Raw genomic sequence first — 226744 nt, forward strand, 5'->3', positions numbered from 1 at the left:
CTCCTCGCCGTCGGGGTCGGGGCCGTCGGGACCGAGCGGGTCGAGGGCGAGCATGCGCTCCGCGGCGAGCCGGACGACGTTGAACGTGCCGACGAGGTTGACGTCGACCACGCGGCGGAACGCGTCGAGCGCGTGCACCCCGGACCGACCGAGGACCCGCTGCGCGAGCACGATCCCGGCGCAGCTCACGACGACGCGCGCCCCGCCCAGGGCGTCGGCGGCGTCCAGGGCCCGCGCGACGTCGTCCTCGCTCGTCACGTCCGTGGGGACGAACCGCGCCGCGTCGCCGAGGCCCTCGGCGACCGCCGCGCCGTCGGACGACGCGAGGTCGGCGAGCACGACGCGCGCGCCGGCAGCCACCAGGCCCTCCGCCGTCGCGCGCCCGAGGCCCGACGCCCCGCCCGTCACCAGCGCGACCGCGCCCTCGATCCGCATCTCTCATCCTCCGTCAGCCGTGCGGGCTCCGTCGCCCGCCCCGCTGACCGTACCCAGGTGGAGCCGCAGGTCGCGAGATCGACCCGCCCGGCGGCCTCCCGGACCGCCCGGGCCGGGCCTCGCGGCCGCAGGCGCCCGGTGCGAGGGGCGTCAGTGCGCCGGCATCTCCAGGCAGCCGCCGTCCGCGATCGGACCCCCGGCCTCGAGGGTCACGGCGTCGGGCGCGACGCCCCCGAACACGCAGCCGCCGGGCACCGCGACGCCCACGCCGACGGTCGTCGCGACCTCGCCGGACGCCGTCGTGCCCACGACCTGCACGGTCTCGAACCCCGCGGCGGCGAGCGCCGTCGCGACCTCGTCGGCGTCGACCGCCGAGCCGTCCGCGACCGGGTCGAGCGCGGCGCGGACGGCGGGCACCGAGCGGGCCGCCTCGGCGTCGCGCTCGGGCGTGCCCTGGCGCTGGCGGTACGCCTCGTTCGACGCGTCGAGCGTCGTCTCGCGCCCGGTCCCGGTGCCGGCCGGCGCGCTCGCCGGGGCGCTCGCGACCGACCGCTCGGCGGAGGCGCCCCGCTGGTCGGCCCACGACCGCATCCCGACTGTCACGACCGCGAAGTACCCGACGACGCCCACGAACGCGAAGATCGCGATGCCCACGACCACGCTGACCACCGCCCGGGTCACGGGCGAGGTGGTGTCGGGGCCGTCGTCCGGTCCCCCGTCGTGTCCGTGGCCCGGCCCGTCGTCCGGCAGCCGCGTCGTCATGCCCCGAGTCTGTCTCGCGCGGGCGCGGGAGGCCACCGAGATTCCGCCGCTCCTACTGCTCGCGCGCGGCGCGGACGCCCTCGAGCCAGCGGTCGAACTCCTCCGCGAGCTCCTGCGGGGACATCCGGAGCGCCTCGGCCGGGCTCGTCGCCTCCCGGCCTGCGACGTACAACCGGCGCACCATGTCGGTCTTCGGGGTCCACGGGCGCATGGAGGCGTCCCTTCTCTCGGCTGCTGGCATCGCGCACATACTTCAGCACGCCACGGGCAGGCTCGCGCGCGCTCGACCGGGGGTCGGGACGGGTTCCGCACGACGTCACACCCGCGGTGCGAGGATGGGACGGGCCCGGACGCGCCGGCGCCTCGCCCGAGGAGGTCCCATGAGCCTGTACGACATCCCGTTCGACGCCATGGACGGGACGGCGCACACCCTGCGCGAGCACGCGGACGACGTCGTGCTGGTCGTCAACGTCGCGTCGCGGTGCGGGCTCGCGCCGCAGTACGCGACGCTCGAGGCGATGCAGGAGAAGTACCGCGACCGCGGGTTCACCGTGATCGGGTTCCCCAGCAACCAGTTCCTGCAGGAGCTCGGCAGCAACGAGGCGATCCAGGAGTTCTGCTCGCTCACGTACGGCGTGACGTTCCCCGTGGTGGACCGCGTGCGCGTCAACGGCCGTCACGCGCACCCGCTCTACTCGGAGCTCAAGAAGACGCCCGACGCGGACGGCAAGGCGGGGCGCGTCACGTGGAACTTCGAGAAGTTCCTCGTCCTGCCGGGCGGCGAGGTGCACCGGTTCCGGCCGCGCACCCTGCCCGACGACCCGGCGATCGTCGAGCTCGTCGAGACGCACCTCCCCCGCTGACCGCGCCCCCTCCGGCCCGCCGCCCCCGCCGCCGCAGCCGCAGCCACGGCCACTCAGCGGATGACGAGCGCCGGGTGCCGCGGGTCGTCGACCCGCACGACGACGTCCGCCACGTCCTCGGGACGGACCTCCTCCGCGTACCGGCCGTAGGCAGCGAGCGTCCACGCCGCGTCGGGCGCGGTGCGGCGCGCGAGCGTCGCGGGGCGCAGGGCGAGGTGCACGGTGAGGTCGAGCGCGAGGCCGAGGCCCAGGCAGAGCGCGCCGTCGAGCACGACGACGAGGCCCGGCTCGGCCTCGACGTACGCGGCGCGGGTCGACCGGCTCGTCGCGGGGTCGCGCAGGCTCGGCAGGTAGCGGCCGGACCCGCCCGGCCCGACGGCGTCGAGCACCTCCCGCCGGAGCCCCGCCACGTCGACCCACTCGTCGAGGAGCGCGTCGGGATCCTCGCGCCCGCGCTCGAGGCGCAGCGACGCGGGACGCCAGAAGTCCTGCACGCGCACGCGCGCGACCGGCCGGCCCGCCGCGCGCAGCGGCGCGACCAGACGGTCTGCGAGGTCCTCGGGCCGCGTGGAGGGGTGGCCGTCGACGAGGAGGCGGACCGCCCGGGGCTGCTCACGCCCGGCGGCGAGCACGCGCTCGACGACCCGGTCCACGAGGACGTCCTCGCTCACCGGCTCGACGCGCACCGGCTCGACCCGCACCGTTCGACCCGCACCTTCGACCGCACCGCGTCAGGATGCCACGGGCGGCGCGACCGGGTCCGCGCGCTCGGCCAGCCACGCGCGCGGCGAGCGGCCGACCCGGTGGCTGAACGCGCGCGAGAACGCGGCGGGCGTCGCGTACCCGAGCTCGGTCGCGGTCCGGCTCACCGAGGCGCCCGCCCGGAGCCGGTCCTGCGCGACGGTGATGCGCCAGCCGGTCACGTAGTCGCCGGGCGGCTGCCCGACGACGGCGGTGAACCGGGCGGCGAACGCGCTCCGGGACAGGTGCGCCGCGCGCGCCATCGACGCGAGCGTCCACGGCTCCCCCGGCGCCTCGTGCACGGCGACGAGCACGGGCGCGAGGCGCTCGTCGGCGAGGCCGGGGAGCAACCCCGGCGGGAGGGCGAGGTCGTCGGCGTGGTCGAGGATCCACCGGAAGAGCTGCACGAGCACGACCTCGAAGAGCCGGTCGGCGAGGACGCGACGGCCGCAGCGGACGTCGTCGATCTCGCGGAAGAGCAGGTCGAGCGCGGGCTCGAGCCCCGCCACGTCGTCGAGCGGCAGCACGAGCACGGGCGGCAGCGTGCGCACGAGGGGGTGGGTGGCGCCGCCCTCGACGTCGAGCGTCGCGCACGCGAAGTCGGAGTCCTCGGTGGGCGCGTTGTGGAACGCGTGGTCGAGCGGGCGCGGGTAGAAGAGCAGGCTCGGGCGGTCGACGCTGCGGCGCTCGACCCGGCCGTCCGCGCCGACGTGGGTCATGTCCATCTCGCCCCGCCGGAGCACGTGCAGGAACCCGCGCCCGGGCCGCGCGTCGAACGTCGTGACGCCGCACAGCGGCCCGGTGTGGAAGAGGTGCGTCCGCACGCGGAACCGCTCGAGCAGGTGCGAGAGCCGGTCGACGGGAGCCATCACCCCAGGATGCCAGACGATCGGACACGTTCCAAGGACGATTCGTTCCCCGTCGTCCGACGCGACCGACCAGGCTGGACGACGTCGGCCCCGCCCGGGACCGGCGTCCCCGCACCCGGAGGAGATCCCCGTGTCCCGTGTCCCCCTCGTCAGCCCCGAGTCCGCCACCGGCCCCGTCGCCGACGGGCTCGACCAGATCCGTGCCGCGTTCGGCGGCGTCCCGGCGATGTTCCGGGCGGTCGCGAACTCGCCCGCCGCCCTGCAGAGCATGTGGGGTGCGTTCGGCGCCCTCGGCACCGGCACGCTCGGCGCGGCCGTCGGCGAGCAGATCGCCGTCGCCGTCGCGAACCGGAACGCGTGCGAGTACTGCCTCGCCGCCCACACCGCGCTCGGGCGCAAGGCCGGCGTCGCGCGCGGCGACCTCACCGCCGCGCAGGACGGCACCGCGTCCGACCCGCGCGTCGAGGCGCTGCTGCGCTTCGCGCTCGCCCTCGTGGACGAGCGCGGTCACGTGACCGCGCAGGACGTCCAGGCGGTGCGCGACGCGGGGTGGACCGACGAGCAGGTGGTCGAGGTCGTCGCGCACGTCGCGCTCAACCTGTTCACCAACTACGTCAACGTCGCGCTCGACGTCCCCGTCGACTTCCCCGCCGTCGGCCTGCGCCGCGCCGCCTGAGAGGGGCCACCGTGCCGTCCCGCCCCGCCGCACCGTCCCGCCCTGCCGCACCGTCCCGCCCTGGGGACCCGCGCTCCCCCGCGCCCGCCTCGCGGCCCGCGAGCGCCGTCGTGCTGGAGGTGCGCACCGGCGGGGTGGGCACGGTGGCCCACCGCGGGCGCGACGTGCCGACGGCGTTCCGCAAGCGGCCGCGCCTCGGCCCCGTCGCGGTAGGGACGGAAGGGCTGGAAGGCGACGCGCAGGCCGACCGGCGCGTGCACGGCGGCCCCGAGAAGGCGTTGTGCGTGTACCCGGTCGAGCACTACGCGGCGTGGCGCGACGAGCTCGGCGCGGACCTCCCGCCCGGCGCGTTCGGGGAGAACCTCCTGACGCGCGGGCTCACCGAGGGCGACCTGCTGCTGGGCGACGTGCTCACGCTCGGGACGGCGACCCTCCAGGTGAGCATGCCGCGCCGCCCCTGCTACAAGCTCGCGGCGGTCCACGGCCTCGTCGACCTCCCGGACCGGGTCCAGGCGTCGGGCCGCACGGGCTGGTATCTGCGCGTGCTCACGCCCGGCACGGTGCGGGCGGGCGCGACCGCCGTCGTCGTCGACCGGCCGGCCCGGAGCGCGACGGTGCGGGAGGTCAACCGGGTGATGAACCTCGACCGCGACGACCTCCCGGCCGCCGCGGCGCTCGCCGCGCTCCCGACGCTGCCCGCGCGCTGGCGCGACACGCTCGCGCGCCGGCTCCGGGGCGGGACCGAGGACGACCGGGCGCGGCTGCGGGGGCCGCTCGCCGAGGGTCCGTAGCGCCCGCCGCTCAGGGGTGGGGCGGCGCACCACCGTCGGATGCCGCGGCCTCGTCCCCGCGTGGCAGGCGGACGACGAGCAGGCACGTGTCGTCCTCGTCGCTGCGGCCCCCGGCCTGGTCGAGCAGGTGGTCCCGGACGGCGGCAGCGTCCGCGTCCGCCGGGGCGCGGCCGAGGGCCCGCGCGAGCTCCGCGACGCCCTCGCGCTGGCCCCGGGCGCGGGACTCCACGAGGCCGTCGGTGTACAGGACGAGCACGCTCCCGGCACGCGGTCGCAGCCGGGCGGCCGTGACGGGCCGGGGCGTGACGACCCCGATCGGCGTGGTGAGCGACTCGTCGAGCGGGCGGACGGCGCCGTCGGGCGTGCGGAGCAGGGGCGGCGGGTGGCCGGCCCGGCAGTAGACGAGCTCGCGCCCGCCGTCCGCGTCGGGCGGCCCGAGCGTCGCGACGACGCACGTCGCGACGTCCGCGAGGCCGAAGCGCTTCACGAGCCCGTCCAGGCGCTCGACGACCTCCTCGGGCGTCGTGCCGTCCGCCGCGACGGTGAGGAGCGCCGACCGGATCTGACCCATCGCGGCGGCGGCGTGCATGTCGTGCCCGACGACGTCCCCGACCACGAGCAGCACGCGGCCGTCGGGCAGCTCGATCGCCTCGAACCAGTCGCCGCCGACCGCCGCGGCTCCCACGGACGACCCACCTCCCGCGGGCCGGTAGACCACGGCCACGTCCAGCCCGTCGAGGGATCCGAGCCGCGGCAGCATGCGCTCCTGCAGGGTGTGCGCGGCGTCGCGCTCGCGCTCGTAGAGCCGCGCGTTGTCGAGCAGGAGGCCGATCCGGTGGCCGAGGTCCTCGAACATCACGGCGTCCTCGTCCTCGAAGAACCCGGGCTGCGCGCTGACCACGGCGAGCACGCCGACGATCCGGCCGCGGGCCCGCAGCCCGACGGACATCGCGGAGCCGAGCCCGAGCTCGTGCATGGCGGCGAGCTCCTCCTCGTCCGCGTGCGGCGAGACGAGGTCGGGCGTGACGTCGAACGGTCGCGCGAACCGCGCGCCGCCCCCGAGCACGTCGACCGCCGCGAGCGAGCGGTCCGCCCAGCCCGGTGTCCGGGACAGGCGCCGGGCGGCATCGGCGAGCGCCGGGTCGTGCGACGCGACGTCGGTGCGCGAGCGCCCACCCGGGTACGTCACGACGACCGCCCAGCACGAGAACACCTCGGCCACGGCCTGTGCCGCCTCGGCGAGCACGTCCTCCGTGCCGAGCAGCTCGCCCAAGCGCTCGACGAGCCGGGTGGTCGTGGTCAGCCGGTGGTTCGCGGAGATCGCGGCGTCGAGGGCCGCCTCGCGGGACCGCTCCGTCTCGACCCGGGCGGTGACGTCCGCCTGGACGCCGACGAAGTGGGTGAGCGTCCCGTGGTCGTCGTGGACCGGCGAGATGGTGAGCTGGTTCCAGAACGCCGTGCCGTCCTTGCGATAGTTCAGCAGCGTCTCGCCCACCGTGCTGCCGTCGTCGACCGCGGCGCGGATCCTCGCGACCGCCTCGCGGTCGGTGCCCAGACCCTGGAGGAACCGGCAGTTCGTCCCCAGTACCTCGTCCGCGGTGTAGCCGGTCGTCGCCGTGAACGCGGGGTTGACCCACACCAGCGGCATGCCGGGGGCGCGCGCGTCGGCGATGGTGAACGAGACCTCGCTCGCGGACATCGCCCGGCGTTCGAGCGCGACGGCGAGCCGCTCCGCCTCGGCCAGGGCGGCGGCCGGGGGGTCGGACGGGGAGGTCGAGGTGGCCACGGGGCGCCTCACGGTCGGAAGGCGGGCGTCCTGTGCTCGAACGCCCGGAACACTGTCGCACGCGGCGGCGGCCCGCGGGGACGCACCTCGACGCGTCGGTACCCGCTCCACCCGTGCGCGGGCCGGGTGAGCGCGGGGTGTCAGCGGGCCGACGCCGCCGGCACGAGCGGCTCGACGGCCTCGGCGGCCGCAGCCGCCCGGGGCGGCCGGGGCGGTGTCTCGTCCCTGCCCGGGCGGGTGGCGAGCAGCGCCCAGAGGATGCATGCGAGGTCGACGCCCTCCTGGAGCCACGCGCCCGCGAGCGCGGGGAGCCGCCCCGTCGCGGCCACGACCATGAGCAGCCCGGACAGGGCGATCCCGATGCCGATGGCCTGCCACGCGACCCGCACGGTGCGGCGGCCGATCCGCACGGCACCGACGGTGCGCGCGAGGTCATCCCGGACGACGACGGCGTCCGCGGACTCGGTCGCCGCCGTCGAGCCCCGTGCGCCCATGGCCATGCCGACGTCGGCCACCGCGAGGACCGGGGCGTCGTTCACGCCGTCCCCGACCATCATCACGGGGCGGTCCGGCAGAGCGCGGACGGCGTCGACCTTGTCCTGCGGGAGGAGGCCGGCGCGCACGTCGTCGATGCCCACCTGGTCCGCGACGTGCCGGGCGGTCGCCGCGCCGTCGCCGGTGAGCATGACGGTGGTCCGCACGCCCGCGGCGTGGAGGGCGGCGACGGTGGGGCGGGCCTCGGCCCGCAGCTCGTCGGCGAGGAGCACGGTCCCGGCGTACGTGCCGTCGACGCCCACGTGGACGGCGCTGCGGCCCGCGCCGGGCACGGGGACGCCCGCGGGTGCGCCCGTGGTGACGAAGGTCAGCCGACCGACCGCCACCGCGTGGCCGTCCACCGTCGCGCGGGCTCCCCGGGCGGTCTCCTCCGTCGCGTCCCGTGCGGCGGGCAGCGAGAGGTCCCGCTCCTGGGCCGCGCGGACGATGGCCGCCGCGAGCGGGTGCACCGAGTACTGCTCGACCGCGGCCGCGAGCGCGAGCACGTGATCCGGCGTGCGGCCGCCCGCGGGCAGGACGTCCACGACGACCGGCGCCCCGTGGGTCAGCGTGCCCGTCTTGTCGAACGCGACGGTGCGCACGCGCGACAGCTGTTCGAGCGTCCCGGCCGACTTCACGATGATCCCGTTCCGCGCCGCGCGGGACATGCCGGACATGAAGGCGACCGGGGCCGCGATGATCAGCGGACACGGCGTCGCGACGACGAGCACCTCGGCGAAGCGCGCGGGCTCACCGCTGAGCACCCACGCCACGACGGCGAGCGCGAGGGCGGCGACCGTGAACGGCACCGCCACGCGGTCGGCGAGGCGCACGAACGGCGCCTTGGACTCCTGCGCCTGCTTCACGAGCTCGACGATCGCCTGGTACTGCGAGCCCGCGGCCGTCGCGGTCGCCCGGACCTGCGCCGCTCCGCCGCCGTTGACCGATCCGGACAGCACGGTGTCCCCGCGCCGGTGCTCCACGGGGAGCGACTCCCCGGACAGCGACGACTCGTCGAGCGTGGCCGCCGTGCTGAGCAGGACGCCGTCCACCGGGACGACCTCCCCGGGCCGCACCCACACCTCGTCGCCGGGGCGCACGTCGTCGACGGGGACGTCCTCGAGCTCCCCGCCGGGCCCGGCCCGGTGGGCGACGCGCGGGGCGCCGGCGAGCAGGCTCGAGAGCTCGCGCCGCGCGCGCCCGTTCGCGTAGTCCTCGAGCGCCTCGCCGCCCGAGAGCATGAGACACACGACGAGCGCGGCCCAGTACTCCCCCACGAGCACCGTGGCCGTGACGGACAGGACGGCCAGCAGGTCGACGCCGTATGCGCCCGCCCGCAGGTCCGCCACCATCCCCCGCGCCCGGACCACGACGAGCACGAGCGCGAACGCCGAGACGACGACCTGCGCCGAGCGGTCCGGGCCCCAGGCCTCGAGCACGCCGCCGAGACCGCCCACCGCCACCGTGGCGACCACCCACGGGTAGCGCCGGGCGGCCTCCGTCACGCGGCGGCCCGGTCCGGTCATGCCTCCAGGGTCGGCAGACGCCGGGCACCGGCGGTAGGGCCGAACGGCCGCGACCGCACGGGACCAGCGGGCACCGTCCCGCGGGTCGGCGCGTCGGCGGGTCCGCAGGTCAGCGGGTCAGACGACCGGCAGGCGCAGCGCCTCCCCGAGCGGGACCGACGGGCCCTGGAACGGCACGACGTCCTGCTCGCACGTGGCGCCGTCGGTGGCGTCGAGGTCCACGAGGTACCGCGCGACGGCGCCGTCCGCGCACGCGCTCTTGCCGATGATCGTGTGGCCCCAGCCCTCGACGGTGAGCACGCGGGCGTCGGGCCAGCGGTCGGCGTAGGGCTGCGTGAACCCGTACGGCGTCGCGGGGTCGAACCGGGTGCCGACCACGAGGACGGGAGCCTCCGTCGTCTGGTCCCACGGGCCCGTGAACGCGTCGCGGTCCTCGACGGGCACGAACTCGCACTGGACGCCCACCCAGCCGCGGAAGCGCCCGAAGTGCGGGTACTGCGCGTCGAGCGCGTCGACCTTCGCGGGGTACTGCCACGGCCGGCCGGGGGCCGTCGTGTCGACGCACAGGCTCGCGAGCGCGCCGCCGACGGACGCGTAGTCCTCGGCGAACCCGGCGCGGCGGAGCAGCTCCCCGAGCGAGGGCAGGGCACCGAGCGTGCGCTGGCGGTCCGCGGCCGCGGGCGGCTCGACGGCGCCGCTCAGCACCGCGAGCGACGCGAGCGTGAGGTCGAGGTCGCCCCACGCGGCGGGCTCGTACAGGTACTGGAAGACGAGCGCCACCGTGTCCGGGTACCCGACGCGCACGCTCGTGCCGTCGGGGAGCGGCACGTCGACGGGCGCCTCGCGGAGCGCGGCGTAGGTCGCCTCGACGACGTCGGCCGGGTCGCCGAGCGACGCGAGCGCGCACGCCGACGGCCCCGCCTCCGCGCACAGCCGCGTGAACTCGCCGAACGTCTCGGTCGCGCCGGCGGCCTGCCCGATCCGGGCGCCGATCAGCTCGCGCGACCCGACGCCCGACCACGCGTCGACGTCCATCGTGCCGTCGAGCACGAGGGCGCGGACGCGGTCCGGGAACAGCGCCCCGTACGTCGCGCCGAGCACCGTGCCGTAGGAGTACCCCACGTAGCTGAGCTGCTCGTCGCCCACGGCCTGGCGCAGCAGGTCCATGTCGCGCGCGACGTTCGCCGTCGACGCGTGCGCGATCCGGTCGCCCGAGAACAGCGTGCACGACGCCCCGAAGGCCGCCATCTGGCCGAGGTAGCGCGCCTCCTCGCGGTCGGCCACGGGGAACGCGGGCAGGCCCGCGAGGAACGCGTTCTCCCGCTCCTGGTCGCGGAAGCACGTCGCGGGGTCGGACGTCCCGACGGCGCGCGGGTCGAACCCGATGACGTCGAACCGCGCGAGCACGTCGTCGTCGAAGAGCGAGCCCCCGAGCAGGTGCAGCGTCTCGACACCCGGGCCGCCGGGGCCGCCGAAGTTGGTGAACAGGCTCCCGATCCGCTGCTCGGGGTCGGACGCCGGGAGCCGCGTCAGGCCGATGGTCGTCGTGCGGCCGTGAGGGCGGTCGTAGTCGGTCGGCACCTGCGCCGTCGCGCACTCGAACGCCTCGAGGCCGTCGCCGTCGCAGGGGCCCCACGCGATCTCGGGCACGGGTGCCTCGACCTGGGCGGCCGTCGTCGTGGCGGGTCCGGTGCGGGCCGACGCCGTGGCGGCACTGGTGCGGGCTGGCTCACCCCCCGGGCCCGCGACGGCCGCGGCGGGGACCCCGCCGAGCAGGAGGACCGCCGCCAGCGACGAGGCGGCGGCGCGGACGGTTCGTGTCGTCATCGATCGCGAAGTCATCGCTCCCCATCCGACCACGGGCCCGCGGAGAGCGCACCCGGACCTGTGCGGCCGAGCGCGCCGGGCCACAGCACGGGTGGTACCACTATTGGTACCGTAGGTCTCGTGACGAAGCGAGACAAGGTGCTGGACCGCATGCGGAACAGCCCGGGCAGCGTTCGCTTCGACGAGCTCGCCGCCGTGTGCGACCACTACTTCGGCGAGCCCAGACGCAGCGGGGGCTCGCACCACGTCTATGCCATGCCGTGGCCCGGTGACCCCCGGGTCAACATCCAGAACAGCAACGGCCGGGCCAAGGCCTACCAGGTCAGACAGATCCTCGAGGCGATCGACAGGCTCGAGGCCATGCACGAGGAGAACGACCCCTCAGAGGAGGAGAAGTGAACGCCGCCGAGCACTACAGCTACCGCGTGTCCTGGTCCGCAGACGACGGAGAGTTCGTCGGTACGGTTCTCGAGCTGCCCTCTCTCTCGTGGCTGGAGCCCGAGTCGGCCGCCGCGTTCGCCGGGATCCGGAAGCTCGCCTCCGAGGTGGTCGAGGACCTCGCAGCCTCTGGCGAAGAGGTCCCCGAGCCCCTGTCCGAGCGCCACTACTCCGGCGAGTTCCGCGTGCGGATCCCCCCGGCCATGCACCGTCGGCTCGTCGAGGAGGCTGCCGCGCAGGGCATCTCCATGAACCGTCTCGCCAACCACAAGCTCTCCGCCTGAGAGCACGAAGCGCGCGTCCCAAGAGCCACCTTCTCGCGCGGGCTGCGTCGTACCGCTCGGCTCTCCCAGGGCGCGACGTCGAGCCCGGGACCGCGTGCGACCGAGACGCCGGCCGCGATGCCGAATCTCGCCGGTCAGCGCAGCACCACGACGGCGACCCCCGCCGCGACGGCGAGGGGCGCGAGCACCAGGCCCTGACGGATCACGTGCCACGCGGGCGGCGGCTCCTGCCCGAAGGTGTGACGGCGGTACTGCTGCCACCACAGCACGGTCGCGAGCGACGCCCACGGCGTGATCAGCGGCCCGGCGTCGACCGCGACGAGCAGGGTCGCGAGCCGCTCGACGTCCTCGCCCGCCGCGGGGAGCAGCGCGAGGAACGCGGGCAGGTTGTTCACGAGGTTCGCCGCGACGACGCCCGTCGCGGCGAGGCGGGCGAGGTCGCCCGGTCCGGTTCCCGTGCCCGCGACGGCGGCGAGGAGGTCGCCGAGCCCGTGCGCGTGCCAGGTCTCCACGACCACGAACAGCGCCGCCACGACGAGCGCCGACCGCCACGGCAGCATCTCGCGCACCGGCACGAGCGGGCGCACGCGCCGCCACCACGTCGCGAGCGCGAGCACCGCCGCACCCGCGAGCGCCGTCGGCGCGACGGGCAGCTCGAGCGCGAACGCGACCGCGAGGAGCACGACGACGGCCCCGGTGACGCGCAGGAGCACCCGGTCGGGCGGCGTCGGCCCGGGTCCCGTGAGGTCGAACCGTCCCCGCAGGTGGCGACCGTGCAGCGCGAGCAGCACGACGACCGTCACCGCGAGGACCACGAGCGCCGGCGCCCACATCACCCCGACGTACCCGGTGCCGAACCGGTCCGCGGCGAGCAGGTTGGTGAGGTTCGAGACCGGCAGGAGGAGCGACGCCGTGTTCGCGAGCGCGAGCACGGTGAGCGCGAGCGGCAGGGGCCTGGTGCCCGTCCGTCGGGCGAGGGCGAGCACGACGGGCGTGACGAGCACCGCCGTCGTGTCGAGCGACAGCACGACGGTGCTGGCCGTCGCGAGCAGGACGACGAGCACCCACAGCACGATCCGCCGACCTCGGGCGAGCCGCGCCGCCCGGGCGGCGACGGCGTCGAACAGGCCCGCGCCCGCGCACAGCTCCGCGACGACCGTGATGGCGAGGAGGAACACCAGGACCGGCCCGGTGCGCACGAGCAGGTCGCGCGCGTCCGCCGCGGGGAGCAGACCCGTCGCGGGGAGCGCGACGACGACCGCCGCGGCGAGCAGCCACGGCGGCAGGCCACGGCGGCGTCGCCGGTGAGCCGTGCCCGCGGCGGCGCCGGAGTCCGCGCCGAGATCAGGGGAAGGCTCGGTCGTCACGGCGGTCACTGTACGACCGGTGCACCTCGCTCGGCGGTCGAGGGCTCGTGTCGGCAGCAGTCGCAGGACGGGGCGGCGGCGTCCGTGGGGGCGGCATGCACGACGGCGGTCGGGGCGCAGCACGTGTCGCCGCGCCAGGCCTCGACGCCCTCCTTGACCGCGACGGCGGCGATGACGAGCGCGGCGAGCGGGTCGGCCCACGACCACCCGAGGGTCGCGTTGAGGACGAGCCCGACGAGCAGGACCGCCGACAGGTACGTGCACAGCAGCGTCTGCTTCGAGTCCGCGACGGCGGACGCCGAGCCGAGCTCGCGTCCGGTGCGGCGCTCGAACCACGACAGGAACGGCATGACGGCGAGGCTCACCGCGGCGAGCCAGATGCCGACGACCGAGTGCTCGGGTTCCGCCGCGCCGAGCAGCGACCGGACGGCGTCGACGGACACGAACACCGCGAGGCCGAGGAACGAGACCGCGATGGCGCGCATCGCGGCCCGCTCGCGCCTGCGGGGGTCGGGCGCCGCGAACTGCCAGGCGACCGCGGCAGCCGAGAGGACCTCGACGAGCGAGTCGAGCCCGAACCCGACGAGGGCGGCAGACGACGCGACCCGTCCTGCCGTGATCGCGACGACGGCCTCCACGACGTTCCACGAGATCGTCGCGGCGACGACCCACCGCACGCGCCGCTCGAGGACGGCGCGGCGCGCGGCCGTCAGGGCGGGGGCGGACGGCGGTGCGCCGACGGGGACGGAGGTCATGAGCACGTGCACCCGTCGGGGCCGCAGCAGGTCGGGTCGACCTGGACGACGAGCCGCAGCAGGTCGTCGAGTGCGGGCGCGAGGTGGGGGTCGGCGAGGCGGTACCAGGTGCGGCGCCCGTCGGGGATCGCCTCGACGAGCCCGCACCCGCGCAGGCACGCGAGCTGGTTGGACATGACCTGACGGGAGACGCCGAGCGCGTCGGCGAGGTCGGACGGGTAGGCGGGCGCCTCGCGCAGCGCGAGCAGGACGCGGGCGCGCGTCTCGTCCGACAGGGCGTGCCCCAGCCGCGCGAGCGCGGCGGTGTGCGTGAGGGTGACCGTCTCGACCATGGGTGCGACAGTACACGGATCCGTGTATTCACGGAATGATGTACCGCGGGGGGGTCGCCCGGCGGGCGAGGCGTGGGTGGTCGGCGTGAGGATGGGGCATGCTGCTCGCCGAGGTCGCCGCCACGTCCGACGCCGTCGCCGCCACGCGCTCGCGCCTCGCCAAGCGCGCGGCCATCGCCGACCTGCTGCGGCGCGTCGCGGACGACGCCGAGGCCGGGAGCGCGGAGGTGGAGATCGCCGTCGCGTACCTCGCGGGCGAGCTGCGCCAGCGCCGCACCGGGCTCGGGTGGCGGTCGCTGCGCGACCTCCCCGCCCCTGCCGAGGAGCCCGGCCTCACGCTGACCGACGTCGACGCCGCCTTCGCCCGCATGGCAGAGCTCTCCGGCCCCGGGTCGTCGACCGCGCGCCAGGCCGAGGCGGCCGCCCTGTTCGGTGCCGCGACGGCGCGCGAGCAGTCGCTCCTCGCCGGACTGGTCTCGGGCGAGCTGCGCCAGGGCGCGCTCGACTCCGTGGTGGTCGACGCCGTCGCCGAGGCGGCGGGCGTCCCCGCCGACGCGGTGCGGCGCGCGGTCATGCTCGCGGGCGCGACCGGGCCGGTCGCCCGCGCGGCGCTCACCGCGGGCGGCCCGGAGGCCGCGGCGGAAGCGCTCGCGACGTTCCGACTCACCGTCGGCCGCCCGGTGCGACCGATGCTCGCGCAGTCCGCACCCGACGTCGGCGCCGCGCTCGACAAGCTCGGCGCCGCGCCGGGCGGCGAGGACACGTCGGGCACCGCCGTCGCCGTGGACGTGAAGCTCGACGGCATCCGCATCCAGGTGCACCGCGACGGCGACGACGTGCGCGTCTTCACGCGCTCGCTCGACGACATCACCGAGCGCGTCCCCGAGATCGTCGCGGCCGTGCGGGCGCTCCCCGGCCGGGCGCTCGTCCTCGACGGGGAGGCGCTCGTCGTGGGGCCCGACGGCGTCCCCCGCCCGTTCCAGGAGACCGCCGCCCGCTCCGCGACCCAGGGCGAGCGCAGCGCCGCCGAGGAGGCCGAGCTCGCGGCCTCGCTCGAGCTCTCCCCGTTCTTCTTCGACGTGCTCCACGCCGACGGCCGCGACCTGCTGGACGAGCCGCTGCGCGACCGGCTCGCCGTGCTCGACGACCTCCTCGCCGACGCCGCGGGGCCGCTCGCCGTGCGGCGTCTCGTGACCGACGACGCCGCGGCCGCGACCGCGTTCTTCGACGCCGCCGTCGCGGAGGGCCAGGAGGGCGTCGTCGTGAAGTCGCTCGCCGCGCCCTACGCGGCCGGGCGGCGCGGTGCGGGCTGGGTGAAGGTCAAGCCGCGGCACACGCTCGACCTCGTCGTGCTCGCCGTCGAGCAGGGCTCGGGCCGGCGCAGCGGGTGGCTGTCGAACATCTGGCTCGGCGCGCGCGACCCCGAGGGCGGGTTCGTCATGCTCGGCAAGACGTTCAAGGGCATGACCGACGAGATGCTCGCGTGGCAGACGCAGCGCTTCCGCGAGCTCCAGACCTCCGACGAGGGGTATGTCGTGCGCGTGCGCCCCGAGCAGGTCGTCGAGATCGCGTTCGACGGCCTCCAGCGCTCGACCCGCTACCCCGGCGGCCTCGCGCTGCGCTTCGCGCGCGTCGTCCGGTACCGCGACGACAAGACGGCGGCTGAGGCCGACACGATCGACACGGTCCGCGCGCTCGCACGCCCGCTCGGGGGCGGCGCGGCGGAGGCGCCTGACGCAGAGGGCTGAGCAGGCGGCGCGTCGAGCGCGGCAGGAAGTCGTCGGCGGTGGGTGCATCCGCGGGCGGCGGTCCGGGTGAAGGAGAGGTGGACGCCACCCGGCGTCCGACGGCGCACCGCCGTCCCGTGCACGACGAAGGGACTCGACGATGAACCTCCGACGCACGCTCACCGCGGCGGGAGCCGCGCTCCTCGCTCTGGCCGCCGCGGCCGCACCGGCCGTCGCGGCACCGGCACCCACGACGGCGCCGCCGCCGGGCACCGCGAGTCTCGCCTCCGTGCTCGCGGCCGACGGCGACACGTTCGACCGCAACTGGTACGACTTCGACATCGTCGACCAGGCCGTGGCCGCGGTCCTCGCCGCCAAGCCGGACAGCCCCGTGGCGGTCCTGGCCGACGGCACGGTGCCGCTCACCGCGTTCCTGCCGAACGACCGGGCGTTCCAGCTCCTCGCGTTCGATCTCACGCACCGCTGGCAGCCCACGGAGGAGCGCGTGCTCACCTCGCTCGCCGGGGCGGTCGGCATCGACGCGATCGAGCAGGTGCTGCTCTACCACGTCGTCCCCGGCGCGACGATCGACTCCGGCACCGCGCTGCGGTCCGACGACGCCGTCCTCACCACGGCGCAGGGCGCGACGTTCCGGGTCGACGTGCTGAGCAAGCGCCTCGCCCTGGTCCGTCTCGTCGACCAGGACCGCAACGACGTCGACCCGTTCCTCGTGAAGAGCAAGCTCGACCTCAATAAGGGCAACGTCCAGATCGCGCACGGCATCAGCGCGGTGCTGCGGCCCCAGAACCTCTGACCGGTCCCCCGTGCCCGGCCCCGCACCCGCGGGGCCGGGCACTTTTTTTGATGCGTGTGCATCCAGATCCGCACCTGCGGGGGAAGAGGGGGTGTCAGCAGATCGAGCGCCCGGGACGGACCGGGCTCGACCACCGGAGGACACCATGCACCGCACCGCACGACGCACCGCCGCGCTCGCGGGCGCAGCGACCCTCGTCGCGCTGGGGGCCGTCGCGCTCCCCGCCCAGGCCGCCACCGACGACGGCGCCTCGCTCTCCGTCCTGCACGGCGTGCCGGACACGCCCGTGGACGTGTGGGTGAACGACGAGCTCACCCTCGACGACTTCCAGCCCGGCGACCTCGCGGGTCCGCTCGACCTCCCCGCCGGGACGTACACGGTCGCGATCACGGCCCCCGACGCGACGGACACGAGCTCCCCGGTCATCGGCCCGGTCGACCTCCAGCTCGCGGGCGGCACGAGCTACACCGCCGTCGCGCACCTCGACGCGGGCGGCCAGCCGACCGCGACGCTCTTCACGAACGACACGAAGCCCACGGCCGCGGGCCAGGGCCGGCTCACCGTGCGCCACGTCGCCGCGGCGCCCGCGGTCGACGTCCTCGCCGGCGGGACCGCCGTCGTCACGGGGCTGGAGAACCCGAAGGAGGCCGTGCTCGACCTGCCGGCCGGCACGATCTCGGCGACCGTCGCCGCCGCGGGCACCACGGAGCCCGTGCTCGGCCCGGCCGACCTCACGGTCGCCGAGGGCGTCAACACCATCGCCTACGCGTGGGGCAGCCTCGAGGACGGCAACCTCGCCCTCGCGACCCAGACGGTCGAGGGCCTGCACTCGTCGCCGTCGGGCGTCCCGGCCGGGCTCTCGGGCCTCGCGGCCGACGCGCCGAGCAGCACCGCGACGGGCGTCGCCATCGCGTTCGGTGCGTCGCTGTTCGGCCTGCTGCTCGTCGCGGCCACCTTCATGCTGGCGCGCGCGTGGCGCCAGCAGCACGCGGCCCACGCCGTCCGGAGCGACCGGACGGCATGACGCAGCGCACCATCGCCGGTCCCGCGCGCCCCGCCCGGGGCGCGCGGGCCGGACTCCGGACCCTCCTGGGGGCGGTGCTCGTCACCGCAGCGGTCGTCGGCGGATGCTCCCTGCCGTCCGCCGACGGGTCTGCCGACGGACTCGGACCGCCGGCCGACCCCCTCCCCACCCCGGCCCCCCACCAGGGCGGGGAGGCGACCGCGGGGACGCCCGGGCCGGCCCGGGACGCACCGGTGCCGGTGCGCCCGGCCCGGGACGTCCCGGCTCCCCCGCCGCCGGCACCCGCACGGGTCGTCGTCGGCGACCTCGGGATCGACCTGCCCGTCGAGGCGGCGGGCGTCGACCCCGAGGGGCGCATGGCGCTGCCGGGCTCCGGCGACGTCGCCGCGTGGTACCGGTTCGGACCGGCCCCGGCGAGCCCCACCGGGACGACCCTGGTCGCGGCCCACGTGGACGACCCGGACGGCGTCGGGCCGTTCGCGCGGCTCCGCGAGATCACGACGGGCGCGAGCGTCGACGTCGTCGACGCGACGGGCACCTCGTACACCTACACAGTGACCGACATCAGGAGCATCGCGAAGCCCGACGTCCCGCTCGACGCGCTGTTCGACCGCGACGGCGAGCGCCGCCTCGTGCTCGTGACGTGCGGCGGACGCTGGGACGCCGAGCGGCGCTCGTACTCGGACAACGTCGTCGTGACCGCGGTCCCGTCGCGGTGACGGCCCGCACGGGCGCTACGATCGCTGCTACCCGCTCGCCGCTGCCGCCCGGGTGGTCGGCGCCGACCCTCGAGGACCCGCCCTGAACGTGACCGAGACCGGGACCACCGACCCGGACCTGTGGCGCCTCGGTCGCGACTTCGCCGACGGCGACGAGCAGGCGCTCGCCGAGGCCTACCGGCGCTGGTCCGCGCTCGTGCACACGATCGCGCTGCGCTCGCTCGGCACGCGCGCCGACGCCGAGGACGTCACCCAGCAGGTGTTCGTCGCGGCCTGGCGGGGCCGGTCCCGGTTCGACCCCGACAGGGCCCGGCTCCCGGCCTGGCTCGTCGGGATCACGCGGCACACGGTGGCCGACGCGCACGAGGCCCGGTCGCGGGTCCGCCGGTCGGAGGAGGCCGCGGCCACGACCGCCCCGGACCCGGGCCGCGCGGCGAGCGAGGACACCGACGTCGGGCGCGTCGCCGACCGCGTGCTCCTCACCGAGGAGCTGCGACGGCTCGGCGACCCGGGGCGGACGATCCTGGAGCTCGCGTTCTTCCGCGACCTGACGCACGTGCAGATCGCCGAGGAGCTCGGCCTGCCGCTGGGTACGGTCAAGAGCCACGTACGACGAAGCCTGATCCGGCTGCGCGACCGATTGGAGGTGGACGGTGCAGCACATCGATGACGAGACCCTCGCGCTCCTCGCGCTCGGCGAGGACGTGCTCGACGACGACGCGCGCGCGCACCTGTCCTCCTGCCCGGAGTGCGCCGACGCCGTAGCCCGGCTCGCGCGCGTCGTCGACGCGTTCGACGGCGCGGACCCGGCGGACGAGCTCGTCGCCCCCGACGCCGCGGTGTGGTCGCGGGTCCAGGCCGAGCTCGGCCTGACGAGCGCCGCCGCCGCTCCGCCCGTCGTCGCCCCCGCGGCGGTCACCGACGCTCCGGCCGCGCCGACGCTCCCGCGGGACGCGGCCGGGACGGGCGCGGAGGCACCGGACAGCACGGCCGACGCGACCGGCACGGCCGTCGTCGTGCCGCTCGCGTCGCGGCGCCGACGGGTCTGGGTCCCGGTCGCGGCGGCAGCTGCGGCCGCGCTCGTCGTCGGCGGCGTGGGCGGCATCCTCTGGGAGCGCCGCGAGGTCGAGCCGCCCGAGACGACGGTCGCGAGCGCGACGCTCGACCCGCTGCCCGACTGGCAGGGCGCGAGCGGCGACGCGCGCGTCGAGGAGCGGCCCGACGGGCGGCGCCAGGTCGTCGTGACGGTCGACGCGCCGGCGCCCGACGGCACGTACCGCGAGGTGTGGCTGCTCGCGGAGGACCTGAGCGGCCTCGTGAGCCTCGGCGTGCTCGACGGCACGGAGGGTCGCTTCGACGTGCCTGACGGCCTGGACCTCGCCGAGTTCCCCGTGGTCGACGTCTCCGAGGAGCACTTCGACGGCGACCCGTCCCACTCGGGCGACTCGGTCGTGCGGGGACCGCTCGACGTCTAGGCGCACGGTCGTCGCGCCGGGACCGGCACTCACGCCCGCGCGTACTCCGCGAGCGTGACGCCGGAGCGGAACGTCTGCGTGCCCGTCGATCGCCAGGAGAGGGGCGCGTAGTCCCGCTCGCCGAACAGCGGGACCCCGGCGCCGAGCATCACCGGGTTGACCTTGAGCGCGAGCCGGTCGATCTCGTCGACGAGCACGGCGGCGAGCGCTCCCCCGCCGCACAGCCAGATCCCCCGGCCGTCCTCCCGCTTGAGCGCGCAGACCGTCTCGACCGGGTCGGCGCCGGTGAACAGCACCCCCTCGCTCCCCTCGGGCGCCTCGTGCGTGCGGGTGAAGACGATCTGTCGCAGGTGCCGGTAGGGGTTCGGCAGGTGGTGGTCGGGAAGGCCGACGGCGTAGGTGTTCCAGCCCATGAGGACGGTGTCGAAGGGGCCGTCGGCGACCGGCAGCCCGGCGGCCCCGGCCAGGTCCGTCGGCGCCGTGCCGCGGTACCGGGACCAGATGGGCGCCATGTGGTCGCCCTCGGCGAGGAAGGCGTCGAACTCGCCCCCCGGCCCGGCGATGTACCCGTCGAGGCTCACGGCGACGTAGTAGGTCAGCTCACGCATCATGTCTCCTGACAACTACAGATGAAGTGGTTGTCGGTGAGACTACAACAGGTGCAGTGGTTGCGATAGCCTCGACGCATGGCGAAGAACACCGCACGGCGCAGCGCCCTGGCGGACGCCGGGATCGCCGTGCTCGCGCGCGAGGGGTCGCGCGGCCTGACGCACCGCGCGATCGACGACGAGGCCGGGGTCCCGACGGGCACGACGTCGAACTACTTCCGGAGCCGAGACGCCCTCGTCGCGGGGCTCTTCGAGCGCATCGGAGAGCGGCTCGCGCCGGCACCCGAGGACCTCGCCCGACGCGCGGCCCAGACGCCCGACCGCGCGCTGTTCGCGGACTACCTCCGCGACATCGTGCGCCGGTTGTCGACCGACGCCGACGTCACCCGAGCCCTGTTCGAGCTGCGGCTCGAGTCCGGCCGTCGGGGCGAGCTCGCGGCCGTTCTCGGCCCGTGGCTGCGCGCGGGATTCGAGGCCGACGTCGCGTTCAACCGGTCGGCCGGCCTGCCCGGCGGACGCCGGGAGATCGCCCTGTTCCACTACGCGATCGACGGGCTGCTCCTCGACCGTCTCACCACGCCGATCGACCCCGACATCCCGACCGACGACGTCGTCGACGCGCTCGTGGCGGGGTTGCTCCCGGAGCGCTGAGCGGCCTCACGCCCACCCCGGACGGCCGCTCCTACGACGCGCGGCGCCCGTCGAGCCGGTCGAGCCAGCCGCGGACGGGCCCGAGCGAGACCAGGCCCGACCCGGCCCCGGCGAGCTCGTCGGGGGTGCGGGCGAGCGCGCGTCGGGCCTGCCCGGCGAGCGCGCGGTCCCCGAGCCGCAGGGCGGTCTCCGCGCGCAGCGCCCACAGCAGCTCGCGCAGGTGGTCGGCGGGCGGCTCAGGCGCCGCGCGCGCGAGCCGGGCCGCGGCGTCGGGGTTACCCGCGTCGAACACGAGCAACGGCTCGGCCCACGGCGCGTACGGGCCGAGGACGGCGGCCTCGATCCCGGCGAGAGGTCGCCCGTGCCGCACTCGGACGGTGAGGAGCGCGAGCGGGAGCAGCCCGTCGCGCACGCCGGGCATGCGCACCCCGGCGAGCCGGTCGTCGGCGGCGCGGTACGCGCGCGCCGCGGCGTCGGGCGGGGCGGTCTCGGCGTCGCGCATCGCCCGGTACCAGGCGGTGAGCATCGGGACCACGGGCGACTCGTAGCCCGCCGCGACGTCCTCGGCCGCGGCGGCGTGGGCGTCGGCGTCGGGGAACCGGCCCGCGCCCGCGGCGGCCTGCATCCGGACGAGGTGGCCGAGGATCGCGAAGGTCGGGAGGTCGTGGTCCTCCGCCAGGGCGACGAGCTCGGCGCCGGTCCGGTCCCGCTCGGGACCCGCGCCCGGCCGCTGGAAGGACTGGAGGAACCGCGCGTTGAGCGCGAGCGCGAGCGTCGCCGGGTCGCCGAGGTCGCGCGCGATCCCGACGGCGTCCTCCGCCGCGGCCCACGCCCACGCGTCGCGCGTCCCGCGGTGCTCGATGCCGACCACCGCGAGCAGACGCGCGCGCAGCACCGGCGCCGCGCCCGGACCGAGGCGCCCCAGGGTCCGCCGCGCGACGCCGACGAGCGCGTCGGCCGCCGCCGGGTCGTCGCTCCGGGTCCAGACGGCCGGGACGTCGTACGCGGTGACGGTCCGGGCGGCGAGCACCGGGTCGCCGGTCGCCTCGGCCGCGAGCGCCGCGGCGACGCGCTGCTCCTGCGCGGTCGCGAGGTGGTCGCCCCCGGCGACGGCGAGCGTGCGCGCGACGTCGACCGTGGACCGCAGGTGCGTGCGCGAGCCGGTGGGGGCCGTGACGGCGAGGCGCGGCCCCGGCGTCGGGCCGTCGAGCGACGCCGTGTGGCCGAGCACGTCGCGCTCGAGCCGGACGAGCTCGGGACCCGGGTCGAGGCCGAGCTCGTCGGCGAGTCGGCGGCGCGCGCGCCGCAGGACGTCGAGCGCGTCCGCCTGCCGCCCGTCGCGGTACAGCGCGAGCGCGAGCAGCGCCCACGCGTGCTCGCGCCACGGGTGCGCGGCGGCGTGCGCGTCGAGCACGACGACCGCCTCCGCGGCCCGGCCCTCGCCGAGCAGCGCGTCCGCGAGCAGCTCGACGGCGCGCGCGTGCACCTCGACGAGGTGCCGGCGCTCGGCCCGCACCCACTCCCGGTCCGGCAGGTCGGCGTACGGCTCGCCGCGCCGGGCGGCGACGGCGTCCGCCAGCGCGCGCGTCGTGCCCGACGCCGCGTCCCCGGCCCCGGGAGACGCGCTCGCCCGGGCGACGGCCGCCTCCAGGCGCGCCGCGTCGAGCGCGTCGTCCGGGAGCCGCAGCGCGTAGCCGCCGTGCGCGGTGGGAGGACGCGCGGGGGCGTGCGCGGCGCGCGCCCGGGCTCCAGGCGCCGCCGCAGGTCGCCGACGAACGTCGCGAGCGCGCCGCGCCGGTCGCCCGTCCCCGCGCCGGGCTCGTCCCAGAGGTCGTCGGCGAGGCGGTCGAACGGCACCGGGCGCCCGCGCGCGGCGGCGAGGCGCGCGAGGAGCTCGCGCTGGCGCGGTCCGCCGGGGTCGACGTCCGCGCCGTCGCGCAGCACGCGGACCGGCCCGAGCACCTCGACGCGCAGCTCCACCACCCCGCCATTCTCGCCGCACCGGGGCACGGATCGGGCGGCACTGATCGGACGCTGATCCGCCGCCCGGAGGATGGCGACGAACCGGCCGGGCACAGCCCCGGCACGGCCGAGAACCGCCCCGAGAGAGGACACCCCATGCACATCCCCGGCTTCGAGACCCGCACCGTCGAGGTCGCGCCCGGCGTCGCGCTGCGCGCCGAGACCGCGGGCGAGGGCACGCCCGTCGTGCTCCTGCACGGCTTCCCGCAGACGCGCCACATGTGGCGGCACGTCGCGACCGACCTCGCGCGCGACCACCGCGTCGTCGTGCCCGACCTGCGCGGCTACGGCGAGAGCGCGAAGCCCGCCGCCACGACGCCCGACGTCTACGCCAAGCGCACCATGGCCGCCGACGTCGTCGCGCTCGCCGACGCGCTCGACGTCGACCGGTTCGTCCTCGTGGGCCACGACCGCGGCGCGCTCGTCGCGTTCCGCGCGGCGCTCGACCACCCCGACCGCGTGAGCCACCTCGGCATCCTCGACGTGGTGCCCACGCTCGACACGTGGGGAGTGCTGCACGGCGTGGACGCCGCCGTCGCGTTCCACCTGTACCTCATGGCGCAGCCCCCGGGCCTGCCGGAGACGATGATCCGCAACAGCGCCGACGCGTTCTTCGGGTCCTTCCTCGACGCGTGGACGCAGGACCCGGCAGCGATCCCCGCCGACGTGCGTGCGCACTACCTCGCGTCGAGCCGCGACGCGGTCGACTCGATCGTGGCCGACTACCGCGCGACCGCGACGGTCGACGTCGAGCACGACCAGGCGTCGCTCGACGCGGGCGACCGGCTCGCGATGCCCGTCGCCGTGGTGCAGCAGGACTGGGGCGCGCAGCTCGGGTACGACGCCGCGGGCGTCTGGCGGCGCTGGGCGCCCGACCTCGAGCACCTCACGACGACGGCGGGCCACTTCATGGCCGAGGAGGCGCCGGGCGACGTCGCCGCGGTCGTCCGGGCGCTCGCGCGGCGCTGACCGCCCGGCCAGGCGCCTAGCGCAGGAGGGACACGACGCGCCGGGCCCGGTCCGGGCTCGGCGTGGTGCCCTCCTCGACGACCCGCCGGGCGAGCTCCCGCAGACGCACGTTGCGGTCGTTCGAGACGCGCTTGAGGAGCCCGAACGCCTGCTCCGTCCCCACCCCGAGCGCGGCGGCGACGACGCCCTTGGCCTGCTCGATCGGTCCGCGGCTGCGGGCGGCGGCCGCGATGTCGCGCTCGGCCTGCTGCTCCGCCCGGTCCCGGACGGCGACCGTCACGTCGACGAAGCTGCCCATCAGCTCGACGACCCGGCCGGTGTCCCGGTCGCGACGGCCGTGCCCGACGAGCACGAGGACCCGCTCCGCGCCGCGCGCGTCCATGATGCGGTGCATGCTCGAGAACGGCTCCCCGTCGACGCGGGCCCGCTCCAGCAGGTCGCGGACGCGGTCGCGGTCGTCGGGGTGCTTGTGGGCGAGCACGAGCGACGTCGTGGGCACGACCTCCCCGGGCTCGAAGCCGTGGAGGCGGTACGTCTCCGGCGACCACCACCAGACGTCGGTCGCGAGGTCGACCCGGAACTGCCCGGGCGTCGTGCCGTCGCCGAGCGAGACAGGGTGCAGCGCTGCGGGGTTCTCCACGGACATGGGTCGTCTCCGTCGTCGTTCAGCGGGTGGTGAGCCAGGTCCAGACTCGACTCCGGGACTCTAGCCCGGTGGCGGTTTCCTGCAACCGGTCCGGGAGCTGCCCGGACCGGGAGCGCCGCGGGGCCGTCCGCGCACCGCCGACGAGCGAGCGCGGGGAGCGCTGTCAGACTGACCGTGCACGAGGTAGGGAGGCACACCGTGGGCGCCGCGCCGGATCTGCTGGAGCTGCTCTCGCGCGCCCTCTCCCGGGCCGACCGCAGCCTCCCCCTGGCCACGCGGTTGTGCCAGGCGTCCGCGACCGTCCTCGGAGCCCGGAGCGCGGCGCTGACCGTCGCGCCGACGGCGGACGACCGGCTCACCGTGTCCACGGCGGACGGCCTCGCGGCCCGGATCGAGGGGCTGGGCGAGGTGATCGGCGAGGGCCCTGTCCAGCGCGCCCTCTCGGAGGACCACATCGTCGTCAGCGGGGCCGACGACGGCCGCGACGAGCACGACTTCCCCGTCTTCTCCCACGCGGTCGAGGCGATCACGGGCCCGGGCGCGTACCACGCCGTGCCGATGCACGCGGGAGGGCGGGTCGTCGGCGTGCTGAGCCTCGTCACCTCCTCCCGGACGCTGGCGCGGGGGCCGGAGGACGTGCAGCTCCTCGCCGACACCGTCGGGCTCTCCCTGCTGGGCGACCTCGACTCCTTGGACTGGGCGCCCCGCGCGGAGGTCCACCAGGCGACCGGCATGGTCACCGCCCAGCTCCGCATCCCGCCCGGCGACGCGCTCGCGGTGCTCCGGGCGCACGCCTACGCCCGGTCCACGACGCTCGACGACGTCGCCGACGAGGTCGTCACGAGGCGGCTCAGCTTCGCCTACGACGAGGAGCACGCCGTCCAGACGCTCCGGACCGACGACGGCTGACCACAGGCTCTCGACGGCCGCACGGGCCCCGCGCCACCGGTCGCCGTAGGCTCGACGACGTCCCGACCGCCACCCGCCCACCCCGAGGAGCCCCCGTGCGCGCGACCGTCATCCACGCCCCGTACGACGTCCGCGTGGAGCAGCGCGACGACCCGCGCCTGCTCGCGCCGACCGACGCGATCGTGCGCGTCGAGGCCGCGTGCGTGTGCGGGTCGGACCTGTGGACGTACCGCGGCGTCAACCGGGTCGAGCACCCCGTCGCGATGGGGCACGAGTACGTGGGCACGGTCGAGGAGGTCGGCGCGGACGTGCGGACCGTGCGCCCGGGACAGCTCGTCGTCGGGTCGTTCTTCGCGTCCGACAACACGTGCCCGATCTGCCGGGCCGGGTACCAGACGTCGTGCGTCCACCGGGAGCCCGTGCGCGGCGCCCAGGCCGAGCTGCTGCGCGTCCCGCTCGCGGACGGGACGCTCGTCGCGACGCCGGAACGCCCCGACGACGACCTCCTGCCCGGCCTGCTCACGGCGTCGGACGTGCTGGGGACCGGGTGGTTCGGCGCCCGTGCGGCCGAGGCAGGCCCGGGCAAGACGGTCGTCGTGGTGGGCGACGGCGCCGTCGGGCTGCTCGCGGTCCTCGCCGCCGCGCAGCTCGGCGCCGAGCAGGTGATCGCGATGAGCCGGCACGCGCCGCGCCAGGAGCTCGCGCGCGCGTTCGGCGCGACGGAGGTCGTCGCGGAGCGGGGCGACGAGGGCGTGGAGCGGGTCCGCGAGCTGACCGACGGGCTCGGCGCGCACAGCGTCGTCGAGGCGGTGGGCACGCAGGACTCCATGAACCAGGCGCTCGGTGCCGTCCGTGCGGGCGGGCACGTCGGGGTCGTCGGGCTGCCGCACGGCGTCGACCTCCCGGCGGTCGACATGTTCTACCGGCACGTGCACTGGTCCGGCGGGCCCGCGCCCGTGCGCCGGTACCTGCCCGAGCTGCTCGACCTCGTGCTGGAACGGCGCATCGACCCCGCGCGCGTGTTCGACCTCGAGGTCTCGCTCGACGACGCGGCCGAGGGCTACGCCGCGATGGACGAGCGGCGCGCGATCAAGGCGCTGCTGCGCCCCTGACGGTGGGCGACCGCGGCTGCTAGGGTGCCCGCGTACCGCATCGCGTGGCGGCCTTCCCAGCTCATCACTTCGCCTGGAGGCAGCCGCATGTCTGCACGTCCCCGTGTCCGGACCTTCCGTCGCGACGACCGCGACCAGCTCACGGACCTCGTCAACTCCCACCTCTCCGCCGTCGTGCCGGGAGCGCGGCTCTCGGTCAACAGCGTGCTCGGAAGCCTGGAGCGCCAGCCCGACGAGCACGTCGTCGACCCGTGGGTCGTCGAGCGCGCGACGTTCGTCGTCGAGTCCCGGCACCGGGTGGTGGGCGCCGCGCACCTGCACCGGTTCACGGCCGGGCCGGAGGCGAGCGACGACTACCGCGGCGCCGGCCTCGTGCAGTGGCTCCTCGTCACGCCGCCCGACGACGAGGACCCGGAGCAGTCCGCCGAGGCCCGCGCGGCCGCGGACGCGCTGACGGCCGCGTGCCACGCGCAGCTCGCGGCGTGGCAGGTGCGCGTGGCGTACGCGGACGGGCAGCTCCCGTTCGCGGGCGTCTACGGGGTGCCGGAGCAGTGGCCGCACGTCCGCGAGGCTCTGGTGCGCGCGGGCTTCCGTCCCGGAGAGCATGCCGAGACGGTGCTGCTCGCCCCGACCTCGGCGCTCCCCCACGCCGTCGCCGTGCCGGACGACGTCGCCCTGCGGCGCACGCTCGGCCCCGGCGGGGGCGTGCGGTTCACCGCGCACCGCGGCGCGGAGACGGCCGCGTACGTCGAGATCGACACGACCCTCGGCCGCGCCGAGCGGCAGGCCGCGACGGGAGGCACCGCCGAGCTGGTGGACCTCGCGCCCGGCCCGGGGTCCGACGACGCCCTGCTGGCCGGGGTGCTGGCCGAGGCCCGGGCGTGGCTCGAGCTCGCCGGGGTGCACCGCGTCCTGGTCGGCACGGACGCGACGGACCACGAGGAGATCGCGCAGCTGCGCGCCTGGGGGTTCCGCGAGCTGACGACCGTGAGCCGCGGCTGGCGGCTGGCGAGGCAGTCCCGCGCCGCGATCGAGCAGGCCAAGGGCATCATCGCGCTCGCCTACCGCGTCACCCCCGACGCCGCGTTCGCGTCGCTCCGCCGCTCGTCGAGCCTCGCCAACGTCAAGGTGCGCGACATCGCCGAGTCGATCGTCGCCGTCGCGCAGGACCTGCCGGCCGGGGCCGACCCGCGACCGGCGCTCGACCGCGTGCTCGCCGGCGTCCAGGCCGCCTGACACCGACCTCCGGGCACGACGACGCCCCGGCCCCGCACCGTATCGGTGCGGGGCCGGGGCGTTCCAGGTCGGCGAGGTGATCGGAGCGTCGCCAGGCTCAGCGGGCGTCGGGCGACCGGCGGCGGCGGGAGGCCAGGACCAGGCCGGTGCCCGCCAGGACGATGAACGCACCGGCGGCAAGGACGCTCGCGTCCGTCCCCGTCGTCGCGAGAGCGTCGCGCTGGGCGGCCTGCTCGACGTCCGCGACCGGCTGCGTGGCCGTCAGCCCGAGGTTCGTCGGGTCGGCCGTGTCGGCCACCTCGACGACCGTCCCCGTCGGGCCCGCGTAGACACCGTCGGTGGGGTCGACCGGCTGGACCGGGTCGGTCGGGTCGACCGGCTGGACCGGGTCCGTCGGGTCGGTCGGGTCGACCGGGTCGACCGGGTCGGTCGGGTCCGTCGGGTCCACCGGGTCGGTCGGGTCCACCGGGTCGGTCGGGTCCACCGGGTCGGTCGGGTCCACCGGCGCCTCCGGCTCGTCGGCGAGCGTCACGCCGATCCAGTCCCACGCGGTCGACGGGCGGTCGAGCTCACCGAGCCCGATGAACCAGTGCTGGAACGTCGACGGCGTCCAGAGCCCGGTCTCGGGGTCGACGGACCCCTCGCCGTGGTTGTTGTGGTCCCAGCCCGTGTAGAAGTGCGGGCTGCCCTGCTGCGTGCCCTGCGCCGAGCCCCAGAGCTGGAACTGCGGCAGGTCGGCGACGCTCGTCCCGGCCGGGACGCGGACGAACACCTTCTGGCCCGGCGTCACGCTGTCGACGACCCGGCCCTGGGCGTCCACGAGAACGACCCCGGCCGGCATGGGCGCGCCGTCCGCCGTGCGGAGCTCGACGTGCACGCTCCCGGAGCCCCCGACCAGCGAGGCCGTGAACCCGTAGTCGGTCGAGCCGTCGGCGTTGCGCACGAACCCGTTCGAGACGAAGCCGGGCTGCGGCATGACGACGTTGGTCGTGAGCGCCTTCTCGATGAGCCACGCAGCGGTCTGGAGGGTCGCGCCGCGGTCGCTGGAGTAGCCGTTGCCCGAGGAGGCGAACTGCTCCTGCGCGAAGTCGCTCACGGTCACGTGGTTCGACGCGTCGACGTCGAAGAACAGGCCCATGACGTCGTGCCCGGTCGAGAAGTACCAGACCGCGAACTGCGTCGCCTCGTAGGCGGTGTAGTCGAGCCTCCGCTGCTCCTGCTCGTCGTACATCGCGCGCACGTCGTCGACCGTGTACCAGCCCTGGTCGACGGAGTACTGGTACCAGCCCAGGAACTCCTCCCAGGGGGTGCCGACGGTCGTCACGCCCGCGCTGTCGAGCAGCGCCCGCGCGTCCGCGGCCCGGGCGGCCGCGTCGTTGCCCCCCTTGTAGCCGTTGACGAGGATCGTCTGCTGCGCGGACGTGTTCTGCCAGTGGATGCCGTCCGGGTCCGGGGCGACCGACTCGTCGCCGGACCACGCGTGGTACCAGTACCCGGCGATGTCGCGGTCGTAGACCATGTGCAGCGCGCCGTCGTCGTCCACGAGCGTGTGGTGGAGGATGTGGAGCTGCGGCTGGCCGTTCCACCCCGACCAGTCCTTGCCCGAGCCGCCCTCGGCCGGCTCGGTGAAGTACCAGTAGTCGCAGGGGTAGCCGTGGTAGTACCCGTCGTGCCAGTGCGGCTGGTACTCCACGTCGGGGTACGCGGCCTGCGTCGCGCCGAGCAGGCCGACGCCCAGCGCCGCCTGGAACGTCGCCGTCAGGTCGGACGTCGCGAGCTCCTCGGCAGGCACCGCCTCGTCCGGCGCCAGGGCCTCCTCCGGCGTCTCGGCGGCGCCGTCCTCGACGACGGTCTCGGGCGCGGGTGTCACGGCGTCGTCCGCCGCGGGAGCCTGCGAGGGCGCAGCCTCCGTGGCGGGCTCGGCACCCTCCGGAGCGTCCTCGACGGCGGGCTCCTCCGGCGTGGGCGCCTCGGTGGCCGGCGCCTCGGGTGCGGACGCCTCGGGTGCCGGGGCGACGACCGGGTCGGTCGGTGCGGGCGCCTGGGCGGCGGGAGCCTCGGCGGGTGCCGACGCCTCGCTCGCGGCGGGAACCGTCGCCTGGGCCGCCTCGGGGGCCTCGGGAGCCGTCGCCTCGGGCGCAGCCGCCTCGCCGTCGTCCGCGAACGCGGCGAGCGGGGCGCCCAGCAGGAGCGCGGCGGAGACGGCGGTCGTGGTGGCGGTGCGAAGAACCTTCATGGTGGAGCTCCTCTTGTCCTCGTGGCGGGTGTTTCCCGATGACTCCACGCTCCGCCCCGGGAGGGGTCCTCCGGCACGCCCGAACGGAGGCGACCGCTACCGCCGAAAGTCGACTCCTCGCGCTCGCGCCGCCGGGCCGGGACGGCGGCCGGTGGCTAGCCTGAGCGGCGTGGGGGTCCAGGTCACGCGGGCCGACGTCCTCGTCGCGGTCTCGAGCGCGGCCGCCGGGGCGCTCCTCGTCGTGCTGCGGGCGTCGTCCGGCCTGGGCTGGGCGACGTGGGGGGCGGAGACCGCCGCTCAGCTGGTGGCGTCCGGCGTGCTCCTGGCTCGGCGGCGGTACCCGATCGCCGTCCTGGGCGCGTGCGTCGCGCTGTCGTTCGTCTCCCCCGCCGTCGCGACGCTCGCCGCTCTCTACGCCGTGGGGACCGAGGTCCGCTCCGCGCGCACCAGCGGGGCCGCGGTGCTCGGCGTCGTCGTCGCGACCTGGCCGGTCTGGCGCACGACGGCGGAGGGCTCGGGGCCGACGACGCTCTGGGTCGCGACGGTCATGACCCTCTTCGCGTACCTCGCCGGGCGTGCGGAGCACGCGCGCGCCGAGGCCGACCGTCGGGCGGTGACAGCCTCCGAGGAGGCGGCACGGGCCGCCGAGCGGGCCCGGCTCGCGCGCGAGCTGCACGACGTCGTCTCGCACCGCGTGAGCTACGCCGTCGTCGAGGCCGAGGTGCTCGCGACCACCACGCGCGACGACGAGGTCCGCCGGGTCGCGGACGAGATCGGGGCGAGCGGCCGCGCCGCCCTGGCGGAGATGCGGCAGGTGCTCGGCGCGCTCACCGCGGCAGGTCCTGCCACCGCCGCCGCACGCCGGACGCCGGACGTCGACGAGGTCGAGACCCTCGTCGCCGAGGCCCGCTCGGCCGGCCAGCCGGTCGAGGCGCAGGTCGAGGTGGGGCCGTCGTCGCCGCCCGACCTCGTCGACCGGACCGTCGTGCGCGTCGTCGGCGAAGGGCTGACGAACGCCGTCCGGCACGCGCCCGGCGCGCGCACGGTCGTGTCGGTGACCCCCGTGCCCGACGGCGTCGCGGTCGCCGTGGACAACGACCCTCCGGACCGTCCCCCGACCGGGCTGACGACCGGTGGCTACGGGCTCGCGGGCCTGCGCGAGCGCGTCGGCCTCCTGGGCGGCACGCTGGAGGCCGGGCCCACGCCCGCGGGCGGCTACCGCCTCCGCGCCACGCTCCCCAGGAGGACGACATGATCCGCGTGGTCGTCGTCGACGACGAGGCGCTCCTGCGCGCCGGGATCGTGCGGCTCGTGGACACCGCGCCCGACCTCGACGTGGTCGGCGAGGGCGGCGACGGCGCGCGGGCCGTCGAGCTCGCCCGCGAGCTCGACCCCGACGCCCTGCTCCTCGACATGCAGATGCCCGTCATGGACGGGCTCGACGCGCTCGTCGCGATCCACCGGGAGCGGCCACGCACCGCGGTCGTGGTCCTGACGAGCTTCCTCGCGGACGAGTACGTCCTCCCCGCGCTGCGAGCCGGTGCCGCGGGCTACCTGCTCAAGGACTCGACACCGGAGGAGCTCCACCACGGCATCCGCGCCGCGGTCGCCGGCGACTCGATCCTGTCCCCCGCGGTCGCCCGGCACCTGCTCGCGGCCGCAGGAGGCGACGGGACCGCGCGCCGCGCCGACGCGCGACGCCGTGTCGCGCGCCTGGCGCCGCAGGAGCAGGAGGTCGTCGCCGCGCTCGCGGGCGGGCTGTCCAACGCCGAGATCGGGCGCCGCCTGTTCCTCGCGGAGTCGACGGTCAAGGCGTACCTCGCGCACGCGATGACGAAGCTCGGCACGACGAACCGCACCCAGACCGCGATCCTCGCCCACGAGGCAGGCCTCGGCGGCGGGTGAGCGTGGACCACCCGTCCGGGTGCGGGCCCCCCGGAGCAGCGGCACCATCGCTGACGTGGGACGTCGTGCGCGCATCACCCGGTCCGGGGCCGCGCTCGGGCTGCTGCTCGGGCTCGCGCTCGGCACGACGGCGGGCTGCACGGCGAGCCGGCAGGAGCCCGGCCAGGCGACGGCCGCCGTCGCCGACGCGGTCGCCCAGGCCGGGTCGGCGGTCGAGACGACGCGGCTCACCGTGCGCCTGCTCGACGCCGACCGCGTGACGACGCCCGTCGCGGACGCCGCCGTGCTCGACCAGGTCCGGGTCCTCGAGGAGTCCACGACCGCCCTGACCACCCTCGTGCCGCCGGACGACGTCTCGTCCGCGCAGCGCGACGCGGGGCTCGCGGCCGTCGCCGACGCGACGGCCGAGGTCGTCACCGCGCGCGCGTGGGTCGCACGGGAGGCGGGCGGCGACCTGTCGGCCGCCGGGGCGGTGCCGCTCACGGCGTCCGAGCTCCAGGCCGACCTCGCGCGCGCGGCCGACGACCTCGACACGGTGCTCGCCCTGGCGGGTGGCGCGTGAAGCAGCTGCTCGGTGTCGCGCTCGGCATCCTCACGGCGATCGGCGGGTTCGTCGACATCGGCGACCTCGTCACGAACGCCGTCGTGGGCTCGCGGTTCGGCCTGTCGCTCGTGTGGGTCGTGGTCGTGGGCGTCGTCGGGATCTGCCTGTTCGCGTCGATGTCGGGCCGCGTCGCGGCGGTGAGCGGGCGCGCGACGTTCGAGATCATCCGCGAGCGCCTCGGCCCACGGGCGGCGGGCGCGAACCTGGCGGCGTCGTTCGCGATCAACCTCCTCACGCTCACCGCGGAGATCGGCGGCATCGCGCTCGCGCTGCACCTCGCGAGCAGCGTCGAGCCGCGCCTGTGGATGCCGGTCGCGGCGCTCGCCGTCTGGCTCGTGCTGTGGCGCGTGAAGTTCCAGGTGATGGAGAACGTCGCGGGCCTGCTCGGGCTGCTGCTCGTGGGGTTCGGGGTCGCGCTGTTCCTGCTGGGACCGGACTGGGGCGAGCTGCTGCGCCAGGCGGTGCCGCCGTCGCCCCCGGAGACGGAGCACGTCGCGACCTACTGGTACTACGCCGTCGCGCTCTTCGGCGCCGCGATGACGCCGTACGAGGTGTTCTTCTTCTCCTCCGGCGCCGTCGAGGAGGGCTGGACCGCGAAGGACCTCGCGCAGAACCGCGTCAACGTGCTCGTCGGCTTCCCGCTCGGCGGGCTCCTGTCGGTGGCCATCGCGGCGTGCGCGGCCGTCGTGCTGCTGCCCGCGGGCATCGAGGTGTCGTCGCTGTCGCAGATCGTGCTGCCCGTCGCCGAGGCCGGGGGGACGCTGCTGCTCGCCGTGGTGATCGTCGGGATCGTCGCGGCGACGTTCGGCGCCGCGCTCGAGACGGCCCTGTCGAGCGGGTACACGCTCGCGCAGTACCTCGGCTGGTCGTGGGGGAAGTTCCGCCGCCCGGCGCGCGCCGCGCGCTTCCACCTGACGATGGTCGTCGCGCTGCTGCTCGCCGTGGCGATCCTCATGACGAGCGTCGACCCGGTGGCGGTCACCGAGATGTCCGTCGTGTTCTCCGCGGTCGCGCTGCCCCTCACGTACGTGCCGATCCTCCTCGTGGCCAACGACCCGGAGTACATGGGCGAGCACGTCAACGGTCGCGTGACCAACGCGCTCGGCACGGTCTACCTGGTGATCGTCGTCGTCGCGGCGGTGGCGGCGATCCCCCTGATGATCGCGACGGGAGCAGGGTCATGAGCCGGGACACCACCCCGCCGAAGGGGGTGCGCGTCGTGGACGCGCGCCTGCACCTGCTGAGCCGACAGGTGCTCGACGTCGACGGCGAGCCGGTCACCACCGTCGACGACCTGGAGCTCGTCGCCTCGCCCACCGCGGACGACGCCGGGCCCGACCGCTCGCCGGACGACGGCCCGCGGGACGCGGTGCCCGGAGAGCCGGCGGAGGTCGGCGCGGTCCTCACCGGGCCGGTGCTCGTGACGCGCCTCCTCGGCGGCCGCCCGCCCGCGTCGCGCTGGGAGCGCGTGCCGTGGTCCGACGTCGGTCACGTGGGCACGGCGCTCGAGCTCACCGTCCGCGCGGACTCGCTCGACCTGCACTGGACCGAGGACTGGCTGCGCGAGCACGTGGTCGGCCGCATCCCGGGCGGCCGGCACGACCCCGAGGAGGAGTCGTGATCCTCGGCGACCTGCTCGACGCGCGCGTCCTCGGGCCCGGCGGGGAGGACCTGGGGTTCCTCGTCGACGTGCGCCTCGCCCTCGACACGCTGCCCGACGACGGCCCGCCCGCGGGCGGGGCCGACCCCGACGACGCGCACCCCGAGGACCGCGCGCTCAGCGAGCAGGTGCGACGGCGCAGCCGCGTCGGGCGCGCGCGGGTCGTCGGGATCCTCGTGAGCCCACGGACCGGGACGTCGTTCCTCGGGTACGAGCGCACGGACGTCACCGCGCCGTGGCCGGTGCCGCAGCTCGTGCGGCGCCGGCACCGCGGCACGTTCCTCGTGCCGTGGGACGACGTCGCCGCCGCCGGGCAGGGCGAGGTCCGGCTCGCGCGCGGATACCGGCGCCAGGACGCCGCCCTCCCCTGACGACGCCGCGCGTTGCGAGCGACGCGCGGCCCCGTGACGCTGGACGGGACGGTGGAGCCAGCCGCCGCCGGCCGTCCCGGGCGGCACGACCGCCCGGCGCCACGGGAGGACCCATGAAGGCGCTGTTCGTCGGCTGCACGCTCAAGAGCTCTCCGGAGCCGTCCAACACCGAGGCGCTCGGGCGCGTGGTCGCCGAGGCGCTCCAGGACCGGGGGGTCGAGGTCGAGCACGTCCGGCTCGTCGACCTCGCCGTGCCGCCCGGGGTCGTCACCGACGTCGGGGAGGGCGACGAGTGGCCGCGCGTGCACGAGAGCCTGCTGGCGTCGGAGATCCTCGTGGTCCTCACGCCCACGTGGCTCGGGCGCCCGTCGTCGCTCGCCCAGCGCCTGCTCGAGCGCATGGACGCGATGATCTCCGAGGAGGGGCCCGACGGGATCCCGGTCGCGTACAACCGGGTCGCGGGCGTCGTGGTCACGGGCAACGAGGACGGCGCGCACCACGTCATCTCGGAGGTGAGCGGCGCCCTCGCGGACATCGGCTACACGATCCCGGGGCAGGCGTGGACCTACTGGAACCAGGGCCCGGGGCCCGGCCCGGACTACGTCCAGACCGGCCACGGGCACGAGTGGGCGCGCGAGACCGGGCGTCTCATGGCGCACAACCTGCACGCCGTCGCGTCGGCGCTCGCGGCGCACCCCGTCCCCGCTCCCGGCTCCTGACCGACGACCGCTACGCCTCCGCGATCCGCTTGATCGCCGCGAGCCGGCGGTCCCACGCCGCGCCGATGGCCTCGAGGGCGCGCGCCGTCTCGCCGAGCCGCGTCCCGACGGCCCGGTGCCGGACCTCGCGCCCGACGCGCACCGACTCGACGAGCCCGACCTCCGCGAGCACGGCGAGGTGCTTCGCGATGGCCTGCCGGCTCACGGGGAGCCGCTCGGCGAGCGCGGACGCCGAGAGGTCCGCGCTGCCGAGCTCCTGGAGGATCCGCCACCGGGTGTCGTCCGCGAGCGCGGAGAACACGGGGGCGAGCTCCGTCGCCGCTGCGCTCACGCGTGCCCGCCCTCGGCCGCGAGAGCGCCCTCGAGGAGCTCGACGAGCTCGTCGAGCTCGCTCGTCCACCCCTGACGGTGGCTCTCGAGCAGCTCCTCGGGGTCGGCGGTGCGCTCGAACCCGGTCTCGACGACGCGCAGGACGGTCGTCGGGCCCTGGGGCTCGAGCGTGAAGCGCGCGACGGTCGACGTCGTCTCGTCCAGGGGCTGCCCGACCGGCGTCCCCCACCGGAAGGCGAACGCCGTCGTGGGGTCGTACTCCTCGATGCGCACCTGGACGTCGGGGACGTCGGGCCAGCTGAACACGCCCTCGCCGCCGACGCGCAGGTCGGGCAGGGTGGTGCGCTGACCGAACCAGCGGCTGATGAGGTCCTCCTGGGTGAGCGCCGCCCAGACGCGGGCGGCCGGGGCGTCGATCGTCACGGTCCGGGAGACGGTGTACGACGCCGGGTCGACGACGGCCGGCTCGTTGGTGGTGGTCATGATGCGTCCTCTCCGTGGGGAAGGTCTCGCTGTGCAACTCCACAGTTGCACAGCGCCCGGTCGAGCGCAACCCCTGGGTTGCATCTGGACGCCCGACGCCTCACCCCCCGAGCGCGATCCCCGCCACGGCGGCCGCGAAGCACACGAGCAGCATCCCCAGCGCGTGCACGAGCGCGACCGCGCCGCGGCCCGCGAGCAGGAGCCGCGCCCCCTCGACCGACGCCGTCGAGAACGTGGAGTACCCACCGAGGAACCCGACGCCCAGCACGGCCACGACGTCCCCCTGGCCCGGGTGCGTCGCCCCCCAGCCCGTGAGCAGCCCCAGCAGGAAGCACGCCGTCACGTTGACCACGAGCGTCCCGAGCGGCGTCGACCAGCGGTTGTGCCGCGCGACGACCGTGTCGAGGAGGAACCGGGACGCCGCACCGAGACCGCCCGCGACGGCGACGAGCAGCAGGTCGGGGAGCCCCGTCACCGCGCGCCACCGCCCCGGGCGACGCGCCGCCGTCGGGCCGCGGCCGCGAGCGCGACGCCGCCCACCGCCGCCGCGACCCCGAGCGCGACGCTCCCCAGCGCGTAGGCCGTGCCCAGGGCGGCGTGCCCGCCGCTCGCGAGGCGCTCGACCTCGACGACGAACGTCGAGTACGTCGTGAAACCGCCGAGCACGCCCGTGCCGCACCCGAGCCGGACGGCCCGGCGCCCGCCCGAGTCGGGGCCCGCGCGCAGCAGCGTCTCGAGCAGCGCGCCGAGCACGAACGAGCCGACGAGGTTGATCCAGAACGTCGTCCACGGCCACGCGCCCGGCACGGGCGTGAACGCCTGCTCGAGCAGCGCGCGCGCCGTCGTGCCGACCGCTCCCCCGGCCGCGACGAGGCCCGCGAGCGCGAGCAGCGGGGTCCGGCGCGTCACCTCTCCCACGGGGTGCGGATCTCCTTCCAGTCCACGACGGCGAGCGGGACCGTGAGCACGGGACGGTGCTGGTGGTGGGCCAGGTGCACCGCGACCGACCCCTCGACGAGCTCGCGCACGTGCGCGAGCGAGCCCGGCGCGCGCGACCCGACGACGATCACCGCCGCGTCGACGGCGCGCGCGAGGTGGGTCAGCGCGCGGTCGGGCCGCCCCGCGAGGTAGCGCAGCTCCCACGGCACGCGTGCGCCCGCGAGCTCCGCGCCGACCTCGGCGCGCAGGCGCTCGGCGGTGTCCTGCCACGCGTCGTCGGCGGAGTCCGGGTCGAGGGGCGCGTGCGTCACGGACCCGTCCGCGTGCTCCTCGACCACGGCGCGCGACGCGTCGGCGTACGCCGCGACGAGCCGGGACCCGGCGGCGTCCGCCCAGGCCGCCGCCGTGCGGACGACGAGCGGGTCACCGCCCGGGACGACGCCCACCACCACGGCGTGCCCCGCGAACGGGACCATCCGGTCGAGCGCGGGCTGGGGCACCGGCCCCGCGTGCGGCCGTGCTCTCATGGGGCCTCCTCCCGCGGGCAGCGTCCTGCCCGCCGACGTGCGACGAGTCAGGAACCATCAGCCCTGGCGGCGGTTCGGGCGGCTGCGCCCCGGCGGGATCCATCACCGCTCCCAGCGTAGCCAGCGCCGGGACGGTCCGCTCAGCCGGCCTTGGGCTTCGCGAACTTCTTCTCGTCGAAGGACTTCGCCAGCTCGTGGTCCGTGATCACGAACCCGACGGCCTGCGCGACCGGGAGCACCTGGTCGCGCTCCAGCCCGTCGTCGATCCCGAGCCGGTACATGATCACGACCGTGCCCGTGCTCAGCATCACCGACGGCGCGTCCCCGTCGTCGAGGATCGCGTACGAGCCCTGGAACCCGGGCTGCGGGACCGCCGCGGCGAGAGTGGGGTGGGCCGGGCCGGTGGTGTCGGCCAGGGGGTCGCCCTCCGGCGCGTCGTTGAACGCCGCGGCGGCGCGCTCGGCCTCCTCCTTCGAGCCGACGTCCAGCACGACGACGTCGAGCGCGACGGTCGGGCCGTCGTCGGACACGACGCGCGCCTCGAACCCCGCCTGGCACGAGCCCGCGAGGGCCTGGATCGCGGGGATCGCGGGGACGTCGTCGCACGCGAAGTCCCGCCGCGCCACGAGGGCGATGCGGTCGTCGTTGACGAGGTAGTCGTTGTCGGAGAAGTACGCCCACGACATCGGCGCGAGCTCGGGGCCCTTCTCCGGGTCCATCTCCGCGCCCGCGCGGTGCTCCTGCGCGAGCCACGGCTCGTCGTCCGTGACGTCGGTGTCCGCGGGGTCCTCGGTCTCCTCCGGCTCCGGCTCCGTCGGCGCGTCCGACGTCGCGGGCGCCTGCTCGGCCGTGGTCGGCCCGGGGTCGGGCGCGGCGTCGTCGCGCAGCCCGAGCCACACGCCGAGGGCGCCCGCGACGAGCCCGAACGCGCCCACCCCGGCGAGCACCGGCACGAGCCACGGGCGACGGCCGCGGCCCGGCGGCGTCGCGTACGGGGAGAAGCCGTACGGGTCCGACGGCGGCGCGGTCGCCGTCGGGACGACCGTCGCGTCGTCGGGGGCGCCGTAGCCCGGGCCCGACGGCGCCCCGTACGGCGCGGACGGGCTGCCGTACGGAGCCGTGGGGTGGGTGCCGTGCGGCGGGGCGCCGTAGGGCGCGCCGGGCGCGCCCGCGTACGCCCCGGGCGGCGGCGCGGTGCGCCCGGACGGCGGGGGTGCGGTGTGGCCCGACGACGTCGCGGCGGGCGGCCACGTCGCGCCGGTCTCCGCGGGGGGCCAGGTCGCGCCCGTGTCCGCCGGCGGGATCGTCGCGTGCGGGTCCGGGCCGCGGTACCCCTGCGGCGCGGGCGGCGCCCCGCGCTGCCCGTACGGGTCCGTGCCGTACGGGACCTGGGCGTGGGGCTGCCCCGGTCCGGGCGGGGGCGGCGGGGGCGGCGTCCCGCCCGGGGTCGCGGCGCCGTCGTCCCCGTACCGCCGCGGCGGCCGCATGACGGTCTGGTCGTCGACCGGCTCGTACGGCTCGGTGGGGTCGGACATCGGGCGGGTCCTCTCGTCGTGGGCGGCTCGTGCAGGGTATCCCGGGAGCCGCGCCGCGCCGGTGGTCCGCCGAGCGGCGTCTCAGTCGAGCGGGTCGCGCGCGACGGGGCACGTCATGCAGTGCCCGCCGCCCCGGCCGCGCCCGAGCTCCGCCCCGACGATCGTCACGACCTCGACGCCCGCGCGCCGCAGCGCCGCGTTGGTCAGGGTGTTGCGGTCGTAGGTGACGACGACGCCCGGCTCGATGGCGACGGCGTTGTTCCCCGAGTCCCACTGCTGCCGCTCGGACGCGTACGCGTCGCCCGCCGTCTCCACGACGCGCAGCGCGGGCAGGCCCAGGGCGCGCGCCACCACGTCGACGAAGGGCGTGTCGCCCTCGTCGGTGATCTCGACGCCCGGCGCACGGTCCGACGGCCGCAGCGTGAAGGTGTGGATGCCGTCGACGATCGCCGGGTGCACCGTGACGAGGTCGCGGTCCGCGAACGTGAACACGGTGTCGAGGTGCATCGCCGCGCGCAGCCGCGGCATGCCCGCGACGACGACCTGCTCCGCCGCGCCCGCGTCGAACAGCGCCTTCGCGAGCTGCGAGATCGCCTGGCGCGACGTGCGCTCGCTCATCCCGACGAGCACCGCGCCGTTGCCCACCGGCATGACGTCGCCGCCCTCCAGCGTGGCCTGGCCCCAGTCCTGCTCCGGGTCGCCCCACCACACCGTCGACTCCCGGTACTCGGGGTGGAACGCGTAGACCGCCTTCATGAGGAGCGTCTCCTCCTGGCGCGCCGGCCAGTACAGCGGGTTGAGCGTCAGGCCCCCGTACACCCAGCACGTGGTGTCGCGCGTGTACAGGGTGTTGGGCAGCGGCGGGAGCAGGTACTCGAACCCGCCCGTCGACTCGCGCGCGAGGTCCACGTAGCCGGTGCGGTAGTCGTCGGGCAGGTCGGTCGTCGCGAGGCCGCCGACGAGGAACCGCGCGAGCTCGCGCTCGCTCAGCGAGTCGAGGTAGGCCCGCGTGCCCTCGACGAGCCCCAGGCCCACCTGGTTCGGCACGACCTTGCGGTCGAGCACCCACGCCCGCGCCTCGGGGATCGCGAGCGTCTGCGCGAGGAGGTCGTGCAGCTCGACGACCTCGACGCCCCGGTTCGTCAGCTTGTTGACGAAGTCGAGGTGGTCGCGCTGGGCGGCCTCCACCCACATGACGTCGTCGAAGAGGAGGTCGTCGGAGTTCGTCGGGGTCAGCCGCTCGTGCGCCAGCCCCGGTGCGCAGACGAGGACCTTGCGCAGGCGCCCCACCTCCGAGTGGACGCCGTGCTGCGCGGGCGGGACGGTGGACGGGACGGCGGACGCGACGCTCATGGGTGCTCCCTCTCGGTGGTGCGGTCGGTACGGTCCGGTGGTCTCACAGCGACACCCACCCCGTCGCGAGCCCGACGACGGCGAGCACCGCGAGCGCCACGACGACGCCGAGCAGCGCGAGCTCCGCGGGCCCGAACGCCCGCCGCCCCTGCTCGCGGCGCGTCATGACGAAGAGGACGGTGACGGGCGCGTAGAAGACGAACGCGAGCAGCGCGAGGTCGAGCCCGGCGGCGAAGAGCAGGAACGCGGTGTACGCCGACGCGAGGACCGCCACGACCAGGTCGCCCGTCAGGGTGCGGGCGGGGGCGCCGTCGTACGTCTCGCGCGTGAGCCGCAGCCGCAGCGCGTAGAGCGCGGCCAGGAGGAACGGGATGAGGGTCATCGACGCGGTGAGGTCGAGCGCGAAGTCGAACGCGTCGTCGGAGAAGTACGTGACGACGAGGACCACCTGCGAGAGCGCCGTGCTGAGCAGCAGCGCGTTCACCGGGACGTCCTCCCGGCGCGTGCGGGTGAGGAACCGCGGCATGTCCCGGTCCTTGGCCGCGACGAACAGGACCTCCGCCGCCATGAGGGTCCACGCGAGGTAGGCGCCCAGGACCGAGACGATCAGCCCGACGCCCACGAAGACGCTCCCCCACGGCCCGACCGCGGTCTCCAGCACGCCCGCCATCGACGGCTGGCGCAGCTCCGCGATCTCGGCCATCGGCAGGATCCCGTAGGACACGATCGTCACCGACGCGAAGATCGCCAGCACGCTCGTGAACCCGAGGATCGTCGCCCGCCCCACGTCCTCGCGGCGGCGCGCGTGCCGCGAGTAGACGCTCGCGCCCTCGACCCCGAGGAAGACGAACACGGTGACGAGCATGGTGTCGCGCACCTGGTCGAACAGCGACCCGGTGTACGAGGCGCCGTGGAGGTTCTCCGCGAAGACCGCGGGGTCGAACGCGAGCACGGCGAGCAGGACGAACACGAGGATGGGCACGAGCTTGGCGATCGTGACGATCCGGTTGATCGCGGTCGCCTCCCGGATCCCCTGGCGCACGAGCGCGAAGAAGAGCCACAGCCCGACCGACGAGAGCACGAGCGCGAGCACCGTGTCCCCCGCGCCCAGTGCGGGGACCCACGCCCCGAGCGTCGACATGATGAGCACCCAGTACGTCACGTTGCCCACGCACGCGCTCGCCCAGTACCCGGCGGCGGCGTAGAAGCCCGTGAACTCCCCGAAGCCCGCCTTCGCGTACGCGTAGACCCCGGCGTCGAGCCCGGGCTTGCGGACCGCGAGCCGCTGGAAGACGAGGGCGAGCGTGAACATGCCCGCGCCCGCGACGACCCACGCCACGAGCGCCCCCGCGACCCCGGTCTCCTGCGCGAAGCGGCGCGGGAGCGAGAAGACGCCCGCCCCCACCATGGAGCCCACGACCATCGCCGTGAGCGTGAGCACGGTGACCTTCGTGGTGCCGGACGTCGTGCCCTGCGCCGTGCCCTCAGCGGTCATGCCCCACGCCCCTCGCGCTCGCGTGCCGGCCCGCGCCGAGCGGGTCGGCGGCGCCGTGCTGACCCGGTCGATGATGGCAGCGTCGCGGTCGGGCCGCGCGTCGGGTGACGGGGTCCCCCGCGCGGCCTACCCCGGGCGCCGTACCCGCCGCCCGATCTCCTCCTCAGGGTGGACACGCGCGCGCGATCGGTACGCGTACGCTGCCGGTGGGTCGCCGGACACGGCAGGGGGGAACTGCTCGACCGACGAGTGACCGACCGTCGTCCGACCCACCTCACCGCACATGAACATGCTCACCTGGACCGCCGTCGACCACCGGACCTGGCGTGCCCGCAGCGCCTCGCGCGAGTACGTCGTCCGGCGCGACGACACCGGCACCTGGACCCTCGACGGCCCCGGCCGCACATGGGGCGCGCTGCCGAGCCTCGAGATCGCCCAGGAGGTCGCCGCGCTCGCCGACGAGGTCCACCACGACGACGACCGGATGACGAGCTATCGGGTCGTCACCGCCACCGGTGCGCGGCGCGGCGAGCCGTTCGGCGCCGAGACGGACGAGGACGCGCTCGACGTGCTGCGGGCCCGGCGCCGGGCCGGCAACCTCCCGCTCGCACCGTTCCGCCTGGAGACCTCCGACGGCCGCCTGGTCGGCGCGTGGGACAAGGCCGTCCAGATCCCGGCCCGGTCGGTCGGCGACGGGACGTCCGGGCCGGTCTGACGCGCCGGCCTGACGCGCGGTCTGACGCTCAGGCCCGGGACGCGGCGCGGCGCGCCGCGAGGGCGGCCCGCCGCCGTCGGCTGCTCTCGACGTGCGCCGCGGCGAGCTCTGCGGCCCGGTCGCCGTCCCGGGCGCGCACCGCGTCGAACAGCGCCACGTGCTCGTCGGTGACGTCGGCGAGGTCGTCGTGCTGCGACAGCGCCCAGCGCATCCGGCTGCGGATGCCCTGCATCATGTCGTCGAGCAGCCGGTTGCCCGCGAGCGCCGTGACGATCTCGTGGAAGTCGGCGGCCGAGCGGCGCGACCCCACGGGGTCGGCGGAGCGCGCGCCCTCCTGCTCGCGGTCGAGCGCCGCGCGCAGGCGCTCCAGCCCCGCCGGCTCGTGGCGCTCGGCGGCGAGGCGGAACGCGAGCGGCTCGAGCACGGTGCGGACCTCGTCCAGGTCGGCGAGGTCGGCGTCGGTGAACGCCCGCACGACGGCCCACGTGTGCGGGCGCAGCGCGACGAGCCCCTCCCCCTCCAGGACCTTGAGCGCGTCGCGCACGGGGATGCGGCTCACGCCGAACCCGGCGGCGAGGTCGCGCTCGACGAGGCGCGAGCCGGGCTCGCGCACGCCGTCGAGGATCTCGTCCCGCAGCCGGGACGCGACCCGCGCGGACTCCAGCACTCGCTCCTCGGCTCCGGCCACGCGTCGATTCTCGCACCGGCCCGGGTGCCGTTGAGAGCCCGCGCGGACCGTGCGAGGGTGGACGGGACCGCGTCGAACGAGGGAGTTCCGATGACGAGCACCACCCGTACCCCCGCCCGCGCGACCCAGGGCAGGGTGCGCCGCGCCCGGCTCGCCGGGGCGACGGCCCTGGCCGCGGGCATCGCGCTCGCGGCGCCCGCCGCGGCGGTCGTGCCCACCGCGGCACCCGCCGACGACGGCTACGAGGTGATCCTCGACGGCACCCCGGAGTCGTTCGACGCGTGGGAGTACGCGGGCGACGGCGGGTTCGACCGTCTCGACGACGGCACGGTGCGCAGCCGCGCCGGAGCGGGCGGCGGGTTCGGGACCCTCTGGTACCCGGTGCGTCAGTACGGCGACTTCTCGATGGTGGTCGAGTTCCGCGACGACGCCCCCGGTGACGCGCGCGCGAACAGCGGGATCCAGGTGCGGTTCCCCGACCTGTCCGGTCCGGTCGAGGGCTGCCCGACGACGTTCAACGGCAACGAGACGGGCAACCTGTCGTGGATCGCGGTCAACTGCGGCCACGAGATCCAGGTCAACGACTCCCCCGAGGGCGGCTCGAACGACCCCCGCAAGACGGGCTCGGTCTACGGGTTCGCCGACCTCGGCCTCGACGAGGCCCGGCCCACCGCGAAGGGCACGTGGAACGAGCTGGAGGTGCGCGTCGTCGGGCAGCACTACACGGTGATCCGCGACGGCGTGGTCATCAACGAGTACGAGAACCTGCCGGGCGTGCCGTTCCCCGACCGTCCGCTCGACCCGGACTCGAGCTCGCGCGGGCTCGTCGGGTACGTCGGCCTGCAGGCGCACGGCTCCGCGCCGGACGTCGTGTCGTTCCGCGAGGTGCGGGTCCGCGAGCTGCCGCCCGTCCACGTCGAGGCCGACGCGCGGTGCCTCGGCGGGACGGCGCACGTCGCCGTCCGCGCCGAGAACGTCGGGAGCGTCCCGCTCGACGTCACGCTCGGCACGCCCGCCGGCGAGCGCACGTTCGACGCCGTGGCGCCGGGGCGCAACGCGTACCGCGCGTTCAGCGCCCGTGCGGCGTCGGTCGACGCGGGGACCGCGACGCTCACGGTCCCCGGCGCCGCCGGCCCCGTGGTCGTCGAGACGCCCTACGAGGGCGTCGACTGCACCTGACCGGCGGCCGGGCCTACGACCCGGCGGGCACCGTGACCTCGACGTGCGCGGCGTCCCCGAGGTCGCGCGTCGCGACGACGACGCCGCGCTGCCGGTAGTCGCCGGTGCGCGCGGTCATCGGCACGGGCGCGAGCGCGTCCGGGCCGCTCCCGGCGCGCACCTGCACGCCGTCCCCGGTCGCCGTGACGCGGTAGGCCACGCGGCGCGTGCGGCCGCCGAGGTCCAGGTCGACGGCGAGGCCGTCCGCCGCCGCGGGCAGCACCGGGTCGACGACGATCTCCCCGCCGCGCTCGGTCAGCCCGAGGACGCCCTGGACGAGCTGGCGCAGGTAGATGCCGGGGCCGCTGGAGTACACGCGCCACCCGCCGCGCACCCCGACGCTGCCGTCGCGGAGCCCGTCGAAGTCGCGCGCGAAGCTCTCGCGGTCGGGGAAGTCCGCGTCGCTCGACGAGAAGTAGGCGTTGCGCTGGCGCGGGGCGGCGTGCGCGAGGCGCCGGCCGAGGTCGACCGGGCTGATGCGCAGCAGCTCGTCGAGCGCGCGGCCGCGGCCCAGGGCCGCGAGCGCCTCGACGTAGCGGATGTGCGCGTGCACGTACATCAGCCCGATCTCGCGGCCGACGTTCGCGGCCTGCTCGGCGCGCAGGAACGTGTGCGGCACGCCCTCGTCGAACGCGGCCGGGTGGTCCATGAGGCGCACGCCGTCGGGGAAGTGCAGGTGCTCCAGCACGAGGCGCTCGTGGTCCGCGGCCTCCTCGGGCGTGAGGATGCCCGCGATGATCGACTGCGTCATGGGGATGAGGCGGTACCGCATCCCGGAGACGGTGTCCGACGGGTGGATGACGAGCTCGTCGCCGTCGGCGCCGTGGCGCACGTACCCGGCGAGGACGCCGTCCACGAGGGCGCGCTCGCGCAGGTCTGCGCGGACCTCCGCCGCGAGCGCGCCCGCGCGCCCGGAGAGCGCGGCGAGGTCGTCGCGGCCGACGGTCGTGCGGGCGAGCAGCTCCGCGGCCTGCACGAGCAGCGCGGAGGTCCACGTCGACGCCAGGTCGGTGCGCATCCGCGGGTCGGCGGGCTGCAGCGTGTCGTCCCAGTCGCCCTCGCCGTAGGCGGGCAGGGCGGTGCCGGGCAGGCGGTCGCGGTCGAGGTGGTCGAGCAGGCGGGCCACGTGGTCGCGGACCGTCGCCGCGGCGTCGGGCCCCGAGGCGGCCGGGCGGCGCTGCTCGTGGTCCCAGAACGGGACGTGCTCGTCGAGCACGGCGAGGTCGCCGCTCGCCTCCAGGTACTGGGCGAGCGCGAACAGCGGCCACACGACGACGTCGCCGTGCGAGGAGTCGTTGTACCGCTCCGCGTAGGCGTCGAACATGAACCACTGCGGGAACTCGCCCCACGTGTGCTGGTGGGCCAGGACGCGCAGCACGATCTCGCGCGCGACGTCGTGGCGCCCGCCCGCGAGCGCGAGCTCGAACGGGCCCTGGCACACGTCGCGCGTGCCCCACGCCGCGCCCGAGTACTGCTCCAGGCCGTGCGGCACGAGGAAGTGGATCAGCGCGTCGTGCGCGTACCAGGGCACGAGGAGGTCGAGCTCCTGCGTCTCGACCGTCGCGTGCGGCGCGAACCGCAGCCCCCGCACGACGCCACGGACGGTCTCGACGTGGCGCGCGAGGGTCGCGTCGACGTCCGCCAGGGGGTCGTGCGCACCCGCGAGGAGGCCGAGCGCGGCGTCGGTCCCGCGCAGCGAGCCGGTGAGGGCGAGCGTGAGCGACCCGGTGCCGGTCGTGCTCGTGAGGCGGCGGGTCGTGCCGGACGCGGCGCCCCCGGCGCCGGCCTCCGAACCGTCCTCCTCGACGACGAGCCGCGCGGACGACGCCAGGGCGTACCGCAGGTCCGGGTAGTGCGCGTCGACGTCGCCGCCCGGCACGGGCCGCACCACGACGGCGTCGCCCGGGGCCGCGGGGACGTGCTCGGCGAGCCAGCCGCCGGCCTCGTCCTCGAGCTCGAGGGTCGCGGTGACGTGCAGCGGGCGCTCGCAGCGCACGGCGACGTCGATGCGGTTCTCGCGGTCGTGCGCGACGGTCCGCACGTCGACCCGCCCGAGCGGCGTCTCGTAGAGCCAGCGGACGCCGCCGACGTCGAGCACGAGCGCGGACGGCAGGCCGAGGAGCCGGGGCCCGCGGCCGTCGTCGACGAGCACGCGCAGGCCGCTGCTGCGCAGGAGGTTGAGGTGGTGGCGGTGCACGGTCGCGAGGCGGTTCGCCGTGGTGTTGCCGAGCACGACGTGCGACGCGAAGACGCCGGGCGCGAACGCCGTCGTGGAGAGGACGTCGTCCGTGGGCAGCACGTCGTCGCCCGCCTTGAGCACGTGCCCGTGCGAGCGCTCGGTCACGGTGTCCTTGCGCGCGTCGACGACGTGCGTCCCCGTCGCGGTGAAGAACGACAGGAGCGTGCCGTCGGCGTCGCGCTCGGGCAGGAGCACGTCGTCGGCAGCGAGGCCGACGGCGGCGAGCAGCCCGGCCTCGCCGAGCTCGTCGCCCGCGAGGAGCGGCGCGTCGCGCAGCGCGGAGGCGGAGGGCGTGAAGCGCGCGGTCGGGCGCTCGGCGGCCGCGGCGGCGACCGCGGCGGCGGCCCAGCCGGACACCTCGTCGAGGTGGGCCGCGAGCGGCCCGGGCGCGTCGGCGTCGACCACGGTCACGGCGTGCACGACCGCGGTCCCGGTCGAGAGGTCGAGCGGGCGCGAGACGAGCGTCGGCATCGCGTACTCGTACTGGAGCACGCCCGGCTGCACGGGGCCGAGCAGGCCGTGCGGCAGCCCGTCGCGCCGCGAGCGCGCGGTGAAGACCTGGAGCGAGTCGGTGAGGTGCGCGACGGCGCCCTCGACGAGGAACGCGACCGCGAGCGGGAGGCGCGGCTGCGCGGACATGGTCTGCCGGCTGACGAGCACGGTCCCGGCGTCGGGGTGCTCGAGCGCGCGGTGCAGCAGGTACTGGCACACGTACGGCTCGCTCGACAGCGCCGCGGCGGGCGGCGCGAGCGCGAGGTCCTGCGCGTGCACGACGTCGTAGCGCGTCCCGTCGTCCGTCGCGGGGCCGGCCGTGAGGTCGACGCGCCAGACGAGCGCGCGCCCGTCGAGCGTCAGCGCGACGCGCGTGGCGAGCCCGAGCGCGGCGCCCGACCACACGACGCGGTCGGCGCCGACCTCGACCGCCGTGACGGCGGGGGCCGAGCCGGTGAGGCGCGCGACCTCGACCGTGCCGTCCGGGCGCGTGGCGCGCAGCAGGATGCCGCCGGGCATGCGGTCGTGCTCGCCCGGCAGGTACTGGTTCACGAGCAGGCCGTCCGTGCTGACGGCGCGCACGTCGCCGCCGCCGGTGAGCTCGACGGTCAGTCCGCTCGAGGTGAGCGTGGCGCGGGCGGGGGTCTCGGTCGCGGTGAGGGTCACGCGGTCTCCTGCTCGGTGGTGCGGGGCTCGGGTGCTGCGGGCGACGTGCCGTCGGGGCGCAGCAGCGCGAGGAACTGGTCGAAGAGGGCGACCATGTCGACGTTGTCGGGGTCGAGCAGCCACTGGAGCTGCAGGCCGTCCATGACGGCGGAGAAGAGCTGGCCGATCGCGGCCGGGTCGACCTCGGGGCGCAGCTCGCCCCGGGCGACGGCGTCCTGGAAGCGAGTGTCGTCCTGGTGGCGCAGCGCGCGGTAGCGGTCGCGGACGACGTCGTGCGCGGGGTGGGTCGCGTCGGTCGCCTCGGCGGCGACCACCACGTGGAGGGACACGAGGCCGGGCGTCTCGGCGTTGCGGCGCACCTGGTCGCGGATGGTCGTCAGCAGGTCGGCGCCGGCGGCCTCGTCCTCGCCGCGGCGCACCCGGTCGCGCCGGTCGCGCTCCTCCAGGGTCGCCGTGAGGAGACCGGCCTTGCTGCCGAAGTGGTGCAGCAGCCCGGCCTCGGAGATGCCCACGCGGGCCGCGATCTCGCGCAGCGAGCTCCCGCGGAAGCCCTGCTCGCCGAACACCTCGACCGCCGTGCGGAGGATCTCGCGGCGGCGCTGCTCGCCGCGGACGATGCGGCGGTCGGGGAGGCCCGCCGCCGTCGTGCCGCGAGCGCCCGTCGCGGTCGTCGTCCCCGGGCCCCCGGCCGTCCCCGTCGTGGCGCCGCCACCTGCGGGGTCGCTCTCGTTCATCACCGTCTCCTTCGGCAGGTCTGTCGGCGCCAACGGTACGGCCTGGACGCCCCGGTTGAAAATACTAACCGAGCGCACGCTAAGGTAGTTTCCACAGCGGCTCACACGGACGAGCCGACTGCTCGATGAGGAGGATTGCTCATGAAGCTCGGACGCAAGGCGGTCGCCATCGGCGTCGTCGGACTCCTGGCCCTGACCGCGTGCGGTCGCGCGGACGACGACTCCACGGGTGGTGAGACCAGCGCCGGATCCACCACGACGGTGGACGACGCGCCCGCGGAGGGTGACATCACGATCTGGGCGATGGGTGAGGAGGGCGAGAAGCTGCCCGACTTCGTCCAGGGCTTCACGGAGGAGAACCCCGACGCGAACGTCGAGGTCACCACGATCCCGTGGGCCGACGTCATGACGAAGTTCCAGACCGCCGTCGCCGCGGGCACCGTGCCCGACGCGATCATGATCGGCTCGTCCTTCATGCCGACGATGGTCGCGACCGGCGGCCTCGCCCCCGTCCCCGAGGGCCTCGTCGACAACGACGACTTCGTCGAGGGCGCCGCCGCCTCGACCGTCGCCGACGGCGTCGCGTACGGCGTGCCGTGGTACGTCGAGACGCGCGTCCTGTACTACCGCTCCGACCTCGCCAAGGCCGCGGGCGTCGAGGCTCCCACCAGCTGGGAGGAGCTCACCGCGTTCGCGGAGGCCATGAAGGCCAACGGCTCGACCTACGGCCTCCAGCTCCCGATGGGCGACGCCGAGGACTCGACGCAGGTCATCCTGCCGTTCTACTCGCAGGCCGGCGGCTCCGTCCTCAACGAGGCCGGCGACGGGTTCGACCTCGACAACCAGGCCATGGTCGACGCGCTCGACTACTACGCGTCCTTCTTCACCGAGGGCCTGTCGCCGCTGTCCGGCTACGGCGACTCGCAGAACAGCGCGTTCGTCGACGGCTCCGACCCGGCGTTCATCTCCGGCCCGTGGATGGTCAACGTGCTCGCCGACCTCCAGGGCGAGGACTGGGTCGAGCAGAACGTGGCCACCGTGCCCGTGCCCGCCGGCTCCGCCAACAACGACTCCTACATCGGCGGCGCGCACCTCGGCGTCTTCGCGGAGGCCAAGAACGCCGACGGCGCCTGGAAGCTCATCCGCTGGCTCTCCGAGCCCGAGACGCAGCAGGCGTGGTTCGACGCGACGAGCGACCTGCCCGCGCTGAACAGCGCGTGGGACTACGAGGCGCTCACCTCGAACCCCCGCACCCAGGTGCTCCAGGAGCAGCTCGAGAACACGATCGCCCCGCCGACCGTCCCGAGCTGGGACGAGCTCTCGGCCACCATCGAGACCGAGGCCGAGAAGGTCGCGAACGGTCAGGTGTCCTCCGAGGACGCGGCGAAGGCCATCCAGGCCAAGGCCGACACGCTCGGGCTCGGCTGGTAACAGGGCCCGTCAGTCATGACCACCACCACCGAGGGACGGCGCCGGCGTACGGCCGGCGCCGTCCACCGGCGACGGCAAGCGCTCGTCGCCTGGCTGTTCGCGCTCCCGTTCGTCGCGGTCTTCACGGTCTTCATGCTGGGGCCGCTGCTCGCGTCGTTCGGGATGTCGTTCTCGGACCTCACGATCCGTGACATCAAGACCCCGTTCGCGGTGAACTTCGTCGGGATCGAGAACTTCACCGGCGTCTTCCAGGACGAGCTGTTCCGCAAGGCGCTGGTCAACACCTTCTACTTCGTCCTCGTCGGCATCCCGCTGACGATGGTGCTCGGCCTCGCCCTGGCCGTCGCGCTCAACTCGGGCATCGAGAAGTTCCGCAGCGTCTTCCGCGTCGGCTTCTACACGCCTGTCGTGACGTCGATCGTCGCCGTGGCGGTCGTCTGGCGGTTCATCCTCCAGGACTCGGGCCTCGTCAACACCGTGCTCGGCTGGGTCGGGATCGACGGTCCCGACTGGCTCAACGACAGCACGTGGGCGATGCCGTCGATCATCCTCATGGCCGCGTGGCGCAACATGGGCACGCTCATGATCATCTTCCTGGCCGGCCTGCAGGCGATCCCGCGCGACGTCTACGAGGCGGCCGAGGTCGACGGCGCCGGCTCGTGGCGGCGCTTCCGCTCCATCACGGTCCCGCTGATGCGCCCGACGCTGCTGCTCGGCGCGGTGCTGCTGTCGGTCGGCTTCCTCCAGGTGTTCGAGGAGCCCTTCGTCATGACCAAGGGCGGCCCGGTCAACTCGACGCTGACCATCAGCTACTACGTCTACAACCAGTTCGGGTACGGCAACTACGCGTTCGCCTCCGCAGCCGCGTACGTGCTCTTCGCGCTGATCGCCGCCCTCGCCGCCGTCCAGTTCCGCCTGCTGCGGTCGAAGGAGGATTGACATGACCGTCACGTCCTCGCGGACCCCCTCCGCGACGTCGGCTCCGGAGGGCGCGCCGCGCCGTCGAGCACGACGCCCGATCCGCTGGTCGCGCGGCGCCACGTACACCGCGCTCGTCGTCGGGCTGCTCCTGACGCTCATGCCGTTCATCTGGATGGCGCTCGGCAGCTTCAAGACGCAGGGCGAGCTCCTGCAGCGGCCCATCACCTGGTGGCCCGAGAACCCGACGCTCGACAACTACGAGCGGTGGCTGTCCCAGCTCAACTACGGGCAGTACTTCACCAACTCGATCGTCGTCGCCGTCGCCGTGGTGCTCGGCAACATCGTCTTCTGCTCGATGGTCGGCTACGCCCTCGCGAAGATGCAGTTCCCCGGCAAGAAGGTGCTGTTCGCGCTCGTCATGCTCACGCTCATGGTCCCGGGCGTCGTCACGCTCGTGCCGATGTTCGTGCTCGTGTCCAACATGGGGCTCGTCAACACCTACCCGGCGCTCATCCTGCCGTTCCTCGCCGGCCCGCTCGGCGTGTTCCTCATGCGGCAGTTCATGCTCGGCATCCCGGACGCGCTCATCGAGGCCGCCCGGATCGACGGCGCGGGCGAGTTCCGGGTCTTCTTCCGGATCGTGCTCCCCCAGTGCGGGCCGCCGCTCGCGACGCTGAGCATCCTCACGTTCCTCGGGTCGTGGAACAACTTCCTGTGGCCCCTGGTCGTCGCGCAGACGGAGAACATGTACACCCTCCCCGTCGCGCTCTCGCTGTACTCGGTCGGCTCGAACGGCACCTACTACGGCCTGCTCATGGCCGGGTCCGTGCTCGTCGTGACGCCGATCCTCATCCTGTTCCTGTTCCTGCAGCGCTACTTCGTGCAGGGCATCGCCATGACCGGCATCAAGTGACCGGCGACCGACGAGGAGAGCCTGTGTCGATCACCTTCCCCGAGTCCTTCGTCTGGGGCGCCGCCACGGCGGCCCACCAGATCGAGGGCAACAACGTCAACAGCGACTGGTGGGCGCGCGAGGTCGACCCGGCCTCGACCCTCGCCGAGCCGTCGGGCGACGCCGCCGACTCCTACCACCGGTACGCCGACGACATCCGGCTGCTGGCCGAGTCCGGGCTCACCTCGTACCGGTTCTCGATCGAGTGGGCGCGCATCGAGCCGGCCGAGGGCCGCTTCTCGCGGGCCGAGGTCGACCACTACCGCCGCATGATCGACTGCTGCCTCGAGCACGGGGTCACGCCGCTCGTCACGCTGCACCACTTCACGTCGCCGCGCTGGTTCGCGGAGGACGGCGGCTGGACCGACCCGCGGTCCGTCGAGCGGTTCGCGCGGTACGTCGAGCACGTGCTGCCGCTGCTCGACCGCGCGTCGCACGTGTTCACCATCAACGAGCCGAACATCCTCGCGATGATGATCACGGCCGCCAAGGGCACCGAGCAGCTCCAGGCCGGCACGATGCACGCGCCCGACCCGGTCGCGACCGAGCACCTCATCGCCGCGCACCGCCGGGCCGTGGAGCTCGTGCGGACCGTCGGGGTGCCCGTCGGGTGGCCCGTCGCGCCGCAGCAGTTCTTCGCCGACCCCGGCGCCGAGGAGGTCCTGCGCGAGTACGCCTACCCGCGCGAGACCGTCTTCCTCGAGGCCTCGCGCGGCGACGACTTCGTCGCCGTCCAGGCCTACACGCGCACGCGCATCACCGTGGACGGGCCGCTGCCCGCCCCGGAGGACTCCGAGAAGACGCTCACCGGGTGGGAGTACTACCCGGCCGCCATCGCGGAGGCCGCGCGCCTCGGGCACGAGATCACCGGCCTGCCGGTCCTCGTCTCGGAGAACGGCATCGCGACGGCGGACGACGCGCGCCGCATCGACTACACGCGCGACGCCCTGCGCGCGCTGCACGCCGAGATGGAGGCGGGCCTCCCGCTGCTCGGCTACCTGCACTGGTCGCTGCTCGACAACTACGAGTGGGGCTCGTTCGCCCCGACGTTCGGGCTCGTCGCGTGGGACCCGGAGACCTTCGAGCGCACGCCCAAGCCCAGCCTCGGCTGGCTCGGCGGCGTCGCCCGCGGGACCGTCTCGCTCGACGACTGACCGCACGCACGGCGGCCCGGTCCGGACCTCGCGGTCCCGGCCGGGCCGTCGTCGTCCGTGCCAGGCCCGGTCGCGACCCGGGGCCTCGCTACGATCCGGAGTCGGGGCACGCTCCCCCGGCCGGACCGGCCGCGGGTCGCACGAGGGACGGAGGGCTCGGATGGCAGCGTCGCAGCCGGGTCGGCAGGGCGTCCCCCTCGCCCGGGTCGCGGCCGACGCCGGGGTGTCCGTCCCCACGGTGTCGAAGGTGCTCAACGCGCGCCCGGACGTCTCGGCGGCGACGCGCGAACGGGTCGCGGAGGTCCTGCGGCGGCACGGCTACGAGATCCGGCCCCCCACGTCCCGGCGGACGGGGCTCGTCGACGTCCGGATCGTCGACTTCGAGGGCCCGTGGTCCGAGGCGGTCGTGCGCGGGGCGGTGGCCGAGGCGCGGCGCCTCGGGCTCGACGTCGTGCTGTCCGTCGAGCTGGACCCCGACGACTGCGGGGCGTGGGTCCGGCACGCGCTCGCCCGGGGCACGGACGGTCTCGTGAGCGTCGTCGCCGTGCCCGACGCCGAGGCGCGCGCCGCGCTCGCCACGGCCGGGGTGCCTCTCGTCGTCGTCGACCCGCGCCGCCGTCCGCCCGAGGACGTGCTCAGCGTCGGCGCGGCCAACTTCCAGGGCGCGCTCGAGGCGACGGCGCACCTGCTCGCCCTGGGGCACCGACGCATCGCGACGATCACCGGCGTCCCCGAGCAGGACAACGCGCTCGCCCGCCTCGCGGGCTACCGCGCCGCGCTCATCCAGGCGGACGTGCCCGTCGACGACGACCTCGTGCGCCTGAGCACCTACGGGGTCGCCGCGGGCTACGAGGAGACGCAGCGGCTGCTCGCCCTCGACGACGCCCCGACGGCGATCTTCGCGTGCAGCGACGACACCGCGCTCGGCGCGCTGCGGGCGCTGCGCGAGGCGGGTCGCTCCGTGCCGGACGACGTCTCGCTCGTCGGGTTCGACGACCTGCCCGTCGCGCCCTGGACCGACCCCCCGCTCACCACGGTGCGCCAGCCGCTCGTCGAGATGGGCGCCTCGGCCGTCGCGCTCGTGCACCGGGCACGCAGCGCGAGCGGCCGCACCCTGCGCACGGAGCTCGCGACGAGTCTCGTCGTGCGCGCGTCGACCGCCGCGCCGCGCGCCTGACGCGCGCGGCACGGCGGTCGGCCGCGGTGCGTGGGGTCAGCCGCAGGAGACGCCCGCGTAGCGGTACGGCAGCTCCTGGACGGTCGCGCCGTCGTCGGACGTCACCGTCACGGTCGCGGTGCCCGACGGGATCTCCGCCGTGCGCGCCGAGAACGCTCGGTAGGTGCTGCGGTGGGGGGCGACGTCGTCGTACGACCGCGTCCCGTACGGGGTGGCGAGCTCGACGGTCGCGCGGCCGTCGGACGTGCTGGTGGCGCGCACCGCGACGGCCGCCCGGTTGCCGAGGCAGCGCGCCTCGACCTCGACGTCGGCGCCCACGCCGGGCGTGAGGTCGGCGACGGCCGAGAACGTCTCCGCCTCCATGAGCGGGCGCAGCGCCTGCTCGAGCCGGTCGTCGACGAAGTAGTCCTTGAGGCGCGAGTCGTCGAGGACGTTGCCGATCGCGGCGACGATCATCGCCTGGTCGAGCGACAGGTAGCGCTCGGCGACCGTGCCCGAGCGGACCGCGACGGAGTCGTAGAACCCGCCCGGCCCGTACGCGTCGAGGTCGTCCGCGAGGTGGGCCAGGTTGTCGAGCACGCCCTCGGTGTCGTACGCGAGCCCGAGGAACGACGCGTGCGGCGTCACGACGCCGTCACCGAACTCCGGCGCCGGGTTCGTGGCCTCGCGGCAGCCCTCGAAGCCGAGGTCGACGTCGGTCTCGCCGTCGGACAGGTAGCCGTCGGAGCGCAGGCCGATCGCGTCGACGCCGTACTCCGCGTACCCGCCGAAGGGGTTGCTCGCGGGCGAGAAGCCCCAGGCCCCGTACCCGGCCTCGTCGAGGCCGTGCTCCTTGTGCGCGCGCACCACGAGCGGGTGGTTGACGCCCCACGACGTCGGGCCCCACTCCGCCTCGGGGACGAGCATGTCCGGCATGAGCGCCTCGAACATCGAGCCGCCCCAGCCCGGCACGACCGCGAGGTCGCGGTAGCGGTACGCCCCCTCGAACACCGGGACGCCCAGGTGCTCGCGCGTCTCGCCGATCGGCTTCTGCTCCTGCCACGACCAGTCGCACGTGTCCGGGAACGTCCGGTAGCTCGCGTAGTAGGCCTCCGGCGGCACCTCGCCCTCGGCGATGCCGAGGTAGGTCGCGATGCGCGTCTCCGAGACCGTCGTGTCGTAGTTGTGGCACGTGTAGTAGACGTCGGTCCCCGTGCCGAGGTAGTCCCCGGCGACCGAGCACCCGGGCGGCTCCTCGTCCCAGAACCCGCCGCGCAGCAGCCCGACGCCGAGGTCCGGCCGCGCCTCCGCGTTGTAGAACGCACCGAAGTGCATGCCGTCGTAGACGGCCAGCGCCTCCTCCGCGAGGCTCGGCTCCGCCTCCGCGACGACGCGCAGGCCCGCGGCGAGCCAGCCGTTGTCCACCGAGCTGAGGAACTGGTGCACCGGGTTGCCGTCGTCCGGCCACGTCTCGACCCGGTCGCCCGTCGCCGGGTCGTACCAGTTGTAGAACATGCCGCTCGCGTCGTGCCGGTCGAGGGACGCGACCGTGTCGATCGTCGTCGCGAGGCGCTCGCGCGCCTCGGCCTCGTCGACCAGGCCCAGGTCGCGCGCCACGACGGTGGACCACAGCCAGCCGCCGATGTTCGTCGGCGACGTGTACGCGCTGCTCGACGCCGGGTCCAGGTCGCCCTCGATGTTGTCCGCGGGCAGGCCGGTCTCCTCGTCGGTCATGGCCTCCAGCGAGGTGTACGTGTCCTCCAGGTACGTCTCCAGCGTCGCGCGCTGCGCGCCCGTCAGGGCGGGCTGCCCGACGGCGGACGTCGCCGTCGCCGGGACGCTCGCCGTGCGCGGTGCGCCCTCGGCGGTGGCCGGGGCGCTCTCGGCCGCGGCCGGGACGGCGAGGCCCGCCGCGAGCGCCAGCCCGCCGACGAGCCCACCGGCGACGAGGCCCGTCGCCCTGCGTCGGCGCCGCGTCGTCTCGCACGCGCGGTCGGTCGATCCATCCATCAGGCACTCCTTCGTGTCGCGGCCCCGAAATTTCGGCCGAACTTTCCGAATGGGGGCGGAGAGAGTAGCCCTCGGTCGAGCAGGGGTCAACGGCTCGCCCGGAGCCGGCGCACGACGGCGGAGGCGTGGCGGGCGGCGGCCCGCGCGGAGCGGGTACACGAACGTATAACGCGGGGTATACACGCCGGAAACGCGGGCGCGACAGGATCGCCGCCATGCACCTGACGCCCGCCGACACCGAGAAGCTGCTGCTCGCCGTCGCGGGCATGGTCGCCCGCGACCGGCGCGAGCGCGGCGTCCTGCTCAACTACCCGGAGACGGTCGCCCTCCTGGCGACGTGGGTGATCGAGCGGGCCCGCGAGGGGGCCGCCGTGGAGGAGCTCATGGTCTCCGGGCGCGCCGTGCTGGGCCGCGACGAGGTGATGGAGGGCGTCGCGGAGATGCTGCCCGACGTCCAGGTCGAGGCGACGTTCCCCGACGGGCGCAAGCTCGTCACCATCCACCAGCCCATCGCCTGAGCCGGTCCCGGCGACGCGACGCACGACGAGAGGACGGCGAGGCATGGCAGGCATCAGCACCTCGGGACCGGGCGCGATCCGGCTCCGGGAGGGCGCGGAGGACGTGCCGCTCGTCCTCAACGCCGACCGCTCGGACGACGAGCGCGTGACCCTCGTCGTGACGAACACGGGCGACCGGCCCGTGCAGATCGGCTCCCACCTCCACCTGCCCGACGCCAACGCGGCGCTCGACCTCGACCGCGCGGCGGCGCACGGCTTCCGGCTGGACGTGCCGTCCGGCACGTCGCGGCGGTTCGAGCCCGGCGCGTCCGCCGAGGTCCACGCCGTCGCGCTGCGCGGCCGACGACGCGTTCCCGGTCTCCAGCGCGGCAAGCCCGACGGCGGCGCCCTGGACCCCACCGCACCCGAGGAGGACTGACGCATGGTCGCGATCTCCCGCGAGCGCTACGTCGCGCTCTACGGCCCGACGACGGGCGACCAGGTGCGCCTCGGCGACACGGACCTGTGGATCGAGGTCGAGGAGGACCGCACCTTCGGGGGCGAGGAGGTCGTGTTCGGCGGCGGGAAGTCGATCCGCGAGTCGATGGCCCAGGGCACGACGACCCGCGCCGAGGGCGCGCTCGACACGGTGATCACCAACGCCGTCGTGCTGGACTGGTGGGGCGTCGTCAAGACGGACGTCGGCGTCCGCGACGGGCGGATCGTCGCGCTCGGCCGCGCGGGCAACCCCGACGTCGCGGACGGCGTGCACCCCGACCTGCACATCGGCCCGAGCACGGACGTCGTGAGCGGCGAGGGCAGGATCCTCACCGCGGGCGGCATCGACTCGCACGTGCACCTCATCTCGCCGTCGCAGGTCGTCGAGGCGCTCGCCACGGGCATCACGACGGTCGCGGGCGGCGGCACCGGCCCGAGCGAGGGCACGAAGGCCACGACGGTCACGCCCGGCGCCTGGCACCTGGAGGCGATCCACCGCTCGCTCGACCGGCTCCCCGTGAACGTCCTGCTGCTCGGCAAGGGGAACACCGTGAGCGCCGAGGGTCTGCGCGAGCAGGCGATGGCCGGCGCGGGCGGCTACAAGGTGCACGAGGACTGGGGGTCGACGCCCGCGGCGATCGACGCCGCGCTCCGGGCCGCCGACGACTGGGGCCTGCAGGTCGCGCTCCACTCCGACTCGCTCAACGAGGCGGGGTTCGTCGAGTCGACGCTCCGGGCGATCGGCGGCCGCTCGATCCATGCCTTCCACGCGGAGGGCGCGGGCGGCGGGCACGCGCCCGACATCCTCACCGTCGCGAGCCACCCGAACGTCATCCCTGGCTCGACGAACCCCACCCTCCCGCACACGGTGAACACCGTCGCCGAGCACCTGGACATGCTCATGGTGTGCCACCACCTCAACCCGCAGGTGGCGGAGGACCTCGCGTTCGCCGAGTCGCGCATCCGCGGGACCACGATCGCCGCCGAGGACGTGCTGCACGACCTCGGCGCCATCTCGATCACGTCGTCCGACGCCCAGGCCATGGGGCGCATCGGCGAGGTCGTGACGCGGACGTGGCAGGTGGCGCACGTCATGAAGGCGCGGCGCGGCCCGCACCCGGGCGGCGCGCCCGGGCCCGTCCTGCCTGCCGACAACCTGCGCGCCCGGCGCTACGTCGCCAAGTACACGATCAACCCGGCCGTCGCGCACGGGATCGACGCGCACGTCGGGTCCGTCGAGCCCGGCAAGCTCGCCGACCTGGTGCTGTGGGAGCCGAAGCTGTTCGGCGTGCGGCCGAGCGTCGTCATGAAGGGCGGCGCGCTCGTGTGGGGCGCGCTCGGCGACCCCAACGCGTCCATCCCGTCGCCGCAGCCCGTGCTCATGCGGCCCGCGCTCGCCGACGCGATCGGGGCCGACGTGTCCGTGTCGTTCGTGTCGCCCGCCGCGCTCGACGACGGCCTCGCGGAGCGGCTCGGCCTCGCCCGGACGCTCCTGCCGGTGGCCGGGACGCGCGACGTCGGGAAGGCGCAGATGCGGAACAACGACTACCTGCCCCGGATCGACATCGACCCCGAGTCCTTCGCGATCGAGGTCGACGGCGAGCTCGTCGTCCCCGCCCCCGCCGACCGGCTGCCCCTCGCGCAGCTCTACTCGCTGTTCTGACATGGACGGCCTCCCCCGCCACGACGCCGACGGGCGCGCCGAGCTCATGCTCGCGCTCCTCGCCGACGCGCGGCTGCCGACCGGCGGCCACACGCAGTCCGCGGGCCTCGAGCCCGCGCTGCGCGCCGGGATGCCCGCCGCGCGCGTCCCCGACTACGTGCGCGCGCGCCTGGCCACCGTCACGCGCACCGAGGCCGCGACCGCCGTCGTCGCGCGGCACGCGGCGCTCGCGCCCGACGACGACCCCCCGCCCGCCGCGGTCGCCCTCGCCGACACCTGGGTCGCGTGGGCGGCGCGGACGCCGTCGCCCGCGCTCCGCGAGACGTCGCAGCGGCTCGGCCGGGGCTACCTCCGGCTCCTGCGCCGCCTGTGGGCGGGGCACCCCGCGGTCGCCGCGCTCGACGCGGCGGCGGCGCTCGTCGCGGCAGCCCGCCGCGCGGACGAGGGACGCGGCGGTGCCGACAGACCGCCGTCGGGCCGCCGGGCGCCGCAGCCACCGCGCCCCCTGGTGCTGGGGGTGACGGCCGCCTGCGCGGGGCTGTCCGCGCTGCAGGTCGCGCGCCTCGTCGGGTACGAGGACGTGCAGACCGTCGCCGCGGCCACGCTCAAGCTCGAGCCCGTCGACCCGGTCGTCGCGACGGGCTGGGTCGTCGCGTCCCAGGCCGCGATCGACGCGCTCGCCCACGACGTCGCCCCCCTGACCGACCCCCGCGCGATCCCCGCGCACGGCGCACCGCTCGTCGAGCAGTGGGCCGAGACCCACGCCCGCACCACCGAGAGGCTGTTCAGTGCCTGAGAACCTGCCCGACGCCCCGACCGCCACGACCCCCACGACCCGCTCGCTGCGCCTCGGCGTCGCCGGCCCCGTCGGCACGGGCAAGAGCTCGCTCATCGCGCTCCTGTGCCGCGAGCTGTCCGAGGTGCTGCGGCTCGGGGTCATCACCAACGACATCTACACGGACGAGGACGCGCGGTTCCTGCGCTCCGCGGGCGTGCTCGACCCCGAGCGCATCCGCGCGGTCGAGACCGGCGCGTGCCCGCACACCGCGATCCGCGACGACGTCACCGCCAACCTCCTCGCCGTCGAGGACCTCGAGGAGGACTTCGCGCCGCTCGACGTCGTGCTCGTCGAGTCCGGCGGCGACAACCTCACCGCCACCTTCTCGCCCGCGCTCGTCGACGCGCAGATCTTCGTGCTCGACGTCGCCGGGGGCGGCGACGTCGCGCGCAAGGGCGGGCCGGGGATCGCCCGGGCGGACCTGCTCGTCGTCAACAAGACCGACCTCGCCCCGTACGTGGGGGTGGACGTCCCGCGCATGGTCCTCGACGCGACGGCCGCGCGCGACGGCGCCCCCGTGCTCGCGCTCTCGCGCCTCGACCGCGAGTCGATCGACACGCTCACGACGTGGGTGCAGACGCTGCTCGCGGCGCACCGGGCCGGTGCGCACGTGCCGCAGGACCCGGGCCCGATGGCGCCCCACTTCCACGCCGACGAGGACGGCGGCGGGCTCCTCCACACCCACGGCGAGGGCGACGCCCCGCACGATCACTCGCCCGCCCACGACGACCACTCCCCCGCCCACGAGCACGACGCCGCAGCCGCGGAGCCGGTGGCCGCGCCCGGGCGCGGCTGACCCCGGGCGACGGGCCGCACGTGGACGACGTGACGCGCGTCGGGGCGTACCGGGAGGGCGGCCGCGTGCGCTGCGACCTGCGCCCCGGCGCGCTGAGCCCGCGCGTGCTGTCCACGAGCCCCGGGACGGTGCGGGTCGCGCTCGTCGCGACGCGCGCGCTGCTCCTGGGCGGCGACCGCGTCCGGGTCGAGGTGCACGTCGGGCGCGGCGTCGAGGTCGAGCTCGTCGAGGTGTCGGGCACCGTCGCGTACGCCGGGCGCGGCCGGTCCGCGTCCTGGGACGTCGCCGTCCGGGTGGACGACGACGGCCTCCTCGTCTGGGACGCCCTGCCGTTCGTCGTCGCGGACGGGGCCGACGTCGACCGGCGCACCGACGTGCGCCTCGGCCGAGGCGCCGTCGCGCTGCTCCGCGAGACGCTCGTGCTCGGCCGGACCGGCGAGCGGGGCGGACGCCTGCGCTCGCGCACCCGGGCCACCGACGAGACCGGGGCCCCGCGGGAGTCACCAGAAGCAGGGGGCACGCCCCGGGCGGCACGCGAGCTCTTCGTCGAGGACCTCGACCTCGGCGACGACCGGGCGCTGCCCGGCATCCTCGGCGACGCCCGGGTCGTCGACTCGGTGCTGTGCCTGGGCGCCCGGCCGCCCGCGGCGCACGCCGCCGCCCCGTCCGGCCCCCTGCGGCTCGACCTCGACGGCCCGGGCGCCGTCGTCCGCCACCTGGGGGCGAGCACCCACGACGCCGGCACCGACGGCGTCGCCACCGCCTGGGCGGCGGCCGTGCGCGGCACGCGCGGCCTCCCCGACCTCGGCCTCCCCGACCACCGCACCGCACTGCTGACGACAGGAGCCTGACATGCACGTCCCCGACCACTTCCTCGACGATCCCACGTCGGCGACCACCGCCGTCGTGTCCCTCGCCGCCGTCGGGTACGCCGCGTACCGGGCACGCGAGGACCTCACCCCCCGGCGCGTCGCGCTCACGGCCGCGACGACCGGGTTCGTCTTCGCCGTGCAGATGCTCAACTACCCCGTCGCCGCCGGCACGAGCGGGCACCTCATGGGCGGGGCGCTCGCGGCGGCGCTCGTCGGGCCGTGGCTCGGCGTCCTGTCCGTGACCGCCGTGCTGCTCGTGCAGGCGCTCGTGTTCGCCGACGGCGGGCTCACCGCCCTGGGCACGAACGTGCTCCTCATGGCCGTCGTCGGGACGCTCGTCGGCTGGGCGGTGACGCGCGGGGTGCTCCGCGCGACGCGCGGCCGGGGCGCCGCGGCCGCCGCCGGCGCCGGCGCGCTCGTGAGCGTCCCGGTGTCCGCCGCGGTGTTCGCAGGCCTCTTCGCCGTCGGCGGGACCGTGCCGGTCCCGGTCGGCGAGCTCGTCGGCCAGATGCTCGGCGTGCACCTCCTCGTCGGGCTCGGCGAGGCGCTCATCACGGCCGGCGTCGTCGGCCTCGTGCTCGCCGTCGCGCCGGGCGTCGCGGCCGTCGAGGCCCGCCGGGCCCCCGCGCTCGCGCCGTCCGCCCCCGTCGCCGCGGTGCGGCGCGCCGTCCTCGCCCTCGGCACCGGGGCGCTGCTCGCCGCCGTCGTCGTGTCGTCGTTCGCCGCGGCGACGCCCGACGGGCTCGAGGCGACCGCCGAGTCGGTCGGGTTCGCCGACGCCGCGCGCGACCACGCGTTCGCGGGCGCACCCCTCGCGGACTACGGCGAGGTCGGCGGGATCTTCGTCGGCGTAGCAGGGCTCGTCGGCCTCGCGCTCGTCGTCGCGCTGACCGTCGGCGTGCTGGGCGCGGGCCTGCGCGCCGCCGGCCGTCGCACCGCCCGGGCCGGCGTGACCGGATCGTGACTGCCTGACACGCCCCGTTAACAACCCGGGCAGAACGCCCGAAACACGCCGTCACTAGCGTCGACGACCGTGGGCACCGCGCAGGGCGCACGGCCGTATACGCGCCCGTACCCGGAGCCCGCGAGGAGCGGCCGCCCGTCCGGCAGCCGTCGGCACCCGCCGAGAACCCCGCTGTGAGAACCCGCTGAAAGGACCCTCGTGACACCTTCACGCGCCACGACCCGTCTCGCCCCGGCCGCCGCCCTCGTCGCGCTCGCGCTCACGCTCACCGCGTGCGGCGCGAGGACGGAGGCCGGCGAGGGCGGGGGCTCCACGACCAGCGCCGCCGAGAGCTGCGTCGACACCTCCGGCGACACCGTCAAGATCGGCTTCCTCAACTCGCTCTCCGGCACGATGGCGATCTCCGAGCAGACCGTCGCCGACTCGCTCGCCCTCGCGGCGGAGGAGATCAACGCCGACGGCGGCGTGCTCGGCAAGCAGCTCGAGATCGTCCAGGAGGACGGGCAGTCCGAGCCCACCGTCTTCGCGGAGAAGGCGGAGAAGCTCATCACGAGCGACTGCGTCGCCGCGGTGTTCGGCGGCTGGACCTCCGCGTCGCGCAAGGCGATGCTCCCCGTCTTCGAGGCGCAGGACTCGCTGCTGTTCTACCCCGTCCAGTACGAGGGCCTCGAGTCGTCGCCGAACATCTTCTACACCGGCGCGACGACGAACCAGCAGATCGTCCCCGCGCTCGACTACCTCAAGGAGCAGGGCGTCACGTCGATCTTCCTCGTCGGCTCCGACTACGTCTTCCCCCGCACCGCGAACAAGATCATCAACGCCTACGCGGAGGCCCACGGCATCGAGGTCCTCGGCGAGGAGTACGCGCCCCTCGGCCACACCGACTTCTCCACCATCGTCAACAAGGTGAGGTCCGCCGGGGCCGACGCCGTGTTCAACACGCTCAACGGCGACTCCAACGTCGCGTTCTTCAAGGAGTACAAGAACGCCGGGCTCGGCCCGGACACGATGCCCGTCGTGTCGGTGTCGATCGCCGAGGAGGAGGTCGGCGGCGTCGGGATCGAGAACGTCGAGGGCCAGCTCACGGCCTGGAACTACTACCAGACCATCGACAGCCCGGAGAACACCACGTTCGTCGAGGCGTTCCAGACGAAGTACGGCGCCGACCGCGTGACGTCGGACCCGATGGAGGCCGCGTACACGTCGCTCTACCTGTGGAAGGGCATGGTCGAGAAGGCCGAGTCGTTCGACGTCGCCGACGTCCAGGAGGCCGCCGACGGCGTGACCTTCGACGCGCCGGAGGGCTCCGTCACCGTGGACGGGGACAACCACCACGTCGCCAAGACCGCGCTCATCGGCAAGATCGGCCCCGACGGCCTCATCTACACCGAGTGGAGCTCGGACGAGCCGATCGAGCCCGACCCGTACCTCGAGGGCTACGACTGGGCAGAGGGCCTCTCCTGACGACTCCGTCGCTCCCGACCCACTGAGTCCGGCGGGGACCGGGGGTGCGCGTGCCGGGTCTACCATCCGCCCGCTCGTTCCTCGCGGGCTCCCGCCAGCCCCGCCACGACCCGGCACGCGCACCCCCGCCCCCCACCTCGGCGGTCACGTCACCCGTCCTCCTCCGCACCCACCGGAAGGCACGAACGCCCATGGACGTGCTGTTCTCGCAGCTCTTCGCGGGCCTGAGCCTCGGCTCGGTCCTGCTCCTCGCCGCCCTCGGGCTGGCGCTCACGTTCGGTCAGATGGGCGTCATCAACATGGCGCACGGCGAGTTCATGATGGCGGGCGCCTACACGGCGTTCGTCGTGCAGGGGGTCGTCGGGAACGCCGGGCTCTCGCTCCTCGTGTCGCTGCCGCTCGGGTTCCTCGTCGGCGGGCTCCTGGGCCTGCTGCTCGAGGCGACGCTCATCCACCGCATGTACGAGCGGCCGCTCGACACCCTGCTCGTGACCTGGGGCGTCGCGCTCGTGCTCCAGCAGGTCGCGCGCGACGTGTTCGGCGCCCCGAACGTCGACGTGCGCGCCCCCGCCTGGCTGAGCGGCGCGGTCGACCTGTTCGGCCTCGCCGTCCCGAGGACGCGCGTGTTCATCCTGACGCTCGCCGTCGTCGCGGTCGTCGCGCTGGCCGTCGTGCTCAAGGTGACGCCGCTCGGGCGGCGGATCCGCGCCGTCGTGCAGAACCGCGACCTCGCCGAGGCGAGCGGGGTCTCCACCCGCGCGACCGACCGCCTCACGTTCTTCGTCGGCTCGGGCCTCGCGGGGATCGCGGGCGTCGCGCTCACCCTGCTCGGGTCCATCGGGCCCACGCTCGGGACGAGCTACGTCGTCGACGCGTTCCTCGTCGTCGTGGCCGGCGGCATCGGGCAGATCAAGGGCACGGTCATCGCCGCGTTCGCGCTCGGGCTGCTCCAGGCCACCTTCGAGTACTCGACGACCGCGAGCATCGCCAAGGTGCTCGTGTTCGTCGTCATCGTCGTCTTCCTCCAGGTGCGACCCCAGGGCCTCGTGTCGGTCCGGACGAGGAGCCTCGCATGACCGCCGTCACGACAGGCAGGCCGTCGCGGCTCGCCGCCCTGTACCGCTCGTCGCGCGCCCGCGTGGTCGTCGGGTTCGCCGTCGCCGCGGTCCTGCTGTTCGCCGTCGCGCCCGCGACGCTGTCCACGTTCCGGCTCGGCCTGCTGGGGAAGTTCCTGTGCCTCGCCATGGTCGCCGTCGGCATCGGGCTCGCGTGGGGCCGCGGCGGGATGCTCACGCTCGGCCAGGGCGTGTTCTTCGGCCTCGGTGCGTACCTCATGGCGATGCACCTCAAGCTCGCGGACGCCGGGCCGGACGGCGTCCCGGACTTCATGATGCTCTACGGCTCGGGCGAGGTCCCGGGCTGGTGGGAGCCGTTCCGGTCGCCCGTCGTGACGATCCTCGCCATCGTGGTCGTGCCCGCGGGCCTCGCCGCGCTGCTCGGGTTCGCCATCTTCACGCGACGCGTCCGGGGCGCGTACTTCGCGATCCTCTCGCAGGCGCTCGCCGCCGCGTTCGCGATCCTCCTCGTCGGCCAGCAGGCGACGACGGGCGGCACCAACGGCCTCAACGGGTTCCGCTCGTTCTTCGGGTACGACCTCGCCGACCCCGTGAACAAGCGGATGCTCTTCTTCCTCGCCGCCGGGGCCCTCCTCGTCATGGTCGCGGTCGCGCGCCAGCTCATGGTGTCGCGGTTCGGCGAGCTGCTCGTCGCCGTGCGCGACCAGGAGAACCGCGTGCGGTTCCTCGGCTACGACCCCGCGAAGGTCAAGGTCGTCGCGTACGCCGTCGCCGCCTTCATGGCCGCCGTGGGCGGTGCGCTGTTCGTGCCGATCGTCGGGATCGTCTCGCCCGCCGACGTGGGGGTCGTGCCGTCGATCGGCTTCCTCATCGGGGTCGCGATCGGCGGCCGGGCCACCCTGCTCGGACCGGTGCTCGGGTCCGTCGCCGTGAGCTGGGCACAGACGAGCCTGTCCGAGACGTTCCCGTCCGGCTGGATCTACGCGCAGGGCGCGCTGTTCATCCTCGTCGTCGCGTTCCTGCCCGGCGGCCTCGCCGAGCTGTTCACGCGATGGCGCCGGTCGCGCGCCACCCCCGTGCCCGACGGAGGCCCCACCCCGGCGGACGGCGCCGCGACGGAGGGCGGTCGTCCGGGCGGCGGCACCACCGCGGGCGGCCCGGCCGCCGCGGGGACGACCGCCGTCGACCACGACCCCGCGACCACCGGGAGGACCGCATGACCACCCGACCCACCGAGCCCGCCGCGGACGCGGCGGCCGCGGCGACCGACCTGGAGGCGCTCGGCGCCGCCGTCCTCGAGACCGGCGTCGCGGGTGACGGCCTCGACCTGGAGGCCGCGCAGGCCGTCCTCGGCGTCGACGACTCGCGCTTCCGCCACGACTACCTCCAGGTCCGGGGGCTGCGCGTCGAGTTCGACGGGTTCGTCGCCGTCCAGGGCGTCGACCTCACCGTCACCGCGGGCGACCTGCGCTTCCTCATCGGGCCCAACGGCGCGGGCAAGACGACGATCGTCGACGCGATCACCGGTCTCGCCACGGCGTCCGGCTCGGTGCAGTTCGGGGGCGTCGAGCTCCTCGGGAAGAAGACGCACCGCATCGCGCGGGCGGGCGTCGGGCGCACGTTCCAGACCGCGAGCGTCTTCGAGGAGCTGAGCGTGCTGCAGAACCTCGACATCGCGGCCGGCGCCGGCCGGGGCCCGCTCACGCTGCTGCGCCGCCGGTCCTCGACCCCCGCGGCCGTCGAGCAGGCGCTGGAGACCGTCGGGCTCGCCCACCTGCGCGACGTCCAGGCCGGGATCCTCGCGCACGGGCAGAAGCAGTGGCTCGAGATCGGCATGCTGCTCGTCCAGGACGCGCGGCTGCTGCTCCTCGACGAGCCCGTCGCCGGCATGAGCCAGGCCGAGCGCGAGCAGACCGGAGAGCTGCTGCGACGCATCGGCGCCCAGCGGACCGTCGTGGTCGTCGAGCACGACATGGAGTTCCTGCGGGCGTTCGCGTCCTCGGTGACCGTGCTGCACCTCGGGCAGGTGCTCGCCGAGGGCACGTACGCCGAGGTCCAGGCCGACCCGCGCGTGCAGGAGGTCTACCTCGGCAGCGCGGGCGCGACCCGCGGTGCCCGACGACGGGGTGCGGCGCCGACGTCGTCGGCCCCGACGACCGACGAGAAGGAGGCGTGATGCTCGAGCTCACGGGCCTGCACGCCGGCTACGGCCGGACCATGGTGCTCCACGGCGTCGACCTCACCGTGCCCGCCGGGGGCGTCGCCGCCGTGCTCGGGCACAACGGCGCCGGCAAGACGACGCTCCTGCGCACCGCGCTCGGGCTGCTCAAGGCCCGGTCGGGGAGCGTCGTGCTCGACGGCGAGGACCTCACCCGCCTCCCGACCCACCAGCGCGTGCGGCGCGGTCTCGCGTACGTGCCGCAGGGGCAGCAGTCGTTCGGCGACCTCACGGCGCGGGAGAACCTCCAGCTCGTCGCCGACACGTCGCGCGAGGGGCCGCGCCGCCTCGACGAGGCGCTCGACCTGTTCCCCGCCCTGCGCGGGCTGCTCGGCCGGCGGGCGGGGCTCCTGTCCGGCGGGCAGCGCCAGCAGCTCGCCATCGCGCGCGCCCTCCTCACCGGCCCGCGCGTGCTCGTGCTCGACGAGCCCACCGAGGGCATCCAGCCGTCCGTCGTCACGGAGATCGAGGACGCGATCCTCACGCTCACCGATGCGGGCGGGCTGTCCGTGCTGCTCGTCGAGCAGCACGTCGGGTTCGCGCTCGGCGCGGCACGCGACTACGTCGTCCTGCAGTCCGGGCGCGTGACGAGCCGCGGCGCGGGCGGCGAGGCCGCCGAGCACAGCGTGCGCGCGGCGATGGCGGTGTAGGCACCGTGCTCGCGGGGCGGTGGGTGGCCACCGGCGACCGACGGCACGGCGAGTGCGGACGGTGAGAGCACGGACCGGGCCCCGGGCCGACGACCCGGGCGCCCGCACGGACGTCGTCACCGCGTCGGAACGGGCCACCACCTCGCTGCGCGACGCCGTGTACGCACGCCTGCGGGGCGAGATCCTCGACGGGCGCGTCGACCCCCGCGAACGGCTCACCGAGCCCAAGCTCGGCCGACGGTTCGGCGTCTCACGCACCCCCGTGCGCGAGGCGCTGTCCCGCCTGCTGTCCGACGGCCTCGTCGAGCGCACCGACTTCGGGTACGCCGTCGTCGTGCCGAGCCTGGCCGAGCTGCGCGACCTCGACGAGCTGCGCGCGACCCTCGAGCTCCGAGGGATCGACCGCGTCATCGAGAACCCGGGGCTGCGCCACGACACGGACGTGCTGCGCGCCGAGCTCGCGCGGTGGGTCGAGCTCCGCGCCGCACCTCCCCGACCGGACCCCGGCTTCGTGCTGCTCGACGAGCAATTCCACACGGCGCTGTCCCGCGCGGCCGGGAACGAGCGGATCACGGAGGCGCTCGTCGAGGTCAACGAGAAGGTGCGCGCCGTGCGGCGGTACGACTTCGTCGAGGACGAGCGCGTCCGCAGCACCGTCGACGAGCACGTCCGGATCCTCGAGCTCGTGCTCGCCGACCGGCTCCCCGAGGCCCGCACCGCCCTGCACCACCACGTCGGCGCGTCGCTCGCGGTCGTCACGGAGCGCGCCGCCCAGGCGCTCGCGCGCATGGCGGTCGCGGGCTGACGGCGGACGACGACCCGCCGTCCCGACCGCACCTCGTCCGCAGCAGCGACCGGACGACCGTGCCCACCGACGACGTGCGGCTGTCGTCCGGGCCCCTCGCGCCGACGTCGTGCCGCGCTCCTGGACGAGCGGCGTCCGCCTTCGGTGCCGGCCCTATCGTTGCGGGGTGACGGACGCACGGATCGCTCGCCAGTTCGTGACGCTCACGTTCCTGATCGCCTACGGGCTCTCCGGCGGTCTGATCGTGGCGGCCCGCTTCGGCTACGAGGTGAACAACGTCGTCACCACGGTTCCCGAGCTCCTGGCGAACGTGCCGTTCGCGCTCTACATCCTCTCGCCGGCGATCGCCTCCTACGTCGTCCTGCGAGCGAACCGGAGGGTCTCAGGCCTCCGGGAGTGGCTGCGGCTCGTCTTCGCCATCCGTGGCCGTCCCGCGGGGTATCTGCTCGCCCTCTCCGCGCTCGCGCTGTACTTCGCGCTCCACCTGCTGATCTCCGGCCCCTCCGCGCACGCGCTCCCGTGGTTCATGTTCTTCCTGTCCCTGCCGGGCAACCTCGTCATCGGCGGCATGGAGGAGGCCGGCTGGATGACCGCCCTGCAACCCGGGCTCGATCGGCGGTGGGGGTTCGTCCCGTCCTCGCTGGTGGTCGGGATCATCTGGCTCCTCTGGCACGTGCCGCTCTTCTTCATCCCCGGCACCAACCACGAGTCCGGTCAGATCGACTTCTGGATGTTCGCGGTCCAGGTCATGGCGTTCCGGTTCCTCTACGGCGCGATCTTCCGGGTGGCGGGCACGAACGGGGTGCTCCTGTGCATCCTCACCCACACGGTGTTCAACGCCGCCAGCTTCACCCTCGGCATCCCGCCGACGACCTGGGCGGGCACCCTCGCCGCCAACGCGGGGGTGGTGATCCTTGCCCTCGTGTCGGTGACGCTCTCCCAGAGGGCTCAGACGACTCGTCGATGGCGCGTCGCGCCCTGAGCAGCATCATGGAAAGGCAGCCCAGCGACGGCACGCCACGGCCGCGGATCGCCGATCTCTCTCGCACCACCGGCTTGAGCCCACAGGTGCGCGTCGAGAGGCGCCCTCGTTGTCGGTAGCTCCCGGCTGTGTTCTCCCGAACCAGGCGGAGCGGTCTTGCCACACGTTCCAGGGCGCCTCGATCACGGAGAGCCGTCGGAGCGGCTTACGAGTTCACCAGGGATGTGATGGCCACTGAGCCGGAATCTCGACAGACGTGGAGCGCGCAAAGGGCTACATCTGCATATCCGCGAAGCGTTGGTAATGACCTTGGAACGCGACGGTGATCGTGTCGGTCGGACCATTTCTGTGCTTAGCGACGATCAGGTCCGCCTCGCCCGCTCGGGGCGATTCTTTTTCATAGGCGTCTTCGCGGTGCAAAAGGATCACGACGTCAGCATCCTGCTCGATAGACCCACTTTCACGAAGATCGCTCATCTGCGGCTTCTTGTCGCCACGCTGTTCCGGACCACGGTTCAGCTGCGAGATCGCGATGACAGGAACCTCGAGCTCCTTCGCGAGCAGCTTGAGCGCACGCGAGAACTCCGAGACCTCCTGCTGGCGCGACTCGACGCGCTTGCCGGAGCTCATGAGCTGGAGATAGTCGATGACGACGAGCTTGAGGTCGTGCCGCTGCTTGAGCCGTCGACACTTGGCCCGGATCTCCATGAGCGACATGTTCGGCGAGTCGTCGATGAACAGCGGAGCCTCGGCGACCTTCCCCATCGTCGAGGCGAGCTTCTGCCAGTCCTGCTCGTCCATCTTCCCGGAACGCATCCGCGTGAGCGGCACCTTCGCCTCGGCGGCGAGCAGACGCATCGTGATCTCGTTGCGGCTCATCTCCAGGGAGAAGATGACGGCCGCCATTTGGTGGTGCACCGCGGCGTGCGTCGCAACATTGATTCCTAAAACGGATTTTCCAATGGCCGGGCGCGCCGCGACGACGATCATCTGGCCGGGGTGCAGGCCGTTGGTGAGCCGGTCGAAGTCGGAGTAGCCGGTGGGGACGCCGGTCATGCCCTCGCCGCGCCCCTGGGCGGCCTCGATCTCGTCGAACGTGGGCCCGAGGATCTCGGCGAGGGGGAGGTAGTCCTCCGTCGTGCGCCGCTCCGTGACGGCGTAGACCTCGGCCTGGGCGTTGTTGACGATCTCGTCGACGTCGCCGCCGTCGGTCGCGTAGCCGAGCTGCACGATGCGCGTGCCCGCCTCGACGAGACGGCGCAGGACGGCACGCTCGCGGACGATGCGCGCGTAGTACCCGGCGTTGGCGGCGGTCGGCACGCCGGCCATGAGGTCGTGGATGTAGGGCGCGCCACCGATGCGCTGGAGCTCGCCGCGCTTGGTCAGCTCCGCGACGACGGTGATGGCGTCGGCGGGCTCGCCGCGACCGTAGAGGTCGATGATCGACTCGTAGACGATCTCGTGCGCCGGGCGGTAGAAGTCGGAGCCGCGGATCTGCTCGATGACGTCCGCGATGGCGTCCTTCGACAGCAGCATGCCGCCGAGCACGCTCATCTCGGCGGCGACGTCCTGGGGCGGCGTCCGGTCGAACCCCGACGGCCCCGGTCCCCCGTAGCTCTCCTCGAGCTCCTCGATCGACATGCGCCCCTCGCTCCCCCGGGACTGGAACGGCCCTTGCGGGACCGCACGACCGGGACCACTCTTTGTCGTACACGTGTTCTACCGCGGGCCACCCACACGACTGTCCCGGTGGCCGCGCCCCCCGCCTCCGACAGGCACGACCCCGCGACACTAGATCGCGACCGGACGCCCTGCAAACGGCCCTGTGCACGCCCGGTGGACAGGGACCCCCGTTCCTGTGGACACAGTCCCCCACACTGTGCACACCCGGTGGAAAACGGTGTGGACAACCTCACGATCTTCCTGTGTACATCGCCGTGAGCGGCCTCTGACCAGCCTCATCACTACCCTCAGGGGTGTGGAAGAAAGAAAGTCGGGCGACACGCCGACGACACGCCGGACACCGTCCGGCCACCCCGACGACACCGGGCCGCCGTCCGGCCCCGATGCGTCGTCCACAGGTCGCCGCGCACGGTCCCGGCTCGACCGGGAGATCCTGGCCCTCGCCGTGCCCGCGCTCGGCGCGCTCGTGGCCGAGCCGCTGTTCGTGCTCGTCGACAGCGCCGTCGTCGGCCATCTCGGCACCGCGCAGCTCGCGGGCCTCTCCCTCGCGTCGACCCTCCTCGTGACCCTCGTCGGCCTGTGCGTCTTCCTCGCCTACGCGACCACGGCCGCCGTCGCGCGCCGCATCGGCGCCGGCCACACGCGGGAGGCGCTCCAGTCCGGGATCGACGGCCTCTGGCTCGCCGTCGGGCTGGGTGCGCTCCTCGCAGCCGTCCTGTGGACGACGGCGCCGTGGGCCGTCGGCGCGATGGGCGGCACGGGCGAGGTCGCCGAGCACGCCGTCGTCTACCTCCGCTGGTCCGCGCTCGGGCTCCCCGGGATGCTCCTCGTCCTCGCGTCCACCGGCGTGCTGCGGGGCATGCAGGACACCCGGACGCCGCTGTGGGTCGCCGCGGGCGGCGCGACGTTCAACGCAGTTCTCAACGTCGTCCTCGTCTACGGGGCAGGGCTCGGGATCGCCGGGTCCGGCATCGGGACGGCCGTCGCCCAGCTCACCATGGGCGCGGTGCTCGTCGTGGTCGTGGTGCGCGGCGCCCGGCGCCACGGCGCGTCGCTGCGGCCCGCCGCGGGCGGGATCTGGGCGAACGCGCGTGCCGGCGCTCCGCTCTTCGTCCGCACGCTCTCGCTCCGCCTCGCGATCCTCCTCACCGTGTTCGTCGCGACCGGGCTCGGGGAGGTCACGCTCGCGGGCTACCAGGTCGTGAACTCCGTCTGGGGGCTCGCGGCGTTCGCGCTCGACGCGCTCGCCATCGCGGCGCAGGCGCTCGTCGGGCACGGGCTGGGGGCCGACGACGTCCCCCGCGTCCGCGCCGTCCTGCGCCGCACCCTCCAGTGGGGCGTGGCCGCCGGGGCAGGGCTGGGCGTCGTCATGGCCGCGGGCGGCTGGTGGTTCGCGCTCCTCTTCACGTCCGACCCCGAGGTGCGCACCGCCGTCGCCGTCGGCATGGCGGTGTGCGGCGTCCTCCTGCCGATGGCGGGGTGGGTGTTCGTGCTCGACGGCGTCCTCATCGGCGCCGGGGACGGCCGCTTCCTCGCCTGGGCGGGCATGCTCACGCTCGTGGTCTACGCGCCGTTCGCGCTCGCCGTCCGGCACTGGGCGCCCGACGGCGCGGCGGGCCTCGCGTGGCTCTGGCTCGCCTTCGCGGGGGTCTTCATGGCGGCACGCGCCGTCACCACCGGGCTCCGTGCGCGCGGGAGCGCCTGGATGGTCACCGGCACCGCCTGAGGGCTCGGCGCGCGCAGCCGAGCACGCCGGGGCCGGACGCGACGAAGGCCCGGCCCCTCCGAGGAGGGGCCGGGCCTTCGTGGACTGCTCAGCAGCAGATCAGGCAGCGACGACCTTCACCGCGAGGGTCGCGGAGACCTCCGGGTGGAGGCGGACGGAGACCGTGTAGTCCCCCGTCGCCTTGATCGGCTGACCGATCTCGATCTTGCGCTTGTCGACCGACGCACCGGCGGCCGTCACGGCGGACGCGATGTCCGCCGTCGTGACGGCGCCGAAGAGGCGACCGGCAGCGCCGGCCTTCGCCTCGACGACGACCGGCTTCGCCTGCAGCGAGTCGCGGATCGCCTTCGCGTCGTCGAGCGACGCGATCTCGCGGGCCTTGCGCGCCTTGCGGATCGCAGTCACCTGCGACTCGGCGCCCTTGGACCACGGCGTGGCGAGCTTGCGCGGGACGAGGAAGTTACGGGCGTACCCGTCCTTCACCTCGACGACGTCGCCGGGCTCACCGAGACCGGTGACCTCGTGGGTCAGGATCAGCTTGGCCATGAGTTCTCTCCCTTCCCGCTCAGCGAGCCGTCGACGTGTACGGCAGCAGCGCCATCTCGCGCGCGTTCTTCACCGCACGGGCGATCTGGCGCTGCTCCTGGACGGAGACGCCGGTCACGCGACGCGCGCGGATCTTGCCGCGGTCGGAGATGAACTTGCGCAGCAGCGCGGTGTCCTTGTAGTCGACCGACTCGATCTTGGCCGACTTCAGCGGGTTGGACTTCTTCTTGGGCTTGCGCACCACAGGCTTCGCCATGGTGTTGCTCCTCTACAAGGTGCGATCCCCGCGCACGGACCGTGCCGACGAGCGGCGCGGCACCCGCGGGGACGGGTGTGTGTTCTGGGAGTGGCGGACGATCAGAACGGGGGCTCGTCGGAGAACGAGCCACCGGACGACGCGGGACCAGCCGTGGCCCACGGGTCGTCGCTCTGCTGCTGACCGCCGCCGGAGCTGAATCCGCCGCCGGAGGCGCCGCCGGAGTTGGCGCCACCTCCGTAGCCGCCACCGCCGCCGAAGCCGCCGCCACCGCCACCCGAGCGCTGAGCGCGGGTGACCTTGGCAGAGGCGTAGCGCAGGGAAGGACCGATCTCGTCCACCTGCAGCTCGACGACGGTGCGCTTCTCCCCCTCGCGGGTCTCGTACGAGCGCTGGACGAGGCGGCCCTGCACGATGACGCGCATGCCCTTCGTCAGCGACTCCGCGACGTTCTCCGCGGCCTCGCGCCAGATCGAGCAGCGCATGAACAGGGTGTCCCCGTCCTTCCACTCGTTCGACTGGCGGTCGAAGGTCCGCGGCGTGGACGCCACCGTGAAGTTGGCCACCGCCGCACCCGAGGGGGTGAAACGCAGCTCCGGGTCTCCCGTGAGGTTCCCGATCACCGTGATGACGGTGTCACCTGCCATGGCCAGCTCCTTCGTGTGTCGTCTGTGTCGTCGACGGCGCCGTGCGCCTCGCTCGTAACGTTCTCGCGTCGCTCATCCCACCACGCGGCGCCCACACGCGCTACGGCGTGCAGCGTCCGGTGCAGGACGGTCGGACGGGGGAAGCGGGGAGGATCAGCGAGCGTCCGTGCGCAGGATCTTGGTCCGCAGGACGACCTCGTTGAGGCCGAGCTGACGGTCCAGCTCCTTGGCGGTGTCGGAGGTCGACGTGAAGTCGACGACCGCGTAGATGCCCTCGGACTTCTTGTTGATGTCGTACGCCAGGCGGCGACGACCCCAGATGTCCACCTTGTCGACGGAGCCGCCGTCGGTCTTGATGACCGACAGGTACTTGTCGAGCGACGGGGCGACGGTGCGCTCCTCGATCTCGGGGTCGAGGATGATCATCAGTTCGTACTGACGCATGCGGATAACCCACCTCCTCTGGTCTTCGCGGTCACGGTCTCTCCGTGACAGGAGGGTTCATGCTTCATGCTGCTGCCGTCCGACGGGCGGACGGCAGCTCCCCAGGGTACCCGCTCGGCGCGGGCGCCCGGAAATCTGCGGCCGACGGGCAGGTCAGCCCCGGCCCGGGATGATGCCGCCGACGTTGCCGTTGCCCCCGCCGGGGTTGCCTCCACCACCCGGGTTCCCGGTCTCGGTGGGCGACGGGTCCGGATCCTCCGGATCCGGGGTCTCCGGCGGCGGTTGCTGGCCCGGGTCGGTCCCCTTGGAGACCACGAGCGCGATGGTCGACCCCGGCGGCACCTGGTCCATCGAGGACTGGCTGATGACGTAGCCCCGCGGCTGCTGGTCGGAGAACTCCTCGGTGATCCGCACCTTGAGGCCGGCGGCCTCGATCTGGCCGCGCGCGGCGCGCGCCTCCATGCCGACGACGGACGGCACGGCCACGTTCTCCGGCTGCTGCGGCTCCTCCGTCTCCTCCGGCGTCGGCTCCTCTGACGGGGTCTCCGTCGGGGTCTCGGTGGGCGTCTCCGTCGGCTTCGGCTTGGGCGGGGTGTAGTCCGGGAACTCGCCTGCCGGCAGGTTCGCCGCGGCGGTCTGCATGTACGACGTCCAGGCCTCGACCGGCCACGAGCCACCGGTGATCTCGCTGTTGACCCACTTGCCGAACGGCGTGATCTGCTCCTGCTCGCCGTTGGGGCCGGACTGGTAGAGACCCACGACCGTCGCGAGACCGGGGGTGAAGCCGGCGAACCACGCGGACTTGTTGTCCGTCGACGTACCGGTCTTGCCTGCCGCGGGACGACCGATCGCCTGCGCGGGCTTGCCCGACCCCGTCTCGACGACCTGGGAGAGCGCGTACGTCGCCCCGGCCATCACCTCGGGGTCGAACTCCTGCGTCCGGTCGTCGGCGCCCGGTGCCTGGTAGACGAGGTTGCCGCGCGAGTCGGTCACGGACGCCACGATGTGCGGCGTCGCCTTCAGACCCTGGGCCGCGATGGTCGCGTACGCGTTGGTCAGTTCGAGCGGCGTCACCGTCGCGTCACCGAGCACGTTCGCCAGGTTCGACCCGACGTCCGCCTTGATGCCCAGGCGAGACGCGACGTCCGCGGTCTTCTCCGGGCCGACCTCGAGGTTGAGCTCCGCGTACGCGGTGTTCACCGACTGCGCGGTCGCCTCGGTGAGGTCGACGTTCCCCCAGTCGTGGTCGCTGAAGTTGCGGACCTTCCAGTCCTCGCCGTTGTTGGCGCCGGGGAAGGTCTTGGGCGAGTTGCCGTCGAAGCGCTCGTCGAGCGTGTGCCCGTTCTCCAGGCCCGCGATGAGCGTGAACGGCTTGAACGTCGAGCCGCCCTGCGCGGCCCCGCGGGTCGCGTTGTTGTACTGGTTCTCGAGGAAGTTCTTGCCGCCGTAGAGGGCGCGGATCGACCCGTCGTTCGGGTCGACGGAGACGATCGCGGTCCGGAGGTTCGGGGAGACCGGGTTCTCGTCGCGACCCTCCTGGGGGAGCGAGTCCGCCGTCGCGACGGCGGCCTGCTGCATGGCCGGGTCGATCGTCGTCGTGACCTTGTAACCCTTGCTCGTGAGGGCGTCCTCGCTGATGCCGATCCCCTCGCCGGCCAGCTCCTGCTCGACCATGGCGAGGAGGTAGCCCGTCGGGCCGTCGTACTTCTGGGACTTGACGTACTCAACCGCCTCGGGGAAGCCCGCGTCCACCGCCGCCTGGCGCTCGGCGGCGGTGATGTGGCCGTCCTCCTCCATGTTCCGCAGCGTCCGCTGCCACCGCTCCTCGGCCTGGGCGTGGTTGACGGCCGGGTCCCAGTTGGTGGGGCTGGGGATGATGCCGGCGATCATCGCGGCCTGCGACACCGTGAGGTCGGCGGCGTTCACGCCGTAGTACTTCTTGGCGGCCGCCTGGATGCCGTAGGCGCCACGACCGAAGTAGATGGTGTTGAGGTAGTTGCCGAGGATCTCGGGCTTGTCCTGCTTCTGGGTGATCTTGACGGCGAGGATCGCCTCGCGCGCCTTGCCCGCGTAGTCGGTCACGGTGTTCGTGTAGTACCGCTCGACGTACTGCTGCGTCAGCGTGGACGCGCCCTGACGGCCGCCGCCCTTGATGTTGTTGTAGAAGGCCCGCGCGATGCCCTTGACGTCGACGCCGGAGTTCGTCCAGAACGTCCGGTCCTCGGACGCGACGACCGCGTTGCCGACGTACTCCGGCAGCGTCGCGTAGTCGACGATCTCGCGGTCCTCGACCGCGTACTTGCCCATCTCGGTCGTGCCGTCGCCCCAGTAGACGGTCGACGTCTGGGCGCCGACGCTGGGCAGCTTCGTCGGCACGTCGGTCGTGTACCACGCGGCGACGGCGACGCCCGCGACGAGCGCGATGCCCGTCAGCATGGTCCCGACGACCACGCGCCACGACGGCAGCCAGCGGCGGACGCCCTTGACGTGCGAGCGTGGGTAGTTGAAGAACCGACGGCGCCCGCGCGGGGTCGTCCGTCCGTTCGTCCTCGTGGATCGCGCCACGGTCTACCTTCCTCTGGGGGGCATCGAGGAGCCGGCTCGCGTCGACCGCGGGCCCGCCCGTGGGCCGCCGTGCGGAGACCACCTGACCGACGGGACGGGCCCCGCCTCGGGGGCGGGCCGCCGTCGGGCACGAGGTCGGCGCACGCCGGACCACCCTGAACAATAGGGCGTCACCCTGTCCCGACAAGGGTTCAGCGCACCGTGAGCGGGATCGTCCGCCATTGATTCGCCCGGGCGTCCCGCCGCCTCCGCGGGTTCTTCACATGCCCGGCGACGCGTGTCACAGTCCGGTCAGGATTGCACGACACATCGGGACGACCTAACCTGTCGATGTATCGAGTCGATACATCGGGGTCGACCACGATCCCAGCGGGTCCCTCCGGGGCACGCCGAGGAGCGTCAGGAGGTGGGATCGTGCGGAGCAAGACGCCTGTGCTCGAGACCGCGATCCTGGGGCTCCTCAAGGAGGCGCCGCTGCACGGGTACGAGCTGCGCAAGCGGCTCAACATCATGCTCGGCTCCTTCCGCGTGCTGTCCTACGGCTCGCTGTACCCCGCCCTCAAGTCGCTGGTGGCCCGCGGGCTCATCACCGGCACGGAGCAGTCGGCCGCGCAGTCGACCCTCGCGCCCGCCCTCTCGGGCAAGCGCGCGCGGATCGTCTACGAGCTGACAGCCGAGGGCAAGGAGCACCTCCAGACCGTCCTGGCCTCCTCCGGGCCGGCGGCGTGGGAGGACGAGAGCTTCGACGTCCGGTTCGCGTTCTTCGCGCAGACCGACGCCGAGACCCGCATCCGCATCCTCGAGGGCCGGCGCACCCGGCTCACCGAGAGGCTGGAGGCGGTCAGGGAGTCCGCGGCTCGCACGCGCGAGCGGCTCGACGAGTACACGCTCGAGCTGCAACGCCACGGACTCGAGCAGGTCGAGCGCGAGGTGCGCTGGCTCGACGGTCTCATCACCACCGAGCGCGACAGGAGCTCCGGGCACGCCCGGGGCGCCGCCCGCGCGCGGTCCAGCAGCACCCCGCATCCTGCGGAACCATCCGAGCAGGAGCCCGACGGCGCGAGGCGTCCCGAGGACCCTGGAACAACGAACACCAAGGAGCGAGGATGACCTCCATCCGCGTCGCCATCGTCGGCGTAGGCAACTGCGCATCGTCCCTCGTCCAGGGCGTGCACTTCTACCGTGACGCCGACCCGAGCAGCACCGTCCCGGGCCTCATGCACGTCCAGTTCGGCGACTACCACGTGTCGAGCCTGGAGTTCGTGGCGGCGTTCGACGTCGACGCGAAGAAGGTCGGCTTCGACCTCTCCGAGGCCATCAACGCCTCCGAGAACAACACGATCAAGATCGCCGACGTCCCGCCGCTCGGCGTGACCGTCCAGCGCGGCCCGACCCTCGACGGCGTCGGCAAGTACTACGCGCAGACCATCGAGGAGTCGGACGCGGAGCCGGTCGACGTCGTCGCCGCGCTGCGCGAGGCGCAGGTCGACGTGCTCGTCTGCTACCTCCCCGTGGGCTCGGAGCAGGCCGCGAAGTTCTACGCGCAGGCCGCGATCGACGCCGGCGTGGCGTTCGTCAACGCGCTCCCCGTCTTCATCGCGTCCGACCCGGAGTGGGCCGCGAAGTTCGAGGAGGCCGGCGTCCCGATCGTCGGCGACGACATCAAGTCGCAGGTCGGCGCGACGATCACGCACCGCGTGCTCGCGAAGCTCTTCGAGGACCGCGGCGTCGTGCTGGACCGCACGTACCAGCTCAACGTCGGCGGCAACATGGACTTCAAGAACATGCTCGAGCGCGAGCGCCTGGAGTCCAAGAAGATCTCCAAGACGCAAGCCGTGACCTCGAACCTCGAGGGCCCGCTCGGCGGCAAGAAGGAGGACCGCAACGTCCACATCGGCCCGTCGGACTACGTCGCGTGGCTCGACGACCGCAAGTGGGCGTACGTGCGCCTCGAGGGCCGCGCGTTCGGCGAGGTCCCGCTGAACCTGGAGTACAAGCTCGAGGTGTGGGACTCCCCCAACTCCGCCGGCATCATCATCGACGCCGTCCGCGCCGCGAAGATCGCCAAGGACCGCGGCGTCGGCGGCCCGATCCTCTCGGCCTCGACGTACTTCATGAAGTCCCCGCCGGTCCAGATGGAGGACACGAAGGGCCGGGCGCAGCTGGAGGCCTTCATCGCCGGTGAGGTCGAGCGCTGATCCGGAGTGCAGCGAAGGTCGAGAGCCCGGCACGCTTTTCGCCGGGCTCCCGGCCGTAGCGGAGCGCAGGATCAGCGCGACCGAAGAGTCGAGCGCTGACCTGAAGCACTGAGCGCTGAGCGCCGGAGGTAGAGCCCTGGTCGTCCTGCCGGATGACCGGGGCTCTACCTCGCCCGGCGAGGGTTCGCCGTCGGCCGCGGGCACGCTCGAGGTGAGACGGCACCGGGAGGGCGGGGAGCGCGCCGCGTCGTGGCGGGCCTGGCGGGAGCCGCGAGGGACGAGCGGCGGTGGGTAGACGCGGCGCGCCTCCCCGCCCGCCCCCCCGGGGCGACCCGCGCCGTCGGCCCCCGATCCGCCGCACGACGCCCCACGGGGGACAACCGCATGTCCGACCGCACGACGACGAACGTAGGGTGACCGCGTGGGTGTGATCTCCGAGCTGCGGGCGCTGCTGCGTCTGGACGGCTTCCGCAAGCTGTTCGCCGTCCGGCTCGTGTCGCAGGCCGGGGACGGCATGTTCCAGGTCGGCCTGGCGTCGCTCCTGTTCTTCTCCCCCGAGTCGCAGGGCACGGCGGCGGCCATCGCGGGCGCGTTCGCGGTGATGCTCGCGCCGTTCACGATCGTCGGCCCGTTCGCCGGGGTGTTCCTCGACCGCTGGCAGCGGCGTCAGGTCCTCGCGTGGGGCAACGCGGTGCGCGTCGTCATCACGCTCGGCATGGCGGTGCTCATGCTGACGGGCGGGGTGAGCGGCTGGATCTACGCGCTGGGCCTGGCCGCGCTGTCCGTGAACCGCTTCCTCCTCGCCGGGCTCTCGGCGGGCCTGCCGCGGGTCGTCGACGGCCCGCTGCTCCTCACGGCGAACTCCCTCACGCCGACGCTCGGCGCGGGTGCGGCGTTCGTCGGGGGCGGGATCGGCGTGGTGCTCGGGCTGGCGTTCGAGCCGGGCCGGGTCAAGGACTCGTCGGCGCTCGTGTGCGCGGCGCTCGTGTTCGGCGTCGCGTCGCTCCTGGCGCTGCGCCTCGGGCGCACGCAGCTCGGCCCGGAGCGCCCGGCGGAGTCCGCGATCCGCTCGGAGATCGCGCGAGTCGCACGCGGTCTGGCCGACGGCGCCCGGTACCTCGTCGCGCGACGAACGCCGGGGCAGGCGCTGCTCGCGATGGCGACGCACCGCTTCCTCTACGGCGTGGTGTTCATCGCGTCGATCCTCATCGCGCGCAACCTCCTGAGCCCCGGCGACCAGGACGCGGGCTTCGTGACGTTCGGGCTCGTCGTGGGGCTCACGGGCGTGGGGGGTGCCGCTGCGGCGGTCATCACCCCGTTCCTGTCGCGCCGCACCGGCCCGCAGGTGTGGATCGCGATCATGCTGCTGCTCGCGGCGGCGAGCCAGCTCCTGCTCGTCACGACGCCGTCGCGCGCGGTGGTGTTCACGGGCGCGACGCTGCTGGGCCTGGCCGCCCAGGGCACGAAGATCGCGGTGGACACGATCGTCCAGCGCGACACGGACGACGAGTTCCGCGGTCGCGCGTTCGCGTTCTACGACGTGCTCTACAACGCGGCGTTCGTGGGCGCGGCGGCCCTCGCGGCCTTCACGCTCCCGGACACGGGCTGGTCGCGCGGCGTGTTCGCCGTGCTGGCGGTGGCGTACTGCGTCGCCGCGCTGGTCCTGTGGACGCGGGGCGCGCGCACGCCGTCCGAGCCGGGCGACGCCGTCGTGCCCGACGCCGGGGCCTCCCCCCGCACGTCCCCCGCCTGACGCGCCCCTCCCCTCGACCGCCTGCGCGACGCGCGCGGGCCGCCTTCTGCCCTCGGCGTACCGATGAGTCCGGGGCGGAAAAGAGGTCGTCACCGTCGGCGGGAATAACGCAGGATGGTGAATGGTCGTACAGGGTACGGATCTCGCGGCGAGCGCCGCGCGGGCCGTCCCGGGTCGCGTCACCCTGCTCGTGGCCCCGCCGACCGAACCGACACCGTCGTCGCGTGCCCCCGCACGCGACCGTCGCGCTGCCCTGCAGCGCACCCTGCCCCCCGACCGGGTCCGACCCTGCGCCCGGGCCGCCACCGACGCGAGCGGAGACACACCGTGACAGCCTCCCCCACCCACGACACCTCGGCCGCCGTCGACCGCCTCCCCCGGGCGGACTTCCTCGTCATCGCGCTGCTGCTCGGCTCGGCGTTCGTCGTGATCCTCAACGAGACGACGATGAGCGTGGCGCTCGCGCCGCTCATGGCCGACCTCGGGATCACCGCGAGCACGGGCCAGTGGCTCACGACGGCGTTCATGCTGACCATGGCCGTCGTCATCCCGGCGACCGGGTTCCTGCTCCAGCGGCTCGGGACGCGCGGCGCCTACCTGCTCGCGATGTCGCTGTTCAGCGCGGGCACGCTGCTCGCCGCGCTCTCCCCCGGCTTCGCGTGGCTGCTCGTCGGGCGCGTCGTCCAGGCGTCGGGCACGGCCATCATGATGCCGCTGCTCATGACGACGATCATGACGCTCGTGCCGCCGGCCATCCGCGGCAAGGTCATGGGCAACATCTCGATCGTCATGGCCGCCGCGCCCGCGCTCGGTCCGTCGCTCTCGGGCCTCATCCTCAACTCCCTGAGCTGGCGGTGGGTCTTCGGCATCGTGCTGCCCATCGGCCTCGTCGCCCTCCTCCTCGGCTTCCTGTACATCCGGGACGTCGCAGACCGTACGCACTCCCGCCTCGACCCGTTCTCGCTGGTCCTCGCGGCGTTCGCGTTCGGCGGGCTCGTCTACGGGCTGTCGAGCATCGGCGAGGCCGCGCGCCACACGCCCGTCGTCCCGCCCGCCGTGCCGCTCGCTCTCGGCGTCCTCGCGCTCGCCGCGTTCGCGTGGCGGCAGATCGTCCTGCAGCGCGAGGACCGCGCCCTGCTCGACCTGCGCGTGTTCACGCACCGCGGGTTCAGCGTGCCGCTCGGCATCATGGCCGTCGGCATGGTCGCGATGTTCGGCTCGCTCATCCTCCTGCCGCTGTTCCTCCAGGACGCGATGGGCCTCGAGCCGCTCGCGACCGGGCTCATCGTGCTCCCGGGTGGGCTCCTCATGGGTCTGCTCGGCCCGACCGTCGGCCGGCTCTACGACCGGGTGGGCCCGCGTCCGCTCGTCATCCCGGGCGTGAGCGTCGTCGCGGTGGCCCTCGCGGCCTTCACGACGATCCACGCGGACTCGTCGCCGTGGTTCGTCCTGGCGCTGCACGTCACGCTGAGCCTGGGCCTCGCGTTCATGTTCACGCCGCTGTTCACGTCGGCGCTCTCGTCGCTCGAGCCGCACCAGTACTCGCACGGCTCCGCGTCGATCGGCACGGTGCAGCAGCTCGCGGGCGCCGCCGGGACCGCGATGTTCGTCGCGGTCATGACGTCGCGGTCGATCGCCTACGGCGAGGCGGGCGCGTCGCCTCGGGTGGCGCTGGCCGAGGGCGTCGGCGACGCGTTCGTCTGGGGCACGGCGGTCATGCTGGTCGCCGTCGGCCTGTCGTTCCTCCTGCGCCGCAGCGCGCCTCCGGCGCACGGCCCCGGCCCGGCTCAGCCCGGCACGCAGGACGCCCGCACCGGGGACTCCCGCGCCACGGACGCGCGCACCGCGGACGTGAAGGTCGAGGCCGCCCTGGCCACCGACGACGTCTGAGGCGTCCGGCACGACGTCGGACCCGCGAGCACGACAAGGGGTGCCGCTCTCAGCCCGAGAGCGGCACCCCTTCGGTGTCTCCGCTCCTTCTCGCCCCGAGCGCTCACCCGCGCGCACGCGCGCGGGCCACGTTCAGGACGCCGAGGACTCCGGCTGCTCGGCCCACCACCGCAGGAGGTCCGCGCGCGCCGTCTCCTCGTCGACGGGGCCGCGGTCGAGGCGCAGCTCCAGCAGGTGCTTGTACGCCTTGCCCACCACGGGCCCGGGGCGGATCCCGAGGATCTCCATGATCTGCTGCCCGTCGAGGTCGGGGCGGACGGCGTCGAGCTCCTCCTTCGCCTGGAGGTCGGCGATGCGGCGCTCCAGGTCGTCGTACGACTCGCGCAGCCGCTGGGCCTTGCGCCGGTTGCGGGTCGTGCAGTCGGCGCGCGTGAGGCGGTGCAGGCGCTCGAGCAGCGGGCCGGCGTCGGTCACGTAGCGGCGCACGGCCGAGTCGGTCCACGCGCCGTCGCCGTAGCCGTGGAACCGCAGGTGCAGCTCGACGAGGCGCGCGACGTCCTTGACCACCTGCTTGTCGTACCGCAGCGCCTTGAGCCGCTTGGCGACCATCTTGGCGCCGACGACCTCGTGGTGGTGGAAGCTCACGCCGCCCCCGTCCTCGAACCGGCGCGTGGGCGGCTTGCCGACGTCGTGCAGGAGCGCCGCGAGGCGGAGCACGAGGTCGGGGGCGGGGACGGCGCCGTCGGGCCCGGTCTCCTGCGCGATGGCCTGGTCGAGGACCGTGAGCGAGTGCTCGTACACGTCCTTGTGCCGGTGGTGCTCGTCGATCTCGAGCTTGAGCGCGGGCAGCTCGGGCAGCACGTGGTCGGCGAGGCCCGTGTCCACGAGGACCTCGAGCCCGCGCCGCGGCGCGGCGCCGCACAGCAGCTTCGACAGCTCGTCGCGCACGCGCTCGGCCGAGACGATCTCGATGCGCTCGGTCATGAGGACGAGCGCGGCGAGCGTCCCGCCGTCGACGTCGAACTCGAGCTGCGCGGCGAACCGCGCCGCGCGCATCATGCGGAGCGGGTCGTCGTCGAACGACTGCTCGGGCGCGATCGGGGTGCGCAGGACGCGGCGGGCGAGGTCGCCCAGGCCGTCGAACGGGTCGACGAACGTCATGTCGGGCACCCGCACGGCCATCGCGTTGACGGTGAAGTCGCGGCGGGACAGGTCGCCCTCCAGCGTGTCGCCGAACGCGACGACGGGCTTGCGCGACGTCGGGTCGTACTCGTCCGTCCGGTACGTCGTCACCTCGACGACGAGGTCGTCACCGGGGCCACCCCGCCCGAAGCGCTTCGCGCCGATCGTGCCGAACTCCTTGCCGATGTCCCAGTGTGCGTCGCCCCACCGCGCGAGGATCGCCTCGGTCTCGTCGGGCGACGCGGAGGTGGCGAAGTCGAGGTCGTTGCTCGCCCGCCCGAGGAAGGCGTCGCGGACCGGTCCACCGACGAGCGCGAGCTCGTGGCCCGCGGCGCGGAACGCCTCGCCGAGCTCGATCGCCGCGGGCGCCATCTCGGTGAGCACCGCGAGGGCCCGGCGCTGCAGCTCGAGCGCGTGCGGCGTCGCGGGCGGTGTCGGCTGGGGCGACGGCGAGGGGGACGAAGGCTGGGGCACGACACCCAAGCCTGCCAGATGCGGCGCCCCCGCCGGGGAGCCGGTCCCGGGGAGGTGGGTGCCTACTCGGTAAAGTTGAACCCATGTCCACCCCCGCGCACGCCGACGAACCCCGGAGGGATCCGGCGGGCGGGCGTGGCGACGGCCGCGGGCAGCCCGCCCCCGTCCCGGCCCCGCCGGGCGGCCACGCCCTCCGCATCGACCCGCGCTCGCGACCGGGCCCCGCGCCGGCGCCGCTCCCGGTGGTCGACGAGGTCTCCGCGGGCGGGCTCGTCATCACGGTCGACGGTGGTCACCCGTGCGCGGCGATCATCGCGCGGCGCAACCGCGGGGGCCGCCTGGAGTGGTGCCTGCCGAAGGGCCACCTCGAGGGCGACGAGACGCCGGAGCAGGCGGCCGTCCGCGAGATCGCGGAGGAGACGGGCATCCGCGGCGCGGTGCAGGAGCCCCTCGGCGTCATCGACTACTGGTTCACCGGCGACGACCGGCGCGTGCACAAGGTCGTCCACCACTTCCTGCTCCGCGCGACGGGCGGGTACCTCACGGTCGAGGGCGACCCGGACGGCGAGGCCGAGGACGTCGCCTGGATCCCGGTCGCGGACCTCCCCGCACGGCTGGCGTACCCGAACGAGCGGCGCATCGCCGTCGTCGCGCAGGGCGTCCTCGAGGGCCGTCGCACGCGGTTCCACGGGGTGGTCGAGAGTAGGGTGACCCGGACGATCGTCCGCCCGCACGGCCACCCGCACGACGGCCGCGGCGGCCCGGCACCGCCCGCCCCACGGAGCTCGACCGACCACTCATGACGCCCTCCTCCCGCAGCGGTGCGCGCCCTCCCGGCGCCGCGCCGGTCTCGCTCCGCGGTCCGTCCGTACGGCTGCTCGTCGCCCTGCTCCTGACGCTGGTCGTCGCGGCCGGCGTCCTGCTCGGCGGCACGACGGCGGCCCCGCCCGCTGCGGCCGACACGGTCCCGGAGGGCGAGGACGCGGTGACGCTCGAGCTCACGTCGTTCGCACCGACCGTCCTCGCGCCGGACAGCACCCTCACCGTCACCGCGCGCGTGACGAACGGGACGGAGCAGACGCTCGGCTCCCCCGCGGTGACCCTCGGCGTCGACCGCCGCGCGCTGCGCACGCGGTCCGCGCTCGAGAGCTGGACGACGACCGGTCTCGACGGGCGTGTCGGCGCCACCGTCGCCGCCGAGGACGTCGGGCGGCCGCTCGCGCCCGGGGAGAGCGCCGACGTGACGCTCTCCGCGTCGGCCGCCGAGCTCGGCCTCGGCACGGGCAACGACCCGGGCCCGCGCGGCCTGGCGGTCGCCGTGTCCGACGGCGGTACGCGCCTCGCCGTGCAGCGCACGTTCGCGCTCCGGGCCCCGGCGGACGACGTGTCCCCCGTGCGGCTCAGCGTGGTCGCGGCGGTGACGGGCCCCCCGGTCGACCCCGACCCGGTCGCGTACGACGACGCGCTCTCGGCCGCGGTCGCGAGCGAAGGACGGCTCGGCCGCCTGCTCGCCGCGACGGGCGGGACGTCCGACGTGGGCTGGGTCGCCGACCCGGCGCTGCTCGCGGCCGCCACCGTCGCCGCCGACCCGGCGGTGAACGCCTGGGCGGACGCCGTGAGCGGGGCGACCGCCGGGCGCTCCACGTTCGCGCTGCGCGCCTACGACCCGGACGTCGCGGCGTTCGCGCACGCGGGCCTCGCGCTGCCCGAGGGGACGCCGCTGCCGTCGTCGGGCACCTCGTCCGACCCGGTGTCGGGCACCGCGGCCGACGGCACGACCGACGGCGACGACGACGCCGCGGACACAGGGGCCCCCACGCCCCCGGACCCGACGAACGGGTGGCGCACCGACCTCGCCTGGCCGGCCGACGCCGTCCCCGACCTCGCGACCACGACGCTCGCCGTCGCGTCGGGAGCGACCGCGACGGTCGTCGGCCCGGGCGGCCTCGCGCCGGACGAGTCGCTCACGTACACGCCCTCGGGCGTCGCGACGGTGACGACGTCCGCGGGACCGGTCACGGCGCTCGTCGCCGACCCGGTGCTCACCGCGCTGCTCTCCGCCGGCGACGGCTCCGGCGTCTCCGCGACGCAGCGCCTGCTCGCCGAGACGGCCGTGATCGCGCGCGAGCGCCCCGCCGACCAGCGACACGTCCTCGCGGCCCTGCCCCGGTCGTGGGAGCCTGAGCCCGGCCTGTTCACGGCGCGGCTCGACGCGCTGCGCGACTCCGGCTGGGTCGACCTCGCGCCCGTGGACCAGCTCCTCGCGGTCGAGCCGCCCGCCGTCGACCGCGCGTCGCTGCCCGAGGACGCCCCCGCCGACGGCGAGATCGGTGCCGCCGAGCTCCGGTCCCTCGACCGGTCGCGCGCGGAGCTCGCCGCGTTCGCGACGGTCGCGGCTGACCCGACGGCGCTCACGCGCCCGCTCGAGCCCGCGTTCGTCACGCCGACGGCCGTCGCCTACCGCGCGGCGCCGCCGTCGCGCACGCTCGCCGTCCAGCAGGCCGAGCAGCGGTCCGCCGCGGTGCGGGGCGGGCTCTCGGTGGAGACGCGCTCGTCGTTCTTCTTCGTCGCCGAGCAGGAGGACCTGCCGGTCCGGGTGCGCAGCACCCTCACGCAGGACGCGACGGTCCAGGTCGTCCTCCGGCCGGACGACCCCCGGCTGCGGGCCCCGGAGCGCACGACGGTGACGATCCCGGCGGCGACGCGCGACGCGGACGGCGACCTCGTCCCGACCGAGGCGAGCGTCGGGGTGCCGGTCGAGGGCTTCGGGAGCGGCAACGTCACGGTCGAGGTCGAGCTCGTCAGCGCCGCGCAGCCCCAGGTGCGCGTCGCGGAGCCGCAGCAGTTCGTGGTCCGGGTGCGGGCCGACTGGGAGTCCGTCGGCACGGTCGTCGTCGCCGTCCTGCTCGTCATCGCCCTGTTCGCCGGCATCTGGCGCACCGTGCGTCGGGGTCGCTCGCCCCGTCGTCTGGCCGGCGCCACGCTCGACCAGCCGTCGCCGCAGGACCCGCCGGCCGCGGCGCCGAGCGGGCCTAGCGGACCGCCCCGGCGTGACGAGGAGCGCGTCGAGTGAGCCCCGGACAGCCGCGGCACGTCCGTCCCGCGGGTGCCGGGCGAGGTTCTCGCCCGGGGACGACGCGCGACGCCGTCCCCAGGATCGAAGGCGCGCTCCCGGGCGACCCCGCGGCGTCGGGCACCCCCGACGAGACCGCGGAGGCGGGCGCCACCGAGGCCCCGGCGCCCCGCACGGGGAGTCTCGGCCGGTCGTCGGCGCTCATGGCGTCCGGCACCTTCGTCTCGCGCGGCCTGGGCCTCGTGCGCAACGTGCTGCTGGTCGCCGCGATCGGCACGACGGGCCTCGTGGCGGACGCGTTCGACGTCGCGAACAAGATCCCCAACGTCCTCTTCGCGATCCTCGCGGGCGGCGTGCTCAACGCCGTCCTCGTCCCGCAGATCGTGCGCGCCTACCGCGCGCGCAACACGCAGGAACGGCTCGACAAGCTGCTCACGCTCTCGGGCGTGATCCTGCTGGCGCTGTCCGCGCTGCTCACGGCCGGTTCGAGCATCCTCGTCGCGCTGTACACGGGACCGGGCTGGACGGCACCGCAGACGTCGCTCGCCGTCGCGTTCGCGTTCTGGTGCACGCCCCAGCTCTTCTTCTACGGCCTGTACACGCTGCTCGGGCAGGTCCTCAACGCGCGGGGGCAGTTCGGCCCGTTCATGTGGGCGCCCGTGCTCAACAACGTCGTGTCGATCGCCGGGTTCGCGGCGTTCATCGCGCTGTACGGCCCGGCGGCGACCGGGAACGTCGACGACCTCACGCAGTGGGACGGGACCAAGATCGCGCTCCTCGCGGGCACCGCGACGCTCGGCGTCGCCGCCCAGGCGCTCATCCTCGTCGTCCCGCTGTGGCGCGCGGGCTTCCGCTGGCACCTGCGGTTCGGCCTCCACGGCATCGGCCTGCGGTCCGCGGGCCAGGTGGCCCTGTGGACGTTCGCCGCCGTCCTCCTGGAGCAGGTCGGTGTCCTGTTCACGACGCGCTTCGCGAGCGAGGCACCCCGTGCGGCGCTCGCGCAGACGTTCGGGGCCTACCGCGACGACCCCGGGACCCTGGGCGCCGTCACCGGGCTCGTGACGGGCGCCCCCGGCGCCTTCTCGGACGCGCTGGCCGTCGCGGGCAACGCGGCCTACACGCAGGCGCTGATGATCTACCTCCTGCCGCACTCCCTCGTGACCGTCTCCATCGCGACGGCGCTGTTCACGGGCATGAGCGCGGCCGCCCACGCCGGCGACCTCGCGCGCGTGCGGCACGACCTCTCGCGCGGCGTGCGCACCGTCGGCGTGTTCACGGTGTTCGCGACGGCGGTCCTCGTCGTCCTCGCCCTGCCCGTCACCAAGCTGCTCGTGCCCTCGGTGGACGCCGCCTCGGGCGAGGCCGTGTCCATGGTGCTGCGCGCGATGGCGCTCGGGCTCGTGCCGCTCGGCGGCATGGTCCTCATGAAGTGGGTCTACTACGCGTTCGAGGACGGGCGCACGGTCTTCTGGATCCAGGTGCCGGGCACGCTCGTGCTCGTCGGCGTGTCGTGGCTCGGCACGCAGGTCCTCCCTCCCCAGCTGTGGGTCGTGGGCATCGGCCTCGCGATGAGCCTGTCCAACCTCGTGGCGGTCGGGCTCCGCACCGTCGGCCTGCGGCGCACCCTCCACGGGCTCGACGGCGCACGGATCCTCCGCCTGCACGTCAAGGCCGGCCTCGCCGCGCTCGTGAGCGCCGTCGCCGGGTGGGGCGTGCTGCGGGCCTTCGTCGTGCTCTCGGGCGACCCCGCCGACGGGATCTACGGGCTCTCGTGGTGGCAGTCGGTCGTCGTCGTGGCGGTCGGCGGCACCGTGATGGGCCTCGTCTACGCGGGCGGCCTCAAGCTCATGCGCGTGCGGGAGCTCGACCAGCTCGCGGGACCGCTCGTGGGCCGCGTCAGACGCCTCGTCCGCCGGTGACGCGACACGTCTGACGTGCGGGTATCCGGTGATACGGGGGCAATCCGGGCCCGCGTACCATGGGGTCTCGACCACGAGTCCCACACGGAGGAGGTCCGGTGAACGGCGTGGCCCCAGGAACGTTGCTCGTCGCGCGCTACCGGCTCGACGAGCAGCTCGCGTCCGACCTGTCGGACGTCACGGCATGGTCGGCCCACGACCAGATCCTCGACCGACCGGTGCGGCTCTCGGTCGTCACCGGCGCGCACGTCGCCGAGGCGCTCGACTCCGCACGACGCGCGGCGCTCGTCGTCGACCCGCGCCTCACGCGGGTGCTCGACGTCGGGTCCGAGGACGGCGTGGCGTACGTCGTGACCGAGCGCTACACGGGCATCACGCTGAGCGAGGTCGTCGCCGGCGGGATCGTCGACCCGCAGCAGGCGCGCGCCATCGTCGGCGAGGCTGCCGCAGCGCTCGAGGTCGCCCGTCGCCGCGGCGTCCACCATCTCGCGCTGCGCCCGGACGCGGTGCGCGTCGACGGCAGCCGCGTGCTCGTTACAGGCCTCGGGCTCGACGCGGGCGTGGCGGGCCACGACCAGCACGACGCCGAGCAGACCTCGCGCGCGGACGCCGTCGGGCTCGTCGCGCTCCTCTACTACGCGATGACGGCCCGCTGGGCCGGGCCGTCCCTCGACGTCCCCTGGATCGCGGCGGACTCCATCCACCCGCTGCCCGCGCAGCGCGCGGGCGACAGCGTGCTCGCCCTCTCGCACGTCCGTCCCGACGTCCCCGCCGAGCTCGACGAGCTGTGCGCCGAGACCTTCGCCGGCACCCACGGCACCGCCGCGGAGTGGACCGCGACGCCCCTGGGAGAGGGTCCGCGCTCGCCCGCCGACGTCGTGGGTGCGGTCGAGCCCTGGGGCGAGGTCTCCGTCGTCGCGGCGCTGCCCGCGTTCGTGCAGCCCGCCGCCGGTGTGAGCCGCCAGTCGGTGCGGACGGCGTTCGACGGCGCAGCGAGCGCGCCGCCCGGGACGCCGCCGCCCGCGCCGCCCGTCCGCCGTCCGACGACCGGACGCATCCACCGCGTCGGCGCGGTGCCCGGGTCGGCCGGTGCGGTCGCGGGAGCGGCGTTCGCCGCCGGCGCGGCGACCGGGGCCACCGCCGCCGTGCCGCCGCCCACCGCCGAGGCGTACTCGGTCCCGCCGCCGCCCGTCGGCTACGACGCGGGCACCGTCCCCCTGCCGTACGACCCGGCGTCCCCGCCGCCCCCGCCCGCCGGTCCCGACGCCGCGCAGGCCTGGAGCGAGCCCGTCCCGTCGCGGCGCGGGCCGCGACGGTTCAACGCGACCCCGATCGTCCTCGTGCTCGTGCTGGCCCTCGTCGTCGGCGGTGTCGTCTGGGCCGTCAACACGGCGTTCGACGGCTTCGGCCCCGCCGTGCAGACCAACGAGCCCACCGCGGGCGGGTCGGAGGCACCGGCCGAGGGCGGTGAGGGCGACGCCTCCGCAGGTGAGGAGGCACCGCCTGCGCCCGAGGTCCGCCCGATGATCGCGTCCGGCACCGCGCTCGACCCCGAGGGCGACGCCGCCGGCAACAACGACGGCGAGCACCCTGAGCTGGCGTCGCTGGCCTACGACCAGCAGCCGGACACGACGTGGATCTCGCGGCGCTACAACGCGGCGGACTTCGCCGGGCTGCGCTCGGGGATCGGTTTCGCCGTCACCCTGGAGGAGAAGGCTCCCGTCTCGTCGATCGTCATCGACACCGCGACGAACGGCGGCAACGTCGAGATCCGCGCGACGAGCCCGGACACCCCCACCGAGGGCACCGTGCTCGCCTCCGGGCCGCTCTCCCCCGGTGCGACGTTCACCTTCGAGCAGCCGGTCGAGGCCGAGTCCATCGTCCTGTGGTTCACCGAGCTGCCGCAGAACCCGGCCGGCGAGTACCGCGCGGAGATCAACGAGATCCTCGTCTCCTGACGTCGTGGGGGGCCCGACGCCGGGTCCCCCACGGTCCGCGACGTCGCCTGCCGCTGTGCCCGTGCCCGCGGTGCGGTGCTCGTCGCGGGCACGTGCGACGTCGCCGGCCGCCCGTCGCTCTGCCGCCACGGGGCCGTGGAGCGCCCGCCCACGGCACCGTGGCGGCCGGCACGGCCGCGGGCCGGCGCCGGGACCATCGCCGTGGCGAGCCGGGTGCCGGTCGGTTCGCACCCACGGTGAGCCGAGCACCCGCCGACCCGCGAACCCCCGTACCGTGGAACAGAAGCCGCCCCGGCGGCGTTCACACTCTCGCGTGGTCGGCCGCCACGCACCGAGCATCCGAGGAGCAGCACGTGACCGAGCAGTCAGCCGTCCAGAACCTGATCATCGTCGGGTCCGGTCCCGCCGGGTACACCGCGGCGATCTACGCGGCGCGCGCGGGCCTGTCCCCGCTGGTGCTCGCGGGGTCGGTCACCGCCGGCGGTGCGCTGATGAACACGACCGAGGTCGAGAACTTCCCCGGGTTCCCCGACGGGATCATGGGCCCCGAGCTCATGGACCACATGCAGAAGCAGGCCGAGCGGTTCGGCGCGCGCATCGAGTGGGACGACGCCACGCTGCTCGACCTCCAGGGGCCGGTCAAGACCGTCGTGACGGGCAACGGTGACACCTACCGCGCCCGCGCCGTCATCCTCGCGACCGGGTCCGCGTACCGCGAGCTCGGCCTGGACGACGAGAAGCGCCTGTCCGGCCGCGGCGTGTCCTGGTGCGCGACGTGCGACGGCTTCTTCTTCCGCGACCAGCACATCGCGGTCGTCGGCGGGGGCGACTCGGCGATGGAGGAGGCCACGTTCCTCACCCGCTTCGCCGAGAAGGTGACGCTGGTGCACCGTCGTGACGAGCTGCGCGCGTCGAAGATCATGGCCGAACGCGCGCTCAACGACCCGAAGATCGAGTTCGCCTGGAACAGCGAGGTCGCCGGGATCGAGGGCGACAAGAAGGTCGAGGGCGTGACGCTGCGCGACACCGTGACCGGCGAGGAGCGCGAGCTCCCCGCGACCGGACTGTTCGTCGCGATCGGCCACGAGCCCCGCACCGAGCTCGTCAAGGGTCAGATCGACCTGGACGACGAGGGCTACATCCAGGTCGTCGGGCGCACCACCGCGACCAACCTCGAGGGCGTGTTCGCGTGCGGCGACGCCGTCGACCACACCTACCGCCAGGCCATCACCGCCGCCGGCTCGGGGTGCTCCGCCGCTCTCGACGCGCAGCGCTACCTCACCGAGCTCGCGGACGCTGCGGGCCTCGCCGACCTCGCCGGCACCCCGCAGACGCCGAACCCCGACGAGCTGCCCGAGGCGCTCGCCGAGCTCCAGGCCTGACCCCGCACCGCAGCCACCGACGTCCCCAGGAGGTTCACCATGTCGACCGTCCCCGTCACCGACGCCACCTTCCGCGCGGAGGTCCTCGAGTCCGACGTCCCCGTCCTCGTCGACTTCTGGGCGACCTGGTGCGGCCCGTGCCGCCAGGTCGCGCCGATCCTCGAGGAGCTCGCCGAGGAGTACGACGGCAAGATCAAGATCGCCAAGCTCGACACCGACGCGAACCCCGAGACGACCGCCGCCTACGGCATCGTGTCGATCCCGACGCTCAACGTCTACGTCGGCGGGGAGCTGCAGAAGTCGATCATCGGTGCGCGCCCCAAGCGGGCGCTCACGGAGGAGATCGACGCCGTGCTCGCCACGACCGTCTGAGCCGTCGCCTCCCGCGACCGCACGGTCTGCGAGCGACCTCTCACCACGCACGCCGGAGGGCGGGCCACCAGCACGGTGGTCCGCCCTCCGGCGTCTTCACGCGATCCCCCGATCCTCCGTGCCACACTGGGGATCGTGACTGGACCGACGACTCCCTCGCAGCAGCCCGCTCCCAGCGGCACCCGCCTCGACCCGTGGTTCGGTGCCTACGCAGAGCGAGCGCACGGGATGCGAGCGTCGGAGATCCGAGCCCTGTTCTCGGTCGCGAACCGGCCGGAGGTCGTGTCGCTCGCCGGCGGCATGCCGTACCTCGAAGGCCTCCCCCTCGACCAGATCGCCGACACCATGCAGCGCCTCGTCGCGACGCGCGGTGCCACGGCGCTCCAGTACGGCTCCGGTCAGGGCGACGAGACCCTGCGCGAGCGGATCCTCGACGTCGTGCGGCTCGAGGGCATCGAGTGCCACCCCGACGACGTCGTCGTGACGACCGGCTCGCAGCAGGCGCTCGACCTCGTCACGCGGATCTTCATCGACCCGGGCGACGTGGTCGTCGCAGAGGCGCCGAGCTACGTCGGGGCGCTGGGCGTGTTCCGGTCGTACCAGGCCGACGTCGTGCACGTGCCCCTCGACGAGCACGGGCTCGTCCCGGAGGCGCTGGAGGAGATGCTCGCGCGCCTCGCCGCCGACGGGCGTCGCGTCAAGCTGCTCTACACCGTCCCGAACTTCCACAACCCCGCCGGCGTGACCCTCACCGCCGAGCGCCGACCGCGCATCCTCGAGATCGCGCAGCGGTACGGCGTCCTCGTCATCGAGGACAACCCCTACGGGCTGCTCGGCTTCGACGGCCAGACGCTCCCCGCGCTGCGATCCCTCGACGAGGACGGCGTCCTCTACCTCGGCTCGTTCTCGAAGACCTTCGCCCCGGGCTACCGCGTCGGCTGGGTCGTCGCGCCGCACGCCGTCCGCGAGAAGCTCGTGCTCGCCAGCGAGTCCGCGATCCTGTGCCCGTCGAACGCGTCGCAGCTCGCCATCGCCGCCTACCTCGACACGTGCGACTGGAAGGGCCAGATCAAGCAGTTCCGCGAGCTCTACCGCGAGCGTCGCGACGCGATGATCGGCGCCCTCGCCGAGCACCTCCCCTCGGCGCGCTGGACGGTGCCCGACGGCGGCTTCTACACCTGGGTCCAGCTTCCTGACGGGCTCGACGCGCGGTCCATGCTCCCCCGCGCGGTCACCGCGCGCGTCGCCTACGTCCCCGGGACCGCGTTCTACGCCGACGGCACGGGCGCGAGCCACGTGCGCCTCTCCTACTGCTTCCCGACCCCGGAGCGGATCCGCGAGGGCGTCCGTCGCCTTGCGGGCGTCGTGAACGCCGAGCAGGAGCTCGTCGAGATCTTCGGCACCAACGCCGAGCTCGACCCCGACGTCACGGACGTCGAGAACCCCTCGCCGAACCTGGCCTGAAGCCCCTCACCACACGACGCCGCGGCCGCCCCACCGGGCGGCCGCGGCACCGAACAGGAGTCCGTCACCAGTGGACACGACCACGGGCAGCCCCACGACGAGCGGCGTAGCCGACAGCACGACCTCGACGGACGCGCAGCGCCCTGACCAGCACCTTCACCTTCTCCGGCCCGACGACGACGTCCCCCCGGGCGGGCACGTGGCCATCCTCGCCGGCGGTCTCTCGCACGAGCGCGACGTCTCGCTCCGCTCCGGGCGCCGTGTCGCGGAGAGCCTCCGCGCCGCCGGTCTCGAGGTGACCGTGCACGACGTCGACGCCGACCTCCTCCCCTTCCTCGAGTCCGCACGACCCGACGTCGTCTGGCCGCTCCTCCACGGTGCCAGTGGAGAGGACGGTTCGATCCGCGACGTCCTCGAGCTCGTCGGCGTGCCCTACGTCGGCACCGGTCCGCGCGAGAGCCGGGCAGCCTGGAGCAAGCCCGTCGCGAAGAACGTCGTCCTCGGCGCCGGTCTGTGCACCCCGGAGTACGTCACCCTCCCCCAGAGCCTGTTCCGCGAGCTCGGCGCCCAGCCCGTGCTCGACGCGGTCGTCGCACGCCTCGGGCTGCCGCTCGTCGTGAAGCCGACGCACGGCGGGTCCGCGCTCGGCGTCACGCTCGTCGAGCGAGCCGACCAGCTTCCTCGCGCCATGGTGGACTGCTTCGCGTACGGCGAGGTCGCGCTCATCGAGCAGGCCATCCGCGGTGTCGAGCTGGCCGTGAGCGTCGTCGACCTGGGCCGCGGTCCGGAGGCCCTGCCGCCGGTCGAGATCGTCACGACGGGCCCGTACGACTTCGACGCGCGCTACAACCCGGGCCGGACCGAGTACTTCGCACCGGCGCGGCTCGACGACGACATCCTCGGCGTCGTCCGCGAGGTCGCCGTTCGGGCCCACTCCGCGCTCGGTCTCCGCGACCTCTCCCGGACGGACGTCATCCTCGACGCTGACGGGGTCGTGCAGTTCCTCGAGGTCAACGTCGCGCCGGGGATGACCGAGACGTCCCTCCTCCCCCAGGCGGCACGCGCTGCCGGACTCGATCTCGGGCACCTCTACCGGTCTCTCGTCAACGCGCACGTCCGGCACTGATTCCTTTCCCGCCTTGCTGACCGGCGCCGCTGTTTCACGTGAAACAGCGGCGCTGCTCGTTTTCGGCCCTCTCCGGCGGCACTGGTGAGCGAGAGCCACGGTGATGCCACGGGCTGCCGCGGCGGTGTTCGCGGATGCGGCGGCCAGACGGGATAGCACCGATTCATGCGACCCATCCCGACCTCGGCGCAGACGTTCGTTCCCGGGCCGACCCACGTTCTCGTCATGACCTCGTACGGAGGACCTTCGCGCCCTTCCGACAGGCCGGCTCAGGATCGCCGACAGGCGCGTCGTTTCACGTGAAACGCCCCTGATGGGACCGGCCGACTTCGAGCGGGCCGACGCTCCGAGCAGTCGGCCCGGCGCCGCCCGCGCGTCTCCCTGGCCGGCGTTCCCGGACCCGCGCCCATGGACTGGGCGGCGCACGGCGTCGCGCTCGCGGAGCGAGGAGACCTCTGGTTCGCGTGGACGCACCTGTGCTGTCTCATTCGCCGAAAGCGGAGAGCTTTCCTGACCACAGCGACGCGCACGGTGCAGCAGAGCCACGGAGGCGAAGGTTTCGGGTGGGCGGGGGTTCGCCCGTATAGGTGCGTGATGCCGCTGACCGTCCACGACCGCAGCGGGGCCAGGATGGTCGCGAGGGGGAAGAACGAGCCTCACGCGGCGGCGTCCCCGACGGCCGCACTTCTGACCTCCCCTGCATCCAGGTCCACCCCTGGTGATCTTGTCGGCGCATCACGAGAGCCCCTCCCCTCCCCCGGTGCCGGGCTGTGGCATCCAGCCCCGCCGATGCGTCGCGCGCCCTGGCGCTTCACATGCGGAGTCGGACGACGCGGTGCGGGCAGGTGCGCGGCGTCCAGCTCAGCCGCATCGGACGGTGCCACGACCTTCCGATGTTCCACGTGAAACAGCCGGTCGCGGCGCGTGAGCGAGAGACGCCGCGTTGTCCGGCCCGTCCGCGTACGGGCCAACCGCGACGCCACTGTGTTCTCACGAGAGGACTCCACCGGACCGTCCACCGACGCCCGACGCCCGGCGTCGGCCGGCGGTGCACGGCAGCGGCATCGAGACGCCGTTGGCCACCTAGCCACGAGCGGCAGCTCTGCGGCCCGTCGTCGAAGACACGAGGCCCGCCCCGCTCAAGAGCCATCCCGTCGTCAGAGCATCTGCGTGGTGTCGGGGGTCCTCGGCCTCTGCCGCAAGGAACAGCCGAGACGCCGCCCCGCACATCGACCCGTTGGTGGGGTGCCAGAGCGGCCATGTCACGGAGCGCTTGCTCTGCCCAACGTGTCCGGGGATCGTTCGGGCTCGCCTCCGACGCGAGCGTCTCCGATCGGAGAGCGCCGCGGACCTACGCTGCCTCGACGATGGACGGGCGGCGCCAGCGCATGAGGAGGTCGGCGTCGGCCGTCTGCTCGCTTGCCGTCGTGGAGCCGACCAGCAGCCACGTCGTCCCGGACCTGTTCCACGTGAAGCACGTCGAGACCACAGCCTGCTCCGTGATGAGTTCTCGACCCCTGCGCGACGAGGAACGCGGCGAACGGCGACGGCGTCAGCCCGAGCCGGAGCGCCACGACCTCGCGCGCGTACGCGATGCAGGCGCTCCCGGCGAAGCGTCGGCGAAGCCGGGTCCGCCGAGCCGCGAGCGCTCCACGGCGTACGCCCGCGCGCGGCCGCTCGTCCGCCGTTTCACGTGAAACATCCGCCCTTCCCTCCGGGCGGAAACCACTACCGTCACGTGTACACGGTGCGCGAAGGGTGTGAGCGAAGGCAGCCCATCGAGACACGACCGTCCTCGGCAGCGAGGCGTTCCGGCACACGCCGAACAACCTCGTGCTTCACACGGCGGTCTTCCTTCCCCCTTCTCGAGGCGGGTGGGCTTGAGATGCGCAGTTCCCTCACCATGCACCACGGGCACAGGGCGTTGTTGCGACCGGCCGACACAGGGGTTGCTGGTCATGCGACTCAGACGCGCGCCGGTGACGCCGGCTCAGGCGTCTCATCGCAAGAATGCGGAGGAGACGAGGTGCGGTCCGTCCTCCAAATAGACCAGCGGGGCGGGTGCACTCGCCGTATGGCGTGCGCACCCGCCCCGCTAGGTGATCCCCGAGAGCCGACGCTGGTCGACGCAGATTCGCCGGAAGGACCGGCGCGATCGTCGTCTACTTCCGCAACAGACCCGGGTCGTCGGGCGCCATGACATCCAGGATGCGGTTGAGGTCCTCGACGGAGGCGAACTCCACGGTGAGACGGCCCTTGTTCTTGCCCAGGTCGACCTTGACGCGCGTCTCGAAGCGGTCGGACAACCGATGCGCGAGCTCGTCGATCGCCGCGGACCGCTGACCGGCCCGAGGAGTTCGCGGCGGGCGACGCTCCCCGTCCAGACCGCCCATCGCGACGATCTCCTCCGTCGCCCTCACGGAGAGGCCTTCGGCGACGATGCGCTGCGCCAGACGCTCGATCTCCGCACCGTCCGTGAGCCCCAGGAGCGCCCGGGCGTGTCCTGCCGACAGCACTCCGGCAGCAACCCGACGCTGTACCAGCGGAGGCAGGCGCAGCAGACGCAGGGTGTTCGAGATCTGCGGACGGCTTCGCGAGATGCGGTCCGCCAGCTCCTCGTGGGTGCAGCCGAAGTCGTCCAGAAGCTGCCGGTACGCGGCCGCCTCTTCGAGGGGATTGAGAGCACTGCGGTGCAGGTTCTCCAGGAGCGCGTCGCGCAGCAGGTCGGCATCGTCGGTCTCACGGACGATGGCCGGGATGACATCGAGACCCGCTGCCTGCGTCGCCCGCCAGCGGCGCTCGCCCATGATCAGCTCATACGCGCCGGACTCCCCCGGCACCGGGCGCACGACGATCGGCTGGAGCACGCCGATCTCACGGATGGAACCGATGAGCTCATCGAGCTCGCCCTCGTCGAAAACGGTGCGCGGCTGCCGCGGGTTGGGTCGGATGGACGAGGTCGGGAGCTCGGCGAACCGCGCGCCCGGAACGGGCACCAGGTCGTCGGCGGCCCCGCCTGCCCACTCCTCCACGCTGGTCGATCCTGCAGGTGAAGAGTCACCAGGCTCCGTTGCGGAGTTCTGCTCCCTGCTCGCCTCCGGGCTGGAGTCCGGCGTCGTTTCACGTGAAACTGTGCCCGTCGTCGCCGAGTCTGCCGTCGGCGAGTCTGCCGTCGACGAGTCACGAGTCGGCGCGGGGCGCGCGCTCGAGTCGGCGGTGTCCCCCGCCGCCACGGCATCCAGTTCAGCAAGGTCCGCGTCCGAGAGCGAGGTGAGGGACGCGAGGTCAGCAGGCCCGGCGTCCGCGTCCGCGTCCGCCACCAGCGTCGTCACACTCGTGGTGGCTGCCGCCTCCTCGGTCTGCTGGTCGACAGAACTCTCTGCGGCGCCAGCCGTCTCGTGGTGCTTCGCCTCGTCCGTGGCAGGGCTCGGGAAGAAGACGTCGACGGGCCGCCTGCCCTCGGAGCTCGTCGGGATCAGGGCACCTAGTCCTCGACCGAGCCCTCGGCGCTTCTCGCTCATCGCTGTTCCTCCTGCCGCAGGCCGGGACCACCGATGGTGCCGGCGAACTCATGATCGTGGTGAGACGTGGAACCGGAATGTGCTGACCCCGGAAGGACCTGGGGTGGCCGCAAGTCGGCGTTCCGTTGACGGTCCTCGTTCGTCCCCTCGTCGCTACGGTTCTCCGCTCGCTGTGTGAGCTCGCGGGCCGCTTCGAGGTACGCGAGAGCCCCCGTCGACCCCGGGTCATAGGTCATGACCGTCTGCCCATGGCTCGGGGCCTCCGAGATGCGCACGGAGCGTGGGACCGTCGTGGGCAGCGTCTGCTCCGGGAAGTGCTCGCGGACTTCGCTGGCGACCTGCTGCGCAAGGTTCGTCCTGCCGTCGTACATGGTGAGCAGGATCGTCGAGACATGGAGCCCGGGGTTGAGGTGCGCCTTGATCAGCTCGATCGTCTTGAGGAGCTGGCTCAGGCCTTCCAGGGCGTAGTACTCGCACTGGATCGGGATGAGCACTTCCCGGCCGACCACGAAGGCATTCACCGTCAGGAGGCCCAGGCTCGGGGGGCAGTCCACCAGTACGTAGTCGATGGGTTCGATGCCGTCGCGCTCACGCTGGGCGAGATACTCGTCGAGCGCACGACGAAGCCGTGTTTCACGTGAAACGAGCGACACGAGCTCGATCTCTGCACCCGACAGATCGATGGTCGCCGGGACGCACCAGAGGGTGGGGATGTCGGGACACTGCTGCACCGCACTCGCCAACGGGTCGCCATCGACGAGAACCTCGTAGACCGACGGCGTCCCCGCACGATGCTCGACGCCGAGAGCGGTCGACGCGTTTCCCTGAGGATCGTTGTCGATTACCAGGACGTTGAGCCCGGCCATCGCCAGCCCGGCGGCGAGGTTCACTGTCGTCGTGGTCTTCCCGACGCCGCCCTTCTGGTTCGCGACGGTGATGATCCGCGTCGTCACCGGTCGGGGGAAGCGACGTCCGTGAAGGTCGATCCGACGGCGAGCGTCCTCCGCGAGCTGGGCCGCCAACGGCGTCGACTCGTCGGCGACGGGAAGACTCGCCATCAGCGCTGCCCGGCGGTCGTCCTCGGTTCCCATGCTCCGATCGCCCTCCCCGTCGTGGGAGAGCGCCACCTGCTCCTCGGAGCCGTCGGGGCCCACAGGGCTCTGCGTCACGCGTCTCATCCTCTCCGTCGTCGCCTCTCAGCATCCGCCGTGCGCCATGGCTTTCGACGGATCTCGGGGCCGAGATCGGGCGTGTCGCTCACGCCCTCGGCACCCGTTCCCCAGATCAGCGGGATCCAGTCTGCCGCACGATACGAACGACCGTCGTGGTCTCCACACCGGGGAGCGTCGGTGCCTCGATGATCTCCGGCTCCGACCCCTTGAGCTTGCGCAGAACCTTCCGCGCCGGATCGATCTCGCGACTCACGTTACGACCCTTGAGAACGATCATCTCGCCGCCAGGTCGAACCAGCGGGAGCGACAGTCGCGCGAGCTTGTCGAGTGCCGCTACAGCTCGTGACGTCACCGCGTCGCACTCGAACGCCCCGTGATACTCCTCGGCTCGGCCTCGCTTGACCTCGATGTTCGGCAAGGAGAGGTCCTCGGCGATCTCCGTCAACCAGGCACAGCGTCGCTCCATCGGTTCGATGAGGTAGACGGTCGCCTCCGGGCGCATGGCGGCGATCACGACGCCCGGCAGGCCGGCGCCCGATCCCACGTCGGCGATCAGCCCGGTCCTGGGCAGGAAGGGCACGACGGCGGCCGAGTTCAGGATGTGACGGTCCCAGATGCGCGGAACCTCCCGCGGTCCGATGAGACCGCGCAGCTCGCCTTCGTTGCGCAACCGTTCGGCGAACTTCTCGACGACGACGAACGAGTCACCGAAGTACTCGATCAACGCCTCCCGGGGGATGTCCGGCTCCTCGTTGCCTGCGGCCTCGTGCTGCATCGGGTCGTCTGCCTCCTCGTGTGCGAACGCCTCATCGTTTCACGTGAAACGACGTCGAGCGTGCGCGGCCCACCGAGTGTGGAGCGAGGTTCGGCGCGCTCTGACCACGGTCCTTCGCGTTCCGAGGATCGTCGTCACGCTCCTCCACGCCGACCCGAGGAACGGCGGTCGTCACCACGTGGCGAACGCTGTCAAGCACGGCGGCATCTGCCCTGGACCGCACACGCTCCGTCACCGGGCGCTCGTCGCGCCCCGCAGCTCCTGTGCGTTCCCCTGCCGACGGGATCGTCAGGACCTTCGCGCCGAGAGTCGCGCGGAGCTTGTGGGCACCTGCACACCCTCAGGAACGCACTTCGCCCCGCGTTTCACGTGAAACGCGGGGCGAAGAAGCGGTGGGGTCGACTCCGGCGGTGTCAGCCTGCCGGGTAGATGACGACGTAGCGCTGCGGCTCGACACCCTCCGAGTCGCTCCGCAGCCCGGCTGCGGCCACGGCGTCGTGGATGACCTTGCGCTCAAAGGCGTTGAGCGGTTCGAGCGAGACCTTGGCGCCCTCGGCACGCACGCGCTCGATCGCCTCTGCGGCCTGCGCCGTGAGCTCACGACGGCGGCCCGCCCGGAAGCCGGCGACGTCGAGCATCAGGCGGCTCCGCTCCCCCGTCCTGGCCTGCACGGCGAGGCGCGTCAGTTCCTGCAGCGCATCGAGCACCTCGCCGTCGTCGCCGACGAGAGAGCTCAGAGCGGCGGGGTCGTCCGCGACGATCTCGACAGCGGCCCGGTCGCGCTCGACGTCGATGTCGATGTCACCGTCGAGGTCCGCGATGTCGAGGAGCTCCTCGAGGTAGTCCGCCGCGATCTCCCCCTCCTCCTCGAGTCGGGTGGTCTCCGGGGCGGATTCCTCGGTGGACGTCGCGTCGGGCGCGGGCGTCTCGGTAGGCGTCATGCGTTGCTCCTCACGGCACGTGCGCGCTCGGGCGCAGGTCTACTTCTGCTTCTTCTTCTTGGGCGCGGGCTTCGACGCGCCGGTCCCGGACCCGCCCTTCGCGGCACCGCCCGGTGCCGGCTTGTCCGCCGGGGCGTCCTCCACCGGGGCATCCTCCGGGGTGGTCGCGGACACCGTCCCGACGGGACGAGGGGCGCTCTTCTGGCGGTCCTTGCGCTTGGGCTGCTGACGCTGGCCGCGAGGCTGCTCGATGACCGGCGTCGCGTCCTCGACGACGCCCTTCGCCGCACGCTTCCGCGCCTGACGCTCCTTGAGGAGGCGCTCCGCCTCCGAACCGGGGGCCGGCATACGTCGGATCGTGTAGAACTGCTGACCCATCGACCAGAGGTTCGTCGTGGTCCAGTAGACGAGGACACCGACGGGGAAGTTCACGCCGGAGACGGCGAAGATGAAGGGGAAGACGTAGAGCATCATCTTCTGCGTCGAGGCCATCGGGCCCTCGAGGGCGGCCTTCGGCATGTTCTTCATCGTGAGCTGGCGCTGCGTGAAGAACGTCGTCGCGCACATCGCGATGATGAGGACCGCGATGACGATCTTCGTCTGGAGGTCGTCGGTGCGGAGGAAGACGTCGGACAGCTGCGCACCGAAAACCGACGAGCTCTCGATGTCAGACGCCACGGACGCGTCGATGGGACCGATCGGCTTCGAGGAGCCGTCGGAGATCGGCACCAGGCCGTTCAGCACCCGGAAGAGCGCGAAGAAGATCGGCGACTGGAGCAGGATCGGCATGCAGGAGGCGAAGGGGTTCGTCCCGTGCTTCTTGTACAGGTCCATCGTCTCGCGGCTCATGGCTTCGCGGGACGCCGGGTCCGTCTTGCCCTTGTACTTCTTCTGGATCGCCTGCATCTCCGGCTGCAGCATCTGCATGCCGCGCGACGCCTTGATCTGCTTGAAGAACAAGGGGATCAGCAGGATGCGGATGATGATGACCAGGCCGACGATCGACAGGACCCACGCCGGGCCCGGGCCGTCGGAGAACCCGAGGAACACGAGACCCTGGTGGCAGAGGTACATGATCCACGCCACGACCCACTCGATCGGGGCGAGGAACGCGAAGAAGTCCATCGGTGACTGCTCCCTCAACTTCAGACAAAGCGTATGAATCGCCCGGGGATCGGGCTACGGACTAGTGCGTGTGTCGTGCCGGCGGAACGTCGTCGACCCCACCGAGGCTCCAGGGGTTGCAGCGCAGCAGCCGCCAGAGGGCGAGGCCCGTTCCGCGCAGGGCGCCGTGACGACGCACCGCCGTGAGGGCGTACTGGGAGCAGGACGGGTAGTACTTGCACGTGGGCCCGGTCATCGGGGAGATCACCGACTGGTAGGCCCTGATCATGCCGATCAGCGTGAGGGCGGGGACCCGGCGCAGCAGGTCGACGACCCGGCGGACGATGCCGCGCTCGTCGGTCCCCGGCTCCTCGGGCGAGGACGGCGCAGGGACGCGCGGCGGGTGGGTCGTCGTCATCGACGCTCGCCCGCTCGCTCGTCGAGCCGACGGGTCGCACGCACGAGACCGCTGTCGAGGTCGGCGCTGAGCTCCTCGAAGGAAGCGAGCGCCGCTCCGGGAAGCGCGCGGACGACGGCGCGCCCGTGCGCGGGCAGCACGGAGAGGCGCGACGCCGTGGCGGCACGCAGTCGGCGCTTCACGAGGTTGCGGTGCACCGCGTTCCCCACTGCCTTGGAGACGACGAAGCCGACCTGCGGCTGAGCAGCGCCCTCGGGATCCTCCGAGAGGTGCACGACCACGGTCGACCTACCAGCACGCACGCCGCGGCGCACCGCCCGCTCGAAATCGACGGAACGGCGCAGTCGGTGCGCCGCGGGGAGCACGTGCGATCAGGCAGAGAGCTCGGTGCGGCCCTTGCGGCGGCGGGCAGCCAGGATGGCGCGGCCGGCGCGGGTCCGCATGCGCAGCCGGAAGCCGTGGGTCTTCGCCCGGCGCCGGTTGTTCGGCTGGAAGGTCCGCTTGCTCACGAGGTACTCCAAGAACGTCGGGGAGGTACACCGTCTATGTCCTCGACGATGCAGTGACAGGCTCCGGTTGGCTCCTGCCGGTGGTTCGGGTCGTGCGCCGGACGGTTCCCCGCCCGGTCACCGCTCAGGCGCGCGGACCGGATGGCCATTGCTGGGGGCACCGGGTCCTCGCAGGCAGCTCCTGACGTGGAGGCCTCGCGTCGAGTTTCCTCCACGCGGGCGCGCCAAGAACACCTGGAACGGCTGTCTGACGTTACGCTGCGCGACCCCTCCGGGTCAAACCACGACGGGTGAACTCCGCCGCGTGCGACGATGGCGCGGCGTCGTCCCGGATCCCGGCATCCTGCCGGTGAGAGCATCCTCACCCTACAACCCACAGCCTGTGGACAACTATGTGGATGAGGGGTTCCCATGGCACGATCGACCCCAGCATCACCCCATCCGTGACCTTCTCCTCGTCGGCGCACCCCCGCCCGGCCCGTCAGCGTGCTCGACGACGGCCGGAGCTCTGCCCGGCGCACGCTGTCGACCCCCGTGAGGAACTGCCCGTGGCCAACCCAGACGAGAACATCGCCGACGTCTGGGCGCAGACCCTGAGCATCCTCGAGGCGAGCCCGGACATCACCCCGCGGCAGATCGCGTTCATCCGGCTGGCCAAGCCGCTCGCGATCCTGGACGACACCGTCTTCATCGCGGTCCCCCACGAGCAGACCCGCACGTACCTCGAGACGCGCGTCCGCGACGAGCTGGTGACCGCGATGTCCTCCTGCCTCGGGCGCGACGTCCGGTTCGGCATCACCGTCGACCCGGAGCTCAGCTCCGACCCCGTCCTCGCGCCCGCGTCGCGGCCGGCGGTGGAGCGCCCCTACATCGAGCCCGACGACGTGCTCCTCCCGGACCTGCCGGCACCTCCCCCGCCGCGTCCCCAGGCCGAGCCGAGCCGGTTGAACCCCAAGTACGTCTTCGAGACGTTCGTCATCGGCTCCTCGAACCGGTTCGCGCACGCGGCCGCGGTCGCGGTCGCCGAGGCACCCGCCAAGGCCTACAACCCGCTGTTCATCTACGGGGACTCCGGGCTCGGCAAGACGCACCTCCTGCACGCGATCGGGCACTACGCCCACAACCTGTACCCCAACGTGCGCGTGCGCTACGTGAACTCGGAGGAGTTCACGAACGACTTCATCAACTCCATCGGCGAGGGCAAGGCCGGGGCGTTCCAGCGGCGCTACCGCGACGTCGACGTCCTCCTCATCGACGACATCCAGTTCCTGCAGGGCAAGGAGCAGACGATGGAGGAGTTCTTCCACACCTTCAACGCGCTGCACAACGCCAACAAGCAGGTCGTCATCACGTCCGACCTGCCCCCCAAGCAGCTCAACGGGTTCGAGGACCGCCTGCGCTCCCGGTTCGAGTGGGGCCTCATCACCGACGTCCAGCCGCCGGACCTCGAGACGCGCATCGCGATCCTCCGCAAGAAGGCGTCGAGCGAACGCCTCGCCGCTCCGGACGACGTGCTGTCCTACATCGGGTCGCGCATCTCGACGAACATCCGGGAGCTCGAGGGCGCGCTGATCCGTGTCACCGCGTTCGCGAACCTCAACCGCCAGCAGGTCGACCTCCCGCTCGCGGAGATCGTGCTGAAGGACCTCATCACCGACGAGGACAGCGCGGAGATCACCCCCGCCGCGATCATCGCGCAGACGGCGGCGTACTTCGGGCTGACGATCGACGACCTCTGCGGCAGCTCGCGATCGCGCGTCCTCGTCACCGCTCGCCAGATCGCGATGTACCTGTGCCGCGAGCTCACCGACCTGTCGCTCCCAAAGATCGGGCAGCAGTTCGGCGGCCGCGACCACACGACGGTCATGCACGCGAACCGCAAGATCACCGAGCAGATGGCCGAGCGCCGCTCCACGTACAACCAGGTCACTGAGCTCACGAGCCGGATCAAGCAGCAGCACCGCGGCTGAGGCGGCGCGGCCGTGCCCGGACGGTGCTGCTCTGGCACACACGTCGCGGTCGGGCGTCGCGGCCGGGCTCTCTCGCGTCGCACCGCACGCCCCCGGTGGCACTCCTCGGCCTGCGTCGAGCTCGGACGATCCACGTCCATCTCGTTCCAGGCCTCCGCCCCGGAGATTCTCGCCATCCCCCCGCGGAGCGGGTCCGAGATCACCGAGATCCCTCCGCGACCAGGCCGATCTTCTTGCGGCTGTCGAGCCTCGTCGCGACGCGACGCCCGTCCGACGACCCCGGACGGACCGGACGCGCCCCTCCCCGAGCGACGTGTCAACGGGGTCGTCCACCGCCGCTGGACGGTCTCACCAGCTCGTCGCGGACCCCGAAGACCCTTCCTCACCGGTCTCGCGTGCTGTCCACAGGGTTGCCCACTGCGGTGCCATATTCTGTGGATATCGGCTCCAAGCGCCCACGCGACTCCCCGGCCACGGTCGTGAACGACACTCGTACACAGCATGTGGGTGGAGTTGTCCACAGTCATCCACAGGACTCCTGTGGGAATTCACATCCGCGGAATGCAGACGACGACGGTGGACCACAGGGTCGCGTGTGTCGCGACAAATCCTGACAACATCATGGTTTTCCCCCCGAACCCTGTGGACGAAGACCTTCGTACACACCCTGTGGACGGCTCACCCAGACCGGGTCTGTGCACAGTTCTGTGGACAGCTGTGGACGAAGGCCCTCTCGGTGTGGACGGGGCACCCTCGATCGGTGGACGACGTGTGGGGACAGATTGGCCGCCCACAGGCGCCGCGACTTTCCCACACTGGGCTCACCGGTTCGTCCACACGCATTTGTGCCCTCTGACCTGGGCGGACACCGGTTTTCCACGAGATCCACAACCCCTATGACGACGACGAAAGTGTTCTCAGAGGGGAAATTCCACACGCCTTCATCAGGCTCCGGCGGCCGACGGTGCGACCTGTGCTCCACGAGCCTGCTCCCGATCCTCGTCGAGCCGCGGCGAGCGCGCGACGTCGGCGGAGACCGCCGTCGGGCCTCAGTCCCCAGGCCCGCCGTTCCAGTTCCTCCCACCCGCCTCCTCGCGTAGGGTTCATGCACGACACGTGTGCGCGGACCTACGACCCGGCACCTCGTGTCCACAGCGGCAGACCTGCCCGGTGGACGAGCGAGGACGAGCGGCCCCGACGGCGAGCCCGGCGTCGCGGCGAAGCAGGGCGGCACATGTGAAGATCGGGTCCGACCGAGACGTGGGGACGAGAGGGTGTGGGATGAAGTTCCGGGTTGAGCGTGATGTCCTGGCCGACGCGGTGACCTGGACGGCGCGAACCCTGCCGACCCGCCCGCCCGCGCCCGTCCTCGCCGGGGTCCGGCTCGAGGCCGACGCGTCGGGGACCATCGGGCTGTCGAGCTTCGACTACGAGGTCTCGGCCCGCTCAGAGATCCCCGCCGAGGTCAGCGAGCCCGGCACGGTCCTCGTCTCCGGCCGACTGCTCGCCGAGATCTCCCGGGCGCTGCCCGCGAAGCCCGTGGACGTCGTCCTGGAGGGCAACAAGGTCACGGTGACGTGCGGCGCGAGCCGGTTCACGCTCCTCACCATGCCGGTGGACGAGTACCCGGCGCTGCCCGCGATGCCCGAGCTCTCCGGCACCGTCTCGGGCGACGAGCTGACGAACGCCGTCGCGCAGGTCACGGTGGCGGCGAGCCGCGACGACACGCTCCCCCTCCTCACGGGCGTGCGCGTCGAGATCGAGGGCGAGAAGATCACGCTCCTCGCGACGGACCGGTACCGCCTCGCCCTGCGCGAGCTCACCTGGACGCCCGTGACCCCGAGCTACTCCGCCGTCGCCCTCGTGCGCGCGCGCACCCTCAACGACGTGGCAAAGTCCCTCGGCGGCTCGGGCCTCGTCAACATCGGGCTCAACACGGGCGCCGGCGTGGACCTCATCGGCTTCGAGGCCGGGGGCCGTCACACGACGTCGCAGCTCGTCGACGGCGACTACCCCGCCGTGCGCCGGCTCTTCCCGGACGAGACGCCCATCCACGCCGTCGTCCCCACCGCCCCGCTCATCGACGCCGCCAAGCGCGTGTCCCTGGTCGCCGAGCGCAACACGCCGATCCGTCTGTCGTTCACGGACGGGCAGGTCGTCCTGGACGCCGGGCAGGGCGACGACGCGCAGGCGTCCGAGGCGCTGGAGGCGGTGCTCGTCGGCGAGGACATCTCGGTGGCGTTCAACCCGCAGTTCCTGCTCGACGGCCTGGGCGCGCTCGGCACCGACTTCGTGCGCCTGAGCTTCACGCACCCGAACAAGCCGGTCGAGTTCACGGGTCAGGACTCCCTGGACGGCGAGGACTCGTCCCACTACCGCTACCTGCTGGTGCCGATCCGCTTCGCCGGCTGACCCCGACGGAGCCGGACGGCTCGCACCGCACCACCGCACCCGGAGGACTCGTATGGTCACGCGCATCGGCCTCGTCGGCCTCGGCAAGATGGGCAACAACATGCGGGCGCGCGTCCGCGCCGCCGGCATCGAGGTCGTCGGCTACGACCCTCGTCCGGAGGTGTCCGACGTCGCGACGCTCGCCGACCTCGTCGCGGCGCTGCCCGACGACGGCCCGCGCATCGTGTGGGTCATGGTCCCGGCGGGCGACGCGACCCGCGGCGTGGTCACCGAGCTCGGCGGCCTGCTCGGCGAGGGCGACTTCGTCATCGAGGGCGGGAACTCCTACTACGCCGAGGACCAGGCGCGGGCCGCGGAGCTGGCCGAGAAGGGCGTCGGCTACCTCGACGTCGGCGTCTCGGGCGGCGTCTGGGGCCTCGAGAACGGCTACGGGCTCATGGTCGGCGGGGACCGGACGTACGTCGATGCGGCCATGCCGGTCTTCGACGCGCTGCGTCCCGACGGCCCGCGCGAGGAGGGCTTCGTCCACGCGGGCGAGGTCGGTGCCGGGCACTTCGCGAAGATGGTCCACAACGGCATCGAGTACGGGCTCATGCAGGCGTACGCCGAGGGCTACGAGCTCCTCGCCGCGAAGAGCGAGCTCGTCAAGGACGTGCACGGCACGATGAAGGCGTGGACCCGTGGCACGGTCGTGCGCTCGTGGCTCCTCGACCTCTTCGTCAAGGCGCTCGAGGAGGACCCCCAGCTCGCCGCGATCGACGACTGGGTCGACGACTCCGGCGAGGGCCGCTGGACGGTCGACGAGGCGATCGACAACGCCGTCCCGCTGCCGGTCATCTCCGCCGCCCTCTTCGCGCGCTTCGCCTCGCGCCAGGAGCAGTCGCCCGCGCTCAAGGCCGTCGCCGCGCTGCGCCAGCAGTTCGGCGGGCACGCGGTCAAGGCGGCCGGTCCGGCCTCCCCGGGAGCCGGGCCGCTCGAACCCCCGGCCTGACCGGTCCCCTCCGACCTCCTCGACCTTCGCCGCACCGATGTACGTCTCGCACCTCTCCCTCGTCGACTTCCGCTCGTACGAGTCCGTCGACGTCGAGCTCGTCCCGGGCGTGAACGCGCTCGTCGGGCAGAACGGGCAGGGCAAGACGAACCTCGTCGAGGCGATCGGGTACGTCGCGACGCTCGCGAGCCACCGCGTCGCGGGCGACGCCGCGCTCGTCCGTGCGGGGGCCACGCGTGCCGTCGTGCGCACGCGCGTCGTGCGGGGCGACCGGGCGAGCACCGTGGAGCTCGAGATCGCGTCGGGGCGGGCCAACCGGGCGCGGATCAACCGGTCCCCGGCCCAGCGGCCGCGCGACGTGCTCGGCATCGTCCGGACCGTGCTCTTCGCGCCGGAGGACCTTGCGCTCGTCAAGGGCGACCCGGACGGACGGCGCCGCTTCCTCGACCAGCTCGCGGTGCTCCTGGTGCCGCGCGTGGCGGCGCTCCTCGCGGACTACGACCGGGTGCTGCGCCAGCGCGGCGCGCTGCTCAAGTCGACGACGGCGCTGCGCGGCCGCGGCCGGCGGAGGCCGTCCGCCGTCGAGCCGCCGCCCGACGACGACGCCCCCGAGACCGCGGCCTCGCCGCTCGCGACGCTCGAGGTGTGGGACGCGCGTCTCGCGAGCCTCGGCGCGGAGATCACGGCGCTGCGCCTGCAGCTCGTCGCCGCGCTCACGCCCTACGTCGCGGAGGCGTACGAGCAGGTCAGCGCGGGGCAGGGCGAGGCGCGCATCGCGTACCGCTCGTCCGTGGACGAGGCGCTCGACGCGGACGACGGTCGGGTGGGGCCGCCCGCGGCGGGTGACGCCGCGGACCCGGGCGACGCGCCGGCGTCGGGCATCCCCGACGTGGCGGCGCTCGAGAGGCGCATGCTGGAGGCCATGGAGGCCGTGCGCGCGAAGGAGGTCGACCGCGGGGTGAACCTCGTCGGTCCCCACCGCGACGACCTCGTCCTCACCCTGGGCGGCCTCCCCGCGAAGGGCTACGCGAGCCACGGCGAGTCGTGGTCGTTCGCGCTCGCGCTGCGGCTCGCGTCGTACCGGCTGCTGCGCGACGGCGCCCCTGCGGGCCTCGACTCGCTCCTGTGGGCCGACCAGTGGGGGCCCGACGGCGAGCCGATCCTCGTGCTCGACGACGTGTTCGCCGAGCTCGACGTCCGGCGGCGCGAGCGGCTCGCCGAGCTCGTGGCCGACGCGGGCCAGGTGATCATCACCGCGGCCGTGCCCGACGACGTCCCGAGCCGGCTCGACGGCGCGCGGTTCGCCGTGCACGACGGGACGGTGCACCGTGTCGAGGACTGAGCCCGCGGACCGGGACCCGGCGGACCGCCAGGACGACGACGCGCGCCCCGGCACGGCCGACGACCTCCCGGAGCGACGCGCCACGGGGCTGCCCGTCGGCCACGTCGTGGAGCTGACCCCGCCGGCGGAGGTGGCGCGACAGGCCCTGAACCGCGCCAAGGCGGCGGCGCGCGCGAAAGGGCTGCGGCCCGGGCAGGAGCCTCGCCGACGCATCCTCGCGGACCCGCCGACGTCGGGCGCGCGCCCGGGCGGCCGCGACCCGCAGCTCCTGGGCGACGTCGTCGCGCGCCTGCTGCGCGAGCGGGACTGGGTCGCGGACGTGTCGGTGGGGGGCGTCGTCGGGCGGTGGCGCGAGGTCGTGGGCGACCAGGTCGCCGACCACTGCGAGCCCGAGACGTTCGAGGACAAGGTGCTCGTCGTGCGGGCCGACTCGACGGCGTGGGCGACGCAGGTGCGGCTCCTCACGCCGCAGCTGCTCGAGCGGCTCGCGCGCGAGGTGGGCGAGGGGGTCGTCGAGACGGTGACCGTGCTCGGGCCGGCGGGTCCGAGCTTCCGCCGGGGGAAGAAGTCCGTCCGGGGGCCGGGTCCCCGCGACACCTGGGGCTGAGGGGGTCCGGACCGACGACGAGGCCCGCCGTGCAGGGGGCACGGCGGGCCTCGCGGGTGGTGACCGGGGCGTTGGTCACCACGTCAGGGGGGTCAGGCCTGGGCTCGGCGGCGCAGCCAGAGCACCAGGGCCCCGCCGCCGACGAGCAGCGCGGCGAACGCGGCCGCGCCGGCGACCGTCGCACCGGTCGTGGCGAGCGCGGGGCCGGTCGGCTCCTCGGGTCCGGCGACGTCCTCGACGGCCACGGGAGCGACGGGCGGGTTCGCGCACGCGCTCGTCGCCGGCGGGTACTCGACCACGGTCGAGTACGACGGGTTGACCTCGAACAGCACCTCGGCGCCGTCGCGCGTCCAGGCGTAGTTGCCGTCGGTCTCCGTGTACGAGCCGTCCTCGTTCCGGACGAACCCGGGCCACTGCCTCGGCTCCTCGGCGGACGCGCCCGGCCACAGGAGAGTCCCGCTGAGCGGCTGGTCCGTCACGACGTAGTCCTCGCCGCCGTTCGGGTGCAGGAAGGTGATCGTCAGCGGGGTCTCCGAGTCGACCGTCACGCCCTCGGGCAGCCCGATCTCGTAGCCGAGGTACGGGACGTCGCCCTGGCAGACGGCGCCGATCTCGCCGGGCACGAGCGCGCACGCCTCGTCGGACGGCAGGAGGTCCTCGAGCGGGAAGAGCGCGAACCGGCCGTCCTCGGTCACGAGGTAACCCAGCTCCTCGGTCTGGGGGGAGAAGGTCGCCGCGGCGTCCTTCGGCTCGGCGACGACGCCCTCGTCCGTGAGGGTGTACCGGACGTCCTCCGACTCGGCGGGGAGGTTCTGCTCCGTGAGCTCGGTGCCGCAGACCTCGACGGCGGTCGGCACGGCCGGCGTGACGAGGACGTCGACCTCCTCCTGGACCGGCTGGGCGGGCGCACCGGGCCTCGGGGTGTCGCACGCGCCCTCGGGGAGGAGATCGGCGAGGTCCTGGTGGTCCCACGCGACGAGCGTGCCCTCGGGGAACTCCCCGAGGTGCTTGCCGTCGGGCGAGTAGCGGATGTCCGTCGGGAGGTCGTCGAGACCGCCGGGCAGGTCCACGAGGTCCTGCTGGACGGCCCAGGCGGTGCACAGCCCGGCCGTGTCGACGTCCGGCTGGATCGCCCGGGCAACCTCGCGCACGTCCTCCAGGTCGAGGGGCTGCACGACCCAGGCCTTGTCCCACGGCTTCTCCGGCAGGGGGACCTCGGTGCTCGTGACGAGCTTCTGCGGGCCGGAGTTCTCCCAGGCCGCCGGCTGCGCGGGGTCGATCTTGGGGTAGACGTAGACGCCGACCTGGACCGGGGCGTCGGGCGTCTCGCAGGCCCGGGTGGAGCCGGACTGCTCGTAGTCGTACTGCGACCCGTCGGACGCGTCGACGGAGACGGTCCAGGTGTGGTCCTGCGTGGGGTCGAGGTCGTACGACCGCGTGAGCTGGCGCTGGAAGGTCGTGGACTCGACCTCCTTCCCGTCCACGGTGACGGTGAGCTCGTTGCTCTTCTTCGAGTAGGCCCAGAGCTTCACCGAGAGCGTCGTGCAGTCGGCGGTGACGTCGGGCGTGTGAGCGGAGGCGGGTGCCGCGGTGGCCACGAGCAGGCCGCCGAGCGCGAGCGCTGTCGCCGCGGCGCTCGCGAGGAGTCTCTTCACTGAGTGGGGTCCCTTCGGGGTCGAGCCGCCCGCGTGGTACCGCTGCTGCGCGGACGACGCGCGAATCAGGATGGTGTGTGGTATTAGACCACTTTCCGCGTGAAACACCGATTCCCGACTTGTCGGCCGCGGTAGCGCTCCCACCTGGAGCGCAGGACGGTTGCTGCGGGCACTTTTTCGACGACCGTGGACGGTCGCCCGAGCCTCGTGCGCAGAGCCTGTGGACAACCGTGTGGAGAACTTCCGCCGGGACGGCGCGGATCGCGTCGCGAATGTCCTGCGAGATGTCCTCAGGACGGCCGAGATCCGCGGAATTCGGCTCGTGGCGGGTAGACTGGGGAGGTCATTCCGGGTCTTGTCACCACCCGCCCGCGCAACCCGTCCGCGGTGCCTCCACCGGCCGTCCGCGGCCGGTCGGACGCTCCTCGCACGGAGCAGGCGCAGGCGGCGGTGCGGGCCCGGAACCTTTGAGCAGCGGCGGCCGGTCCGGCACGGACACGGCGGTCGCGCGCACGACGACGAGGAGCAGTCCTGCCCGTGGCAGAGCACACCGACACCGCCATCCCCGACCCGACGGCGTCCGCGGAGGCGGCACCCTCGGCGGGCGGCGGCTACGACGCGAGCAACATCACCGTCCTCGAGGGCCTCGAGGCGGTCCGCAAGCGTCCGGGCATGTACATCGGCTCCACCGGTGAGCGCGGTCTCCACCACCTTGTGTACGAGATTGTGGATAACTCTGTGGACGAGGCCCTCGCCGGGCACGCGGACACGATCGACGTGACGCTCCTGGCCGACGGCGGCGTGCGCGTCGTCGACAACGGCCGTGGCATCCCCGTGGCGATCCACCCGACCGAGGGCAAGCCGACGCTCGAGGTCGTCATGACGATCCTCCACGCCGGGGGCAAGTTCGGCGGCGGCGGGTACGCCGTCTCCGGCGGTCTGCACGGCGTGGGCATGTCGGTCGTCAACGCGCTCTCGACGCGCATGGTGTCCGAGGTCCGGCGCGACGGGTACGCGTGGCGGCAGGAGTTCACCGAGGGCGGGAAGCCGGTCGCGCCGGTCGAGCGGCTCGAGCCGTCGCAGGAGACGGGCACGACGCAGACCTTCTGGGCCGACCCGGAGATCTTCGAGACGACCGACTACGACTTCGAGACCCTGCGGGCGCGCTTCCAGCAGATGGCGTTCCTCAACAAGGGGCTGCGCATCACGCTGACGGACGAGCGTCCGGCCCACCTCGACACCGGCGACGAGGTGACGGGCGGGGACGACGCGGCGGCGGACGCCGACGGCGTCTCGGAGGCCGACGGCACCGCGGCGGCCGGCTCGTCCCCCGCGCGCACCGTGACCTACAAGTACGACGGCGGCCTCGTCGACTACGTGAAGCACCTCAACACGGCGAAGAAGGTCGAGCTCGTCCACCCCGACGTCATCGACTTCGAGTCGGAGGACACGGAGAAGCGCATCTCGGTCGAGATCGCGATGCAGTGGACGAGCGCGTACTCGGAGTCCGTCCACACCTACGCGAACACGATCTCCACGACGGAGGGCGGCACGCACGAGGAGGGCTTCCGTGCGGCGATGACCTCGCTGGTCAACCGCTACGCGCGCGACAAGGGCATCCTCAAGGAGAAGGACGAGAACCTCACGGGCGACGACATCCGCGAGGGCCTGACGGCGGTCATCTCGGTGAAGCTCGGCGAGCCGCAGTTCGAGGGCCAGACGAAGACGAAGCTGGGCAACACCGAGGCCAAGACCTTCGTGCAGCGCGTCGTGCACGAGCAGCTCACCGACTGGTTCGACGCGCACCCGAACGAGGGTCGCGACGTCATCCGCAAGGCGATCCAGGCGTCGCAGGCGCGTCTCGCCGCCCGCAAGGCGCGCGAGGCCACCCGCCGCAAGGGCCTGCTCGAGTCCGGCGGCATGCCGGGCAAGCTGCGCGACTGCCAGTCGAACCGCGCGGAGGAGTGCGAGATCTTCATCGTCGAGGGTGACTCCGCGGGCGGCTCGGCCGTGCGCGGGCGCAACCCCCGCACGCAGGCGATCCTGCCGATCCGCGGGAAGATCCTCAACGTCGAGCGCGCGCGCCTCGACCGGGCCCTGTCCAACCAGGAGGTCCAGTCGATCATCACGGCGTTCGGCACCGGCATCGGCGAGGACTTCGACCTCACGAAGCTCCGGTACCACAAGATCGTCCTCATGGCCGACGCCGACGTCGACGGCCAGCACATCGCGACGCTCCTGCTCACGCTGCTGTTCCGGTACATGCGCCCGCTCATCGAGAACGGGCACGTCTACCTCGCGCAGCCGCCGCTCTACCGGCTCAAGTGGTCGAACGCCCCGCACGACTACGTGTACTCCGACAAGGAGCGCGACGCGTTCCTCGCCGCCGGGCAGGCCGCCGGCAAGCGGATCCCCAAGGAGAACGGGATCCAGCGCTACAAGGGTCTGGGCGAGATGGACTACTCGGAGCTGTGGGACACGACCATGGACCCCGAGCACCGCACCCTCAACCAGGTGACCCTCGACGACGCCGCGGCGGCCGACGAGATCTTCTCCGTCCTCATGGGCGAGGACGTCGAGTCCCGCCGGAGCTTCATCCAGCGCAACGCGAAGGACGTGCGGTTCCTTGACATCTGAGCCGCTCCTCGCGGAGCCGGGGGGCGGCAGGACCGGACGCCCCGGCGCGGCCCGCCCTCCCGGGCGGGTCCGGAGGTCTTCCAGGACGACGACGCACGAAGAGACGAACGAACGAGGTAGACCGTGACCGACGAGCAGAACCCCGAGAACGAGCCCACGGCTCCCGGCGACGGGTCCGAGGAGATCGTGCACGCCGACGGGACGGCGGTCGCGGTGCACCACGGGCGCATCGAGCAGGTGGACCTGCAGCTCGAGATGCAGCGGTCGTACCTCGACTACGCGATGAGCGTCATCGTGGGCCGTGCGCTGCCGGACGTGCGCGACGGCCTCAAGCCCGTGCACCGGCGCGTGCTGTACGCGATGTACGACGGCGGCTACCGCCCCGACCGCTCCTACTCGAAGTGCTCGCGCGTCGTCGGCGACGTCATGGGCAAGTTCCACCCGCACGGCGACAGCGCGATCTACGACGCGCTCGTGCGCCTCGTGCAGGACTGGTCGCTGCGCTACCCGCTCGTCGCCGGCCAGGGGAACTTCGGCTCCCCCGGCAACGACCCGGCGGCCGCCCCGCGGTACACCGAGTGCCGCATGGCGCCGATCGCCATGGAGATGGTCCGGGACATCGACAAGGACACCGTCGACTTCCAGGACAACTACGACGGCCGCACCCAGGAGCCGTCGGTCCTGCCGGCCCGGTTCCCGAACCTGCTGGTCAACGGCTCGGCGGGCATCGCCGTCGGCATGGCGACCAACATCCCGCCGCACAACCTCCGCGAGGTCGCGGCGGGCGTGCAGTGGCACCTCGACCACCCGGACGCCTCGCGCGAGGAGCTCCTCGCGGCGCTGCTGCAGCGCATCAAGGGCCCGGACTTCCCCACGGGCGCCACGATCCTCGGCCACAAGGGCATCGAGGAGGCGTACCGCACGGGCCGCGGCTCGATCACCATGCGCGCCGTGGTCAACGTGGAGGAGATCCAGGGCCGCGTGTGCCTCGTCGTCACGGAGCTCCCCTACCAGGTGAACCCGGACAACCTGGCCGCGAAGATCGCGGACCTCGTCAAGGAGGGCCGCGTCCAGGGGATCGCGGACATCCGCGACGAGACGTCGGGCCGCACGGGCCAGCGCCTCGTCGTCGTGCTCAAGCGCGACGCGGTGGCGAAGGTCGTCCTCAACAACCTGTACAAGCACACCCAGCTCCAGGACACGTTCGGCGCGAACATGCTGGCGCTCGTCGACGGCGTGCCGCGCACGCTGAGCCTCGACGCGTTCGTCCGGCACTGGACGACGCACCAGCTCGACGTCGTCGTGCGCCGCACGCGGTACCTGCTGGCGGAGGCCGAGCGCAGCATCCACATCCTGCGCGGGTACCTCAAGGCGCTCGACGCGCTCGACGAGGTCATCGCGCTGATCCGGCGCTCGCCCGACGTCGAGGAGGCCCGCACGGGCCTCATGGAGCTGTTGGGCGTCGACGAGGTCCAGGCGACCGCGATCCTCAACCTCCAGCTGCGCCGACTGGCGGCCCTGGAGCGGCAGAAGATCCTCGACGACCACGACGCGCTCGAGCGCCAGATCCTCGACTACCAGGACATCCTGGCGAAGCCGGAGCGGCAGCGGTCGATCGTGGGCGACGAGATGGGCGAGATCGTCGCGAAGTACGGCGACGAGCGTCGGACGACGATCCTCCCGTTCGACGGCGAGGTCTCCATCGAGGACCTCATCGCCGAGGAGGAGATGGTCGTCACCATCACGCGCGGCGGGTACGTGAAGCGGACGCGCAGCGACAGCTACCGCGCCCAGAAGCGCGGCGGCAAGGGCGTGCGCGGCACGCAGCTGCGCGAGGACGACATCGTCGACCACTTCTTCGTGACGACGACGCACCACTGGCTGCTGTTCTTCACGAACCTCGGCCGCGTCTACCGCGCGAAGGCGTACGAGCTCCCCGAGGGCGGGCGCGACGCCAAGGGGCAGCACGTCGCGAACCTGCTCGCGTTCCAGCCGGGCGAGAAGATCGCCCAGGTGCTCGACCTGCGCGACTACGACGCGGCGCAGTACCTGGTGCTCGCGACGCGTCGCGGCCTCGTGAAGAAGACGCGGCTCTCGGAGTACGACTCGCCGCGCTCGGGCGGCCTCATCGCGATCAACCTGCGCGAGGACGAGTCCGGGACGCCCGACGAGCTCGTCGCGGCGCTCCTCGTGGACGCCGACGACGACCTCATCCTCGTGTCGCGCAAGGGCCAGTCCATCCGCTTCCCCGCCGACGACGACACGATGCGGCCGCTGGGCCGCGCGACGTCGGGCGTCACGGGCATGAAGTTCCGCGACGGCGACGAGCTGCTCTCGGCCGACGTGGTCGAGGAGGGTTCCGACCTCTTCGTCGTGACGGAGGGCGGGTTCGCGAAGCGCACGCGGATCGACGAGTACCGCGTCCAGGGCCGCGGCGGTCTGGGCATCAAGGTCGCCAACCTGGTGGAGGCTCGTGGAGATCTCGTGGGGGCTCTGGTGACGGAGGCCGACGACGAGGTGCTGGTCATCATGGAGCGCGGGAAGATCGTGCGGTCCGCGGTCGGCGAGGTGAACCTCACCGGTCGGAACACGCAGGGGGTGACGTTCGCGAAGCCCGACAAGGGCGACCGCATCATCGCGGTCGCGCGGAACGTCGAGCGTCGTCTCGGAGAGGATCGGGATACCGTGGAGGGCGAGGACGGGACCGGCACGGCCCCGGGCGTCACCGACACGAGCAGCGCACCGACCACCGACGCGACCGCCTCGTCCGACGGGGCGGGCGGGACCGACCCGGCCCCCGGAACCACCGAGGAAACCAGATGAGCAGCGAGAACAACGCACCGCCGACCATCACGCCGCGGCTGACCGTGCCGCGGCCGGACACGGACGCGTCGGCACGCTCCGGGGCCGCGTCCCCGAGCCGGCACGGCGAGGCGGACGGGACGTCGTCGAACGGCTCGTCGAAGAAGGGCTCGTCGAAGGGCGCCTCGGCGGCGGCGACCCCGCGTGACGGGGCGTCGGCCGCCGTCCCGCCGCCTCCCCCGCCGCCCCCGGGCCCGTCCGCCCAGGCGGCGCCCGCGCAGGGCACGGTGGACGACGACGGCATGGAGCGCGCGTCGGGCGAGAGCCGTGTCGCGGTCGCGCGTGCCGGGGCGGTGAAGGCGGCGGCCGCGGCGATCGCGGCGGCGAAGACGGCCGCGAAGAAGGTGTCGGCGGCGGTCCCCGCCGCACCCGCAGAGACGGAGCCCGAGCGCGGGCACGACGAGATCGACGACGAGACGGTGAGGCGCGTGCCCACGACCACCTCGGCCCCCACGAGCGCGGCGACCGCCGGCGCTCCCGCCGGGGCCTCCATGCACTACTCCGCCGCCGGGGTGACGGGGACCGCGAGCCCGCTCACGGGCGCCACGCCGGCCGTGGGGACCGCGACGGGCGCGACGCCCGCCGTTCGGCCCGACGGCGGCCCGCGCCGCGTGCGGCTCGCGGTCTCGCGCATCGACCCGTGGTCCGCGATGAAGCTCGGCTTCCTCCTCGCGGTCGCCATCGGGATCATGACCGTCGTCGCGACCGCCGTCGTCTGGTACGTGCTGGACGGCATGCAGGTCTTCTACAAGATCGAGGAGCTGTTCACGCAGATCGTCGGCACGGAGACGGACGTCGACATCCGTCAGTACGTCGCGTTCGGCCGCGTGATCTCGATCGCCACGCTGCTCGGCGTGGTGAACGTCGTCATCATCACGGCGCTCTCGACGATCATGGCGTTCCTGTACAACATCGTCGCGGCGCTCGTGGGTGGCGTGCACCTCACGCTCACCGACGACTGACCGCGCACCGGCTCCCCGACCGGGAGGCACGGGCCCTCGGTTTGGGTCTGCGGCTCCCGGTGGGGTAACCTCAATCGCTGCCTGCGAGCGGAGCAGCCCTCCTGGGGCTGTCCGGCGAGGCGCGTGCGGGCCTATAGCTCAGACGGTTAGAGCGCTTCCCTGATAAGGAAGAGGTCAGAGGTTCAAGTCCTCTTAGGCCCACTGCCAACCCACTCGAGGGGGAACACCATGAAGAAGCTTCTGCTCCTGCTCCTCGCCGCCGGCGCCGGGTACCTCGTGTGGCGCAAGTACACGGAGGACAACGCCGAGCGCGACCTCTGGGCAGAGGTCACCGACACCTTCGAGTGAGCACCTCTCGCCGCTGACCGGCCCCGGCCGCGTCACCCGGGGCCATGGCGCAATTGGTAGCGCACCTGCTTTGCAAGCAGGGGGTTGGGGGTTCGAGTCCCCCTGGCTCCACATCAGATGACCTGGTCCGATGCGTTCGGACCAGGTCATCTTCTTTGCGTTCAAGGAGCGGAGTCTGTCTATCGTTCCCGGATCCTGTGGCTGACTGGGCATCTTTGGGGGTCGGTCGTTCGTCGGCGTCGGCGGCTGTCGGGACGTTCCGGAAGACGTCGTCCATGACGTTCGCTGCTGACTGGATGACAGGTCTGAGCTCGTGGCGGTAGACGTCCTCGGTGAAAGCGGATGCCGAAGTGACCCATGAGGCATGAGATCTTTTCGATGGGGACTCTCTGACCCGGCCGACGCCTACGCACTGTACGCGGCCGAGGGCACCGGAGTCGCCCGTCATCCTTCGACTCGCGCCTTCGGTCCGTGACTCGCTTTCACCCGGCCGATCCCAGGTGTCATCTCGGTCATTGTCGGCGCTTATCGGTAGCCTCTGGATGTCCGGCGATGAGGTCGGCAGTTGACATGAGCAAGCAGGTGACGCTTGGGTAAAGCGACCCGGAACTGGACGACGACCCAGGACCGCGATCGGCAGATCTACGAGATGCGCCAAGCAGGCGCCACGCTCGACGAAGTGGGGCAAGAGTTCGGCCTCACCCGCGAGCGTGTCCGGCAGATCGTCAGCAACATGGGTGGAGTCGACCGCGCAGCTGTGCGGGCTGCGCGCTTCACCGAGCGGGAGGGGCGTGATCAGCGGGTTCGAGACCGCGTGTTCTCCGTCGTCGCGACCGGACTTGCCCGCTCGACGGCAGAGGTCGCCATCATGTCGGACGTCGACGAGGAAACCGTGCGACGGATCGGCGGGAAGGAACTCTCCGCGTACCTCGGCGTGACAAAGCGGGGCTCGGTCCGATGGACGGAGGACGACGTCATCTCTGCTCTCGGCACCGCCGCGACATACGAGTGGCCGCTGTCCCGCAACGCGTACCAGGAGCTGATCGACGAGGGCGAGATCCACGGTCCGAGCGCAGCCCGGATCGAGCAGCTCTATGGCTGGGCGGCTGCATGCGAGCTTGCCGGAGTTGAAAGCTCGCGGCGCAGGCGGCGGGACTACCAGTCGTCGTGGACGGACGATGACCTCTGGCACTTCGCACGGACCTACGTCGAGCACAGCGGGCCCACGGCGTCGTTCCACGGGTACGACACCTGGCGTACCGAGCACGCGCCAGGAGCACCATCGAGCGGCGTTCTCCGCGGACGGCTCGGAGGGTGGAACGAGACTCGCCGCACCATCTTGATCGAGAGGGAAGCCATGAGTTCCGAAGCGCTCACCGGCAAGGAAGCCTTGCTCATCGACGGGCAGCTCGTGGCGCGGATGGATGACGAGAGTCGTTCTCGCATCTGGAAGTCCGTGATCAGCATCCTCGAACGTGGACCCCAGCGCACCGGCGTCGGCGGACAGACAGGGCTCGCGCTCGGTTACGTCCAGTCGGGCAAGACGACGTCCATCACCGCGCTCATCGCGGCGGCCGCCGATCAGGGCTACCAGATCATCGTCGCCGTGCTCGGAGGGACGAACCTCCTCCTGGATCAGAACAAGAACCGACTCGAGTCCGCGCTCGGCACACAGTCCCGCAAGGACTACCGATGGGTCACTGAGACGAACCCCTCCGGGATTGCAACCGCCAAGCGGATCGGCGACAGGGTCGATAACGGTCGCGCGGTCCTGATACCTGTGCTGAAGCACGCTGGTCGGCTGAACGCGCTCGCCGCTGTTCTCGACAACGTGCCCGGGATCGAGCAGGTGCCGGTGCTCATCATCGACGACGAGGCGGATCAGGCGTCGCTGAACACGAGCTCGGCGACGGAGAGCAAGACCTACGAGGCGATCCGGATCCTCCGCTCGCGCGTGCCAAAGCACCTCTACGTCCAGTACACGGCCACTCCGTACGCACCCCTCATGCTTGACGCGGACGACTTGCTGAGCCCGGACTTCGTCGAGTTCCTCGAGCCGGGCAGCGGGTACACCGGCGGACGAGAGTTCTTCGTCGAGTTTGCTGACCAGGTGATCCGCGACGTCCCGCTCCTTGACGAGCAGGCGCCCAAGACGCTGCCTCTCGAGCTCCCGCTGAGTCTCACGTCTGCGCTCGGGTCGTTCATCGCTGGTGCCGCCATGCTCGTCGAACGCCAGCCCGACGCCGCGCCGGTGAGCATGCTCGTTCACTCGACTCAACGAAACGACGTCCAGGAGCGGTACAGGTTCCTCATCGAACGTGAGCTCCGGAAGTGGCGCTCCGTCGCCGACAAGGCGGCGTCAATCCCCGACCTGCCTGACGCCGTGCAGAGGGAACGCGTCACGTTGACGGAACGCGGAGCCCCGGACCTCGACAACGGGTCATTCCTCGAGAAGGTCCGCTGGGTTCTGCGCGAGACGTCGCTCTGGCTCGTCAACTCGACGTCGGCTCTCAACAAGGTCGAGTGGAACGTCACTCCGGTCCACATCCTCATTGGCGGCAACAAGCTCGACCGCGGGTTCACCGTCGAGGGACTGACGGTCACCTACATGAACCGACCGCCGAGCGCCCAGGTAGACACGCTCGAACAACGGGCTCGTGCGTTCGGATACCGCCGGGACCAGCTGCCCTACTGCCAGTTCTTCGCGACGAAGCGAACCATCCGCTCGCTCCGCGACATCGTCTTCACGGAGTACGACCTGCGAGCCCAGCTGCAGGACCACGTCGACGCAGGCGGCACCGTCCATTCTTGGGCGCGGGACGTCGGACTCATGCTCCCCGACGGCATGAAGCCGACCCGCGACGCGGTTGTGAGCCAGCTCGACTACCAGGGCATGGGATGGACCTCGGTGCGGCTACCGCGTCTCACCCCCGAAGCGATCGCCACGAACAGATCGCTCACGGAGGCTATCGGTCTGCTGGACGCGCCCGCCATTGACTACGGACGTCTGTCTCTGCGCACGGTGCAACTCACGGTGGCCGATGTCGTCGCACGGCTCGTCTTGCCTTGGTCCGCCGACGACTACGGGCCGTCGTGGCGCCTCCGCGACGTGACTGATGCGCTGGAGAGACACCACAACCAGTCGCAGACCGTTCCTGTCATCCTCATGGAAGACGACGGGCAGGCGCGGAAGCGCAAGTGGGACGTCGAGACGGGGTTCGTCAACCTCTTCCAAGGCCGTGACAACGTGCGGAACAACGGCGGACCGTCTTATCCCGGCGACCGCGTGATCGGTGGCATCGCCGATGATCCCGGCGCCCTCGTCGTCCAGATCCATCGGGTCGTTCGTCGTGATGACCCGACCAATGAGCTGCTCACGCTCGCCGTGCATCTCGGTGACCGCAAGATCGTCCGAAAGGGAACCCTCGCATGACTGATGGCCAGTCCGGAGTCCGATCCGGCGAGCTCGTGCACGTGCCGATCTCGGCCCTCCTGCTCGACCCCCACAACCCCCGGCTCCCTGCATCCCGTCAAGGTGGCGCGCAGGCGGACCTCGCGATCGACCTGGAACTCGGGTTCGATGCATTCGCTGTCGCGCAATCCATCGCTGACAACGGCTTCTTCGCGGCCGAGCCACTGATCGCCATCCGCGACGATGAGCCCGGCAGGTACATCGTCGTCGAGGGAAACCGCCGGCTGACCGCTCTACTCGGGCTGACCCACCCCGAGATTCGCGAGCAGTTCATCGAGCCGATCCGGTGGGAGGCGGTCGCCTCCAAGGCCGCGATGTCGCCCGATGTCGCTGTCCCGATCGTTGTCCACCAGAGCCGCGAAGCCACCCATGTCGAGGTGTCGCGCGCGCACGTCGTGGGCAAGCTCCAGTGGCGGCCCTACATGCAGGCGCGTTTCATAGCCGCTCGTGTCGCCGAGGGCCGCACCATCAAGGAGGTTGCCGATCTGATCGGCATCACCAAGAGCAAGGCTGCCGATCTCTACCGTGACCAGGCGATCGTCAGCCAGGCGGCTTCCGTCGGTCTGAACACGGGCAACGTCGAAGGTGCCTTCTCGCTCTTGACCGTCGCGATGGGCAACACCAAGCTCCGCGATCACATCGGCGCGCCTCTGGGCTCCCGGCTCGAGCCCGGCGACGAGCCCGTGCCCGCCGGCAAGATCAACGAGCTCAAGGAGGTCATCTCCTGGGTCTTCGGCGACGAGGACGCAGAGCCGGTCATCACTGACTCGCGACAGATGAGCGCCCTCGGCAACATCGTGTCCAGCGAGGTGGGCCTGTCCGCTCTCCGCTCCGGCAAGAGCCTCGAAGAGGCGAAGCAGCAGGTTCAGAGTGCGGGGATGGACCCGCGGGAGCGTCTCATCAGACGCATCACCGCGGCCACGAACGCACTCGGCGCGGCGAGCGACGACCTCGCGGAGTATGCCGCGGACAAGCAGGTCGTCGGACTCTTGTCGGACCTCGAGTCCCTCGTCGAGTCCATGCGGAACGTCGTCGACCAAGCGGCGATAGAGGCGCAGGAGTCGTGACGATTCGCGGCCGTGACCGGATCGCGGACTGGATCGAGACGATGCTGCTCGTCCGCGGTACGCGACCGCTCGGGCTCGATCCGCTGAACGCCTTCCTCGAGGCACGCCATGGGCTGGAGGCCCAGATGGTGAGCACTGGGGTCCGCGAGATGGCTCGACGGGAGGGGTTGCTTGGCGACAGGTATCCGTTCAGGGTCAACGAGTTCGCGGTCCGCGCGAACCCGGACGCTGCATCATCGTCGTACGTGACCGTTGCGCTGATGGCACCCGGCAACCCGGTGCGCGAGTACTTGGGTGCAGCGCCGGACGAGTCGATGGCGGTCATCTTCGAGAACGTCGTCGCGGAAGCAACCTCGCGGATCTGGGGCGACGCGGGTCACGCATTGCGGTTCGGGTGGCCCTCTGACATCGGCCGACCACCAGAGTTCGACCTAGCGATCCGTTGGCTCGCCCAGCAGATCGGCGTGGACGTCGGGCAGGGATACCGGCAGCCGCGCCGAAAGGACGGCGGCGTCGATGTCGTCGCATGGCGTCCGTTCCCTGACGGCCGCGCTGGGTTCCCGGTGGTGCTCGTGCAGTGCACCCTGCAAGAGAACCTCCTCGCAAAGGGCATGGATGTCGACACGCGGCTGTGGGGATCCTGGTTGGCGATGGACGTCGATCCCACGACCGCGCTGGCGACGCCGACCGCACTGGCAGCAGGAACGATCTGGAACGAGCTGGCTCTCAAGTACATGGTGCTCGACCGGATCAGGATCGTCGGTCTCGCGGCACCGTCCGTGACGGACGAGCTCGCACAGGGCTGGGCCACAGGGGCCATCAATGACCTGCAGGAACACATGGAAGAGGTAGGCGAGCTGTGAGGGTGCAGAAGAAGGACGTCGTCATCGAGATTGCCGACGCGCTCGGACGGGAGGCACCGAAGATGTCCACTGGGTCGACCGAGCCCCGCACGATCTTCGACATGGTCAACAAGGAGCTCGCGCTAGGTCTGTCGACTGAGCTGACGAAGCCCCAGATCGCGCAGGCGATCGTCGAGTCGACCGGCGAGGTCTGGGCACCGGACTTCGAGTCTCGCGGAGGGACCGTGACTCTTAAGGGCCTTCAGGCCGTCCGTGATGCGGTGAGGTTCTACGTCGACTAGCTGGGGCCAAGCAGCGCAGTCGTCGAGATCTGGCGGCACCCAGAGCATGACGGGCGCGACGAGACGCAAACATCGGTTGCGCACGGTTGAGTTTAGCTGAAGGTTCAGCTAAGCTCGGTTGTGAACACGCGCTGGCAGCTCGACTTGCTGTCCGATAGCGTACAGTTGTTCGAACGTATGTTCGAACACGTGCTGCGACTGGAGGCGATCAGGTGGCGACGACGAGCGGTGCCCCTTTCCGATATATCGACCTGTTCGCGGGCATCGGTGGTTTCGCGGCCGCGCTCGAAGCGTTCGGGGGCGAGTGTGTCTACTCCGTCGAGATCGACGAGGCGGCTGCCAAGGTCTACGAGCGCAACTGGGGTCACTCGCCTCTCGGAGACATCACCAAGGACGCCAACGACGGCGTGATGAACGTCCCGGCGCACGACCTTCTGGCCGCCGGCTTCCCGTGCCAGCCGTTCTCCAAGTCGGGCGCCCAGCGCGGCATGGAAGAGACCCGAGGCACGCTCTTCTGGAACATCCTCAAGATCATTGAGGCACACCACCCGACCGTCGTCCTCCTGGAGAACGTCAGGAACCTCGCCGGGCCGCGCCACAGGCATGAGTGGGAGCTGATCATCCAAACCCTGCGCGATGAGGGTTACCGCGTCTCTCACACGCCTACGGTCTTCTCCCCCCACCTGCTACCGCTCGAACGCGGCGGGCGCCCCCAGGTACGCGAGCGCGTGTTCATCACCGCCACCTACGACCCGGACGGCATCCTTGACGGCGTCGAGGCGCTCCCTGCCCTCCCCAACGTGACGCAGCGCGGCAAGGAGGAATGGGACCTGCTCCACGACCTGCCTGTCGACCTGACTCGCGACGTTCCCGGGACGGAGCTGTCGGCGCCCGAAGTCTCGTGGATCGACGCGTGGGACGACTTCGTCACCACGATGTGGACCGAGGTGCGGAAGGCACAGTCAGACGGCAAGCTGGCCACGCTCCCTGGGTTCCCGATCTGGGCCGACCACTGGGTCGAGTCCGAGGACCTCGCAGTCTGGATGGTCGGTGGCCGGTCTCCGTACCGTGCCGTCGACGTGCCCGACACTTGGGACGAGGTGCCGAGTTGGAAGAAGACCTTCCTCCTGAAGAACGCTGAGTTCTACACGCGGTACAAGGCACAGCTCGACAAGTGGGCCTCCCGTCACGACCTAGCTTCGTTCCCGGCGTCGCGCCGCAAACTTGAGTGGCAGGCCCAGCAGACGGCCTCGCTGTGGGACTGCGTGCTGCAGTTCCGCCCGTCGGGGATCCGGGCGAAGCGGCCGACTCACGTGCCGGCGCTCGTCGCAATCACACAGACGTCGATCATCGGACCTCTTCGCCGCCGTCTCTCAACGCGCGAGGCCGCGCGCCTCCAGGGCTTCCCGTACAACTTCGACTTCGGACCGCAGCCCGCGGCCGCGACGTACAAGCAGCTCGGGAACGGCGTGAACATCGGAGCTGTGTGGAACGTGCTGAGAGCGCACGCGGAGAACGACGCTCGGATTCTGCGGTCCACCGAACGTGGAGCGGCGCTGTTGAAGGCACTTGTCGATGACGCACCGAAGACGCCGGACGACCGCCTCGATGCGGTCGTTGCCCGCGGTCGCGCGAAGTTCGCGGAGTCGAGGCGGCTGGCAGCGTCCGCCTAGCTAGAGACCCACGCGCTTCCTATGCGCGATCAGCGCCTCCGTCGGGACACGATCGCTCGGATCGACGGGCTCTCGAACCTGGACCCCAACTAGTGGCTGGTACTCGCTGTCTGAAAGCCGCGGATGAAGGACGACCCGCCGGTCGTCGTCAAAGGCGAGGAGTCCGGTGTCGAAGAGCGTGTGCAAGTCAGCGCGGAGCAGGAGGCCGTTGCTGGTGGCGTACGTGCCACCCAGCCGATAAGGCACGACATGCGCGGCCTCCAGGACCTCGCCCACCCCACATGCAGTGACGGCGCAGCGCCCTTCGTAGGTAACCAGAAGGTGAGCTCGGAACTGTGGCTGCCCCTTGCGGATGAGGAGGGCTCGGATCGCTCGGTCATCGTCGTGTCGGTCTGGCGTCGTTGCATCGAACGGACGACCCGATTTGACGTGCGCCGGGCCCTGACCGTGCGCGCTCTGTCCGCGGGACACGGAATGCTGGAGTTCGCGCGCTCTTGCAGCCATGGACGCTGGCACGTCTGCCTCAAGCCCTTCGAGCAGCGCGATGAACGCCCTTTCTGTGATGTTCCCTCCCCCGCCGCTCCTCGTCTCTTTCGACGACATCGTCGAGGAATCCCACCTGCCGCGGACTCGCTCGACGAGGGCTGCCATCGTGCGGACCTTCTCGCCCTGGTAGGGCACGTCGATGGCCTCACCAACCGCTTCGAGCCACTCCTTCATGACAGTGCCTTGTCTGGACATCCATGGACCGCCCGCCCCCTCGATCGGCAAGATGCCCAGGTAGTCGGCGATGATCCTGGGATACTCGTCCTTCTTGACCCGATCTGCTGTCATGCCGCCATCCAAGCAGGCTCATGAGGCCCCCCGTTCGGCCCCTCGCCGCTTGCTCGCCGCGGTGTGACTTCGGACGGGGGATGCGGGCACTCTTCATCGCCTCGGCGCCTCGCGTCGAGACGGCACGATGGTGTCGTGACCTCCGAGCGGCCCGTCCCGCAACACGTCCCTGCACACCCGGGTTCCTCGTCCGTCGTAGTCTCGAGGCGAATGAGCGTCGCCAAGCGACGCGACACGGCCCCCGAAGTCGCGCTGCGCCGCGAGCTACACGCACGCGGGATGCGGTACCGCGTCGCATACCCGGTCCCAGGTCAGCGGAGGCGGACCATCGATGTCGCCTTCACACGAGCCAAGGTCGCCGTCTTCGTCGACGGCTGCTTCTGGCACGGCTGTCCCGAGCACGGCATGATGCCGCGGTCGAACGGCGACTGGTGGAAGACAAAGTTCGCCGCCAACCAAGCGCGCGACCGCGACACCGACCGCCTCCTCAGTGAGCTCGGTTGGGCGGTGGTGCGCGTGTGGGAGCACGAGCCACCCCATGCTGCGAGCGACCGCGTCGAGGCGGTCGTCAGTCAACGTTCGTCGAAGCGTGCTCACCAGTGAGCACCGCTTCCTTCGCCCGGTTCGCCACCGGGCTCTTCCGGTACGTGCGTTCACAAGGAGCGTCAAGCCCGCACTGGCAGCGGGGTTGGGGCGTGCGACGGCGGTCGGAAATCGGCTCCAGTCCGCCTGAGCGCGACCCCGTCCGGCCGCGGACGGGGTCTTCGTGCGTCCGGCCTAGGCGTCGGCGCGCTCGTGAGGTGTCCGCCCCTGGGGACGACGAGGGGCCCGTCCCTGCTGGGACGGGCCCCTCGTCGTCTGCCACCGCCCGAGGACGGCGGGTGGAGCGTCAGGCGTCGTCGGCCTTCTTCGCGGCGTCCTCGGCCGCGGACTCGGCGGCCTCGCGCGCCTTCTTGCCGGCGTCGCCCAGGTCGTCCTTGGCGTCCGCCGCGGCGTCCTTGACGTCCTCCGCCGTGTCCTTCACCGCGTCCTTCGCGCCGGCAGCGCCGCCACGGGTGGTGCTGCGGGCCCGGCTCGTCGCCTTCTTCGCCGCGTCCTTCGCGTCCGAGACGGCCTCGGTGACGCGGTCGGTGACGTCGTCGCGGACCTCGGCAGCACGCTCGGCCAGCTTGTCCGTGGCCTCGCGGCCCTTCGCGACGGCGGCGCCCGCAGCCTCGCCGATCGACTCGGCGGCGTCCCCGACGGCGTGCTTGGCGTCACCGACGACGTCGTCGAAGTGGACCTGCTGCTGCTCCTGCTCCCACGGCTCGGCCCAGGGGTCGGTCGTGGGCTGCGCGCGGCGGTAGAGCACGTAGCCGACGCCCGCGGCGGTCACGCCACCGGCGATCCACCAGAGCGTGCGGCCCTTGCCCTTCGAGGAGTCCGCCTCGGCGGCCTTGGCCGCCGCCTTGTCCGCGGCCGCGGCGAGCTTGGCGGCCGCCTTCTCCGCGGTCTTGTCGGCGTGCTTGGCGGCCTTCTTGCCGGCCTTGCCCGCGGACTTCTGCGCCTGCTTCGCGGCCTCCGCCGTCGCCTTCTTGGCCTGCTTCGCGAGCTTGCGCGCCTTCTTGCCCGACGCGGCGGCTGCCGCGGCCGTGGCGGCGGCGGTCGCCTCGGCCGCGTTGTCCGCGGCGCGCTGGGCGGAGTCTGCCGCGCTGGCGGCGGCGGCGTTGAAGCTCGCGACGATCTTCGGCAGCACGTCCTCCACGAGGCGGTCGTGCGCCGTGTCGATCGCGGGCGCGGCCTTGGTCGCGGCCTTCTCGACGCGCGGCGCGGCGGCCTGGATGCTGTCCTGCCACGCCTTCTCGACGCGCGGCTGGAGCCACTCGAGGAACGCCTCCACCTTGGGCGTGCCCCACTCCTTGGCGTGCACCGCGGCGTCCTTGGCCTGGTCCGCGAGCTGGGTCGCGGCGCTCTGCGCGGTCGCGGCGGCCTGCGCGGCCTGTTCCTTCAGCTTCTCGGTGTCGATCGACTCGAGCGTGTCCTTGACGGAGTCGCTCGCTGAGCGAGTACGGGTCATGCGTGCTCCCCGGGGTCGTCGTCCGACGGGACGAATGTGCGGATGCGATGCGTTTCCGCCCACTCTGCCACCACCCCGGCCACGCCGCGAGACATCGCCCCGGACGGGTCGGGCGCGGGTCTCGTGGGAAGATGGTGCCCATGTTCGCAACCCTCCACACGACCGCAGGTGACATCCGGATCGAGCTCCTGCCGAACCACGCCCCGAAGACGGTGGCGAACTTCGTCGGGCTCGCCCAGGGCACCACGACGTGGTCCGACCCCCGCACCGGCGCCGAGCGCACCGAGCCCTTCTACGACGGCCTGATCTTCCACCGCGTGATCCAGGACTTCATGATCCAGGGCGGCTGCCCGCTCGGGACCGGCACCGGCGGCCCCGGCTACACGTTCAACGACGAGATCCACCCCGAGCTCCAGTTCGACCGCCCGTACCTGCTGGCGATGGCGAACGCGGGCGTGCGCCGCAACCCGGTGACGGGCGAGGCCGAGGGCACCAACGGGTCCCAGTTCTTCATCTCGACGGTCCCCACGCCGTGGCTCAACGGCAAGCACACGATCTTCGGCGAGGTCGCGGACGACGAGTCCCGTGCCGTCGTCGACGCGATCAACGCGACGCCCACGCGTCCGGGCGACCGCCCGCAGGAGGACATCGTCATCACGTCCGTCACCATCGAGGACTGACCATCTCGGCGACACCTCCCGGGCCACCCGGCCCGCCGGCGTACGGGACGGCCGGACCGCACGACGGTCCCGCCGTCCCGCCGGTGTGCCCGCGGCACCCCGACCGCGTGTCGTACGTGCGCTGCCAGCGGTGCGGGCGCCCGGCGTGCCCCGAGTGCCAGCGACCGGCCGCGGTCGGCGTCCAGTGCGTCGACTGCGTGCGCGACGCCGCCCGCCAGGCGCCGACGCAGCGCACCGCGCTGGGCGGGAAGGTGCGCGGCGGGCCGCCCGTCGTGACGTTCACGATCATCGGCCTGTGCGTCGTGAGCTGGCTCCTCCAGCTCGTCACGGGCGGTACGTGGACGAACATGCTCGCGTTCGCACCCTGGGTCGGCGAGCTGCAGCCCTACCGCTTCCTCACGGCGGCGTTCCTGCACTCGACGAGCCCCGTCCACATCCTCTTCAACATGTACGCCCTGTGGATCACGGGCCCGTTCCTCGAGCAGCAGCTCGGCCGGCTGCGCTTCACGGCGCTCTACCTGCTCTCCGCGCTCGGCGGCTCCGTCGGCTACCTGCTCCTCGCGGGGGGCCCGACGTCGGAGGCCTGGTACCAGCCCGTCGTCGGCGCCTCGGGAGCGGTGTTCGGCCTCTTCGGGGCGATCCTGCTCGTCCTGCGCCGGACGGGCCGCAACGCGATGCAGATCGTCGTGCTCATCGGCATCAACTTCGCGATCGGGCTGTTCTTCCCCGGCATCGCGTGGCAGGCGCACCTGGGCGGTCTCGTGGTGGGGCTCGCGCTCGGCGCCGCCTACGCCTACGCGCCGCGCGAGCGTCGCACCCTCGTGTCCGTGGGGGCGACGGTCGTCGTCGTGGTGGCGCTGGTCGCCGCCTCCTGGCTCACCTACGCCGCCGCGGACCAGTTCGGCCACCTCGCCTGACGAGGCGGTCACAGAAGTTATCCCCAGGGTTACTCACAGGTGTGGAACTACACCGGTGTGAGGCCCGACGTGCCGGGCGGGGCCCAGGCCCCGCCCGGCACGCGGCTACTTCCAGCGCGTCGTGAGCGCGAAGCCCGCGATGATGAAGGCGAAGCCGACCCCCAGGTTCCACGCGCCGAGCGGCGGGACGGGGAGCTGCTTCGGACCGCTGAGGTAGAACAGCACGATCCACGCGAGCCCGACGAGCATGAGCCCGAGCATCGTGGGCACGAGCCAGCGCGGGTTGCCCGTCTCGGGCTTCGGCACGCTCGGCGGACGCTGCGGCTTGGGCTTCTTGCGCGACTTCGACTCGGGCACGAGGGTGGGCTCCTGTCCTGGTGGGGCTCGCTGCGCCGGCGCCGGGACGCGCCGCGGGAGCGGACGCCTGCCGTCGTCGTGCAGGAACCGTGCATGGGTCGGGCGAAGGTCGTCGACGCGCCGCGAGGCTCTGCCGGAGCACAGGTCCGTCACGATCGTGGACGACGTTCGTCGACTAGCGTAGTGGGCGCACACAATAGGCACGGACACCGCGCGCGGAGGACGTGCCGCGAGGTGTGTGCCGCACGACCTCAGCACGACGCCGACGCACGACGCAGACCCGGTCGACGACCTCGTCCGCCCCAGGAAGGAGACGGTCGCGTGAGCACCACGGACCCTGCCGCCACGGGCCCGGACGACCCCGCCGAGGGGCCGTCGTCCGCCCCGGGCGGCACGCCGCGCGCGCGTCGCGTCCGGTCCGCCGTGACCGTCGCGCTCGTCCTCGCGCTCGCCGGGGTCATGTTCACGGCGAACGCGCGGCTCGCGCGCGGCGACGAGTCACGGCACCCGGAGAACCTCGCGCAGCTCGTGGACCGCGAGTCCGACCGCGTGGCCGACCTCGCGACGCAGGTCGACGCCCTGACGGCGGAGGTCGCGGGCCTGTCGCAGACCGGGGACGCGCCCGCCGGCGTCGACCCCGACCTCGCGGCGCGCACCGCCGTCGCCGCGGGGACGACGCCCGTCCAGGGTGCCGGCGTCTCCGTGACGCTCGACGACGCGCCGCCCGAGGGCAGCTACCCGGCGGGGATCCGCCCCGACGACCTCGTCGTGCACCAGCAGGACATCCAGTCCGTCGTCAACGCGCTGTGGGCGGGCGGTGCCGAGGCGATGACGCTCCAGGGGCAGCGCGTCACGGCGACGTCGGCGTTCCGCTGCGCGGGCAACATCCTGCTGCTGCACGGCCGCGTGTACTCCCCGCCCTACGTCGTCGAGGCCGTGGGCGACCCCGAGGCCCTGCGCGACGCGCTCGACCGCTCGCCGGGCGTCCAGGTGTACAAGGAGTACGTCGACGCGGTGAACCTCGGCTGGTCCGTCGAGGACGAGAGCGACATCGAGATGCCGGGCTACCAGGGGGCGCTCGAGCTCCGCTACGCGCGCCCGTCCGACGCGGTGGCGTCGTGACCGCGACGAGCCCCGCACCGGCCCGGCACGCGGGGCACCGCGGCTCGGGTCGCGGTCCGGTGTCCGCCGTCGTGGGGGTGCTCGGCGAGCTGCTCATCACGCTCGGGATCCTGCTCGGCCTGTACGTCGTCTGGCAGCTCTGGTGGACGGACGTCCAGGCGGACCGCGTCCAGGCGCAGGTGCTCGAGGAGATCCAGGCACCGACCCCGGACGCGGCGGACGTCGGCACGACGATCCTGCGCGACGACCCGCCCGTCCCCGCCGCGCCCGCGCTCGGCGAGGTGTGGGGCACGCTCTACGTGCCGCGCTGGGACGGCAAGATGATGCCGATCGCGGAGGGCACCGACAAGCGGTCGATCCTCGACCAGGCGATGGCCGGGCACTACCCCGAGACCGTCATGCCGGGCGCCGTCGGGAACTTCTCCCTCGCCGGGCACCGGCAGACGTACGGCAAGATCTTCCACGACGTCGAGGAGCTCGAGATCGGCGACCCGATCGTCGTCGAGGCCGACGGCACCTGGTACGTCTACCGCGTCGACCACATGCAGGCCGTGAAGCCCGACCAGGTCGAGGCGATCGCGCCCGTCCCGTGGCAGCCCGGCGTCGAGCCCACCGAGCGGTACCTCACGCTGACGACGTGCCACCCGATCGGCCTCAACTCGCTCGTCGCGCGGTACATCGTCAACGCGAAGTTCGACTACTGGATGCCCGTCGAGGACGGCACGCCGCCGGAGCTCGTCGGCCAGACCGCTCCCGCCGCCGAAGGAGGCTCGTGATGTACGGGGCGCTGTGGCGCGTGCTGCCCGGCCCGGCGTGGCTGCGGGTGCTGATCCTGCTCGTCCTCGCGGCCGCCGTCGTGCTCGCGTGCTTCGAGTGGCTGTTCCCGCTCGTGTCCGAGTACATGCCGTTCAACGACCCCAACATCCAGACCGACGCCGCCGGCGCAGCGTCCGTGGAGGCCCCGCGATGACCCACCAGACCCGCATCCTCGTCGTGGACAACTACGACTCGTTCGTCTACACGATCGTCGGCTACCTCGACCAGCTGGGCGCGCAGACCGTCGTCGTGCGCAACGACGCGGTGCCGGAGCCGGACGCCGACGGCCGCTTCCGCGACGCCGACGGCACCGTGTTCGACGGCGTCCTCGTCTCCCCCGGGCCCGGCACGCCGAAGGAGGCCGGGCAGAGCGAGCACGTGATCCGCACGTGCGCCGCGTCGCGCACGCCGATGCTCGGCGTGTGCCTGGGCCACCAGGCCCTCGCCGAGGTGTACGGCGCGACGGTCACGCACGCGCCTGAGCTCATGCACGGCAAGACGAGCCTCGTGGAGCACGAGGGCGAGGGCGTGCTCGCGGGCCTCCCCCTCCCGTTCACCGCGACGCGGTACCACTCGCTCGCCGTCGTGAGCGACACCGTGCCCGCCGAGCTCGAGGTGACGGCGACGACCGCCGGGGGCGTCATCATGGGCCTCCAGCACAGGGACCTGCCCCTGCACGGCGTCCAGTTCCACCCGGAGTCCGTGCTCACCGAGGGCGGCCACCGCCTGCTCGCGAACTGGCTCGAGGCGTGCGGACTGGAGGGCGCCGTCGAGCGCTCCGCGGGCATGGCCCCGCTCGTGCGCCAGTAGCGAGCACCGTGCGGCACCGGCCCCGGTCTGCCGCCCACGGACGCCCCGCACGACGACGGGCCCTCACCTCCGTGGAGGTGAGGGCCCGTCGTCGTGGATGGCCCGGGGGCGGTGGGTCAGCCCTCGCCGTCTCCGCCGTTGCCCCCGCCGTTCCCGTTCCCGCCGCCGTTGTTCCCGCCCCCGTTGTTCCCACCGTTCGACGGTCCGGGACCGGTCGAGACGATGAGCGACACCTGGGTGCCGACGGGGACCTCTGCCCCGCCGCGCGGGTCGGACCCGATCACGACGCCGGCCGGCCACTGGTCGGACTCCTGCGTCTGACGGGTGCCGACGTTCAGCTCGGCACCACCGAGCGCGTCCTTCGCCTGGTCCTCGGTCATCCCGACGAGGTTCGACGGCACCGTCGTCGTCTCCGCCGCGCGCGGGATGGCGACCTTGAGGGTCACGGTCGACCCCTGCGGGACGCTGCCCGCGTTGGGCTGCTGCGAGAGCACCTGGTTCTCCGGCTCGTCGGACTCCTCGTCGCTGCGGTCGACCTTCAGGCCGAGCGCCTCGACGGTCGACTTCGCGGCGTCGAACTGCTGGCCCGTCACGTCCGGCAGCGCGACGAGGCCGCTCGACACGAACAGGTTGACCGTCGAGCCCGCCGGCACGGACTGGCCGGCGCCGGGGTCGGTCTTCGTCACCGCGCCCTTCGGGACGTCCGGCGAGTCCTCGGTGTTGACGTCGCCGACGTTGAGCCCGGCGTCGGAGAGGTACTGCCGGGCCTCCTCCTGCGTCTTGCCCTTGAGGTCCTGGATGGTGACGGCGTCGGGACCGGCCGAGAAGAAGGCGGTGACGGTCACCCCCAGTTCCTGGGTGGTGCCGCCGGCGGGGTCGGTCCGGGTGAACGTGCCCTCGGGCTCCGTGGACTCCTGGTCGATCGCCTGCGCGTACTCGAAGCCCGCCTCGGTGATCCTCTGCTCGGCCTCCGCGGGCGTGACGCCCGCCGACAGCGTCGGGACGGTGCCGGTCGTCGGCTCGTCCTCGCCCTGGCTGTTGATGACGATCATCGTGATGATCGCGGCGAGCGCGAGCACGCCGATCGCGATGAGCGTCCACATGAGGCCCTTGCGGCTCTTGGGCTGCTCGTCGTCCTCGCCAGGCGGCTGCTCCCCCGGCGGGACGGCGGGCGCCGCGCTGGTCGCCCAGGGGTTCGCCGCCGCGGCGGCCGGTGCCATGACCTGCGTCGCGGACTCGACCATCGTCGGCTGGAGGTCGGCGGCCGCGGCGGCGGCGCCGAGGCCGGCGGCGGCGGCCGCGACCCCGAGCGCCGGGGCCGTGATCGACCCGCCGCGCGCGGCGTTCTCCAGGTCGGCGCGGAACTCGGCGGCGCTCGAGTAGCGCGCCGTGCGGTCCTTGGCGAGCGCCTTGAGCGTGATGCGGTCGAGCACCTCGGGCACGTCGGGAGCGATCGCGCTCGGCGTGGCGGGCGCCTCGCGCACGTGCTGGTAGGCCACCGCGACGGGCGAGTCGCCGATGAACGGCGGGCGCCCCGTGAGCAGCTCGTAGAGCAGGCAGCCGGTCGAGTACAGGTCGGAGCGCGCGTCGACCGTCTCGCCGCGCGCCTGCTCCGGGGAGAGGTACTGCGCGGTGCCGATGACGGCCTGCGTCTGGGTCATGGTGGCCGCGGAGTCGGCGACCGCGCGGGCGATGCCGAAGTCCATGACCTTCACCGCGCCCGTCGGCGTGATCATCACGTTGGCGGGCTTGATGTCGCGGTGGACGATCCCGGCGTGGTGCGAGTACTCGAGCGCCGCGAGGACGCCCGCCGTGATCTCGACCGCCTCGTCGATGGGCACGGCCTGACCGTCGCGCAGGATGTCCCGCACGGTGTGGCCCTCGACGTACTCCATGACGATGAACGGGACGTGCACCGCGTTGCCGGTGGCGTCCTCGTGCACGTCCTCGCCCGTGTCGTAGACCGCGACGATGGCCGGGTGGTTCAGGGAGGCCGCCGCCTGCGCCTCGCGACGGAAGCGCGCGAGGAACGACGGGTCGCGCGCGAGGTCGGAGCGCAGGATCTTGATCGCGACGGTACGACCGAGGCGGTTGTCGTGCCCGATGTGCACCTCGGCCATGCCACCACGGCCGATGAGCTCACCGACCTGGTAGCGCCCGGCAAGCACTCGGGGAGCGTTGTCCACCACTCATTCGTCCTTCGGTGTCGTCGGAGCCGTGGGCGCGTCCGCCCACGGCACAGCTGGCGCAATCATCCCACCCGCGACCCTGCGGCCACGCGGGGAACACCACGATGTCGTCACGATGTCACCCGTCCGGGGAGCGTCTCGGCGTCGGGCACGGCGACCTCGACGGAGGTCTCTGCACCCCGCACGGGGGCGGCGTCGCCGCCGTCGCCGTCCCGGTCCCCGAGCGTGGCGATCGTCGCGATCACCAGCACGAGCAGGAGGCCCAGGAGGGCGACGAGGGGCCAGGTCAGACCGTTGGGCAGGCCTCCCAGGCGGCGGCCCGTCGTGGTCGACGTGCGGCGCCCCGCGGAGCGCGAGGGCACGGGTGCCGACTGCGACTGACGTCGCGCCTCGGCGCGGGTCGCCGGGGCGACGGGCTCGGCGCGCGTCGAGCCCCCGGGCGCGCCGGCCGGGCGCGTGCCCGCGCGGGTGGGCTGCGGCCGTCGTGAGGAGCGCGTCGGACCGTGCATCTCGCGGCGCGGCGGGTACGACCGCGGGGCGGCCGGGTCGTCCGCCGGGGCCGCGGGGACGGGGCGCTCCCACGGGAGGGCGGGGCCGGGCGCGGCGTCGTCCGGTGCGGGCGGCGCCGGGACGGGCTCGGCGGTCTCCGGGACCGTCCCGCCGTGCCGGCCGAGCGGGCGGACGCGGGTGGCGTCGTCGTCGGGCGGCCCCGGGGGCGTCGCGGCCGACGGCGGCACGTCCGCCTGCGCGGCGTGCGCGGCGCGACGCGGCTCGGGGGCGACCCACGGGTTCGCCGGGTCGGGCGCGTGCGGGTCGCGCACCGCGGCCGGGATGACGAGCGGCGTGATGACGGGTGCCGGGTCCGGCTCGGGCGCGGGGACGTCGTCGGCGGTGGTGCGGGCCCGGCGCGCGCGGCGCGTGGGGGCGGGCGCCCCCGTGCGTGCGGACCAGGGGTCGCTCGCGAGGCGCGCGGCGATGCCCTCGAAGACGCGTGCGAGCGCGTCGGCCGGGTGGGGCCGCGCCAGCGGGTCCTTGGCGAGCATGACCATGACGAGCTCGCCGAGCTCCGGGTCGACCGACGTGGGCAGCGGCGGCACCGGCTCGTTGACGTGCGCGACCGCGATGTCCACCGGCGTGGACCCCGTGAACGGGCGGTTCCCCGCGATGGACTCGTACGCGACGATGCCGAGCGCGTAGATGTCCGAGGCGCCGGTGGCGGCCTGGCCGACGGCCTGCTCGGGCGAGAGGTACTGGGCCGTGCCCATGACCATGCCCGTCGCGGTCATCGGGACCTGGTTGGCCGCGAGCGAGACACCGAAGTCGGTGATCTTCACCGTGCCGGAGCGGTCGATGAGGATGTTCCCGGGCTTGACGTCCCGGTGCACGACGCCGGACAGGTGGGCGGCGTGCAGCGCCCGGGCGGTCTGCGCGAGGATCGGCAGGAGCCGCGCGGGCGGGAGCACCGGCTCGCGCTCCAGCAGGTCCGCCATGGGCTCGCCCACGACGAGCTCCATGACGAGGTACCCGGAGCCGTTGGTCTCGCCGTAGTCGTACATCTGCGCGATGTTGGGGTGCGAGAGCGCCGCGCTGTTGCGGGCCTCGGTACGCAGGCGGTTGAGGAAGTCCTCGTTGCCGGCGTACTCGCTCCGCAGGACCTTGACCGCGACCTCGCGGCCGAGCGCGTCGTCGGCCGCGACCCACACCTCGCCCATGCCGCCGACGGCGATGCGCCGCACGAGGCGGTAGCGGTTGCCGAGCGTCAGCCCCCGGACCGGCTTCATCCGTTCAACACCGCCTCCATGACGGCGCGGGCGATCGGCGCGGCGATCGCGCCGCCCGTCGCCTCGTTGCCCATCGAGCCGCCGTTCTCGACGATGACCGCGACCGCGACCTGCGGGTCGTCGGCCGGGGCGAAGCTCGTGAACCACGCGTGCGGCGCGGCCTCGCCGCCCGTCTCGGCGGTGCCCGTCTTGCCCGCGACCTGCACGCCCGGGATCTGCGCGGACTTCCCGGAGCCGTTCTGCACGACGCCCACCATCATCTGGGTGAGCTGCTCGGCCGTCGACGGGGAGACCGAGGTGCGCAGACGGCGCGGTTCCGACTGCCGGACGACGTCGAGGTCGGGGTTGCGGATCGTCTCGACGGTGTACGGGGCCATCTGCACGCCGTCGTTCGCGATCGCGGCGGCGACCATCGCCATCTGGAGCGGCGTGACCTTGACCTCGCCCTGGCCGATGCCGGCGCGCGCGATCCCGGCGGCGTCCGCGCCCGGCGTGCCCTCGGCGGGGAAGCGGCTCGGCGTGACGTCCATGGGGATCTCGAGCGAGGCGTCGAAGCCGAAGTCCTCGGCCTGGTCGCGCATCGCGTCCTCGCCCAGGGTCATCGCGAGGTCGCCGAACGCGGTGTTGCACGAGATGCGCAGCGCGTCCGCGAGGGTCATCTCGCCCGTGGGCGAGCAGCGCGTGCCGCCGAAGTTCTTCATCGTCTGCGTCGACTGGGGGTACGGCAGCTCGTCCGGGGCCGGGATCACGGTCTCGGGCGTGTACTGCCCGCTCTCGAGCGCCGCGGCGGAGGTGACGATCTTGAACGTCGAGCCCGGCGGGTACGTGTTGCCGCGGATGGCCCGGTTCGACATCGGGTTGCCCTCGGCGTTGAGCAGCTCCTGGTAGCGCTGGCGCGCGAGGGCGGTGTCGTGCGTCGCGAGCTCGTTCGGGTCGTAGCTCGGCTTCGACACGAGCGCGAGGACGCGGCCCGTCTTGGGCTCGATCGCGACGACGGCGCCGCGCTGGTCACCCAGCGCGTCCCACGCGGCCTGCTGGGCCGCCGGGTCGATCGTCAGCTCGACGGACGCGCCCTGCGGCTGCTGCCCCGTGAAGAGCGCGCTCAGGCGGTCGAGCCACAGCGAGCTCGCCTCGCCGTTGAGGTAGTCGTTCTCCTTGTCCTCGATCTCCGTGCGCCCGTTGGTGAGCGACAGGAAGCCGGAGACGGGCGCGTAGAGCGGGCCGTTCGAGTACTGGCGCTGGAAGCCGAACGCGTCGTCCACCGGCGTCGAGGACGCGATGGCGTCGCCCGCGACGACGATCGGGCCGCGGAACTTGTTGTACTCGCGGTAGATCGTGCGGGCGTTGCGCGAGTCGTTGTTGAGCGAGTCGGCCTGGACGAACTGGATGTACGTCGTCGACACCATGAGCGCGAGGAACATCACGAGGACGACGGTCGCGACGCGACGGAGGGGGACGTTCACCGGGCTCCTCCCCAGGGGTCACGGTCGGTCTCGGCACCCGCGTCCGGTCGCTGCACGACCTCGGTCCGCAGCTCGTCCGGGTGGTCGGGGACCTCCCCGGTGCGGCCGACGGCGGGCTGGACGCCCGTCGTCGCGCGCGCGGGGCCCGTGGACGGACCGGGGACGGCGGGCGCGCCGACCGTGGTGGGGGCGTCGTCGGGCAGGGCGCCCACGGCCGCGCCGCCGCCCACGACCGCGACCGGGTCGGAGTCCGTGCGGCTGCGCGCCCCGCCGGGCGCGACCTGCCCGCGCACGGGCAGGGAGGAGGGGCGCCGCGCGTCGTCCGAGATGCGCAGGAGCAGCCCGACGACGAGCCAGTTCGCGAGGAGCGACGACCCGCCCTGGGCGACGAACGGCATCGTGAGACCCGTGAGGGGGATGATCCGCGTGATCCCGCCGACCACGACGAAGAGCTGCCACGCCATGACGAACGCGAGACCGCCCGCGAGCAGCTTGCCGAACCCGTCGCGCACGCCGATCGCGGTGCGCAGGCCGCGCTCCACGAGGACGAGGTACGCGAGCAGGATGCCGATGAGGCCCGTGAGGCCGAGCTCCTCGCCGAGCGACGCGTAGATGAAGTCGGAGAACGCGTACGGGACAGTGCGCGGGTAGCCCGCGCCCCACCCCGTGCCGAAGAGGCCGCCGTTGCCGAGCGAGAACAGGCCGCCCACGAGCTGGCCCGAGCCACCCGGGCTGCGGCCGAAGATCTCGGGGTCGAACGGGTGCAGCCACACGTCGACGCGCGCCTGCACGTGCCCGAACGTCGACGCCGCGAGCACCGCTCCGACCGCGATGAGGAGCAGACCGATGACGACCCAGCTCACGCGCTCGGTCGCGATGTAGAGCATCGCGACGAACAGGCCGAAGAACAGGAGCGAGGTGCCGAGGTCGCGCTCGAACACGAGGATCGCGAGCGAGACGAGCCAGACGATGATGATCGGCCCGAGGTCGCGCAGGCGCGGGAGCTGGAGTCCGAGCACGCGGGGGCCGGCGAGCGCGAGCGTGTCGCGGTTCGTCACGAGGTAGCCCGCGAAGAAGATCGCGAACGCGACCTTGGCGAACTCGGCCGGCTGGAGCGAGAAGCCGAACAGGTTGATCCAGATCTGTGCGCCGTTGATGCGGGTGCCCAGGCCCGGGACGAGCGGCAGCGCGACGAGCACGATGCCCGCGATCATCGCGGTGTACGTGTAGCGGCGCAGGGTCCGGTGGTCGCGCAGGAACCAGACGAGGGCGAACGCGCAGAGGATGCCGAGCGCCGTCCACTGGAGCTGGCGCGGCGCGAGGTCCTGGGTGCCGCCCGTGACCTGAGAGCCCAGGTCGAGGCGGAAGATCATGGCGAGGCCGATGCCGTTGAGCGCGACGGCGATCGGCAGGATCACCGGGTCCGCGTACGGCGCCTTGAACCGCAGCAGCACGTGCGCGGCGCCCGCGAGCACCACCGTGCCGATGCTGTACACGTAGAAGCGGCCCGGGAGCTCGCCCGTGAGCTGCAGGCCCACGAGCGCGTACGCCCCGATGCCCAGCGCGAGCGCGAGGACGAGCAGACCGAGCTCCGCGCCCCGGCCGGGGCGCACCTCGGTGGTCTCCACCGTGGCCATCAGGCCCCCGAGCCGGCGCCGTCGGTGGGCGCGGGGGTCACGTCCGGCGCGTCGGCGTCCGGCGTCCCCGTCGTCGCGCCGTCGACGGTCCCGTCCGCGGGCGGTTCGGTCGAGCCGTCGGTCGCGGGGGTCTCGGTGGTGTCCTCCGTGGCCTCGGCGACCAGCCGCTCGGCGCGGGCGCGGGCGTCCTCGAGCGACTGCGCGGGGATCGTGGTCTCCAGGCGGTCGACGACGTAGCCCGGCAGGTCGTCGACGCGCGTCCCCGTGAGCTCGATCGGGGTCGACAGCGTGACCGGGCCCGCGTTCTCGGGGATGCCGCGGAACACCGCGACCTGGCCGTCGGCGACGCCCACGTAGTACTGCGACTGCGTCCAGCGGTAGCCCGCCCAGCCGGCGACGCCCAGGCCCGCGACCACGAGCAGGATCGCGACCACGGTGACCCAGCGCCGGGGCGCGCGACCCGGGCGCACGTCGTCCTCGTCGTCGCCGGAGCCCTCGGCGATGGTGCGACCCTCCGTGCCGTCCTCGTCCGCCGCGTCGGCGTCCGGGTCCTCGGCCGGGGCGGTCGCCTTCGTGCTCGCCATGAGCGCGGCCGCGCGGGCCGCCGGGCCGTCCGCGGCCGACGTCGGGGCGTCGCGGTCGATCGCCGCCGACCCGACGACCTGCGCGCCCGTGCCGGGGGCCCCGCCGTCGGGCAGGGCGTCGACGTCCACGACGTCCGCGACGACGACCGTCACGTTGTCCGTGCTGCCCGCTCGCAGCGCGAGCTGGAGCAGGTGGTCGGCGCACGCGTCGACGTCGTCCGTGTCGGCGAGCGTCTGCGCGATGGTCTCCTGGCTGACGAACCCGGACAGGCCGTCCGAGCACAGGAGCCAGCGGTCGCCCGGCTTCGCCTCGCGCACGGACATGTCCGGCGTGAGGTCGATGTCGAAGTCACCCAGCACGCGCATGACGACGTTGCGCTGGGGGTGGGTCTCCGCCTCGTCCGCCGAGATGCGCCCCGTGTCGACGAGGTGCTGGACGAACGTGTGGTCGGTCGTGACCTGGTTCAGCTCGCCGTCGCGCAGCAGGTAGGCGCGCGAGTCGCCGAGGTGCGCCATGGCGAGCTTGTTGCCCGCGCGCAGGATCGCGGTGACGGTGGTACCCATGCCGACCAGCTCGGGGTCGGTCACGCTGCGGTCCACGAGGTCCTGGCGGGCGTGGTCGATCGAGCGCTCGAGCTCGGCCAGCGCGTCGTCCGGGCCGTGCGACTCGCCGTCGAGCGGGGCGAGCGCGGCGATCGCGATGGACGACGCGACGTCGCCCCCCGCGTGGCCGCCCATGCCGTCCGCGACGACGAGCAGGTGCGGGCCCGCGTAGCCGGAGTCCTGGTTGTTGGAGCGCACGAGCCCGACGTCGGAGCGCGCGGCGTAGCGCAGGGCGATGTTCACTGCGGGCTACCTCTGCAGCTCGACGACGGACTGACCGATCCGCACCCGCGTCCCCGGGCCCAGGGGGGTGACCTGGGCGATCCGCTGGTCCTCGACGTAGGTGCCGTTCGTGGAGCCCAGGTCCTCGACGAACCAGGACCCGTGCTGCGGGAAGATGCGGGCGTGGCGCGACGACGAGTAGTCGTCGTCGAGGACGAGCGTGCAGCTCGGCGCGCGGCCGATGAGGATCGACGACGTCGTGAGCGGGATCGTCGTGCCGGTCAGCGGGCCGGCGGTGACGACGAGCCGCGACGGTCCCGCGGGCGCGGCGGGCCGCGACGGCTCCGGGGCGGCGGGGGTGGGGCCCGACGTCGGGCGGGCGGCCGGGGCCGGACCGCCCTTCTTGCCGCGGCGCGGCGTGATCTTCGTGCCGTACAGGTCCCGACGCAGCACCCCGATCGCGGAGAGCACGAACACCCAGAGCAGCACCAGGTAGCCCAGCCGGAGCAGGGTGAACGTGAGATCGGTCATGCGGGCCGGATCACCACTCCTCGTTGTCGGACGCGCCGGTCCAGAACATGATGCGGGTCCGGCCGATCGTCAGGGAGTTCCCGTCGAGCAGCGTCGCGGCCGGCACCTGGTGCCCCTCGACGAACAGCCCGTTCGTGGAGCCGAGATCCGTCGCGATCACACCCTCCGGGGTCACGCGGATCTCCAGGTGGCGCCGCGAGACGCCAGGGTCGTCGACGACGATGTCGGCCTCCGAGCCGCGGCCGATCACGGTGACCGGGCCGGTGAGCAGGTAGCGCTGCCCGTCGATGTCGACGAGCGGGTGGCGCGTGCTCGGGGACGCCGTCGTGGCGGGGGCGACGTTGCCGCGCACGCTCGCCGAGCGGAGCTGGAAGCGGCCGACGTCGAGCGTGTCGTTCTGCTCGAAGCTCACGCTCACGGGGCCGACGAACGCGTAGTGCTGCGACGCGGCGTACTGGGTGACGTTCGAGGCCAGCTCGTCGGCGAGCGTCTCCGCGCCCCACCCCTCGACCTGGCCGAAGTCGTCCACCGACAGCTCGATGGTGAACTCGTTGGGCACGACCGTGCGCTCGCGGTCGACGACGGCGGCGCGGTCGTCGACCTCGCGCCGCAGCGCGCTCGCGAGCTCGACGGGCTTGACCTCGCTGCGCCCGACCTTCGCGAACGCGTTGTTCACGACGCGCTCGACGCCCTTCTCGAAGCGGTCCAGGACTCCCATGCCACCTCCTCCCTCGTGCTCGCTCGTGCCGCGGCTCACGCCGCGCGGATCTCGTCTGCTCTGCCGGCGCCCTTCCCCGGTGGCCCCCGCGCACCCGCGTCCGGGCAGACTACCTAGATCGTATCGATCGCGTCGGACCAGCAGGCCCGTTTCGTCGGACGATTACCGGACGGATGTGGCGCTTTCGTGGTGGAGCGTGTGAACGTCGGGCGTCCGCTCCCCCGCCGAGCACGAGGTTGCCGTCGTCTCGCCGCTCTTCCCGGGAGCGACGACGTGCTCGAGGGCGACGAAGGTCGTGGTCGGCGACGGGGCCACGCCGCGGTGCGTCCGGGTGGCGGGCGTCACGCAGGACGGCGCGGTGCCGGTCGGTCGCCCGCGCCGTGCTAGTCTTCTGCGGCACGCGCGAGTGGCGGAATAGGCAGACGCGCACGGTTCAGGTCCGTGTGCCCGAAAGGGCGTGGGGGTTCAACTCCCCCCTCGCGCACGTGACGAGGTCCCGGTCAGGTCGTCCCTGACCGGGACTTTCGCATTCCCGGCCCTTGCTCTTCCTCCCGGCGGCGCCTCCGGGGGTCGCCCCCGGCGACCACGCGTGGCCCGGCTCCCCCGCTCACGGCGCGAGCGCGCGCGGCACGGAGGTGCCGTGGCCGTCGTGCCCGTCCACCACGCCCAGCACGCGCGACCTGCCGCGCGCCGCGGCGTCCCACACGTCCACGACCCAGTCGGCGGCGGTGTCGACGACGACGTCGCGCGCGTCGTACGGCTCGCGGCCGGGCGCGACGAGCGGCACGTCGGGGACGGGGCCGTCCTCGCCGTGCACGACCTCGAACAGCGTGCGGTGCGGCGCGATCGCGCGGTCGAGCACGGCGGCGTCGGGGCCGTCGAAGGACACGACGACGTCGAACGTGCCCTCGCCGTCCTGGTCGGGGAAGACGGTGACGACGATCTCCTCCGCGCGGTCCGGGAGCGCGTCGACGACGGCGCGCAGGCGGCGCACGGCCTCCGGCGTCGCGACGTCGAGGTGGCCTCGCACGAGGCGGGCGTGGGTCGCGGCGTCCATCGCGTCACCGTAGCGCCGGGAGAGGCCGCCGAGGCCAACCCTAGATCTGCTAGGGTCGTAACCCCTAGAACAACTAGGCATAGGAGCGTTATGCGTATCGACAAGGACCTCGTGGCCGCCTCGGCCACCCCGCTCGTGCTCGGGATCCTCGCCGACGGCGAGTCCTACGGCTACGCGATCCTCAAGCGCGTGGACGAGCTCTCGGGCGGCCGGATGCAGTGGACCGACGGCATGCTCTACCCGCTGCTGCACCGGCTGGAGCGCCTCGGGCTCGTCGAGGCGTCGTGGGGCACGTCCGACGTCGGCCGGCGTCGCAAGCACTACGCGATCACGGCCGCGGGGCGGGAGGCGCTCGTCGAGCGCCAGGCGCAGTGGGACGTCGTCGCGCACGCGCTCCAGCAGGTGTGGCGCTCCGCCCAGGACGGGCTGCAGGGCCCGCCGCGTGTCGCGGAGGGGTGGGCCTGATGGGCGCCGCGACCGCGCCGGCCGGCGCCGCGAGCCCCGGCCCGCACGCCGCGCTCGAGGCGCAGATCGACCAGTGGCGCGGGTACGTCCGGCGCCGGGAGGCGATCTCCGCCGCGGACGTCGACGAGATGGAGGACCACCTGCGCGAGCGGGTCGAGGACCTGCGCGCGACGGGTCTCGACGACGACGAGGCGTTCCTCGTCGCCGTGAAGCGCATGGGCACGCTCGACGACCTGTCGCGCGAGTTCGCGCAGGAGCACTCCGAGCGCCTGTGGAAGCAGCTCGTCCTCGTGGGCCAGCAGCCCGGCCGCACCCGCTCGTGGCGCGAGCTCGCGGTCGTGCTCGGGCTCGCCGTCGCGGTGGGCGTCACGGTCAAGGTCGCGACCGTGCTCCTGCCCTGGGAGACGGTCGGCCTCAACGTCGGGCTCCTCGTGCTGCCGTTCCTCACGGCCTACCTCGCGTGGAAGCGCCAGGTCACGCTGCGTGTCGTCGGCGCGCTCGTCGTGCCGTTCGTCGTGCTGGGCGTCGTGCTCAACGTGTACCCGTTCGCGCCCACGGACGCGACGTTCGTCCTCGCGGCGCTCGCCGCCCCGGTGACGCTGTGGTCCGTCGTCGGGCTCGCCTACGTGGGCGGGCGGTGGCGCTCGGACGCGCGTCGCATGGACTTCGTGCGGTTCACGGGCGAGCTCGCCGTGTACTACACCCTCATCGCGCTCGGGGGCGGGGTGCTGCTCGGCCTGACGATCGGGGTCTTCTCGCTCGCCGGCGTCGACCTCGAGCCCTACCTCGACACCTGGATCCTCACCCTGTGCGTCCCGGCGGCGCTCATCGTGGCCGCCTGGCTCGTCGAGGCCAAGCAGAACGTCGTCGAGAACATCGCGCCCGTGCTCACGCGCGTGTTCACGCCCCTGACGCTCGTCATGCTCCTCGCCGCGTTCGTCGTCCTCGCGACCGCGGGGAACCTCGCGGCCGTGGACCGTGAGCTGCTCATCCTCATGGACGCGATCCTCGTGCTCGTCCTGTGCCTGCTCCTCTACTCCGTCTCCGCGCGCGACCCGCTCGCGCCCGGGTCGTTCTTCGACGGGCTCCTGGTGGTCCTCGTCGGCGCGGCGCTCGCCGTCGACGCCGTCGCGCTCACCGCGATGCTCACGCGCATCGCCGAGTTCGGCGTGAGCCCCAACAAGGCGGCGGCGCTCGGGCTCAACCTCCTGCTGCTCGTCCACCTCGCGTGGTCGGCCGTGCTCGCGACGGCGTTCCTCCGCGGGCGCCGGCCGTTCGCCGACCTCGTCGCGTGGCAGACGCGCTTCCTCCCCGTCTACGCGGCGTGGGCGGCGGTCGTCGCCCTCGTGTTCCCGCCCGTGTTCGGCTTCGTCTGACCGACGGCGGTCGGCCGTCCCCGGGCGTAGCGTGACGGGATGGCCGACCGACCGTCCGGCGGGCCGGTCGACGACGACGTCGTCGGCTGGCTGCTCGACGCCGACCCGGCGCTGCGCTGGCAGGTGGAGCGCGACGTCGTGCACGCCCCGCCCTCCGTGTGGCGGGCGACGCGGGCGCGCGTCGCGACCGAGGGCTTCGGCGCCCGGCTTCTCGCGCTCCAGGACCCCGACGGGCAGTGGGCGGGCGGCGCGTACTTCCCCGCGGACGTCGGCGGGGACGGCGCGGCCGCGCCGGACGCCGAGGGCAGGCCCGAGGAGGGCCAGCCCTGGACCGCGACCACCTGGTCGCTCGTCGCGCTGCGCGAGTGGGGCCTCGACCCCGAGGTGCTCCGCGCGCGCCGCACGCCCGAGCTGCTGGCCGAGCACTGCCGCTGGGAGTACGACGACCTGCCCTACTGGGGCGGCGAGGTCGACTGGTGCATCAACGGGTACACGCTCGCCGCGGGCGCGTGGCTCGGCGTCGACGTGACGAGGCTGCTCCGCACCGTCCTCGACGGTCGGCTGCCCGACGGCGGGTGGAACTGCGCGTGGGTCGAGGGCGCGACCGTGTCGTCGTACCACTCGACGCTCAACGCGCTCAAGGGCCTCCTCGCCTACCAGGAGCACGCCGGGGCCACGGACGAGCTGCGCGCCGCGCGCCGCGCCGGCGAGGAGTACCTGCTCCGCCGCGGCCTGTTCCGCCGGCTCGGCACCGGCGAGCCCGTCGGGGACTGGGCGTTCCGCCTCGCCTACCCGTTCCGCTGGTACTACAGCGTGCTCAACGCGCTGGTCTACCTGCGCGCCGCGTCGCTGCTCGACGGCACGCCGCCGGACCCGCGCGCGGCGGACGCGGTCGAGCACGTCCGCCGCGCGCGGCGCCCGGACGGCACCTGGCTCCAGGGCCGGCGCCACCCGGGCCGCGTGTGGTTCGAGGTCGACGCCCCCGCGGGCGAGCCGTCCCGCTGGCTCACGTACCACGCGACCGTCGTCCTCGACTGGTGGGACGGTCAGGACGCGGGCGGCCCCGAGACGACCTCGGCGCCGTCGAGCACCGCGATGAGCTCGTCGAACCACTCGACGTAGCTCGCCCACGTGAACGGGCGCTTGTCGTCCCAGCCCACGACCTGCCCCGCCTGGACCGCCGGCAGGCCCGCGTAGACGGGGTTCGCCGCCATGGCCTCGTCGGAGCCGGTGTAGCTGAGCACGACGTCCGCCGGGTAGTCCGGCACGCGCTCCCAGCTGAGCTCCGCCCAGGCCTGCTGGTCCTGCGGGCCGCCGATCGTGAAGCCCAGCTCCTCCAGCAGCGCGAGCTGGCCCAGGGTCCGCTGCCCGACCCACAGCTCCTCGGCCCCGTTGAGCGGCAGGATCGTCAGCGGCTTCTCCGCGGCGATCGCCCGCAGGGTGTCGAGGCGCTCGTCGAACGCGGCGCGCGCCTCCGCGACCTCCGGGGTGTCCGCGTCGCCGCCGAGCGCCTCCGCGAGCGACGCGTAGTCCTCGATCACCTCGACGACGGGCCGGCCGGAGAACTTCATCCCGACGAACGGCGCGACGGCGGTCGCCTCCTCGGTGATCTTGTCGTCCCACCACCGCCACGCCGTGCCGTCCTCGGTGCCGAACCCGATCACGAGGTCGGGGTCGAGCGCGAGCAGCTTCTCCAGGTTGAGCTCGGCGTCGGTGCCGACGACCTCCATCTCGTCGACCCGGGCGTTGCCGATCGACAGCGCGCCCGTGTCGGAGAAGCCGTACCCGAACACGCCGTCGGGCCGCACGCCGTAGTCCCACAGCGCGGCGGCCGAGTAGCCGTCGACGACGAGGCGGTCCGGCGCCTCGTCGAGCTCGTACGTCGTGCCGTGGCCCGAGGACGTCCACGACCAGCCGTCGGCGCTCGCGGACGGCTGGTCGTCCCCGGCGCCGTCGGAGCCCGCGTCGGTGCCCGGGGAGCACGCCGCGACGACGGCCGTGAGACCGAGCGCGAGCGTGGCCGCCGCGACCGTGCGCGCGGGCCGGCGCCGCGCACGGGGCGCGCCGGGCAGGGTGGACGAGGGACGGGTCGTGCGGGTCATGCGGTGCTCCTCCGACGAGGCGGTGCGGGCGAGCGCAGGACGGTGGGGGGCCGGTCGGGCGGGGTGGTCCGACCGGGAGAGCGGGGCCGCGTCAGGCGCGGCGGGGCCGGCCCTCGGGCACGACGAGCGGGGTGCCCGTCACGGGGTCGGCGATGATGCGGCACGGGAGGCCGAACACGTCCTCCACGAGCTCGGCCGTGACGACCTCGCCCGGCGCGCCCTCGGCGACGATCGCGCCGTCCTTCATGGCGATGAGGTGGGTCGCGTAGCGGCACGCGTGGTTGAGGTCGTGCAGGACGGCGACGAGCGTGTGCCCGCGGTCCCGGTTGAGGTCGGCGCACAGCTCGAGCAGCTCGATCTGGTGGGCGATGTCGAGGAACGTCGTCGGCTCGTCGAGCAGGAGGAGGGGCGTCTCCTGCGCGAGGACCATCGCGACCCACACGCGCTGGCGCTGGCCGCCGGACAGCTCGTCGACGAGCCGGCCCGAGAGGTCCGTGGTGCCGGTCGCGGCGAGCGCGGCGACCACGGCCGCCTCGTCCTCGCGGGACCACTGGCGCAGGAGCTTCTGGTGCGGGTAGCGCCCGCGCGCGACGAGGTCCGCGACGGTGATCCCCTCGGGCGCGATCGACGACTGCGGCAGGAGGCCGAGGCGGCGCGCGACCTCCTTGGCGGGGATGGACGAGATGGAGCGGCCGTCGAGCACGACCTCGCCCTGCGACGGCTTGAGCAGGCGCGACAGCGCCCGCAGCAGCGTCGACTTCCCGCACGCGTTCGGCCCGACGATCACCGTGAACGAGCCGTCGGGGATCGTCACGTCGAGCCCGGAGGAGATGACGCGGTCGTCGTAGCCGACGGTGATGCCGTCGGCGTGCAGGCGGTCGGCGGCGGGGGCCGAAGCACGGTCGGCGGTGCCGGGTGCGGCCGCGTCGTGCGGGGCGTCCGCGAGCTGGGTGGGTGCCACCGGGGTCCTTCCGGTCTGCGGGGTCGGGGTCACTTGCGGGCCTCGCGGACGAGGAGCCAGACGAGGTAGGCGCCGCCGACGCTCACGGTGACGACGCCGACGGGCAGCTGGGTCGGGGCGAACGCGCGCTGCGCGACGAGGTCGCTCGCGGCCAGGAGCACCGCGCCCATGCACGCGGCGGGCAGGATGCGCACGCCCGCGCTTCCCGTGAGGCGGCGCGCGAGCTGGGGCGCGGCGAGCGCGACGAACGCGATCGGGCCGGCCGCCGCGGTGACGAGCGCGGTGAGTGCGACGCCGAGGACGACGAGCGCGAGCCGCACCCGCTCGCTGCGCAGGCCCAGGGCGGCCGCGGCGTCGTCCCCGAGCTCGAGCAGGCCCATGCGCGGGGCGAGCCACACGAGCGGCAGGGCCAGGAGCGCGGCGAGCACGCACGCGGGGACCGCCTGCGCCCACGTCATGCCGTTGAGCGACCCCGCGCCCCACACGGCGGCGGCCATCGCCGTCTCGAGGTCGGCCTTGACGATGAGCCACTGGTTGGCGGACGCGAGCATCGCCGACACCGCGATGCCGACGATGATGAGGCGGAACCCCTGCACGCCGCGCCGGTAGGCGAGGACGTACACGACGCCCGCGGTGACGATCCCGCCGACGAGCGCGCCCGCCGCCACGCCGACGTACCCGCCGCCGAGCAGCATGATGACGACGAGGGCCCCGGTGTACGCGCCCGTGTTGAAGCCGATGACGTCGGGGCTGCCGAGCGGGTTGCGCGTGAGCGACTGGAAGATGGCGCCGCTCGCGCCGAGCGCCGCGCCGAGCACGAGCGCCATGAGCGCGCGCGGGAGGCGCCACTCGACGACGACCATGTGCACCGGGCCGTCGGCCGCGCCGACGAGCGCCTGGAGCACCTGCGGCACGGTGAGCGGGTAGTCGCCGGTGGTGAGCGCGACCACGCCGACGGCCAGCGCGACGAGCAGGAGCGCCCCGCACACCGCGAGCGTGCGCAGGTCGAGCCGCAGGCTCACGCCCCGGCCGCGCACGACGCGCGTCGGGCGGCCGAAGTCGACGCGCCGGTCCGGACCGGGCGCCTCGGCCGGGAGGCGGTCCTGCACCGGGGCGCTCACAGCCCGCTCGCCTTCGAGCGGCGCACGAGCGCGATGAGGACCGGGGCGCCGACGAACGCGGTGACGATCCCGACCTGGAGCTCGCCCGGCATGACGACGACCCGGCCGACGACGTCGGACACGAGCAGCAGGACGGGCGCGAGCACCGCCGAGTACGGGAGGATCCAGCGCTGGTCCGGGCCGACCGTCCACCGCGCGACGTGCGGCACCATGAGGCCGACGAACGCGATGGGCCCGGCCGCGGCCGTCGCCGCGCCGCACAGGAGCATGACCGCGACGCCGACGAGCACGCGCGTGCGCCCGACGTGCGCGCCGAGCGAGCTCGCGAGGTCGTCGCCGAGCGCGACGGTGTTGAGCGGGCGCGCGACGACGAGCGCGATGACGAGCCCGATCACGACGAACGGGGCGATCGTCCCCGCCATCTCCATCGTGCGGCCCGCGAGCGAGCCGGCGCCCCAGAAGCGCATGCGGTCGAACGCGGCCGGGTCGAGCAGGGTGATGCCCTGCGAGACGCCGCCGAGCACCGCGCCCAGCGCGACCCCCGCGAGGGTCAGGCGCACGGGCGTCGCTCCCCCGCGGCCCTGCGACCCGATGGCGTACACCGCGACGGTCGCGACGACGGCGCCCGCGAACGCGAACCAGATGAACGACCCGATGTCCGTGAGCCCGAGGAACGCGACGGCCAGCACGACGGCGAACGCGGCGCCGGCGTTGACCCCGAGGATGCCCGGGTCGGCCAGGGGGTTGCGCGTCATGGCCTGGATGAGGGCGCCCGAGACGCCGAGCGCGGTGCCGACGAGCAGCCCGACGACCGTCCGCGGGAGGCGCAGGTCGCGGATGATCACGTGGTCGCCCGAGCCGTCGTAGCCGGTGAGGGCGTCCCAGACCGTGCCGAGCGGGACCGGCTTCGAGCCGACGACGAGGCTCAGCACGACCGCGAGCACGAGGACCGCGAGGGCGACGACGAGCCCGACGCTACGCCCCGCGTTCGTGCGGGCGACCCCGGCCGGGCGGTCGGCGGGGTCGGTCCCGGCCGGTGCCGTGCCGCCGGGGACGTCGGCCGTCGTGGCGGCGGTCGCGGGCGAGGTCATGGTGCTCGGATCTGCTCGGGGGCGCTCGGCCCGGCGGGTCAACACGAGTGAGGTTACCCTCACCTTAATTCACGCCCCGGAGGGTCCGGCAAGATCGTCCACGAACCCGGTGGAGTGACCCCGCTCACCGTCGGTGCCGGAGGGGGTTGCCGGTCCGCGAGCGGCGTGTGCGAGAGTGGCCGCATGACCTCGCACGTCCCCGTCGCCGCCGACCACGTCGTCACCGTCGACGACCAGGGTCGCCGGACCGGCACCTTCGAGCGCGCCGCGGTCCACACGACCGAGACGCCCCTGCACCTCGCCTTCTCCTGCTACGTGCTCGACGACGCGGGCCGCCTGCTCCTCACGCGGCGCGCCCTCGCGAAGCGCACGTGGCCCGGCGTGTGGACCAACTCGTTCTGCGGGCACCCGCGCTGGACGGAGTCGACCGAGGAGTCGATCCTCCGCCACGCGCGGCACGAGCTCGGGCTCGAGATCGCGGACCTGGAGGTCGCCGTCCCCGGGTTCCGCTACCGGGCCGTCGACGCGTCGGGCGTCGTGGAGAACGAGATCTGCCCCGTCTACGCCGCCCGTGCGGCGGGCCCGGTCGAGGCGAACCCCGACGAGGTGATGGAGCTCGCCTGGGCGGACCCGCGGGACGTCGCGCGCGGGGTCGCCGCCACGCCGTGGGCGTTCAGCCCGTGGATGGTGCTCCAGGTCGGGGCGCTGGGCGGCGCGAGCACGGCCGGCGACGGCCCGACGGCGCCCCTCGCCGCGGCCTTCGGGCCCGCTTCCGCCTGACCGCGCCCGGCCCGCGACCGGACAGGGCGAGGAGTCAGACGCGCCGGAGCTGCGCGCGGCGGAACCGCTCGGGGATGCCCAGGTGGTCGGCGTCCTCGGCGGTCGAGCGCAGCCGCCGCGGCGGGAGCGCGTGCGGGACGACCGCGTCGGCGCCGGGGACCCGCGCGTCGTGCATCGCGGCGGCGAGCGCGTGCACCAGGGGCGCCTGCCGGGACGGCCGCCGCGTCGAGAAGACCCACAGGTCGAAGCCGGGGGCGGTCGCGAGGTCGACGGGCTGGCCCTGAGCCCACGCGTGCCGCGCGACGACCGGCGACACCGCCAGGAACGTGACCGGCCGGCGCGACCACAGCACCGTGCGCGACGCGCCGCTCACGCCGCGGTCGGCCAGGAGGAGCCCGATCGTGCGCTGGTTGCCCACGACGGCGGACACCGTGCGGGGGTCGATCCCCGACCACGGGATGACCGTCGGGCGCAGGAACGGCGCGAACGAGCCCACGACGATGCCGCCGTCGAGCACGAGCAGCTTCTCCGAGCCCAGGAACCACAGCAGGACGCCGAGCACGGCGGCGACGGCCACGAGCAGGACGGCCGCGGCGACGACCTCGCCGTCGGCCAGGCTGGCGACCGGCGCGAGCAGCACGAGCACGAGGACCACGGCCCACGCGGGGCCGTTCGGCGTCGCGGCCTCGACGTGCCGCAGGCGGCCGAGGCGCGACGCGTCGGCCCAGTGGCGCACCTTGCGCGTCGCGCGGTCGCCGGTCGGCGCGGCCGTCATCGGCCGAGCAGCTCGGCGGGGAGGCGGCGCAGCGTCGCCGGCCCGACCTCCGACAGCTCGAGCGTGACGGGCGTGCCGTCGTCGTCGTGCTCGCCGCCGCGCACGACGTACACGCCGTCCGGCGTCGCGTAGACGCTCACCCGGACGAGGGTGTCCGAGCCCGCGCGCACCGCGCCGAGCACCGTGACGGCGACCGCTCCGGAGAGCTCGGGCGACGTGCGGGCCTCCGCGGCGAACTGCTCGGTCGTGAAGGTGCGGGCGCGGCCGTCGAGCACGGCCTTCGCCGCGGGGTCGAGGAACACCGCGAGGCGCCCCGCGAGCTCGGCGAGCGGGTAGACGCTGAAGGAGTGGTGGCCGCTCGGCCCGACCTCCTCCTCGAGCACCCGGTCCTCGTCGTGCAGGTAGACGTACACCCAGTGCTTGCCGAGCGCCGTCGTGCGGTCCGCGGACAGGATGGCCGACGCCGTACGCCGCAGCACGAGCGGGCCCGTCACCTCGGGGACCGCGTCGATCCCGACCTGCGGCTCGCCGCCCGGCCCGGGCGGGCGCTCCTCGTCGGACGGCACCACGAGACCCCGCGCGAGCAGCGACCGCAGGGCCACGCGCCCCACGAGCGTGCGGTCCGCGCCTTCCTGCGCGTCGAGCCAGGGCAGCGGGACGAGCTGCGGGTTCTGGAGCCCGTCGAGGATCGCGACCTCCTCGTCCGTGAGCGTGACGACGTGCGTCACCTCGCCGGGCGCCGTGCGCGCGAGCGTCTGCTCGGCGGCCGCGATGTCGGCCGCGGACCACTGCATGGTCGGCTGCTGGGTCACGAGAAGAGGCCTCCGATGAAGTCGCCGGCGGCGGAGAGCCCGTCACCGATCGCGTCACCGACGTCGGACGCGACGTCGCCGATGGTATCGGCCGCGTCCCCGACGAAGCTCGTGACGTCGTTCCAGCCGTCCGCGAGGTACGGGCCCGGGTCCGAGAAGAACCCGGTGATCGAGTCCCAGTTGTCGTAGACGAGGTTGCCGAGCGCCCAGACGCCCGCGACCGCCGCCGCGCCCGCGACGACCGCGATGCCGACCGGGTTGGTGAGGAGCCCCGCCGCGATCGCCATGGTGCCCGCGCCGCCGATCACGGACAGGACGCCCATGCCGCGGTCGACGCCGCCGCGCACGCCGTCGTACTGGGTGTTGACGATCTGGTTGATGCCGCCGACCACGCCGGCCGCACCGCCGGCGAAGCCCATGAACCGGGAGAACGTCGTGGCCCGCCCGAGCACGCTCAGCGCGTCCCCGACCGCCATCCCGCGCGTGAGCTGCAGGGCGCTCGCCGCCGCGGGCGACAGCGCCGCGAGCCGGCTCGCGTCGAGGAAGCCGCGCGCGGCGAGGAAGGTGCGGTACGCGATCCACGCGCCGCTCCCGGCGCCCCACGCGGACAGCGCGGTGTCGCCGACGTCCCAGATCGACCCGTCGAGCGGGTCGCCCGCGCCGGGAGGGCCGCCGCCGGGGCCGGTCGGCACGCCGGGCCCGGGGACGCCCGGGGACGGGATGGACCCGCCCTCGGTGCTCGTCGCGAACTGCTGGTCCGCGTGGCGCAGGACGGCCTGCGACGCCTCGGAGAGCGTCTGGCTCACGCCGCGCAGCAGCGCGACGGACGTGCCGGTCCACTCGCTGCGGAACTGGTCGGCGTCGCCGCCCTGCCAGCGGCCCGCCGCCTCCACGAGGCCGCTGACCTCGGACGTCGTGCTCACGAGCTGGTCCGAGGCGGACCGCAGCGACTGCGCCAGCCTCCGCAGCTCGTTGACGTCCGCGCCCCACATACCGCTCACGTCGTCCTCGTCCCCTCGTCGGTCGTCCGGCCCGCCGGCACCCGGTGTCCGGGACGCGCGAGGCGGGCACCGGGGAGGCTACCGTGCGCGCCGTGGTGCGGGCGATGGGGAGTCCTCCCCGTCGGGTCGTGGCGCGCCCGCGCCCGCGCACCGCTCGCGTTCGGCTCCGGCGCCCGGGCGGGTGACAATCGACCCATGCCTGACGCGGTACCCGACACCCCCGCCACCCCCGACCGCGCGAGCGAGGCGCCGGTGCCCGCCCGGGACGCCTCGTTCGAGGAGCACGTCGCGTGGGCCCGCGCGGTCCCGGTCGTCGGTTTCGACCTCTCCCCCGTGGCGGGCCGCGTCGTCGAGGACCCGCTGCCGTGGGACTACGTGGCGCTCGCGCGCGAGCTCGTCGCGAGCGGGCGCGGGCCCGTGCTCGACCTCGGCACGGGCGGCGGCGAGCTCCTCTCCACGCTCGGCCCGTTCCCCGCGGGCTCCGCGGCGACCGAGGGCTGGGCCCCGAACCTGCCGGTGGCCCGACGGCGGCTCGAGCCCCTCGGTGTCGAGGTGCGGCCCGTGGAGGGCGACGACGAGCAGCTCCTGCCGTTCTTCGACGGCCAGTTCGCGGTCGTCCTCGACCGGCACGAGGAGTTCGACCCGGACGAGGTGCTCCGCGTGCTGGAGCCGGGCGGCGTGTTCCTCACGCAGCAGGCCGACTCGCGCGACGGCGTGCGTCTGAGCACCGCGCTCGGCGCCGAGCCGGCGTGGGACCCGGACTCGGTCACGCTCGACGCCGCGGTCGAGGTGCTCCGCGAGGCTGGGTTCGTGGTCGACGCCGCGCGCGAGCACGAGGGGTTGCGCCGGTTCCGCGACCTGGCCGCCCTGCTCTGGTACCTGCGGCTCATGGCCTGGCAGGTGCCGGATCTCGCGTCGCTCTCGTCCGAGGCGGTCGCGCGCTACGAGGCACCGCTGCGCGCCCTGCACCTGCACCTCGCCGCAGGCCACGAGTTCGTCGACGAGGCGCCGCGCTTCCTCGTCGTCGCGCGCAAGCCCTTCTGACGCCCGCGCCGCCTCACGGGTGGCGGGTTGTTGGCGAGGTGGTGGCGAGGGCCCGGGTCACGCCGGGGGCGGGCCCGGGCGGGGCGGGGCCGTGGAGTCGCGCACGACGAGCACGTGGTCGGTGCGCTTGCGGCGGGGCCGGGCCGACGGCGGCCGCAGCGCCATCTCGAACGCGGCGGCACCCATCTCGCTCATCGGCAGGCGCACGGTCGTCAGCGCGGGCGCGAGGTCCTGCGCGACCTGGATGTCGTCGAACCCGGTGACCGACATGTCGCGCGGCACGACGACGCCGCGCTCGCGCAAGAGCGACAGCACGCCCGTGGCCATCGCGTCGTTGAGCGCGAGGATCGCCGTCGTGCCGGGGGCCTCGTCGAGGATGCGCGCGGTGGCGTCCCGGCCGCCCTCGCGCGTGAACGGCGCGTGCACGACGACAAGGTCGTCCGGGTCGAGGCCGTGCGCCGCGACGGCGGCCCGGATGCCGGCGGTGCGGTCGGCGACGGTCGTCAGGCGCTCGGGCCCGGCGGCGATCGCGAGGCGGCGGTGGCCGAGGCCGAGCACGTGCTCAGTGAGGGTCTCGGCGGCGGCCTCGCTGTCGGGCAGCACGGCGTCGCTGGGCAGGTGGTGCCGCCCGATGACGACGACGCGCCCCCCGGCCTCCTCGAACGCCTCGAGCTCGCGCGCGGCGTCGGCCTCCATCGCGGGCTCGACGTACCCGGACCCGGCGACGAGGATCGCGCCCACACGGTGCGCGCGCATGAGGCGGATCTGCGTGACCTCGGCGCTGGGCTCGCGCTCGGTGTGGCTGATCTGCACGCTCCAGCCGTGCTCGGTCGCGACGCGCACGACGCCGCTCGCGATCTCGGAGAAGTAGGGGTCGCCGATCTCGTAGACGAGCAGGCCCGCGACCGACGTCGTGCCGCCCGCGAGCGTGCGGGCGTGCGGGTTGGCGATGTAGCCCATCTGCGTGGCCACCTCGCGGACGTGCTCGGCCAGCACCTCCGACACGCCGTCGCTGCCGGACAGTGCGCGCGACGCGGTCGCGAGCGACACGCCTGCCCGCTCGGCGACGTCCACCAGCCGCAGCGCGCTCCGGCCCTTCGTGGCCCGACCCTCTCGACGCACCCCTGCTCCGCTCGTCCGTGCGTCGCCCGGTCGGCGACCCGAGGGCCCTTCCCGACGTGACGCTTGCCACATCCACTGTCCGCACCGTACTCTAGCGGAAGCGCTTACGAAAGCGCTTTCGCAATGCAGCGGTCTCGTACGGAGCAGTACGGCCTCAGGTCTTCACTACGACGAAGTAGGGAGAGTCACGTCCATGCATTCTCGGTCGACTCCACGGATGTCCACCCGCCCCCGCGCACGCCGTGCGCTCGCCCTCGTGGCCGGGGCGTCCGCAGCGGCGCTCGTCCTCACGGCGTGCTCCGGCGGGTCCGACGACGGGGGCGGAGGCGGTGGCGCGGACGACCCGATCGTCGTCGGCATCTCCCTCCCCCTCACCGGCGACTTCTCCGAGCCCGGGAAGGGGGTCCAGCGCGGCTACGAGGCCTGGGCCCAGTTCGTCAACGAGGACGGCGGCCTCCTCGGCCGCGAGGTGAAGCTGAAGATCCTCGACGACCAGTCCAACGCGGACCGCGTCGTGCAGGACTACGAGGCGCTCATCGCGCAGGACGAGGTCGACCTCGTCTTCGGCCCGTTCTCCACGCGCCTCGTGGTGCCGAGCGCCCGCGTCGCCGAGGAGTACGGGATGCTCTTCGTCGAGCCGGCCGGTGCCGCGAACGAGGTGTTCGAGCAGGGCTTCGAGAACCTCTTCTACGCCGCCCCGGCCGTCGCCGACGACCACTACAACTACCTCGCCGACCACATCCTCGACATGCCCGAGGCCGAGCGCCCGCAGACGGTCGCCGTCGCCGCGATGGACGACCCGTTCGCCCAGGGCACGGCGTACGGCCTGCGCGACAAGCTCGCCGACGCCGGCCTCGACGTCGTGGTCGACGAGGTCTACCCGCCCAACACGACCGACTTCTCCTCGATCGCCGCGAAGATCAACGACTCGGGCGCGGACATGGTCATCGGCGGCACGCAGTACCAGGACGCGGTGAACCTCATCGTCGCGCTGCAGCAGCTCAACTATCAGCCGATGCTCGCCGCGTTCTCGACCGCGCCGACCAACCCCGAGTTCTCCGCCGCGATCGGCGCGAAGACCGAGGGCATCCTCTCCCCCACGGGCTACACGGAGACCGCGAGCTGGCCGTCGAACGTCGACTTCGTCGAGCGGTACACGGAGCTGCACGGCAACCCGCCCGGCGAGGACGAGGCCAACGCGTACACGACCGGCCAGGTCGTCGCCGCCGCGGTCGAGGCCGTCGGGTGCGCCGAGCAGGGCGAGTGCCAGCAGGAGCTCGTCTCGTGGCTCCGGGACAACGAGGTCGAGACCGTGGTCGGGCCGCTGACGTGGGACGAGACGGGCAAGCCGCAGGGCGCCCACCTCATCCAGCAGTACGTCGGCGGCGAGATCCAGATCGTTCTCCCGCAGGACGCGAAGGAAGCCGACTTCGTCTTCCCCAAGCCGGCCTGGTGATCGTCTCGTGACGGGAACCCTGCTCTTCCAGAGCCTCGTGCTCGGCGTGCTGCTGGGAGGGCTCTACGCCCTCCTGGCAGCGGGCCTCACCCTGTACTTCGGCGTGATGCGCGTCGTGATGATCGCCCACTCGGCGTTCCTCATCCTCGCCGCGTACCTCGCCTGGTTCTTCAACCAGCAGACCGGCATGGACCCGCTGCTGTCGCTCGTCGTCACGGTGCCGCTGTTCTTCCTCGTCGGCGTCGGGATGCAGCGCCTGCTCATCACGCGCCTGCGGCCCGCGACGCTCACGATGATGTCCGTCCTCCTCACGTTCGCCGTCGCCCTCTTCATCGAGGGCATGATCGGCTTCGTCTGGAGCGGCACGCAGCGGCGCATCCAGCTCCCGTACTCGGGCGCGAGCATCGAGTTCTTCGGCGCGCGGATCGCCGTCGTGAAGCTCGTGGCCTTCGCGCTCGCGGCGCTGTCCCTCGCGCTGCTCTACGTGCTCATGAAGCACAGCCGGTTCGGCCAGGCGCTGCGCGCGACGATCCAGCACCGCGAGGCCGCGCAGCTCGTCGGCATCAAGACCGACCGCGTCGCCGGCTACGGCTTCGGCCTCGGCCTCGCGACCGCCGCCATCGGCGGGACCGCGCTGTCGCTCGACGCGACGATCTACCCGTCGCTGCACTGGCACTGGATCGGCCCGCTCATGGCGATCATCGTCGTCGGCGGCCTGGGGTCCATCCCGGGCGCCGCGATCGCCGCCATGGTCCTCGGCATCGGCCAGAGCCTGCTCCAGGTGCCGCTCGGCACCACGTGGGCGCAGACCATCTTCTACGTCGCGCTCTTCGCGACGCTGATGCTGCGGCCCCAGGGATTCTTCGGAGGTCGCCTTGCCCAACGCTTCTGACACCCGTCCCGCGAGCCGCCGCGGTGCCGCGGCCGCCCGCCCGGTGCCCGACGGCGCGGCCGCGTCCTCCGCTCCCGGCGCACCCCCCGCTCGCCGCCCCTGGGCCCGCGTGGCCCGCCTCGCGGCGCTCGCCGTCGGCGTCGTGCTCGTCCTCGCCTTCCCGGCGATGGCCCCCAACGCCTACATCCTCTCGGCCGGCATCGTCGTCGCGAGCTACGCGTGCACCGCCACCGCCTGGAACTTCATGGGCGGGTTCACCGGCTACGTCTCGCTCGGTCACGCCGCGTTCTTCGGGCTCGGCGCCTACGGGACCGGTCTGCTCATCCGCGACGTCGGCCTCCCGAGCTTCGTCGCCTGGCTCGTGGCGGGCGTGCTCGTCCTGCTCGTCACCATCCCCGTGGGGATCGCGGCGCTGCGCGTGCGCGGCGCGTCGTTCGTCATCGTGTCGATCTCGTTCGTGCTCATCCTGCTGCTCGTCTTCCAGGCGTGGGGGTCCTTCACCGGCGGGTCCGACGGCCTCGTCGTCCCGCGCCCGTTCCCCGACCTGCTGCGGCCCGAGCACCACCGCACGTTCTTCTACCTGTTCGCGGCGCTGCTCGCCGTCATGCTCGTCGCGTGGTGGGCGATCGACCGCTCGCGCTTCGGCACCGGGCTCAAGGCGATCCGGGAGGACGAGGACAAGGCCCAGGCGCTCGGCGTCCCGACGCGCAACTACAAGCTCGTCGCGTACGTCGTCTCGGCGACGTTCACCGGCCTCGCGGGCGGCATGTACGCCCTGTGGTTCGGCGACCTCGACCCGATCTTCCAGTTCTCCATCATGCTCGGCTCCTACATGGTCCTGATGGCCCTGTTCGGAGGCGTCCGGCACCTCTTCGGCCCGCTCCTCGGTGCCGTCGTCGTGGGCACCGGCCTGGAGTACTTCAAGCTCGAGTTCGGCGACACCCAGTTCCACCTCGTCGCCACGGCCCTGCTGCTCGGCGTCGTCGTGCTCTTCATGCCCGACGGGATCATCCCCGCCGCCCAGGCGCTCGTGAAGCGCTTCGGCCCGCAGGACTCCTCGATCCGCGAGATGACGGCCGCCGAGCTCCTCGAGCGCAACCGTGCCGCAGCCGACCCCACCACGTCCGCGGGCGCCGCGACCGCCGGGCCGGCCACCGCCGTCGGGCAGGACGGGCGGCACGGGGACGGCGAGCCGAGGGCAGAGGGCACGGGAGAGGAGAAGGACCGATGACCACGACCACCACCCCACCGACGACCCGCAACCTCGAGACCGTCGGCCTCACCAAGTCGTTCGGGGGCGTCCACGCCGTGCGCGACGCCACGGTCACGTTCCACCACGGGAGGATCAACGCACTCATCGGGCCCAACGGCTCGGGCAAGACGACGTTCTTCAACTGCGTGACGGGCATGATCAAGCCGGACTCCGGCACGGTCACGTTCCGCGGCGAGGACATCACGCGGCGTGCGCCGCACAAGATCGCGCGCGCCGGGATCGGGCGCAGCTTCCAGCTCTGCCGCGTGTTCCCCCGCATGACCGTCCTGGAGAACATGCTCGTCGCGGTGCGGCGCACGAAGGTGCGCGAGCTGCTCGCCGGGGCGCGCAACCCGGAGGAGATCGACAAGGCGCGCGCGCTGCTCGTGCGCGTCGGCATCGACCACCTGGAGGACGTCGAGGCGCGCAACCTGTCCTACGGGCAGCAGAAGCTCCTCGAGCTCGCGGGCGTCCTCATGGGCGACCCGGACACGATCATGCTCGACGAGCCGGCGGGCGGCGTGAACCCGGCGCTCATCGGGCGCATCGGGACGCTCGTGCAGGAGCTCAACGCCGAGGGCAAGACGTTCCTCGTCGTCGAGCACAACATGGACATGGTCATGAGCCTGTCCCACCACGTCATCGTGTTCGACCGGGGCCGGCCCATCGCCGAGGGGACCCCCGCCGTCGTGCAAGCCGACCCGCGAGTGCTGGAGGCCTACCTTGGTGTCTGACCCGACCCCCGGGACGGGGGCGAAGCAGGAGTACCTCCTCGAGCTGGACGACGTCCAGGCCGGGTACGGGCGCGCCGCGATGGTGCTGCGCGGGCTGACCATCAAGGTCCCCGCGTCGACGGTCGTGTGCCTCGTCGGACCGAACGGCGCGGGCAAGTCGACGGTGCTCAAGGTCGCGAGCGGGCTGCTCAAGCCGCGCTCGGGACGCATCCTCGTCGGCGGGCGCGACGTCACGGGCCAGGGGCCGCAGGAGATGCTCTCCTCCGGCTTGGCCCACGTGCTCCAGGGGCACAGCGTGTTCCGCGAGATGACCGTCGCGGAGAACGTGCTCCTCGGCGCGTACACGCTGCGCGACAAGGAGAAGGTCGCGGAGCGTGTGGCGTTCGTGCAGAACCTCTTCCCCGTCGTGGGCGAGCGGTGGAAGCAGCTCGCCGGCCTGCTGTCCGGAGGGCAGCAGAAGCAGGTGGAGTTCGCGCGCTCGCTCATGGTGAGCCCGCAGGTCGTGCTCCTCGACGAGCCCTCGATGGGCCTCGACCCCAAGACGACGTCGACGGTCTTCGAGCAGGTCGTGCGCATGCGCGACGCCGGGGTCGCGGTGCTGCTCGTCGAGCAGAACGCGCGCCGCGCGCTCGAGACCGCCGACATCGGGTGCGTGCTCGACCTGGGCCGCGTCCACATCACCGGCCCCGCGCCCGAGCTCCTCGCCGACCCCCAGCTCTCCGAGCTCTACCTCGGCGGACGCCCCGCCGAGCGCTCGCTCTCGCAGAACGGATGACCCGCAGGATGACCAGCCAGACCACGGGCGCGACGACGCCCGACCGCACCGTCCGCATCGTCATGAACGGCGTCACGGGCCGCATGGGATACCGCCAGCACCTCGTCCGCTCGATCCTCGCGATCCGCGACGACGGCGGCGTCGAGCTCGACGACGGCACGCGCCTCCAGGTGGAGCCCGTCCTCGTGGGCCGCAACCGCACGAAGCTCGCGGAGCTCGCCGAGCGGCACGGCGTCGCCGAGTTCACGACCGACCTCGACGCGGCGCTCGCGGACCCGACGGCGACCGTCTACTTCGACGCCCAGGTGACGTCCGAGCGCAAGAAGGCGCTGCTGTCGGCGCTCGCGGCCGGCAAGCACGTGTACACGGAGAAGCCCATCGCGGAGTCCGTCGCCGACGGCGAGGAGCTCGCGGACGCGGCGCGCGCCGCGGGGGTGATCCACGGCGTCGTGCACGACAAGCTGTACCTGCCGGGGCTGATCAAGCTCAAGCGCCTCATCGACGGCGGGTTCTTCGGCCGCATCCTGTCGGTGCGCGGCGAGTTCGGGTACTGGGTGTTCGAGGGCGACTGGCAGCCCGCGCAGCGTCCGAGCTGGAACTACCGCGCCGAGGACGGCGGCGGGATGGTCCTCGACATGTTCTGCCACTGGAACTACGTGCTGGAGAACCTGTTCGGCCCGGTCGAGGCGGTCATGGCGAAGGCCGTGACGCACATCCCGGAGCGCTGGGACGAGCGCGGCGAGCCCTACCGGGCCACGGCCGACGACGCGGCGTACGGGATCTTCGAGCTCGCCGGGCCGGACGGCCCGGTCGTGGCCCAGGTGAACTCGTCGTGGGCCGTGCGCGTCGACCGGGGCGAGCTCGTCGAGTTCCAGGTGGACGGGACGCTCGGGTCCGCCGTGGCAGGGCTCTTCGGGTGCCGCGTCCAGCCGCGGGCCCGCACGCCCAAGCCCGTGTGGAACCCGGACCTGCCGACCGACCAGGACTTCCGCGCCCAGTGGGAGCAGGTCCCGGACAACCAGGAGTTCGTCAACGGGTTCCGCGCCCAGTGGGAGGAGTTCCTGCGCGACGTCCACGCCGGCCGGCCGCACCCGTACGACTTCGACGCCGGAGTCCGCGGGCTGCGCCTGGTCGACGCCGGCTACGCGTCGTCGCGCGAGGGTCGTCGGGTCGAGCTCGGGGCGGGCTCCGACCCGTCGGGCCTCGTCGCCCCTGCCGTCGAGGCGGGCGCGTGACGGCCGGGGACGCGGTGCGGGTCCCGCTGGCAGACGGCGGCACGCGCCGCGTCGAGCTCCGTGCGCCCCGGGAGTGGACCGACCACCCCGGCCCGTACCGCTCGCGCGTCGCGTTCGCGGCGGCGCACGTCGTGGCGGACCCGCGGGGCGAGAACGTGCCGGGCGCCCCGGCCGTCGTCGACTGGGACTCGACGCTCGCCTTCCGGCGGCACCTGTTCCGGTACGGGCTCGGGGTCGCCGAGGCGATGGACACCGCGCAGCGCAACATGGGGCTCGACTGGCCCGCGGTGCAGGAGCTCGTGTCGCGCAGCGCAGCCCAGGCGAAGGAGCTGGGCGGGCGCATCGCGTCCGGCGCCGGCACGGACCACCGTGCGCCCGACGAGCTGCGGACCGTCGACGACGTGATCGGGGCCTACGCGGAGCAGGTCGAGTTCGTCGAGGGCACGGGGTCGCAGGTGATCCTCATGGCGTCGCGGCACCTCGCGCGCGTCGCGACGTCCGCGGACGACTACGTGCGCGTCTACGACGCGATCCTGTCCCAGGTGCGCGAGCCGGTGGTGCTGCACTGGCTGGGCGAGGCGTTCGACCCGAACCTCCGGGGCTACTGGGGGTCGGGCGACGTCGACGTCGCGACGGCGACCTTCGTCGACCTCGTGCGCGCGCACGCCGCGAAGGTCGACGGGGTCAAGGTGTCGCTGCTCTCGGCCGCGCACGAGGTGGGCCTGCGCGCTGTACTCCCCGAGGGAGTGCGGTTGTACACGGGCGACGACTTCCACTACCCCGAGCTGATCCGGGGCGACGGCGAACGGCACTCCGACGCGCTGCTCGGCGCGTTCGCGGCCGTCGCGCCCGCCGCCTCGGCCGCGCTGGCCGCGCTCGACGACGGCGACCTCGACCGCTACGACGCCGAGATGGCGCCGACGCTCGCGCTCTCGCGGCACGTGTTCGAGGCGCCGACGTACTACTACAAGACCGGCATCGCGTTCCTCGCCTGGCTCGCGGGCCACCAGCCGGGCTTCACGATGGTCGGCGGTCTGCAGTCGGCCCGGAGCGTCGTGCACCTCGCGCGCGCGTTCGAGCTCGCCAACGAGGCGCGCCTCCTGCCGGACCCGGACCTCGCCGCCCACCGCCTCGGCCTCGTGCTCGCGGCGGCGGGCGTCGAGGTGGGCGCGGACGTGCCGGCCGTCGTCGGGCAGGAGGTCGCATGAGCCTCGAGATCTCGGAGTTCCCGTCGGGTTCGAGCAGGTCGATCCTGTCAGGCGAGCAGGCCGTCCCGGCTCGTCCGGGCGGTGGGACGGACCAGGACCACCTGCTCGGCGGGGGCCGGGGGAGCGTAGACGTGCCGTCGATGGTGCCGGCTCGTGTGGCGACGCCGTCGGTCGGCGACCCGCGGCTCGCGCGGCTCTCGCTCAACCAGCGCACGACGGCGGGCTGGTCGCTGCGCGAGGCGATCGACGGCTGCGTCGCCGCGGGGCTCCCGGCGATCGGGGTGTGGCGCGAGCCCGTCGCCGACGTCGGGCTCGACACTGCCGTGCGGTGGGTGCGCGACGCCGGGCTGCGCGTCTCGTCCGTGTGCCGCGGCGGGTTCTTCACCGCGAGCGACCCCGACGCGCGCGCCGCCGCCCACGCGAGCAACCTCGCCGCGATCGCGGAGGCGGCCGCGCTCGGGGCGCGCACGCTCGTCCTTGTGCCCGGTGGCCTGCCCGCGGGCGACCGGGACCTCGTCGGGGCGCGCGCCCGGGCGGCGGACGCGATCGCGGCCCTCGTCCCGGCCGCGCGCGACACGGGCGTGACGCTGGGGATCGAGCCCATGAACCCGATCTTCGCCGCCGACCGCGGCGTCGTGTCGACGCTCGAGCAGGCGCTCGACCTGGCCGAGCCGTTCGCGCCCGCGGAGGTGGGCGTCGTCGTCGACACGTACCACCTGTGGTGGGAGCCGAAGGTCCACGAGCAGGTGGCGCGCGCCGGTGCGGCGGGGCGGATCGTCAGCTACCAGGTGTGCGACTGGATCACGCCCCTGCCCGCGGACACGCTGCTGGGCCGCGGCATGATGGGCGACGGCCACGTCGACTTCGCGGCCTTCACGCGGTCCGTCGCGGCCGCCGGGTACGCGGGCGACGTGGAGGTCGAGATCTTCCACGCCGACGTCTGGGCCGCTCCCGGTGCCGACGTCGTCGCCACGCTCGCGCGCCGCTACGTCGAGCTCGTGGAGCCCCACCTCACCACCCCGTGAGTGCGGGAGACAGTCGCGCGCCGGGACCTGCCGGACGCGACTGTCTCCTGCGCCCAGGGGTGGGGTGGCGTCTCGGGGCGGGTCACAGGTCCCGGAGCTCCGCCTCGCGCTCGTCGTAGGCGCTGCGGGCCGCCGCGATGCGTTCCTGGTGCGCCTCGGTCCAGACGACGAGCGCCTTGGTCGTCGCGTGGAGCGAGCGCCCCATCTCGGTGAGGGCGTAGTCGACGCGTGGCGGGACGGTCGGGTAGACCGTGCGCTCGACGATGCCGTCGCGCTCGAGCTGGCGCAGCGTGCGCGACAGCATCCGCTGGCTGATCCCGTCGATCTCGCGCTTCAGCTCGGTGAAGCGCATGACGCGGCGGTCGAGCAGCGCGATGGCGAGCAGCGACCACTTGTCGGCGATGCGGTCGAGGATCTGCCGCACCTCGCAGTCCTCGCGCGCGTCCCACTGCCAGACGTCGGCGTCGCTCTCCCAGCGCGACGGCGGTCGCGGGTCGCACGCCTCCTCCGTCGCGGCGTCGTCGGCCGCGCCTGCCGGTCGAGGGCGCGCCGCCACGGTATCCGCGGTGATACCAGGTGGGCGTGATGTGCCGTCTTCCATGCCTCCTGATCCTGACCCACGATGGGTTCGGTATCAAGAGGTAACCGGGTGCCGAAGGGTGCTCACGACGACAGGGGACGTCCATGGGCGACGGGACGACGAGCCGCAGCGGTGCGAGCAGCCGGGAGGCCGGCCGCGAGGCCGCGCGGGAGGCCGCGCGGTTCAGCCTCCGGGACTGGGGTCTCCTCCTCGTGCTGTGCGGGGCGATCTTCCTCGAGGGCAGCGACATCGCGATGCTCTCCGTCGCGCTCCCGGGCATCCGCGCCGACCTCGGCCTCGCGACCGGCGAGCTCGGCGGGGTCGTGACCGCCTACGTCGTCGGGTACGGCGGGTTCATGCTCCTCGGCGGACGCGCGGCCGACCTCTACGGCCGACGCCGCATGTTCGTCGTCTGGCTGCTCGTCTTCCTCGTGTTCTCCGGGCTCGGCGGGTTCGCGACCGACGGCTGGATGCTCCTCCTGTCGCGCTTCGTCACGGGCGTGGCGGCCGGCTTCCTCACGCCCGCCGGGATGTCGCTCATCACGACGTCGTTCGCCGAGGGACCGCGCCGCAACCGCGCGCTCGTCGTCTACGGGGCCGCGGGGGCGGCGGGCTTCTCGCTCGGGCTCGTCGTCGGCGGTCTGCTGGCGGCCGTCCACTGGCGGTGGGTCTTCTTCGCCCCGGTGCTCGTCGCCGTCGTGCTGCTCGCGCTCGCCCTGGTCACGGTCCCGCGCGACACGACGACGCGCGTCCGCGGTGCGCTCGACGTCCTCGGTGCCGTCCTCGCGACGACCGCCATGGTCCTGCTCGCCGTCGGCATCGTGCGCCTCGAGCACCCGGGCGACGGGCTCGCGTGGACGGTCGCCGCGCTCGGAGGCGGCGCGGCGCTGCTGGCGGGGTTCGTCGTCCGGCAGCGCCGTGCCCCGCACCCGCTGCTGCCGCTGCGGCTCTTCCGGTCGGTGGAGCTCGTCCGGGCGAACGTCACGGCCGTGCTCTTCGCAGGCGGGTTCTACGGCTTCCAGGTGCTCCTCACGCTCTACCTCCAGGAGCTCCGCGGGTGGACGCCGCTCCAGACCGGGCTCGCGATGCTCCTCATGGCGATCGACGTCGTGCTCGCCCCCGTCCTCACGCCGCGCCTCGTGGAGCGGTTCGGGGTGCCGCGCGTCATCGTCGGGGGCCTGGTCGCCGGCACGCTCGCCGCGGCGTGGTTCCTCGGGTCGGGGCTCGACTGGGCGTACGCCGTCATGGTGCCGTCGCTGGCACTCGTCGGGGTGGCGTTCGCGCTGGTCTACGGGCCGATCGCGATCGCCGCGACGACGGGCGTGACCGACGCCGAGCAGGGCGTCGCGGGCGGGGTGCTCAACACGTCGTTCCAGCTCGGTGCGGCGATCGGCATCTCGGCTGCGACGGCGGTCAGCGTCCTCGCCCTCGGGGACGCGACGGGTCCGGACGCGGGCCTCGCCGCCTTCCACACCGCGCTGTGGGTCCCCGTCGCGGCGTTCGCCCTCGCGGCCGTGGCGATGGGGGCGCCGCGCCGCCGGGCCGCCGTCGGGCCGGCCGCTCCCGACGCCGCCGACACCGCGACTGCCGCTCCCGCCATCCGGTGAGTGCACGGTGCGGGCACCAAGAAGCCCGCGGGCTGCAGGTTTCTCCTGTCGTGCTGGACGAGGGCACGACACCCGCGGGCTCCGGTGGTTGCGTGGTACTCGCTCGCCGCCGGGGGCTCCCCACGGGAGACCCCGCCCGGTTCACGGGCTCACCGCATCCGGTCCGTTGCTGGATCGGTTGCGCGACGACTAGCGCGCAACCACCTCACGAGTCCGAAGAATCTTCACTTCCAGGACCACCTCCTTTCGCGTGTACGACGACGGTACGTCCGCCTCCCGCGGCCACGCCAGGGGTTTTCGCCCACGGCGTGGAACCGCCGGGGAACGGCCCGCCGGGTCGCCCGGTCGGTCCTGCGAGGGGCGACCAGGCGACGCGCAGGCCGTCGTCGCGCGCTCGACGGGGGTCAGGCGGGGCGCAGGTGCGCCCACTCCTCGGGGTAGTCGTCGAGCCACGCGGCGAACGACTGCGCGGGCCGCTCGACGAGCCGCGGGACCGTGTCGCTCACGTGCGCGAGCTCGCCCGCGGCGATCGCCGTGTACGACGACACCCAGCCGTCCACCTCGAACCGCGGCGCCCCGTACCGGTCGCGCGACGCGTACGCCTCGTCGACGGTCTCCGGGTGGTACGTGATGTCGCGGCCCGTGGCCGACGACAGCTCGGCCGCGACCTCGGCGAGCGTGAGCGCCTCGGGGCCCGTGACGTCGTAGGTGACGCCGTCGTGACGGTGCGCGTCGGCGTCGAGCAGCACGACGGTCGCGACGTCGGCGATGTCGTCGTGCGAGACCGACGCGACGCGCCCGTCGCCCGCGGGGCCGCGGATCACGCCGTCGTCGCCCACCATGAGCGCGAGCCCGCGGTGGTAGAGGTTGTCGCGCAGGAACGTGTGCCGCACGCCCGTCGCGCGGATGTACTCCTCGGTGCGCCAGTGGTCGCGCGCGAACGTGAACACGGCGTCGGGGGCGGCGCCCACGAACGACACGTAGACGATGCGGTGGACGCCCGCCGCGACGGCCGCGTCCACGGCCGCGCGGTGCTGCGCGACGCGGTCGACGTCCTCGCGCGCGGACACGAGCAGGACCGTGTCCACGCCGGTGAACGCCTCGACCATGCCGCGCGTGTCCGTGTACCCGGCGACGACGGCGACGTCCGACTCCGGCAGCGGGTCGTCGCCCAGGCTGGGCGCGCGGGCGGCGTCGCGCACCACGAGGCGTTGCGGCGCGCCCTCGGCGGCGAGCCGGAACGCGAGCTTCGACCCCAGGAGACCGCTCGCGCCCGTCACGGCGACCCGTCCCGACCCCGCCCCGATCATCATCTCCTCACGGTAGGCGCCCTGGTCACGGGCCGCCCGACGACCGGCCCGGACGGGAGGGGAACGCCCTCCTCGCGCAGAATGGGGCCATGTCCAGTGCCGAGACCCGCCCCGGGCCCTACCGCGTCATGACCGTCTGCACCGGCAACATCTGCCGCTCCCCCATGGCCGAGGTGGTGCTGCGCGACCGCTTCGAGGCGGCCGGTCTCGGCGACCGCGTCGTGGTGGACTCGACCGGGATCAGCGACGAGGAGCGGGGGAACCCGATCGACCGCCGCGCCCGGGCCGTCCTGGCGGAGCACGGGTACGTCGTCGACGGGACGCACCGGGCGCGTCAGGTGCGCGCGGGCGACCTCGGCGCGCGCGACCTCGTGCTCGCGATGACCGCCCAGCACGCGCGGGCGCTGCGGCGCCTCGACGCGTCGGCGCCGGTGCGCCTGTACCGCTCGTTCGACCCGGCGGCGCCGCGCGTCGAGCCGGGCGGGTCCGAGCACGTGCTCGACATCGCCGATCCCTGGTACGGCGGGCAGCAGGACTTCGAGGACTGCCTCGCCGAGGTCGAGGCCGCGGCCGACGGGATCGTGGACCTCGTGCGCTCAGAGCTCGACGGCTGAGCGCGCGCGACGGGCGTCCGTCCCGCCGGCGCGCGACCCGCGCGGCCGCGGCGGAGTGGTCCAGCGGAAGCGGTCGAAGAACGCGTCGAGCGCGGGGACGCGGCACAGCACGGTGAACAGCCCGAGGCCGAGCGCGCCGCCCACGACGTTGAAGAGCAGGTCGCTGGCGTCCGCGACGTGACCGCCACCCAGCAGGTGCGAGGTGACGTACTGGGTGACCTCGATCGCGAGGCTGAAGGCCGCCGCCGTGAGCACGACGCGCCACCACGACGGCCGCGCCAGGAGGAGCGGCAGGAGCATGCCCAGCGGGACGAACACGAGGACGTTCATCACCGCGTCGGCGACCTCGTAGTCCACGAGGGGCACGAGGACCAGGTGGGCGTCCCACGCGGCGCTGCTCGCCGGCTTGTCGAGGAAGATCGGGAACACCGTGTTCGCCACGACCCCGGCCCCGTAGACGGCGAGCGCGAGCGCGACGGCGGCCCGCGGCAGCGTGAGACGACCGGACCGGTGCAGGCGCCACAGCAACAGCCCGAGGACCACCGCCCCCAGCGGGACGACGACGGGGAGGACGGGGACCTCGCGAAACACTCGAACCGCTCCTTCAGCTGACGACGCCACGCACGACGTCGCCGACGGTAGCGGTGCCCCGCCACCCGGGAGATCCCCCGACGGTGCGACCCCGGCCGCGGCGCCCTCCCCCTGCGGGTGGACCGGGGCGCGCCGCCCGAGGTGTCATCGGGTGTCGTCGAGCGTCACCGGCGGCGGGTCCGCCCGCGCAGCGTCCCGACGGCGGTGCCCACGGACCGCGCGACGGACCGTCCCGCGTGACGCACCGTGGCGCCGAGCCGGCCGAGCGCGCGGCCCACGCCGCCCGTCGCGCGCGGCGCGCCGCGGGGAGAGGGGGCGACGGCGTCGGGCACGGGCGGCGTGACGGGCGCGGGCCGCGGCAGGTACGCCCCGACCCACTGCGCGATGCGTCCGTACGCGAGCGCGCGCACGGGCCGGGAGGAGAGGACGACGTCGTGCAGGGCGCCGTCGAGGCGCGCGACCGTGACGAGGTCGCCGAGCTGGACCGAGCGCTGCGCGACGCCGTCGACGTCGATCGCGGTGTCCGTGCGCATCATCTCGGGCGACCAGCGGGGCAGCAGCGTGCTCCGGGCCGAGAGCAGGACGAGCACCGGGGCGCCGATCCCGAGGCCGCGCGCGACCGTCTGCTGGCCGTGGAAGACGGCGGACAGCCACGCGGGCGTCGTCCGGAAGCCGTGCTGGGGACGCCACGTGAGGTCGTACGACCACTCGCCGTCGAACTCCTTGCTCACGGAGCGCGTGTAGAAGCCGAGGTCGACGTTGGGCAGCGGACGCGTGGGCGTGAGCCGGGCGCGCGCGCCGATCACGGGCTCGAGCAGGAGTCGGCCGACCTCGCGCGTCTGGAACTCCAGCCACGGGCTGTTGAGGACGAGCGCCGCCGCGCGCCCGGGGTGGCGCGCGAGCCACAGGCTCAGCGTGAGGCCGCCCGTCGAGTGGCCCATGAGCACGACCTCGCGCGGGGACCGCCCGTCGCCCCGGTGGCCCATCGCGACGAGCGCGGCCTCGATGTCCTCGTCGTACGTCGCGAGGTCGGCGACGAACCCGGGCGTCTGGCCGGGCCGCAGGCTGCGGCCGTACTTGCGCAGGTCGAGCGCGTGGAACCGCGCGCCGTGCGCCTCCCAGAAGTCGGCGAGCTCGGTCTGGAAGAAGTAGTCGGACCAGCCGTGCACGTACAGCACGTCGAGGTACGGGTCGGGCCCCGGGCGCCGACGCCGCACGAGCGTCGCGACGACGTCGCCCTCCTCGTCGGGCGCGAGCGGCAGCGTGAGCTGCTCGTAGTCGTCGCCCAGGACGTCGGGCTGCCAGTCCGCCATGCCGCCGACCCTAGGCGGGCCCGACGACGGCCGCCCGCCCGGCGGGTCGCGAACCGGTCGGGCGGGGTCGGGTCCGGTCGAGCCGGTTCCGGTGGTCAGCGGGCGGTGCGACGGGCGCGCCAGCGCGCGACCTCGTGCTCGACGTCGCGCGTCGGAGTCACGACAGGCGGCCCGCCGAGCAGCTGACGACGGGCGTCGACGACGCGCGCGTTGAAGTCCGCGAGGATCTCGCGCACGGCCTGCTCGTCGAGCTCGCGGTCGAGGCGGTCGTCGAGCTCGCGGTCCTCGGTCTTGAGGAGCATCGCCGGCGGCCCGAGCCCGGTGAGCTGCTCGCGCTCGATCACCGCCTTGAGCCACCAGTCCGGGTCGTGCGTGCCCGTGAGCCCGGGGATCGGCTTGCCCGCGAGCGGGAGGTCGTCGAACTCGCCGCGCCGGACCGCCTGGTCGATCACCGTGTCGACGTACATCGCACGGTCCTCGGGTCGTACACGGCGTGGACCCCCAGCCGGGAGGTCGTCCTCGCGCGCCTCGGCCGCGCCGCGCGCGCCTGCCTCGCCCGCCGCGCCCACCGGCTCCCGGCGCGCGGGGTCGTCGTCGGGCGCCTCCCGCTCCGCGGCCTCGCGCGCGGCCTCCCGCTCGACCCGGTACTGCGCGGCCCGCCGGACCGGGTCGTCGTCCGGGGTGCGGGAACGTCGTCGGAACACGAGCACCTCCTCGTCGTCTCCGCCCAGCGTAGGCAGCCCCGGTCCGGCCGGACGAGCGGAGAGCTCAGCCGTCGAGGAGCGGGTGGTACCGACGGCGCAGGGCCCGGTCGAGGGCGGCCAGCACGCCGCCCACCGTGAGGACCGTGTTCACCGGGCCCGGGAGGTCGGGCACGAACGGCGGCGTCCACCCGGTGAACTGCGACGCCACCTCGAGAAGCTGCGGCACCTGCGTCACGAGCGCGACCGCGAGCACGACCCACGCCGTCACGCCCACGGCGCGGCTCGCCGTCGGGCGCTCGCGGTCCATGCGGTCGCGCAACGCCTCGGCGGTCCCGGGCAGCGGCGGGACGTCGTGCAGGGTGCCGACCGCGTCCACGACGCGCACGTACCGCATCCCGTAGGTGCTCATCCTCGCCTCGAGCGTCGCGCCCCCGAGGTCGAACCGGGCGCGCGAGCGCTGCTCGTCGACGAGCCGGCCGTCCCGGTACAGCCGGATGCGCTCGTCCCAGTCGAGGAAGTCCACGGCCACGACGTACTCGTGGCCGCCGTGCCGGAGCCCGAACGCGCTCCGCCACAGCACGGCCCACCCGCGCACGGGGCGGAAGGTCGCGGCGCCGTCGCGTCGGTCGCCGTGGTCGCCGTGGTCGTCGTCCTCCCGGTCGTCGGGGCCGTCGCGCCAGGCGTCGTCGGTCGTCATGGCACCATCCGACCGCGGGCGCGGGGTGCGGCGCGTCGCCCGGACGACCGACCACCCGGCGCGGAGCCGGACCGGCGTCCGCCGAACGGATGACCCGGGCATGATGGGCTCATGCCCGGGTCGATGAAGGTCTCACGCCGCTCCCACGTGCCGCCGTTCGCGGTGATGGAGGTCCTCGCCGAGGCGAACCGGCTGCGCGACGCCGGCGCGTCCGTGCTCAACCTCTGCGCGGGCGAGCCGTCGACCGGGGCGTCGGACGTCGTGCGGCGCCGGGCGATCGAGCTGCTCGAGCACGGCGACCTCGGGTACACCGAGTCTCTCGGGGTCCCCGCGCTGCGGCGCGCGATCGCCGAGCACTACGACCGCTGGTACGGCGTCGAGATCGACCCGGCGCGGGTCGCGGTGACCACCGGGTCGTCCGGCGGGTTCCTCCTCGCGTTCCTCGCGGCGTTCGACGTCGGCGACCGCGTCGCGCTCGCCCGCCCCGGCTACCCCGCGTACAAGAACATCCTGCGCGCGCTGGGCTGCGAGGTCGTCGAGCTCGACTGCGGCCCGGAGACGCGCTACCAGCCGACGGTGTCGCAGCTCATGGAGGCGTACTACGACGGCGGTCTCGACGGGCTCGTCGTCGCGAGCCCCGCGAACCCGACGGGGACGATGATCCTGCCCGCCGAGCTCGACGCCGTCGCGGCGTGGTGCACCGACCACGACGTGCGGCTCGTCAGCGACGAGATCTACCACGGCATCGTCTACGGCGACGGCGCGGACGGTCCGGCCGCGGCGCTGCCCACGGCGGCGCGGTACGTGCCCGACGGCGCGGTCGTCGTCAACTCGTTCTCGAAGTACTGGGCGATGACCGGGTGGCGCCTCGGGTGGCTCGTGCTGCCGGACGAGCTCGTCGGGCCGGTCGACGCGCTCGCCGGGAACGTCGCGCTGTCGCCGCCCGCGCTCGCGCAGCACGCGGGCGTCGCCGCGTTCTCCCCCGAGGGGTACGCCGCCGCGGCCGAGAACGTCGCGCGGTACGCGGCGTCGCGCGAGCTCGTGCTGTCCCGGCTCGACGACCTCGGGTGGTCGCGCGTCGCGCCCGCCGACGGCGCGTTCTACGTCTACGCCGACGTGTCCGGGGACGGCCTGGACTCCGTGACGTGGTGCGCGCGCCTGCTCGCCGAGGCGGGCGTCGCGCTCACCCCCGGCACGGACTTCGACGGCGTCCGGGGCGGGGACTGGGTCCGGCTGTCGTTCGCCGCGGCGCCGAGCACGGTCGCCGAGGCGGTCGAGCGGATCGCCGCCTGGCGCCGCACCCTCTGACGGGCCCGGGGCGCGCCACCCCTGCGGCGTCCCCGGTGCCGGGCGGGGGACCCGCCCTGGTCGCGACGGTCCGCGGCCCGCGCGAGGATCGTCCGGTGCCCCACGACTCCCGTGACCTGACCGATGGACCGCTGCCCCCGCGACCGGAGGGCGCCCTGCGCCTCGCGACCTTCAACACGCTGCACGGTGCCGCGCTCGACGGGACGGTCGACGTCGAGCGGTTCGCGCGCGCCGTCGCGTACCTCGACGCCGACGTGCTCGCGCTCCAGGAGGTCGAGCGCGACTCGCCCCGCTCGCACCGCGCCGACCTCGTGGCCGTCGCGGCGGAGGCGCTGCGCGCCGAGCACCGGCACCTGTCCCCCACGCTGCGCGGCGTCTCCGGCGCGTGGGTGCGCGCGGGCCGGCCGGGGTCGGGCGTGCGGCGCGTCCCCGGCGTCGCGTCGTACGGGATCGGGCTCGTCAGCAGGTTCCCCGTCGAGCGGTGGGCGCGCCTCGAGCTCGACCGGATGCCGTGGCGGTCGCGCGTCCGACGGCGACGGCCGGGTGCCGCGACGGGGGCCGCCCGCCTGCTGCCGTTCCGGGTGGTGCCCGACGAGCCGCGCGCCGCGCTCGCCGCCGCCGTCCGCACGCCGTGGGGGCCGCTCACCGTCGTGACGGCGCACACGACGTCGCGCCCCGAGTTCACCGCGGACCAGCTCCGGTCCTTCACGGGGGCCTGCGCGCCGCTCCCCCGCCCGCTCGTGCTGCTGGGCGACCTCAACCTGCGCGCGCCCGAGCCCGCGGAGATCACCGGGTTCACGTCGCTCGCCGACGTGCTCACGCACCCCGTGGACCGGCCCGTGCGGCAGATCGACCACGTGCTGGCCGACGGCCTGCCCGGCGGCCCGACGGTCCGGGCCCTCGGGCCCGCCACGGCCGTCGACACGGGGCTGTCCGACCACCGCGCGGTCGTCGTGGACGTCGTCCTCGAGCCCGCGCCGGGCGCCTCGCGCTGAGCGGGGCCGGGGGTCGTCAGGCGGCGAGCCCGACCTCCTGGGGTGCGGGGTCGCCGTCGGCGCGCACGGCGGCCGGTGCGGAGGCGGCCGCCGTGATCCCGGCGGCCTCGTCGAGCGCGCGGCGGCGCGCACGGCGCGCCCGGACGATGACGACGATCGCCTGGGCGCCGATGAGGACCCACACGAGGTTCGCGGCGACGGACGGCCACACGCCGTTCGCGGCGGCGACCATGCCCATGAGGCCTGCGGCGGTGAGGTTGGTGAGCTGGAACGGGGCGGACGACGGCGCCCAGCGGCCACGGCTGACCATCGCGTAGGCGACGACGCCGGCGGCGGCACCGATCCAGCCGAGGAACATGACGATCGCGTCGAGGGTGACGGGCACAGCGGTACTCCGGTGACGAAGAAGGGGTGGAGGGGGGTACCGCGACGCTGCGGTGGCTGTGCGCTCCGGGCCGATGGCTGGTGGCGCGGGTGGTGCGAAGCTCGGGCGCCGACCCGTAAGGAGGAGGAGGTAACCGACCGGCGCCACGACAAGTGTGAGGCCTTCCGAGGTTCAGCACAATCGAAGGATTCTGCACCGGGCGTTTAGCATCTCTACATGGCGACGGACCCACGCAGACTTGGTTTCCTCCTTGCCGTGCACCGGGGCGGAGGCATCCTCGCGGCAGCGGATCTCCTGCACGTCACCCCGTCCGCGGTCTCCCAGCAGATCCAGCGGCTCGAGGCCGAGGAGGGGGTCGTCGTGCTCGACCGCGGACCGCGCGGCGTGACCCTCACCCCGGCCGGTCGCGTGCTCGCCGAGACCGCTGAGCGCATCGAGACCGAGCTCGTCGAGGCCCGCAAGGCGCTGGCCGCGCTCGGCGACGAGGTGAGCGGGCGCGTCGCCGTCGGCTCCTTCCAGACGGCGATCCGCGCCGTCGTCGCGCCCGTCGCCGGGAGGCTCGCCGAGACCGCGCCGGGGATCGAGCTCGACGTGCAGGAGCGCGAGCCCACCGAGGCGCTGCGGCTGCTGCGCGCGGGCGAGCTCGACGTCGTGCTCCTCGAGCGCGACTACGAGGCCGACTCCCCCGCCCCGCGCGGCACGCGCGAGATCGTCCTGCTCGACGAGCCGTGGCGGCTCGTCGTCCCCGCGGGCATGCCGACGCCCACGCGCCTCGACGACGTGCGCGACGCCGTCTGGCTGGGACCGGAGCCGGGCACCGCCGCCGCCCGAGCGCTCCGGCGGCTGGCCCGCGGGCTCGGCGGGACCCTGCGCACGCGGCACAACTACTACGACTTCGACGTCGCGCTCTCGCTCGTCGCCGCCGGTCTCGGTGTCGCGATGCTCCCGGCGCTCGCCGTGGAGGGCGGCGCGTCGGACGAGGTGCCCGACGGCGTCACGGTCGTCGGGCTGCCCGGCCTCGGCTCGCGCCGCCTCGTCGCGCGCCACCGCGCGACCCGGCACGAGCCCCGCCCCGTGGTCTCCGCCGTGCTCGACGAGATGGTCGCCGCCGCGGGCGGCATCGCGTTCGCCTGACTCCGGGGCGTCGTAGCCTGCGGGTGTGGACGTAGCGGTGTTGGGGGCGACGGGCGACGTCGGCCGACAGGTGTGCACGCAGATCGTCGAGCGGCGGGTGCTCCCGCCGACGGCGCGGCTCCAGCTCGTCGGTCGGGCCGGCGGCGCGTCGGGGCGCGCCGTGCACGGGCTGCGCGCCGACCTCGTCGACGCGTACGACGAGCACGCGCCGCTCCTCGACGTCGCGCACTCGCCCGACGACGTCACCGCCGACGTCATCGTCGTCGCCGCCGGCCTCACTCCCCCGGCCCGGACGGGCGCCGACCCCGACCGGCGCGTGCTCGCCGCGACCAACGGCGCGGTGCTCGCCGAGTACGCGGACGCGATCGCGCGGCACGGCTCGGGGCACGAGGTCGTGATCGTCGTGACGAACCCCGTCGAGCTCGGCGTCGCGGTCATGGCGGAACGGCTCGGGCGGCACCGCGTGCTCGGCATGGGGGCCTGGCTCGACACGCTGCGGTTCCGACGCGAGCTCGCGGTCGAGCTGGGCGTGCGGCGGCACCGCGTCGGCGGGTTCGTGGGGGGTCAGCACGGCGAGGACGCCGTCCCGCTCTGGTCGACCGTCCGGGTGAGCGGGCTCGACGCCGACGAGCGGGCGCGCGCCGTCGCCGCGCTGCGCCGCGGCCGCACCCTCGACGCGCTGCCGGGCGAGATCGCCGCGGCGAAGGACGAGCTCGCGCGCGTCGCGAGCCAGGACATGGGTGCCGCGTTCGAGCTCATCGACACGTGGCCCGCCGACCTGCGGCTCGTCACGCGGCCCTGGATGACGCACCAGTCCGGCGCGAAGACCCCCGCGGGCACCGCGAGCGCGACCGTCGACCTCCTGGAGGTGATCCTCGACGGCCGCGAGATCGTCGTCGCGGGGCAGGTCGCGCTCGACGGCGAGCTCGACGGACGCCTCGCCCCGGCCGACGGCGTGCCGTCGCGCGGGGTCCTCGGCGTCCCGGTCGTGCTCGGCCCGGGCGGGTGGACGCGCGTGCTGCTCGACGAGCTGCCCGACGACGAGGCGCGGCGGCTCGCGGAGGCGGCCGGGAGCATCGACCGCATGGTGACGGCGAGCGCGATCTCGGCGCGTGCGGGGTCGCCCGCGGGTGGTGCGGCGAACGCGGCAGCGGGTGCGGAGGGTTCGTCGGGCGCGGCGGGGCCGCAGGGCGTGCCGTCGGGCGTGCCGGGCACGACCGTGGCGACGGGCGCGGAGCGCGTGTCGACCCCGGTCGGTGCGGAGCGCGACTGGGTCGCGACCGTGCACGGCCTCGACCAGCCGGGCACGCTCACCGCGCTCACCGGGGTCTTCTCGACGCGCGGCGTGAGCTTCGACTCGCTCGCGACCGGGCCGGTCGACGGCGACGGTCGAGCCGGGCGGATCGTCGTGTCGTTCCGTGCGACCCCCCGCCGCACGCGCGCCCTGGAGCGCGCGGTCCGGCGGCTCGCGACGGTGCGCTCCGTCGTCGTGGAGCCCGCGGGCGACTCCTCCCGGCACGGCACGCCGGGCTGAGCGACGGCCGGGCTCGCGGCGTCGACCGTGCGCGAGCCGCCGCCGGGTCAGCGGCGAGGACCCACCTCGCGGCGCACGGCCCGCGTCCCGACGACGAGCCCTCCCACCGTGAGCGCGAGCGCCAGACCGGTCGCGACCAGCACGACGACGAGGCCCGCGGCGTCGTCGACCAGGAGGAGCACCGGGGCGGCCGCGACGAGCACCCAGCCCGCCGCCTCGCTCAGCGGGCGGGCCGCGCGGTGTGCCGTGCGCCAGGCGTCGTCGCTCGCGAGCGTCGTCGCGGTGCGGATGCCCGCGACCTGGTTGCGGCCGATCCGTCCGGAGGCCGTGGCGCGGGCGCACCAGACGAGCAGGAGACCCGCTCCGGCGAGGACGAGCAGGAGCACGAGATCGGCGACGGTGTCGGGGTGCACGTGCCCCACCCTGTCACGGCGGCGCGCGCCCGTGCCGGGCTACCGGTAGGCGTGCGCCTGGAGCGCGGACATCTCCGCGCACGGTCCGCCGCGAGCGCGACCGTGGCGCCTGCCACGGCCCGCCCGGGCGGCACGACCCCGGTAGGATCGTGCGCACAACTGCAGTACTGCCGCCCGAACCTCGACGGGAGAGCTCGGCAGCACGGTCCCCGGACCGGGCGCCGGCGCCGAAGGAGCAAGTCCTCCCCGGGAATCTCTCAGGCCCACGTACCGTCGAGGCGAGGCAACTCTGGAAAGCGGTCGTGCGCTCGTCGGACCCCCGGCGACCTCGGCCCACCGACGGTGCAAGTCGGCGCGCCCCGGCCCTCGCGGCACGGCGGACCGGCAAAACTCTCAGGTCGACGCGTGCGTCCGATGACAGAGCGGGGAGGGACCCGCCGTCGTCCCCTCCCCCGGAGGTCCCCGTGACCCAGCCGTCCCTCGACCGCACCTCGCCGCCCGACGCCGCCTCCGGCGCGTTCGCGCCGCGCCACCTCGGCCCGCGCGGCCGTGAGGTGCAGGTCATGCTCGACCAGCTCGGCTACGCCTCGCTCGACGCGCTCGTCGACGCCGCCGTTCCCGCGACGATCCGCACCGAGCGCCCGCTCGACCTGCCGGCGGCGCGCACCGAGACGGAGGTGCTCGACCACCTGCGCGCGCTCGCCGCGAAGAACGTCGTCAAGACGCAGATGATCGGGCTCGGCTACTACGGCACCGTCACTCCCCCGGTGATCCGTCGCAACGTCCTCGAGTCCCCCGCCTGGTACACGGCGTACACGCCGTACCAGCCCGAGATCTCGCAGGGCCGCCTGGAGGCGCTGCTGAACTTCCAGCAGGTCGTCGAGGACCTCACGGGCCTCGACGTCGCGAACGCGTCGCTGCTCGACGAGGCGACCGCGGTCGCGGAGGCGGTCGCCCTCATGTGGCGGGCCTCGCGTGCGAAGAGCGGCTACGTGGTGCTCGACGCCGACCTCTTCCCGCAGACGCTCGCGGTGACGCTCGGTCGCGCGCAGGCCGTCGGCCTGCCCGTGGTGGTCGCTGACCTGTCGGGCGGCCTGGAGGCCGGGCTCGCCGCCGCCCGCGCGGCGGGCGCGTTCCCCGCCGAGGTGGACGACGACGCGCACCTCGTGGGCGTCGTCGTCCAGCAGTCGGGCGCGTCGGGTCGCGTCGTGGACTGGCGGCCCGTGGTCGCGGAGGCCAAGGACGCGGGTGCGCTCGTCACGGTGGCGAGCGACCTGCTCGCCCTGACGCTGCTGGTCTCCCCCGGCGAGCTCGGCGCGGACGTGGCGGTGGGCTCCGCCCAGCGGTTCGGCGTCCCGCTGTTCTACGGCGGCCCGCACGCCGCGTTCATGGCCGTCCGCAAGGGCCTCGAGCGGTCCCTGCCCGGTCGTCTCGTGGGCGTCTCGATCGACGCCGACGGCGACACCGCCTACCGCCTCGCCCTCCAGACGCGCGAGCAGCACATCCGGCGCGAGAAGGCGACGAGCAACATCTGCACGGCGCAGGCGCTCCTCGCGATCGTCGCCTCGATGTACGCGGTCTACCACGGCCCCGACGGCCTCCGCGCGATCGCCGAGCGCACCCACGCCCACGCCACGACCCTCGCCGAGCACCTGCGCGCGGGCGGCGTCACGGTCGAGCACGACACCTTCTTCGACACCGTCCGCGCCGTGGTCCCGGGCCGCGCCGCCGCCGTCGTCGAGGCCGCAGCAGCGGCCGGCGTCAACCTGTACAACCCCGATGCAGACCATGTACAGATCGCCTGCGACGAGACCACCACGCCCGCGATCCTCGCCACGGTCGTGCGGGCGTTCGGGATCGATCCCGCGACCGGGCAGAGCGAGGACGGCGCTGCGGCCGCAGCACCCGGCCACGACCTCCCGGCCTGGGCGACCCGGACGACGCCGTACCTCCAGCACCCGATCTTCCGTCTGCACCGCTCCGAGACGTCGATGCTGCGCTACCTGCGCCGTCTCGCGGACAAGGACCTCGCCCTGGACCGGACGATGATCCCGCTGGGCTCGTGCACGATGAAGCTCAACGCGACGGCCGAGATGGAGGCGATCTCCTGGCCGGGGTTCGCGGACCTGCACCCGTTCGTCCCCGCCGACCAGGCGCGCGGCTACGAGGAGCTGATCGGCGGCCTGGAGTCGGCGCTGGCGGAGATCACGGGCTACGCGGGCGTCTCGGTGCAGCCGAACGCGGGCTCGCAGGGCGAGTTCGCGGGCCTGCTGGCGATCCGCGAGTACCACGTCTCTCGCGGGGACGTGGAGCGCGACGTGTGCCTGATCCCCGCGTCGGCGCACGGCACCAACGCGGCGTCGGCGGCGCTGGCGGGCCTGAAGGTCGAGGTCGTGCGGACCGCGGAGAGCGGCGAGGTGGACCTTGCTGACCTGCGCGCCAAGCTGGCCGACCACGGCCCGCGGGTCGCGGCGATCATGATCACCTACCCCTCGACGCACGGCGTCTTCGAGGAGCACGTCCGCGAGGTATGCGACCTCGTACACGAAGCAGGTGGCCAGGTGTACATCGACGGGGCGAACCTCAACGCGCTCGTCGGGCTCGCGCGCCCGGGGGAGTTCGGCGGCGACGTCTCGCACCTGAACCTGCACAAGACGTTCTGCATCCCGCACGGCGGGGGAGGGCCCGGGGTCGGACCGGTCGCGGTCGGCGAGCACCTCGTGCCGTTCCTCCCGGGCGACCCGCTGGCGCCGGGCGCGTCCGCCGCGACGCCCGTCTCGGCGACGCGGTACGGCTCGGCCGGGATCCTGCCGATCTCGTACGCGTACGTCGCCCTCATGGGCCCGGACGGGCTGACGGAGGCGACGAAGACCGCGGTGCTCACCGCGAACTACGTCGCGAGCCGGCTCGCCGACCACTACCCGGTGCTGTACACGGGCCCGAACGGCCTCGTCGCGCACGAGTGCATCCTCGACCTGCGCCCGATCACCGCGGAGACGGGTGTGACGGCGGAGGACGTGGCGAAGCGGCTCATGGACTACGGGTTCCACGCGCCGACGCTCTCGTTCCCCGTGGCAGGCACGCTCATGGTGGAGCCGACGGAGAGCGAGGACCTCGCGGAGCTCGACCGGTTCGTCGACGCGCTCGTGGCCATCCGCGGCGAGATCGACGCGGTCGCGTCGGGCCGCTGGGCGGTCGAGGAGTCGCCGCTGCGCGGCGCGCCGCACACCGCGGCGGCGCTCGTGGCGGAGGACTGGGCCAAGCCCTACTCGCGCGAGCTCGCGGCCTACCCGGTCGCGAGCCTGCGCGCCGGGAAGTACTGGCCGCCGGTGCGCCGCATCGACGGTGCGCGGGGCGACCGCAACCTCGTGTGCTCGTGCCCGCCCCTGGAGTCCTACGTGACGGGAGACCTCGCATGACCGAGCAGCAGACCGGGACGACCGAGAGCGCGGAGCGCCGCAGCCCGCTGCACGACGAGCACGTCGCGCTCGGCGCGAACCTCACGAGCTTCGGCGGGTGGCTCATGCCGCTGCGGTACACGTCCGACCTCGCGGAGCACCGCGCCGTCCGCGAGGCGGCCGGCCTGTTCGACCTCTCCCACATGGGCGAGATCGAGGTCGCGGGACCGCAGGCCGCGGCCGCGCTGGACCACGCGCTCGTGGGGAACCTCTCCGCGGTCGCGCCGGGCCGGGCGCGCTACACGATGATCTGCCAGGAGGACGGCGCGGTCCTCGACGACCTCGTGGTGTACCGCCTCGCGGACGAGCGGTTCCTCGTGGTCGCGAACGCGGGGAACGCGGACCTCGTCGCGCGCGAGCTCGTGGAGCGGGCCGCGGGCTTCGACGCGACGGTCACCGACCAGGGCGCGGGCACGGCGCTCGTCGCGGTCCAGGGGCCGCGTGCGGAGGAGATCGTCGCGGGCCTCACGGACCCGGCCGACCCGGTCGCCGCCGAGACCGTGCGCGACCTCCGGTACTACGCGGCCGCGCCGCTCGTGCTGCGGACCGACGACGGCCCGGTCGACGCGCTCGTGGCCCGTACCGGGTACACGGGGGAGGACGGGTTCGAGCTGTTCGTGCCTGCCGACCGCGCCGCCGACCTGTGGCGCACGGTGCTCGCCGCGGGCGCGCCGCTCGGCCTCGTCCCGGCGGGCCTGTCCGCGCGCGACTCGCTGCGCCTGGAGGCGGGGATGCCGCTGTACGGGCACGAGCTCGACACCACGACCACGCCGTACGAGGCGGGGCTCGGGCGCGTCGTGAAGCTCGACAAGGTCGACGCCGACGGCGCGCCGCTCGAGTTCGTCGGCCGCGCCGCGCTCGCCGCGCGCCGGGAGTCGCCGCCCGCGCGCGTGCTCGTCGGGCTCCGGGGCCTGGGGCGGCGGCCCGCGCGGGCGGGCTACGCCGTCGTGCTGCCGGGCGACGGCGTCGACGCCGGGGGAGCGGTGGGGGAGTCCGCGCGCCGCGTGGGCACGGTGACGTCCGGCGCGCCGTCCCCGACGCTCGGCCACCCGATCGCCCTCGCGTACGTCACGCCCGAGCTGTCGGCGGAGGGCACCGAGCTTGCCGTCGACGTGCGCGGCCGGGCCGAGCCCGTGGTCGTCGTGCCGCTCCCGTTCTACCGTCGTCCCCAGCAGTCCTGACCGCCCCGTCGTCCCGAAGGAGAACCCCATGACCGAGGCCCAGTTCCCGGCGCACCTGCAGTACACGGCCGAGCACGAGTGGATCGACGGCTCGACGCCCGCCGTCGTCGGGATCACCGCGACGGCCGCCGAGGCCCTCGGCGACATCGTCTACCTGGAGCTGCCCGAGGTGGGCGCCGAGGTGACCGCCGGGAGCGTCATCGGCGAGGTCGAGTCGACCAAGTCCGTGTCGGAGCTCTTCTCGCCCGTGACGGGCACGATCGTCGAGGTGAACCAGGCGGCGGTCGACGACCCGGCCGTCGTGAACTCGGACCCGTACACCGACGGCTGGCTGTTCAAGGTCGACGTCGTCGACACGGGCGACCTGCTCACCGCCGACCAGTACGCGGCGCACGTCGGCAGCTGACGGCCGTGCCGGGGCGGTGCGGACCGCCCCGGCACAGGGTCGGCGCGCCGGTCAGCGGAACGTCGTCGCGTAGTACGTCTGCTGGTCGACGGTCTCGACCTCGACGTCTCGCGTCCGCTCGAGGTGGCGGCGCAGGTTGTCCGCGAACCGCAGCGAGTCGTCGTTGAACCGCGACACGTCGTAGGCGCACACGACGCGGTTCTCCGCGAGGTGCGCGACGAGCGCGTCGATCATGTCCATGAACGTCCGGCTCGCACGACGGCCCGGGTGGGCGAGCGTGAAGCCGATGTACCAGACGGCGCCGCGCGCCGCGTGCTCGGGGTAGCGCGCCGCGAAGAACTCCGGGCTCACCCACGGGACGGCCGCGAGGTCGGTCGCGAGCGTCGTCAGCCCGACGGCCGCGCCGTCGTCGTCGTGCGCGAGGAGCTTGAGCACCCGCGGGTCGCTCATCTCCTCGTCGAACTCCTCGCGGTGCAGCACGTGCCGGGCGGCCGCACGGGTCCGCAGCGGCTCGAACGCCTCGAGGTAGAGCTCCCAGAACCGGTCGGCGAGCTCGCCGTCCACGGTCTGCTCGAACGTCACCGCGGCGCGCCCCGCGCCCGCGCGCGCCGGCGCCGTCACCGGGTTTCCCCGTCCCAGCCCTCGCGGCGGTACGCGGCGACGACGACGGAGCACACGGGCAGCGACTCGCAGCGCACCCCGGCGACCCGGCGGCCGGCCGGGTGGAACCGGTTGCCGCGCGTCGCGGCCAGGTCCTCCAGGCTGAGCGTGAGGTCCAGCTCGAGCTGCTCGTGCGACGGCGCCTCGTGCTCCACGAACAGACCGGCACCGCTGTCGTCGTCGCGCAGCGACCACGCCACGCCCGCCCACGCCTCGTGGCCGGGCATCACGGCGTGCGCCTCGGCGTACACGCAGTAGAGGAGGTCGCCGTGCCCGCCGTACCCCTCCTCGAGGCGGTCCACCTCGACCACGCGGGACCCGGGCGGCACGACGGAGCTCAGCCGGACGAGGTTGAAGTCGCCGACGCCGGCGTCCGTGAGCGCCGCGTCGAATGCGGACAGCTCGGTCCTCCCCGTGCCCGTCCCATGGCTCACGTAGATGATGGGTCCCGCGGTCATGTGTTCTCCGTCCTCGAGGCTCTCGCCCCGTCGTCGTGCGCCGTGCCCCAGCGGCCCGCGGCCGTGTCCAGGAGGTCGAGCACGGGTTCCAGCAGCTTCTCGGGGGCGGTGCTCCCCTTGCGCAGGTAGACGGTATCTCCCAGCCGGAGGTCCGCACGCTGGTGCGCGTCGAGGCGCGCCCCGCTGTAGATGACGAGCGGGACCCGGCTCAGACGGCCGTCCTGGCGGAGCGCGTCGACGACCTCGCGGCCCGCGCCGTCGGGCAGCGTGAGGTCGAGCACGACGAGCGCCGGGTCGTCGCCGCCCGCGAGCACCTCCAGCGCCTCGTGGACGCTGCGCGCCAGCGTGACGACGAGACCCGCGCCCTGCAGGACGGCCCGGACCACCTCGCCGACCTCCGGGTCGTCCTCGACGACGAGCACGTGCTCGTGGTGCGGGCGCAGGCTCACGGCCTCCTTGACGGTGCGCTCGAGCTCCGCGGGCGCGACCGGCTTGACGAGCCAGCGGTCGGCGAGGGACGCCGTCGCCACGGCCTTCGAGGGCTGCGAGCCCGAGACGATGACGACGGGCACGTTCGCCGTCGCGGCGCTCCGGCGCACCCGGTCGAGCACGTCCTGCCCGTCGCGTCCCGGCATCGCGAGGTCGAGCACGACGGCGGCGGGCCGGGCGGCCTCGATGGCCGCGAAGGCGAGCGTGCCGTCGGTCACCCCGACGACCTCGTACCCGCGCGACTCCAGGACCGCGCGCAGCACGTCGACGACGTACGCGTCGTCGTCGACCACCACGACCCGGGGGCGCTGGTCGCCGGGCGCCGTCGCGGGCACGTCGTCGGCCGGGCCGAGGACCGGCTCGGGCCGGGGGAGGGTCGCGCGGAAGGTCGCGCCCATGCCCTCGCCGCGGCTCTCGGCCCAGATGCGGCCCCCGTGGCGCTCCACGATGCTCTGCGAGATCGCGAGCCCGAGCCCGCTGCCGCCCCGCTCGCGCGAGTCCGACGCGTCGACCTGCTCGAAGCGCCGGAACACCGCCTCGAGCTTGTCCGGGGGGATGCCGCGCCCCTCGTCCTCGACGCGGAGCTCGACCATCTCCCCGGCCGAGCGTGCGGACACGCGGACCGTCCCGCCCGGCGGGGAGAACTTCACGGCGTTGCTCAGCAGGTTGGTCAGCATCTGCACGACGCGGTCCCCGTCGACGGCGACGACCTCGTCGGTGTCCTCCTGCACGATCTCGACGCCGGCGTCGCGCGCGAGCAGCCCGACCGGCTCCGCGGCCGTCGCGACGAGGTCGGCCACGCGGTGGTCGGCCCGCTCGAGCGGCGTCGTGCCCGAGTCCATGCGCTCGATGTCGAGGATGTCGTCCACGATCCGGTTGAGGCGGTCGCTGCTGGACCGCGCGACGTGCACCATGCGCGCCGAGCGCTCGGGGAGCGTGCCCAGGGCACCGCTGTCGAGCAGGCCGAGCGCGCCGCGGATCGCGGTGAGCGGCGTGCGCAGCTCGTGGCTCACGACGGACACGAACTCGTCCTTGAGTCGCTCGACCTCCCGCCGGTCCGTGATGTCGCGGAACACGACGACCGCGCCCAGCGTGCGGCCGTCGTCCTTGAGCGGGCTCGCCGTGACCTCGACGGCCACCTCGGAGCCGTCCTCGCGGAGGTAGACGTCCTGCTCGGCGACCGCGGTGATGCCGTCGCGCACGGCCTCCCGGATGTAGCAGGACTCCGCGGGATAGGGGTTGCCGTCCGCGTCGGGCGCGTGGAAGAGGGCGTGCGCGTCCCGGCCGATGAGCGAGTCAGGGCTCGCGCCGAGCGTGCGGGACGCCGCCGCGTTGACGAAGGTGACGCGGCCGTCGGGGTCGACGCCGTAGATGCCGTCCGCCACGGACTCGAGCGTCCGCGCGCGCTCCCCGGCGAGTGCGCGGAGCTGGGACGTGCGCTCCTCGACGCGCCGCTCCAGGCCGTGCAGCAGCGACTCGTTGTCGGCGACGACGAGGATCTGCCGTGCGACGACGGCGAGCAGCACGACGACCCACAGCGCGTTCGGGGCCCACGTGAAGCCCGTCGAGGACTGCACGACCCGGATCAGGGCGGCCGCGAGGAACAGGCAGAACGTCACGGTCGTGCCCAGGATCGCGGACCCCTGCGCCCGCTCGTCGGCCACCGGGCTGCCGCTCGCCGCCCGGTGCCGCGCGGCGAGCGCGATCATGAGGTACCCGCCGACCCACCCGACGTCGATCGGGCTGCCGAACGTGAACGTGCCGTCGGCGGAGAGCAGGGCGAACGCGACGTCGGCCACGGCGTAGAGCACGAACCCGCTGCCCACGAGCACGAGGGGCACCCGCTCGGAGGCGGTCGAGCGGGTCATCACGAGGACGGCGAAGGTCGCGAGCAGCGCGTCCACCACGGGGAGCGTGTACGCCGTGACGGCCGCGGTGCCGGTCGGCGGCGCCTCCGCCGAGCGGAGCGTCACCGCGTAGAGCGCGATGTACAGCACCGAGCCGCCGACGACGACGCTGTCGAGCAGCATCCGCCCGATCTCCTTGCCGCGCGGGCGCACGGTGGGGAAGAAGGCGAGTCCGACGATGCCGAGGAGCAGCGCGGCGATGTAGGCGTAGTCGCCCGTCGAGGGGTTGTCGACCAGGCCCGCGTAGACGTTGCCGACGAGACCGACCACCCCGCCGAGCGCGAGCAGGCTCCACGCCCGACGCCGTCGGCCCGTCGAGCGGGCCGCGCGCCACCCGCAGCTCGCCGCGGCGATCGCCCCGGCGCTCACGATCGAGGCCTGCGAGACCGTGCGTCGGGTCTCGGCGTCGAGCGGGCTCGCGAGGACGACGACGAGGAGCACGAGGACGACGCCGACCACCCAGCACCAGAGGACGAAGGGGTCGTGCGTCCGCTCCGTCGGTCCCCGCTGCCCCACCATGCGTCGAGCGTAGGGGACCGCCCGTGGGCGCGCGCTGCCGGGCGCGGGCTTCTCGGCTAGCGTCGGGACGATGGACGCGGAAGGGCAGAGCAGGCGGCGCGTGGTCGTCATCGACGACGACCCGTCGATCCGCGAGGTCGTCGAGCTCGCGCTCGACGTGGTGGGCGGCTACGAGGTGCACGTCGCGGCCGACGGCGACGAGGGCGCGGCGCTCGCCGAGCGCGTGCGGCCCGACGCGATCGTGCTCGACGTGATGATGCCCGTCGTGGACGGGCCCACCGTGCTCGCGCGCCTGCGGACCCGCCCCGCGCTGCGCGACGTGCCGGTCGTCTTCCTCACCGCCAAGGTCGGCGCGGGGGAGATCTCGCGTCTCGACGGCCTGGGCGCGGCCGGCGTCATCACGAAGCCGTTCGACGCTCTCGACCTCGCGGCCCGGCTCGGAGCGCTCCTCGGGTGGGAGCCGTGACGGCGGGGCCCGACGGTCGTGCGGACGATCGGCTCGACGCCGCGCTCGTCGTGCTGCGGCAGCGGGCGCGCGCCCGGAACGCGGCCCGGGTCGAGGAGGCGGCCCGCCTCCTGGGGCACGGGGCAGACGACGCGGAGCAGCCCTCGGCCGAGGCCGTCCTCGAGGCGGCGGCGCTGTGCCACGCCGTCGCCGGGTCCGCCGGGACGTTCGGCGACGACGACACGACCGCGGCCGCGCGCGAGCTGGAGGCGGCGCTCCGCGGGGGCGACCTCGCCGCGGTGCCGGCACGTCTCCAGCGCCTGCGCGCCCTGACCGACGGCGCCCGGGAGGGCACGAACCCCGAGTCTTGAGCAAATCTTGAGGTTCTCCTGCGGCGGACGTGGGATTCCCCCAAGGGCCGCGCACCAGGGTGGTGGGTGCCGAGGGGACGGTCCCCCGGACTGGCAGGGGGGTACTCCCATGATCGACACCGTGACGTCGCCCGACAGCCCGACCCGGCGCGAGACCGGCGCGAGCCACGGGCCCCGCGTCCCGACGCCGACCTATCTCACGTCGGGCCCGCAGGCGAGCATCGACGCCGCCATGGCGGCGCTCAGCGACACCGTCGAGCGCACGCTGCAGGAGGACCTCGCCCAGGGAATGCTCCCGACGGTCGAGCAGATGAGCGTGAGCGTCGTGACCCGTTCGACGGGTTCCGTCGAGGACTACACGGCCGTCGCACTGCTGCTGCTCTCGTACCAGCACCTCGTCTGACCTGCACCGACGCCGCTCCGGCGGCTGGTTCGTCCGGGTCTGGACGAACGTCCTGAAACTCGTCGCGAGAAGTCGCGTCATGAAACGACTCCCGTCCCATCCCTTCAAGTAGCACCAACCGGAACTCGCCACGTGGGGATGACGTGACCGGAGAGCATCTGGAGGAGAACATGAGCACCATCGAGCTGGTCCGCCCCATGGCGGCCCCGTCGGAGCGGATCGCCACCCCGATCGCTCCGCTGACCCGCCGGGAGCGGGTCGTCCTGTCGAACCTGTCTGAGGACGTCACGCTCGAGCAGATCGCCACCAAGCTCTTCGTCACGCGCAACACGGTCAAGTCGCAGGTCCGCAGCCTCTACCGCAAGCTCGGCGTCTCGACCCGTGCCGAGGCCGTGGCCTGGGCCCGGGCGGCCGGCCTGCGCTGACGAACGGCTCCGCGGCCCTCGCAGGCCGCTGTCACGGTCGCGTCACCCGCACGTCACGACGCCGTGCGACACTCCGCGTATGACTCTGCGCAGACTGGTGGTGGCCGCGGCGATCGTCGACGATCTCGTCGCCCCGCGGCTCCTGCTCAGCGCGCGCCGGTCCCGTCCGTCGCACCTCGCGGGCCGCTGGGAGTTCCCCGGGGGCAAGGTCGACCCCGGCGAGACCCCGACGGAGGCGCTGCACCGCGAGCTCCGCGAGGAGCTCGGCGTGGCCGTGGAGCTCGGTGACGAGATCGTGGGCCCCGACCACGGGACCTGGATCATCACCGACCGCCACGTGATGCGCCTGTGGTTCGCGCGGGTCACCGCGGGAGAGCCCCAGCCGCTCGTCGAGCACGACGAGCTGACCTGGCTCGACGCCGGGAGCTGGCTCGACGTGCCGTGGCTCGACGCCGACGTGCGCATCGTCGAGGAGCTCGCGCGCCAGGTGGCGCCCGAGGCGGTCTGACCGCCGACCCCTCCCGGTCTCCGCCACGCGCTCCGCGCGCGCCCTGCGGGACGCGTGGCTACGGTCGCGACGTGAGCCGAACCACCGCCCGGGCGCGCCGCGCGCTGCGCGACCTCGGGGACCGCCTGCCGCCCTGGGCCGCCGTCGTGCTCGGCGCCGCCGCCACCGCGCTCGGCGCCGCCGTCGTGCTGCGGCCGTTCGCCTCGCTCGCGGTCCTCGTCGTCGCGGTCGTCGCGGCGTTCGTCGTCCTCGGCGTCGTCGAGCTCGTCGGCGACGGCGGCACGACCCCGGACGCGCGCGGTCCCCGTGCCCTGCGCGTCGTGCGCGGGCTGCTGTTCCTCGCGCTCGCGGTCGCCGTGCTCGTGTGGCCCGCGCCGACGATCGGGGTCGTCGCGCTGCTCGTGGGCGTCGGCCTGGTCGTCTCCGGGGTCCTCGACGTGGTCGACGGCGTCCGGTCGTCCGGCACGGACCGCTGGGCCCGCGTGGCGGTGGGCGCGGCGTCCGTGCTGCTCGGCGGGCTCGCGCTCGTCTGGCCGGACGTGACCGTGCTCGTCGTCGCCGTGGTGCTGGGGGTGCGCCTCGTGCTGCTCGGCGTGCGGCTGCTCGTCGCCGGCGTGCGCCGTGCGCGCGCCGCGCGCCGTCCGCCCGAAACCGGCGCCGCGCCGTCGCGCCGTTCCCGGTCGGCGCGCCGCGGCCCGGCCGCGCTCGTCGGGGCCGTGCTCGCGTTCGTCGCGGCCGCAGGGCTCACGGGCGTGAGCGTCGCCGTGCAGCGCGCCGCGCCGCACGCCGACGCGTTCTACGACGCGCCCGACGCGCCCCCGGACGAGCCCGGCAGCCTGCTGCGGGCGGAGCCGTTCACGCGACAGATCCCGGACGGGGCGTCGGCCTGGCGCATCCTCTACACGACGACGCTCGACGAGGGGGAGCCCACCGTCGCGAGCGGCCTCGTCGTCGTGCCCGACGGCGTCGGGACGGACGGGGGAGCGCCGCCGCCCGTCGTCGCGTGGGCGCACGGCACCACCGGCTACGCGCGCGGGTGCGCGCCCTCGGTGCTCGACGAGCCGTTCGAGTCCGGCGCGTTCTTCCTGCTCGACGACGTGCTCGCGCGCGGCTGGGCCCTCGTCGCCACCGACTACGCGGGGCTCGGCACGGCGGGACCGCACCCGTACCTCGTCGGCCAGGGCGAGGCCCGCTCCGTGCTCGACGCGGTGCGCGCGGCCCGCGCCCTCGACGACGCGACGCTCGGCGAGCAGACCGTCGTCTGGGGTCACTCGCAGGGCGGGCACGCCGCCCTGTGGACGGGCGCCGTCGCGCCCGCGTACGCCCCCGACGTGCCGCTCGCGGGCGTCGCCGCGCTCGCTCCCGCGAGCGACCTCACGGCCATGGTGTCCCACCTGGAGAACGTGCCCGGGGGGAGCGTGTTCGCGTCGTACGTCGTGGCGGCGTACGACGCGGCCTACCCCGACGCGGACGCGATCGAGGCCGTGCGCCCGGGGGCGCGCCTCGTCGTGCACGAGATGGCGTCCCGCTGCCTGTCCGAGCCGGGCGCGCTCGTCTCCGTCGCCGAGGCGCTGTCCATGGACCAGCCGCTGTGGACGACAGACCCCACGGACGGCGCCCTGGGGGAGCGGCTCGCCGAGAACGTGCCGACGGGGGCGGTCGAGGCGCCGCTGCTCGTCGCGCAGGGGGCGTCGGACCCGCTGGTCCTCCCGAGCACGCAGGACGCGTACGTGGGGGAGCGGTGCGCGGCCGGGCAGCCGGTCGACTACCGCACGTACGAGGGGCGGGACCACGTCGGCCTCGTCCAGGCGGACTCGCCGCTCGCCCCCGACCTCGTGCGCTGGACCGAGGCGCGGCTCGCGGGCGAGCCGCCGACCCCCACCTGCGCCACCGGCTGACGCGTCGGCGTCGCCGCGTGCCGTGACGCGGGCGGGCGGCGGCCGTCAGGAACGCTCGTCGTCCGCCACGTCCGCCGTGTCCCCCGCGCCCGCCGCGCCGGCGCGCGCCCGGAGCAGGCTCGCCACGTCGGCGAGCGTGCTGCCCACGGCCCGTGGGGCGCGGTCGGGCCGCAGGTAGCGCTCGTCGTCGTCCGGGGTGCCCACGGTCGGGCGAGGTGGCGCCGTCGGCTCGACCCCCGGCGAGGCGCCGGGCACGGCACCCGGCTCCGGGAGCCCTTGCACCACGCGGCCCCCGCCGGACCGCCACGCGAGCGTCGCGTCGACGAGGCGCCGGTACACGCCCGCGTCGAGCGGGTCGCGCAGCCACGCGTCGGCCGCCTCCGCGACGTGCCGCGCGAGGCGCCCGTCCTGGTCCGTCACGTCGTCTCCCGGTGGGTGGTGTGCCGTCGTCCGGTCCCATCCTCGCGTGCCGCGACCGCACCTGCTTGCGAGCGCGCGGGCGCGGCGCGACGGTGGCGTGCGGAGGTGGTCACCGTGGCCGACACGTTCCCCCGGATCGCCCAGGTCGTGCTCGACACGACCGACGCCCGCGCGCTCGCGGAGTTCTACCGGGGCCTGTTCGGGCTCGAGTACCGCGCGGGCGACGAGCCGCCCGCCGCGGGCGAGCCCGACCCCGACGGCGCGGACTGGCTCGTGCTGCGCGCGGCACCGGGCGGGGTCCAGCTCGCGTTCCAGCAGGTCGGGACGCTCCCGCTCTCGACGTGGCCCGACGACGGCGTGCCCCAGCAGCTGCACCTCGACTGCACCGTGCCCGACGTCGCGGAGCTCGACCGGCAGCACGACCGCGCGCTCGCGCTCGGGGCACGGCTGCTGCTCGACCGGTCCGACGACCCGGACGAGCCGCTGCGCGTCTATGCCGACCCGTCCGGTCACCCGTTCTGCCTCTTCGTGGGCTGACGCGCGCGGTCGCCGCCCGTCGCCGGGCGCGGGATCATGCGTGCATGACCGCGACCCCGCTGACCACCGCCCAGCTCACCGACGTCTACACCGACCTCCACCGGCACCCCGAGCTCGCGTTCGCCGAGCACCGGACCGCCGGGATCGTCGCCGAGCGGCTGCGCGGGTGGGGGTACGACGTGCACGAGGGGATCGGCGGGACCGGCGTCGCGGGCGTCCTTGCGAACGGCGACGGGCCGCGCGTCCTGCTGCGCGCCGACATGGACGGGCTCCCCGTCACCGAGCTCACCGGCCTGCCCTACGCCTCCACGGACACCGCGACCACGCCCGACGGCCACGAGTCCGGCACCATGCACGCGTGCGGCCACGACGTGCACGTGACGTGCCTGCTCGGCGCCGCGGCCGAGCTCGCCGCGCACCGCGACACGTGGTCGGGCACGCTCGTCGTCGTCTTCCAGCCCGCCGAGGAGGTCGGCGGGGGAGCGCGGGCGATGGTCGCGGACGGCCTGTTCGACCGGACCGGCGGGCGTCCCGACGTCGTCCTGGGGCAGCACGTCATGCCCCTGCCCGTGGGCGTCGTCAACCTCACGGCCGGTCCGGCGATGGCCGCGACCGACTCGTTCCGCGTCACCCTGCACGGCAAGGGCGGCCACGGCTCCAGCCCCGAGTCGACCGTCGACCCGGTCGTCATGGCGGCCGCGACGGTCATGCGGCTGCAGGGCGTGGTGTCGCGGGAGGTCGGGGCGCGGGAGTCCGCGGTCGTGACCGTCGGGGCCCTGCGGGCCGGGACGCAGGCCAACATCATCCCGGGGTCGGCGGAGCTGCTCGTCAACGTCCGGTCCTTCACGCCGCAGGTGCGCCGTCGCGTGCTCGACGCGATCCACCGCATCGTCGACGCCGAGGCCGCGGCGTCCGGGGCGCCGCAGGCGCCGGAGTACGAGGAGGTCTCGACGTTCGACCTCATGGTCAACGACCCCGCCGCCGCCGAGCGCACCCGGGCCGTCCTCGCCCGCACGCTCGACGAGCAGCACGACCGCATCACGGCCGCGGGCGGGCGGGCCGCCGTCGTGTCGCTGCCGCCGCTGCCCGGCTCCGAGGACGTCGGCGACCTCGCCACGGCCGCCGGCGTGCCGCTCGTCTACTGGAACCTCGGCGGGTTCGACCCCGCGCTCTTCGCCGCGTTCGACCTGTCCACCGCGACGGGCATGGGCAACCTGCCCGACGGCGTCGCCCCGAACCACTCCCCGTACTTCGCGCCCGTCCCCGAGCCGACGCTCGACCTGGGCGTCGCGCTCCTCGTCGCCGCGGCACGCGACTGGCTGCGCACGGCGTGACGTCGCCCCGCGCGACCGTGGCGTGCGCGTGGGGCCGCGGCTCCACCGGGATGAACCCGGGCTCTCCCTGAGCGGACTGGGGCCCTCCCTGAGCCGACCGGGCTCTACCTCGGCGGACCCGGGCATTACTCAGGCGAGCCCGGGGGGCGCGTCCTCGTCGGGGTCAGGCGGACTTCTCGCGCGGGGTGCGTGCGCGCGCGGTCGTGGTGCGCGGCACGATCGTGGGATTGACGTTGTCCAGCACGACCTCGCGCGTGATCACGACCCGCTCCACGTCATCACGCGACGGCACGTCGAACATCACCTGCTGCAACACCTCCTCCATGATCGCGCGCAACCCCCGCGCCCCCGTCCCGCGCAACAACGCCTGCTCCGCGACCGCCTCGACCGCACCCTCGGTGAACTCCAGCTCCACCCCGTCGATCGCGAACATCCGCTGATACTGCTTCACCAACGCATTCCGCGGCTGGGTCAGGATCCGCACCAACGCCTCACGATCCAACGCCGCCACCGACGCGATCACCGGAAGGCGCCCGATGAACTCCGGGATCAACCCGAACCGGTGCAGATCCTCGGGCCGCACCTGCGCGAACAGGTCCTCCCCCGCACCCGTCTCGATCGGCGCACCAAACCCCACACCCCGCTTGCGCGCCCGCGCCGCCACGATGTCGTCCAACCCCGCAAAAGCCCCCGCCACGATGAACAGCACGTTCGAGGTGTCCACCTGGATGAACTCCTGGTGCGGATGCTTACGACCACCCTGCGGCGGCACCGACGCCGACGTGCCCTCGATGATCTTCAACAACGCCTGCTGCACACCCTCACCCGACACGTCCCGCGTGATCGAGGGGTTCTCCGCCTTGCGCGCCACCTTGTCGATCTCATCGATGTAGATGATGCCCGTCTCAGCCTTCTTCACATCGAAGTCCGCCGCCTGCACCAGCTTCAGCAGAATGTTCTCCACGTCCTCACCGACATAACCCGCCTCGGTGAGCGCCGTCGCGTCCGCGATCGCAAAAGGCACGTTCAACATCCGCGCCAACGTCTGCGCCAGATACGTCTTGCCCGTCCCCGTCGGACCGATCAACAAGATGTTCGACTTCGCCAGCTCCACGTAGTCCGCGTCGTCGGTCGCGAGGGCCTCGCCCGCCTCCTCGGCGGCAGCGGCGGCGCGTACGCGCTTGTAGTGGTTGTGCACCGCGACGGCCAGCGCCCGCTTGGCGCCGTCCTGCCCGACGACGTAGCGGCTGAGGTGCGCGAAGATCTCGTGCGGCGTGGGGAGCGGGCCGCTGCCGGTGACGATGTCCTGCTCGGCCGACTCCGTCTCGCGGTCCTCCTCGACCATCTCGAGGCAGAGCGCGACGCACTCGTCGCAGATGAAGACGCCCGCGGGGCCCGCGATGAGCCGCTTCACCTGCCGCTGCGACTTGCCGCAGAACGAGCACGTGAGCGCGTCCGCCGCGCGGGGCCCGCGCTGACCGCGCGCGCCGCCGTCGTCGGTGCCGTCGGAGCGTGCCACCAGGTGCCTCCAGTCGAGTCGGTTGCGGCCGATCGTAACCGTCGCCCACGACACCCCCGCACGCGAGCCCTGGGACGCGCCGGTCAGGCGTGCGGGACGTCGTCCGCCGGGACGCCGCCCGCATCCTCGGTGAGGAGCTGGAGCCGGCTCGCGGTGCGGAACGCGTCCGGGCGGTCGGGGAGCGCGGTGCGGAAGGTGCCGAGCGCATGGGGCGACGTGACGACGAGCTCGACGTCCGCGTCGACCAGCACGTCGACGACCGCGACGAACCGCTGCTGGGCCTCGCGGTCGACGGCGGTGAGCAGGGGGACGTCGGTGACGACCCACCGGCGGAAGCGCACGGACCAGTCGAGGTACTCCAGGGTCGACGTCGGCCGGCCCGCGAGGTCGTCGAACGTCACCCACAGCTCGTCCGCGCGCGCCGCCGTCACGGGGAACGTGCGCGACCCGGTGCGCACCGCCGTCGCCTCGTCCGCGCCCGGGCGGCGCAGGCCGCGGGCCTCGAGCTGCGCCGTCGTGCCGGGGCGGAGCCACGCGCCCGCGGCGAACCCGGCGCGACCGCGCCCGCCCAGCGTCCGGTAGTCCGTGGGCCCGGCGAGCTCGACGACGTCGAGGTGCGCGCGCAGGAGCGCGATCCCGGGCTCGGCGACGTGGTGCCACAGCGGGTTCGGCAGCAGCGTGCCAGGCTCGTAGTTGGACGTCGCGAGCACGACGACGCCCGCCGCGAACGCGCGGCGCAGGAGCCGCGTGAGGAGCGTCGCGTCGCCCGTGTCGTGCAGGTGGAGCTCGTCGAGGAGGAGCAGCGTCGTGCCGCGCAGGAGGTCGTCGATCGCGTCGTCGACCGCGCTCGGGCGGTCCTCGGGCCGCACCTCCGGCCCCGGGGGTTCTGGCGCCGGGGGTTCCGGGACCTGCGGCGCCCGGGTGCGCCACCCGCGCGTCGGGCCCCCGTGCCCGACGGCGGCGCGCGGCTCCGCGCGGGCGACCTCCCGGCGCGCGTGGATGGCCGCGTGGAGGTCGCGGAAGAGGTCGTAGACGTGCGTGCGGCGCACGGCACCCGCGGGGAGCCCCGGCGTGACGGCGTCGACGAACGCCGTGGCGAGCCAGGACTTGCCCCGCCCGACCGGCCCCCAGACGTACAGCCCGCGGACGGGACGTCGTCGGGCCCGGGCGACGTCGTCACCGAGCCGCGCGAGCCGGCCGAGGAGGTCGCGCTGGCCGGCGTCGAGCACGATGCCGTCGCGGGCGGCGGCCGCCTCGACCGCGCGGCGGACGCGGTCGGCGCGGGGGCGGGTCACGGGGACACCCTAGGCGCGGCGGCCCGCCGGTCGGAGTCGGTGGCGAAAGCGCTAGACTGGAACCGTTCCAGAGAAGAGTGCGTCGTACCTGCCGCGGGAGGCCGAGTGACCGACCTGATCGACACCACCGAGATGTACCTGAAGTCGATCTACGAGCTGCAGGAGGAGGGGATCCCCCCGCTGCGCGCGCGGATCGCCGAGCGCCTCGGGCACTCGGGGCCGACGGTCTCGCAGACCGTGGCGCGCATGGAGCGCGACGGCCTCGTCGTCGTCGGGGGCGACCGCCAGCTCGAGCTCACGGCCCTCGGCCAGCAGACGGCGGTGCGCGTCATGCGCAAGCACCGCCTCGCCGAGCGCCTGCTCACCGACGTCATCAAGCTCGACTGGGAGCACGTCCACACCGAGGCCTGCCGCTGGGAGCACGTGATGAGCGACCTCGTCGAGCGGCGCCTCGTCGGGCTCCTCGACCACCCGGCGCACGACCCGTACGGCAACCCCATCCCCGGCCTGCGCGAGCTCGGCGAGGACCTGCCCGAGGTCGGCTACCTCCAGGGCGTCGTGTCCCTGCGCGCGCACCTCGTCGCGCGCGGCGCGGTGCCGGGCACGGAGGTGCGCGTCGTGCTCCAGCGCATCGCCGAGCCGATCCAGGTCGACGTCGAGCTGCTCGCGCGGTTCGCCGAGGCCGGTGTGCTCCCGCACCGGACCCTCGTGGTCACGGTGGGTGACGGCGTCGTCACCGCCTCGGGCGAGGGCGCCCTGACCGTCCTCGACCTGCCCGACGACGTCACGCGCCACCTCTTCGTGACCGCGGACTGACTGACGGGGTCGTGGCCCGAGGCGGCCGCCGAGAACGAGGTTGGTCCCGCTATCCACCGGATAGCGGGACCAACCTCGTTGTGGTGGGGGAGCGGGGTCGTGCTCGCCGACCGGGTGTCGTGCGGCGGGGTCGTCAGGGGACGATGAGCCCGGCGGTCTGGGTCTTGGCGCGCTGGAGGCGGGCCTCGGCGTCGGACCAGTTGACGAGGTTCCACCAGGCGGTGACGTAGTCGGCGCGCACGTTCTGGTAGTCGAGGTAGTAGGCGTGCTCCCAGACGTCGAGCAGGACGATGGGGGTCAGGCCGAGGGTGAGGTTGCCCTGCTGGTCGTAGAGCTGGACGGTGATGAGCTTCTGGCCGATGGAGTCCCAGGCGAGGATGGCCCAGCCGGAGCCCTGGACGCCGGCGGCGACGGCGGCGAACTGCTTCTTGAAGGCGTCGAAGGAGCCGAAGTGCTCGTCGATCGCGGCACCGATCTCGCCGGTGGGCTCGCCGCCGCCCTCGGGGGAGAGGTTGGTCCAGAAGGCGGAGTGGTTGACGTGGCCGCCGAGGTTGAACGCGAGGTTCTTCTCGTGGAGGTTGATCGCGGCGAAGTCGCCGGACTCGCGGGCCTCGGCGAGCTTCTCCAGGGCGGTGTTCGCGCCGGTGACGTAGGCCTGGTGGTGCTTGGAGTGGTGCAGCTCCATGATCCGCCCGGAGATGTGCGGCTCGAGCGCACCGTAGTCGTAGGACAGCTCGGGGAGAGTGTAGACAGGCATGGTTCCTCAGGTTCCTTCCGTCGGTATGCAGCCACGCTAGGACCTCGACCACGGTTGAGGTCAAGGAGGGCGCGCTGTGATCTTGCAGGTCGGACGGGTCGTCCCGCCCGTCGAGCGGCCTCGTTCGGCGTGCGCAACCATGGTCGGATGGGGACCGTCTCGGACTACCTCGCCGGTGCCGACGAGCCGGACCGCGTGGCGCTCGCGCGCGTGGTCGAGATCGCGCGGGACGTCGCACCGGCCGCCACCGAGGGGACGAGCTACGGCATGCCTGCACTGCTCTACCGCGGCAAGGCGCTGCTCAGCGCCATGGCGTCCGCGAAGCACCTCGCCGTCTATCCGTTCAGCCCTGCGGCGGTAGCGGCCGTCGAGCCGCGGCTCGACGGGTTCTCGCACGCGAAGGGGACCGTTCGGTTCTCCCGGGACCACCCGCTGCCGGACGACGTCGTGCGCGACCTCGTCGCGACCCGCGTCGCGGAGATCGACGCGCAGCTCGACCGCTGAGCCGCGCGCCGTCGAGCACAGGACCTGCGAGCGAGGTCGGCCGGGTGCTGGCTGGCGGACTGTGCTCGGCCCGCGTGCGCTCGGTGCGGGGGTCAATCCGCTGGGGCGGGCGGCCGTCGTCGGGCACCATGGACGGATGCCCGACGACGTCCGCCCCGGCCTGCGCGTGACGACCACCCTGGTCGTCCCCGAGGCGGAGCTGTCGTGGCGGTTCTCGCGCTCGTCCGGCCCCGGCGGGCAGGGCGTCAACACCACGGACTCGCGCGTCGAGCTGTCGTGGGACGTCGCCCGGTCGGCGGTCCTCACCGAGGCCCAGCGCGCGCGCCTGCTCGACCGGCTGGGTCGCCGCGTCGTCGGGGGCGTCGTCACGGTCGCGGCGTCCGAGCACCGGGAGCAGCGGCGCAACCGCGAGGCCGCACGCACCCGGCTCGCCGCGCTGCTGGCCGCGGCCGTCGCGCCTCCCGGGCCGTCGCGGCGGGCGACGCGGCCCACGCGCGGGTCCGTCGAGCGGCGGATCGCCGCCAAGAAGCGGCGGACGGACGTCAAGCGCCTGCGCCGCCCGCCGCAGGACTGACCGTGCTGGCACGCCTCACCGACCACGACCCTGCGCACGGTCGAGCACGGGCCTCCTGTCGTTCTCGACGCGAGAGCGACGGGCAACCTCGTGGTCGGCGGGGTCAGAGGCGGCGCGCGAGCTCCGGGTAGTCCACGACGAGACCGTCGGCGTCGACGGTGAGGTCGGCCGTGAAGTCCCGCGTCGCGCTCGTGTACCTGACGACGCCCTGCCCGGTCGCGGGGTCGAGCGGCTCGCGCGCCGCGTAGACCTGGTCGCTGCGCAGGACGCGCAGCGACGGCATCTCGACCCAGGCCATCACGAGGTGCGTCTCGTGCGCCGGCGGGTCGTCCCCGAGCAGCCCGAGCCGCAGGATCGGCATCGTGTTCGTCACCGGGCAGAGCGCGATGTCGCAGTCCAGCGCCCCGTCGAGCGTGGCCGGGTCCTGCACCCCGGGCGCGGCCAGGCCCGACGGCGGCGTCCCCACCTCGCGCACGTCGGCCCGCCACGCGCCGTCGGGCATCCGGACGAGGTCGAGGTGCCGCGACCACCCGAGGCCCCGCACCGACACGTCGAGGTGCTCCGTGGCCCAGCCCGGCCCGGTGCGCAGCGCCCACGCCGTCGCGTAGGTGGTGGCGCGCGACGTGCCGAGCGCGGCCAGGCGGTCGCCGCGGACGGTGACCGTCGCCGCCTCGAGGCGGTCGGGGTCGTCGTCCCAGCCGGTCCATGCGACGTGCCTCGTCCGTGGGCTCACGCCGGTCAGTGTGGGCCGAAAAGCCGGTGCCCGCGCGGCGAGCGCGTGGCAGGGTCGCGCCATGACCTCTCGTATCTCCCACACCACGTTCGACGCGCGGGACGCCTACGCGCAGTCCGTCTTCTGGGCCCAGGTGCTCGGGTACACCGACGTGCCCGGCGACCCGAACCTCCCCGGCCACGAGGAGTGCATGATCGTCCCGCCGGCCGGCGCGACGACGCCCGCCGAGAGCCGGGGGCACGTCCTGTTCGTCGAGGTGCCCGACGACAAGCAGCTGAAGAACCGCGTCCACCTCGACCTGCGGCCCACCGACGGGTCGCGCGAGGAGGAGGTCGAGCGCCTGCTCGCGCTCGGCGCGACCCAGGTCGCCGACCGCCGCACGCCCGACGGCGGCGGCTGGGTCGTCCTCGCCGACCCGGAGGGCAACGAGTTCTGCATCCTGCGCAGCGACGCCCAGGTCGCGGCGGACGCGGCGCGCTAGCGGTCGGTCATCCGGATCCAGCCGCGCTGCGCGGCCCGGACGCCGGCCTCGAACCGGCTGGTGGCGCCGAGCCGTCCCATGAGGCCGGCGGCGTGGCGGCGCACGGTGCGGGGCGAGACGCCGAGCCGGACGGCGACGGCGGTGTCGGTCTTGCCCTCGGCGAGCAGCCGCAGCAGCGTGTCCTCGCTCGGGGCGAGCGCGTCGCCGTCGGGCCGTGCGCGGTCCCACTCGGACTCGGCGAGGGCGCGGAGCGCGGCGACGGCGTCGCGGTCGGTCACGGCGCGCGTGCGCCCGGGGCGCGCCACGAGCACGACGGTGTCGTCGAGGGCGACGAGCGACACCGGGAGGGAGGTCGCGACCCGTCGCTCGACCGCGGGGGCGCCACCGCTCGCGTCACCGGGCCGACCCGCCGCACGACCGGGGCCGCCGTCCTGCGCGGGCGTGCCGTCCGTGCCCTCGTCGCGACCCGCACCGAGCATCACGACGCGGAGGCGTGCGGCGTGGCGGGCGCGCTCGTGGACCCGGAGCCACAGGGGCTCCGGGCAGGCCTCGCTGCCGTCGTCGAGGACGAGCACGTCGTGCGCGCGGCGCAGCGCGAGGGCCCGCGCGGAACGGCGGGCCCCGAGGACCGGGTCCCGCTCCGTCGAGGTCACGCCGTGTGACTGTAGTCGACCCCGGCAACGGTCCCGGGCCGTCCCGCGGTGCGGACCGATGTGACGGGTTGCGGTCGAGAGAAGGCATTTGTCCTCTTCCGGCCACGTGAATTTGTTTACACCGCGAGCAACCGCTGCGAGGCTTCCCCCGGACCGCCGGGGTGGGGCGTGTGCTTCCTGGCGTCCGCGTGCGTCGGGACGGTCCCGGCGCCGGCGAGCAGGGGGCGACGTGGGCGTGCAGCCGGACGACCGGACTCTCGTGGACCTCGTCCGCGACCACGTGCGCGAGCGCCCGGACCACCCCGCGGTCGTCGTCGTGCCGGAGGTGGGAGAGCGGCGCACGCTCACCTACGCCGAGCTCGACGCGCAGGCGGCGGCGCTCGCGGCCCGCCTCGCCGCCCGGCACGAGCCCGGCGACCGCGCGCTGGTGCTCTACTCGGCCACCGCGTCGTTCGTCGTCGGGCTCCTCGCGTGCTTCTCCGCCGGGCTGGTGCCCGTCCCGTCCCCCCTCCCGGGCGGGCAGGCGTACCAGCGCGAGCGCGTGCGCGGCATGCTCGCGGACTGCGACGCCGCCGTCGTGCTCGTCGACCCGACCGCCGCGATCGAGACGACGGAGTGGGCCGTGCCGCTGCGGCGCGCCGACGGCAGTCCCGTCGCCGTCACCGTGGTCGACGGCGCGACGGACGGCCCGGCGCGGCGGGACCGCCCGGGCCCGCAGGACGTCGCGTTCCTCCAGTACACCTCCGGGTCCACGAGCAGCCCCAAGGGCGTCGTGGTCACGCACGCGAACGTGCTGCACCACCACGACGCCTTCACCACGACGCTCGGCCTCGTCCCGGACGACGTCTTCTGCAGCTGGCTCCCGGGGTACCACGACTTCGGCCTCGTCGGGATGCTGCTCGTGCCGCTCGGCCTCGGGGCGACGGCGGTCGTCGTGCCCTCGACGTCGTTCCTCAAGCGCCCCGTCCGCTGGCTCTCCGCCATCACCGAGACGGGGGCGACCGTCACGGCGTCGCCGAACTTCGGCTACGACCAGTGCGCGCGGCGCGTGCGCGACGACCAGCTCGCCGAGCTCGACCTGTCCCGCCTGCGCTGGGCGCTCGGCGGCGCCGAGCCGGTCGACCCGGCCGTCCTCGACGCGTTCACGCGCCGGTTCGAGCCCGTGGGCTTCCGCGGGTCCGCGCACGGCCCGGGGTACGGCCTCGCGGAGGCGACGCTGACGGCCACGTACCCCGACAGGCGCCTCCCGCTCGTCGTCACGGCCGACGAGACGGCGCTCGCCGACGGCCGCCTGGTCGTGACGGAGGAGGCTTCCTATCTGTCCGCCCTCCCCGACGCCGCGACGGTCGAGGGGCCGGGCGCGCGCCTGGTGTGCTGCGGCGTGCCGAGCGGGGTGGAGCTGCGGGTCGTGGACGGCGAGGGCGGCACCGTGCCGGACGGCGCGGTCGGCGAGGTCTGGCTGCGCGGCGGCAGCGTCGCGGCCGGGTACTGGGGCGACGCGGCGGCGACCGCGACGGCGGAGATCTTCGGCGCCGTCGCCGCGGACGGCACGGGCCCGTGGCTGCGGACCGGCGACCTGGGGGCCCTGCACGGCGGCCAGCTCGTCGTCACGGGCCGCATCAAGGAGCTCCTCATCGTCGCGGGCCGCAACCTCTACCCGTACGACCTGGAGCGCGAGCTGCGCCGCCTGCACCCCGGGGCCGAGGGCCGCCCGGGTGCGGTGTTCGAGGCGGAGGGCCGACCGGGCACGCTGTGCGCGGTCCAGGAGTTCCGCCCCACGCCGGGCGCCCGGGCGGGCGGGACGGCGAGCGCCGAGGAGGAGCTGGACGCCGTCGTCCGGCAGATGGCGGCCCACCTCGCGACGGTCTCGGGCGCCGCGGTGCACGACGTCGTCCTCGTGCGTCCCGGCCAGGTGCCGCGGACCACGAGCGGCAAGATCCAGCGCGGCCGGGCGCGCGACCTGCACGGCCGGGGCGACCTGGCCGCGCTCCACTCCCTGCGCGCGGCCCGCGACCGCGCGCACCCCGAGCTCGCAGGGAGCCGACCATGACCGCACCCCGACCCGACGCCTTCGACGACCTCGTGCTGCGCCACGTCGCCACCGCGCTCGGCGTCGCCCCCGCCGACGTGGACGCGGGGGCCGACCTGGCCGGGCTCGGCCTCGGCTCGGTCCAGGTGCTGGCGCTGCTCGGCGACCTGGAGGACGCCCTCGGCGTCGACCTCGACCCGGAGGCCGTCGTCGACAACCCGACGCCCCGCGCGCTCGCGACGCACCTGCGCAGCGTCGTCGACGTCCCCGGGACGGCGGCATGACGACCCTCGTCGACGTCGGCGCGCACGTGCCCGCGACGCGCGTGCCGATCCGCGACCTCGCCGACGAGCTCGGCCTCGACCACCTCGAGCTCGGCGTGTTCGAGCGGTTCTTCGGGCTGCGCGAGGTGTGCACGGCGCCGGGGCAGACCCTCACCGACCTGCTCGTCGCCGCGGCGCGCGCCGTGCCCGGGCTCGCGGGCAACGAGCACCGCGTCCGGTACGTGCTGGGGGCGCGGACCATCGCGACGGTCGCCCCGGTCGGGGTGAACCCCCTGCACGACGCCGCGACGCGCCTCGGCCTGGACCACGCGGTCGTGTGGACGCTCACCCAGCACGCGTGCGCATCGGCGCTGCTCGCGGTCGACCTGGCGGGGCGCCTCCTCGCGTCGGACGGCGACCCGGACGCGCTCGCCCTCGTGCTCACGGGGGAGAAGGCGTTCAGCCCGGGCTCCCGGCTCATCGAGGGCACGACGATCATGGGCGAGGGCACGGCGGCGTGCCTCGTCGCGGCGTCAGGCCCGGCAGGCTCGTCCGCCGACGGGCCCGCGTCGGGCAGCCCCGTGCTCGCCTACGCGACCCGCACGCTGGGCGAGTACCACCAGGTGCCGCTCCCCGAGGACCTCGCGGGCCCGTTCGGCGTCGCGTACACCGAGGTGCTCGCCGAGGTCGTGCTGGAGGCCGTCGAGCGCGCGGGCCTCACGCTGGACGACCTCGCGCTCGTCCTGCCGCACAACGTCAACCGCGTGTCCTGGCGGCGGCTGTGCACGCGCCTCGGCCTCCCGCTCGCGCGCGTCCGGCTGGACGACGTCCCGGTGACCGGGCACTGCTTCGGGGCGGACTCGTTCATCGGCTACGCGGCCGCGCGCGCCGAGGGCCGGCTGCGGCCCGGCGACCCGTTCCTCATGGTCGCCGTCGGGCTGGGCGCCACGTTCTCCGCCATGGTCCTGCGCCACGAGGCCTCGGAGGGATTCAGGGTCTCCGGGGTCTCCGAGGGCTCCGACGGCGCCGCGGCCCACGACACGAAGGAGCAGGCATGACGGTCGAGCAGGTGACGGGGACCGCCCCGCAGACCACCACGGCGGCCGGCCGCGAGCCGTTCCTCGCGCGGACGAAGCGCGCGCTCGCGGGCGCGCCCGACGCGCCGCTCGTGCTGCTGGGGAACGTCGAGGTCGAGGACGCGTGGGCGGCCGGAGAGGTCGGCCTGCCCGCCGTCGGCGGCGCGTCGGCGACGGCGGCGCTCGTCCACCGCATGGACGAGCTCGCGCTGCTCCTCGCGGGCCCGCGCGACCACGTCGTGCTCAAGGCCGAGCCGGACCCCGACCACGTCGCGCACCTGGACGCGCTCGGCGTCGGGCTCCCCACGGTGCACGTCGCCGGGTCGAGCGACCCGCTGCGCACGGTGACGCTCGACGCGCTCGACTCGCCCGCGCTGCTCGCGCGCCTGGGGGAGCTCGCGGCGGACGGCGTGCGGCTCCTCGCGCACGGGACGTCGTCGGCCGAGGAGGACCTCGCGACGGCGACGGGCCTGCGCTCGGTGCTCCCCGACGCGGCGACGACCAAGACCGTCAACAGCAAGGTCTACAGCCGCGGGCTGTGCGACGAGCTGGGCGTGGAGCAGGCGCGCGGCTGGGCGTGCCGCACCGTCGAGGACTTCGAGCGTGCGTGCGTCGAGGCTGCGCGGCTCGTCGCGGACGGCGCGACCGTCGGCGTCAAGGACGCGTACGGCGTCTCCGGGAAGGGGATCCTCGTCGTCGACGACCCGCGCCGGCTCGACCAGCTCGTGCGCATGGTCGCGCGCCGGGCCGCGCGCTCGGGCGACGACCGCCTCGCCGTCGTGGTGGAGGTCTGGGCCGACAAGGCGACGGACCTTAACTACCACTTCACGGTCGCGCGGGACGGCTCGGTCGCGTTCGACTTCGTCAAGGAGGCGATCACGGAGGGCGGCGTCCACAAGGGCCACCGCATCCCGTCGCGCCTGCCCGCGGACCAGGTCGACGCGCTGGCCGAGCTGTCGGGCCGCCTGGGCGCGCGGCTCGCGGCCGACGGCTTCCACGGCCTCGTCGGGGTCGACGCGCTCGTGCGCACCGACGGCCGGCTCCTGCCCGTCCTCGAGATCAACGCGCGCAGCAACATGTCGACGTACACCGTCCCGCTCCAGGAACGGTTCCAGCCCGACGGGTGGGTCGCGCTCGCGCGCCAGTACCCCCTGGTGCTCGACGCGCCGCTCCCGTTCGCGGCGCTCCACGACCTGCTCGGCGACCTGCTGCCCGGCGCCCCCGGCGAGGCGGGCCTCGTGGTCCAGGGGACCGGCACGGTCAACGCGGGGGCGTCGGGCGCGTCCGGGCCGACGCCGGGCACGACGTTCGCGGGCCGGCTCCACGGCCTCCTCGTCGCGCCCGACGAGGACACCCTGACCCGCCTCGACCGCGCCGTGACGGAGCGGCTGGCCTCGCGGCCCACCGGCCGCCCCACCGAAGGAGACGCCCGATGACCACGACCCCGACCCGGCTGACGACGCCCGGGAGCGCGGACCTCGCCGCGGTCGCGGAGCGGTACGGGACCCCCGTGTACGTGTACGACGGCGACGTGCTCGCCGCGAACTACCGGGCGCTGCGCGAGCGGCTGCACCCCGCGCTGGGGATCTTCTACTCGCTCAAGGCGAACCCGAACGTCAGCGTCTGCGGGCTGCTGCACGCGCTCGGCGCGAACGCCGAGGTGTCGTCCCTCGCGGAGCTGCGCACCGCGCTCGCCGCGGGCGTCGCGCCGCAGGACGTCCTGTTCCTCGGCCCCGGCAAGAGCCGGGACGAGCTCGTCTCGTGCCTCAACACGGGCGTGCGCGCGATCATCGTCGAGTCGCTCCCCGAGCTCGCGCTCGTGGACGAGCTCGCGCAGGCGGTGGGACGGCCCGCGCGCGTCGTGCTGCGCGTCAACCCGTCGTTCTCGGTCAAGGGCTCCGGGCTCACCATGGGCGGCAAGCCGCGCCAGTTCGGCATCGACGAGCAACAGCTCCTCGACGCGCCCGACCTGTGCTACGGCCTCACCGCAGCCCGCGTCGTGGGCGTCCAGGTGTACATGGGGACGCGGATCCTCGACGAGGGCACGATCGTCGAGAACACGACGCGGATCTTCGATCTCGCCGAACGGCTCGCGGAGCGCCTGCGGTTCCCGCTGGAGCTCGTCGACGTCGGCGGCGGCCTGGGCGTCGCGTACTTCGAGCGCGAGCGCGACCTCGACGTCGAGGTCCTCACCGCGGCGCTCAACCCCGTCGTCGAGGCGTTCGTGCAGCGCCACCCCCGGACCGACCTCGTCATGGAGCTCGGCCGCTACCTCGTGGCGCTGTGCGGCACGTACGTCGCGCGCGTGCGGTACGTCAAGGAGTCGATGGGCGAGCGGTTCGCGGTGGCCGACGGGGGCACGAACCACCACATGGCGGCCGTCGGCATCGGGTCGTTCGTCAAGCGCAACTTCCCGATGCGCCGCGTGGGACCCGCCTCGACCGCCGAGGACGTCGCGTGGAACGTGACGGGCCCGCTGTGCACCCCCAACGACACGATCGGCAAGGCCGTGCCGCTCCCGGCCGACCTCGCGCCGGGCGACCTCGTCGCGGTGGACCGCTCCGGCGCGTACGGCGCGACGGCGTCGCCGGTGCACTTCCTCAGCCACGGGTACCCGGCCGAGGTGCTCACGCTGGGCGACGAGACGTTCCTCGTCCGGCACGCGGACACGCCCGACGACCTCCTCGCGCGCCAGGTCTTTCACGACCTCGGTGCGCGGGTCGAGCCCGTCGCCGTCGGCGCCGTCCCCTGAACCACCGCCCGTCCGCCGTCGTCCAGCCACCGCCCGCCCCGCGGGCGCCGACCCACCACCCGGAGGAACCATCGTGAGCACCAGCACCGAGCCGCAGGAGGCCCTCGGCCGCGAGCGCGTCGTCGGGGCCGTCGTCGAGGCCCTGTCGAGCGTCCTCGGACGACCGCTGCCCGACGTGACCTCGACGACGCGCCTGTTCGACGACCTCGACCTCGACTCCACGAGCGTCCTCGGCCTGCTCATGGCCCTCGAGGACTCCCTCGACATGGAGGTCGACCCGGAGTCGCTCGAGCAGCACCACCTCGAGACGGTCGGCTCGCTGACGGACTTCGTCGTCGAGCACTCGACCCGGAACTGACGTGCCGCTCGGGGGCAGCGGTGCGGGGCCCGGAGCCTCGCCGGCGTCGGGTCCGCGCGACGACGCGCTGCGGGTGCGGGCCGTCGTGGACGTGCCGGTCGACGACCTCGTGCCCGTCGGGGACGGGACGCGGCGGTCGGTCGCGGAGGACCTGCGGTACGTCTACGGCGAGGACCGGCCGACGGACTGGCTCGAGGACGGGCCGGGCCGCGACTACCCGACGATGATCCGCGCGGCGCGCGCGGCGCTCGACGGGCGTGGGCTGCTCGACGACGTGCGCCTCGTCGTGCTCGTCGTGACGACTCCCGACCTCCAGCACGAACGGCTCCTCGGCGGGTTCGTCGCGGACCTGTTCGACGGCGGCCCGTCTACCTTCTGCGTCACGGAGCAGGGGCTCGCGGGCCCGTTCACCGCGCTGCGCCTCGCGGGCGAGCTGCTCGCCGACGGCGGGCCCGTTGTCGGGTCGCGCGGCGGACCGGGAGGCGGGCCGGTCGGCGGGCCGGGCGATGCCGGGCGCGCAGGGACGGCCGTCGTGCTCGTCCTCGAGCAGTGCACGCTCCCGCCCACGGAGACGCGCGTCCCGGCGCGGGACCGCGTGGTGGCGCTCGTCGTCGCGCGCGACGGCGCGGGGCGGCCCGTCGAGGACCTGGTGGTCGCGCGCGCCCCGCGGGGTCCGCGCCCCGCGGGCCCCACCGCGCCGGCGGGTTCGTCCGATGTTCCCAGCGGGGCGGGCCCGGACGTCCGGCGCGTCGTCCTCGGTGTCGACGTGGACCCGGCCGACGTGCCCCTGCTCGACGGCGACGTCGTGCGGCGCGCCGACCCCGGGGCCGCGGCGACGGGCGTCTGGGAGGTGCTCGCGGACGACGACGCCCCGGCCGCGCCCGTCGTGCTGCACGAGCGGTGCGTCGAGCTCGGCTACCGCTGCTCGCTCGCCCTCGGTCCGCGGTCGGCCGCGACGGCCCCGGAGGCCGACGGCCGCGCTCGCGAGGCGGTGCTCGCATGAGCGCGGGGGTCGTCTCGCTGGACGCGGGCGCGGTGGGTGCCGACGTCGTGGCGACCGGGGTCCCCGGGGTGCGCGACGTCGCGCGCGAGCAGGGCGCGGTCGCGGCGCTCGTCGCGCTCGCCGCGGTGCTGCCTGTCGCGGTGCTGCCGGGGGAGTGCGTCCTGCTTCCCGACGACGTCGCCCCGCCGCCCGGGTCGGCGCTGCTGGGCGAGGTGCTGTCGGACGCGGGCCCGCTGCTCGCCTGGCGCGCGGCGGCGTCCGGGCCGGTGGACGACCGGCGCGACCGTGCCGCGGACGCCGCGTGGCGCGTGGGGGTGGCGTGGGCGCGGACGGGCCTGTGCGAACGGCTGGCCGACCGTGCGGTCGACCGGCTGCGCGGCCGGAGCGTCGGCGGCACGGCGACGGTGAACCTGCCGCCGGTCCGCCTCGTCCTCGCGGACGCCGCGCTCGCGCACCTGGAGGCGCAAGCGCTGCTGGCGCGCGTGACCGCGGAACCCGGGGAGCGGGCGGACGACCGACCGGTGCCCGCCACGACGCTCGCGCGCGTCACCGCGGTGCTCGACCGCACGTCGCGCACCGTCCACAACCTGTTCGGCGCCTCCGGGTTCGTCGACGGCGACGCGGCCCGGCTGGCCCGCACGATCGACCTGCTCGGCCACGCGAGCGGCACGCTGCCGACCGGGGCGACCCGCGGCGGGGAAGGGCAGGACGCATGACCACCGTCGACCTCGTCGCGCTGCGGGACCACCTGCGCCCCGTGGCCGTCGCGCTCCGCGAGCGCGCGCTCGCGGTCGACGCGGACCCGGGCGCGCTGCACGCGCTCCTCGACGCCGGCGTGCTGCCGTACCGGCAGCTCGGCGGCTTCCCGCCCGGTTATCTCGACGACCCGCTGCGCGTGCGGGGCGTGCCCGTGCTCGTGCGGACGTGCGTCGAGCGCGCCGTCGTCGCGGAGACGCTCGCGTGGGGCGACGCGTCCGTCGTCGTCGGGGCGCCGGGGCCGTCGATGTCCGGGGTCGTCGTGGACGACCTCGCGGACGACGAGCAGCGCGACCGCTTCTACCGGCACGTCGCGCAGCCGCGCACCTGGACGTTCTTCGGGCTCACCGAGCCCGACCGCGGCTCGGACGCCGCCGCGCTCGAGACCGCGGTGGTCGCGGGAGGCGTGCCCACGGGCGGCGCGACGGCGGATGGCGCGACCGAGGGCGGTGCAGCTGCGGACGACGGGAGCCCGGGCGCCGTTCTGCGCGGCCACAAGAAGTACGTCGGCAACGTCGCCCGGGCGAGCCTCGGCGTCGTGTTCGCGCGGCACCGACCCGGCCCGCTCGGGGTCGGGGTCTACCTCGTCGACACCGCGCGCCCGGGCTTCGACGCCGCGCCGCTCGTGACGACGGGCATGCGGGCCGTGCAGCTCGGCGAGGTCCGGCTCCGCGACGTGCCGCTCCGCCCGGAGGACACCCTGGGCCGGCACCTCTCGCCGTCGCGCCGTGGCCTCCTCGGGGCGGTCCGCACGTTCAACCGGCTGCGGCCCGTCGTCGCGGCGCTCGCCGTGGGTGTCACGCAGGCGGCCCTCGACTACGTGCGGGCCGCGCGGTCGTCGTTCCTGGCCGACGAGCGCCTGCTGCTCGAGACGTTCGACGACCGTCTCCACGCGGCCCGGGCCCTCGTGCTCCAGGCGGCGCGCGGCGCCGACGCCGACCCGGCGGACGGGACGCTGCCCGCGGCGGCGAAGGCCACGGCGCTGGACCTCGCGGAGGAGGTCACGCGCGCGGTGCCCGCGCTGCTCGGCCCCGGCGCGCGGTGGGAGCACCCGTACCTCGACAAGCTCGTCCGCGACGTGCCCGGCCTGGAGATGATGGAGGGCACGCGGACCGTCCAGCGGCTCACGCTCGCCCAGGGCTGGCTGCAGGGCAGGGCACGGCATGTCGAGCTCGTCTAGGGAGGCAGGAACGGCACCGGCCCTGCCCGTCCCCGGGCCCGATCCTGACGCCGCGCCGCCGGGCGGGTCGGGGCTGCCGGGCGCGTCGGCGCCGTCGGTCGCGGAGCTGCGCCGACGCGTCCTGCGGCTCGCGGGCCCGATCTGCGCCGCGCTCGTCGTCGGGGCGCTCGCGCAGCTCGTCGTCGCGGCGCTCCTCGGGCACATGGGCGACGACGCCCTGTACGTGCGCTCGCTGTTCATCCCGGTGACGTTCCTCGTCCTCGCCGTCCAGGAGGGTCTCGACGTCTCGACGCAGGTCGGGTTCGCGCGCCTGCGCGGCGCGCGCGGCCGGGACGACGTACCGGCGTCCGCGACGACGGCGCTCCTGGGGCGGTTCGTCGCCGCGGGCGGTGCGGTGCTCGGCGCCGTGGCGCTCCTCGTCGTCCTCGCCGCCCCGGCGCTCGCGACCGTGCTCTCCGTGCCGGGCCCGCTCGTCGCGGAGTTCGTGGCGTTCGCGCGCTGGACGGTGCTCGCGAGCGTCCTGTCCGTGCCGACGGCGGTGGCGGCCGCCGCGCTGCGCGGCTGGGGTCGCACGGGCGCGTCGGCGACCGTGGCGCTGCTCGTCGCGGGGCTCCAGGTGCTCGTCGTGTGGCTCGTCGGGCTGGTCGGCGGGTTCGGCGTCCTCGCCGTCCCGGTCGCGATCGCCGGGTCGACCCTCGTGGGCGCGGGCGTCGCGTGGGCCCTCCTCGTGCGGGCGGGCCTCCTACCGAGCCCAGGACGTCCGACGCGCGGCGCCGCGCGACCGGGTGCGGCGGACGGTCGGGGCGTCGACGTGCGCGTGCTCCTCCTCGGCGTCGGCCTGCCGGTCGGTCTGTCCTACCTCCTGCTCACCGTGACGAACCTCGTCATGGTGTGGGTGCTCGGGCCGTCGGGGACCGACGTCGTCGCCGGGTTCGGCGGCGCCGCGACGGTCCAGACGCTCGTCGTCGTGCCGGCCATCGGCCTCGCGGCCGCGGTGAGCATCGTCATGAACCAGCAGTGGGGCGCAGGTGCGCTCGGCCTCCTCCCGCGCACGTTCCGCGCCGGGACGGTCGTGGTCGCGGGGACGTACGTCGTCGTGGGCGCCCTCGTCCTCGCGGCGGCGCCCGTGCTCGCAGGGCAGCTCTCCGCCGACCCGGAGGTCGCCGCGCAGGCGGCGCTGTACCTGCGGGTCGTCGGGCCGTCGTACGCGGGGGTCGGCCTCGTGCTGTACCTCGTGACGCTGCTGGAGCAGCTCGGGTACGGGCGCGTGGCGGTGACGCTCAACGTGCTGTACCACGCGGTGTCGCTCGGGGTCGGCGGGGCGCTCGCCCGGGCGGGCGGCGGGCCGACCGCGCTGTACGCGACGATCGCGGTGGCGAACGTCGTCGGGCTGGCCGTCCTGCTCCCCGTCGCGGTGCGTCTCGTGCGACGACGCGCGGGCGGCGGCCGGGCGCGGCAGGTCACGTCGTGACGGCCGGACCGGTGGTCGTGCGCGCCGGGGAGCCGGGGCCGGGACCGGTGACCGCGGCGCGGGGCGAGGTCCGCGACCTGGTGCTGAGCGTCGTCGTCATGCACCACCCGGCGCGGGGCGACGTGTCCGCCCTCGTGCGCGCGTGCGCGCCGCTGGACGTCCGCGTCGTGGAGGACCCCGACCCGGACGGTCCGCCCAGCCCGCTGCGCACCGCGAAGCGCGCCTGGGCCGCCGTCGCGCCCGGTGCGACGCACCACCTCGTGCTCCAGGACGACGTCACGCCCGTCGCGGGCTTCGCGGAGCTCGTCCGGCGCGCGGTGCGGGCCCGGCCGCGGCACGCCGTCGCGCTGTACTCGAACTGGAACAGCCCGCGCAACGCCTACCTCGTGCGCGCCGCCGCGGCGGCGGGCCAGGCCTGGGCGCCGCTCGGTCACGACGAGTGGGTGCCGACGCTCGGCCTCGTGCTCCCCGCCGACGGCGCCCGACGGCTCGCCGCGCACCTCGCGACCCTGCCCGACGACGCGCGCGACGACGACGAGGCCGTCGTGACGTTCTGCGCGCGCGAGCGGTACCCGGTCGTCGCGACGCTCCCGCACCTGCTGGAGCACGGCGACGGCCCCAGCCTCGCGGGCAACGACGCGCACGGCGCCCGGCACGCCACCGTCCCGGCGGACGACGTCGTCGACCCGGACGCGTGGGACCGTCCTTGTCCGGAGCGGACGCCGGCGCGCGTCCCGGCGACCCTGCGGTCGGTCGCCGTCACGCTCGAACGGTCGCGCTGCACGCTGCGCGTGCTGCGCCCCGCCGCGGGCGAGCCGCTCGAGCACCCGTTCGGGTGGGCCTGGGACGCCTGGTCGGGGTGGCTCGGCGTCCACCCGGCGGCGGTCGCGCACGACGTCACGGCGCTCGCCGCAGGGGTCTGCCCGCGGCTGGGGGGCGTCGCGCCCGCCGCGCTCGTCGAGCTCGGCGCGGCGTGCTGGCTGCTCGGGTCCGACGTCGCGCGGACCGCCTGGCCACCGCCTGCCAGCCCCGGGGCGACGGCGCACCGGGCGGCCGCGGTGCGGACGTGGGTGCTCGCGGGGCTGCTCCCCGCCGACCGCCCCGAGGACCGCGTCGACGAGCTCGTCGCGTTCGGTCTCGACGCGCTCGCCGCGGGCGCGGCCTGGGCGGCCACGGCGCGGGACGCCACGGCGGACGGCGCGTCTCCTGCCGGGCCCGCCCGGCCCGGCCCCGGCGCGCGCGGAGACCGGCCCGACCCGGCCGCACGCGACGACCGTCGTGGCCCGACCGCTGGCGACGACCGGCTCGATCCGGCCGCTCGCGACGACAGTTCCGACCTGGCCGCTCGCGACGACCGGCTCGACCCGGCCGCGCTCGACGCGGTGCGGCTCCTGGCCGAGCGGGACGCGGCCGTCGTCTGCCGCGCGGCCGGTCCGGCGGTGCCGGTGCGGGTCGTCGTGCACGACTGCGCGTCGTGCGGCGCGCAGGCCGCGGACGCCGTCGCCGACCTCGCCGCGGACGGCGACCTCGACGGCGCGGCCGAGCACCTCGTGGCGGACGAACAGGACGTCGTGGACGAGCACGGCGTCGTGGACGAGCACGGCGTAGCGGCGACCGCCGTCGGGTCGGACGACACCGCGTCCCCTGCGGGCGACGGGACGGGCTGCCCTCGCCCGGCGCCTGGCGGCCCCGACCCCGTGCACGGCGACGGACGGACCCCGGACGCCCGCGCGACGGTGGAGGTCCTCGCGTGCGAGCGGCTGGAGGTGCGCGGGTTCCTCGGCCTCGTGCCGGGCGGACGGCACGTCTCGCGCGGGCTGTGGGCGGCACGCCGGGCGTCGGCCGCGGGTGAGGAGCGGCTCGACGCCGCCGACCTCCTCGCGGCGCTCGCGGACGAGGCGGCCGGCCTGCCCGTCGTGGCCCGCGGGGTGGGCGAGCCGCTCGGCCGCCCGAGCCGCGCGCCGCTCGGCCTCCAGCACGCGACGGGCGCCGCGCAGGCGTACGCCGATCGGTACGCCGCGGCGCGGTCCGCGCGCGCGGCGGAGCTGCTGTGAGCGGCGGCCCGGCGGGGGTGTGGCGGTGGCGCGGCGACGCGCTGCTGCTCGACCTCGACGGCACGCTCGTCGACTCGTCCGCCGCGATCGAGCGCCACACGCTCGCGTGGGCCGCCCGCCTCGGGCTCGACGGCGCGGCCGTCGTCGCCGCGTCGCACGGGCGGCGCGACGTCGAGGTCGTCCGCCTCGTCGCGCCGGGTGCCGACGTCGCGCGCGAGGCCGCGTGGCTGCACCGCCTCTCGTGCGACGACACCGAGGGCGTCGTCGCCGTGCCGGGCGCGGCCGAGCTGCTCGCCGGTCTGGACCCGCGCACGTGGACCGTCGTGACGTCGGCGGCGCGCGAGGTCGCTCTCGCGCGCCTCACCGCGGCGGGGCTGCCGGTGCCGGGGCGCCTCGTGTGCTCGGAGGACGTGACGCGCGGGAAGCCCGACCCCGAGGGCTTCCGCGCCGGGGCCCGGCTGCTCGGCGTCGACCCGCGGCGGTGCCTCGTGCTCGAGGACTCGGCGGCGGGCGTCGCGGCGGGGCGCGAGGCGACGGCGGCCGTGCTCGCCGTCGGGCCCGAGCCCGTGCCGGGGGCGCACCACCGCGTGCCGGACCTGCGGCCGGTGGCGGCACGACCCCTGCGCGGCGGGCTGGAGGTCCTCGTACGGGCCGACCGCCCCCTGCGCGTCGCGAGCCTGGAGGTCGTGGCATGAGCGGAGTCCTCGACGTCGAGGCCTGGTACGTCGACACGACGGTCCCCGTGCTCGGCGGCGACACCCTGCTGGGCGCGGCGGAACGGGCGCGGTCCCGGCGGTTCGCGGTCACCGCCGACGCCTCCCGGTACGTGCACGCCCACGTCGCCGCCCGCGTCATCCTCGCGCGGCGCGCGGGCCTGGCGCCCACGGACGTCGGGTGGGAGGTGGGGCCGCACGGGAAGCCGGGGCCCGTCGTCGGGCAGCGGTGGAACCTCAGCCGGAGCGGGGGGCACGCGCTCGTCGCGCTCGCCGCCGACGACGTGGGCGTCGACGTGCAGGTGCGCGACCCCCGCGTGGACGTCGCCCGCGTCGCGGCGCGCTACCTCGCCCCCGCGGCCGGGACCGCGGGAGCCGCCGACGACTGGCGTCGCCTCGCGCGCCTGGAGGCGTGCGCCAAGGCGGTCGGCGGGCGCCTGCTCGACCTGCTCGGGCTCGACGTCACCACCCCCGGGGTCGTGCGGGCCGACGACGGCGCGTGGCGCGGGCAGGAGTGGTGGGTGTCCGACGTGCCGGCCCCGGACGGAGCCGTCGCCGCGTGCGCGACGCCGGGCGCGCGCCCGCACGTGTGCCGCGTCCGGACGTGGCCGGGGGAGCAGCGCGACCGCCCGGTCCGCGTGCAGCGACCGGTCGCCGCAGGGGAGGGGGCCCGATGAGGGTCGTGCACCGGGTCGAGGTCCGCGGGAGCGCGGGCGAGGGGCCCGCCACGTGGGGGCAGACCGCCATCCGGCGGGCCCTCGCGGCGCTCGCGCCGCAGGACCACCAGTTCAACCTCGTGTGGGGCGGTCCCCTCGACCGTCCGCTGCCCACCACCGCAGCGCTCGAGGTGGTGCGGGCGCTCGTCGAGCGCCACGACTCCCTGCGGACGCGGATCCACGCGCGGGGCGACGGCTTCGCCCAGGAGCTCTGCGGCGCCGGGACGGTCGAGGTGGTCGAGGAGCGGGTCGACGACCTCGCCGCCGTCGCCGTGCGCGGCGCACGGATGCGCCACGAGCTCTGGAGCCGCAGGTTCGACTACACGACGGACCTGCCCGTGCGCGCCGGTCTCGTGACCGTCGACGGCGCGGTGCACCACACGGTGCTCGTCGTCGCGCACACGGCCCTCGACGGCTGGGGCCTGCCCGTGCTCGACGCGGACCTCACGGCCCTCGCCGCGGGGAGCGCCCCGCCGGAGCGGGTCGCGTGGACGCCGCTCGACGAGGCGGCCTGGCAGACGTCGCACGACGGTCGCCGGCACGACGCCGCCGCCCGAGCCCGCACCCTGCGCACGATGCGGGCGGCGCCCGTCGTCGTCTTCCCGCGAGGAAGCGCCGACGCCGAGGGCCCGGACGGCGGGGACGCCGACCGCGGCAGCACCGTCCGCAGGGGCACAGGAGGCGTAGGCGAGGAGGCCGGGGGCGCGGGCGAGGCGGTGGCCACCGCGCGGCCGCGGTACCGGCAGACCGTCCTGCGCTCGCTCCGCCTCGGGCCCGCCGCGGAACGCGTGGCCGCTCGGTGGCGCACGAGCACGTCCGGGGTGCTGCTCGCGGCGTCGTGCCGGGCGCTGTCCGCCGCCGCGGGCCGCGACGACCTCGCGCTCCAGGTCATGGTGAGCAACCGGTTCCGGCCGGCGCTCGCGGACGCCGTCGTGACGACGGCGATGGAGGGGCTGCTCCACGTCGACGGCCTCGACGCCCCGTTCGAGGAGGTCGGGCCACGCGTGTGGCGGGCCGCGATGACGGCGTACCGCTCGGCGTACTACGACAAGGACCTGCTCCGGCGGGAGGCCGCCGCCGACCCGACGACCGCGCACGACGGGACCTGCTGGTACAACGACCGGCGCGGCACCGGGCCCGACCGGACGCTGCGCGCACGACCCACGCGGTCGCGGCGGCTGGCTCGCGCCGACGCGTCCGACGAGCAGGGCGGCGTCACGCTCACGCTGCACCTCGTGGACGCGCCGGACGGCGGCGTCGACGTCGTGCTCACGGCGGACGCGGCGCGCCTCGACGACGCGACCGCGGAGTCCGTGGTGCGGGACGTCGAGCGCACGGTCCTGGCGGCGTCCCGGGCCCCGACCCCGTCGTCGCCTCGACGCGCCCCTCGGCCTGTCGCCCCCCGCGCCCCCTGACCGGGTCAGCGAGGGCCGCGCCCGCGCGTCGGGCGGTGTGACGTCCGCAACGGGCTGCGGGTGAGACGGCGCCAGCGCGTGCGAGGAGTGCCGGAGCCTGGGAGTGTTCACGTCCGCAGGGAAACCGACGTATCGGAGGAGTACTCATGGGTTGGATCGCGTACATCGTCCTCGGCCTCGTGGCCGGTCTCATCGCCCGTGCCGTCCTGCCGGGCAAGCAGACCGGTTCGGTGATCATCACCATCCTGCTGGGCATCCTGGGCGCTCTGCTCGGTGGGTGGCTCGGCTCGGTGTTCTTCGGGACCTCGCTGGGCGACCTGGGCGACTTCCGTACCTGGCTCCTCGCCATCCTGGGTTCGCTCATCACCCTCGGCGTGTACGGTGCGGTCACCCGGAACAACCGGGGCTGACCGTGCGGACGGCGCACCGTCGGTGACGTCGGGGACGGGAGCGTCGTGGGGAGCACTGGCACCGGGGGAGTCCGCGTCGAGGACGGCGGCCGTCGCTGGGTGATGTGGGGCCAGATCGACTTCGCGGTCACCCACGCCGTCAAGGCACGGCTCGCCGCCACGATCGACGGCCGACCCAAGACGGTCGACCTCTCGGCCGTGACGTTCATGGACTCGTCGGGGCTGCACCTGCTCCTCATGAAGGTGACCGAGGAGTCACGACCGCGGCTCCTCGGCGTCCCGCCGCAGGTGCTCGAGATCCTGGAGTTCAGCCACGCCCTCGACCTCGTCGAGATCGTCGGCCCCGACGAGGTGCCCCCGCCCGACGAACCGGCCGGTGCGCTGGCCGTCTGACCGACGCCCGCGGCGCGCGACGTGCTATCCCAGCGCGTCGCGCGCCGCGCGTGCGACCGCCGTCGCGAGCCGGTCGAGCGAGGCGGAGTGCAGCCGCCACTGCTGCCAGTGCTGCGGCACCTCCACCGCCCGCTCGTCGTCGAAGCCGACGAGGCGCCCGGCCCGCTCGGCCCGGGCGCTCTGCAGGTCGGGCAGCATCGCCCACGCCATGCCGAGCTCGACGGCCCGGCGGAACTCGTGCGACGCCGGGACGTAGTGGCGTGGCGGGTCGAGCGCGGTGCCCGCCTCCTGCGCCCGCAGCCGCAGGTAGCGCTCCTGGAGGTCGTCCTTGCGGTCGAACGCGAGGACGGGCGCCCGGGACAGCGCGGCCGTCGTCGGGCCGTCGGGGAACCAGCGCTCGACGAACGCCGGGCTCGCGCACGGCCGGTACCGCATCCGGCCCAGGAGGGTCGACCGGCAGCCCGGCACCGCGTCCGCGACCGACGTGACCGCGGCGACCGCCGTCCCGTCGCGCAGGAGACCGATCGAGTGCTCCTCGTCCTCGCGGAGCACCTCCAGCCGCGCCCACCGCGCCGCCTCGGCGAGCGCGGGCAGCGCCCACGTCGTCAGGGCGTCCCCGGAGACGACGAGCGTGATCTCGGGCAGCGCGCCCGGGTCGCCCGCGTCCTGCCCGTCCCGCCCGATGCCCAGCTCGGCGAGCACGTCCGCCTGCTGGAGCTCGAGGTGGCGTGCGTGCCGCACGAGCACCCGCCCGGGCGGGGTCAGCTCCGCGGGCTTGCCCCGCCGCACCAGGACCTGCCCGACGGCGGACTCCAGCGCACGCATGCGCTGGCTCACCGCCGACGGCGTGACGCCGAGCCGGCGCGCCGCGGCGTCGAACGTGCCGGTCGCGGCGATCGCCTCGAGCGCACGGAGCTGGTCGGGCTGGAGGTCAACCATGAGCACATCTTAGGGTTCTGCAGAATCTGTCGCTGTACTTCATCGAGCCGCGTCCCTACCGTCGAGGGGTGCTGTCCTTCCTCGCGCCCCTCGCCGCCGGCTTCGCCGCCGGGCTGTCCCTCATCGTCGCGATCGGCGCGCAGAACGCGTTCGTGCTGCGCCAGGGGCTCCGGCGCGAGCACGTGCTGCCGGTCGTCCTCGTCTGCGCGGTCTCGGACCTCTTGCTCATCGCGGCCGGGACGGCCGGCCTCGGTGCGCTCGTGACGGGTGCGCCCGTGCTCCTCACCGTCGTGCGCTGGGGTGGCGCCGCGTTCCTCCTGACGCTCGCGGCGCTCGCCGCCCGGCGGGCGCTGCGCCCCGGAGGGCTCGACCCGGCGTCGGGCGCGGGGGCGACGTCGGCGCGGTCGGCCGTGGGCACGTCGCTCGCCCTCACGTGGCTCAACCCGCACGTGTACCTCGACACGGTCCTGCTGCTCGGGTCGCTCGCCGCGGGCTACGCCGCCGCCCACGCGGGCGGGGCGGGGGCCGGAGGCGCCGACACCGCCCGGTGGCTGTTCGGCACCGGGGCGATGGTGGCGAGCGTCGTCTGGTTCACCGCGCTCGGCTTCGGCGCGCGGCTGCTCGCGCCGGTCTTCGCCCGGCCCGGGGCGTGGCGCGTGCTCGACGGCGTGATCGCCCTCGTCATGGCGACGATCGGGGTGTCCCTGCTGCTGGGTGGCTGAGAGGCTGGGAGCAGGTCACCGCGCGGGTCACGCGGGGGTACGGGGCGGTGGGGCCGCGGCGTCAGGGCGTCGGGTCGAGCTGGTAGAACGTGCGGATGCGCTGCTGGGTCGCCGGGTCGATGCGGCGCCGAGGGCTCGTCGAGCCGCCGGCGTGCACCGCGATCCACGAGCGCAGCACCGTCGGCTGGACGTCGACGACGCGCGCGAACTCGTCCACGGTGGGCCACGCGGGCTGCGGCGTGCGGACGCGCGGGCCGCTCGCGGCGAGGTGGAGGTCGTCGCCCCAGGCCATGGCCTCGGCGGTCGACGGGAAGCCGCCGATGCGGCCCGGCGTCGGGAACGGCTTCTCGAGGCACCACTCCGTGCCGCGCGCGACGATGCGGTAGACGCCCTCGGGCGCGCGCGCCTCGTACACGTCCGGTCCGGTGTTCCCCCAGTTCAGCCCCATGGGCCATATCTTCAGCGGAAAGCGCTGTCAGCGGAAGGGACCTTCGTCAACTTCACCCGCTCCTGCTACTGGACGCTTGTCCAGTTCGCATCTAGCGTGAGGGGCAGCCGGTGCCGCATCTCTGCCCCCTGCTGGTGCGGCACCGGCAACCACCCCCTCACCCCCGCGGCAGGCGCTCGACGTCCCGCCGGTAGAGCGCGGCGTGCTCCCGCAGGTCGTCGTGGCCCGTCGTCCGGGCACGCTCCTCCGTCCAGTCCGCGAGGTCGAGCAGGCGCTCGCGCATCGTGCGGAGCACGACGGCGGCCCCCGGCGCCGCGTCCGGCCCGTAGGCCTCCAGCAGGTGCGCGAGCCGTTCCTCGGGCCGGGCGTCCGCGGGAGCGGGCATGTCCTCGCACCACCCGCACATCCGGTAGGCCAGGTAGGCGAGGTCCCACGCGCGCGGCCCGGGCGCCGCCATGTCGACGTCGATGAACCCGACCACCCGCTCGCCGTCGTGCACCATGTTGTACGGCGCGACGTCGTTGAGGCACACGACCTCCGCGGGCTCGCGCACCGGCGAGCGCCACACGGCACCCGGGGGAGCGAAGCCGACCGAGGCGTCGTGCACCGTGCGCAGCATCCTCGCCGCCTGCTCGCGCCCCGCGGCCGTCCACACCCAGTCCGGGACCGGCCAGCCGCCCGTCTCGCCGGGGATCCAGCCGAGCACCTCGCGGCCCTGCTCGTCGAGCCCCAGCGGGGCGGGCACGAACGAGACGCCCTGGGCACGCACCCACGCCAGCAGCGCCTGGACCGTCGGGGTCCACGGGCCCGCCGAGCGCCGCACGGTGTCCCCGCGCCGCACGACGTCGTTCACGGTGCCGCCGGTGAGCTCCTGCTCCGTGGTGTCGTCCATGGCCCCGATCCTGCGCGGTGCGCGGAGCGTGGAACAGCGATTAACGGCCCGTCTCAGCACGCCCCACGCGCCGTCCCGAGGCCCGGAGCCCTCTACGATGCGGAGGTGAACGCGGACGCGAGCTGGTTTGACGAGGCGACGTCGGGCAGCGACGTCGGTCGCCTCGCTCGCGAGGTCGTGTGGGCGGACACCCCGCTGGGAGAGCCCGCGACCTGGCCGGTCGCCCTCCGCCACGCGGTGCGGCTGTGCTTCTCCACCCGCTTCCCCGCGATGATCGTGTGGGGTCCGGAGCTGACGCTCCTCTACAACGACGGGTACCGGGACCTCCTCGGCACCGACAAGCACCCGAGCGCGCTCGGCGCGCCGGTCCGTGCGGTGTGGCCGGAGATCTGGGACGACATCGAGCCACTGTTCGACGTGGTGCTCACCGAGGGCCGGTCCACCTGGAGCGAGGACATGCCCCTCGTCATGAACCGCTCCGGCTTCGACGAGGAGACCTACTTCACCTTCTCCTACAGCCCCCTCGTCGACGACGACGGACGGATCGCCGGCGTCCTCGACATCGTGACGGAGACGACGCGCGAGGTCGTGAACCAGCGCCGTCTGCTCACGCTCGGGGAGCTGCACGCCGTCCTGCCGACGACGGCCGGCAGCCTGGCCGCGTTCGCCCGCCCGGTCGTCGAGGTGCTCGCCCGCAGCGCCGACGTCGCGCGCGTCGCGTTCTACGCCATCGACGGCCCGCGCCCGCGCGTGCTCCTCGAGGCGGGCGCCGCGGCCGACGGTACGGAGGCCGAGGCCGTCGGGCGCACGCTCACCACCGGGCAGCGCGAGGTCGCGGCGGGCCGCGTCGTGAAGCCCCTGCGGGACGCGAGCCCGCGGGGCGCCGCGGGCGTGCTGGTCCTCCAGGCTGCGCCCGGGCGTCCGTGGGACGACGACTACGCGCGCTACCTGACGGGTCTCGCCACGACCATCGGTGCGGCGCTGCGCGACGCCGCGCGGATGCGGACGACCCTGGACGAGCTGCGCCGTCGGGCCGAGCGGTCGGAGGAGGAGACGGCGCGCGCCCGCGAGCTCGCGCTCGTGCTCCAGCAGGCCGTGCTCACCGAGCCGCCGCAGCCCGAGGACCTCGAGGTCGCGGTGCACTACCAGCCCGCGACCCACGACCGCGACATCGGCGGCGACTGGTACGACGCGTTCGTGGCGTCCGACGGCGTGACGACCCTCGTCATCGGGGACGTCGTCGGGCACGACCTCGGCGCCGCGGCGACGATGGGCCAGCTCCGCGGCCTGGTGCGCGCCATCGGCTACGACAGCGGCGCGACGCCGGCCCGCCTGCTCGAGCGCGTGGACGCCGCGATCGACGGCCTCGCCCTGGGGATCAACGCTGTCGCGACCGCGGTCGTCGCCCGCATCGAGCAGAGCGACGACGAGCGCTCGCGCGGCGTACGGACCGTCCGCTGGTCCAGCGCGGGCCACCTGCCCCCGGTCGTCGTCCGCGCGGACGGCACGGTCGAGGTGCTCACCGTGCGCAACGACCTCCCGCTCGGGCTGCGCCCGGGTGCGGGCCGGCACGACCACACGGTCGAGCTCGGCACCGACGACACCCTCGTCCTGTACACGGACGGCCTCGTGGAGCGCCGCGGGCACAGCATCCGCGACGACGTCGCCGCGCTCGCCGACGCGCTGCGGGGCCTGGCGGGCGCGAGCCTGGACGACGTGGTGCGGACGGCGCTCTCCCAGGTCCTCCCCGGCGACGGGGAGGACGACGTCGCGCTCGTCGCGCTCCGCACCGGTCCGCAGGCGGCGGTCGTGCGGCGCGACGTCCCTGGCACCCCGGTGGCCGTCTCGGCGTGAGTCCCGGCGAGCGCGGGCGTCAGGGCACGACGTCCACGAGCGCGGACGGCGGCGCAGCGCACCCCATCGTCGGGTCGACCTCGCACACGGTGGGGGCGTGCCGGAGACTCACCGAGACCTCGGTCTCGCCGGTCGGCGCGTCGTCAGGGACCGGGAACGTGCCCACCGCGTCGCCCTCGTCGTCGGGCTCGAGCACCCCGAGGGAGACGCTGTACCGGCCGGTGGCGGGATCGTCCGCGGGTCCCGCGACCGTGATCAGCACCTCGTAGCGCGCGCGGGCGGGCAGCTCGCGCTCGCACCCCGTGCTGCCGCTGCTTCCCGCCACCTCGACGTGCAGGTCGTCGCCCGGAGCGACGCGCTGCGGCGTCACCAGCGGGTCGTCGGGCTGGCAGTACGCCGTCGGCTCGCCGGTCCCGAGAGCGCAGCCGGACGCCACGGCCACGACGACGGCCAGCCCGCAGAGCACCCTGCGGGCGACCTGTCCACGACCCGGGGAGGACGCCGTCACGGTCGCGGGTCGACCCGGCGCCACGGCTTCTCGTCGCGCCGGGCGCCCGTCCCGGCGGCGCAGCGGCGGCAGACGGACGTGACGGCGTCGGCGTCCCGCCCGGTCGCGGGCTGGACGTCGGCCCACGTCACGTGGGGGAACCGCACGAGACCCTGGCGGCTGAGCTGCAGGCGGCACACCGTCGCGTTGGTGCCGCGCTCCCACGCGTGGACCTCGCCGGCGGGCATGCGGACGCCGTCCGGGTCGACCCACGTCCCCGTCGCAGCCACCGCGGCCCCTGAGACACGTCTCGGCATCGTCGTCACCTCCGGCTCCCATCCTCGGCCGGGCTGCGCGCGGTCGCAGCCCTGGCTGGCGGTGCGGTCAGGTGAGGTGGTCGAAGTCGCCGCGGACCCAGGCGGCGTGCCGCTGCGCGGAGCGGAGCACGACCGCCCGCGCGTCGGCGGGGATCACGCCCTCGAAGTTGTTGTAGAGCCGCTCGAACGGGCGCCGCGCCACGCGCTCGGCGACGCGCAGCACGACGGCCGCCGAGAGCGGGATGCGGTTCGGGTAGGACCGCATGAAGCTCACGGACGTGCGGTCGGGGTTGGCGAAGATCGTGTCGCCCGAGAGCAGCACGCCCCGCCCGTCGGCGCCCGCGGCCCAGTGCACGACGGCGCTCCCGGGGAAGTGGCCGCCCGGCTGCGACAGCACGACGCCGGGCAGCACCTCGCGCTCGCCGGTCCAGGTCTCGATGACCGGGTCGGGCCGCGCGACCCAGTGCGCGTCCGCCTCGGCGACGAGCACGGGGACGTCGCCGAGCGCACGGCTCCACTCGACCTGGACGCCGAACATGTGGGGGTGGCTCGCGGCGATCGCGACGACCGGGCCGAGCGCGCGCACCTGCTCGACGGCGGCGTCGTCCACGTAGCCCGGCGGGTCCCACAGCAGGGTGCCTGCCGGGGTGCGCACGATCTTGGCCTGCTGCCCGATGCCGACGGTCGGCTCGCTCGTCAGGCCGAACAGGTCGGGCTCGAGCTCCTCCAGCACGAGGCGCTCGCCCGCCGCGGCGAGCTCGGCGAGCGTGGTCCACGCCTGGCCCGTGGCGGGCACCCACTGGCGCTCGTCGGCGCAGATCGCGCACACCGCGGGGCGCTCGGCGTGCTCGACGGCGCACGTGCGGCAGATCCACCAGCCCGCGTCCGGGGTCGGGGCGGGCGAGGGCGCGGGCGTCGTCGTCATGGCACAGGTCTACCGTGCCCCGCCGACACGCGTCTCC

General features: G+C 74.1%; 215 protein-coding genes, 3 tRNA genes, 1 pseudogene and 2 riboswitches (1 of these 221 only partly in view). Of the genes and pseudogenes, 133 read left to right on the forward strand and 86 right to left on the reverse strand.

The features are described 5' to 3' along the window. The 3 genes from MT994_RS01980 to MT994_RS01990 form a co-directional block, all read right to left on the reverse strand. On the reverse strand, window positions 1–435 hold the 5' portion of the coding sequence (locus tag MT994_RS01980) for an SDR family NAD(P)-dependent oxidoreductase (protein WP_085387013.1). It extends 351 nt beyond the left edge of the window; only the first 435 of its 786 coding nucleotides appear in the window; the start codon lies at window positions 433–435; its stop codon lies off the left edge, out of view. Window positions 436–585: 150 nt separating this feature from the next. After that, entirely contained in the window at window positions 586–1197 is a 612-nt protein-coding gene (locus MT994_RS01985) for a hypothetical protein (protein ID WP_354804894.1), read from the reverse strand. A 52-nt stretch (window positions 1198–1249) separates the two neighbouring features. Next, the gene (locus MT994_RS01990; RefSeq protein WP_021483806.1) at window positions 1250–1408 is read right to left on the reverse strand and encodes a hypothetical protein; all 159 of its coding nucleotides are present in this window, start codon (window positions 1406–1408) and stop codon (window positions 1250–1252) included. A gap of 169 nt (window positions 1409–1577) precedes the next feature. On the opposite strand from MT994_RS01990, the gene MT994_RS01995 reads away from it, so the two are divergent. Then, window positions 1578–2060 (forward strand): glutathione peroxidase, encoded by a 483-nt coding sequence (locus tag MT994_RS01995; protein ID WP_021483807.1) that lies wholly within the window; start codon window positions 1578–1580, stop codon window positions 2058–2060. 53 nt (window positions 2061–2113) lie between these two features. Here the strand turns inward: MT994_RS01995 and MT994_RS02000 are convergent, their stop codons facing one another. Beyond that, window positions 2114–2761: a uridine kinase gene (locus MT994_RS02000; protein WP_354804896.1), complete on the reverse strand. Its 648-nt coding sequence runs from the start codon at window positions 2759–2761 to the stop codon at window positions 2114–2116. A 30-nt stretch (window positions 2762–2791) separates the two neighbouring features. After that, on the reverse strand, window positions 2792–3670 hold the full coding sequence (locus tag MT994_RS02005) for an AraC family transcriptional regulator (protein ID WP_144679386.1): 879 nt from the start codon (window positions 3668–3670) through the stop codon (window positions 2792–2794). A gap of 130 nt (window positions 3671–3800) precedes the next feature. On the opposite strand from MT994_RS02005, the gene MT994_RS02010 reads away from it, so the two are divergent. Further along, entirely contained in the window at window positions 3801–4346 is a 546-nt protein-coding gene (locus MT994_RS02010) for a peroxidase-related enzyme (RefSeq protein ID WP_354804898.1), read from the forward strand. An 11-nt stretch (window positions 4347–4357) separates the two neighbouring features. Then, window positions 4358–5137, forward strand: coding sequence for an MOSC domain-containing protein (locus MT994_RS02015; protein WP_354804900.1), 780 nt, complete (start codon window positions 4358–4360; stop codon window positions 5135–5137). Between the two features lie 10 nt (window positions 5138–5147). Here the strand turns inward: MT994_RS02015 and MT994_RS02020 are convergent, their stop codons facing one another. The 3 genes from MT994_RS02020 to MT994_RS02030 all read right to left on the reverse strand — a co-directional run bounded on the left by MT994_RS02020 (window position 5148) and on the right by MT994_RS02030 (window position 10810). After that, window positions 5148–6923: a SpoIIE family protein phosphatase gene (locus MT994_RS02020; RefSeq protein WP_354804902.1), complete on the reverse strand. Its 1776-nt coding sequence runs from the start codon at window positions 6921–6923 to the stop codon at window positions 5148–5150. A gap of 140 nt (window positions 6924–7063) precedes the next feature. Next, entirely contained in the window at window positions 7064–8983 is a 1920-nt protein-coding gene (locus MT994_RS02025) for a heavy metal translocating P-type ATPase (protein ID WP_354804903.1), read from the reverse strand. 117 nt (window positions 8984–9100) lie between these two features. Next, window positions 9101–10810, reverse strand: a complete 1710-nt coding sequence (locus MT994_RS02030) for an alpha/beta hydrolase (protein WP_354804905.1) — start codon at window positions 10808–10810, stop codon at window positions 9101–9103. A 120-nt stretch (window positions 10811–10930) separates the two neighbouring features. On the opposite strand from MT994_RS02030, the gene MT994_RS02035 reads away from it, so the two are divergent. Together MT994_RS02035 and MT994_RS02040 are read left to right on the forward strand one after the other, a co-directional pair. After that, the gene (locus MT994_RS02035; protein ID WP_354804907.1) at window positions 10931–11209 is read left to right on the forward strand and encodes a toxin HicA; all 279 of its coding nucleotides are present in this window, start codon (window positions 10931–10933) and stop codon (window positions 11207–11209) included. Further along, entirely contained in the window at window positions 11206–11532 is a 327-nt protein-coding gene (locus MT994_RS02040) for a toxin-antitoxin system HicB family antitoxin (protein ID WP_043652837.1), read from the forward strand. The genes MT994_RS02035 and MT994_RS02040 overlap by 4 nt, the downstream gene beginning before the upstream one ends. Before the next feature lie 134 nt (window positions 11533–11666). Here the strand turns inward: MT994_RS02040 and MT994_RS02045 are convergent, their stop codons facing one another. From MT994_RS02045 to MT994_RS02055, 3 genes are read right to left on the reverse strand one after another with little or no spacing between them, the layout of a single operon-like run. Further along, entirely contained in the window at window positions 11667–12899 is a 1233-nt protein-coding gene (locus MT994_RS02045) for an SLC13 family permease (protein ID WP_354804908.1), read from the reverse strand. Window positions 12900–12904: 5 nt separating this feature from the next. Next, the gene (locus MT994_RS02050) at window positions 12905–13654 is read right to left on the reverse strand and encodes a cation transporter (RefSeq protein ID WP_354804910.1); all 750 of its coding nucleotides are present in this window, start codon (window positions 13652–13654) and stop codon (window positions 12905–12907) included. Then, a complete protein-coding gene (locus MT994_RS02055; RefSeq protein ID WP_043652840.1) occupies window positions 13651–13986 on the reverse strand; it encodes a metalloregulator ArsR/SmtB family transcription factor in 336 nt (111 codons plus the stop codon). Before MT994_RS02055 ends, MT994_RS02050 begins: the two co-directional genes overlap by 4 nt. 98 nt (window positions 13987–14084) lie before the next feature. On the opposite strand from MT994_RS02055, the gene MT994_RS02060 reads away from it, so the two are divergent. From MT994_RS02060 to MT994_RS02085, 6 genes are all read left to right on the forward strand, one after another. After that, window positions 14085–15734: an ATP-dependent DNA ligase gene (locus MT994_RS02060; protein ID WP_354804911.1), complete on the forward strand. Its 1650-nt coding sequence runs from the start codon at window positions 14085–14087 to the stop codon at window positions 15732–15734. Window positions 15735–15873: 139 nt separating this feature from the next. Continuing rightward, window positions 15874–16527, forward strand: a complete 654-nt coding sequence (locus MT994_RS02065) for a fasciclin domain-containing protein (protein WP_354804912.1) — start codon at window positions 15874–15876, stop codon at window positions 16525–16527. Between the two features lie 145 nt (window positions 16528–16672). Next, a complete protein-coding gene (locus MT994_RS02070) occupies window positions 16673–17551 on the forward strand; it encodes a DUF4397 domain-containing protein (protein WP_043652848.1) in 879 nt (292 codons plus the stop codon). Continuing rightward, a complete protein-coding gene (locus tag MT994_RS02075; protein WP_194521530.1) occupies window positions 17548–18270 on the forward strand; it encodes a class F sortase in 723 nt (240 codons plus the stop codon). The genes MT994_RS02070 and MT994_RS02075 overlap by 4 nt, the downstream gene beginning before the upstream one ends. A gap of 88 nt (window positions 18271–18358) precedes the next feature. Continuing rightward, entirely contained in the window at window positions 18359–18940 is a 582-nt protein-coding gene (locus MT994_RS02080) for a sigma-70 family RNA polymerase sigma factor (RefSeq protein WP_074803869.1), read from the forward strand. Continuing rightward, on the forward strand, window positions 18924–19745 hold the full coding sequence (locus tag MT994_RS02085; RefSeq protein ID WP_354804914.1) for an anti-sigma factor: 822 nt from the start codon (window positions 18924–18926) through the stop codon (window positions 19743–19745). The genes MT994_RS02080 and MT994_RS02085 overlap by 17 nt, the downstream gene beginning before the upstream one ends. 29 nt (window positions 19746–19774) lie before the next feature. On the opposite strand, the gene MT994_RS02090 is transcribed toward MT994_RS02085, so the two are convergent. Then, complete coding sequence (locus tag MT994_RS02090) at window positions 19775–20353, reverse strand: dihydrofolate reductase family protein (protein ID WP_354804916.1); 579 nt, start codon at window positions 20351–20353, stop codon at window positions 19775–19777. A 78-nt stretch (window positions 20354–20431) separates the two neighbouring features. On the opposite strand from MT994_RS02090, the gene MT994_RS02095 reads away from it, so the two are divergent. Then, complete coding sequence (locus tag MT994_RS02095) at window positions 20432–21004, forward strand: TetR family transcriptional regulator (RefSeq protein ID WP_021483352.1); 573 nt, start codon at window positions 20432–20434, stop codon at window positions 21002–21004. Window positions 21005–21035: 31 nt separating this feature from the next. Here MT994_RS02095 and MT994_RS02100 read toward each other — a convergent pair whose 3' ends face one another. Further along, window positions 21036–23006 carry a BTAD domain-containing putative transcriptional regulator gene (locus tag MT994_RS02100; protein WP_354804918.1) on the reverse strand — a complete coding sequence of 657 codons (1971 nt, stop codon included), beginning with the start codon at window positions 23004–23006 and terminating at the stop codon, window positions 21036–21038. Window positions 23007–23122: 116 nt separating this feature from the next. Between MT994_RS02100 and MT994_RS02105 the strand changes: the two genes are divergently transcribed. Next, entirely contained in the window at window positions 23123–23995 is an 873-nt protein-coding gene (locus tag MT994_RS02105; RefSeq protein WP_354804919.1) for an alpha/beta fold hydrolase, read from the forward strand. 16 nt (window positions 23996–24011) lie between these two features. Here MT994_RS02105 and MT994_RS02110 read toward each other — a convergent pair whose 3' ends face one another. Next, window positions 24012–24641 carry a PAS and ANTAR domain-containing protein gene (locus tag MT994_RS02110; RefSeq protein WP_137281332.1) on the reverse strand — a complete coding sequence of 210 codons (630 nt, stop codon included), beginning with the start codon at window positions 24639–24641 and terminating at the stop codon, window positions 24012–24014. Between the two features lie 198 nt (window positions 24642–24839). Here MT994_RS02110 and MT994_RS02115 point away from each other — a divergent pair, with 198 nt between their 5' ends. From MT994_RS02115 to MT994_RS02125, 3 genes are all read left to right on the forward strand, one after another. Then, the gene (locus tag MT994_RS02115) at window positions 24840–25550 is read left to right on the forward strand and encodes a GAF and ANTAR domain-containing protein (protein ID WP_354804921.1); all 711 of its coding nucleotides are present in this window, start codon (window positions 24840–24842) and stop codon (window positions 25548–25550) included. A gap of 95 nt (window positions 25551–25645) precedes the next feature. Further along, a complete protein-coding gene (locus MT994_RS02120) occupies window positions 25646–26662 on the forward strand; it encodes a zinc-binding dehydrogenase (RefSeq protein WP_354804922.1) in 1017 nt (338 codons plus the stop codon). Between the two features lie 87 nt (window positions 26663–26749). Further along, the gene (locus tag MT994_RS02125; RefSeq protein WP_354804923.1) at window positions 26750–27898 is read left to right on the forward strand and encodes an ANTAR domain-containing protein; all 1149 of its coding nucleotides are present in this window, start codon (window positions 26750–26752) and stop codon (window positions 27896–27898) included. Window positions 27899–27995: 97 nt separating this feature from the next. Here the strand turns inward: MT994_RS02125 and MT994_RS02130 are convergent, their stop codons facing one another. Beyond that, the gene (locus tag MT994_RS02130) at window positions 27996–30134 is read right to left on the reverse strand and encodes a hypothetical protein (RefSeq protein ID WP_354804925.1); all 2139 of its coding nucleotides are present in this window, start codon (window positions 30132–30134) and stop codon (window positions 27996–27998) included. Between the two features lie 169 nt (window positions 30135–30303). On the opposite strand from MT994_RS02130, the gene MT994_RS02135 reads away from it, so the two are divergent. From MT994_RS02135 to MT994_RS02165, 7 genes are all read left to right on the forward strand, one after another. Beyond that, the gene (locus tag MT994_RS02135; RefSeq protein WP_354804926.1) at window positions 30304–31389 is read left to right on the forward strand and encodes a histidine kinase; all 1086 of its coding nucleotides are present in this window, start codon (window positions 30304–30306) and stop codon (window positions 31387–31389) included. Then, the gene (locus tag MT994_RS02140) at window positions 31386–32039 is read left to right on the forward strand and encodes a response regulator transcription factor (protein ID WP_354804928.1); all 654 of its coding nucleotides are present in this window, start codon (window positions 31386–31388) and stop codon (window positions 32037–32039) included. Before MT994_RS02135 ends, MT994_RS02140 begins: the two co-directional genes overlap by 4 nt. Window positions 32040–32094: 55 nt before the next feature. Continuing rightward, window positions 32095–32601, forward strand: a complete 507-nt coding sequence (locus tag MT994_RS02145) for a hypothetical protein (RefSeq protein ID WP_143311050.1) — start codon at window positions 32095–32097, stop codon at window positions 32599–32601. Further along, window positions 32598–33827 carry a divalent metal cation transporter gene (locus tag MT994_RS02150; RefSeq protein WP_354804930.1) on the forward strand — a complete coding sequence of 410 codons (1230 nt, stop codon included), beginning with the start codon at window positions 32598–32600 and terminating at the stop codon, window positions 33825–33827. Before MT994_RS02145 ends, MT994_RS02150 begins: the two co-directional genes overlap by 4 nt. After that, window positions 33824–34264, forward strand: a complete 441-nt coding sequence (locus MT994_RS02155) for a hypothetical protein (RefSeq protein ID WP_354804932.1) — start codon at window positions 33824–33826, stop codon at window positions 34262–34264. The genes MT994_RS02150 and MT994_RS02155 overlap by 4 nt, the downstream gene beginning before the upstream one ends. Then, the gene (locus tag MT994_RS02160) at window positions 34261–34674 is read left to right on the forward strand and encodes a PRC-barrel domain containing protein (protein ID WP_194521544.1); all 414 of its coding nucleotides are present in this window, start codon (window positions 34261–34263) and stop codon (window positions 34672–34674) included. Before MT994_RS02155 ends, MT994_RS02160 begins: the two co-directional genes overlap by 4 nt. Before the next feature lie 113 nt (window positions 34675–34787). Beyond that, window positions 34788–35393 carry a flavodoxin family protein gene (locus MT994_RS02165; RefSeq protein WP_354804934.1) on the forward strand — a complete coding sequence of 202 codons (606 nt, stop codon included), beginning with the start codon at window positions 34788–34790 and terminating at the stop codon, window positions 35391–35393. Between the two features lie 10 nt (window positions 35394–35403). Here the strand turns inward: MT994_RS02165 and MT994_RS02170 are convergent, their stop codons facing one another. The 8 genes from MT994_RS02170 to MT994_RS02205 form a co-directional block, all read right to left on the reverse strand. Continuing rightward, entirely contained in the window at window positions 35404–35724 is a 321-nt protein-coding gene (locus MT994_RS02170) for a metalloregulator ArsR/SmtB family transcription factor (RefSeq protein WP_034652607.1), read from the reverse strand. Further along, on the reverse strand, window positions 35721–36206 hold the full coding sequence (locus MT994_RS02175) for an SRPBCC domain-containing protein (protein WP_354804936.1): 486 nt from the start codon (window positions 36204–36206) through the stop codon (window positions 35721–35723). The genes MT994_RS02170 and MT994_RS02175 overlap by 4 nt, the downstream gene beginning before the upstream one ends. Before the next feature lie 100 nt (window positions 36207–36306). Then, on the reverse strand, window positions 36307–36681 hold the full coding sequence (locus MT994_RS02180) for a CrcB family protein (RefSeq protein WP_354804937.1): 375 nt from the start codon (window positions 36679–36681) through the stop codon (window positions 36307–36309). Beyond that, window positions 36678–37124: a CrcB family protein gene (locus MT994_RS02185; protein ID WP_354804938.1), complete on the reverse strand. Its 447-nt coding sequence runs from the start codon at window positions 37122–37124 to the stop codon at window positions 36678–36680. The genes MT994_RS02180 and MT994_RS02185 overlap by 4 nt, the downstream gene beginning before the upstream one ends. Continuing rightward, the gene (locus MT994_RS02190) at window positions 37112–37672 is read right to left on the reverse strand and encodes a universal stress protein (protein WP_354804940.1); all 561 of its coding nucleotides are present in this window, start codon (window positions 37670–37672) and stop codon (window positions 37112–37114) included. Before MT994_RS02190 ends, MT994_RS02185 begins: the two co-directional genes overlap by 13 nt. 41 nt (window positions 37673–37713) lie before the next feature. Next, window positions 37714–37788: riboswitch (Fluoride riboswitch) on the reverse strand. A 24-nt stretch (window positions 37789–37812) separates the two neighbouring features. Next, window positions 37813–39207 (reverse strand): hypothetical protein, encoded by a 1395-nt coding sequence (locus MT994_RS02195; protein WP_354804941.1) that lies wholly within the window; start codon window positions 39205–39207, stop codon window positions 37813–37815. A gap of 81 nt (window positions 39208–39288) precedes the next feature. Continuing rightward, a complete protein-coding gene (locus tag MT994_RS02200) occupies window positions 39289–40560 on the reverse strand; it encodes an arginine deiminase (protein ID WP_061268131.1) in 1272 nt (423 codons plus the stop codon). 43 nt (window positions 40561–40603) lie between these two features. Next, entirely contained in the window at window positions 40604–42055 is a 1452-nt protein-coding gene (locus MT994_RS02205) for a basic amino acid/polyamine antiporter (protein WP_354804943.1), read from the reverse strand. Window positions 42056–42338: 283 nt separating this feature from the next. On the opposite strand from MT994_RS02205, the gene MT994_RS02210 reads away from it, so the two are divergent. Continuing rightward, a complete protein-coding gene (locus MT994_RS02210; protein WP_086150094.1) occupies window positions 42339–42770 on the forward strand; it encodes a hypothetical protein in 432 nt (143 codons plus the stop codon). Between the two features lie 28 nt (window positions 42771–42798). On the opposite strand, the gene MT994_RS02215 is transcribed toward MT994_RS02210, so the two are convergent. Continuing rightward, window positions 42799–43458 (reverse strand): GntR family transcriptional regulator, encoded by a 660-nt coding sequence (locus tag MT994_RS02215; protein ID WP_354804945.1) that lies wholly within the window; start codon window positions 43456–43458, stop codon window positions 42799–42801. A gap of 90 nt (window positions 43459–43548) precedes the next feature. On the opposite strand from MT994_RS02215, the gene MT994_RS02220 reads away from it, so the two are divergent. Beyond that, a complete protein-coding gene (locus tag MT994_RS02220; protein WP_354804946.1) occupies window positions 43549–44637 on the forward strand; it encodes a DUF1080 domain-containing protein in 1089 nt (362 codons plus the stop codon). A 13-nt stretch (window positions 44638–44650) separates the two neighbouring features. Here the strand turns inward: MT994_RS02220 and MT994_RS02225 are convergent, their stop codons facing one another. Together MT994_RS02225 and MT994_RS02230 are read right to left on the reverse strand one after the other, a co-directional pair. Beyond that, complete coding sequence (locus MT994_RS02225) at window positions 44651–48073, reverse strand: hypothetical protein (RefSeq protein WP_354804948.1); 3423 nt, start codon at window positions 48071–48073, stop codon at window positions 44651–44653. After that, window positions 48070–48807, reverse strand: coding sequence for a TetR/AcrR family transcriptional regulator (locus tag MT994_RS02230; RefSeq protein ID WP_082774551.1), 738 nt, complete (start codon window positions 48805–48807; stop codon window positions 48070–48072). Before MT994_RS02230 ends, MT994_RS02225 begins: the two co-directional genes overlap by 4 nt. A 141-nt stretch (window positions 48808–48948) precedes the next feature. Between MT994_RS02230 and MT994_RS02235 the strand changes: the two genes are divergently transcribed. From MT994_RS02235 to MT994_RS02255, 5 genes are all read left to right on the forward strand, one after another. Then, window positions 48949–50238: an extracellular solute-binding protein gene (locus MT994_RS02235; protein ID WP_021481813.1), complete on the forward strand. Its 1290-nt coding sequence runs from the start codon at window positions 48949–48951 to the stop codon at window positions 50236–50238. Window positions 50239–50253: 15 nt separating this feature from the next. Beyond that, a complete protein-coding gene (locus MT994_RS02240) occupies window positions 50254–51177 on the forward strand; it encodes a sugar ABC transporter permease (protein ID WP_021481814.1) in 924 nt (307 codons plus the stop codon). Between the two features lies 1 nt (window position 51178). Continuing rightward, window positions 51179–52072: a carbohydrate ABC transporter permease gene (locus MT994_RS02245; protein ID WP_021481815.1), complete on the forward strand. Its 894-nt coding sequence runs from the start codon at window positions 51179–51181 to the stop codon at window positions 52070–52072. A 23-nt stretch (window positions 52073–52095) separates the two neighbouring features. Then, window positions 52096–53265, forward strand: a complete 1170-nt coding sequence (locus tag MT994_RS02250; RefSeq protein ID WP_306303317.1) for a family 1 glycosylhydrolase — start codon at window positions 52096–52098, stop codon at window positions 53263–53265. 160 nt (window positions 53266–53425) lie between these two features. Next, a complete protein-coding gene (locus MT994_RS02255) occupies window positions 53426–54442 on the forward strand; it encodes a LacI family DNA-binding transcriptional regulator (RefSeq protein ID WP_194521553.1) in 1017 nt (338 codons plus the stop codon). A 36-nt stretch (window positions 54443–54478) separates the two neighbouring features. Here the strand turns inward: MT994_RS02255 and MT994_RS02260 are convergent, their stop codons facing one another. After that, window positions 54479–56431 carry a glucoamylase family protein gene (locus MT994_RS02260; protein ID WP_354804950.1) on the reverse strand — a complete coding sequence of 651 codons (1953 nt, stop codon included), beginning with the start codon at window positions 56429–56431 and terminating at the stop codon, window positions 54479–54481. Window positions 56432–56646: 215 nt separating this feature from the next. On the opposite strand from MT994_RS02260, the gene MT994_RS02265 reads away from it, so the two are divergent. The 14 genes from MT994_RS02265 (at window position 56647) to MT994_RS02330 (ending at window position 69754) form a co-directional block, all read left to right on the forward strand. Then, the gene (locus MT994_RS02265; RefSeq protein WP_354804951.1) at window positions 56647–56949 is read left to right on the forward strand and encodes an urease subunit gamma; all 303 of its coding nucleotides are present in this window, start codon (window positions 56647–56649) and stop codon (window positions 56947–56949) included. 43 nt (window positions 56950–56992) lie between these two features. Further along, complete coding sequence (gene ureB / locus MT994_RS02270) at window positions 56993–57367, forward strand: urease subunit beta (RefSeq protein WP_043654668.1); 375 nt, start codon at window positions 56993–56995, stop codon at window positions 57365–57367. 3 nt (window positions 57368–57370) lie between these two features. Continuing rightward, window positions 57371–59089: an urease subunit alpha gene (locus MT994_RS02275; RefSeq protein ID WP_354804952.1), complete on the forward strand. Its 1719-nt coding sequence runs from the start codon at window positions 57371–57373 to the stop codon at window positions 59087–59089. 1 nt (window position 59090) lies between these two features. Then, entirely contained in the window at window positions 59091–59885 is a 795-nt protein-coding gene (locus MT994_RS02280; protein ID WP_354804953.1) for an urease accessory UreF family protein, read from the forward strand. Beyond that, on the forward strand, window positions 59878–60723 hold the full coding sequence (gene ureG, locus MT994_RS02285; RefSeq protein ID WP_354804954.1) for an urease accessory protein UreG: 846 nt from the start codon (window positions 59878–59880) through the stop codon (window positions 60721–60723). The genes MT994_RS02280 and ureG overlap by 8 nt, the downstream gene beginning before the upstream one ends. A gap of 20 nt (window positions 60724–60743) precedes the next feature. Next, window positions 60744–61574: an urease accessory protein UreD gene (locus MT994_RS02290; protein ID WP_354804955.1), complete on the forward strand. Its 831-nt coding sequence runs from the start codon at window positions 60744–60746 to the stop codon at window positions 61572–61574. Between the two features lies 1 nt (window position 61575). Beyond that, the gene (locus MT994_RS02295; protein WP_354804956.1) at window positions 61576–62559 is read left to right on the forward strand and encodes an energy-coupling factor ABC transporter permease; all 984 of its coding nucleotides are present in this window, start codon (window positions 61576–61578) and stop codon (window positions 62557–62559) included. Window positions 62560–62757: 198 nt separating this feature from the next. Then, window positions 62758–64023 (forward strand): urea ABC transporter substrate-binding protein, encoded by a 1266-nt coding sequence (urtA, locus tag MT994_RS02300; protein ID WP_354804957.1) that lies wholly within the window; start codon window positions 62758–62760, stop codon window positions 64021–64023. A 191-nt stretch (window positions 64024–64214) separates the two neighbouring features. Continuing rightward, window positions 64215–65099 carry an urea ABC transporter permease subunit UrtB gene (gene urtB / locus MT994_RS02305; protein ID WP_354804959.1) on the forward strand — a complete coding sequence of 295 codons (885 nt, stop codon included), beginning with the start codon at window positions 64215–64217 and terminating at the stop codon, window positions 65097–65099. After that, complete coding sequence (gene urtC, locus MT994_RS02310) at window positions 65096–66319, forward strand: urea ABC transporter permease subunit UrtC (protein WP_354804961.1); 1224 nt, start codon at window positions 65096–65098, stop codon at window positions 66317–66319. Before urtB ends, urtC begins: the two co-directional genes overlap by 4 nt. Continuing rightward, window positions 66316–67275, forward strand: coding sequence for an urea ABC transporter ATP-binding protein UrtD (gene urtD / locus MT994_RS02315; protein ID WP_163185400.1), 960 nt, complete (start codon window positions 66316–66318; stop codon window positions 67273–67275). Before urtC ends, urtD begins: the two co-directional genes overlap by 4 nt. Further along, window positions 67275–67967, forward strand: coding sequence for an urea ABC transporter ATP-binding subunit UrtE (gene urtE, locus MT994_RS02320; protein WP_076404174.1), 693 nt, complete (start codon window positions 67275–67277; stop codon window positions 67965–67967). The genes urtD and urtE overlap by 1 nt, the downstream gene beginning before the upstream one ends. A 61-nt stretch (window positions 67968–68028) precedes the next feature. After that, window positions 68029–68772: a GntR family transcriptional regulator gene (locus MT994_RS02325; protein ID WP_354804964.1), complete on the forward strand. Its 744-nt coding sequence runs from the start codon at window positions 68029–68031 to the stop codon at window positions 68770–68772. A gap of 166 nt (window positions 68773–68938) precedes the next feature. Next, the gene (locus MT994_RS02330; RefSeq protein ID WP_354804966.1) at window positions 68939–69754 is read left to right on the forward strand and encodes a CPBP family intramembrane glutamic endopeptidase; all 816 of its coding nucleotides are present in this window, start codon (window positions 68939–68941) and stop codon (window positions 69752–69754) included. A gap of 273 nt (window positions 69755–70027) precedes the next feature. On the opposite strand, the gene dnaB is transcribed toward MT994_RS02330, so the two are convergent. Beyond that, window positions 70028–71395, reverse strand: coding sequence for a replicative DNA helicase (gene dnaB, locus MT994_RS02335; protein WP_021479895.1), 1368 nt, complete (start codon window positions 71393–71395; stop codon window positions 70028–70030). 472 nt (window positions 71396–71867) lie between these two features. Between dnaB and MT994_RS02340 the strand changes: the two genes are divergently transcribed. Further along, complete coding sequence (locus MT994_RS02340; RefSeq protein WP_034650875.1) at window positions 71868–73163, forward strand: MATE family efflux transporter; 1296 nt, start codon at window positions 71868–71870, stop codon at window positions 73161–73163. Between the two features lie 99 nt (window positions 73164–73262). On the opposite strand, the gene rplI is transcribed toward MT994_RS02340, so the two are convergent. The 5 genes from rplI to MT994_RS02365 form a co-directional block, all read right to left on the reverse strand. Then, window positions 73263–73709, reverse strand: a complete 447-nt coding sequence (rplI, locus tag MT994_RS02345) for a 50S ribosomal protein L9 (protein ID WP_021481585.1) — start codon at window positions 73707–73709, stop codon at window positions 73263–73265. Window positions 73710–73728: 19 nt separating this feature from the next. Continuing rightward, window positions 73729–73965, reverse strand: coding sequence for a 30S ribosomal protein S18 (gene rpsR, locus MT994_RS02350; RefSeq protein WP_021481584.1), 237 nt, complete (start codon window positions 73963–73965; stop codon window positions 73729–73731). A 101-nt stretch (window positions 73966–74066) separates the two neighbouring features. Further along, window positions 74067–74612, reverse strand: a complete 546-nt coding sequence (locus MT994_RS02355) for a single-stranded DNA-binding protein (RefSeq protein WP_021481583.1) — start codon at window positions 74610–74612, stop codon at window positions 74067–74069. Between the two features lie 153 nt (window positions 74613–74765). Beyond that, on the reverse strand, window positions 74766–75056 hold the full coding sequence (gene rpsF, locus MT994_RS02360) for a 30S ribosomal protein S6 (protein ID WP_009863694.1): 291 nt from the start codon (window positions 75054–75056) through the stop codon (window positions 74766–74768). A 153-nt stretch (window positions 75057–75209) separates the two neighbouring features. Next, a complete protein-coding gene (locus MT994_RS02365; protein WP_354804968.1) occupies window positions 75210–77621 on the reverse strand; it encodes a penicillin-binding protein in 2412 nt (803 codons plus the stop codon). 414 nt (window positions 77622–78035) lie between these two features. Between MT994_RS02365 and MT994_RS02370 the strand changes: the two genes are divergently transcribed. The 4 genes from MT994_RS02370 (at window position 78036) to MT994_RS02385 (ending at window position 83462) form a co-directional block, all read left to right on the forward strand. Next, window positions 78036–78731 (forward strand): PadR family transcriptional regulator, encoded by a 696-nt coding sequence (locus MT994_RS02370; RefSeq protein ID WP_021482833.1) that lies wholly within the window; start codon window positions 78036–78038, stop codon window positions 78729–78731. Continuing rightward, window positions 78728–79819, forward strand: a complete 1092-nt coding sequence (locus MT994_RS02375) for an inositol-3-phosphate synthase (RefSeq protein WP_021482832.1) — start codon at window positions 78728–78730, stop codon at window positions 79817–79819. The genes MT994_RS02370 and MT994_RS02375 overlap by 4 nt, the downstream gene beginning before the upstream one ends. A 421-nt stretch (window positions 79820–80240) precedes the next feature. Beyond that, entirely contained in the window at window positions 80241–81572 is a 1332-nt protein-coding gene (locus tag MT994_RS02380) for an MFS transporter (RefSeq protein ID WP_051027944.1), read from the forward strand. A gap of 327 nt (window positions 81573–81899) precedes the next feature. Next, a complete protein-coding gene (locus MT994_RS02385) occupies window positions 81900–83462 on the forward strand; it encodes an MDR family MFS transporter (RefSeq protein WP_253705708.1) in 1563 nt (520 codons plus the stop codon). A 132-nt stretch (window positions 83463–83594) separates the two neighbouring features. On the opposite strand, the gene MT994_RS02390 is transcribed toward MT994_RS02385, so the two are convergent. Then, entirely contained in the window at window positions 83595–85049 is a 1455-nt protein-coding gene (locus MT994_RS02390; protein WP_354805093.1) for a CCA tRNA nucleotidyltransferase, read from the reverse strand. A gap of 152 nt (window positions 85050–85201) precedes the next feature. Between MT994_RS02390 and MT994_RS02395 the strand changes: the two are divergent. The 8 genes and pseudogenes from MT994_RS02395 to MT994_RS02430 all read left to right on the forward strand — a co-directional run. Further along, window positions 85202–85783, forward strand: a pseudogene (locus MT994_RS02395) (NUDIX hydrolase); the annotation flags it as partial. 134 nt (window positions 85784–85917) lie between these two features. Continuing rightward, complete coding sequence (locus MT994_RS02400) at window positions 85918–88191, forward strand: DUF6049 family protein (RefSeq protein ID WP_354804970.1); 2274 nt, start codon at window positions 85918–85920, stop codon at window positions 88189–88191. Then, on the forward strand, window positions 88188–90110 hold the full coding sequence (murJ, locus tag MT994_RS02405; protein ID WP_354804972.1) for a murein biosynthesis integral membrane protein MurJ: 1923 nt from the start codon (window positions 88188–88190) through the stop codon (window positions 90108–90110). Before MT994_RS02400 ends, murJ begins: the two co-directional genes overlap by 4 nt. A 98-nt stretch (window positions 90111–90208) precedes the next feature. Continuing rightward, window positions 90209–92068, forward strand: a complete 1860-nt coding sequence (locus MT994_RS02410) for a protein kinase family protein (protein WP_354804973.1) — start codon at window positions 90209–90211, stop codon at window positions 92066–92068. Between the two features lie 353 nt (window positions 92069–92421). Then, window positions 92422–93450, forward strand: coding sequence for a thioredoxin-disulfide reductase (gene trxB, locus MT994_RS02415; protein WP_354804975.1), 1029 nt, complete (start codon window positions 92422–92424; stop codon window positions 93448–93450). 39 nt (window positions 93451–93489) lie between these two features. Further along, window positions 93490–93822 (forward strand): thioredoxin, encoded by a 333-nt coding sequence (gene trxA, locus MT994_RS02420; protein ID WP_021479912.1) that lies wholly within the window; start codon window positions 93490–93492, stop codon window positions 93820–93822. 135 nt (window positions 93823–93957) lie between these two features. Next, window positions 93958–95286, forward strand: a complete 1329-nt coding sequence (locus MT994_RS02425) for a PLP-dependent aminotransferase family protein (protein ID WP_354804977.1) — start codon at window positions 93958–93960, stop codon at window positions 95284–95286. A gap of 199 nt (window positions 95287–95485) precedes the next feature. Then, entirely contained in the window at window positions 95486–96412 is a 927-nt protein-coding gene (locus MT994_RS02430) for a D-alanine--D-alanine ligase (protein WP_354805095.1), read from the forward strand. 1351 nt (window positions 96413–97763) lie between these two features. On the opposite strand, the gene MT994_RS02435 is transcribed toward MT994_RS02430, so the two are convergent. The 9 genes from MT994_RS02435 to rpmH all read right to left on the reverse strand — a co-directional run bounded on the left by MT994_RS02435 (window position 97764) and on the right by rpmH (window position 104852). Continuing rightward, complete coding sequence (locus MT994_RS02435) at window positions 97764–97901, reverse strand: hypothetical protein (protein WP_354804979.1); 138 nt, start codon at window positions 97899–97901, stop codon at window positions 97764–97766. 673 nt (window positions 97902–98574) lie between these two features. Then, window positions 98575–99933 carry a ParB/RepB/Spo0J family partition protein gene (locus MT994_RS02440; RefSeq protein WP_354804981.1) on the reverse strand — a complete coding sequence of 453 codons (1359 nt, stop codon included), beginning with the start codon at window positions 99931–99933 and terminating at the stop codon, window positions 98575–98577. Next, entirely contained in the window at window positions 99930–101102 is a 1173-nt protein-coding gene (locus MT994_RS02445; RefSeq protein ID WP_354804982.1) for a ParA family protein, read from the reverse strand. Before MT994_RS02445 ends, MT994_RS02440 begins: the two co-directional genes overlap by 4 nt. A gap of 115 nt (window positions 101103–101217) precedes the next feature. After that, a complete protein-coding gene (gene rsmG, locus MT994_RS02450) occupies window positions 101218–101880 on the reverse strand; it encodes a 16S rRNA (guanine(527)-N(7))-methyltransferase RsmG (RefSeq protein ID WP_354804983.1) in 663 nt (220 codons plus the stop codon). Between the two features lie 413 nt (window positions 101881–102293). Further along, window positions 102294–102821 (reverse strand): R3H domain-containing nucleic acid-binding protein, encoded by a 528-nt coding sequence (locus tag MT994_RS02455; RefSeq protein ID WP_354804984.1) that lies wholly within the window; start codon window positions 102819–102821, stop codon window positions 102294–102296. Window positions 102822–102860: 39 nt separating this feature from the next. Then, a complete protein-coding gene (gene yidC / locus MT994_RS02460; RefSeq protein ID WP_354804985.1) occupies window positions 102861–103946 on the reverse strand; it encodes a membrane protein insertase YidC in 1086 nt (361 codons plus the stop codon). A gap of 61 nt (window positions 103947–104007) precedes the next feature. After that, a complete protein-coding gene (gene yidD / locus MT994_RS02465) occupies window positions 104008–104343 on the reverse strand; it encodes a membrane protein insertion efficiency factor YidD (protein WP_021479903.1) in 336 nt (111 codons plus the stop codon). Next, on the reverse strand, window positions 104340–104708 hold the full coding sequence (gene rnpA, locus MT994_RS02470) for a ribonuclease P protein component (protein WP_031315171.1): 369 nt from the start codon (window positions 104706–104708) through the stop codon (window positions 104340–104342). Before rnpA ends, yidD begins: the two co-directional genes overlap by 4 nt. 6 nt (window positions 104709–104714) lie before the next feature. Next, window positions 104715–104852 carry a 50S ribosomal protein L34 gene (gene rpmH / locus MT994_RS02475; RefSeq protein ID WP_034225701.1) on the reverse strand — a complete coding sequence of 46 codons (138 nt, stop codon included), beginning with the start codon at window positions 104850–104852 and terminating at the stop codon, window positions 104715–104717. Between the two features lie 548 nt (window positions 104853–105400). On the opposite strand from rpmH, the gene dnaA reads away from it, so the two are divergent. From dnaA to MT994_RS02500, 5 genes are all read left to right on the forward strand, one after another. Next, the gene (gene dnaA / locus MT994_RS02480; protein ID WP_043651559.1) at window positions 105401–106822 is read left to right on the forward strand and encodes a chromosomal replication initiator protein DnaA; all 1422 of its coding nucleotides are present in this window, start codon (window positions 105401–105403) and stop codon (window positions 106820–106822) included. A gap of 1281 nt (window positions 106823–108103) precedes the next feature. Continuing rightward, window positions 108104–109234, forward strand: coding sequence for a DNA polymerase III subunit beta (gene dnaN / locus MT994_RS02485; RefSeq protein ID WP_034651929.1), 1131 nt, complete (start codon window positions 108104–108106; stop codon window positions 109232–109234). A 52-nt stretch (window positions 109235–109286) separates the two neighbouring features. Continuing rightward, window positions 109287–110225: a phosphogluconate dehydrogenase (NAD(+)-dependent, decarboxylating) gene (gene gnd, locus MT994_RS02490; protein WP_354804986.1), complete on the forward strand. Its 939-nt coding sequence runs from the start codon at window positions 109287–109289 to the stop codon at window positions 110223–110225. 37 nt (window positions 110226–110262) lie between these two features. Next, window positions 110263–111567 carry a DNA replication/repair protein RecF gene (recF, locus tag MT994_RS02495; protein ID WP_354804988.1) on the forward strand — a complete coding sequence of 435 codons (1305 nt, stop codon included), beginning with the start codon at window positions 110263–110265 and terminating at the stop codon, window positions 111565–111567. Next, complete coding sequence (locus tag MT994_RS02500) at window positions 111554–112174, forward strand: DciA family protein (protein WP_233139917.1); 621 nt, start codon at window positions 111554–111556, stop codon at window positions 112172–112174. Before recF ends, MT994_RS02500 begins: the two co-directional genes overlap by 14 nt. A 92-nt stretch (window positions 112175–112266) precedes the next feature. Here MT994_RS02500 and MT994_RS02505 read toward each other — a convergent pair whose 3' ends face one another. Continuing rightward, window positions 112267–113829 carry a hypothetical protein gene (locus tag MT994_RS02505; RefSeq protein WP_354804989.1) on the reverse strand — a complete coding sequence of 521 codons (1563 nt, stop codon included), beginning with the start codon at window positions 113827–113829 and terminating at the stop codon, window positions 112267–112269. Between the two features lie 561 nt (window positions 113830–114390). On the opposite strand from MT994_RS02505, the gene gyrB reads away from it, so the two are divergent. From gyrB to MT994_RS02560, 11 genes are all read left to right on the forward strand, one after another. Beyond that, on the forward strand, window positions 114391–116466 hold the full coding sequence (gene gyrB, locus MT994_RS02510; protein WP_031315400.1) for a DNA topoisomerase (ATP-hydrolyzing) subunit B: 2076 nt from the start codon (window positions 114391–114393) through the stop codon (window positions 116464–116466). 183 nt (window positions 116467–116649) lie between these two features. Further along, on the forward strand, window positions 116650–119289 hold the full coding sequence (gyrA, locus tag MT994_RS02515) for a DNA gyrase subunit A (protein ID WP_044144050.1): 2640 nt from the start codon (window positions 116650–116652) through the stop codon (window positions 119287–119289). Further along, a complete protein-coding gene (locus MT994_RS02520; protein WP_233139918.1) occupies window positions 119286–120290 on the forward strand; it encodes a DUF3566 domain-containing protein in 1005 nt (334 codons plus the stop codon). The genes gyrA and MT994_RS02520 overlap by 4 nt, the downstream gene beginning before the upstream one ends. Window positions 120291–120417: 127 nt before the next feature. After that, window positions 120418–120491, forward strand: a tRNA-Ile gene (locus MT994_RS02525). 27 nt (window positions 120492–120518) lie between these two features. Continuing rightward, window positions 120519–120638: a DLW-39 family protein gene (locus tag MT994_RS02530; protein ID WP_021483216.1), complete on the forward strand. Its 120-nt coding sequence runs from the start codon at window positions 120519–120521 to the stop codon at window positions 120636–120638. A 38-nt stretch (window positions 120639–120676) separates the two neighbouring features. Further along, window positions 120677–120749 (forward strand) — tRNA-Ala (locus MT994_RS02535). A gap of 478 nt (window positions 120750–121227) precedes the next feature. Then, window positions 121228–124071 carry a Z1 domain-containing protein gene (locus tag MT994_RS02540; protein ID WP_354804990.1) on the forward strand — a complete coding sequence of 948 codons (2844 nt, stop codon included), beginning with the start codon at window positions 121228–121230 and terminating at the stop codon, window positions 124069–124071. Further along, the gene (locus MT994_RS02545) at window positions 124068–125177 is read left to right on the forward strand and encodes a hypothetical protein (RefSeq protein WP_354804991.1); all 1110 of its coding nucleotides are present in this window, start codon (window positions 124068–124070) and stop codon (window positions 125175–125177) included. Before MT994_RS02540 ends, MT994_RS02545 begins: the two co-directional genes overlap by 4 nt. Continuing rightward, window positions 125174–126040 carry a hypothetical protein gene (locus MT994_RS02550; RefSeq protein ID WP_354804993.1) on the forward strand — a complete coding sequence of 289 codons (867 nt, stop codon included), beginning with the start codon at window positions 125174–125176 and terminating at the stop codon, window positions 126038–126040. The genes MT994_RS02545 and MT994_RS02550 overlap by 4 nt, the downstream gene beginning before the upstream one ends. Then, entirely contained in the window at window positions 126037–126321 is a 285-nt protein-coding gene (locus tag MT994_RS02555; RefSeq protein WP_061268273.1) for a hypothetical protein, read from the forward strand. Before MT994_RS02550 ends, MT994_RS02555 begins: the two co-directional genes overlap by 4 nt. A 212-nt stretch (window positions 126322–126533) precedes the next feature. Further along, entirely contained in the window at window positions 126534–127994 is a 1461-nt protein-coding gene (locus MT994_RS02560; protein WP_354804994.1) for a DNA cytosine methyltransferase, read from the forward strand. On the opposite strand, the gene MT994_RS02565 is transcribed toward MT994_RS02560, so the two are convergent. Continuing rightward, window positions 127995–128828: an HNH endonuclease signature motif containing protein gene (locus tag MT994_RS02565; RefSeq protein WP_354804995.1), complete on the reverse strand. Its 834-nt coding sequence runs from the start codon at window positions 128826–128828 to the stop codon at window positions 127995–127997. A gap of 210 nt (window positions 128829–129038) precedes the next feature. Between MT994_RS02565 and MT994_RS02570 the strand changes: the two genes are divergently transcribed. Then, a complete protein-coding gene (locus tag MT994_RS02570) occupies window positions 129039–129431 on the forward strand; it encodes a very short patch repair endonuclease (RefSeq protein WP_354804997.1) in 393 nt (130 codons plus the stop codon). A gap of 286 nt (window positions 129432–129717) precedes the next feature. Here MT994_RS02570 and MT994_RS02575 read toward each other — a convergent pair whose 3' ends face one another. Then, a complete protein-coding gene (locus MT994_RS02575; protein WP_194521578.1) occupies window positions 129718–130884 on the reverse strand; it encodes a YtxH domain-containing protein in 1167 nt (388 codons plus the stop codon). 140 nt (window positions 130885–131024) lie between these two features. Here MT994_RS02575 and MT994_RS02580 point away from each other — a divergent pair, with 140 nt between their 5' ends. Together MT994_RS02580 and MT994_RS02585 are read left to right on the forward strand one after the other, a co-directional pair. Further along, window positions 131025–131564, forward strand: a complete 540-nt coding sequence (locus MT994_RS02580) for a peptidylprolyl isomerase (RefSeq protein ID WP_021483785.1) — start codon at window positions 131025–131027, stop codon at window positions 131562–131564. Between the two features lie 107 nt (window positions 131565–131671). After that, window positions 131672–132481 carry a rhomboid family intramembrane serine protease gene (locus MT994_RS02585; protein ID WP_228485151.1) on the forward strand — a complete coding sequence of 270 codons (810 nt, stop codon included), beginning with the start codon at window positions 131672–131674 and terminating at the stop codon, window positions 132479–132481. 105 nt (window positions 132482–132586) lie between these two features. Here the strand turns inward: MT994_RS02585 and MT994_RS02590 are convergent, their stop codons facing one another. Next, window positions 132587–132838 (reverse strand): cell division protein CrgA, encoded by a 252-nt coding sequence (locus MT994_RS02590; RefSeq protein WP_021483485.1) that lies wholly within the window; start codon window positions 132836–132838, stop codon window positions 132587–132589. A gap of 321 nt (window positions 132839–133159) precedes the next feature. Between MT994_RS02590 and MT994_RS02595 the strand changes: the two genes are divergently transcribed. From MT994_RS02595 to MT994_RS02610, 4 genes are read left to right on the forward strand one after another with little or no spacing between them, the layout of a single operon-like run. Next, on the forward strand, window positions 133160–133960 hold the full coding sequence (locus tag MT994_RS02595; RefSeq protein WP_251177172.1) for a DUF881 domain-containing protein: 801 nt from the start codon (window positions 133160–133162) through the stop codon (window positions 133958–133960). After that, complete coding sequence (locus MT994_RS02600; protein ID WP_086150133.1) at window positions 133957–134736, forward strand: class E sortase; 780 nt, start codon at window positions 133957–133959, stop codon at window positions 134734–134736. The genes MT994_RS02595 and MT994_RS02600 overlap by 4 nt, the downstream gene beginning before the upstream one ends. Next, window positions 134736–134930, forward strand: coding sequence for a hypothetical protein (locus tag MT994_RS02605; protein ID WP_034650515.1), 195 nt, complete (start codon window positions 134736–134738; stop codon window positions 134928–134930). Before MT994_RS02600 ends, MT994_RS02605 begins: the two co-directional genes overlap by 1 nt. Then, a complete protein-coding gene (locus MT994_RS02610; RefSeq protein ID WP_354805001.1) occupies window positions 134927–135586 on the forward strand; it encodes an aminodeoxychorismate/anthranilate synthase component II in 660 nt (219 codons plus the stop codon). The genes MT994_RS02605 and MT994_RS02610 overlap by 4 nt, the downstream gene beginning before the upstream one ends. 116 nt (window positions 135587–135702) lie before the next feature. Here the strand turns inward: MT994_RS02610 and pknB are convergent, their stop codons facing one another. The 7 genes from pknB to MT994_RS02645 form a co-directional block, all read right to left on the reverse strand. Further along, a complete protein-coding gene (gene pknB / locus MT994_RS02615; RefSeq protein WP_354805002.1) occupies window positions 135703–137775 on the reverse strand; it encodes a Stk1 family PASTA domain-containing Ser/Thr kinase in 2073 nt (690 codons plus the stop codon). Window positions 137776–137885: 110 nt separating this feature from the next. Then, entirely contained in the window at window positions 137886–139556 is a 1671-nt protein-coding gene (locus MT994_RS02620) for a serine/threonine-protein kinase (protein WP_222123619.1), read from the reverse strand. Beyond that, on the reverse strand, window positions 139553–141019 hold the full coding sequence (locus MT994_RS02625; protein WP_085386958.1) for a penicillin-binding protein 2: 1467 nt from the start codon (window positions 141017–141019) through the stop codon (window positions 139553–139555). The genes MT994_RS02620 and MT994_RS02625 overlap by 4 nt, the downstream gene beginning before the upstream one ends. After that, window positions 141016–142656 carry an FtsW/RodA/SpoVE family cell cycle protein gene (locus tag MT994_RS02630; protein ID WP_137281368.1) on the reverse strand — a complete coding sequence of 547 codons (1641 nt, stop codon included), beginning with the start codon at window positions 142654–142656 and terminating at the stop codon, window positions 141016–141018. The genes MT994_RS02625 and MT994_RS02630 overlap by 4 nt, the downstream gene beginning before the upstream one ends. Beyond that, a complete protein-coding gene (locus MT994_RS02635) occupies window positions 142656–144086 on the reverse strand; it encodes a Stp1/IreP family PP2C-type Ser/Thr phosphatase (protein WP_137281369.1) in 1431 nt (476 codons plus the stop codon). The genes MT994_RS02630 and MT994_RS02635 overlap by 1 nt, the downstream gene beginning before the upstream one ends. 6 nt (window positions 144087–144092) lie before the next feature. Continuing rightward, window positions 144093–144596 (reverse strand): FHA domain-containing protein, encoded by a 504-nt coding sequence (locus MT994_RS02640; RefSeq protein ID WP_034652653.1) that lies wholly within the window; start codon window positions 144594–144596, stop codon window positions 144093–144095. Window positions 144597–144606: 10 nt separating this feature from the next. After that, window positions 144607–145314 (reverse strand): DUF3662 and FHA domain-containing protein, encoded by a 708-nt coding sequence (locus MT994_RS02645; protein ID WP_021480387.1) that lies wholly within the window; start codon window positions 145312–145314, stop codon window positions 144607–144609. 400 nt (window positions 145315–145714) lie between these two features. On the opposite strand from MT994_RS02645, the gene MT994_RS02650 reads away from it, so the two are divergent. After that, a tRNA-Leu gene (locus tag MT994_RS02650) sits at window positions 145715–145798 on the forward strand. 123 nt (window positions 145799–145921) lie between these two features. Here MT994_RS02650 and MT994_RS02655 read toward each other — a convergent pair. Further along, window positions 145922–146371 carry a DUF6389 family protein gene (locus MT994_RS02655; protein ID WP_354805004.1) on the reverse strand — a complete coding sequence of 150 codons (450 nt, stop codon included), beginning with the start codon at window positions 146369–146371 and terminating at the stop codon, window positions 145922–145924. Window positions 146372–146461: 90 nt separating this feature from the next. Here MT994_RS02655 and MT994_RS02660 point away from each other — a divergent pair, with 90 nt between their 5' ends. The 3 genes from MT994_RS02660 to MT994_RS02670 are packed head-to-tail and all read left to right on the forward strand — an operon-like array spanning window position 146462 to window position 149334. After that, on the forward strand, window positions 146462–146836 hold the full coding sequence (locus tag MT994_RS02660) for a helix-turn-helix transcriptional regulator (RefSeq protein WP_354805005.1): 375 nt from the start codon (window positions 146462–146464) through the stop codon (window positions 146834–146836). Beyond that, window positions 146836–148212 (forward strand): permease prefix domain 1-containing protein, encoded by a 1377-nt coding sequence (locus MT994_RS02665; protein WP_086150261.1) that lies wholly within the window; start codon window positions 146836–146838, stop codon window positions 148210–148212. Before MT994_RS02660 ends, MT994_RS02665 begins: the two co-directional genes overlap by 1 nt. A gap of 39 nt (window positions 148213–148251) precedes the next feature. Beyond that, window positions 148252–149334 carry a squalene cyclase gene (locus MT994_RS02670; protein ID WP_354805006.1) on the forward strand — a complete coding sequence of 361 codons (1083 nt, stop codon included), beginning with the start codon at window positions 148252–148254 and terminating at the stop codon, window positions 149332–149334. Here the strand turns inward: MT994_RS02670 and MT994_RS02675 are convergent. The 4 genes from MT994_RS02675 to MT994_RS02690 all read right to left on the reverse strand — a co-directional run bounded on the left by MT994_RS02675 (window position 149259) and on the right by MT994_RS02690 (window position 153487). Beyond that, window positions 149259–150314, reverse strand: coding sequence for an ABC transporter substrate-binding protein (locus tag MT994_RS02675; protein WP_354805007.1), 1056 nt, complete (start codon window positions 150312–150314; stop codon window positions 149259–149261). The two genes, MT994_RS02670 and MT994_RS02675, sit on opposite strands and share 76 nt — an antisense overlap. Before the next feature lie 91 nt (window positions 150315–150405). Continuing rightward, on the reverse strand, window positions 150406–151188 hold the full coding sequence (locus MT994_RS02680; RefSeq protein ID WP_031315990.1) for an ABC transporter ATP-binding protein: 783 nt from the start codon (window positions 151186–151188) through the stop codon (window positions 150406–150408). A gap of 116 nt (window positions 151189–151304) precedes the next feature. Then, a complete protein-coding gene (fepG, locus tag MT994_RS02685; RefSeq protein WP_354805008.1) occupies window positions 151305–152396 on the reverse strand; it encodes an iron-enterobactin ABC transporter permease in 1092 nt (363 codons plus the stop codon). Then, window positions 152393–153487 carry an iron chelate uptake ABC transporter family permease subunit gene (locus MT994_RS02690; RefSeq protein WP_340697770.1) on the reverse strand — a complete coding sequence of 365 codons (1095 nt, stop codon included), beginning with the start codon at window positions 153485–153487 and terminating at the stop codon, window positions 152393–152395. The genes fepG and MT994_RS02690 overlap by 4 nt, the downstream gene beginning before the upstream one ends. Before the next feature lie 183 nt (window positions 153488–153670). On the opposite strand from MT994_RS02690, the gene idi reads away from it, so the two are divergent. Continuing rightward, window positions 153671–154267: an isopentenyl-diphosphate Delta-isomerase gene (idi, locus tag MT994_RS02695; protein ID WP_051027835.1), complete on the forward strand. Its 597-nt coding sequence runs from the start codon at window positions 153671–153673 to the stop codon at window positions 154265–154267. A gap of 34 nt (window positions 154268–154301) precedes the next feature. Here idi and MT994_RS02700 read toward each other — a convergent pair whose 3' ends face one another. From MT994_RS02700 to MT994_RS02710, 3 genes are read right to left on the reverse strand one after another with little or no spacing between them, the layout of a single operon-like run. Continuing rightward, on the reverse strand, window positions 154302–155042 hold the full coding sequence (locus tag MT994_RS02700) for a hypothetical protein (RefSeq protein WP_354805009.1): 741 nt from the start codon (window positions 155040–155042) through the stop codon (window positions 154302–154304). Then, window positions 155039–155854 carry a hypothetical protein gene (locus MT994_RS02705; RefSeq protein WP_251177155.1) on the reverse strand — a complete coding sequence of 272 codons (816 nt, stop codon included), beginning with the start codon at window positions 155852–155854 and terminating at the stop codon, window positions 155039–155041. Before MT994_RS02705 ends, MT994_RS02700 begins: the two co-directional genes overlap by 4 nt. Then, window positions 155851–156855: a hypothetical protein gene (locus MT994_RS02710; RefSeq protein ID WP_137281383.1), complete on the reverse strand. Its 1005-nt coding sequence runs from the start codon at window positions 156853–156855 to the stop codon at window positions 155851–155853. Before MT994_RS02710 ends, MT994_RS02705 begins: the two co-directional genes overlap by 4 nt. Before the next feature lie 195 nt (window positions 156856–157050). Here MT994_RS02710 and MT994_RS02715 point away from each other — a divergent pair, with 195 nt between their 5' ends. Next, on the forward strand, window positions 157051–157899 hold the full coding sequence (locus MT994_RS02715; protein ID WP_021483567.1) for a methyltransferase domain-containing protein: 849 nt from the start codon (window positions 157051–157053) through the stop codon (window positions 157897–157899). A gap of 57 nt (window positions 157900–157956) precedes the next feature. On the opposite strand, the gene MT994_RS02720 is transcribed toward MT994_RS02715, so the two are convergent. Continuing rightward, window positions 157957–159021, reverse strand: a complete 1065-nt coding sequence (locus MT994_RS02720; protein WP_228485155.1) for a LacI family DNA-binding transcriptional regulator — start codon at window positions 159019–159021, stop codon at window positions 157957–157959. Window positions 159022–159238: 217 nt separating this feature from the next. Here MT994_RS02720 and MT994_RS02725 point away from each other — a divergent pair, with 217 nt between their 5' ends. The 8 genes from MT994_RS02725 (at window position 159239) to MT994_RS02760 (ending at window position 167598) form a co-directional block, all read left to right on the forward strand. Next, on the forward strand, window positions 159239–160477 hold the full coding sequence (locus MT994_RS02725; RefSeq protein WP_354805010.1) for an amino acid ABC transporter substrate-binding protein: 1239 nt from the start codon (window positions 159239–159241) through the stop codon (window positions 160475–160477). Between the two features lie 7 nt (window positions 160478–160484). Further along, a complete protein-coding gene (locus MT994_RS02730; protein WP_074804082.1) occupies window positions 160485–161369 on the forward strand; it encodes a branched-chain amino acid ABC transporter permease in 885 nt (294 codons plus the stop codon). A 109-nt stretch (window positions 161370–161478) separates the two neighbouring features. Beyond that, window positions 161479–162600 carry a branched-chain amino acid ABC transporter permease gene (locus MT994_RS02735; RefSeq protein WP_354805012.1) on the forward strand — a complete coding sequence of 374 codons (1122 nt, stop codon included), beginning with the start codon at window positions 161479–161481 and terminating at the stop codon, window positions 162598–162600. Further along, window positions 162597–163355, forward strand: a complete 759-nt coding sequence (locus MT994_RS02740; RefSeq protein ID WP_021479842.1) for an ABC transporter ATP-binding protein — start codon at window positions 162597–162599, stop codon at window positions 163353–163355. Before MT994_RS02735 ends, MT994_RS02740 begins: the two co-directional genes overlap by 4 nt. After that, window positions 163348–164130 carry an ABC transporter ATP-binding protein gene (locus MT994_RS02745; protein ID WP_021479843.1) on the forward strand — a complete coding sequence of 261 codons (783 nt, stop codon included), beginning with the start codon at window positions 163348–163350 and terminating at the stop codon, window positions 164128–164130. The genes MT994_RS02740 and MT994_RS02745 overlap by 8 nt, the downstream gene beginning before the upstream one ends. A gap of 8 nt (window positions 164131–164138) precedes the next feature. Next, window positions 164139–165365, forward strand: coding sequence for a Gfo/Idh/MocA family oxidoreductase (locus tag MT994_RS02750; protein ID WP_198947262.1), 1227 nt, complete (start codon window positions 164139–164141; stop codon window positions 165363–165365). Next, complete coding sequence (locus tag MT994_RS02755) at window positions 165362–166573, forward strand: dihydrodipicolinate synthase family protein (RefSeq protein WP_354805015.1); 1212 nt, start codon at window positions 165362–165364, stop codon at window positions 166571–166573. The genes MT994_RS02750 and MT994_RS02755 overlap by 4 nt, the downstream gene beginning before the upstream one ends. A 140-nt stretch (window positions 166574–166713) precedes the next feature. Continuing rightward, the gene (locus tag MT994_RS02760; RefSeq protein ID WP_354805097.1) at window positions 166714–167598 is read left to right on the forward strand and encodes a sugar phosphate isomerase/epimerase; all 885 of its coding nucleotides are present in this window, start codon (window positions 166714–166716) and stop codon (window positions 167596–167598) included. 82 nt (window positions 167599–167680) lie between these two features. Here MT994_RS02760 and MT994_RS02765 read toward each other — a convergent pair whose 3' ends face one another. Continuing rightward, complete coding sequence (locus tag MT994_RS02765) at window positions 167681–168154, reverse strand: helix-turn-helix domain-containing protein (protein WP_228485156.1); 474 nt, start codon at window positions 168152–168154, stop codon at window positions 167681–167683. A 128-nt stretch (window positions 168155–168282) separates the two neighbouring features. Here MT994_RS02765 and MT994_RS02770 point away from each other — a divergent pair, with 128 nt between their 5' ends. Beyond that, window positions 168283–169785 carry an MFS transporter gene (locus MT994_RS02770; protein ID WP_354805016.1) on the forward strand — a complete coding sequence of 501 codons (1503 nt, stop codon included), beginning with the start codon at window positions 168283–168285 and terminating at the stop codon, window positions 169783–169785. A gap of 404 nt (window positions 169786–170189) precedes the next feature. Here the strand turns inward: MT994_RS02770 and MT994_RS02775 are convergent, their stop codons facing one another. Next, window positions 170190–171098 carry an SDR family oxidoreductase gene (locus MT994_RS02775; RefSeq protein WP_205688577.1) on the reverse strand — a complete coding sequence of 303 codons (909 nt, stop codon included), beginning with the start codon at window positions 171096–171098 and terminating at the stop codon, window positions 170190–170192. A gap of 86 nt (window positions 171099–171184) precedes the next feature. Between MT994_RS02775 and MT994_RS02780 the strand changes: the two genes are divergently transcribed. Further along, complete coding sequence (locus MT994_RS02780) at window positions 171185–171709, forward strand: low molecular weight protein-tyrosine-phosphatase (protein WP_232322663.1); 525 nt, start codon at window positions 171185–171187, stop codon at window positions 171707–171709. Here the strand turns inward: MT994_RS02780 and MT994_RS02785 are convergent. From MT994_RS02785 to MT994_RS02800, 4 genes are all read right to left on the reverse strand, one after another. Further along, window positions 171692–172300 (reverse strand): VanZ family protein, encoded by a 609-nt coding sequence (locus MT994_RS02785; RefSeq protein ID WP_354805018.1) that lies wholly within the window; start codon window positions 172298–172300, stop codon window positions 171692–171694. The genes MT994_RS02780 and MT994_RS02785 overlap by 18 nt on opposite strands. A gap of 164 nt (window positions 172301–172464) precedes the next feature. Next, window positions 172465–173613 (reverse strand): alpha/beta hydrolase, encoded by a 1149-nt coding sequence (locus MT994_RS02790; protein ID WP_354805020.1) that lies wholly within the window; start codon window positions 173611–173613, stop codon window positions 172465–172467. Between the two features lie 95 nt (window positions 173614–173708). Further along, window positions 173709–174317, reverse strand: a complete 609-nt coding sequence (locus MT994_RS02795; RefSeq protein WP_233139924.1) for a DUF1992 domain-containing protein — start codon at window positions 174315–174317, stop codon at window positions 173709–173711. A gap of 64 nt (window positions 174318–174381) precedes the next feature. Then, window positions 174382–175014: a hypothetical protein gene (locus MT994_RS02800; RefSeq protein ID WP_354805022.1), complete on the reverse strand. Its 633-nt coding sequence runs from the start codon at window positions 175012–175014 to the stop codon at window positions 174382–174384. A gap of 123 nt (window positions 175015–175137) precedes the next feature. On the opposite strand from MT994_RS02800, the gene MT994_RS02805 reads away from it, so the two are divergent. Continuing rightward, window positions 175138–176322, forward strand: a complete 1185-nt coding sequence (locus MT994_RS02805; protein ID WP_354805024.1) for a pyridoxal phosphate-dependent aminotransferase — start codon at window positions 175138–175140, stop codon at window positions 176320–176322. Window positions 176323–176417: 95 nt separating this feature from the next. Next, complete coding sequence (locus tag MT994_RS02810) at window positions 176418–177317, forward strand: endonuclease/exonuclease/phosphatase family protein (RefSeq protein ID WP_228485159.1); 900 nt, start codon at window positions 176418–176420, stop codon at window positions 177315–177317. A 16-nt stretch (window positions 177318–177333) separates the two neighbouring features. Here the strand turns inward: MT994_RS02810 and MT994_RS02815 are convergent, their stop codons facing one another. Beyond that, window positions 177334–177702, reverse strand: coding sequence for a hypothetical protein (locus tag MT994_RS02815; RefSeq protein ID WP_354805025.1), 369 nt, complete (start codon window positions 177700–177702; stop codon window positions 177334–177336). 216 nt (window positions 177703–177918) lie between these two features. Here MT994_RS02815 and MT994_RS02820 point away from each other — a divergent pair, with 216 nt between their 5' ends. Both MT994_RS02820 and MT994_RS02825 read left to right on the forward strand, forming a co-directional pair. After that, window positions 177919–178836, forward strand: coding sequence for a LysR family transcriptional regulator (locus MT994_RS02820; RefSeq protein WP_163185503.1), 918 nt, complete (start codon window positions 177919–177921; stop codon window positions 178834–178836). A gap of 25 nt (window positions 178837–178861) precedes the next feature. Beyond that, window positions 178862–180370 carry a lactate dehydrogenase gene (locus MT994_RS02825; RefSeq protein ID WP_354805026.1) on the forward strand — a complete coding sequence of 503 codons (1509 nt, stop codon included), beginning with the start codon at window positions 178862–178864 and terminating at the stop codon, window positions 180368–180370. A gap of 47 nt (window positions 180371–180417) precedes the next feature. Here MT994_RS02825 and MT994_RS02830 read toward each other — a convergent pair whose 3' ends face one another. Beyond that, on the reverse strand, window positions 180418–180783 hold the full coding sequence (locus tag MT994_RS02830) for an SdpI family protein (RefSeq protein WP_167496878.1): 366 nt from the start codon (window positions 180781–180783) through the stop codon (window positions 180418–180420). Window positions 180784–180958: 175 nt separating this feature from the next. Next, window positions 180959–181066, forward strand: a riboswitch (glycine riboswitch). Window positions 181067–181247: 181 nt separating this feature from the next. On the opposite strand from MT994_RS02830, the gene gcvP reads away from it, so the two are divergent. From gcvP to gcvH, 3 genes are read left to right on the forward strand one after another with little or no spacing between them, the layout of a single operon-like run. Continuing rightward, complete coding sequence (gene gcvP, locus MT994_RS02835) at window positions 181248–184202, forward strand: aminomethyl-transferring glycine dehydrogenase (RefSeq protein ID WP_354805027.1); 2955 nt, start codon at window positions 181248–181250, stop codon at window positions 184200–184202. Continuing rightward, window positions 184199–185422: a glycine cleavage system aminomethyltransferase GcvT gene (gcvT, locus tag MT994_RS02840; RefSeq protein ID WP_043653114.1), complete on the forward strand. Its 1224-nt coding sequence runs from the start codon at window positions 184199–184201 to the stop codon at window positions 185420–185422. The genes gcvP and gcvT overlap by 4 nt, the downstream gene beginning before the upstream one ends. Window positions 185423–185450: 28 nt before the next feature. Then, window positions 185451–185828 carry a glycine cleavage system protein GcvH gene (gene gcvH / locus MT994_RS02845; protein WP_021483687.1) on the forward strand — a complete coding sequence of 126 codons (378 nt, stop codon included), beginning with the start codon at window positions 185451–185453 and terminating at the stop codon, window positions 185826–185828. Window positions 185829–185879: 51 nt separating this feature from the next. Here gcvH and MT994_RS02850 read toward each other — a convergent pair whose 3' ends face one another. The 3 genes from MT994_RS02850 to MT994_RS02860 are packed head-to-tail and all read right to left on the reverse strand — an operon-like array spanning window position 185880 to window position 189861. Further along, window positions 185880–186449: a hypothetical protein gene (locus MT994_RS02850; protein WP_021483686.1), complete on the reverse strand. Its 570-nt coding sequence runs from the start codon at window positions 186447–186449 to the stop codon at window positions 185880–185882. Further along, the gene (locus tag MT994_RS02855) at window positions 186446–186946 is read right to left on the reverse strand and encodes a pyruvoyl-dependent arginine decarboxylase (protein ID WP_043653117.1); all 501 of its coding nucleotides are present in this window, start codon (window positions 186944–186946) and stop codon (window positions 186446–186448) included. Before MT994_RS02855 ends, MT994_RS02850 begins: the two co-directional genes overlap by 4 nt. Next, window positions 186943–189861, reverse strand: coding sequence for a response regulator (locus MT994_RS02860; protein ID WP_354805028.1), 2919 nt, complete (start codon window positions 189859–189861; stop codon window positions 186943–186945). The genes MT994_RS02855 and MT994_RS02860 overlap by 4 nt, the downstream gene beginning before the upstream one ends. A gap of 70 nt (window positions 189862–189931) precedes the next feature. Between MT994_RS02860 and MT994_RS02865 the strand changes: the two genes are divergently transcribed. From MT994_RS02865 to MT994_RS02890, 6 genes are all read left to right on the forward strand, one after another. Beyond that, window positions 189932–190327, forward strand: coding sequence for a response regulator (locus tag MT994_RS02865; RefSeq protein ID WP_086150268.1), 396 nt, complete (start codon window positions 189932–189934; stop codon window positions 190325–190327). After that, window positions 190324–190677 carry an Hpt domain-containing protein gene (locus tag MT994_RS02870; protein ID WP_354805029.1) on the forward strand — a complete coding sequence of 118 codons (354 nt, stop codon included), beginning with the start codon at window positions 190324–190326 and terminating at the stop codon, window positions 190675–190677. Before MT994_RS02865 ends, MT994_RS02870 begins: the two co-directional genes overlap by 4 nt. Window positions 190678–190786: 109 nt before the next feature. After that, window positions 190787–191080: a hypothetical protein gene (locus MT994_RS02875; protein WP_086150170.1), complete on the forward strand. Its 294-nt coding sequence runs from the start codon at window positions 190787–190789 to the stop codon at window positions 191078–191080. A gap of 197 nt (window positions 191081–191277) precedes the next feature. Next, window positions 191278–191505, forward strand: coding sequence for a helix-turn-helix transcriptional regulator (locus MT994_RS02880; protein WP_044144703.1), 228 nt, complete (start codon window positions 191278–191280; stop codon window positions 191503–191505). Between the two features lie 79 nt (window positions 191506–191584). Continuing rightward, window positions 191585–192013 carry a (deoxy)nucleoside triphosphate pyrophosphohydrolase gene (locus MT994_RS02885; protein WP_044144702.1) on the forward strand — a complete coding sequence of 143 codons (429 nt, stop codon included), beginning with the start codon at window positions 191585–191587 and terminating at the stop codon, window positions 192011–192013. A 71-nt stretch (window positions 192014–192084) separates the two neighbouring features. Continuing rightward, a complete protein-coding gene (locus MT994_RS02890) occupies window positions 192085–193911 on the forward strand; it encodes a lipase family protein (RefSeq protein WP_354805031.1) in 1827 nt (608 codons plus the stop codon). 45 nt (window positions 193912–193956) lie between these two features. Here the strand turns inward: MT994_RS02890 and MT994_RS02895 are convergent, their stop codons facing one another. After that, the gene (locus MT994_RS02895; RefSeq protein ID WP_354805033.1) at window positions 193957–194331 is read right to left on the reverse strand and encodes a hypothetical protein; all 375 of its coding nucleotides are present in this window, start codon (window positions 194329–194331) and stop codon (window positions 193957–193959) included. Window positions 194332–194445: 114 nt separating this feature from the next. Here MT994_RS02895 and MT994_RS02900 point away from each other — a divergent pair, with 114 nt between their 5' ends. Beyond that, entirely contained in the window at window positions 194446–194868 is a 423-nt protein-coding gene (locus tag MT994_RS02900; RefSeq protein WP_354805034.1) for a VOC family protein, read from the forward strand. 44 nt (window positions 194869–194912) lie between these two features. Continuing rightward, entirely contained in the window at window positions 194913–196202 is a 1290-nt protein-coding gene (locus MT994_RS02905) for an amidohydrolase (protein WP_354805035.1), read from the forward strand. 163 nt (window positions 196203–196365) lie between these two features. Here the strand turns inward: MT994_RS02905 and clpX are convergent, their stop codons facing one another. Both clpX and zapE read right to left on the reverse strand, forming a co-directional pair. Continuing rightward, entirely contained in the window at window positions 196366–197721 is a 1356-nt protein-coding gene (clpX, locus tag MT994_RS02910) for an ATP-dependent Clp protease ATP-binding subunit ClpX (RefSeq protein ID WP_354805036.1), read from the reverse strand. Between the two features lie 83 nt (window positions 197722–197804). Further along, on the reverse strand, window positions 197805–199016 hold the full coding sequence (gene zapE / locus MT994_RS02915; RefSeq protein ID WP_354805037.1) for a cell division protein ZapE: 1212 nt from the start codon (window positions 199014–199016) through the stop codon (window positions 197805–197807). A 105-nt stretch (window positions 199017–199121) separates the two neighbouring features. Here zapE and MT994_RS02920 point away from each other — a divergent pair, with 105 nt between their 5' ends. Continuing rightward, window positions 199122–199832: a metal-dependent transcriptional regulator gene (locus MT994_RS02920; RefSeq protein ID WP_043659817.1), complete on the forward strand. Its 711-nt coding sequence runs from the start codon at window positions 199122–199124 to the stop codon at window positions 199830–199832. A gap of 133 nt (window positions 199833–199965) precedes the next feature. Here MT994_RS02920 and MT994_RS02925 read toward each other — a convergent pair whose 3' ends face one another. Then, on the reverse strand, window positions 199966–200589 hold the full coding sequence (locus MT994_RS02925) for a superoxide dismutase (protein ID WP_074804415.1): 624 nt from the start codon (window positions 200587–200589) through the stop codon (window positions 199966–199968). A gap of 147 nt (window positions 200590–200736) precedes the next feature. On the opposite strand from MT994_RS02925, the gene MT994_RS02930 reads away from it, so the two are divergent. Next, a complete protein-coding gene (locus MT994_RS02930; protein WP_194521610.1) occupies window positions 200737–201093 on the forward strand; it encodes a DUF1801 domain-containing protein in 357 nt (118 codons plus the stop codon). A gap of 136 nt (window positions 201094–201229) precedes the next feature. Continuing rightward, window positions 201230–201667, forward strand: a complete 438-nt coding sequence (gene arfB, locus MT994_RS02935; RefSeq protein ID WP_354805038.1) for an alternative ribosome rescue aminoacyl-tRNA hydrolase ArfB — start codon at window positions 201230–201232, stop codon at window positions 201665–201667. A gap of 103 nt (window positions 201668–201770) precedes the next feature. On the opposite strand, the gene MT994_RS02940 is transcribed toward arfB, so the two are convergent. Beyond that, complete coding sequence (locus MT994_RS02940; RefSeq protein WP_354805039.1) at window positions 201771–202400, reverse strand: putative glycolipid-binding domain-containing protein; 630 nt, start codon at window positions 202398–202400, stop codon at window positions 201771–201773. A gap of 61 nt (window positions 202401–202461) precedes the next feature. Here MT994_RS02940 and MT994_RS02945 point away from each other — a divergent pair, with 61 nt between their 5' ends. Next, window positions 202462–202881: a VOC family protein gene (locus MT994_RS02945; RefSeq protein WP_354805041.1), complete on the forward strand. Its 420-nt coding sequence runs from the start codon at window positions 202462–202464 to the stop codon at window positions 202879–202881. Here the strand turns inward: MT994_RS02945 and MT994_RS02950 are convergent. Beyond that, window positions 202878–203534: a LuxR C-terminal-related transcriptional regulator gene (locus MT994_RS02950; RefSeq protein WP_228485162.1), complete on the reverse strand. Its 657-nt coding sequence runs from the start codon at window positions 203532–203534 to the stop codon at window positions 202878–202880. The two genes, MT994_RS02945 and MT994_RS02950, sit on opposite strands and share 4 nt — an antisense overlap. A 229-nt stretch (window positions 203535–203763) precedes the next feature. On the opposite strand from MT994_RS02950, the gene MT994_RS02955 reads away from it, so the two are divergent. The 16 genes from MT994_RS02955 (at window position 203764) to MT994_RS03030 (ending at window position 220123) form a co-directional block, all read left to right on the forward strand. Then, window positions 203764–205584: a fatty acyl-AMP ligase gene (locus MT994_RS02955; protein WP_354805043.1), complete on the forward strand. Its 1821-nt coding sequence runs from the start codon at window positions 203764–203766 to the stop codon at window positions 205582–205584. Then, window positions 205581–205847 carry an acyl carrier protein gene (locus MT994_RS02960; RefSeq protein ID WP_076406742.1) on the forward strand — a complete coding sequence of 89 codons (267 nt, stop codon included), beginning with the start codon at window positions 205581–205583 and terminating at the stop codon, window positions 205845–205847. Before MT994_RS02955 ends, MT994_RS02960 begins: the two co-directional genes overlap by 4 nt. After that, window positions 205844–206884 carry a 3-oxoacyl-[acyl-carrier-protein] synthase III C-terminal domain-containing protein gene (locus tag MT994_RS02965; protein WP_354805044.1) on the forward strand — a complete coding sequence of 347 codons (1041 nt, stop codon included), beginning with the start codon at window positions 205844–205846 and terminating at the stop codon, window positions 206882–206884. Before MT994_RS02960 ends, MT994_RS02965 begins: the two co-directional genes overlap by 4 nt. Beyond that, window positions 206881–208338, forward strand: coding sequence for a hypothetical protein (locus MT994_RS02970; protein WP_354805045.1), 1458 nt, complete (start codon window positions 206881–206883; stop codon window positions 208336–208338). Before MT994_RS02965 ends, MT994_RS02970 begins: the two co-directional genes overlap by 4 nt. Then, a complete protein-coding gene (locus MT994_RS02975; protein ID WP_354805047.1) occupies window positions 208335–209654 on the forward strand; it encodes a type III PLP-dependent enzyme in 1320 nt (439 codons plus the stop codon). Before MT994_RS02970 ends, MT994_RS02975 begins: the two co-directional genes overlap by 4 nt. Window positions 209655–209727: 73 nt before the next feature. Beyond that, window positions 209728–210012 carry an acyl carrier protein gene (locus MT994_RS02980; RefSeq protein WP_194521618.1) on the forward strand — a complete coding sequence of 95 codons (285 nt, stop codon included), beginning with the start codon at window positions 209728–209730 and terminating at the stop codon, window positions 210010–210012. 73 nt (window positions 210013–210085) lie between these two features. Beyond that, window positions 210086–211015, forward strand: a complete 930-nt coding sequence (locus tag MT994_RS02985; protein WP_354805048.1) for a hypothetical protein — start codon at window positions 210086–210088, stop codon at window positions 211013–211015. Beyond that, window positions 211012–211731 (forward strand): acyl-CoA dehydrogenase family protein, encoded by a 720-nt coding sequence (locus MT994_RS02990; protein WP_354805049.1) that lies wholly within the window; start codon window positions 211012–211014, stop codon window positions 211729–211731. Before MT994_RS02985 ends, MT994_RS02990 begins: the two co-directional genes overlap by 4 nt. Then, entirely contained in the window at window positions 211728–212951 is a 1224-nt protein-coding gene (locus MT994_RS02995; protein ID WP_354805050.1) for an acyl-CoA dehydrogenase family protein, read from the forward strand. The genes MT994_RS02990 and MT994_RS02995 overlap by 4 nt, the downstream gene beginning before the upstream one ends. Continuing rightward, the gene (locus tag MT994_RS03000) at window positions 212935–214422 is read left to right on the forward strand and encodes an MATE family efflux transporter (protein ID WP_354805051.1); all 1488 of its coding nucleotides are present in this window, start codon (window positions 212935–212937) and stop codon (window positions 214420–214422) included. Before MT994_RS02995 ends, MT994_RS03000 begins: the two co-directional genes overlap by 17 nt. Then, complete coding sequence (locus MT994_RS03005) at window positions 214419–216476, forward strand: hypothetical protein (RefSeq protein ID WP_354805053.1); 2058 nt, start codon at window positions 214419–214421, stop codon at window positions 216474–216476. The genes MT994_RS03000 and MT994_RS03005 overlap by 4 nt, the downstream gene beginning before the upstream one ends. Beyond that, window positions 216473–217171: an HAD-IA family hydrolase gene (locus MT994_RS03010; protein ID WP_354805055.1), complete on the forward strand. Its 699-nt coding sequence runs from the start codon at window positions 216473–216475 to the stop codon at window positions 217169–217171. Before MT994_RS03005 ends, MT994_RS03010 begins: the two co-directional genes overlap by 4 nt. Next, window positions 217168–217866, forward strand: coding sequence for a hypothetical protein (locus MT994_RS03015; RefSeq protein ID WP_354805056.1), 699 nt, complete (start codon window positions 217168–217170; stop codon window positions 217864–217866). The genes MT994_RS03010 and MT994_RS03015 overlap by 4 nt, the downstream gene beginning before the upstream one ends. Continuing rightward, window positions 217863–219320 (forward strand): condensation domain-containing protein, encoded by a 1458-nt coding sequence (locus MT994_RS03020; RefSeq protein WP_354805057.1) that lies wholly within the window; start codon window positions 217863–217865, stop codon window positions 219318–219320. Before MT994_RS03015 ends, MT994_RS03020 begins: the two co-directional genes overlap by 4 nt. Window positions 219321–219466: 146 nt before the next feature. After that, complete coding sequence (locus MT994_RS03025) at window positions 219467–219730, forward strand: GlsB/YeaQ/YmgE family stress response membrane protein (protein ID WP_009863124.1); 264 nt, start codon at window positions 219467–219469, stop codon at window positions 219728–219730. A 45-nt stretch (window positions 219731–219775) separates the two neighbouring features. Next, a complete protein-coding gene (locus tag MT994_RS03030) occupies window positions 219776–220123 on the forward strand; it encodes an STAS domain-containing protein (protein ID WP_143317101.1) in 348 nt (115 codons plus the stop codon). 24 nt (window positions 220124–220147) lie between these two features. Here MT994_RS03030 and MT994_RS03035 read toward each other — a convergent pair whose 3' ends face one another. Next, a complete protein-coding gene (locus MT994_RS03035; RefSeq protein ID WP_354805059.1) occupies window positions 220148–221062 on the reverse strand; it encodes a LysR family transcriptional regulator ArgP in 915 nt (304 codons plus the stop codon). Between the two features lie 71 nt (window positions 221063–221133). On the opposite strand from MT994_RS03035, the gene MT994_RS03040 reads away from it, so the two are divergent. Beyond that, a complete protein-coding gene (locus MT994_RS03040; RefSeq protein ID WP_354805098.1) occupies window positions 221134–221784 on the forward strand; it encodes a LysE family transporter in 651 nt (216 codons plus the stop codon). Between the two features lie 61 nt (window positions 221785–221845). Here the strand turns inward: MT994_RS03040 and MT994_RS03045 are convergent, their stop codons facing one another. Together MT994_RS03045 and MT994_RS03050 are read right to left on the reverse strand one after the other, a co-directional pair. Continuing rightward, a complete protein-coding gene (locus MT994_RS03045) occupies window positions 221846–222232 on the reverse strand; it encodes a hypothetical protein (protein ID WP_144723503.1) in 387 nt (128 codons plus the stop codon). Between the two features lie 157 nt (window positions 222233–222389). Further along, window positions 222390–223124 carry an aminoglycoside phosphotransferase family protein gene (locus MT994_RS03050; RefSeq protein ID WP_354805061.1) on the reverse strand — a complete coding sequence of 245 codons (735 nt, stop codon included), beginning with the start codon at window positions 223122–223124 and terminating at the stop codon, window positions 222390–222392. 105 nt (window positions 223125–223229) lie between these two features. On the opposite strand from MT994_RS03050, the gene MT994_RS03055 reads away from it, so the two are divergent. Continuing rightward, window positions 223230–224978, forward strand: coding sequence for a SpoIIE family protein phosphatase (locus MT994_RS03055; protein WP_354805062.1), 1749 nt, complete (start codon window positions 223230–223232; stop codon window positions 224976–224978). 19 nt (window positions 224979–224997) lie between these two features. On the opposite strand, the gene MT994_RS03060 is transcribed toward MT994_RS03055, so the two are convergent. The 3 genes from MT994_RS03060 to MT994_RS03070 all read right to left on the reverse strand — a co-directional run bounded on the left by MT994_RS03060 (window position 224998) and on the right by MT994_RS03070 (window position 226707). Next, a complete protein-coding gene (locus MT994_RS03060) occupies window positions 224998–225486 on the reverse strand; it encodes a hypothetical protein (RefSeq protein WP_354805064.1) in 489 nt (162 codons plus the stop codon). Further along, window positions 225483–225755 (reverse strand): hypothetical protein, encoded by a 273-nt coding sequence (locus MT994_RS03065; protein ID WP_144681188.1) that lies wholly within the window; start codon window positions 225753–225755, stop codon window positions 225483–225485. Before MT994_RS03065 ends, MT994_RS03060 begins: the two co-directional genes overlap by 4 nt. Before the next feature lie 94 nt (window positions 225756–225849). Further along, window positions 225850–226707: an MBL fold metallo-hydrolase gene (locus MT994_RS03070; protein WP_354805066.1), complete on the reverse strand. Its 858-nt coding sequence runs from the start codon at window positions 226705–226707 to the stop codon at window positions 225850–225852. Window positions 226708–226744 lie beyond the last annotated feature (37 nt).

Origin of the sequence: Cellulosimicrobium sp. MI9406, from assembly GCF_040595865.1 — a bacterium.
In the GTDB taxonomy this organism is placed as follows: Bacteria; Actinomycetota; Actinomycetes; order Actinomycetales; family Cellulomonadaceae; genus Cellulosimicrobium; species Cellulosimicrobium funkei.

Coding starts and splice junctions, on each gene's coding strand:
- MT994_RS03000 (WP_354805051.1), top strand. CDS start 212,935: ATGTCGAGCTCGTCTAGGGAGGCAGGAACGGCACCGGCCCTGCCCGTC.
- MT994_RS02905 (WP_354805035.1), top strand. CDS start 194,913: ATGACCGCGACCCCGCTGACCACCGCCCAGCTCACCGACGTCTACACC.
- MT994_RS02190 (WP_354804940.1), bottom strand. CDS start 37,672: ATGAGAGCACGGCCGCACGCGGGGCCGGTGCCCCAGCCCGCGCTCGAC.
- MT994_RS02440 (WP_354804981.1), bottom strand. CDS start 99,933: ATGAGCGAGAAGCGCCGAGGGCTCGGTCGAGGACTAGGTGCCCTGATC.
- MT994_RS02030 (WP_354804905.1), bottom strand. CDS start 10,810: ATGACGACACGAACCGTCCGCGCCGCCGCCTCGTCGCTGGCGGCGGTC.
- MT994_RS03025 (WP_009863124.1), top strand. CDS start 219,467: ATGGGTTGGATCGCGTACATCGTCCTCGGCCTCGTGGCCGGTCTCATC.
- MT994_RS02660 (WP_354805005.1), top strand. CDS start 146,462: ATGCGTATCGACAAGGACCTCGTGGCCGCCTCGGCCACCCCGCTCGTG.
- MT994_RS02750 (WP_198947262.1), top strand. CDS start 164,139: ATGACCAGCCAGACCACGGGCGCGACGACGCCCGACCGCACCGTCCGC.
- MT994_RS02125 (WP_354804923.1), top strand. CDS start 26,750: ATGTCTGCACGTCCCCGTGTCCGGACCTTCCGTCGCGACGACCGCGAC.
- MT994_RS02665 (WP_086150261.1), top strand. CDS start 146,836: ATGGGCGCCGCGACCGCGCCGGCCGGCGCCGCGAGCCCCGGCCCGCAC.
- MT994_RS02130 (WP_354804925.1), bottom strand. CDS start 30,134: ATGAAGGTTCTTCGCACCGCCACCACGACCGCCGTCTCCGCCGCGCTC.
- MT994_RS02175 (WP_354804936.1), bottom strand. CDS start 36,206: ATGACCACCACCAACGAGCCGGCCGTCGTCGACCCGGCGTCGTACACC.
- MT994_RS02260 (WP_354804950.1), bottom strand. CDS start 56,431: ATGGATGGATCGACCGACCGCGCGTGCGAGACGACGCGGCGCCGACGC.
- MT994_RS02670 (WP_354805006.1), top strand. CDS start 148,252: ATGGCCGACCGACCGTCCGGCGGGCCGGTCGACGACGACGTCGTCGGC.
- MT994_RS02205 (WP_354804943.1), bottom strand. CDS start 42,055: ATGACCGCTGAGGGCACGGCGCAGGGCACGACGTCCGGCACCACGAAG.
- MT994_RS02025 (WP_354804903.1), bottom strand. CDS start 8,983: ATGACCGGACCGGGCCGCCGCGTGACGGAGGCCGCCCGGCGCTACCCG.
- urtB (WP_354804959.1), top strand. CDS start 64,215: ATGGACGTGCTGTTCTCGCAGCTCTTCGCGGGCCTGAGCCTCGGCTCG.
- MT994_RS01985 (WP_354804894.1), bottom strand. CDS start 1,197: ATGACGACGCGGCTGCCGGACGACGGGCCGGGCCACGGACACGACGGG.
- MT994_RS03045 (WP_144723503.1), bottom strand. CDS start 222,232: ATGGGGCTGAACTGGGGGAACACCGGACCGGACGTGTACGAGGCGCGC.
- MT994_RS02155 (WP_354804932.1), top strand. CDS start 33,824: ATGAGCCGGGACACCACCCCGCCGAAGGGGGTGCGCGTCGTGGACGCG.
- MT994_RS02790 (WP_354805020.1), bottom strand. CDS start 173,613: ATGGCGGACTGGCAGCCCGACGTCCTGGGCGACGACTACGAGCAGCTC.
- MT994_RS02240 (WP_021481814.1), top strand. CDS start 50,254: ATGACCACCACCACCGAGGGACGGCGCCGGCGTACGGCCGGCGCCGTC.
- MT994_RS02140 (WP_354804928.1), top strand. CDS start 31,386: ATGATCCGCGTGGTCGTCGTCGACGACGAGGCGCTCCTGCGCGCCGGG.
- MT994_RS02280 (WP_354804953.1), top strand. CDS start 59,091: ATGGACGGCCTCCCCCGCCACGACGCCGACGGGCGCGCCGAGCTCATG.
- MT994_RS02265 (WP_354804951.1), top strand. CDS start 56,647: ATGCACCTGACGCCCGCCGACACCGAGAAGCTGCTGCTCGCCGTCGCG.
- MT994_RS02200 (WP_061268131.1), bottom strand. CDS start 40,560: ATGAGCGTCGCGTCCGCCGTCCCGTCCACCGTCCCGCCCGCGCAGCAC.
- MT994_RS02800 (WP_354805022.1), bottom strand. CDS start 175,014: ATGACGACCGACGACGCCTGGCGCGACGGCCCCGACGACCGGGAGGAC.
- arfB (WP_354805038.1), top strand. CDS start 201,230: ATGCCCGACGACGTCCGCCCCGGCCTGCGCGTGACGACCACCCTGGTC.
- MT994_RS03020 (WP_354805057.1), top strand. CDS start 217,863: ATGAGGGTCGTGCACCGGGTCGAGGTCCGCGGGAGCGCGGGCGAGGGG.
- rplI (WP_021481585.1), bottom strand. CDS start 73,709: ATGGCCAAGCTGATCCTGACCCACGAGGTCACCGGTCTCGGTGAGCCC.
- MT994_RS02945 (WP_354805041.1), top strand. CDS start 202,462: ATGACCTCTCGTATCTCCCACACCACGTTCGACGCGCGGGACGCCTAC.
- MT994_RS02725 (WP_354805010.1), top strand. CDS start 159,239: ATGTCCACCCGCCCCCGCGCACGCCGTGCGCTCGCCCTCGTGGCCGGG.
- MT994_RS02620 (WP_222123619.1), bottom strand. CDS start 139,556: ATGAAGCCGGTCCGGGGGCTGACGCTCGGCAACCGCTACCGCCTCGTG.
- MT994_RS03035 (WP_354805059.1), bottom strand. CDS start 221,062: ATGGTTGACCTCCAGCCCGACCAGCTCCGTGCGCTCGAGGCGATCGCC.
- MT994_RS01990 (WP_021483806.1), bottom strand. CDS start 1,408: ATGCGCCCGTGGACCCCGAAGACCGACATGGTGCGCCGGTTGTACGTC.
- MT994_RS02995 (WP_354805050.1), top strand. CDS start 211,728: ATGACCACCGTCGACCTCGTCGCGCTGCGGGACCACCTGCGCCCCGTG.
- MT994_RS02775 (WP_205688577.1), bottom strand. CDS start 171,098: ATGATGATCGGGGCGGGGTCGGGACGGGTCGCCGTGACGGGCGCGAGC.
- MT994_RS02060 (WP_354804911.1), top strand. CDS start 14,085: ATGCTGCTCGCCGAGGTCGCCGCCACGTCCGACGCCGTCGCCGCCACG.
- MT994_RS03050 (WP_354805061.1), bottom strand. CDS start 223,124: ATGGACGACACCACGGAGCAGGAGCTCACCGGCGGCACCGTGAACGAC.
- MT994_RS02005 (WP_144679386.1), bottom strand. CDS start 3,670: ATGGCTCCCGTCGACCGGCTCTCGCACCTGCTCGAGCGGTTCCGCGTG.
- MT994_RS02930 (WP_194521610.1), top strand. CDS start 200,737: ATGGGGACCGTCTCGGACTACCTCGCCGGTGCCGACGAGCCGGACCGC.
- MT994_RS02580 (WP_021483785.1), top strand. CDS start 131,025: ATGTTCGCAACCCTCCACACGACCGCAGGTGACATCCGGATCGAGCTC.
- MT994_RS02230 (WP_082774551.1), bottom strand. CDS start 48,807: ATGAACGAGAGCGACCCCGCAGGTGGCGGCGCCACGACGGGGACGGCC.
- MT994_RS02760 (WP_354805097.1), top strand. CDS start 166,714: ATGGTGCCGGCTCGTGTGGCGACGCCGTCGGTCGGCGACCCGCGGCTC.
- MT994_RS02255 (WP_194521553.1), top strand. CDS start 53,426: ATGGCAGCGTCGCAGCCGGGTCGGCAGGGCGTCCCCCTCGCCCGGGTC.
- MT994_RS02530 (WP_021483216.1), top strand. CDS start 120,519: ATGAAGAAGCTTCTGCTCCTGCTCCTCGCCGCCGGCGCCGGGTACCTC.
- MT994_RS02860 (WP_354805028.1), bottom strand. CDS start 189,861: ATGGTGGGGCAGCGGGGACCGACGGAGCGGACGCACGACCCCTTCGTC.
- MT994_RS02570 (WP_354804997.1), top strand. CDS start 129,039: ATGAGCGTCGCCAAGCGACGCGACACGGCCCCCGAAGTCGCGCTGCGC.
- MT994_RS02545 (WP_354804991.1), top strand. CDS start 124,068: ATGACTGATGGCCAGTCCGGAGTCCGATCCGGCGAGCTCGTGCACGTG.
- MT994_RS02065 (WP_354804912.1), top strand. CDS start 15,874: ATGAACCTCCGACGCACGCTCACCGCGGCGGGAGCCGCGCTCCTCGCT.
- MT994_RS02400 (WP_354804970.1), top strand. CDS start 85,918: ATGACGCCCTCCTCCCGCAGCGGTGCGCGCCCTCCCGGCGCCGCGCCG.
- rpsR (WP_021481584.1), bottom strand. CDS start 73,965: ATGGCGAAGCCTGTGGTGCGCAAGCCCAAGAAGAAGTCCAACCCGCTG.
- ureB (WP_043654668.1), top strand. CDS start 56,993: ATGGCAGGCATCAGCACCTCGGGACCGGGCGCGATCCGGCTCCGGGAG.
- MT994_RS02715 (WP_021483567.1), top strand. CDS start 157,051: ATGCCTGACGCGGTACCCGACACCCCCGCCACCCCCGACCGCGCGAGC.
- MT994_RS02880 (WP_044144703.1), top strand. CDS start 191,278: ATGGCGGCCCCGTCGGAGCGGATCGCCACCCCGATCGCTCCGCTGACC.
- MT994_RS02195 (WP_354804941.1), bottom strand. CDS start 39,207: ATGTCCGACCCCACCGAGCCGTACGAGCCGGTCGACGACCAGACCGTC.
- MT994_RS03070 (WP_354805066.1), bottom strand. CDS start 226,707: ATGACGACGACGCCCGCGCCCTCGCCCGCCCCGACCCCGGACGCGGGC.
- MT994_RS02645 (WP_021480387.1), bottom strand. CDS start 145,314: ATGGGAGTCCTGGACCGCTTCGAGAAGGGCGTCGAGCGCGTCGTGAAC.
- MT994_RS02575 (WP_194521578.1), bottom strand. CDS start 130,884: ATGACCCGTACTCGCTCAGCGAGCGACTCCGTCAAGGACACGCTCGAG.
- MT994_RS01995 (WP_021483807.1), top strand. CDS start 1,578: ATGAGCCTGTACGACATCCCGTTCGACGCCATGGACGGGACGGCGCAC.
- MT994_RS02740 (WP_021479842.1), top strand. CDS start 162,597: ATGACCACGACCACCACCCCACCGACGACCCGCAACCTCGAGACCGTC.
- MT994_RS02855 (WP_043653117.1), bottom strand. CDS start 186,946: ATGACCGCGGGACCCATCATCTACGTGAGCCATGGGACGGGCACGGGG.
- MT994_RS02990 (WP_354805049.1), top strand. CDS start 211,012: ATGAGCGCGGGGGTCGTCTCGCTGGACGCGGGCGCGGTGGGTGCCGAC.
- MT994_RS02960 (WP_076406742.1), top strand. CDS start 205,581: ATGACCGCACCCCGACCCGACGCCTTCGACGACCTCGTGCTGCGCCAC.
- MT994_RS02970 (WP_354805045.1), top strand. CDS start 206,881: ATGACGGTCGAGCAGGTGACGGGGACCGCCCCGCAGACCACCACGGCG.
- MT994_RS02770 (WP_354805016.1), top strand. CDS start 168,283: ATGGGCGACGGGACGACGAGCCGCAGCGGTGCGAGCAGCCGGGAGGCC.
- MT994_RS02640 (WP_034652653.1), bottom strand. CDS start 144,596: ATGACCGATCTCACGTTCACCCTGCTCCGGCTGGGCTACCTGGTGCTG.
- MT994_RS02055 (WP_043652840.1), bottom strand. CDS start 13,986: ATGGTCGAGACGGTCACCCTCACGCACACCGCCGCGCTCGCGCGGCTG.
- MT994_RS02375 (WP_021482832.1), top strand. CDS start 78,728: ATGACCTCCATCCGCGTCGCCATCGTCGGCGTAGGCAACTGCGCATCG.
- MT994_RS02875 (WP_086150170.1), top strand. CDS start 190,787: ATGATCGACACCGTGACGTCGCCCGACAGCCCGACCCGGCGCGAGACC.
- rpsF (WP_009863694.1), bottom strand. CDS start 75,056: ATGCGTCAGTACGAACTGATGATCATCCTCGACCCCGAGATCGAGGAG.
- rsmG (WP_354804983.1), bottom strand. CDS start 101,880: ATGCAGCACGAGGCCGCAGGCAACGAGGAGCCGGACATCCCCCGGGAG.
- MT994_RS02105 (WP_354804919.1), top strand. CDS start 23,123: ATGCACATCCCCGGCTTCGAGACCCGCACCGTCGAGGTCGCGCCCGGC.
- gnd (WP_354804986.1), top strand. CDS start 109,287: ATGGTCACGCGCATCGGCCTCGTCGGCCTCGGCAAGATGGGCAACAAC.
- dnaN (WP_034651929.1), top strand. CDS start 108,104: ATGAAGTTCCGGGTTGAGCGTGATGTCCTGGCCGACGCGGTGACCTGG.
- recF (WP_354804988.1), top strand. CDS start 110,263: ATGTACGTCTCGCACCTCTCCCTCGTCGACTTCCGCTCGTACGAGTCC.
- MT994_RS02090 (WP_354804916.1), bottom strand. CDS start 20,353: ATGCGTGAGCTGACCTACTACGTCGCCGTGAGCCTCGACGGGTACATC.
- MT994_RS02805 (WP_354805024.1), top strand. CDS start 175,138: ATGAAGGTCTCACGCCGCTCCCACGTGCCGCCGTTCGCGGTGATGGAG.
- yidC (WP_354804985.1), bottom strand. CDS start 103,946: ATGGACTTCTTCGCGTTCCTCGCCCCGATCGAGTGGGTCGTGGCGTGG.
- MT994_RS02965 (WP_354805044.1), top strand. CDS start 205,844: ATGACGACCCTCGTCGACGTCGGCGCGCACGTGCCCGCGACGCGCGTG.
- MT994_RS02075 (WP_194521530.1), top strand. CDS start 17,548: ATGACGCAGCGCACCATCGCCGGTCCCGCGCGCCCCGCCCGGGGCGCG.
- MT994_RS02210 (WP_086150094.1), top strand. CDS start 42,339: ATGAACATGCTCACCTGGACCGCCGTCGACCACCGGACCTGGCGTGCC.
- MT994_RS02355 (WP_021481583.1), bottom strand. CDS start 74,612: ATGGCAGGTGACACCGTCATCACGGTGATCGGGAACCTCACGGGAGAC.
- yidD (WP_021479903.1), bottom strand. CDS start 104,343: ATGACGACGACCCACCCGCCGCGCGTCCCTGCGCCGTCCTCGCCCGAG.
- MT994_RS02220 (WP_354804946.1), top strand. CDS start 43,549: ATGACGAGCACCACCCGTACCCCCGCCCGCGCGACCCAGGGCAGGGTG.
- MT994_RS02095 (WP_021483352.1), top strand. CDS start 20,432: ATGGCGAAGAACACCGCACGGCGCAGCGCCCTGGCGGACGCCGGGATC.
- MT994_RS02630 (WP_137281368.1), bottom strand. CDS start 142,656: ATGGCCACGGTGGAGACCACCGAGGTGCGCCCCGGCCGGGGCGCGGAG.
- MT994_RS02655 (WP_354805004.1), bottom strand. CDS start 146,371: ATGGACGCCGCGACCCACGCCCGCCTCGTGCGAGGCCACCTCGACGTC.
- MT994_RS02925 (WP_074804415.1), bottom strand. CDS start 200,589: ATGCCTGTCTACACTCTCCCCGAGCTGTCCTACGACTACGGTGCGCTC.
- MT994_RS02605 (WP_034650515.1), top strand. CDS start 134,736: ATGTACGGGGCGCTGTGGCGCGTGCTGCCCGGCCCGGCGTGGCTGCGG.
- MT994_RS02690 (WP_340697770.1), bottom strand. CDS start 153,487: ATGACCTCGCCCGCGACCGCCGCCACGACGGCCGACGTCCCCGGCGGC.
- MT994_RS02235 (WP_021481813.1), top strand. CDS start 48,949: ATGAAGCTCGGACGCAAGGCGGTCGCCATCGGCGTCGTCGGACTCCTG.
- MT994_RS02675 (WP_354805007.1), bottom strand. CDS start 150,314: ATGACCCGCACGACCCGTCCCTCGTCCACCCTGCCCGGCGCGCCCCGT.
- MT994_RS02865 (WP_086150268.1), top strand. CDS start 189,932: ATGGACGCGGAAGGGCAGAGCAGGCGGCGCGTGGTCGTCATCGACGAC.
- MT994_RS02780 (WP_232322663.1), top strand. CDS start 171,185: ATGTCCAGTGCCGAGACCCGCCCCGGGCCCTACCGCGTCATGACCGTC.
- MT994_RS03015 (WP_354805056.1), top strand. CDS start 217,168: ATGAGCGGAGTCCTCGACGTCGAGGCCTGGTACGTCGACACGACGGTC.
- MT994_RS02700 (WP_354805009.1), bottom strand. CDS start 155,042: ATGACGGCCGCGCCGACCGGCGACCGCGCGACGCGCAAGGTGCGCCAC.
- MT994_RS02610 (WP_354805001.1), top strand. CDS start 134,927: ATGACCCACCAGACCCGCATCCTCGTCGTGGACAACTACGACTCGTTC.
- gcvT (WP_043653114.1), top strand. CDS start 184,199: ATGACCGAGCAGCAGACCGGGACGACCGAGAGCGCGGAGCGCCGCAGC.
- MT994_RS02070 (WP_043652848.1), top strand. CDS start 16,673: ATGCACCGCACCGCACGACGCACCGCCGCGCTCGCGGGCGCAGCGACC.
- MT994_RS02050 (WP_354804910.1), bottom strand. CDS start 13,654: ATGACCTCCGTCCCCGTCGGCGCACCGCCGTCCGCCCCCGCCCTGACG.
- urtD (WP_163185400.1), top strand. CDS start 66,316: ATGACCACCCGACCCACCGAGCCCGCCGCGGACGCGGCGGCCGCGGCG.
- MT994_RS02275 (WP_354804952.1), top strand. CDS start 57,371: ATGGTCGCGATCTCCCGCGAGCGCTACGTCGCGCTCTACGGCCCGACG.
- trxA (WP_021479912.1), top strand. CDS start 93,490: ATGTCGACCGTCCCCGTCACCGACGCCACCTTCCGCGCGGAGGTCCTC.
- gcvH (WP_021483687.1), top strand. CDS start 185,451: ATGACCGAGGCCCAGTTCCCGGCGCACCTGCAGTACACGGCCGAGCAC.
- urtE (WP_076404174.1), top strand. CDS start 67,275: ATGCTCGAGCTCACGGGCCTGCACGCCGGCTACGGCCGGACCATGGTG.
- idi (WP_051027835.1), top strand. CDS start 153,671: ATGACCTCGCACGTCCCCGTCGCCGCCGACCACGTCGTCACCGTCGAC.
- MT994_RS02565 (WP_354804995.1), bottom strand. CDS start 128,828: ATGACAGCAGATCGGGTCAAGAAGGACGAGTATCCCAGGATCATCGCC.
- MT994_RS02455 (WP_354804984.1), bottom strand. CDS start 102,821: ATGACGCCTACCGAGACGCCCGCGCCCGACGCGACGTCCACCGAGGAA.
- MT994_RS02975 (WP_354805047.1), top strand. CDS start 208,335: ATGACCACGACCCCGACCCGGCTGACGACGCCCGGGAGCGCGGACCTC.
- MT994_RS02885 (WP_044144702.1), top strand. CDS start 191,585: ATGACTCTGCGCAGACTGGTGGTGGCCGCGGCGATCGTCGACGATCTC.
- urtC (WP_354804961.1), top strand. CDS start 65,096: ATGACCGCCGTCACGACAGGCAGGCCGTCGCGGCTCGCCGCCCTGTAC.
- MT994_RS02520 (WP_233139918.1), top strand. CDS start 119,286: ATGAGCAGCGAGAACAACGCACCGCCGACCATCACGCCGCGGCTGACC.
- MT994_RS02110 (WP_137281332.1), bottom strand. CDS start 24,641: ATGTCCGTGGAGAACCCCGCAGCGCTGCACCCTGTCTCGCTCGGCGAC.
- MT994_RS02245 (WP_021481815.1), top strand. CDS start 51,179: ATGACCGTCACGTCCTCGCGGACCCCCTCCGCGACGTCGGCTCCGGAG.
- MT994_RS02820 (WP_163185503.1), top strand. CDS start 177,919: ATGGCGACGGACCCACGCAGACTTGGTTTCCTCCTTGCCGTGCACCGG.
- MT994_RS02295 (WP_354804956.1), top strand. CDS start 61,576: ATGCACGTCCCCGACCACTTCCTCGACGATCCCACGTCGGCGACCACC.
- dnaB (WP_021479895.1), bottom strand. CDS start 71,395: ATGTCGATCGAGGAGCTCGAGGAGAGCTACGGGGGACCGGGGCCGTCG.
- MT994_RS02165 (WP_354804934.1), top strand. CDS start 34,788: ATGAAGGCGCTGTTCGTCGGCTGCACGCTCAAGAGCTCTCCGGAGCCG.